The sequence below is a fragment of the Paenibacillus graminis genome (genome assembly GCF_000758705.1).
In the GTDB taxonomy this organism is placed as follows: Bacteria; Bacillota; Bacilli; order Paenibacillales; family Paenibacillaceae; genus Paenibacillus_AQ; species Paenibacillus_AQ graminis.
Map to the genome: position 1 here is coordinate 4,955,078 of NZ_CP009287.1, position 230,686 is coordinate 5,185,763.

The following is a 230,686-nucleotide window of genomic DNA, read 5'->3' on the forward strand; positions in this document are numbered from 1 at the left end:
CGACTGGCGTATGCCGAGCGACGCTTCTGCCGCGCTTTGGCTGCGTGAGGTTGAGCAGCTGTAAGCTTCAGCTCAGCTGGAGAACTGCCTGGAAAGTATCTGAATGCTGACAGCAACGGCTGCGCCGTCCAATAAGGACAGCGCAGCCGTTTTTGATGTAGAATGCCAGGCTATGGAGATAGAATCTAGTACAAATATCCTAAGTGGACTTGGAGCTGAGGGAGGGAGTAAAGTGGAAAAAGTGAACCTAATCCAGCCCATCTGGCTCCCGAACCATCATTAGTGGGAAAAAGGTAATCCAATTCAGCCGATTCACCCCATGATGAGTGAATTCACTTCAATTAAGTTTACTAATTCCCCCTAATGCTATCCGCGGGTGCCTTAACTGAGGATTTAGGTATACTCATTCCACTTCACTATTTTCAGCTCCGCATCTTCGAACACTTTCTGCATCAAGATTCCATCGTTACTCCTACATGCTATTTTTTTCCCCATACAGCCCGGGTGATCAATCGCTCTTGTCCAGCAAAAGTATAAAGCGGAGCGGAGGCGGCTTAGACTTCTCATCCCTGCGCCTTGTTTCTTCCTCACCCCGCCTTGCTTCTTCACTACCTGCCAACGCTACCGCTGTGTTTCACGGGCGGCATAACCATAGACGTTGTTCAGTACAAGCACCTGGTCACTGCCAAGCGGAGTATGAACCGTTACCGTCTCACCGGGTTCAGCCAGAAGCAGCGCTCTGCCCATAGGTGACCAGAGGGAGATCGAAAACTCATCCAGACTGGATTCACCGGGAATCACAATACGATATGCATCTGTCAGCGTTTCCGGGCCGATCTTCAGCGAAATCCAGGAGCCGATCAGTACCACAGAGCGCGTAAGCTCATCACCGGCTCCGGCCAAAATACGCTGCACACATGCTTGATACTTCTCAATCAAAGCACGGATCTCTGCACGGTCCGCAGGCGATTCCGTTGCCGTCCGTTCCAGAATGCCATAGGTATTCTCATCGAAATATACAAGCTGGCGCACCAGTTCCTCACGCAGGGAATCTGTAATCAGACTATGGTTCATAGTAGATTTCACCCGCCTTCTTCATCCGGTCTTGCTCGAAAATCTGCACTTGTCCTCTCATTTCGCTCATTCCTTCCATATAGTAAAATAGATCCCGCTATGGGGATCTATCTATAACATATCATCTTTTGTCAGAAATACAAGGCCAATCCGCCTTTAGCACCGTTTGCCGCCAAGATTAACGTTTACCGGCTTCTGCTCTGCTGTACATATTCAGCTCCTGCAGCCGGATCAGCACCTTGCCGAAACGCCCCCCCTGCTGAACCGGCACCTTGCCGTCAGGATAAGTGCGGTGCACATATTCCGTAACGGTCCGGCGGGCAGCCTCATCGGCGGGCAGCTTATGATGCTTCAGGAGCATCAGTGTCTCCTTGATCGCTTCCTCGCTGGAGAGCTCGGTGCTTTTCATCTCGCGTGTGATCAGCGACTCAAACGAATATCCCTTCAGATAGAGCAAGTGGGTTAAATAAGCCATATCCGAGCTTTTCACATGCGATTCATGCCCGTTCAGCAAAGGAAGCACCTCATTCAGCAGACTGTTCTCTCTGTCCCCTGCATTCAGGCTGATGTAGCAGTACTTGCGGGCACAGCTTAGCACACTCTCCACACTCTCCCAATCCACAACCACCGGAGACATGGACACAAAGACCAGATCGAAAGCGCCCTTCCAGCCTTTGGCCTCAAGATCCACATGTTCGAATCGCTCGCGCACCAGCTCCACCTGTCCCGGACCGAACCTGGCGGTATTCTCCATGAACAGCTCGGATAATGGAAGGTTCGGCTCCACTGCGGTAACCTTCGCCCCTCTATCGGCAAAAGGAACCGTGAACCCGCCCGAAGCCGCACCCACATCCAATACAGACAGTCCTTCAAAGTCGACCCCCTGGCCTTCAAGCCAGCCGATAATCCGCTCGCTTCTGCGTCTTCCCCCTTCACTGAACACTTCTTCATTAAATGACTTCGCTTTATGGTCAAAGGTACGTGCCATGTCCATCCCCGACTGCTTGAACCTGTTGCCCGTCGCCTCCGGGTCCTCTTTCCAGGCCTTTTCCCATACATCGGCATTAAATAAATCGTTAATCATTTTAGCTCATCCCTTTCCAAGATCGTTAATTTCAAGCTTTTACAGATTTAAAAGACTATCTATATCTATAATCATTCCGCAGAAAACGGCGGATGATCAGTCCACCGTTATTTTTCCGGCCAGCTCGGACATCTTCTTGTTCTGTAGATACCGCTCCATCTGCCGCTCCGCTTCGACCATCTCCTGCTGAATCAGACACTTGCTGGAGTGGTTGAGCGTACAATCGAACAACGAAGCCGTGCCTTCAATGGCATGAATGATGTCCAGAAAAGAAATCTCTTCCTGCCTGCGCTTCAGCCGGTAGCCGCCGTTCGCACCGGATGCGGACTCGATGAGATCCGCCTTGACCAGCTTGGTCAGGATCTTCGACAGATACGTAGGAGATACCCCCTGCCGTTCCGCGAGCAGCTGTACACCTATTGGCTTGTTCGGTGCAGCAGATACCAGATAGAGCATTGTGTGCAGCGCATAGTTGGTTGCCTTTGAATATTTCATCCATATCCACCTCAATCAAAGACTTTATTAATCTATAATAGCGCTAAAGAACGTAAAAAGCAAACGAGACTTAAACAGCTGCCCGCAGCTGAAATCCGTTTGCTTCCTTCCACGTTATCCTTAGCTCATTGCGCCCAGCTCATAAATGAACCTATAGTCCCCGGAGCCCAGCATTACTTTCACCTCATGCTCCAGCTGCTCTGCGGAATGTACGCCGATGGCCTGCTCAAGGTGCACATCACCTTCCAGCACACGGGGCAGACCGGCATTCGGGAGATATAGCGCAGCAGAAGTATTCGGCGGGACTGAAACGGACAGTTCCATCTGATTCGAAGTAATACTCCATTCCGAGCGGATGCGCCCGTACACCGTTTCAAGCGCAGCTGCAGCCCAGGTCAGGTCCCCGCCCGGCTGCGGCTTGATCACAAATTCCTTGTATCCCGGGTGCGCTTCATCCAGCTCAATGCCTGCAATATGGCGGTATAAAAAATCCCCGATGGCTCCATACGCATAATGGTTGAACGAATTCATATTTTTGCTCCAGAAGCTTCCGTCCTCCTTTATCCCGTCCCAATGCTCCCAGATGGTCGTCGCTCCCTTGGTCACCTGGTACAGCCAGGAAGGATAATCGGTCTGCAGGAGCAATTTGTAGGCCGCATCCATATGCCCGGCTTCACTTAACACAAGGTTCAGATAAGGTGTGCCCACAAACCCGGTGGTGAGATGGTGGCCGCTTTCTTCCAGGAGCTTCAGGAGTTTGTCTGTTGTTCTTGCTTTCGCCGGTCCTTCCACCAGTCCGAACATCAGAGCCAGCACGCAGGCTGTCTGTGTGGGTACGGATAGACGCCCCGAAGGAGTGATGAATTCACGGTTAAAAGCTTCTTTAATGCGGCTGTAGAGCACCATGTATTGCTTAGCTTCATCTGTTCTTCCAAGCACATCGGCTGTCTTCTGCAGAAGCTGAACGGAATAAGCATAAAAGGCTGTCGCGATCAAATCGGTGTCCGTAGCACCTTTGTAGCTGTCCTGTTTCGCATCCAGTCCCAGCCAGTCGCCAAAATGAACCCCCGTATTCCAAAGATACTCATCTTGGCCCTGCTTGCGGATATACTCCACCCAGCCCCGCATGCTTGGATATTGCTGTTCAAGGATACGCTTATCCCCGTAACATTGGTACAGCGTCCACGGACAGATAACGGCAGCGTCGCCCCATGCCGCAGACGAATGATCATTTTCTCCCAGGACATCCGGGATCACGAACGGAACACCGCCATGTTCCAGTTGATCAGCAGACAGATCTTTGAGCCATTTGCTGAAAAACGGCGCCACATTCATCAGATATGCCGAAGTGCGGATGAACATCTGCGCATCTCCGGTCCAGCCGAGCCGCTCATCCCGCTGCGGGCAATCCGTCGGCACGTCGACAAAGTTGCCTTTTTGGCCCCACAGAATATTGTGCTGGAGCTGGTTGATCAGCGGATTGGAGCACGCGAAGGAGCCTGTGTGCTCCATATCCGAATGAAGTACGATCCCTGTAAAATCCTCTGGCGAGAGTTCCTCACCGAACCCGGTCAGCTGCACATAACGGAATCCCTGGAAGGTAAACCGCGGCTCATAGCTTTCCCGTCCTCCGCCTTTGGCAATATACGTGATCTTCTGCCGGGCGCTTCTCAAATTATCGGTATAGACATTGCCGTCCCGGTCCAGCACCTCGAAATGAACCAGCTCTACCTGCTGCCCTCGCGGGGCGGTAAGGCAAAACTGCATCCAGCCAACCATGTTCTGCCCCATATCAAGTACGGTTTCACCGGCCGGCGTCTTAAGCAGATTAAGCGGCTTGATCTGATCTATTTTCCTTACCGGAACATTCTCCTGCGCCACCAGAATCTCCTTCGAATGCGGGAGGAGTTCAACCCGGGACCAGCCGCTGTCGTCATAACCGGGCTGGCTGAACCCGCTCAGTTCCAGTCGGGCATCATAGGTCTCTCCGTGATACAGCTCCGACATCAGAATCGGGCCGGCGGCTGCAGTCCAGTTCTCACCCGTCGCAAATATCTGCTCGCTCCCATCCTCATAGGTCAGATGGATTTGCATAAGCAATGCGGTGCGGCTGCCAAAAATATGCCTGCGGTTATCCCAGGCCAGGTTTCCTTTATACCAGCCATTCCCCAGCCACGCACCTACAGCATTGTCACCTGCTGCAATCTGCGCTGTAATATCATAAGCCTGCACCTGCAGCCGCTGACTGTAGCTGGTCCAGCCCGGGGTCAGATAACCATCGCCTACGCGCAAGCCGTTGAGTTCCAGTTCATACAGTCCCAGGGCGGTCGCATACATTCTGGCCTTAAGCGGTTTAGCAGCGGCTTGAAAGCTGCCCCGAAGGAGCGGACAGCGCTCCGCTTCTACACCCAGCAGTGACAGCGGAGCGCTGATCCATTCCGCCTGCCAATCCTCCTGTGCCAGCAGCCCCATCTCCCAAAATGCAGGTTCCGACCATTCCGTACCCCGGTTCTCCGTATCCCACACTCTAACCCGGTAATAATAACGCTGCCGTGAACCCGGCAGCAGTTCCGCCAGCTCCACATGGGCCGATTGCTCTGAATACACCCTCCCGGAACTCCATAATATCCGGCGGAAATCCGCTTCAACAGAGACCTCGATCTCATAGGACTGCTGCAGCACATCCCGCTCCTCCGATTGAAGCTGCCAGCTGATTCTAGGGAAGCGCACATCAAGCCCGACCGGATTTTCTTTATACTCTACACGTAACTTTTGAACCGTTAGCATCCTGTCCACCCCGTCTTTTCTTGGATTCACCCTATAATTTTGAAACGCTTTCTATTACAATTATAAGAATTCAAATCCATTCTATTACCTGTAAAAAAGACATTTCACCTGCTTAAAAAGGACTTTTTGTCCGGTGGAGAAAGGGGGGGGACGGGTGAACTCTTCAAACCATACGTTGAAAGGCGAAAGCTTTTTCGAAAAGAACCTGCTGCTGTATGTGAACCGTGCTACGGAGACTTACCAGCTTCCGCTTCATTCCCATGATTTCATCGAGCTGGCCTTTGTTGCGGAGGGCAAGGGGTTCCACTATATAGAACAGGAGGTTCACCATGCCTTCAAAGGACAGCTATATTTCATTCCTGTCGGCGTCTCCCATGTCTTCCGGCCTTCGTCGCCTAGTTCCCTCAAAGAACCGCTTGTGGTCTATAATTGTTTGTTTACACCGGAGCTTCTGGAGGGACTGACCCCGGTTATTCCGGACACGCCGATTGCAGATTACCTGGCACAGATCCGAAATCACCAGATTTCTCCGTTCTCGGTCACTGACCCTCACGGTTCCATCGAGAGCCTCTTTCTCTCTCTTCACCGGGAGTACAATCTCCCGCAGACCGGTTCCGGCAGCTATCTGTTGTCCCTGTTCATTCAGCTGATGATTACCCTGTACCGCTTCAAGCATGACGAGCTTCAGTTTCCGGTGAATAAGCAAACGCGATTCCTGCATGTTCTCCGCTATATCCAGCAGGAGTATGCCCGGGACATTACCCTAACTCATCTTGCCCGGACCTTTGACTGGAGTGAGCGTCATCTTCAACGTTTGTTCAGGGCGCATACGGGGCAGACCTTTCACCATTTCCTGCAGAATGTCCGGGTTCAACAGAGCTGTGGACTGCTAACCCGGCAGCTGCATACTCCCATCCCGCTCATTGCCGAACAGGTGGGTTACCGTGATACCAAAACCTTCAGCCTGGTCTTCAAACGGATTATGGGAAAAACCCCCGGCGGGTACCGGCAAGAGGCGGAAACCGCGGCGGCGGCAGGCGGGGTCAACAACAGCAAGGGTCACGAGTAGATCAGCAGATCTTAAATAGTGGAATCAAACCATTCTAACCGGGATGGAGCTAGAATCATTTTTACGACTAGTAGATTGACCCAAAAAATAATGCAACTAAAGGCTTCAGCGAATAAGCAAAGCGCGTGCAGAAGAATTCCGACGGGCTGAGCGTACTCGAATTCTTCAAAAATGACGCATTCCCGTCCGTTCGCCTCTATTCTTACTGGGCCGTTAAAATCAGCGGTCCGTCCGGCGTGACTGCGATTGTATGCTCATATTGCGCCGACAACTTGCCGTCGGCCGTTCTCGCCGTCCACTCATCATCGTCGATTGTGATATGGAACGTACCCTCGTTAATCATCGGTTCAATTGTAAATACCATGCCTTCCTTTAACCGGATGCCTTTGCCGGCTACGCCGATATGCTCGTAGCTCGGCTCCTCGTGCAGGCTCCGCCCGATCCCGTGCGCCAGCAGATCGCGTACGACAGAATAGCCGTTTGCTTCCGCATGCTGTTGAATCGCCGATGTGATATCGCCAAGCCGGCCTCCGGGGAGTGCCCGGGCGATCCCAAGATCCAGGCATTCCTTTGCCACCTTCATTAATTTTTGCGCCTCCGGCCGGATATTGCCCACCGCAAAGCTCATGCACGAATCGCCGAACCATCCGCCGTATTCCGCGACGATGTCGAGCTTCAGCAAGTCGCCGTCCGCAAGCACCCGGTTCGAAGGAATGCCGTGGGCCACCACATCGTTGACCGAAATGCAGGTTTCGGCGGGGAAACCGTTGTACCCTTTCGTAAACTGCTTGCCGCCCAGCTTGGTGATGTGTTTGGCAACAAAGTCATTGATTTCCTGAGTGGTGATCCCAGGCTCGATCAGTTTGGCCACCTCGCGGTAGCAGTCCGCAATGATTTGGCCCGCCGGCTTCATCTCTTCGATTTCCCTGGGTGATTTTAAAATGATCATCTTTGGTTTATTCACTCCTTAGCAATTCTATAACTTTAAAAACCGGGCGATATCCCCGGCCTCCTCATGCAGCTTTCCCCGGCGCAGCGAAAGCGCAGCGCAGCCGACCAAGGCGGCCAGGAGCATTTCTGCACGCTGCAGCCGATACAGCGGCTCCGCCGCGCTTCCGGCGGCCCCGTCCCCCGCCCGTCCAGCCTCCAGCAGCGCGGCCAGCGGCGCGAGCACCTCCCGGCGAAAGGCGGCCGAGAGCGGGGCTGAGTGCGCTTCAGGCAGCGAGGCAAAGCCCTCACCGGCCTGCTTATACAGCAGGTACAGGGCGTGGTCCTCCGCCCAAAGATGCAGCAGCCGGACGCCGGCGGCGGCGACGGGGCCAAGCTCTGCGGCAGCGGCCATTGCGCGGCTGCCGCTTCGGGAATCCGCGGCGGCCGGGTTCCCGGTGTCCGCCGCCGCAGCCAAGCCGAAATGCCCGCCCGCCGGCGCCTCCCCCGAAGCCGGGGCACGCGGCACCTCCAGCGGGGCCTTCCGTTGAGTCTTCAGCGGAACCTTCAACGGGGCCTTCCATGGGGCCTCTAGCGGAGACTCCAGCCATCCCCCGGCCCGCTCCAACGCGTCCCACAGCAAATCACGGAGCAAATCGCCCTTATTGCTGTAATAATGGTATACCGTGCCATAGCCGAGTCCCGCCTGCGCAGCTACATCGCGGATTTCCAGTAAAGGCCCTTTTTTCAAAAATACATCGGCAGCAGCTTTACGGATTTGCACGAGACGCTGCAGCCGGATCTCTTCGTTTTGTTCCTTCGTGCGTGGAGTCATCTACTCTGTTCACCTCATTTATTTTTGACCTGCTATTATGTCAATATAAAACATCCGCTTGCGAATAACAAGAGATGGGCTGTAGGGCTTCTGATAGCTTACAACATCTTAGAATGGGGCCTATGAAAAAGAGGCCGCCCCGTGTCATTGCAGCCAATGACGGGGCAGCCTCTTATATGGCATTTTTCACAGCGGTTTTTATAGCAGTTTCGTTCACCATACCTATTCTACTTCTGCAGTTCCGCATCCTTTTGCTGGAGCAGGTCGGCATATTCCGCTTTATACTGCTCCAGCTTGTCCTTCAGGCCGTCACTGTCGGGATTTGCCTTCAGCTTGCTGCTTGTGGACAGGATGTTATCTACAACGGTATCTATTTTGCTGTCAATCGCCTTGATTTTGCCTTTGGCAGCGGCTGTTGCGGAGTCTGGTGTTAATGTGGGCACAGGCCCCATTGTAATGCCCGCATTCTTATCGGCCAGCGATGGCAGCGCGCCCGCCTCTTTGTCGTCCAGACTAATGGTCTTACCCGATAGAGAAACCTTATATCCTGCCAGCTCCCCGATTGCCCGGACCGGTGCATAACTTTTTCCGTCAATTACAACGGCCGGGTCCGCCAGTTTCTTGCCGTAAACGTTTACGGTGTATTCTGCTTGAATTGTCTTGCCTACTAGACTTGTAGAAGCCCCGATCGCCTGGGTACCGATCATCAGTACAGCACCGGCTAGGAAGCCGGCAGCAAGCTTTTTCATAAGAAGTTCACTCCCCGTAAAATACTATACTTCCTAGTTTACCATTTTACGGCGAGTGATGGCGAACTTGCTGAGAAACTGTACTTTTCCAGCTTTTTATAGCAAATTTTAGCGAAATCACAGCCTCTTTTCTTCAAAAGAATATGATATAGTCAGAACAACGGGACGTTAACAAAAAAATGAAGATGAAAGGTGTGGACGTATGACAAACGAGCTGAAGCAGTATTACGGAAAAAAAATCACGGTGAAGTTTCAGCCCGAAAAATGCATTCACTCCGGTGTCTGTGTTAAAGGTTTGCCTGCGGTTTTCAATGTCAGCAAACGTCCTTGGGTTGAGCCCGATGCCGATGCCGCAGAGGCCATTGCCCGGCATATCGGCAAATGCCCGAGCGGCGCACTCCAATACGAGCTTCTTGACGGTTTCTGATCCGTGATCAGGACTCCATCGCTGCTGATATGACTGATGTCACCTTAAGAGCCAGTCTTTATATTATCGATCATCCAAAGGCAGATTCCAGCAGGGTGCTGAATTTGGAGATGTACTCCAGCCATAATTGCAGCCCCTCCTTCGGCTGTTCCCCCAGCTATTCCTTCACCGCGCCGATCATCACGCCCTGATTGAAGTATTTCTGCACAAAAGGATATACGCACATGATTGGCACGGTAGCCACAATAATGACGGAGTAGCGCATCATGTTCGCCAGCCGCAGCGCGATTTGCGCCGCTTCGCCCGTTCCCATGCCGGACTGCATCTGATTGGTGATCAGAATATTGCGGAGGATCAGCTGCAGCGGATACATGTCCGGGTTCTTGAGGTAGATCAAGGCATTGAAATACGAATTCCAGGAGCCGACGGCAATCCATAAGCCCAGCACGGCAATAATCGCTTTGGACAACGGCAGTACAACCTGGGCAAAATAGCGGAGATTGCCGCAGCCGTCAATCTGGGCTGCCTCCCACAAGTCCCCGGGAATACTCGTCTGAAAAAAAGTCCGGGCGACGATAATGTTGAAGACCCCCACGGAGAAGGGCAGCACCATTACCAAGAAGGTATCATAGAGATGGAAATCACGGATCGTCAGGAAGGTGGGAATCAGCCCGCCGTTAAAAAACATCGTGAAGATGAAATACAGCGAGATATATTTGCGGCCTGTCAGGTCTTTGCGGGACAGCGCATAGGCTGCCGAGATGTTCACGGCCAGACCGATCACTGTTCCGACGACCGTATACAGGATGGTATTCCGGTAACCGATCCAGATGTTGTCATGACGCAGCAGCTCTTTGTAGCCGTCCAGGGTAAAACCTTTGGGAAACAGCCAGACCTGTCCTCCCGCTACAGCAGACGGATCACTGAATGAAGCGATGACAATAAAAAACAGCGGATAGATCAGAATCAGCAGAAACACCGCTGCAATAACATACATAACGAACTCCATAACCGTATCCGAGGTGCGGTTATTTTTTATTTTTCCTGTTTTCTTCTGAGCCGCAGGCTGTAGTACTCCCATGATGCTGCTCCCCTTTCTACCACAAGCTGTTTTCGCTGAGTTTTTTGGAAATCTGGTTGACCATAATGAGCAGTATGAAATTAATGACCGTATTGAACAGGTTGATGGCTGAGGAGAAGCTGTACTGGCTGCTGAGCAGCCCGATTTTGTAGACATAGGTGGACAGAATTTCGCTTGAGGTGGCGTTCAAGTCATTCTGCATCAGATAGACCTTTTCGAAGCCGACGCCCAGAAGACCGCCGACGCGCAGGATCAGCAGGGTGATGGCTGTCGGCATCAGCATCGGAATATCGATGTAGCGGACCTTGTGCCAGCGGCTGGCCCCGTCCACAGTAGCGGCCTCATACAGACTCGGATCCACCGCCGACAACGCCGCGATGAAGATAATGCTGTCCCAGCCGACATGCTGCCACACATCCGACCAGACATATACGCTGCTGAACAAGCCAGCCGAGCCCATGAGATCGGGTGCCTCTTTGCCGAACAGACTGTACAGATTGCCGACGAGGCCGGTGCTGGGGGAGAGCAGTATCATCATCAGGCCCACCATCACCACTGTGGAAATGAAGTGCGGCATATAAGATACGGTCTGGAAAAAACGTCTGAACCGGTTCGGGCGCATCTGATTGACCATCAGCGCCAGGATGACCGGAATCGGGAAGGTAACCAGACTGTACACGCTGATGATCAGCGTATTCTTGATCGTGGATGAAAATTGATAGGAATGAAAAAACTTCTCGAAATACTTGAAGCCCGCCCAAGGACTGCCGGTGATTCCCAGCGCCGGACTATAATCCTTGAAAGCAATAAGCACCCCGTACATCGGCTTATACGCGAATAATAACGTGAGAACCGCCGCAGGAAAAAGCAGTGCATACAGCCCCCAGTTCCGTTTGATCTGTCCCAAGGTCCGACCTGGATAGCGATGACCGGATTTCATGAAATCCCTCCTAAAAGTGTTGTGAGCTATAGCAAATGCCGTCCTGCAAAAAGCTGGCGCGGGACGGCATTTACTCAAACCGATGAAGAATTCTCTTCTCCGAAACTTCATCAACTGAAGATTTGACGGTTATTTTACGTTCATATACCGGGCATAAGCGTCGGTGCGGATTTTAAGCAGCTTTTCCAGTCCCATATCGTTCAGCTTCTTCACATAGGCATCCCAGCCTTCATCAATCCCGCCTTTGGTAATAAACTGGGCACGCATCGTGGTCACATAGCTGTCGATGTCCGTGGTCAAGGTTGGCAGCTCCTGGAATTCCTCGGAGGTGTACATCACATTAGGGAATGGTGTGGTTACGTAGTCACTGCCCAGCTTATCCAGCTGCAGCTTCAGTCCGTCGCCGCTGTTCGGGCTCAGCACAATCTTCTTCTCAAAGGACGGGCTTACATATTTCGGCCCGAAATCACGCAGCGACTGGTCCCAGTACCAGGCATCCGCACTGGTTCCCGCAGGCGGGTCCATCAGCGTGTAGGTGCTGTCGTCATTCTTTTTGAGCACCGTTCCGATTGCCCCCCAGAAATTCTGGATGCTGGCTTCATTGGTATAGAACTGGTCAGCCCAGCGGGCGGCGACTTCCGGATTTTTGCAGGAGGTGGTAATCAGCAGCTCGTTGCGGGCGAGATTCATCCCGATGGGGTTGCCGATTGTATAGCGTTTGCCGTCCGGTCCGGCCACAGGCGGAATGGTTTCATACTGTTCGCTCCATTTGCCGAAGACGGCGTCCGGCGTCCACTGGTACGATAAGCCTACGATCGGCGCGTCCGGATTCTGGAACTTGGCCGAGATCATCGTAGCGTCCTGGGTGAACAGCTCTTTATCCAGCAAGCCCTCGCTGTATAATTTGTCTTCCCATTTTAGGCCTTCCTTGTACTCTTCGGAAGTAGGGTAATATACAGCTTTACCGTCCTTAACCAGCATATTGTTGCTGTTGAGATCAGTGATGCCGAACGGGCTGATGAAGTCATTGCTGACTTCGATATACGGAATTTCATCCGCCTTGCCGTTTCCGTTCGGGTCTTTATCCTTAAAGGCCTTCATCACATTGTACAGATCATCCAACGTGTCCGGCGTCTTCAGGCCAAGCTTGTCAAGCCAGGCCTTGTTGATGACCGGCTGGCGGGAGCTTTTGGGGCGTGAAGGCAATCGGGTCGGCAGAGAGTAGATCTTCCCGTCGGGGAAGGTGCTGATTTTTTTCATCTCCGGTGTTTCTTCCATCGCGGCTTTCAGGTTAGGCATATATTGATCGATATACTCATCCAGCGGGCGGAAATAGCTTAAGTTGTTGACGATATCGGAATCGGAAAAGGTCTGGTCGCCCACTACCACATCCGGCAGCGTGCCGCTGGCCAGCAGAATGGACTTCTGTTCCGCCCAGTCGTTGGAGGACATGACCTGCCAATCAATTTTGACATTCGTATTCTTCTCCAGGTCCTTCAGCCACTGGTTCTGGGTGAAGGTATCCCCCATGCTTCCCCAACGCACGGTAAGCACCTTCAGAGTTACCGGTTCGTTGACGATCGGCAGGCCTTCTTTGTTGAAATCACCGGTTTCAGCCGGAGCGTCCGCCTTCTCCTTGTTCCCGCTGCACCCGGCCATTCCCATAACCATTACGGCTGACAGAAGCAGCAGCGGCCATTTCTTGGCTAATCTGCTTTTGCTGTGTGTACCCATTCTGTAATCCCCCATTTCATAGGTTGCATCCGCTTTACACTCCTAATGATAGCTTGCCGCGTCTTTGCATTCCGGACCCATTGGCGGCAGTATCCGGACCTCTGCATCCGCTTACATTGTTTTGAAGATTCTACCGAATTTTCGCATGTGCAGGTATGACGGTATTCAGACTTTCGCTTGCAGTTTCCGGACTTTGTCGGGGAATGCCGGAAAAGTGCATGTAATTTCCCCGGGTAGGTTTTATAATGGCTTTGTTAGCCGATACAACCGCTTTCATCTAATGAACGCGCAGGAAAGGACGCGGTATGTAACTATGATTAAGCGAAAAGCAGGCAGCAAGCCGTATCCCATCCGCCATTACGTACGAATCATGATCCTGGTCTCGTTCGCCGTGCTGGTGCTGGACCTTGTCATCAGCCTGGCCTCTATTTCCATTATGAAGCAGCAGTCCACACGGTATTTGCAGGATACGGCGAAGCTGTACATCGACCGCATCAACCATGATTTTGCCTATATTAATCATTATATGGGCTGGACACTCGCCAACGATGAAAGCTTGAATATGATGAACGCCTATGAGCCGGACAGCAGCGAGTTCCTGAAATCAAACGATAATCTGTATAAACGGTTTGCCGAGCTGCAGAAGAATTACGGGCAGGAATACAACTTCTTTTTTTATTTGAAAAATCAGTCCTTCTTTCTGAACTGCGCCCCGATCAGCGTCACCTATACGGATTATCTAGAGCTGAAGAAGCAAATCTATTCCTATATAGAAGATAAGGATGTCTATGCGGAGTTTTATTCCCGATGGACGCCTATCCTGGTCAACGGAAAATACTATATTATCAACATCGTCCCGTATTACAACCGCTATCTGATCGGTCTGATCTCCGCCGACAATCTGATCCGCCCTTTGCGGCAGATTAACCTGGGGGCCAATGGCTATGCTTCCCTGGTGGATGAGAACGGCACCCGTATTTCAAGTCCCCTATCAGGCAGCGGGAAGCTGGTGCAGCAGGAGCAGGGTTGGCCGGGCCTGCTCCGGTCCCGCACGACGATCAGCACTGAATTTTCCAATACTACGTTCAGCGCGGACATGGTCATTCAATTCGGAGCCTTCGAGAAAATCATGATCGCCCAATTGCTGATTATGCTCCTGTTCTTCATCGTGACGTCCACCATCTGCGCCGTCATGCTATTCTTCAATAAAAGAGTGCTGGGTCCGATTCAGAACTTCTCGGAGAATCTGGCGCACATGAACGAGGACGGCCAGCCGGCCGGCTTCAAAAGCAGTAAAATCATCGAGCTGGAGCAGGCAAACGACCAGTTCAAGGACCTGGTGGAGCAGGTCAAAATGTTCAAAATCGCGATCTATGAGCAGGAGCTGGAGAAACAGCGCATTCAGCTGGACTACATGAAGCAGCAGATCAAACCCCATTTTTTCCTGAACTGCCTGACCAGCATCTACAGTATGGCCCAGATCCAAATGTACGAAGAAATTGAGCATATGGCCCTGTCGACCTCCAAGTACTTCCGCTATACGTTTCAGAATGGCGAAAACTTTGTCCGGCTGGAGGATGAGATCGAGCATGTCCGCATTTATCTTGAAATCCAGCGCAGCCGGTACCGGGATGCCTTCAGACATCATATCATGCAGGACGAAACGGCCAAAAATGTGCTGATCCCCCCGCTGGTGCTGCAGACTTTTATTGAGAACTCAGTCAAATATGCAATTTCCCGGGACCCTGAAGTCCAGATCAGACTGACGGTTACCCGGCGTGAATCGGAAGAGGGACAGGTGACGGTGATTCAAATCTCGGACAACGGACCCGGCTTTGCCCCCGGGGTGCTTGAGAAGCTGGTGCGGGGCCAGCCCCTGGATCAGAGCAAAGGAACACATATCGGCATTATGAATACACTTAAACGGCTGGAATACCTGTATTATAAAAGAGCGGTGGTCCACTTCTCCAATATAGAGGGCGGCGGCGCTTCTGTCATCTTAACTCTTCCGGATCTTCCGGATACTTCAACATGAATGGAGAAATTCCTATGAACATACTGCTGGTAGATGACGACTATTATGTAGTGGCGGCTCTGCAAAAGAAAATGGACTGGGCAGCACTGGGTATCGAAGCCGTATACACGGCCAACAATGTCGCCCAGGCCCGGGAAATTGTGGAGAACCATTCCGTACAGATTCTAATCTCGGACATTGAAATGCCGCAGGGCAGCGGACTATCGCTCCTAGCCTGGATTAGGGAGAACGATTATCCGATTCAAACCATTCTCCTCACCAATTATGCCGACTTCAATTACGCGCAAAAAGCCATCGAGCTGCAAAGCTTCGAATATTTTCTCAAGCCGATTGAATTTGACAAGCTGATGCTCATTATCCAAAAAGCGGTTGCGCGCGCCAAGGAGCAGCAGCACAACGAAAAAGCTATCCAGGAGGGCTATTATTGGCAAAAAAACCAGGCGAAAAATCTGGAGCATTTCTGGCGCAGAATGGTGAGCGGAAGCAGCTCTTCCCCCATCAGGCCGTCAGCGATCACCTATGCCATCAAAGAGCAGAATCTTTCCTATCAGATGAATGATACCTTACAGCCGCTGTTGTTCAATGTCTTCCCATACAATGGCAGCATGGGCAAGGAAGAGAAGGATCTGTTCGATTTTGCTCTGCTTAACATTCTGTATGAGCTGTTCCGGTATCCTGACTTCGTGCTTGAGAGCATCCTGGAGATTAAGGATTACAGCTGGATCGCCATCCTGAAATGGAACCAGACCCCGGATACCGCAACGCTTGAGGAAATCTGCGCCGCCTTGATCCAGAAAATGAACCCTTATCTCAAATGTGATGTCTGCTGCAACATTGGCCTGCCCGGTGAACTGAGCGGGATCGGCACGGTCCTGAGAAGCCTGACCCGGATGGATGAAGAGATTACACGCTGCCGGAATCATACATATACAGTAGACATGTACCAGAAGCAGAGTAAAACAGCGTACATTCCCCCGGATCTGGCCCATCTGGAGGAGCTGCTGAACCGGAACAAGCTGGCCGCTTTTCTGGAGGAAGTAAGCCGTTATCTGAAGGGGCTGCTGGTCAACCGGACCGTCGATACCTCCATCCTCAGCCTGTTCCGGCTGGATATTGTGCAGCTCGTCTATTCTTTTCTCAAAATGAAGGGCATTCAGGTGCATAAACTGTACAGCGGCAAGGTGAATGACCGCCTGCAGCTTCATTCCCTGACTTCTGTCGAGGACATGGAGGAATACCTGGAATACCTGGTGAACACAGCCATGAAATACCGCGACCTCACCGCGCAGCCCAAATCGGTAGCCGAAGAAATCAAGCAGTATATCCATGCGCATTACGGAGATGAACTGACACGGAACGATCTCGCGGAGATCGTCTATCTGAATCCCGATTATCTCGCCCGGCTGTTCAAGAAAGAGACAGGCGTTTCCTTAGGCAGCTATGTGATTCACGTCCGGATTGCCGCCGCCAAGCAGCTGCTGGAAACTACCCGGCTGTCTGTGTACACTATAGCGAACAAGGTGGGCTACACTAACTACTCCTACTTCTCCAAGCTGTTCAAGCAAGAAGTGGGTTTGTCGCCTAATGAGTATAAGAAGGAGCAGCAGCACGATCAGCCTGAATTATTACATAACAATCAAAATATATTGTAAAACGATAAACTTTATGCTAAATTCAATGTACCAATAACTAAACGAGGTGCATTTTATGGAGCGGGGAACAACACTTTTTTTAAAGGCAGCTGTGATTCTTATGGGCATTCCGGTACTTGCTTTGTGTATATTTGCGGTGCCTGAGATCGCGGGTTTTGCAGCAGAATTATATCCGGATATGACTTTTATTAAATATCTGGTGTTAATTGATTTGTATGCATCAGCGGTCCCCTTTTACATTGCGCTGTATCAAGCCTTTAGACTGTTAGGCTATATTGACAAGAACAAGGCTTTTTCGGAATTATCTGTGCGGGTCCTTAAGAATATTAAATACTGTGCCATCGTCATCAGCGGCTTGTATGTGGCAGGCCTGCCCCTCTTCTATCTCATGGCGGAGAAGGACGATGCCCCGGGCATCATAGTCATCGGTTTGGTCATCATTTTCGCCTCCCTGGTGATTGCCGTTTTTGCTGCTGTTCTCCAGAAGCTTTTAAAAGAGGCCATCGAACTAAAAATAGAAAATGACTTAACAGTCTGAGGTGAAGACCATGGCGATTATAATCAATATTGATGTAATGCTGGCGAAACGAAAAATGAGCGTCACCGAGCTTTCCGAGAGGGTCGGGATCACGATGGCCAATCTTTCCATTCTCAAAAACGGCAAGGCAAAAGCGGTTCGTTTATCCACTTTAGAGGCGATTTGCAAGGCTTTGGAATGCCAGCCTGGAGATATACTGGAATACAGAAGCGACGAAGAAACTTAAAGCTTAACAAGCGGATATATGCTTATAAGGGACAATTGTTTAACCAAAACAGCGGCAGCTTCGGACTCTACATTCTCGTCCATGGCTGCCGCTGTTTCTTTTATAAAAGATTAGTTTACTCCTCTGGATGCTTCTTCACCTGCAGTGACAGATCATCGCTAGAATGTCTTTGTCGCCAATGCCCAGCTCTTCATAAATAATGACGCCATCCACACGCCTGCCGGGGATATTGCCCATAACGACCTGCTTATCTTTCGTAACAAATACGTTCAGCCCGTACCCCAGACGGTAGCACTACCTGGACATGGCCTCCACAAGCTTATAGAAATAGGGGCCTGCCACACTTGTTGTAAAAAAAACCAGCATCATGGTTTTCCCGGACTTCAGCTGTTTGCCGTTCAGGTTAGGGACTCATTATAAAAACGTTTTTATAGATTATAAAGTAATATGAGACCGTTTTCATCACAATAGTTTTTCTTGTGAAGGCGGACGCTGCCGCTCCTCCACTGTTAAACATCCCCGCTGCTTCTCTCCATGTTTAGTTCCGCGCCGGGTTTACCGGCCAGCAGCGCCTTAGCCTCGTCCGCCCAGTCTAAATAGGCCTTGTAGACATGCTCCCCGAACAGGACAGTCAGGTAAAAGTACAAATGATCCTTTTCGGTATGGAGAACACGCTCCAGATTGCCTTTGAACAACTGAATCAGCTGGAGATTCTGTATATGCCGTTCCTTGAAGTCTTCAATCCGCGCAAGATTGCTCTCATCCGGAACCAGACTTCCGAAAAAGAGCTTAAGCAGAATTTCATATTTCGTATACTCCTTCTGCTCGGGAAGCATAACCCACTCCTTCAGCAGTTCCCTGCCTTTGTCCGTGATGGAATAGATGTTTTTCTCAGGACCTTTGGAGCCGGTGCCCTTATGCTTGATTACCAGCTCTTCGGCAACCAGCTTCGCCAGAGTGGGATAAATCTGCCCATAACCAACTTCCCAGAAACCGCTGATCATCACATCTATCTTTTTTTTAATATCATATCCGCTAAGGTCCTCATGGTTCAGCAGGCCCAATATGATGTAGACGGTAGTATTTTCCTTCGGCATAATCGTTCCTTAAGCTCCCTCCGTATAGTTGCTGTTGGCAGCCGGATGCTTCTGCACGCCGAAGCCTACCCGAAGCACCTGCTTCGGACACACCGCCTCGCAGCTGCCGCACAGAATACATTCATTGCTGTTCATGTCCCTGTTCTGAACCATTTCATTGACCTTCAGGCTCATCGGGCAGGCTCTGTCGCATTTCTTGCAGCTGATGCAATCCTCGGTTCTGGCCTCCAGATGCAGTGAGGGATAACCCAGCTTGTTCTTGAGGGTATTGCCCAAGACCATGAACGGGGCCATCCAGCAGAGCGAATGGCAGAAGGACCGGCGTCCGAAAATCAGGGACACACTGACTATTAATAATACGACAGCAAAGTAGGTAATGAAAGCCGGAGGGGCAGAAACTGAAATTCCGTGGTCGGTAAAATAAATCGGGTTGACGGCTTTGATCCCGCCAGCAGTCACAAATCCGGCCAGAATAGACAGAACCCACGGCAGCCAAATCAGATATTTGATGAGGTTCTGCCTTGATCCTGCCGGTTTATTCACAACCTGGCTGCAGGTATCCTGCAACCCCCCCGCCGGACAGACCCAGCTGCAAAAGGCCCTCCCAAACCATAAAGAGGAGCCAAAAAGTGCGGGAAACAGCAAAAAGCTTCCGGTAGCAATACCGGCAAAACTGCCCTGGACAATCAGATATGGGGAGAAATAGTTCAAGGTAACCGGAAACAGCAGCATTGACAGCAGAAGGAGAGTCTTTCGGAGTGTTTGCTTACGCATGCTTCATCACATTCCATTCTTTTTAGAATAAAGTCGTCCCTTACAGGGCAAACAGTATATCATGATGATATAGAATATGGTATCAAGTTGATACAGCTGCTGTCAATGAGCTTTTTTGCTATTCCGGTTGCATCGAAGCTTGCTGAAGTATTTTTTCGTTGACCGGGCTTAGCAGCCAGCTCTTCATGTACAATAGAAAGAGCCTGCCTGCCAATAACGGCAGACGGCTCTTGGTCATATATTTTCCGGGGGAATTCATATCCTAAAGTCTGGAGATCAACTGGCTGCATAGGCCGCTTCTTGTGGATATTTTTCAGATCACCGGCGAAGTTCCCGGGACTCCCTCGATCTCTTCGCCCTGATCCGGATTTTTCAGCTTCCGGCTGAAGATCATAAACAAGACAAGCCCCATCACACTCGTTATCACTTCGGTTACAGTCATGGACCAGATCACACCGTGCAGCCCGAAGAACTTATGCAAAAGAATAATTACGGGGATATACAGCACGCCCTGGGTAATTGACATGATTGCTGTCGGAATGCCCTGCCCGGTTGCCTGAAAGATGCTTGTGAACAAACCGGTGAAGCCATTGAACAGCGCCGACACCAGCATAGCTCCGATGATATAAGCACCCATTTCCAGCACAGAAGGATCGTTCGAAAACCAGGAAATCACCGGACCTCTGAACACATATACCAGACCTACAAATAATACAGCCATACTCCCGATATACAAAAAAGCATGCCGGATGCCCGATTGCAGTCTGGGTATATTTTTACTGGAATAGGTATAGGCAAAGAGCGGAATCAGGCCCAGGAACAAGCCCATGGACAAAAATTCCGGAATCTGCACAATTCTGAGCGCCACCCCGAACCCGGCCACCACACTTTCTCCATACTGAATGGAGTAGTTGTTGAGCAGCAGCGTAGTCACAATCATAAAAGCGGCCAGCAGCAGTTCGGAGATGCCGATTTTGTATATTTCCAGCTTATCCTTCAGCGATATTCTGTAATATTTCAGGAAACCTCTTAAGTTTTCACTTTTCCGGTCCAGATAGTAGACATAATAAATTGCAGAGCCCAAATTAGCCAGACACATAGCCAACGCTGCTCCAGCTACATGCCAGTCCAGGACCAGGATAAACAGCGGATCAAAAATCAGACTTAATGCGGTACTGACAAATATCCCGTACATGGATTCCTTGGAGGCCCCTTCAGAGCGCACCATCTGTTCCAGCGCAAAATTCAGGACAATGGCGAAGCCGCCCGCAAAGAGTGTCAGTGTATAGGTTTTGGTAAAATGGGCCGTTGCCGCATCTGCACCCAGCAGCTGGACGATTGGATTAACCGCTGCAAACGCAATCAGGGCAATGACTAGCCCCGCTATAATACTCGCGTAAAAGGTATACCCGGCGATGCGCTTGCCCTTCTCTGTCTCCTTCTGTCCCGCAAGCCGTGTGACAAAGGTTCCTCCTCCAACCCCCAGCACATTTCCGAAGGCCATCAGCACCGTAAAAATCGGCAGCCCCAGCGTAATGGCTGTCAGCATGCCCGTATTATGCAGCAGGCCGATAAAATAAGCATTAATGACATTGTAGACCGTACCGACCGACATCCCGATCATCATCGGAATCGATAAATGGGCAATAGCCTTCTTCATCGGCGCCGATTCCAGGTAATATTGATTCGACATTTTTTTTGCCATCATAAGTCCTCCCAATCTTTCTTGACAATAAGTAATTGGAGCTGTGATTGCTTAGTTAGAATTCTAAGTAACACAGCAATCATAATAGATAGAATTCTAATTGTCAACGGTCTAATTAAAATTCCGTAGAAACAAAACGCCTGCGGGCGCTCATCAACGGCACGCGAGCGCTTAACAACGGCACGCGAGCGCTTAACAACGGCACGCGAGCGCTTAACAACGGCACGCGAGCGCTTAACAACGGCACGCGAGCGCTTAACAACGGCATTTCTGCCGTTGTTTCCGGGCCAACCGCCACGCGGGCGCTCATCAACGGCATTTCTGCCGTTGTTTCCGGGCCAACCGCCACGCGAGCGCTCATCAACGGCATTTCTGCCGTTGTTTCCGGGCCAACCGCCACGCGAGCGCTCATCAACGGCATTTCTGCCGTTGTTTCCGGGCCAACCGCCACGCGAGCGCTTAACAACGGCATTTCTGCCGTTGTTTCCGGGCCAACCGCCACTCGGGCGCTCAACAACGGCATTTCTGCCGTTGTTTCCGGGCCAACCGCCACGCGAGCGCTTAACAACGGCATTTCTGCCGTTGTTTCCGGGCCAACCGCCACTCGGGCGCTCAACAACGGCATTTCTGCCGTTGTTTCCGGGCCAACCGCCACGCGAGCGCTTAACAACGGCATTTCTGCCGTTGTTTCCGGGCCAACCGCCACTCGGGGGTAGTGTCAAGAAGTTTGTGTAAGAGTAGAGTATCTCTTTGGATTGTATCTTTTTAGAGTGTAGTGGTTGTGGGTACGGGGGGGTGCGGGTGTCTGTGTCCTCATCTCAGGGTGAGCTTATGTCCGCCTGGACCTTTCAGTCACTCTTGGACTCGGCGTGAAGCTGAAGTGGAAAAAGTAAACTTAAATCCTCTCCATTGGGCTTCTCAGCAAGCATTAGTGGGAAAAAGGATATCTAATCTGACTGATTTGCACCCTCTCAGGCGAATTTGCCAAAATTAGGTTTACTTTTTCCAACTATTTCTTCAACAGCAAGCTTTTTGGCAATTTAAGTGGACAAATTCCCACTAATCCCCGCTACTTCTATAGCAGTTCAACTTTAGTTTACTGTAAGTTCAAGGTAGTCCACTATAAATTACTGCGATCTACTACGCTCTACTGCAATCTACTGCGATCTACTGCAATCTACTACGCTCTACTGCAATCTACTGCAATCTACTGCAATCTACTGCAATCTACTACGCTCTACTGCAATCTACTGCGATCTACTGCAATCTACTTCGCTCTACTGCAATCTACTGCAATCTACTGCAATCTACTGCAATCTACTGCAATCTACTGCAATCTACTGCAATCTACTGCAATCTACTGCAATCTACTGCAATCTACTGCAATCTACTGCAATCTACTGCAATCTACTGCGATCTACTGCGATCTATTGCAAACTACTGCGATCTACTACGCTCTACTGATCGACTGTAACTACTGAATCCACTATACTCTGCTGTAATCCACTTTAACACTACTGTACCTGCAACTGATCCAGAGAAATCCTCCGGCTGGTCTTATGCCTTAGAACCCCGGCAGTTTCCTTACGCTCCATTGTTTCGAACAAGTGTTTATGCCGACGGGGACGACGGGTTGTCCTCAGCAACGATCGTTTTGTTTCTTCCGTTCTTTTTAGCCAGGTACAGCGCCTGATCCGCCTTCTCCAGCAGTTTCTCCTGCTCAGAAGCATGCTGCGGATAATGAGCGATGCCTTGCGAAACGGTAACCTGTGTCGGGATGGGTCCCTTGCTCTGCTCCAGTGCCCGGCGGACTCTTTCCGCCACCTTGAAGGCTTCAGCCGGGCGGGTACGGGCCAGCAGAATAACAAATTCTTCACCGCCATAGCGATGGCATACATCATCCGGCCGAAGCGAGGAGACGATCACTCCAGCCACATGCTTCAGCACTTCGTCGCCGGTAACATGGCCATAGGTATCGTTCACGAACTTGAACCGGTCCACATCCAGCACAATCAGTGAAAATGGAATTCCTGAGGAAATCCGCTGGCTCAAGGTATATTCCAGCGACCTCCGGTTCTTCAGCCCGGTCAACGTATCGGTTACTGCCTCCTGTGTCAGTTGGTCCGTCTGCTTCTGGATGTCAGCTACAGCCAGAAAGACAGCCTTGGTCAGCAAATCGGCCTCCCGGCTCCAGTGCGGCTTCGCCTCTTGAAGCACAATTTTCTCCTTGCCCATCTTGCTTACCAGATCGGCCAGATAAGCAAAAGGCCGGGCCAGCCTGTGGGCTATAAGGATCACAGCACTCAGCAGTATAATGAACGGAATCAAGGAATACGCAACTATGGTCTGAATGTGGCCGATTAGCTGCTGACGGATCAGCCCCATCGGTGAAACGACCACAATTCCCCAACTGCTCTCTGGAACACTGGAGTATCCCGCGAGCAGTTCATTTCCATTGAGGCTGCGGACCTGCTGTTCCCCGCTCTCCCCCTTCATCAGCTTCTGCACAACCTCGTTGCCGCTGACATCCTTCCCGAAGAGCCGCTTGTCCGGGTGATACAGCAAATGCCCGCCGGCATCTACAATATAATAATAGGAGCCAAGATCGTCCACATTGTTATTTCCAAAAATCCTGGACAGAACATTATCCTCCTGCAAGTAAATGGTGCCGCCCAGAATACCAAGATATGTACCATCGCTGCTGAAGATCGGCTGGCTCAAGAACACGATTAATCTATTGGTGTTCTTTGTCATGTATGGAGCAGAAATATAAGGCTGTTTGAGCTCCAATGCTTCTTTAGCCGCTTGAGAACTGATATGTTTGCCTGCCGTCCCAATTGAGGCTGGTTCCACGTTGCGGACCAGCCCGTCTTTGCCGATCACAACAATCGAATTAAAATAATTGCTGCTGTTGCGCATCAACTCCAATTGATGCCCCACTTGCTCAGGTGGCATAGCGTCCACATTGGAAAGCATCTGCGCATTATGTGCCAGGCTGCCGCGAATAGATTGAAACAAGGAGTCCATGGTCCTCGCCATGCGGTCAGCATTGGAGAAATTCAGATGGAGCGTCGTCTCCATTAGAGATTGTTTTTTGGAGTCATACGAACCAACCAGCAGAATGGTTGAGGTTAGCAGAACCACCAGCGTTACGAGGCCCGTAAGCAGCAAGGTCAGACTAAGCTTTTTACTTCGGCGCGGCCCGGCCCTTCTCAGTGTAAGCACACTATTACCCTCCTTGATTTATGAAAATACTTAGTTCCATCATACAACAAATAATAGTGTTATTCGACAATGAATGAGCAGAATCTATCCCTATGCAGTCCATAGAATACAAGCAAAAAAGGCGTGCAAATAGGCAGATTATTTGACACGCCTTGTGAAGTTAGACCCAGGTCTTCAAGCAACTTTTCAAATGTAAATCTCTTCATTCCAAACCTGATTTGGTTTGCCGCATCCTTCTGATGGAAATAATCATCATGATGGAATGCGAATGCGAATCAGATATAATGGAGCGGATACTGTGCAAAAAATTTCTGCATATCAATTATTTACCATAACTTTTATTTTTCAGTTGGGGACTACCATTATTTTTGGCTTTGGGGGTACGGCCGGGCGCGAGGCGTGGATTGCTGAACTGATTTCCTGTTCTCTGGTGGGGCTTATGCACTAAAATAACCCCCAATCTATACTTTCTGGTAAGTAAAGAAGAAGAGCAGAGACCGTTATGGCCTCCGCTCTTCTATCTCCTTCTATATGCTGCTGCCAGATCACTCTGGCTTCGCTGAACTCAATCCACCTTCGCTCCATAGGAGCGCAGGAACAGGACGGCCTGTTCCATATCCATCCGCACACCGGTCACATCCAAAGCTTTCAGATTTATTCCGTCCAGCTTGGCTCCCCGCAGATCAGCACCCTTCAGCATGGCTTTGCTCAGCGATACCCGTGTCAAATCACATTCCCGCAGATCAGCCTTCGTCAGATCACTCTCCGAAAGATCCGCCTCATGGAAACGGATCCCGCGCAAATCCTGTTTTCCAAGCTTGGCATGACGCAAATTCGTATAAGACCAGTCGCCCTGGCATAGCGTAATGCCGTCTATCTGAGCGCCCGAGAAGTCCGATCCGGTCATTTTGCAGGAGATAAATTTGGTGACGAAGAGATTGGCACCGCTGAATTTACAATTTTCGAACGCGGATTCGGTGTGGATCGATGCATTCAGGGCAGCGCCCTTAAAATCACATTCGATGAAACGGCAATGGGTGGTATCGATTTCATCCAAAGAGGTATTCATGAATGTGCAGTTTTTAAACGTGCAATGGATAAGCTCCCCATAACGTAAATCATGCCCGTCAAAACGGACATCCGTAAATTCCCGGTCGTTGTACTGATACATATGATTCCTCCGATAATAGAAAATGCAACACATCCTTAATTTTAACATATGGGTGTCAAGTGCATTTGCCGGTTTATGTCATATTGCTGAGTGATTATCGGATGAGGTTTCCCCCCTGCATTTTTTTATATTGCCGGTTCGCTTTGAAGAAGAAGAATAGATAAAGAATAATTACCGTGGGCAGGAGGTATATGCCCAATCCCCTACAAAGTGCAAACGGTGTTTCAAACAGAAAGGCCCGCCAAAACGAAATGCCTGTCTTCTCCCATAATCCTGGTGTCAAATAGAAGGCTTCGGGATTCAGCAGAGCGGCAGGCTTAAAAGTGCCTGTAGTCCCCAGCGCTACACAGATAGGAAAATAGGTCACGGATATCGAGAGCCACATCCTTGACAGACGTTTATACCGCCCGGCTTTAGAATCGACATCCGAAAAAATATCCTCACTCCCCTGGCCGCTCACCTTCCTGAAGTACTGATACCCCGAAGATTTCGAACCCTGGATATGCTTCCAGCCGCTGTCCTCAAAGAGGGCCCGGTAATCCTCGAAATCCGCTTTCTTCGTAAAAGAACGGTAATCCATTTTAATACTGGCATCCTCTGGTTCAGCCTTTTGAAAATGATAGCAGATAGACTTTCCTACAAATTTCCATCCCTGTCTGGCCATATGATTCAGCCATTTCTCTTCTTGGTCAAAATTCAAAAAGCATTTAAATTTCCGCATTGTGTTCCCTCCCGTCTGAATTCCAGATTCTCCGCGTCGTTTCGAGCATATGACTCATCCGTTCGAAGTCGAGGCTTAGAACCGTTCTTCCTGCTTCCGTAATAACATAGACCTTGCGGCGGCTGTCGACACTGCCGGCAGGTTCAATGAACTTTAGCTTGATCAGATTCTCTATGGCGCCATATAACGTTCCCGCTGCCATTCGCACCTGCCCTCCGCTAAGCTCCTCAACCTTTTGAAGGATCAAATAGCCGTGGGCCGGCTCATGCAGAGCAAGCAGAATATAATATACCGTTTCCGTCAGCGGCAGATGTTTGTCTCTCCCCATCTCTTTTCTCCTTTATTTGAAATGAATCCGGGTACTCGGGGTAATTTCAAAAATTCACTAGAATCATATAACTCATGAATTACTCAGTTCAACTGTATAGTCATACTATATACAATTCGACTGTATATTTCAACTGTATAATTATCTTTCCTGCAGAAAGACACATCTATTCACGAACAGCCACTTGTGCTGAAATCAAGGGCACTCTCACGAAGGAGCCTGTAAGCCCCTAATCAGCACAAAAGGGCACCCATCCTCATAAAAGGATAGCTGCCCTTTCGGCAATTTGTCCGCTTTAGCAACAAGAAAAAGCAGAGAGGATGGGTTCTCCCGGCTATAGAACCCGGAACACAGGCCGGTCTGCAACAAAATGAACCGGCACACCGGGAAACTGCGCGGACAACAGCCCGGCCAGATATTTCATACCGGGTGCTTCGCTTTCTGCATGGCCCAGCATGATCAGAGCCTTATTCCTCCCCTGGCGGGCAGCGTCCCTGATATACTCCGGTGTCTCCCATTCCGGTCCTTCCCCGGCTATGATTACATCCAGGGAGTCTTGATCATACAAGGGGATTGCTGTAGAGCCGCCGCCTCTGTAGCCAACGAGTATCCCCACCCTTGCACAGGAAGCGGACAGATTTCCCGCAACCCGCACGCAGGGAATGTGCAGCTTCCGCTTCAAATGTTCCACGATTTCTTCAACCTTCATCTGAGGAAGGGTCAGAATGGAAACTGCCGGCCGGTGCTCGGCTACATACTCCTGCCAGCCCAGCTCCCGTAGAAGCCCGTCCACGATCCCATCCGGAGTGTAGCGGTGCAGATAATCATGGAAACGGAAAATCCCGAGGCCCGAGCTTGCGATCAGTTCAGCTTTTTGCTTATACACAGGGTCCTGTTCCAGCTCAGACCCATGATGCTGGTGGCTGTAAAATACGCCTTCGTGCGAGATGATCAGGTTCGCTCCCAGCGCAATGGCTTGCTCGATAACAGCCTGCGAAGCCGAGAAAGCCGTCACAATCCCCTGTACCGGGGTCTCCGGGTTCCCCGGCTCCAGCTTGTCCACGGTCTGTTCAGGCCCGGCGGTTCGAGCCGTCAGGTGATCGATGATTTGTCCGAACGTGAGCATGATAATATCCTCCTATATGAACTGGGCTTGAAATGACTTTTAGCATAATTGATCTGATCGTGCGTGATAGAAGAACAGCATATGTTCAGGGTTGATCATCCAGCCTACGCTAAGCAGCGCGGTTGAACGCTTGGGAGAGGCTCATACAGAGATTTCCTCCTTGATCCGGGTAAGCGACCGGTTGCTTGTACCTTCTAGCAGCCATAAGATTGCCGTAACTCCCCGCGGATAATATTTGCTTCCGCCGATGAGCCCGGAGAGAATCTGATCACTCCAGCACCAGTAGGACAGCTCGGGATGGAGCAGCCAGCGGACATGTGCTGCATCTGCTGCAAGTCCGGCTTCGTCCCAAGGCAGATGCAGAATCTCCCTGGCGATGAACTGGGACAGATAGATTTTGCTGAGCCAGGAATTGTTGCTGGTAGATGACAGCTTCCAGCCCCCGTCCTCAAAGAGGCATATGCCTGGAACGAGCACATTGTTCAAATGCGTGTTCAGCGCGCTCAGATAACCGGCAAATCGGCCATTGGGATCAAGCGCATCTTCACAGCCGGTGAACAGCGGGAATACAAGCCCTTCGATCGCCGGAATAATGCAGGACTTATTGTCTTCATTGATAATAGCAGGAATGTACCCTCCACTGTTCAGCTTGGAAGCAATAGAAGCGGCGCATTTCTCAGCCTGCTGTCCCGCCGTTGCCGAAAGCTCAGCCAAACCTTCCTGCTTAAAAAATTTCTCCAGTGCCACATATGCCGCCCAGCATTTGCCTGCCATGTAAATATTATTGCGTGACTGTCCCAGTGAGGTGTCCAGACTGTCGTACGTGGTGATTTCGGCACCGCCCTCAGTGCGGGCGCTGTCCAGACCCATTAGACCATTGCGCAAACGGCTTTCGGGATGGTCGCGGTTCAACATGCTGTCGAAGCAGGCGCGAACCGTTGGCAGCATGGTGTCAATGAATTCCCGGTCCCGGGTCTGTTCGATATAGACCAGCGCCGAGCACAGCCAGTTCACCAGCTCTTCATGGCTCATATACGAGAAGCAATCATCCAGACCTGCCATCTCATAGGCAGAATACTGCGGCCGCGAGAACACATTGGCTACGCCAACATCGTGGGTAAAGGTAATGCCCCCGGGATATTCCTCCGTCCCGCCAGGAAAGACCACCTTGTCCTCGTAGCTGTAGCGGTCTACGAACAATTCCAGTTCATTTCTCACCGTCCAAGGGTTCATGACAAGTTCGAAGAACAGCTGATCCGCCGTCAGATCGAGTGTGTTCATCATCCGGTATTCACCTTCGTTCACGATCCACAGGGGTTTGCCGTCAGCCTCCAGCAATTGGGTGCTGCCATAATAGCTGTGGATCGCATGCGCCAGCATAAAGGACTGGTCCTCTGTGAGACGGGCCGAACCGATCCAGGCATTGCCCGCTGCGCAAGAGCCGGTCAGCTCGTCAAAATGCTCCAAGGCATAGGCTGCAACGGCTTCAATGTTCTTAAAATAGCGGGTATATGCATAGCTGGCATCGATCCCTGCCGTAACCAGCCCGCCCCGGTAAAAGCAGATGGCAAAGCGGTACGTCCGCTTTTCTCCTGGAGGAACCTCCATCATTATGGCACCCGTTCCACCCAGCCCAAAAGCCAGATTATGCTCCAGCTTGGCTTCAAGGATCTTCTCCATGGTGAAGCCGAGGGCGGTTTGCACCCCTTCGTCTTTACAGGCTATAGCCGTCAGCCGTCCTTGTCCGACGCCTTCGAATTCACCATTGCAGGTATCCCGGAGTCTGCGCATGGAACTGTAGGCATCGCCGCCTTCGTAGCCGAAGAAGCCTTTTCTGGCACAGGTGCCCTGCGTATTATCCAACGTCAGCTCCGCGAATACAGCTGGCAGGATGGAGGCTTTCAGTTCCTCTTCATCAGCGGTGGCCGGATCGGGAACAGAACGCACAGGCGAGTAGATGGTAAACGTCAGATCCCCCGCATTCCAAGTATCCGTTGCCGGACGCAAGGTTCTGGTTATCTTCTGGTCTTCAAACGCTTGCAAAACAATTTGGGAAGGCTGATACCAGCCGCTTGGCTTATCCCTGTCGTTTCCACCCGGTGAAGCCGGGAACACCTCCTGCAATTCCTTGGCGGTTTCATCCGCCTTTTCTATATCATATCTGGCGCCTGCATCTTCCACACACTCGAAAAAAGGCAGCACTTCATACGTTTCGCCATCTTCAGACTGGAAGCCAACATACACATTCTGGTCCGCAGGTTTGCCCAGCTCCAGTCCAAGCCCCCCATTTTTCCCTTTGAAGCCCAAAGTAAAGCTGGCAAAGGCCCCTATAGGTGAGTGTTGAACATTATAAAATACATTGGTTTTTGTCATAAAGACTCCTTTCTGGAACTATAGCTTGGGTCGCTCGCTTCTTTTGTTCATGTTCATCCTAACACGGCCTTCAGGGCACGAACATTGTCAAATCAAGCAAATATTTACCCAAATCAAGCTGAACCCTGCTATAGTATTTGAAAGGATATACTGTAGACCAGATGCAATCATATCAAAAGGAGAGTCTTTATGGTATCAGCCTTTATACCGCCTGTGCTCGGCCACAGCATCAGCGAGACAATCATACCCGATGTGAAGACAACCTTGAACTTATTCGGCATGCATCTGCGAAAGGTGCGAGGAGAATGGGAGTATCCGGTTCATGCCCATCCGCAATACGAATTTAATTATGTGCTTGAGGGCGAGCAGCAGCTTGTCGTCAATAATCGCAGCTATACGCAGAAGGCCGGAGACCTGGTCTTGTTAAGGCCAGGCGATACCCACTCCAGCAAAAGCGGCAACGGCAAACCCTTCACTTATTTCTGCATTCATTTTGATATCGATGACAAGATTCTGATCTCACTGCTCAGCCGCCTGAACCATGTTCTCTTCGAATCCGGCAGCACCCTTGCCCATAAATTAAGCCCTGTCTTCACCAGGCTGGTGGAGATTTCTAACACCATCTCCGGAGATATCACCATGTCGCAGCGGATGAGGCTGCAGTCTGCGGTGTTTGAGCTGTTCGGGCAGCTGTGGGAAGCCTTTTCCATCGAGGCGAACTTACCCGCAACGGGCACCTATGAGAAGGTAGAGCTTGCCCACCAGATCCGCAGCCGCCTGCAGGGGCTGGTCTTTCAGCAATTTCAAGCGGAGCTGCCCTACGACAGCCATTATGGCATTGATGATATTGCCGCAGAGCTGGGCATCAGCGCCTCCCACTGCTACCGTGTGTTCCGGCAGGTATTCGGGGTGTCGCCACGGGAATTTCTGTCCGAACAGATGCTTCATGAGGCAAAGGTTCTGCTGGATGATTCAAGCTTGTCCGTGAGCCAGATATCAAGCCTTCTGGGCTACCGCGATATCGCCCACTTCAGCCGCCAGTTCAAACGCTGGTACGGGAAAGCGCCGCGTGAGTACAGGGAAGCGGACAAATAAAAACGGACCCGTCCTTGGGAAAGGCGGTATCCGTTTTTGGCTTACCCCGAAAACTCCTTATACTCAAAATAATCAAAATCCGCAGCATGAAAGGTTCCGCTGAGGTCCTGGGCGCACATCCCGATAAAAGTCCCCGTAAACCTGATATACGCCGGGAAATCATCGGATAGATGATATATATCCAGGCTGGGGCCAATCTTTTCCCAGGTGGTATGGCCAATGCTGTAATAAAATTGAGCAAACTCCCGCTCGATCAACACCTTCAGCCGGCAGCTTGCACCAGGCAGCAGAGGGATCTGGGCGCATATAGAATCGTCGTATACGCCGTCCACGGACCGGACTATTCCCAGGCATTTGCCCAGCACTTCATCATAAGTGATCTGCAAATACACATAATCCTTCGTATCATAATAGACAATCAGCCCGGCCATCTGCTGGAAGTGCTCCGGCTCGAACTCAAGCTCCGTTTCAGCACTGCAGCAAAAAGCCTGCTGGCGCAGGGCAACCAGACTCTGGCGGTGCAGGGAGCTCATCGATTCTCTTCCTCTCAGGCGCAGGAACCCTTGCCGTTCCTTCAGTGAGAGCCAGGATTCATCAGCAGGAACACGCAAGGTGCTCCAGCGTACATCCAGCTCCGGCGCGTCAAAATCATCCCTCTCCACAGCTGCCGGAAAGGGGTGGGCCGGAATATCCGGGCCTTCAACGGTAACGGAAGGCCGGTTTGTTCCATCCGCAAGAGCCAGCCATTCTTCCTCTGTAAACACGCAGCGCTGTATCGCAGTCTCCCGGCCCAAATTGCAGTACTTCTCCTTCACCGGACGGCCGCATAAGTGAACCATATACCACTCATCCGTATGCGTGTGGACAAGACAGGCATGCCCCGCCTTTTGCAGCTCCAGTCCGCTGCTGCCGGCAGAAGTCAGCACCGGATGGTGGGGAGCGGTCTCATAGGGGCCTTCAATATTTCTTGAGCGGGCGACGGTTACTGCATGGTTGTACTGAGTGCCGCCTTCTGCCGTAATAAGGTAATACCAGCCGTCTTTCCGGTACAGATGCGGGCCTTCCGTCAGACCCAGCTCTGTCCCTTTGTAGATAGGAAACACCGGTCCGATCAGCCGTTTCAGCTCTGCCGAATACTCCTGCAGAACAATTCCCGCGAAGCTGTTCTTGTCCGTCCGGTGATCCCACAGCATATTGACCAGCCATTTGCGCCCGTCCAGATCATGGAACAGGGACGGATCAAAACCGCTGCTGTTCAGATAAACCGGCTCAGACCAGGGGCCTTCGATATTCGGGGCGGTGACCAGATAATTGGGAGTATCCTTGAATGCCCCCTGTCTGCTCTTTACGTCGGTATAAATCAGATAAAAGATTCCATGGTTATAGCTGAGACACGGCGCCCACACTCCGCCGGAATCCAGATCCCCTTCCATATCGAGCTGTGATTTGCGTGTAAGCGCATGCGTCAGCAGAAGCCAATGGACAAGATCACGGGAATGATGGATACGGACGCCGGGAAACCATTCAAAAGTAGATGTAGCAATATAATAGTCCTCTCCTGCCCTGCAGATGGACGGGTCCGGATGAAAACCGCGGAGAATTGGATTCTGAATCAGATTTCTGCTCATCATTTCCACCCCAATGCTTGCCGGCCCGCTTCGAGCGCGGCAATGATTTTATCGGTATCATAGACGCAGCCTTGCCAGGTTCCGCCGCTTACAGCCTGCAATGCTGCCCACAATCTGGTATCATCCGGCAATCCGGGATCAACAGCCAGGAACGGGTGTGCGGTCCGGGCGGCCAGAATGTCCACCCCTTCTTCAGGTGAGCCGGGCTGTCCGCCGTCACCAACCAGGTTTACACTTCCTTCGAGCTTGACCGTATCGACAACGACCTCTACCCAGTCACCATCCCGGAGTCTGCCAAGCGGCCCTCCCGCCAGCGCTTCCGGACCGATATGCCCGATGCAGGCCCCCGTGGACACACCGGAAAAACGGGCGTCGGTGATCAGCGTAACGTACTTGCCAAAGGGCAGATGCTTCAGCGCGGATGTCAGTTGGTACGTCTCTTCCATTCCGGTTCCGCTGGGGCCGCGGCCGATGATAGCAAGAATATCTCCCGCCTGGATAAGTCCGTCTTTAATGCTTCGGATTGCATCCTTTTCCGCAGTAAAGACCTTAACTCTTCCAACATGGCGGTAGACGCCTTCACTGTCCAGGACCGAAGGGTCTATGGCTGCCGATTTGATGACCGAGCCTTCCGGAGCAAGATTACCGGTAGGGAAAGTCATTGTGGAGGCAAGGCCCTTCCGCTTGGCTTCCCGGGGATTCATAATGACGGTGTCGGGATCAATGCCATCCGCCTCGATCAGACGGTTGCGCATTTCCTGCCGTCTCTGCGAGGTTGCCCACCAGTCCAGATTTTCCCCGAGCGTCCTTCCTGTTACCGTCAGCACTGAATCGTCAATCAGTCCCAGCCGGCGCAGATGCAGCATTACTTCAGGAACACCTCCGGCAAGAAACACCCGGATCGTCGGATGCGGAACAGGACCGTTCGGCAGCACACTGACCAGGCGCGGCACCCTGCGGTTGACGGCATTCCAGTCTTGGACGGTTGGGATGCGCAGGCCGGCGGCATGGGCGATGGCAGGCAAATGGAGCAGCAGATTTGTGGACCCTCCAAACGCCGCATGAACTACCATCGCATTCGTAATCGCCCGGTTGGTCAGAATATCCTTCATCACCATTCCGCTATGCTCCATATGCAGGAGCGCGCGGGCAGACTGGCGCCCCATATTCTTCCATACTGGCTGTCCCGAAGGGGCCAGAGCGGAATGGGGAACCGACATGCCAAGCGCTTCGGCAATCACCTGGGCTGTCGCAGCGGTCCCCAGGAATTGGCAACCGCCGCCGGGAGTTGCGCAGGCCCGGCATCCGAGGTCCGCCGCCTCCTTCAGAGACAGCTCACCGTTGCTGAATCTGGCCCCGATGCTCTGCACTTTACCGGCGTCCTCTCCATGAACAGGGGGCAGCGAGACTCCACCCGGTACAATAATCCCCGGCAGATCCCGCATGCCAGCCAGGGCCACCATCATCGCAGGCAGCCCTTTATCGCAGGTGGCTACACCAAGCACCCCTTTGCGTGTCGGCAAAGAACGGATTAAACGGCGCAGCACCATGGCGGCATCGTTCCGGTACGGCAGGGAATCGAACATGCCTGCTGTTCCCTGGGAGCGGCCGTCGCAGGGATCGCTGACATAACCTGCAAACGGGATGCCCTGCTGTGCAGTAATCTCCTCCGCGACTTCCTCCATCATCAGCCCAATCTCCCAGTGGCCGGTATGGTAGCCAAGGGCAAGCGGACTGCCGTCCTCGCGCCGGATTCCCCCCATTGTACCCAGGATGAGATATTGCGGCCTATTGAGGAGCAGCGGATTCCAGCCCATTCCCGAATTCTGCGTCATTCCGAATATTTCACCGCTCGGGGCGCTCCGCAGCATTTCACCTGTAATAGGCAGACTGCCTGCCGGGCCTGCCGCAGCAGTATGTACAGAAAAAGCTGAGGGTCCGGGGGCGTCCCGCATGATATCTTGCAAGCTTATTTCCACTTTTTGCACCCTTCTTTCTTCGTATAATCTAGAGTAAGCATCAGAGGGTTAAGCCAAGGACAGTTTCTTCCCCAGCCGAATAACTTCTTGATGCGCCGCTTCCTGCTTATCAAGATAGGCATGCCGCAGCATGGAAGTACTCACTGCCGCAACCGCATTTCCGGAAGCATCAAGGATCGGTGCGGCCACACAGCAGATTCCTTGAATAATCTCTTCCTGATCCACCGAATATCCGCTGCTGCGGATTTCCGCCAATTTTGCCGTAAACTCATTCCAGTCTGTTATCGTATGTGAAGTTACCGGAGTTAACATTCTATCCGGGTACCTCCGGTCCAGCTCATCCGGCGGGAGCAGCGCGAGCATCATCTTCCCCATCGCTGTCGCATGAGCCGGAAACCGCATCCCCGGGCTGGACTCCAGCTTCACCAGCGATGGCCCTTCCAGCTTGGCCAGATAGATAATTTCATTCCGGTCCAGCACCGAGAGCTGAAAGGTTTCGCCAACCGCCTTAATACTCTCTGCAGAAGCCTTGAGAAAATGTTCTACCAGGTTGTAATTCTGCTTGTGCGACTCATTGAACACCGTATTGAGATAAGCCACTCCTGCTCCAAGCGCATAGGCTTCCTTTTCATCCTTCTTCACCCAGTTCAAGGCTTCCATCGTCCGCAGCAGAGAGAACATCGAGCTTTTATTGATGCCCGTCACATCACACAGATCAGTCATTTTACACTCCCCGGGCTTCCGGGAAATCGCCGTCAGAATCAAATCGGCCCGTTCCAAAGCGGGAACCCAATATTTACGGTCCAACCCTTCCATCCCCTTTCTAAAAAACAACAATTGTGATTAAACCAACGTTTGATCAACCCCTTGAGTTTGAGAAAATAAACAATGTTTGGCAAAACAATGTTTGATAAACTCCTTTGAGTTCAATATAATAATCATATGTTTATAATATCAAACCGGGAGGCAAAAACAAATGAATATTATTCATACAAATGCAGGCATTATCCCCCCAGTTCCCACCATCCTGAATGAGCAGCAGAAATTTGACCGTGACGGTATGCAGCTTTTAATTGAAAGCCTGATAGCTAAAGGCGTTCATGGACTGTTCTTCCTGGGAACCGCCGGAGAGTTCAACCAGTTCGATGCGGGGGAACGGGAGGAAATTGCAAAGTTCTGCATTGATTATACAGACGGGCGCCTCCCGGTCTGGATTGGCACGGGGAGCAATACGACCTCCGAAGCGCTCCGCCTCACCCGTCATGCTGCCCGCAGCGGGGCCACCGGGGTTGTCGTCATCAATCCTTACTACTGTAAGCTAAGCGAGGAAAGCCTGTTCACGCATTATGCCGCTATTGCCGAAGCATCAGAACTCCCTCTGATGCTGTATAATTTCCCGGCGCTTACCGGCCAGGATTTGAGTCCCGCCTTTGTCAGACGTCTTGCGGCGCGCTATCCCAATGTAGTTGGCATCAAGGAAACCGTGGACCAGTTAAGCCATATCCGCCAGATGATTCTGCTGGTCCAAGAAGTAAACCCGGCGTTCGCAGTGTTCTGCGGCTTTGATGAATATTTGCTGCCAACCCTTGCGGCAGGGGGAGCCGGGGCCATCGCAGCCAGTGCCAATTTTGCTCCCCAGCTGATGCTGGGCCTACACAGCAGCTTTCAGCAAAATCAATTCACAGAGGTGCTTGAATATCACCGGAAGCTGATTCAGATACCGCCGCTGTATGCGCTGGATGATCCCTTCATCCCCGCCATCAAGGAGGCGGTCCGTTTGGCCGGTCTTCCGGTTCCTACGTTCAGCCATACTCCGGCAAACCCCTGGAACGAAGAGAAGGAGCGGCAACTGAAACAAATATTCACCAAAGCGGGGATTCCCTTTGCATAATTGAACCGTTCTCAGAACAAAACGGCTACTCCGTCCATTACCGGGACAGTATAGCCGTTTTCTATTTATGGTTTAGGTTGTCTGGGGACCCCTGAATGCGCCTTCAGGGTGAAATGCTCCCCCCGCGCGTGGTTTGGGCACCCTTTGTTGTACAAGGCCGTACCGGTCCTCCCTGGTTCGATCAGCGGCAAGCCCAAGTGGAAAAAGTGAACTTAATTCGTTCCATCCTGCTTCCCCGCAAGCGCAAGTTGGAAAAAGGATTACTAATTCAGCCGATTTGCCCTCTTACAGGTAAAATCAACTAAATTAACTCTACTTTTTCCCACTATTTCCTTCTGCCAAACACTTTGGGCCGATCTAAGTGGACTAATTCCACTTCGCCCCCTTTCAGCTTCTCGCTCCTTCTATAACAGGACAGCAGGTAACGATAACCGTCGCCCTGCTTTTGTTGTCCTTGCCTACAAAACCGGTTATCCACCGGCCGCAGCAAGTTGTTCTATTCCGGATATGATGATGCCCAGCCCTGTATTAAACATGCGGTCCGAGCCCAGCTCGCTGAACAGACCATTGTCATACATCCGTTTCAGCACCTTGGAACGTTCCACCGGAAGCTGTTCGATCGATTGTTTGAAGACAGCCTTGGGGCCTTCTTTTGCATCCAGGGACAGGAACAGATCTACCTTTTGCTGCTCATGCTTGTCTAGTTCAAAAGAGATCACATAATTCATCACGCAGGCAATGGAAGCAAACTTATCCTTCTCCTCCAGTGGAAGCGGATCGATAATCTCCAGCAAACCATTGATTAATGCCAGGTAATCCGGCTCAGAGGGGACCGTTCTCATCCACAATATCGGCGAACACGGATACTTGCTCAGGGTGTTTTTAATCTTCAAGGCGTAATCGGTCAATTGCTCCTGCCATTCCCCTTCATGCTTAGCAGCCTGCAGAACCTCCTTGGCGACCTCATTAGCCAGCGCTTGAAAAATACTCTGTTTATTTTCGAAATACCAATACAGCGAAGGAGCTTGAATGTTCAGTTCCACCGCCAGTTTACGCATGCTGAACTCCTCAATGCCGATCTTGTCCATTAGCTCCCAAGCCGCTGACAGGATGGTTTCCTCCGAAATATGCTGCTTTTTCACTCTCATCCCGCGTTCCACTCCTTCTCCGCTCTTTCTCCATCATACGAAAAAGCAAGGCCTTTGTCTAACGTTGTTAGATTTATATTTACAGCCTTTAGCATCCATGCTATATTATTTAACACTGTTAGATAAATCTAACGTCGTTAGATAATAACAAGTACTCTAAAGAAGGAAGTGTGTTGCAATGATGAATGCCGCTGAGAAACCGGAGCCGGCTCCTGTCCAGGAATTTTCGGTAAGGGCCATACTGCCTGTGGTGTTTGCGCTGATCGTGGGGATGCTGCTCGTGATGCTGAATACGACGATTATGAATGTGGCGATTCCCCGGCTGCAGAATGATTTCGGAACAGGACTTAAAACCATTCAGTGGGCCATCACCGGGTATACCCTGGCGCTGTCAGTGGTGGTCCCGCTGGCGGGCTGGTCTTCCGACCGCTTCACAGCCAAACGTGCCTTTCTGCTCTCCATTACACTGTTTACTGCCGGTTCCGTATTATGCGCGGTAGCCCAATCTCCTGCCCAATTGATCGTGTTTCGTATTATTCAGGGCTTAGGCGGAGGGATGGTCTTTCCGATTGGGATGGCACTTTCCTTCAAGATTGCTCCTCCCGATAAAAGAGGGTCGATTATGGGGCTGCTCGGTCTGCCGATGCTGGTTGCGCCTCTGCTCGGGCCCGTACTCTCCGGCTGGCTGATTGAATATGTGAATTGGCATTGGATTTTCCTGATTAATCTGCCGATAGGGATTATTGCGCTGATGCTGGGGATGAAATATTTGCCGGATTCCGAGAAAAAGGCCAATACGAAGCTGGATATCCGGGGTTTACTTTTATCACCGGCCGCATTTGCGGGTCTGGTGTTTGCGATTCACAGAGGGGGTTCAGAGGGGTGGGGCGACACCTACACTATCATCGCTTTGATCGGCAGCCTTACCGCACTTGTTCTGTTCATTATCATAGAATTGTCACAACAAAACGCCCTGCTGGAGCTCCGCTCGTTCCGTTCATTCGATTTTACCAAAGGGATCGTACTCAGCTGGGTCAACCAGATTGCCTTGTTCGGTTCTATCCTGTTAATCCCGTTATTTTTGCAGCAGGTGCGGGGATTCTCTTCCTTCGAATCCGGACTGCTCATCATTCCGCAAGCGGTTATGTCCTTCATTGCCATGATAATCGGCGGCAAGCTCTTTGATAAAATCGGGGCCAGACCCGTTGTATTCAGCGGACTAGTCATTCTCTCCACCGCTCTGTATCTGCTGTCCGGGCTCCAGGCTGATACGAGTGTGTACGTGATGATGAGTTATTTTGCCATCCTGGGGCTGGGCCAGGGACTGGGAACCATGACCCTGAACAATCATATCCTGCAATCAGCTCCCAAGGATTTCATCAGCCGCGTCACACCGCTAATCAGCTCCGGCCAGCAGGTTTTCGTTTCTTTTTCTGTCGCCATCATGACCGGTCTGCTGACCTCCAGCATTACCAGAAATATGAATCTTGGCACAGATCCGGTCGCAGCACAGGTCGCGGGCTTCCATCATACTTTCCAGACCGCGTTAATACTGGCACTGTGCGGACTGGTCTTAAGCTTATTCCTGAGCAAGCCTAAGTTGAAGTGAGGAATGGGGGCTGTTCCAAAAGCCATAAAACGGCTGCTTGGAACAGTCCTCAGTTTTAAGTAGGATTAAAAAAGTACAAATGAGGACAATAAATGCATAAAGGATTACATATATTGGATCTATGTTTAACGGTATACTTTCATGTAAGCGTTATCAATAACTGAATGGAGGCGATTCTTTTCATGTATGCCCGGATCATCACCTTGATGAACAACCTGCGTCTGCGGACCAAACTATTCCTGTCCTTTGGCTGTGTCGCCTTGATACCGGTGCTTATTGTGGGAGTGTTCCTGACGGGCGAGCTGCGGAATATGGCAATGGACAATGCCCTGAAGCAGATTACAGCCAATGTGGACCGGGTGAAAAAAAGGACCGGCGAAATGCTGGATGTTCCACTCGACATCGCTTACCGGCTGTCCAATGACAGCCGTCTGGAGGAGGCCGCCAACCACCGCTACGTATCGGTCTATGATGTGGTGCAAGCCTACTGGAATTATCCCGATTTCCGCGAATTTGTCCGGCTGTACAGAGAAATCTCCAGCATCCGCCTCTATATCGACAACCCGACAGTTCTGGACAACTGGGAGTTCCTGCAGGCAGATGAGACGGTCACACAGGAGCCATGGTACCGGACTGCAATGGCCCAGAAGGGGCTGGTGAGCTGGAACTATATCCGCGACAACCGTGATGGCCGGTATTACCTCAGCCTGATCCGCAAAGTCAATTTTTTTAAGCAGCGGACTTCCGGTGTGCTGGTTGTGAACGTGAATACGAACAGACTAAATGGCATCTTGAACCAGGAGTCCTTTGAGACGCTGATCGTCGATGAGAACGACAACATTGTGGCTTCCAACCGCACGGATATTCTCGGCCAAACCCTGGATGACCTGAACTTCAAGGCCGAATCGGCGGCCGGACAAGGGCCTTATAATGTATCCATTGACGGGAAAGCCTTCAAAATGCTGATTGACGACTGGCAGCCGGGCGGAAGTCAGAACAGCCTGCGCATCATCTCCATCTTTTCTGTGGACAGCATTGTCAAGGAGCCCAACCGGATCATTTCGCTGGCTGCTACGGTCATCCTCTCCGCCTTGACTATGGCGATTCTGCTGATCTACTATTTCTCGCGGCTGCTCACGGGACGGATGCTCCAGCTAAGCAAGCATATCTCCAAGGTCGGTTCCGGCAATCTGAGGGCCACGCTTGTCATTGACGGTAAAGATGAAATCGGCCAGCTCGCCAGACAGTTCAATCATATGGTGCGGAACATTAATGATCTAATGAGGGAAGTCCAGGAATCCAACCGGCAAAAAAACGCCATCCTGCTGAAGCAGAACGAGATCAAATTCAAAATGATGGCCAGCCAGATCAACCCCCACTTTCTGTTCAATGCCCTGGAATCCATCCGGATGAAGGCCCATGTCAGGGGCCAGGCCGATATTTCTCAAGTCGTGCGGCTGCTCGGTAAAATGATGCGCAAAAATCTGGAGGTCGGCAACCGGAGAATCAGCCTGCAAAGCGAGCTGGAAACGGTGGGCTGCTACCTGGTCATCCAGAAATTCCGCTATGATGACCGGCTCGCTTATGAGCTGCATGTAGACCCCCAGGCGAATCTTGTCCAGATTCCGCCGCTGATTATTCAGCCGCTGGTGGAGAACTCCGTTGTCCACGGGCTGGAGAACCGGATTGACGGCGGTATGGTCCGGGTGGATATCCGTATCGAAGACGGACGGCTCAAGGTTCAGGTATCCGACAATGGAGCCGGCATTTCCAAAGCGCGGCTGCAGGAAATCCGCCAGATGCTGGAGAGCAAGGATGACTATGAAAGCAATAATATCGGGATGCGCAATATTCATCTGCGGCTGAGGCTGACCTATGGCCCCGAATGCGGGCTTACGCTGGCAAGCCAGGAGGGCTTCGGTACGCAGATCAGCTTTGAAATCCCCCTAAGGAGTGATACTTATGTATAGTGTGCTGATTGTGGATGATGAACTGGCAATCCGGGAGGGACTTGCCACCCTGCTGGACTGGGAGAGCCTTGGCTATACGGTCGTTGATACTGCGGCGAACGCCATAGAAGCGAAGCATAAATACGAGCTGCATTCCCCCGATCTGATGATTATCGATATCCGCATGCCCGGCAGAGACGGGCTGGAGCTGATCCGGGAGCTGCGGGAGGACGATCCGGAGCTGCATATTATCATCCTCAGCGGCTATGCGGATTTCAGCTATGCCAAACGTGCGATGTCTTTGGGGATCGACAATTACCTGCTGAAGCCGGTGGACGAAGATGAACTGCACCTGTATCTGACCAATCTGTCTACAGAGCTTGCAGCGCGGGCGGCCCACCGGAAGAAACATGCCGCCGTCAAAATATGGAGCCGGGAAATGCTGGTCCAGTCCCTGCTGCTGGATAGCAGCCCGCAGGCTCCTTCGGCAATAGCGGCAGCGGCGCTGGAGTCCGGACTGCTCTGGGATTCCTATCAGGTGGTTCTGATCCGGCTGCTGCTCCGGGACAATGCAGACCATGGAACGTCAACGGCTGTCAAGACGAGGCTTGCGGCCAGCTTTGAACAACAGGAATGGGGGGTTGTCTTCTCTCTGGACTCTTATCTGGGCGTCTTGCTGCAGCCTTCGTTTCAGAAGGAGCTGGTGCGCCAACTGATGGTCCAGAATATCCATGAAGCCGTAACCGCCCAAGGGCTGGACTGTATCATCACCGCAGGAGATATGGTGGACTCTTTGGAGGAGGTTCCTGCTTCCAAAGAGTCCGCGCTGGCGCGGATGAAGGAGCATTTCTTCTACGACGAGCCGGGGATAATCGGACCGGATTCCCTCAAGCTGAAGACCGGCCTGCCGGTCAAGCCGGAGGAGGTGGAATCCGGCCTCACGTCTGTGACGGAACGGCTGTATTTTGCCATGGATATCGGCAGCATCAACGTTCTGCCTCCGCTGATTCAGGAGGCTGGAGAGCTGATGATTGCCGCCGGTTATTCCGAAATGGCCGTGAAATCCCGTTATGTCCGCCTGGCCACCTATTTGATCAACAAGCTGCCTCTCCACTACAGGGAGCTGGAGCTGCTGCACAGCAGAATGGATGAACAGATTGAGCAAATTTACAAGCATACCTCACTGCCGAAACTGCAAACCCATATCAACGGTCTCCTGGAGCAATATGCCGGCGGAATTGAACGCGACGATATGGAGGTGTTAATGAAGCGGATGCTGGACCTCATTCACCGCCATTACTCCGAGAATCTGAAGCTGGAGACGCTGGCGGATGTGTTCACTTACAGCAGCGCCTATCTGGGCAAGCTGTTCAAGAACAGCACGGGCTTCTCCTTCAACAGCTATCTGGACAATGTCCGCATCGGTAAAGCCAAGGAACTGCTGGACCAGGGCTGTAAAATCCATCAGGCCGCAAGCGAAGCCGGCTTCAGCGATGTGGATTATTTCCGGGAAAAGTTCAAGAAGATTGAAGGCATCTCCCCTTCCGAATACCGCAGAAAAAACTCTGTATAAACGGAATTCTTTTTCAGAAAGCGCTTACGAAAAAAGCGGATTTCTCCCTGTTTTTTAGCTCAAAACTTCGGGTGTTTCCGTCATTCCCGGTGGATTATGATAAGGCCATATCGAAGGAGGGACATAAATGAAAGCGATTACCGTCAAAGTGAAGCCGGAGCCGAAGAAGCCTGCCTCACGCTTTTGGCCAACGTTCCTGCAGCAGAAATATCTCTACATGATGGCTCTCCCGTTTGTGCTCTGGGCCTTTGTTTTCAACTATCTGCCTTTATGGGGATGGACCATGGCCTTTCAGAAATACAAGCCGGGCAAATCTTTTTTCGAGCAGAAGTGGGTAGGTCTGCAGTACTTCAGGGAGCTGTTCCATGATGAGCAATTCTTCAATGCGCTGCGCAACACACTCGCGATGAGCCTCATGGGCCTGCTGGCCGGATTCATTATTCCCATTGTATTCGCTGTTCTTCTGAATGAATTGCGGCTGATGTTTCTGAAACGTTTTGTCCAGACCGTCTCTTATCTGCCCCACTTCGTGTCCTGGGTCGTTGCGGCCGGGATTATAACCAAGATGCTCTCTACCGACAACGGTGCGGTGAACGATCTGCTGATGAGCCTGCACCTGATCAGCGAACCTATACAATTCATGGCCAAAGGCAATCTGTTCTGGGGCATAGTCACGGCTTCGGATGTCTGGAAGGAAACGGGCTGGAACACGATCATCTATCTGGCTGCGATTTCCGGCATCGGTCCGGAGCTCTATGAAGCCGCAAGAGTGGATGGGGCCAGCCGGCTCCAGCAGGTGCGCAATATTACACTGCCGGGTATCCGGACTACGGTTATTATCCTCCTGATTATGTCGATCGGGCATTTAATCAGCATCGGATTCGAGAAGCAATTCCTGCTCGGCAACAACCTGGTGCGCGATTATTCGCAGACGCTGGATCTGTACGCGCTGAATTACGGGCTGGGGCTGGGGCGTTTCTCCTTCGGGACAGCCATTAACATTTTCAACTCGGTAGTAAGTGTGATTCTGCTGTTCGTCGCCAACGGCATTTTCAAAAAAATAACGAAGGAAAGCATCATATAGGAGGCCCTTTATGCTGAGTAAAAAACTGGCCGCCGCATCCTGGTCGGACCGTATCTTCGATTTGGTAGTCTATGCCGCGATTACAGTGGTGACCATTGCCACGTTATATCCTTTTCTGAATGTGCTGGCGATCTCCTTCAACGACTCCACGGACAGTATCAAAGGCGGAATTACAGTCTATCCGCGCGTGTTCACCGTCAAGAACTATGAAACGATCTTTGCTTATTCCGGGCTGATGACCGGACTGAAGATCTCTGTCCTGCGCACAATCATCGGTACCATCCTCGGGCTGGTCAGCGCCTCCATGCTCGCATTTACTTTAAGCCGGGTGGACTTTCAGGCCCGCAGGTTCGTCTCCACGTTCCTGGCGCTGACGATGTATGTCTCGGGCGGGCTGATTCCGGTCTACATTCTGATCAAAAACCTGGATATGATGGGGACCTTCGGTGTCTATGTCCTCCCCGGCCTCGTCAGCGCCTTCAATGTATTCGTCATCCGTTCCTTCATTGATGGCTTGCCCTACGCCCTTCAGGAATCCGCCAAGCTCGACGGCGCCAATGACTTCACGATTTACTGGCGGGTCATTCTCCCGCTCACCAAACCGGCGCTGGCGACGATTGCGCTGTTCCTGGCCGTCGGCCAGTGGAATGCCTGGTTCGACACCTATCTGTACAACGGTTCCAAGGAGGGTCTGACCACCCTGCAGTTTGAGCTGATGAAGGTCATTCAGAGCACGACAACCAATGCGGATAATTTCCGCGGCCGCAATATGACGGAGGTGATGGCGCAGATCTCCCCGGAATCGGTCAAAATGGCAATCACCATCGTGGTTACGGTGCCTATTCTGGTTGTCTACCCGTTTCTGCAGCGCTACTTCGTCAAGGGGATGACGCTGGGTTCAGTAAAAAGCTAGGCTGCTTCCGGTATCACCAGGCTTTGCCTGTGTACAATACATTTTCGACCAGAAAAAGGGAGGGTTTCTATTCATGACAAGCAAGACAGCGAAACCGTACGTGCTGCTGATGGCTTTGACCTTGCTCCTCAGTGTGCTGGCAGGCTGCAGCGGTTCAAACAATACCAAGAATGCAGCAGACAATGCCAGTGCGACAAAGGCTGCGAACGGAGGCAATGCCAGTGCAGCCGCAGAGGCTACAGCCAAAACCGAAGATTTGAGTCCGCTGACACTCTCCTTCTTCGCGGAAGACCCGAATCCGAACTGGAATAATATGCAGGACGATGTCAGCAAGGTCATCACGGAAAAAACAGGCGTCACGCTGGATGCGGAATTTGCCGTGGGCGACCCGCAGCAGAAAATTGCCCTGATCGCAGCCGGCGGCGAATATCCTGACATCATCTCCGCCAAAGCGGATATCGGCAAGCTGGTCGATGCCGGAGCCGTGATTGATCTGACGGAATTAATCGATAAATATGCCCCCAACATCAAGCGAGTGCTCGGCGATAACCTTGCCCGGGCGAAATATACTAATGAAGACCAGTCCATCTATGCCATTCCGACCTGGGCGGCAATAGATGAGAAGAAATTCGTGGCCGGCGGCGGGTTCGAGCTGCAGCACCGTGTGGTGAAGGAAGCCGGATATCCGGAAATCCGCACGGTTGCCGATTATGAGAATGTGATCAAAGCCTACCTGGAGAAACATCCCACCGATGAGAACGGCAACAAAAATATCGGGCTCTCCCTGAACGCGGATGACTGGCATATGTACATTTCCGTCACCAACCCGGCCGTGGCGACCACTGGTGGCTCGGATGACGGGGAATATTACATTGATCAGGAGACACATGAGGCCATTTACCACTTCCGCCGTCCGGAGGAGAAGGAATATTTCCGCTGGCTGAACCACATGAATGACATCGGCCTGCTCGACAAGGAGAGCTTTGTGCAGAAGTACGACCAATACAAAGCCAAAGTCGCCACCGGACGGGTGCTCGGCCTGATTGACCAGGATTGGGACTACAATGATGCCCAGCAGGCACTTAAGACGGCAGGGAAATATGAACAGACCTACGGCCACTACCCGGTCACACTAACGAAAGATTATAAGGAAACCAGCTTCTGGCCTACCGGGTTCATGGGCGGCTACGGCATCTCGATCTCCAGCACCAACCCGGACCCGGTCCGCACCATCAAGTTCCTGGACTACCTCGCTTCCGACGAAGGCCAGATCCTGAACAACTGGGGGATTGAAGGCAAGCATTATGTGGTGGAGAACGGCAAACGGATCGTTCCTCAGGAAGTTCAGGACCGCATCAACAATGACAATACTGCATTCACTAAGGAATCCGGAATCGGTTTTTACTGGAACATAATGGTTCACTACGGCGATGGCGCCAAGGATTCGACCGGCAACTATTATACGAAGAACTTCCCGGAACAGCTGGTGCTCGGCTACAGCGACGCCGAGAAGGAAACCCTGGCCGCCTACAAAGCCACCACCTGGAAGGATCTGTTCCCGAAAGAAGAGGAATTCAAGGAAAAAGCCTATGGAGCGGCCTGGAACATTGCCATTCCCGGCGAAGATGAAGTCTCCATTCTGGGCAACAAAATGAGGGATATCACGTGGAAACGGATTCCCCAGGCCATCCTGGCGAAACCGGCGGATTTCGATAAAATCTGGGATGCCTACATGGCTGACCTAGACAAAGCCGGCGTGGAAAAAATGGAAAAAGGCTACACCAAATATGTGCAGGACCGTGTGGCTTTGTGGAGCAGTAAATAAAGGATAAGCTTCGCTTCCCCCGAAACATATTAAGTAGAAACGGCTACGCCGTCCTTATTAGGACGGTACCTGTTTCAGCGAGAAATAGAAGGATAATTTATAGCGTGAAACATATAAATTATATTTAAACAAAAACGGCTGTACCGTCCACCATGGGGCTGCGCAGCCGTCTTGGTTCTAGCGTTACCTGGAGATCGACTCCCTATGAATCTACGGCAACTTTTTAAGTGGAAAAAGGTTAACTAATTTGCCGGAGTACCCTATCCTCGCCAGATCTAAGTGGAGAAAGGGACACTAATTCAGCTTATTTCGCCATTGTTTAGGAAAGGTGGCCCAATTAGGTTTACTTTTTCCATTTAACTCTCAGGATTTCTTGATTTCCGGAAAAATAAGTTCCCTTTTTCCAACTAGCATCTGCGAAGAAACCGGTTTGTAATTGTTAGTTGGAATTAGGATATTTAGATCGATTCTCCCTCAGAACTCGGCCTTCGCCGCTCCAACAACGGTATTTCTGCCGTTGTTTCCGGGCAATCTGGCCTTCGCTACTCCAACAACGGCATTTCTGCCGTTGTTTCCGGGCAAGCTGGCCTTCGCTACTCCAACAACGGCATTTCTGCCGTTGTTTCCGGGCAAACTGGCCTTCGTCGCTCCAACAACGGTATTTCTGCCGTTGTTTCCGGGCAAGCTGGCCTTCGCTACTCTAACAACGGCATTTCTGCCGTTGTTTCCGGGCAAGCTGGCCTTCGCCGCTCCAACAACGGTATTTCTGCCGTTGCTCGTTACAAATTCGTCCAAAATATTTATTCTACAACTTTAAGCATAATTTTATCCACTTGCGGAAGCTTCCCGAAATAGAAGGATAATTTATAGCGTGAAGCAGATAAATGTTTGTAATTAAATAAAACAAGGGGTGTCCCAAGCCATTTTGCGGCTTTTGGAGCACCCCTGTTTTACGTTGTGCACTACATGCCTACTGCTGAGGAGATTGCAGCAAAAATCGCCGCCACCAACCAGAGAATCGGAAACAGCTTGAGGATCACCTTCAGCCATTGTCCAAAATTGATCCGGCCGATAGCCAGACCTGCCAGCAGCACCCCGCCTGTCGGAGAGATCAGATTCGTTAATCCATTACCGAATTGGTATGCGGTTACTACCGCTTCGCGGTTAACACCTACCAGATCGCCTAAAGGTGCAAGCACGGGCATCGTTAAGGCCGCTTCCCCGGATGAAGAAGGGACCAGGAACGTTATAATATTGTGAACGATTAGCATGATGGTGGTGAACAAGTAATTCGGCAAGCCTTGCAGCATGGTTGCCAGCCCGTTAAGAATGGTATCGATAATCATCCCGTTCTCGGCAACAACGAGAATTCCCCGGGCCAAGCCGATGATCACCGCAGCATAGATAAATTCTCCGCAGCCTTTGACAAAATTCTCGGCGATTTCCTTCTGGCTCATCCGGGTAACAATGCCCGAAAAAATACCAAGTACAAAGAAAAGCGCTCCAATCTCGGTCATATACCAGCCTTTGCTCAATATCCCCCAGACAATAAGCCCCAAGGTAACGATAAATCCGCCAATAATCAATTTATCCCGGTTCGAGAATTTTACTTCTATCCCGTCCGTCTCCTTGATGAAGTGCTGACGGTTGATAATATCGTTCTGGAAAACTGCCGATTTCTCCGGGTTCTTCTTCACCCGGTGTGCATACCACATCGTAAAGCCAACGGATATCCCAGTAAAAACAATCCATTCAATAAATCTCAGCCATAACTGCGGATTTCCCTGCACCCCCGCTACGCCTTGGGCGATCAATACAGAGAACGGATTGACGGTTGATCCGACATAACCGATCTGTGTTCCGAGGAAAAGGATGAGAATTGCCGTCATGGAGTCAAAACCTAAGGCAAACATCAACGGGATAAAAATAGCATACAATGGTATGATTTCTTCACTCATCCCAAAGGTGGAACCCCCAAGGCTGAAAATAACCATGGCAATCGGGATTAGCAATATTCCTTTTGTTTTGAGCCTGCCGGCTAAAGCCATCAATGCCCGGTCGATCGCTCCGGTCTGCAAAATGATTCCAAAAGCTCCCCCTACAACCAGAACGAAGGCCACAACATCGGCAGCATTGATAATGCCCTCCATCGGCGCACTGGCAATTTGGGCAAAACCCTGTCTCAAGTCCCCTTGTTCACTGGTTTTGGGTACGGTGTGGTAGGTTCCCGGGATAATGGCTGTCCGGGAAGAACCATCCACCACAACCTCCTGGCGGTCAAATTGCCCGCTGGGGACAATCCAGGTCAGACCGGCAATAGCGACAATAATCAGGAAAATCAATGTATAGCTATGAGGAAGGGACCATTTCCATTTGCGTTTAACCGTTTCCATTTCTACCCCTCGTTCCTGGCAGCATCATAGGTGATTTGACCGGCGGTAATCGTCAAGATCACATGTGCGTCTCTAATCTCGGTTGCTGTTGTATCTAAAAGATTACGGTCAAATACGGCAATATCAGCAGCTTTTCCAGCTTCCAAAGTTCCTGTACGTTCTTCCATACCGCAATGTCTGGCACCGTTGATGGTCCAAGCCTTTAAGACTTCTGCAGCAGGCATCCCCTGCTCCAAATGCCATCCTCCTGAAGGCGATCCGTCAGGAAACAACCGGAAAGAAGCCGCATACAGCGAATCAGGAACACTGGTTAGGAAAAGCGGCAAATCCGTACCAATCGTAACCGGAACATTGGCTTCCAGCATGGACTTGTAATTATAAAAGCGGCTTTCATTTTCTTTTCCGGCCACCGCCGCCATGTAAGCCTCCTCATAGGAAGGATTCAAGAGCAGGATCTGAGCATATATCTCGGCAAATATCCCATTATCGCCCATCCTCCGGATATCATCGGGATGAGGATATTCCAGATCACTGATCGAATGCCTGATCCGCTGATCTCCCCGGCTGCGGTTGCAGCCTTCGATCATATCCACAGCCTTGCGGATCGCCGCATCCCCTTCAGCCGTAAGACAGCATTTGATCCCATGGCTGTCCGCTGCCTGCACGGCCCTTTCAATCGCTTCGTAATCAACAGGCCGCAGGGTGGTAACGCCGGGCATATCCGCGTAAGGCTCCAGCATATCTCCCGTATGATCAGCTACTACACCGTCCATCATCAGCTTATAGCCCTGAAAACGGAGAAACTCTCCTTGATAACGCTCTTTATACTGCAGTCCTGCGGGAATATCCAGCGGCTGCAATACAGGTTCAAGTGCGAAATGAACCCGCAGCGGCAGCTCTCCTGCAGCTTCCAGCTCTTCAAGGACCGGAAGCAGGCCGCTGTGGCGGTCAAAGCCGATATCTTTTATAGAAGTAACGCCCCGTTTGGCAAGCATCCGGGCGAAGTCCAGAAACTCCTGTCTGACTAATTCCCGGTCCTGCATCATGTCCATCAGCAGACGGGCACGTGATTCCGCACTGCATTGGTCAGGGGCAAACTGATACTTATCCTGGGCGAATTGGTTCATCCAACAATAGCTTTTGGTCCGGTTAATGGCGATTACAGGCCTTCCGGGAAAAACTTCGTCTAATAAGCTTTGCCCCGGAAGCTGTCCCCAATCCTCTTCGCTCCAGCCGTAAGCGTATACATTTTGCTCTGAGGGACTTTTTGCAGCTTCTTGCCTAAGCAGCTGCAGAGCCTCGTCAATTGTAGCCGCATTTGTCAGATCCACACCACGGTGCATAGACATGTACCCGGTAAAAAAGACATGGTTATCATGCACACCGGGCATAATGAACGCATCCTTCAGATGATGAACAACTGTTGCCGGTCCAATCCAGTCTTCGGCTTCTGCCGGGCTGCCGACCGCGACGATGTGCTCACCTTGCAGGGCAACAAATGCTGATGATACGCTATCCTCTATTCCTGTAAATACTGCATTAGACAACAGTACTCTGTCTGCAAAACCATGTGCTGCTGCTTCCATGATTTCAACGCCTTTCTGCCGAATGTCAATACGACTTATAACGTTATATCAAAACTTCTGCTTCCTGCTTACCGCAAGAAGCAGAATGAATTACAAAGTAAATTGATAACGGTCACCGATAATGTACTGCTTGCCCACATGAACAGGCTGACTATGCTGGTCATAAATAATTGTATTCATATAGAACAATGGCTGGCCAATCGGAATTTCCAGTAATTTCGCCTGCTGCTCATCAGCCAGGGTAATTTGCAATACCGTCTCTCCCGGCTGGTTGGGATCAATCTGATAACGGTCCCGCAGCAGCTCATACACCGAGCCTTCCAGACTTTCCTCCATTAGAAAGGAGAATCGCTCAAACGGATAATAGTTATTTTCCAGCATGAGCGGTCTTTCACCGGCATATCTTTTACGCTGAATATAGAGCACCGGCTCACCCTGCTGTATTTGCAGCCGCTCTGCGGTTTCCTGGTCGGCCTTAATCTTCTTCCTCTCGGTTATGGCGCTGTGCGAAGACAATCCATTGGCTCTGCAGGCAGCCGTAAAACTGATGATATGCTCAATCTTGCGTCCGATCTTATGCGCATTAACAAAGGTGCCCTTGCCCTGGCGTTTTGTCAGATAGCCTTCACTCACCAATTCCTCGATAGCTTTCCTTACCGTAATCCGGCTGACATTGTAGTTCGCGCTTAGCTCAATTTCAGTAGGGATTTTATCTCCGGGATTAAAGGTTCCATTCGCAATGGCGGATTGGACTGCCTTTTTCAATTGGATATATAGAGGCTCAGCCTGTTCTGAATTTAACATCATTTACCCTCACTTGTGATATAACGTTATATTACTCTATGGTTAGAGTAACAAACGATTCTCTTTTTCACAAGCAAAGATAGAACGTTGCCGTTATCAGTAACGGGCGCCGAATCCAAAGGAACCTTCTACCCTACAGCTCTTGGCTGCTAATCTGGAGCCTTCCTGCATAGCCGCTTGAATATTCCCGTCCTTAATCATACTCATTAAAAAGGCTGTAATGTAGGAATCGCCTGCCCCCATCGTATCCACGGCCTCAATAAGTTCCGGAGTCTGGTAATAAAAGGCTGTTCCATCATAGGCAATGGATCTGTCGCCGCCGCGGGTTGCAACCAATATCTGTCCGTCTCTTCTGCGTTTGGCCTTAATATAGTTCCGCGTCTCTTCGTCGGTCATATGGCTACAGGAAAAGAAAGCAAAATCCGCATTCCCGATATACCGTTCTACTTGCTCATCCTCAAAGTCATCCGAGAAATCAAAGGAGAGGGGAATCCCCAGTTCATTCAGCTCTCCAAGCAGATGTCCAGTGTGGCTATAAAGCCCCGTATGAATAATGTCAAAGCCCCGGATATATTCTCTGTCGGCTTCGCTCAGCATAATCGGATTCAGCCTGGTGACTCCGCCTTCGTTGCTGCCCAGAAATATCCGTTCCCCGTTCTCCAGGGTAACACGTGCACATCCGTTCTCGCCGCTGTGATGTCTGCAGTGTGAGATATCAATCTCTAGCTGCTGCAGCGTATTTTCCACAAGCCGTGCTTCGTCATCATCGCCGAACACACCGAGAAACGCCGCGTCCGCACCTTCTCCTTTGGCGAAAACACTGAAGTTAAGCGCATTGCCGCCGGGATACATCGTACGCTGATGAACATACTTGTCGACCACATTATCGCCAATCCCTAAGACTTTCATGGTTGTTCCTCCCGATTAGTAGGCTACTTTCCCCATGTAACGGCGGGTTTCCAGCGGATGATTTCTTACTTCGGCAAGCGCCTCGCGATAGACACAAATGATGCTGTAGAATAGTACCGGATTGAAGAATTCCACAACCTCGTCGGCAATCGTACCAATTCCAAGCTCCTTGGCATCAATCACTTCGACTTTCTCCGCATACTGATTCAGGAAGGTCCGGGCACGTTCATCCAGCTCACGGGTACGGCCTTCATTCATCATCAGAATGAACGGTGTTTCTTTATCCGTCACTTCAAATGGACCATGGAAGTACTCACCGGAGTGAATAGCCGCAGCATGCAGCCATTGCATTTCCATCAGCGAGCAGATCGCAAAGCCGTAAGCATGTCCGTAGGATGCTCCACTCGTCAAGATATAGTAAAGCTCCTCATTGCGGTACTTGTCGGCAAAAACACGGGCACGCGGAGCGACCTGCTTTTTACCCTGGTTAATAATGCCGTTGATGGTTTCTAAGCCTTTTTGAAAAGCTTCAGCATGCGCATACCCTTCAACCACATGCAGCAATTGAGCAGCGAGATCCAGAATGATAGCCATCGGATTGTTTTTGACATTGCTGTCATCTCCCCATTCATACAGGAAGGAATAATCGGAGTAATTCAGTAATGCGGCTTCCTTGTTGTGGGTTAGGCCAATGGTATGGGCTCCATGCTCTTTGGCTGCTTGCGCCGCAGCTACCGATTCCGGCGTATTTCCGCCATGGGAACAAACGATGACTACCGATTGCGCACCCAGACGTTTAGGCAATGCATGAACGAATTCATTCGCTGTATAAAGTCCTGCTACCAGCTTCTTCGCTTCACTATCAAGAAAATACTTGGAAGGATACATATCGACCAGTGAACCCCCGCAAGCTACAAAATATACCTCAGAAATTCCTTCAGCCACTTTTTCACGGATACTCTGGACAACCTGATTTACATTCATTTGATTCTCTCCTTTGACATAACGTTATATAACGTATTGTTTACGAGATAAATATAACCGCTTTCAAAAAAACTGTCAAGACTTTATTCAATAATTTAAAACGAAGGGGTTCGCTCTTCTAGTAAGTGTGTCTATTTGCTTTTTTGAATCTGCAGCAGAACGCCTATTCCCTCTGAGGCTTCTAAGATATCCACATTTTTTTACATTGTATAGTTTCCTATAGAACAAAAAAACGGCCACACTGCCCTCACTGGACAGCGCAGCCGGATCGGATAAGATCAGGCGACTCGGGACCCTACAGCTCATCACCCTCCGGTTGGACCTGTAGTTCGCTTTCCGGGGAGACGGGTTCACCCTCCGGGGCGACAGCGGTTCGCCTTCCAGGGAGATTAGTAGGTTACCCTCGGGGTAGACCAATAGAATCGGCCCCATCAGGCAAACCGCTCCTTGGATTGGATCAGACGGCCAGGGCATTTGCTGGTTCAGCCAGCCCACCCCTTGCTTGGATCAGACGGCCAGGGCATTATCTGGTTCAGCCAGCCCACCCCTTGCTTGGATCAGACGCCAGGGCATTTGCTGGTTCAGCCGCCGACCCCAAGTGGAAAAATGGAGCTTAAATTCTCCCCCTTGCATGATCCGCAGGTGTTAGGTGGAAAAAGGATAACTAATCTGACCGATTCGCACACTTACAGGCGATTCCGGCTATATTAAGTTTCCTTTTTCCCACTATTTCCTTTTAAGTAAGGTTTTCCGTCATTTTAAGTGTACTAATTCCACTTCACTGTGCCGCTAAGCTTCGGGCAGACGCTCCATAACAGGCAGAACATACCGCCTCAAGGCATCTTATTTTTTTATTTCATCCATGTATTTTCTGAAATTTTCAGCAATTTCCTTAGAACGGGTATGATGTAAATAGTGTCCCCCTTCGAGAGTCATCACCTTTCCATATTTGGATTCTTTGGCTTGTTCTTCATGCAGCGGTATCCAGTTTTTAACGCCTTTATTGTCCGCTTGCACTAACAAGATCACAGGAAACGTTTCTGGGAATTTTAACTTTTGGGCCTCTCTAAAATTAGAAGAAATATGTTTCATTTCATTCAACAGAGTGGCATTATTTCCGACTTTATTCGCCAGCATTAACATTTGTTCCTTGGTTTGATCGTCAAAGGCTGAGGAAGCATAGGGGTCGTTCAAACTATTGACCAATCGTAAAAGCCCTGATTTTTGGAGAAAGGCCAACGTTTTTAATGGTAATTCAGCATCCATTCCCCCTTGTGTGGGTACACTGCTGTCGATTCCGGCAAAAGCAATCACTTCATTTGGATATTTATTCACATAACTCAGGCTGTAAATGCCTGCAATGGAGTGGCCCATCAAAACATAACGTTTGATGTTCAACTGTTGCAGTGCCTCATGAACTTCACTGACAATATTCTCTGTGCTGCGCTCTTTATCCGTTTCATCACTTAAACCATACCCAAAGGGCTCAACCACAACCATTTTGTAGAATGGAGACAGTTCATCAATTAGCGGCTTAAAATCAAGACCCGGCGCAGGGGTTCCGGCACCAGGCAGAAGCACAATGGTTTCATCCCCGCTCCCTTGAATCAGAACATTCATCTTTTTGCCGTCCACAGGCACCAGCTGGCCATAGGGTTTTATTTTTCCAAGCTCCGATTTGTTGCTTATAATATTAACGGTAAACACAATAGCCATAAAAAGGACTATTAATGCCGCTATAGCTCCTATGGTTTTTAGAATTATGCGAAGGGGCTTGCCCATCCTCTTGTCCGTTCCCTCTTCTTTTCGTTTCATGCTCATCTTCTCCTGTCCATATCTATCTATTTATCGGGCTGCCTTAACATGCCGTTAAGAGAAGCTTATACGACTAAGATGTCCCCATCATGACGGCAATATGAACGGAGTATGAACAAGCACAAAAATGCTGCGGCATCATATGCAAGAAAAGCCTGCACATGGGCCGCAGCATGGTGAATCTGGTGTAGACAATCCGTTTGATACCTAATCATCCGACTGATCCGCAGGCGCTGACATTGGCAAAATCACAATGAAAGTTGTGCCCCGGCCGGGCTCGCTCTCCACCCGGATTTCGCCTTGATGAAGCGATATGATCTGTTTCACAATGGCAAGTCCCATACCGCTGCCGCCGTACTTGCGGCTGTGCGAACGGTCTGCCTTAAAAAAACGTTCAAATATAAGCTTTTGGTCTTCGGGGGAAATCCCTATGCCCGTGTCGGAGATCCGGACGATCACGTTGTTGATATCCTGTTGGATGCTGACGTTAATCACGCCGCCATCCATAGAAAACTTGATGCCGTTGCCGATAAGGTTCGTCCATACCTGGTTTAATTGGTCATAATCAGCCATTAGCCGAACGGCATTCAAATTGAGCTCGAAACGGATATTCCGGGCCGACCATTGCGGCTGAAGCGCGACAATAACCCGTCTAATCTGTTCATCAAGACCGAACGTACTGAGCCCCAATTGCAGTGTCTGTGATTCAAGCAAGCTTAGCTTGAGCAGGCTATCGCTCATTTTGGACATCCGCTCGGCCTCAGCGATGATAATATCGAGATAACGGCTTCGCTCAGGCTCTGCAAGGTTTACTTGCTTGAGCGCTTTAGCATAACCGGATATCGAGGTGAGCGGCGACTGGACTTCGTGAGACACATTCGATACAAAGTCCCTGCGCATCTGCTCCAGCTGCTGCAGATCGTGCATCATGTCTTCAAAGCTGCGGGCCAACGTGCCCAGCTCACCCTTTTGCTTAATATTCAGCTTGACGTTGAAATCTCCAGTGGCTATCTGCCTGGTCGCTTTGGTCAGCTCCTTGATCGGCCTGACCAGGAACATGGCGGCAACCAGAATGAATAGACTGCCTGCGATCAGAGAATAGGCTGCAAAGTTAAAAATCCAACTGACGAAAAAGGTAGCGGAAGGGGGAGCAATCGCGTTCACAAACAGCGCTTTTTTTCCCGTTTTCGTTGTCAACGGCAACCCCAGAAGGCTCTTTTCCACACCGGTTACTTGAATTACTTCTCCGGCCAGTACCGCCTTAACTTGATCCATAGTGATTGGGGAAACATGGCTTCCGTTAAGCGTACCGTAGGATTGGAACTGCCCCGTTCCTTCATATACCCGAATATAATAATTGAGCTGTTTCATGTCACTTAGGTAATTGTCTACTTCTTGTAATGGGAATGACTCGTACATCCGGACGATATCCTGGCCAAAATAAAGCAAGTTGGTTTTTAAGTTTTCGTTAAACTGGTCAAAATATACCCAAGTTGCCACCAGTAAAGCAATGATTGTGCCCCCGATTACGGAGCCCAGATAGGTCAGGACGACCCGTGTGTATAAGGATTTGATCATTCGTGAGCCTCAAGCCGGTAGCCAAGCCCGCGCACGGTTTCGATCCGAAAATCAGGTGTAGCCGCGAACCGTTCACGCAGCCGTTTAATATGCACATCTACCGTCCGGTCATCAACAGCATAATCGATCCCCCAGATCTGATCGATCAACTGCCCGCGCGTATAGACTTGTCCGGGTGTTGCAGCCAGCTTATACAGCAATTCGAACTCCTTCAGCGGCAGCGTAAGCGACTCCGTTCCTCTCATCACCTTATAGGTCTGCCGGTCAAGGATGACATTGCCGAATTGAATCTTCTGTTCGGAGCCAATCCGGTATCGTTTCAGTAATGCCCGGACACGCGCCGTCAATTCGAGCGGATCGAAAGGCTTCGTCAAATAATCATCCGTCCCAAGCTCGAAGCCTTTCACTTTCTCCCAGGTTTCGCCTCTCGCCGTCAGCATAAGCAGCGGAAGATCAGGATTAATCCGTCTGAGCTCCTTGCATAACGTCCATCCATCCATAACCGGCATCATGATATCCAGCACGACAAGATCGGCTTGCGTCGAGCTATATACGCTCAGCGCTTCCTTGCCGTCCGCAGCTTCGGCTGTCTGGAATCCGTCATTGCGGAGAAATAAACTTACGAGCTCGCGAATGTTCGCATCATCGTCAGCAACCAATATAGTAGGCATTCGTTCCCTCTTTCCTTGTTGTCCATCCTAATCATTATACAAAAAAATAACCTGTAATGTTCCTTCACCTCTCCTCCTAATAATCCTCCCGCCAACACCAATTGCCGCACATACAGCGTCCAAACCAGCAGGAGAACAGCAAAAAGCCCTCAAAGCCGCTTGGTCAGCGGTCTTGAAGGCTCTTGCTTTTACTAATTCGTATAAATATAACCTCTTCATTTCAGCTCATCCCTCTGATAGAGGAAACCCAAAATACCGCTCGGCGTTATGATAGCAAATGTCCTGAACGATACTTCCCAGGAAAGCCAGATCCCCTGGCGCATCGCCGCTGGCGACCCAGCCGCCGATCAGATTGCACAGAATCCGCCGGAAATAATCATGCCGGGTATAGGACAGGAAGGACCGCGAATCGGTGAGCATCCCTACAAAACAGCTGAGCAGACCCAGATTCGACAAAGACGTTAATTGCTTGATCATCCCGTCCTTCTGGTCGTTGTACCACCAGCCGGAGCCGAACTGGATTTTGCCCTTGATGCCGCCCCCCTGAAAAGAACCCGCCATCGCAGCCAGCACATCATTCTGCACCGCATTCAGATTATACAGGATCGTTCTCGGGAGCTCGCCGGTCCGCTCCAGTCCGTCAAGCAGCTTGTACAAGCTGTCGGCATAGCTGTTATCCCCGATGGTATCAAAGCCGGTATCCGGACCCAGCTCGCGGAACCTCCGTGAATTCGGATTGCGGATCGCTCCGATATGAAGCTGCATGGCCCAGCCGCAGGTAGCATATTTGCGGCCCATGGCCAGGAACAACGCGGTCTGGTACTGGTCGGATTCCAGACGGCTCAAGGTTCCCCCGCTCAGGCGTTTGCTGAAAATGTCTTCCAGCACAGAAGGCGCCGCCTCCGCATAGGGAAGATGCGAGAACCCGTGGTCGGAGATTTTGCAGCCGTGCTTGTCAAAATATTCAATCCGCTCCAGCAGGGCGCGTTCCATAAGTGCATAGGAAGTTATCGCATAGCCGGCAGCCTGCTCCAGACTGCGGACATAATCCGGAAAAGCTTCTGCATCAATCTGCAGCGCCTTATCCGGTCTGAACGTCGGAGTAACCCCGGTTTGGAACGCCGTTTGCCCGGCAATTTGGCCATGGTAGCGCAGATCATCGGCCGGATCATCCGTGGTGCAGATCCATTTCACATTGGATCGGGTAATCAGCCCTTGCGCTGTGAAGCCGTCCTGGGCAATCAGAGTATTGCAGTGGTCATAAATCCGCCGCCAATTCTGGGGGCCAAGCTGCTCCTCCACGCCAAAATAGGCTTTCAGCTCCAGCGCGGACCAATGATACAGCGGGTTGCCAACCGTATAGGGCAGCACCTCGCTCCATTTGGCGAATTTTTCTTCATCCGAAGCATTGCCGGTGATATATTTCTCTTCGACCCCGAACGTTCGCAGCGCCCGCCATTTATAGTGGTCCCCGCCCAGCCACACCTCGGTGATGCTGCCAAAGCGTTTGTTCCCGGCGATCGCTTGCGGGTCAAGGTGGCAATGATAATCGATAATGGGCAAAGCTTCGGCATACTCATGGTAGAGCACCCGCGCTTCTTCCGACTGCAGCAGAAAATCCTCGTGAATAAAAGCCTTCATCACTATACTCCCTTCCCTACTTCAGATACTTCTCCAAGGTTCTCCGCACAGCTCCCGGTCCTGCCAGCATTTCCAGGAACATGCTCTCAATCTTGCTTCCGAGGCCAATCTCATACAGCGGAACCCCAAAGAGCTGTTCATCTTCAAGAATCGGGCGCACACTGGCGTTCCGGTCGCCGAGGGCAACCCCTTGCAGATGTCCCTGCAGCGTTTCCAGCAGCGGGTCAGGACTCAGCGTGAAGGATTCTCCTTCATCGTTCACGCCAAGCAGATAGCGGCACCAGACCGCAATGGCCAGCGGGATCGCTGTCAGCTGCGCCGGATCAAGCTCCTCCCGGCGGATATATGATTTAATGGTTTCTCCGAACCGGATGCCCACCTTCTGTGAGGTGTCGGTGGCGATCCGCTGCGGCGTATCCGGGATGAACGGATTGGCGAAGCGCTCCGTCAGCACTTCATCCAGGAACTGCTTTGGACTGAGAATGCCGGGGTCCACGACAACAGGCAGACCTTCCTTATACCCGATAATCTCCACGAATCTCCGCAGGGTATCGTCCCTCATCTCATCCGCAATCAGGGTATAGCCAAGCAGGCAGCCTGATACGGCAAGCGCCGTATGCAGCGGGTTGAGACAGGTCGTCACCTTCATGGTCTCCACATTGTTGACCGTATCCCGGTCCGTGAAGATAATCCCCGCTTCCTCAAGCAAAGGACGGCCGTTCGTGAATTTGTCTTCGATCACCAGGTATTCGCTGATCTCTGCGTTTACGAAGGGGGCGGTATAGGTGTTTTTGGAGGTAATGATTACATCCATATCGCCAATCCCCTGCTCCAGCAGCGCGGCTTGGACGGTCTCTGAAGGGCGCGGTGTGATCTTGTCGATCATCGACAGCGGGAAGGCTATCAGCTGTTCATTCTCCAGGTAGGCTACGAAACCTTCTTCAACCAGTCCTTTAGCCACCCACTCTTTGGCAATTGTCACGACGCCGTTCTTTAGCTTGTCGCCGTTATGGGAGCAGTTGTCCATGCTGACGAAGGTCATCGGGAAGGCGCCTTTTAAATACCGCTTGTATGCAAGAGAAGCCACAATACTCATGGCGTGAACCGGCTGCTCCGGTCCGCCTTCGATATCCTTTTCCACGATGCCAAGATATTTCCCGTTAGGACCTGTCAGCGAGTAGCCCTTCTCCGTGATGGTGAAGCTGGCCATTTGCAGGCTGGGGTTCTCAAACACTTCTGTCAGGCGGCGGTAATCTGCTTCACGGCTCTTGTCTGCAGTAATTCCCTCGACAATGCTGTTTACGATCCTTTTCTGAAAATCGCCGCGTGCATTCATCAGTACCAGCAGGGTCAGATTGTCATACGGCTTGTAGACCTTGTCGATCATCTCGAAATCAAAGGTTTCCGCCGCAATGATTCCTGTATCCGCCTTGCCGCTGTCCAGCAGCTTCTGATGGGCATTGGCTACAAATCCCCGGAAAATATTGCCCGCGCCGAAATGAATCCATTCCGGCTTCTGCTGTGTATTCTTCGCCACCTGCTCATAATCGAACTGCGGCAGTTCTACTCCCGCAGCGGTCCAGGCCGCGTGATCCCGTTGGATACTGCTTCTGGTCAAGCGGAGCATTTATTTCGCCTCCTTGACATTGTCCAGGCTGTCCCAGACGCCAAGCAAATACATGATGCCGAGCGCTCTGTCATAGAGTCCGTAGCCCGGACGGCAGTTTTTCTCTTCGCCCCAGAGATGGCGTCCATGGTCGGGCCGCACATAACCGGTATACCCGTTCTCATGATATGCCTTCACAACCTCTGCCACATCGACACTTCCGTCACGCCCGCGGTGCGAAACCTCAATGAAATCCCCGTTCTCAAACACCTTCACATTGCGGATATGGGCAAAATGAATACGGTCATGGAACTCGCGGATCATCGCCGGCAGATCGTTCTCCGGATTGGAACCCAGCGATCCCGTGCAGAAGGTCAGGCCATTGTACGGGCTGTCTACGGCATCAAGCATACGGCGGATCGTATCGCGGCTGCGGATAATACGCGGCAGTCCAAAGATCGGCCAGGCCGGATCATCAGGATGAATGGCCATCTTGATATCCGCTTCCTCGCAGACCGGAATGATGCGCTCCAGGAAATATTTGAGGTTCTCGAACAGCTTATCTTCAGTCACACCGACATAGGCTGCGAACAGCTCATCCAGCTTCGCGAGGCGCTCCGGCTCCCAGCCCGGCATAGTGAACTGTCCCGCTCCCTTCAATATCCGGTCCACCATTTCACGCGGATTATCGGTAATGGCAGCCTTTTCATAAAAGAGAGCATTCGAACCGTCCGGCAGTTCCTTGTACAGTTCCGTACGCGTCCAGTCGAACACCGGCATGAAATTGTAGCAGATCACCTTCACGCCAACCTTCGCCAGTTTGCGGATGGTGTCGATATAAATATCGATATATTTATCACGGGTCGGCAAGCCGATTTTGATATCATCATGAACGTTGACGCTCTCCACCACAGCTGTGCTGAAGCCCTTGCTGGTGATCTGATCCGCCACTTCCTGGATCCGTTCCATTTCCCACACTTCACCGGCTACCTTCTCATGCAAAGACCAGACAATACCCATAACCCCCGGAATCTGCCGGATATGGTCAAGCGTAATATTGTCATTGCCTTCACCGTACCATCTCCACGTCATGTTCATCGATAAACCCTCCTATGATTGTCATCTTCGTCAACCAATCTTGTATACAAGATTTTCTTGATCATAGAATAAGAATACCCGGTTGTCAATACAATAAAATAAAGAGTTTAATTAGCATTACTGCTAGCTTACTCCCATTATTTCAATAAATATTTTTATTACCGCTAAACATCATGTATACTAGTCATATCCGTTAATACATATGGAAAGCAGGAAGCAAAATGTCAATCAAAGCTGAAATTATGAACACCTTGAAGCACGAAATCCTTACCTTGGCCTTGAAGCCCGGCACCATTCTGAGCGAAACTGCCTTGTCTGAACGCTTTCAGATTTCGCGGACACCGCTGCGTGATGTGCTGAAACAGCTGGCTCTGGAATCCTATACCGATATCTATCCGAAAAAAGGGAACATCGTATCCTATATTGATCTTGAATCCGTTGAACAAATCACATATCTGCGCAGCACACTGGAAAAAGAGATCCTTAAAGATCTCTCTTCACAGCTTTTGCTGACTGGCGTGCACGAGCTTAAGGACATTCTGGAGAGGCAAAAGGAAGCCATCGGGCAGAATGACATCGATTCCTTCCTCAATCTGGATGATGCGTTTCACCGGGCCTTGTACCGGCTTGCCGGGCGGGAATTTCTGTGGAATTTGATTCAGCAGTCCAATGTGCACTACCTCCGGTACCGCAGGCTGCATATGCTAAAGACCGAAAAACTGGAGGGAATCTGGAAAGAGCATCAAGCCCTGCTGGAGCTGATGGTGCATAAGGAAACCGGAAAGATCGGCCCGCTGATCCACCACCATCTCCGGGAAGATATTCATTCCCTGGACTTTCAGGAGAATTTCTCGGAGTATCTGAAGAAATAGGCATTTGCTTGTTAAAATAATACACTTCAATAATGCACTGCCATGCGCATAGAAAAAAGCTTCCTCCTTGAGAAAGCTTTTTTATGTAGAAAATCAACCGCCGCAAAGCGCATAAAATATTGCGTGACAAAACGCATTGTAATATATTGCAAAAATATGGTAAATTTAGTATGGATAAAATTTCACATTTGTAACCAATAAACTACTAATAAGCTCTAACAAATCTCTCGGAATAACAGTAAAGTATATACTGATAAGGTAATTATACCCTTAACGCACGAACATAGGTTTGGTATAATATACAAATCAATATTTTACAGTTAAATACTTATACTAGGGGGATCTGAACTTATGATAATCTATGAAGACAAGCTGTCTACCCGCACTTTCCCTTTACTGCAGCAGCTGCTTCCTATTCATGTACAGCGGCATATCGTAGAAGTCCTTGATACTAATTCAACATCTCATTTTTACTGTAAAGTTGAGGATAACACACCCAATGTAAATGTTTTTCTGATTGAACATAACCCCAAGGAGTCCTATACAACATGCCATTGCTATGCCTATGACCGGATCGGAGAAGATTATCTGTACAACAATATGGCTGTAGAACATGTACAAGCTATAGCTAAGTTTATTTCTCAGCTTACTCTCCTTTAGTAGAAGGCTCTATTTCTTTCTTGATGCGTTCGTATTCTTCTTCAATAGTTTTGGAGAGAAGCTCAGTTGCCGTCATATTCAGCTTTTTTGCGGCCTCAGCCAATTCTTTTTTTATGTAGGCTGGCACATCATAATGAAACTTCACTTTGTTCCCGTACGCCAATGTAAATTCCTCCTATCCTATAACTTCTTGATATTTTTTTTCAATAATCCGGATCAGCAGCTGTGTGGCCGACATATCTTGTAAGGCTGCCGCTTCGATCAACTTCTCCTTAATCTCAGGTTGAAATTCATAAGGTAATTTCAGTTTAGGTTCAACCATCCGGCCATCTAGTGTTTTTTCAGCATCTATGGCAAGCTCCAGTAATGTTTGAAACGAAGATTCACTAGAAGCCTCTCTGCCATACTTTGGCAATACACGCACCAGATATTGCTTTAGGGCTTTTTGATTTTCATCCGTTATTTCAATACCCAAACTTTCCCCCGCAAGCTTAAGCTCGCAATCTACATTGTAGCCGAACAAGTTAATCGAGTATTTCATATTCAGCCTCCTTTTGTTATCTTTTGCTATTATATAGTGATTCGTTACGTCGCACAATATTTATTCCATGGTTTATGCTGTTATTCCGCCTCTTTTCAACCTTCTATATATTATTTCCAACAGAACGGTGAAAAATATATTTTATATATAGCGTTATGTTACGTTATATAATATAATATAGCTATAAAAGAATTGAAAGGAGGGTTTTTTTATGGATTTGCCATCCCTTGTACAGTTAGTTGGTAACGTTGGTTTTCCCATTGCCTTGTCACTTATTCTTCTTCAAACAATCTTGGTTAAATTCAACAGGCAAATAGAAGGGCTAGAGAAGCGATTATCTCAGCTTGACAAAACAATTAATATGTTAGTCAAGACATCTCATCAGCCTGCCTTACGTGCTACACCACAAGAACAAAAAAAAGAGGGGGGCAAGCACTGACTATATCTAGTAAATATTATTTTATTGAACGGAGGGGCATTTATGATTTGTCGTGATCGATTATTGAAAAGCATACAGGCAGCCCACCTTGCTGATGTGGCCACCTATTTGAATATAGAGGAAGGTTATCCGCTGCTCAGCATCCGAAGCACGGTGTCCAGTCCGGACGGACAAAAAATCCACCGCTCCAAGCAGCTCATACTAGGAGATAAGTTCGAGTTGATTGTGTAATCCCGCATCACAAAGAAGGGCCGCCTCCACCGCAAACCCTGCGATGCAGACAGCCCTTCATTTTTTTCGGTATGGACCTATGTAAGTTAACCCCGCCTACTCAGTAATCCCAAAATCATGGAGCAATTTCCGGGTATCCAATGCGGGCAGGGCCAACGGTTCGCGCAGCTTCTGCAGTTTGACCAGCAAATCCTCCTTGTTCGCATAGACATAAGGACTCTTCCAGTTGGATTCCAGGGTAATCAGCTCACTTGCCGCAGGCTTCATCGACGGATAATTCAGAATCCAGCTCCGCAGCTGATCCTTGCCGATATCCGTGCGGATATTGTCACCCAGAATATCGATGATATTCCCCCACTTGGCGATTCCGCTTACGGAATCCAGCTTATCCAGGATGAGGTTCAAAACCTCCTGCTGCCGTTCGTTGCGCGAGAAATCGGAGGATTCGGGGGTCCCGCGGTTGGATTTACGGTAACGGACGAAATCCAGCACTTCCTTGCCGCTTAAATGCTGCCGCCCTTTTTTTAAGTTAATATTCGTGCCGTCCGCATTATCCACATACCGCATATTCATCGGCACATCGATATCCAGCCCGCCAAGCTCATCCACAATACTGCTGAACGCCTCGAAGTTGACCAGAATCATATGATCGAAATCCATCTGCAGAATATCGCCATAGAACTCTCTCGTCTTGCTTAAATCCTCATCCTTGTTATGCGCATAATAATAAGCATAGTAGTAATTGGCTTTATGTGTACCAATCTCAGTGCTTGCGATCTTCATATCTCGGGGTATGGAAAGGATCGACAGCTTCTTGCTCACAGGCTCATAAACCACCGGCATCAGCACATCCGTGTTCAGCGTTCCACCGCTGCCGCTTCTGTTGTCGACTCCAGCGAGCAGGAATGTGAGCGGTTTGCTCTCCTTTTCTGCATCTACAGCCGCAGCGGCTGCAGAAGCTGTAGGCACGGGTGACGCTGGTCCGGCTGTCTCACCAGGGGCAGAGCCTGACGCTGAAATCCGATCAAGCGCCCGTTCTGCCTTGTAATAGAGCGTTCCGGCATAGACTGCGCCAACAATCAGGCAAGTGCCCAGCACGGCGGACAGGGTGAGCAGTGTTTTTCGGGTACGGACTTTTCCCCGTTTGGCTTTCCTTCTCTTGCTTCTTTCCTCCATTCCCTTCCTCCTGCTTCATTTCATAAAAATTATAAGTTGTAGATGATTATAGCATAGGCTTCAATTGATGCTCAAAAGTGGAGGATACCGCCTTTATTTAAATGAATCAGCAGAGGCTGAAGCAGGAATGTTTTGGGCAACCGTTGACCCTAAAAAGGTGTATAATAAATAGAACTTTTAGAAAAAGGATGTCCTGACATGCTTCTTGCTGTGAATCGTACACTTAACCGGATGATGCCGCTGATCACTCCGCTAAGCGTCTTGACCGGAGTGCTCTGCGGAAGTGCACTGTCCTCTTATACCTATTTGTCTCCCTGGCTATTTGCGTTTATGACGTTTGCCGGAAGCATCAGCCTGGGATTTAAAGATTTCGTGAACGTACTCAAAAAACCGCTGCCCCTGTTCGCCTGTCTCTTCATTCTGCACATTGCTATGCCGCTGGTAGCCTTAGGTTTCGGAAATGCGCTGTATCACTCGGATGAATTCACGATTACGGGCCTTGTGCTGGCCGCAGTCATTCCAACGGGGGTAAGCAGCTTCATCTGGGTCAGCATTTACAAAGGCAATACTGCCCTCACCCTGTCTATCATTCTGATCGACACCCTGCTGGCTCCTTTTGTCGTGCCGGGCATATTATCGCTGCTGATCGGAACCAGTGTGGAGCTGGACACAGGCGCCATGATGAGCAGTCTATTCTGGATGATTGTCGTCCCTTCCCTGCTCGGCATGGTGCTTAATGAATGGACCAAGGGTGCGGTTGCTCCTGTCTGGAGTCCCAGACTGAACCCGTTCTCCAAGCTCTTCATGGCTGCAGTGATTATGATCAACGGCTCTGTCGTTTCCCCGTATTTAGCTGACATCGACCTGCATCTGGTTGGCCTGGCCTTCATCATTGTGCTTTTGGCTACCACCGGCTATGCCCTGTGCTTCCTCACGGCGAGGATATTACGCTGGAATGAAGCGGATGAAGTCGCCCTTATCTTCAATGGAGGCATGCGCAATATCAGCGCCGGCGCTGTCCTGGCGGTGTCCTATTTCCCCGCTCCGGTGGCCGTTCCCGTCGTCCTCGGCATGGTGTTCCAGCAGTTGCTGGCTTCGCTTGCAGGCTTTCTGCTCAGTCACCGCTCCAAGGTCAGACACACTGCGGAGCAGACTACGGCGGCGTGAGTTTGGCTAATTATCAGCCGCGAACCATCCAACAGCAGGTAGCAAGTGGAAAAAGGGAACTTATTTCTCCTCAAAACCCAACAATAGAAGGATTTAGGTGGAGTAAGGGATCTTAATTGAGCGATATTACCTCTTCAAGAGCAAAATGAGCTGAATTAGTGATCCTTTTTCCACCTAACCATCTAACGAAGCCCTAGCAGATACTGAAAATCATACCTTTCTAATAAGGAGCGCCCGCTCCAGTCGAAGCCGGGTCACATATTCGGTAAAGGCTTCCTTTGTCCCCTCGCTGAAGAGTGTTGAAATGTACGCAGGAGCCAGCGATACTTCCTTGGAATTATTGGCGTCAACCACATAGTAGCCTCCCATCATCCCGATAAGCACAACAGACAAAAGAGTATAAGACATAATACACCTCATAAAATGGATTTTCTGTATCCGGGCACTAAAGCCAGCCTCCCCCAATAATGATAGCGCTAACAATTATTTACTTCCTGTGATCATGAGCGATTTATCCGCCTAATTCCAGTCTAAAATCTTTAAGTTCATTATAATTTCTTTCAGCCAAGCGGATCGTTCTGGATGCCCTGCTATGTATACATTTGGGAATGACCGCAAATAGTATACACAGGAGAGGAGGCTAATCATGCTAAAACACTGGATAAAAAATGTGTTGAAACCAGCGAAAGGTTCTAAACAGGATGCAGAAAAATCCAAACATCAGGCCTCAAATGAACCTATAAATGCATCATTAGCCAGCACCCTTAACACGCTTAAAAAGAAACTGGGCCAAAGCCCTGACTTTACCGTCCGGGACTTTTCCGATCATCCGGAGCATGCCGGGCTGCTTGCCATTTGTTATATTGAAGGGCTAGTCGACTCCATTCTGTTATCCGATCTTATTGAAAGCTTAGTTAAAGAAATAGCCCATACCCCCTCTGACCGGTTAGAGGAACACCTTGCAGCTTCTTTGATAAAAAAAACATTGCCTCTAGGAAATATTCAAATGATTGATTCGCAAAATCAGATCTATCAAGCGGTCCTTAAAGGCAGTGCCGTCATTCTAATAGACGGTTTACAATCTGCCCTGGCAGTCTCTATTGCCGGCGGGGTCAGACGGGCCGTGGAGGAACCCACTTCACAAGGTGTGGTCCGGGGGCCTAAGGAGGGTTTTACAGAGGATATCTCAACCAATATCACCCTAATCAGAAGGAAACTGCGGACACCTGATCTTAAGTTTGACAGCCACATTATCGGACAATATTCACAAACCGTTGTCATGGTAACCTACATAGAAGGAATTGCCGATCCCGGGGTGGTTCAGGAGATCACTAAGCGGCTTCAGGCCATTGATACAGACAGTATCCTTGAAAGCGGCTATATCGAAGAATTCATTCAAGATGCGCCGCTTACTCCCTTTCCTACAATGATAAATTCAGAACGCCCGGACACTGTCGCCGGCAGCCTTCTGGATGGACAAGTAGCCGTAATGGTGGACGGGACACCTTTCGTATTAATCGCCCCGGTAACCTTTTATAATTTTTTCCAGATATCCGAGGACTATTACCAGCGCTACGATATTTCAACTTTTCTGCGGATGATCCGTCTGATATCGTTCCTGGTTTCCTTGCTGCTTCCTTCCTTGTTCATTGCCTTGACCACGTTCCATCAGGAAATGATTCCCACCATCCTGCTAGTAACTCTGGCTGCCCAACGGGAAGGGGTTCCTTTTCCAGCGCTGCTCGAAGCCTTGTTGATGGAATTAACCTTTGAGGTGATTCGTGAAGCAGGGGTACGGATGCCCCGTGCGATTGGTCCAGCCATATCCATCGTAGGAGCACTGGTTATTGGCCAAGCAGCGGTGGAAGCAGGCCTGGTCTCGGGCGCAATGGTAATCGTTGTCTCCTTTACCGCTATATCCAACTTCGTCATACCATACATCAGTATGGCCACTGCCGTACGCTTATTGCGTTTTGTTCTCATGCTGCTGGCAGGAACCTTCGGTTTATTCGGAATTATGGCAGGGGTTGTTCCTATTCTGGCTCATCTGCTCTCTCTAAAATCGTTCGGTGTGGACTATCTAATGCCATACAGTCCAATGTACAAGTCCAACATGAAAGATTTGCTTATCCGGGTACCCTGGTGGGCAATGAAAACAAGACCCAATATAAAATCGGGATCTAACAAAATAAGACAGGCTCCTCACCAATATCCTGCCGGTTCGAATAACATTGTCCGCCGGGCAGACGAGCCTGAACCTAAAGCTTAAAGGAGAGATCTATGTGCACCGACGCCGGGATGTTGCCATTGGGCTTGTTGCAGCTCTAGCTCTATTGCTTGCAGGGTGCGGAAACCGGGTTGAAATGACCGAATTAGGAATTACAACGGCAACCGGTTTCGATGGGCAGCAGGGGGACTGGACACTCACCTACCAGATTATCATTCCACCGGCAATGTCTTCCGGTGCAGGCGGATCTTCCGGCGGGGGCGGCTCTCAAGCTGCTGTGCATACCTTCTCGGCACATGGAAAAACCATCAGAGAGGCTTTAGCGGCCAGCAACCGGGAAAATCCGCGTAAACTGTATTTTGCACATACTAATGTTCTTATCATTGGCAAACAAGCAGCAAAAGCCGGAATTGAAGAAATTCTGGATACTTATTATCGTAATCCTGACGCACGGGAAACAGTAAAAGTCTTAGTAGCCAATGGCGAAGCCAGAGATTATCTGAATAAGCTGATCCCCCCGGAGAAGCTTCCCGGCAGAGCGTTATCCAAAATCCTGCAAAAAAATAAACAGTTAAGTTCGTTTTATCCTTCGGTATCCGTACATGAACTAGCGCTCGGCATCAGTTCCGACAGCGGCGCAGCCGGGGTTCCAGAAGTATCTATCACAGGCACTGACAGCTCAAGTTTGGAGTCAGCAAGTGTATACCAGCAGACCTCGAACACCAGCAAATTAAAAATCTCCGGGTTAAGCGTCTTCCAGAAGGCAAAAATGGTTGGAACACTGGAGCAAAACGAGAGTATGGGAATTTCCTGGCTGACCAATCGTATACGTCTGACCACAATAAGCTATAACAGTAAGGATGATACCGATGTGTCCGCATTTCTGGTCCGCAACGCGAAGGTTAAAGTTACACCAGTAAAAGAAGCCCTGCATTATACATTAAAAGTCAAGGCTAAAGTGGTGGTAGGTGAGTTTTTGGAGACCACTACACCTGAAGATCTTTTAAAAACGCAAAGTGTTAAGAAGCTGGAGCAGCAGGCAGCGCAGATCATCCGCTCGCAAATCCTGGAAGGCTGGAAAGCCGCTCAGCGTCTAAAGGTCGACCTTGTAGGCATAGGCAATAAAATCCACCGCAAATCCCCCAAGGATTGGAAAAGATTAAAAGAAAATTGGCCCGGGGAAATAGCAAACATGGACATTGACATTGATGTAAAAGTGAACCTGAAACGGCCCGGTCTATTTCAGAGTTCATTTAGCCGGCTGCTCGAATCCGAAGAGGATTAATAAGTACACACACATAAACAGGAGATGAAATAAATGAGCCAACGTAATACAATTCGGGTATCGGAGCTGGCCATAACTATTTCATTATTCGAGGTAGGCAGTACAACCTTATTTTTTATAGGGGGGGAAGCCAAGCAGGATGCCTGGCTAGCTATGCTGTTAGGGGCGTTGGCCGGCCTGTTCTTGCTTCTAATGCACTTGAGTATTCACCATCAGGAACCTGCTCTGGATCTGTTCCTATTGTTTCGCAGTTATATGGGGAAATATGTGGGGACCTTCGTGAACCTTCTGTTTGTCGGCTATTTCTCCTATGAAGCTTCGCGGAATTTACGCGATTTTGGCGAAATCACGGTAATGACTTTGTTGAACCGGACATCGCTATGGATTATCATGCTGATCGTTATCCTGGTTGTTTCCAATTCAGTCCGTTATGGACATAGAGTACTGTTTCTGATGTGCGTCATTTTTTTGCCCGTTATGTTATTTAGTTATGTTCTAATCAGTATTCTGATTCCTGTCACCGGCCTCTTCCACTTCGAATTCATGTTTCCAGTCTTGGAATCCGGGTGGAAGCCCGTTCTTAATGCGGCTATACCGGAGATTGTCTCTTTTCCGTTCGGACAGACTGTCTTATTTCTTGTGTTTTATCCCTATGCCCGCACAGGAAAAAAACTCAACAAAGCTGTGATTATCAGTTATATCATTACGGCACTCTCACTAACCTTTATTAATCAATTGAACATTTTTGTGTTGGGTCCAAAGATTGCCCTATACAGCACTTTGCCTCTTCTGGAAACCGTCCAGTTGATTGACTTGGCAGAAGTATTTGAGCGGATGGACGCTTTATTCACCATGCTTCTTTTTCTTGGATTGGGTGTTAAAATGGGAGCTTTTTTTAATGGTGCCACAATCGGACTCGAAAAAATAACCGGTATTGCTTATAAAAAGTGGGTACTTCCTGTAGCCCTTCTAATTTATGGAATGTCCTTCTTATCTCCAAATTATACCCATCATATCGTAACAGGAAGACAAGTTGTATTAAATTATCTTTTCCCCGTTTTCCAGATCGTTCTTCCCTTGCTGCTTTTTATAACGATCCTGATCAGAAAGCGGAAAAAGCGGACAAACCGTTCATCTCCTGAGAAAACCTGAGGATCTCTTACGGCAGGTTAGGGAAAATCTGATTTTTCGTCCCTTCATTCCCAGTTCACTGTTTCTACCCATCTGATCGAACAATATTTAATTTAGAGATTATTACATAGTAATAAATCAGGTTCTTTGCCGGACTGGCAATTTATCTCTCAAACGATTAACACAATGTGGGATTACCCGGAACCCTAAGTCCCGGAGCTCGTTATTGAAGCGGTTCTTCCCCAGACAGATCGGCTGAGCCAAGTCCAATTGGAAAAAATACCGGTGAGATGTTCAATGCTAAAGGGGGATATTCCTTGAAGAATCATGAAATCCTTGCACATACAACGCATCGGCCCTTTCCTTTACCCCAAGGACCCTGGCTGATGAAGCAGACTTGGAACGACCTGCTGTTTGCACACTGGCCGATAAAGAGGCCCATTTAACGCCTTATATCCCGCCCGGTTTAGAACTCCAGCAATGGGAAGGAACGCCTTGGATCAGTGTTTCTCCATTCCTCATCGATCCAGCCGGTTAGCCGTTGGCACCGCGGTTAACCGAACGGTACTGCCTCTATACTTCCGACTCGAAGAACCGTCTCTATGTCGGGGACATTCATCATCTCCCTTGGACATTGCAGGAAGCCGGCCTACAGCTTGAGTCCAATACTGCAACCGTTCACTGGGCCTCATTCATGCTCACGATCCTTCACTGCTAACCTATACCAAACGTCTGGAGGTTTTATTCTGGCCGGTCAGAAGAATAATGCCCTGATTCCCTGTATGCCAAAATAGATCCCGAATCCGATCAGCGAGGCGCCTGAGATCATAGAAACTCCCATCAGCATCCTATCGCTCAAAAAACGCCTTAGTCCCGTAGTAAGCGAAGCTACGATAATATCCCAAAGCGCCAAGCCCAGGAATATCATGCTGCTGTATATTAACAAATGTCCGGTCCCATAGGCGGCTGCCGTTTTTGCCAAAATCGACCCGTAAATGCCTAACCAGAACAGAATGGACAGCGGGCTTGTAATGGAAACTGCAAAGCCGGTCATAAAACTCCGAAGCAGAGATTCTTTATTGCGCGTTGCAGCTTGGATATCCACCTTCTCAGCGGTAACGATGCTTTCCACCCCGGAGTAAACCAGCACCAAGGCTCCAAAAATCCATAAGAACACCTGAATTTCCGGCATGCTTAGAAATTTAACCAGCCCTAAATAAATAAGTAGCATAAAAATTCCGTCCGCGATCATAGAACCGGCTCCGACAACCCATGCATTCCAGAAACCGTTTTTGATTCCTTTATCCAGACGGGCGGAATTCACCGGCCCCATCGGTGCCGCTAACGTCAAACCCAAAATAATATAACTGGCCAACAGTTGTACGCTCATGTCCTCACTCCTGCATAAAAGGTACCAACTTGTACAATTTATGACGGAGAGAAGCGCTTCATTCTTCTTGGCCAAAATTGATCACACCAGCCCCTTAACGGGCTTTGATCATCTTGCAGGAGCCGCGTTTGAGCAGCACCGCATCATACACAATATGCTGATTGCCTGAGTGTTCAGAAATGAGGTCAAACAGGACGCCTACGCTGGACAGGGCCATTTCCGTTCCCGGCTGGCTGATGGTATCGAGAGATGGATGATAATATTCAGCCATCTCGATCCCGTCAAACCCAAGGATTGAGATGTCATCCGGGATAGACAGCCCGGCGGTAAGCACGGCTTTGGCCGCGCCAATGGCAATCGTATCGGAGGCGGCAAAGATAGCCGTAAGTCCCTTGTTCTTGTTAAGCAGTCTCCGAGCGGCATTAAAGCCCGAGCTGGGACTGTACTCACAATCCTCAACCAGCCCGGCATCGTAGGGCAGACCCTGCTCTTCCAGTGCTTTTTTGTAGCCCAAAAACCTCCGGTTGCCTGTGGTTTCATCCAATAAAGGAGACTTGGCCAGAAAACCGATATTCGTATGCCCCAGGGAGATCAAATAATTGGTGGCCTTATAGGCTTCCTTCAATTCATTGATGATCACACTGGAAAAGATGGCCGGGTCCACCTCCTGTGTTGAAGTAATCGTCGTCAGCACAAAAGGAACCGTCAGCTGCTTGAACTTCTCTTCGGAATGATTATAGGTCCCGCCCATAAAAATAATCCCGCAAAGATTTTTCTCCTTAACCAGTTGAATCGCTGCATTGATCTCATCCGTTCCATCCTCTACCTGCTGGATCAGAAACGGGTAACCCCGCAGATTAACCTGCCGCTCAATTTCCTTGATCATATTGGAGAAAAAAGGATTGGTAATCCCCTTGACCATAAGTGCAATGTTCTTGGACTGCGTAGTTTTCAAATTCCGGGCGTTGGTATTGGGAATGTAATTGTATTCCTTCACCACACTCAGAACTTTATCCCGGGTAGCTTTGCTCACCAATCCCTTGTTGTTGATCACCCTGGAAACCGTGGAGATGCCAACACCTGAAATCCGCGCGATATCCTTGATATTTACGTCCACAATACTCCTCCATTTATGGGTAAAGGAGCTATATTGAACTATAGCTCCCTTACACCTGTTAACGTCCCCTTAGTTGACAGGGACAAATTCAGCTAGTTGCTTCTCTACTTCGGCAATGACCTTATCAACTCCTGCTTTTTTCAGCTGTTCGCGGTAATCTGCAACCGCTGCTTTAGGATCTTTGCTTGTTTTGCCAAGCATCAGCTGGATGCCAAGCTGTGAATTCACGTTGGAAATAGCGGCAATTTCCGTGCTCACATTCGATGGATCAAAGCTGAAACCATTGTATGGATCATCGATAGCGACTTTGTCCCACTCCGCGAACAGGGAGTTGCGGATTGGATTTTCTGTATCGCTCGGAACTACAAATTTATCATTCCGCAGGGACCAGGCCGAGAAGCCGCCGGCATCCGTTTTTTCGTTATAGCCTGGAGGATTTTTTCTCACACCGTTTTCCATAACATATTGCTTGCCTTCAATTCCGTATTGAATGAGATTGTAGTAGCTCTTATCGGTCATGAACTTCTCAATCACCATCAGAGAGCGCTCCGGATTGGCCGAGTTGGTGCTGATTACGGTCGAGTTGTCGACGCCCATCTTGCGTTTGATTTTTTTATTGGCTTCGGCAAACGTAAAGAAGTAAGGATCTGATGCCGGCTGCGCCTTCATATCCGCACCATACTGGCCGATCCAGTCCTGGGCATGCGTCAGATAACCTGCCGAATTTGCTGCGCGGAAGTTATCCTTGCCGCCAAGGGTGGCAGACAGCACATCTTTGCTCCAATATCCTTTATCTGCCCATTCACGCATCTTCACGGCCCAATCTTCGAACTCCTGGGTGAAGGCCGGATGGAAGACGGTTTTATAATCCTCGGGACTTTTGGTCACCAGGTTAAGCTCAGTCGAAGATATACCAGGGGCATTAAGCCACATATCCGTAGTATCGACCAGCATTCTGAACATATTCTGCGCATCTTCAGCTTTGCCGTTAATCGGAGGAAACGATTCATTGGCAACCACATTATCCATATATTTAACCATATCATCTATCGAGCTGATTTTTTTCATGCCATATTTCTTCAGCAAGTCAGAACGGTAAGCATAACCGGTAGGCGTATATTCGCTGTACAGACTCGGAACACCATAAATTTTGCCCTTGTACTTGGTATTTTCCCAGACACTGGCCGGGATTTCCGCCTTCAGCTTGGGAGCCACTTTGTCGAGCATATCTGTAATATCCACCAATGCGCCTTCACTGGCCAAGGTAAAATAGGACACAGGCGCTCCTGGAGAGGCATGGGACAGATCAAACTTTTCACCGGAGGCAAACAACAGCGGGTATTTGGTTGCCGTATCCGGCCAGTCGATGTACTTCACTTCAATGGTGGCATTGAGATCTGCCTTCAGTTTTTTGTTAATCTCGGCAAGAATCGCCTTGTTGGCAACGCCTTCACTGCCCCACAGATAATACACCAGCTTGGCTTCCTTCGAAGTATCGACTCCTCCTGTGTTAGCCGCAGTTTCCGGTGTTCCCGACGCTGCCGGATCGTTACTGGACTCATTGTTTTTGGAAGAACAGGCTGTCAATACCCCGGTAAGCATGAGGACAGCGATTAGAGAAGACGCAATTTTTTTACCTTTCATTCGGTAAGCCTCCCTTTTCTCTTCTATTTATGAATTCCTTCATATATAATAAACGCCCTTGATAAGAAGACGTCCATTAACCCTTTACAGCCCCGATCGTAAGTCCTGTTACGAAATAACGCTGTACAAACGGATACAGGAGAATAATCGGCCCGGTGGCCAGCACAGCTGTCGCCATCTTAATGGATTGTGTTGGAAGATCAGCCGTATTAATGACCGCCCCCGAGTTAATCAAAGCGCCAAGATTCGTCTGGTTGACCATGCGCTGCAAAAAATATTGAAGCGGAAATTTATCGGGGCTGTCCATATACAGCATCCCGTTATACCACTCATTCCAAAAGCCCAGCGCCGAGAAAAGTCCAATCGTAGCCAGGGAGGGAACCGCAAGCGGGATGAAAATCCGCCAATAGATCCGGAAATCGCCGGCACCGTCAATAGTTGCAGATTCATATAAGGAGTCTGGAATCGCTTTCATGAAGTTCCGCATCAGGAAGATGGACCATGCGCCTACCACGCCCGGCAGAATCATGGCGAACAGGCTGTCCTTCAGGTGGAGGTGCTTGACCATGAGAATATAGGTTGGAATCAAGCCGCCGCTAAAAAGCGTCGTAAAATAAATCAGGAAAGAAAAGAAGTTGCGGTATTTGAAGTCCTTCCGGTTGAGTACGAACCCGGCCATCGACATCATAAACAATCCAAGCACCGTACCCACTACGGTAATAAAAATTGTGACCTGGTAAGCGTCCACCAGTTGGGTAGAGTTGCCCAGCAGCATGCTGTAAGCCTTGAAGGAGACTTCCTTCGGCAGCAGCTTGTAGCCCTCGCGGACGATTTCCTGCTCGTTCATGAACGAGGAAGAGATCATTAGTGCAAAAGGAAATAAGCAAATCAGAGCAAAAATGGTGATGCTGACATAGCTGATCCCTTTGACAATAAGACTTCCGGAGTCCTGCTTGATGGTTGTTTTTTCCACGGTTATCACCCCTGTTTCGTATCTGAACTTAGAATAACGCGCTGTCCGGTTCGATCTTGCGTACGATAAAGTTGACCACCAGCACCAGTATCAGGCCAAATAAGGATTGGTAGAAGCCCACCGCTGCACCCATGGAGAAGTTGAATTGCCCCACCAACGAACGGAAGACATAAGTATCAATGATATCCGTCTGCGGATACAGGACGGAGTTAGTGCCAATCAGATTATAGAAAAGGTCGAAGGAGCCTTTGAGAATGCCGCCCATTCCGAACAGCAGGAGCAGAATGAAGGTAGGCTTCAGGATCGGCAGAGTCATATAGCGAATCCGCTGCCAGGTGGTAGCCCCATCCATATAAGCCGCCTCATACAAATCATGGTTAATCCCTGTGATCGTAGCCAGATAGACAATCATACCGTATCCGGTTCCGGCCCATATTTTGAAGGCCACGATAATATACTTCCAAATGCCCGGATCGGAGTAGAATTCGTAACGGTCCAGTCCGGCGCCCGCAAGCATTGTATTGATAAAACCGGAGTTGAAGTTGAAGATATTGTAGGCGAATACGCCGACGATAACCATAGAAATGAAGTTGGGAAGGAGAATTACGGACTGGGAAACCTTCTTGAACCATTTGCCCGATATTTCGGACAGCATAATGGCAAACACAATCTGAATGATATTTCCCAAAGCGAGGAAAACAATATTGTAGAGCAGTGTATTTTTCGTAATATTCCAGAGATCACCGTTCTGAACCAGGAACTCGAAGTTCTTCAAGCCGATAAAATCGCTTCCAAAAATCCCCTTGTTGAGGTTGTAATCCACGAATGCGACATAAGCGCCAGGCATGACAGCATAGTGAAAGATCAGAAAATACAGGAGCACAGGCAGCAGCATTAGGAAAAGAACTTTGTTCTTCATCACTTCCCGGACAATATTCCGACCCGCCAGCTTAACTCTTGTCAATAAGCCCACCTCCAATTTGAGCGTTAAACAGCGTAGTGAATGGCATGGAAACGTTTCTATATTCTTCTTGGAGCTCCCCTTGCGAAGAGCATACTCCCGAAATGTATGCGCTGTCAATTGAAATATTTTTTATTTATCAAGGACTAAAATTACAAATTTCGAGTTAAATCTTGTGAATTCGACTTTTCTTTTAAGATGATTGACAATTTTTTATCTTGCCGCTAAGATCGAGATAAATTAGCAATGAAAACGTTTCTATATCATTATTTTTGTGAAAACTTGCCGCTGCATGGCCGAAGTGCCAGCACTTTGTATGGTTAACTTTTAGATTTCAATAAACAGTAACATTTTTCTGTCAAAATCACTGGAGTTACTAAAAATTTTAGATTAATATAATGCTATACTTTTTGATAAGGCAGGTTGAGGCAAGCTGGAAGACCAATTATTTAATCAGACCGTCAATGAGCTGCTAGCCCTCTCACACAGCAAGGTGCAGGTAATACTAGAACCCAGGTTCCAAGATAACCGGTTAGTTGGCGGCAAATATCATTTAGCCAGCCATACCATTTTCCTATATAAAGAAGAGATTGTTAGACAATGCTGTGAACTGTTCGGTTCACATCTCCGGCTGAAAGAATACATTGCGGTTGTATTGGCCCACGAGCTTGGGCATTCCGAAGATTTAGAACTGGAGCAGCTCGCCGCAGCTCTGGATGGCCCCCTGACAGGAAGGCAAGAAGCCGAAATCCGGCTGAGGATCGAGGAAAATGCGTGGGCTTATGCTATCTCCTTACTGACAGAAGCAGACCCTTATTTTTTGCATATGATCATGGAAGAGTCTCTCTTCAGTTACCGGAATCAACTGGACCGGTTCCGCATTGCTTAACCAATTGTACAAGGCCAGGTCCTCCTGAGAGAACCTGGCCTTGTACTTGTATTGCATCTATTGGATTATTGCCGTATTTAATTGTCACGTTGACGGGCCCGGGCTTCGCCGCCTTTGCGTCCCGCTTCCTCACGGCTCATCTTGCCGTCATCTTCATTGCCGCCTGAATTGTTGCGGCCGCGGGCTTCCCCGCCTTTTTCGCCAATTTCCTGATAAAACTCACGGTCATGATTTTTTGCCGTGGCTTCGCCACCCTTACGTCCCGCTTCTTCGCGGCTCATCTTTTGATCATTCTGGTTGTTCTGTGCCATTTCGAATTCGCTCCTTTTCGGGTATTGAGTATTTTTTGTTGCACTTTTAATTTACCCGTACCTCTGAGCATGAAACATAGATTCCGAGAATTTCCCACTCGATGTCAAAATCTATTAATACTCCCATAACACTGAATTAGGGCGTTAGAAATTTTCCAATACAATTTTTCCTATCGATCTTCCTGTTTCCATCTTTTCATGTACTGCACGCAGGTTCTTTGCATTTATTGGGTCTAACCGTTCTGTTAAAGTGGTTTTCAACTTGCCATTATCGATTAATTCAGCCAGTTCATTCAGCAGCTCGTGTTGCTTGATCATATCTTTGGTCTGGTACATTGACCGGGTAAACATAAGTTCCCATACAAACGTGACACTTTTAGAGAAAAGCAGATCCATATCCAAGCTTCCCGTCCATGAAGCCTTATCTGCAGGAACGATTGAACAAATCTTACCTTGAGGGGTTATAACCTCTGCCATGTTCGCTAAATGTTGTACCGTGTCATTTAAGCAAAATATATAATCCACGGTCTCATATCCAATATCCTTGAGCTGCGCTGCAAAATGGCTATTGTGATTAATTGTAAAATCTGTCCCTTGATTTTTGCTCCACTGGATTGACTCTGGGCGTGAAGCCGTACCAATTACAGTTAGCCCTGCCAATTTGGCAAGCTGAGTTGCAATCGACCCTACTCCTCCGGCTGCACCGATAATGAGTATGCTTTTATTTTTGTTTTCTTCTGCGCTATGATTGATTCCCAGACGGTCAAACAGACCCTCCCAGGCCGTAATCGAGGTAAGCGGTAAAGCGGCTGCTTGTGCGAAATCCAGACTCTTGGGTTTGTTTCCCGCAATTCGTTCATCTACCAAGTGAAACTCACTGTTCCCCCCTGGGCGGGCCACACTCCCTGCATAATAAATCTCATCTCCGGGTTTAAACAACTGACATTCAGGTCCAACCTGTTCCACGATCCCGGCTACATCCCACCCCAGAATTTTAGGTGATCCATCCTCATAGTTGTTATTCTGTCGCATACCCAAGTCGGCAGGGTTGACAGAGATGGCTTTTACTTCAACCAATAGATCACGGCCTGCAGGAAGCGGTTTTTCTATAAACAGATCCACCAAGCTCTCCGGATCGGATATAGCGAGATATCGGTAAGCACCGACTGCTTTCATTTTTTGGTGATTGTTCATATTCTTCTTCCTTTCAAATTGGGTTATCGTACAATTGAATTATATGTTGTATACTTACTTTAAGAAAGTAGGCATAATTTTATTGTATAGTATTAAAAACCATACCATTGTAAGGGGGCTGAGTAATGGGAGACCGAAGAAACAAGTACGGTGCTAGTCCAAATATGGAAGGCTGTCCTGTGGAGACCACTCTGGATGTGATCGGGGGGAAATGGAAAGGGATCATTCTCTATCATCTCATTGACGGAACGAAAAGATTTAATGAATTCCGCCGTCTCAATCCGGGGATTACACAGTTTATGCTAACACTCCAGTTACGGGAGCTTGAACGGGATGGCATCATTCATAGAGAAGTTTATAAAGAAGTCCCGCCCAAAGTGGAATATTCACTAACTGATTTTGGAAGAACGTTGGAACCGATCATAGTATCTATGAAAGAATGGGGGGAGATTTATAAAATCAGACTTAACGAAATTAGAACGCCACAAGAGGAAGAGGCTTGAATGTACAGACGATTCTATAAAACAGCGGCAGCGAAAATCCCCTATTTCTTAAAAAGAACCAGTCAATGCTACAGAGTACTGGAAGCCTGAACCATTTTGTATTGAATGCGCTCTTCAGCTTCCGGAATGGCTTGAATTACTTCTTGATTGGCAATCTTTCTTCAAACTATAATTGAATTAATCTTTCAAATGAGGTGAAATGGATTGTATTTCCGTATCGTTCGAGGTATTTAGTTTTCGGGCTGGAAAAAACGCGTACCAGCCACCAAGGGGGTAGTCTGTCCTTTTGGTCTCATAAAGCTAAAAACATTGATCGATACCGGTCATGTACTCATCCTCATTGAAAGGTGAAATTAAAAATGAATCCATTAGAATATCGAGAATTTTATGATAAAGTCGGAAAAATCAACGGCTGGGATTTCAGCAATGTAAAATGCGTTTCTGAAGGAACCACATGGGATTTGTATCGTGAAGTAACAAAGACCTGCAATAAATCGGATATATTGCTTGACATTGGCACAGGCGGCGGGGAAGCGATTTTATCAATTGCTGAATCTGCACTACTTGTAGTCGGGATTGACCAATCCACTGGAATGATGGAAACCGCCGCTAAAAATTCTGCTAAATCAGGCTTACCTAATGTACGATTTCTTCAGATGGACGCTGAACATTTGGAGTTTCCTGAAGACTTTTTTAATATAGTCTCGTGTAGACATTCGGAATTCTTTGCTAACGAAATCGCAAAAGTTCTAATTCAGGGTGGTACATTCCACACTCAGCAAGTGAGCGAAAACGACAAATCCAATATTAAAGAAGCGTTTGGAAGAGGACAAGCTTTTGGAGCAAAGGCAGGTACATTACAGCATCAATATCTTACTGAATTAAGCAAAGCCGGTTTTAGCGACATTCAGTCATTTGAATCTAATGTTATTGAATATTACCAAACGGCTGAAGACCTGATTTTTTTATTAAAACACACTCCTATTATTCCCGACTTTGGACGGACTGAAGCCGATTTCCAAATACTCCAGCAATTTATTATGGAAAATCAGACGGAGAAGGGGATTAGGACAAATTCGGAACGCTTTATAATAACTGCTAAGTTATAGAGATTGTGAGATTGTATTTAAAAAGGATACTCGTTAATCGGGTATCCTTCTTTTTTATAACGTTTTATATAATAGAGAGTCGTATCGTTAAGATGTACGGGAACGTTTAAAGGCAGATGCCAGCAGGACCAACAGGCCGCCAATGCCGATCCAGATTAAGACGACTGTCGGATGATTCATGCGCAGCTTTTGCCCAAAGAACAATATCTCACGCAGCCCTTCAACCATGAAGCGCATCGGCAGCCAGGATAGTACCCAATCACGGTAAAAAGGAGATAATAACTCAGGAGCGGCGCACCAAAGAATAGGAACAGTACAAAGACAATCATACCTTTTAATCCAATCCAGGAGAAAACAGCAGCTATCATGAGGAAAAATGCTAAATACGCAATTGCCAAAAATATAGCTGTATCCATGAAATGAGCGATGTGTACGCCCCAACTCCTTGCAAACCAAGTGAAGCTAAATCCAGCCGCCAAAGCAATGAGTGCTCCCCAAAAGACTTGAACTATATTCGCCCGAATCCGGTCCTTACGATTCACGTAATTTAATTTATTTTTGGCGAGCAAGAAAATCACGTTTCCGATTAGACTGGCCATCCACAAAGGCTGTAGCATCAAAACCGGTGAATTCCCGTTTGCACTATGCGCACCGGCTGCATTCACATTGATGATTTCGCTGACGATTGGTGAAGTTAATGCAGCGATTTGTTTTGTCGAGAGCGGACCGCCCTGGTGACCGATAGCCGCTAATAGCTCAGCACGCAGCTTCTCATTTATGCCATTAACCGCCTGATTTAACATTTGTCCAGCCACACTAGATGCTGATGCATTCATACCTTGGTTGATATAAATTTGCATTCGGGGGGAAGAAGGGTCCGGCGTCTTAAGCGATGCCTGCTTCTCGCTGAAATCCTCGGGAATCACCAATGCAGCATAATATTCCTGGTTATCGAGCCCTGTCTTTGCTTCGGCTTCACTCCCCGCTTCGATCCATTTAATTGCTGACTCTCCATCCTGATTAGCTGAGGTTTCCGGTTGAATATTAGACACTATCGTTTCGCCCATAATGACTGCAATAACGATAATCGGTAATGTAATTATCAATTTGTTTTTGAATAAACGCATATGTTTAAAATCTGCTGTTTGGATTTTTTCGTTTTTCCGCCGGCAGTATAGCCTCAATTACATCCCAATGCTCGGCGATCTTTCCATCCTCTACGCGGAACAGATCGTAAAAAGAGGTATGCTGACCATCAAAGAGGCCTTCACTCATTGTAAGCACAAAATCACCTTGTCCTATAACCTGATGAAGATGAGTATATCGAAATTCAATATTTCTCTCCTTCAGTCCCCGCAATGCAGCACCGAGACCGGAAAGACCGTCCGCAATATGTGGACTATGCTGAATGTAGTGATCCCCGGCGAAGTAAGAGGCAAGCAGATCCGGGTTTTTACCAAACAAAATATTCTCGACATAGCTTTTGACAACTGCTTTGTTCACCTCAGTTTTGCCGATATCCTTAATCGTGGCCGGTCCGTCAATCATCGTATGATTACTTGGTGTCTTATCCACCCTATTCTGAATATTATCCCAGTGTTCGACGATCAGTCCATTCTCAAACCGGAAAATATCAAAACCGATTTTGGGGCCAAAAAAATCATATTCGGAATGAAGGGCAACATAATCTCCGTCGGCTAAAGTGCGCTTAATGCTTACCTTTGTACCAATCTCCTTTAAATGGGCAAGTGCACCAAGCATGGCCGCACGGCCATCGGGTAAGCCCTGGTTGTGTTGAATATATTGATCCGGATGAATATAATTCATAATCGCTTCCGGGTTGCCGCCCGCTAAGCTTTCCAGTACAGCGGTTGCCTTAAGCACAAGCTCATTTTGATTGTTTAATGTCATTAGAATATTCTCCTTATTTTCTCAAATGGTAGTCATTAGATAAATAATGAACGTCTTGTTGTTTATCTATCTTGCGCTCATTATAATAAAGATGAATAGGACGCTCAATATTCAATATTTTTGAATTTGAAGGATAACATACAATCCCGATCACTTTGTCGCTTAACGACTCCAATTTAAACAAGGAGAGCAAAAGCAATGAGCAAAAAAACCGATTTAAGAATACTGCGCACTAAGCAGTCGATTCGAAAGGCATGGATTGAGCTTATTCAGGAAAAAGGATATGAAGCGATAACGATCCAGGATATTGCCGATCGGGCGATGATCAATCGAAACACTTTTTATCTCCACTACGAAAATAAACCTGACTTATTAAATACGTATATGGATGAGTTGTTAAGCGAATTAAAGAATGCCGTCGTTCTTTGTCCAATCAGCATGAATACTTACAGTATTTCTATACTCGAGACCGTCATGCAGACTATACTGGAACACATTTCGCACAACACCTCTTTTTACTATGCCATGTTAATTGAAGAGAATAGAATCTATCCGTTCCGGGAGAAAATGGAGAATATCATTAAAGATAAACTCAATGAGAGGTGGAATCCTGCTGCGGGAAATCCCCCTTTAGCGATATCTAAGGAATTGCTGCTCGAATACCTCGTATCGTCTTTCATGGGGACTATCATTTGGTGGGTTAAAAATGATCTGCCTCTTCCTGCGGGTGAAGTTGCTTCTCAGTTCAGCAGACTCGTTGCCTACGGGCATTTGAAAGCTGCCGGCATCGCTTATGAGGAATAAAAATCAGCGGTGGTAGAATAAAAAACTTAAATATATAGTGGTTAACCTCAAATCAGGCCATCTTTTGGAGATGGCCTCTTTTAGGAACTAAGCATCAAAGCTTGGATCTGCTCCGGATGAGGTTATCGTCCAGATAGCGATACTCCACTGGAGGCATTCATCTGTAGTTTTCTTGTCAGCTCCGGGTAGATACGGCCATACAGCTTCCGCCGCAGCACCGAATGAAACACGGCCAGCACCAGGGTCACTACGATCAGCGCGGCGGGTACCAGATACAAGACGGGATGGTCCATGAAAAATCCGAAAACATCGTAGTCCCGGTCGATATAGCGTCCATAGATAAATGCAGCGGCCACAATCAGCAGCACTGGAAGGGCGAACAAACCGGACAGGAGATTAACCCTGTTCATTTTCTTGTAAGTAGTTTGAAAAGTATTTTCGCCGAGATATTGTTCGAGCAGCATGCACTGCTTGTCGAAGGAATCGCTTTTTTGCACCGGCAGCTCGCTGTGAGTAATATGCTTGTGCAGCAAATCCAACTGCTGGCTGAACTCCATCGTCCGCAGGAGAGTTCTTCCCACATTCATTGTCGTCACCTCCCATCGTTTACAGATTCCGGCGGCATCATTCGGACATCAGATCCACGATTCTCCGGTCAACTATTGTATTATAACGCGCAGGAACAGTCCCGACAATGAAATTGGCTTGAACCGCGGGGCGTTTCTGGATTATCGTTTATACTATAAATGACGGGCGCTGCGGCCTAGTTCGTAAGCAAACCGAAGCCGGGACGAATGAATCGCCATGTCATCCAATCCTGCCAGAATCGGAGAGATGTGAAATGGAACTTGATGCCCTGTACCACAATTACCTTAATCTCAAATTCGGCCGCGGGCTGCCGTTACTGAAAACAGACCGCTTCGAGTATGCGTTGTGCGAAGACGGAAGTACAGAGCTGTTCCTGACCGGCCGCGAGAACGAGCCGTTTACCAACTGGACAAGCGATCTTCGTCCCGCCGACCCGCATTATACGGATACCACGGGCAGAGCTCCCGTTTTAGCGTCTCGTTTTGAGCAGCTGGACGTGTACGGCGAACAGGTGCTGGACTATCTGCTGCTGACGATCAACGCGACTACCTCCATCGTTCCAATTCACCCATATAACGTGATGAATGACCGGATGAAGCACTACTGCTTCTTCCAATTGGCGCAGTGGGCGAGTCTCACTATGCTGTGCGATGAGCAGAAAGCCGGGCTGCGGGACTTTTTCTTCTGGTTCTACCTGTACGCCCACCCGGTCAACGGAGAGACGCTGGATGCTTTTTCTTTTTGCGGCCTGGACTTAATCCATACGAACACCGGCATCCGCGTACAGGATTATTTCAAAGTGTACCACGATCACTACGCTCGCCATCATGCTGCATATAAGGATCGCCTGACTCTCTTGCCGCAAGAGATTGAGGCCTGCTGCAGGCTTACCCTGCAATTGCTGGAAGCGGTCGAAGGACGTTCCTCCAGGCTGAAGCTTCCACCCGAAGCCGGTCTGGAGCCAGCCCTGCGGCTGATTAACCAAGCGGACGAATTGCTCGCCGCGTATGCCCGCAACAGTTCTGAAGTATTCGGGGTTATGCGCAATGTGTTTACGGGTGTAACCTCCACACCTTACCGTGAACACGTCATCAGTATGCTGCTGGATAATTACGTGTGCTATATTCTATATTTCGACTTTAACCAGATTGACGAACTGGTGGAGTTTTTCCGGGACAGTCCGCCCCTGTGCAGGGCAATTGTGAACCGGATGTTCACCGGGACAATCTTTATCCAGAAAATTCTGCAGCAGAACCGGATTGATCTCCACAACTATGAGAATGTCACGTCTCTGTTCGATGAGAACTCCCGGCAAATGTATCGGGAATATCTTTGATTGTTGGATCTTATTGGTTCCTCTATGTCCTTCTTTTCTTCTTAATTCCCTTACACATACACTACAGCAAAACGCACAAGCCAGTGGCTTGTGCGTTTGCTTCTTACAGCTTTTTTACCTTTTTATAAATTGAAATTATTACGTCTACGCCAGTTTAATATTTCTATACATTAATCCACTCGATTAATTGAACCATGCCCCCGTCGTCGAACAGCTCAATGCCATTGACGTGAATCATTTCTAATAGCCATGTTTTTATTCAGCTTCAGATATATCTGATTTTATTACAAAAGCATATTCTACCTGTTTATCGCCGGATGTAGTAATTAAGAGGAAGCCCCTGAATAGATTGCCGGGTTCGTAATCCTTGCTGTTTGAACTGAACTTAGAGCTAAGATTTTCATTCAATTTAAAAGTCCCTACGTTGTTGCTAACTTGAATTGATACTGTTTCGGTAGCTAAAGATGAATATTTTATTGTGCCATCTTCATTTAGAACATAATCATATAACACATAATTATCCGCTGGAATGTCACCAAAGTTTATTGTTACTACTTCCCCAATTTTCACATAAGGGATAGTTATTTTCTCATCGGCAATAATTGATTCAAATAATGAAGAATCATCTTTTCCCACAGAATTCATTCCCTCGTTCTTCTTCAAAATATTTGTCAAGTCAGTGTTTCCAGCCTTTATCGTGATGCTTTTACTATCGGTAGCATTGGTAGCAGACAACTTGTCTTCACCTTTTGGTGAATTACATGCAGAAAGCATTATCACAAGGGCCATGAATAACAGGTGAGACACACGAAAGTTCCCCATAGTTTAATTCTCCTCATATATCATATGAAGTGCACAAGATTCTTCACTAATTAAACAATCCCTATCATCATACGATAAATGGGGGTACTTTTAATGTACCGATTGTTACATTATTACACTTGCAACACTTAAGTAGCTGCCATCTGACATATGGGAGCCCGGGTAACCGGAGTGTGACTACCCTGCTCCTATAGTTGGCATGATGTAGATACAAGCTCCTGCGAGCTGTTTCCTACAAACCTTCCCCTGCCTATGATAAGGTTCACCTTGATGCATCTACCTGCAAGTCAGATTAGCCAAGCGCCGTATCTCATCGCTTAACCGTCTATTGACCGGGTACACCTCTTCTAAGAAATCTAAAATGCGGAGTGCCGATTCGGGAACCTGATCATATCCCTGGATCATGCCTCCGATGATTTCCGCAAAACGGGGGAATCTCTTCTCTAACCGTCTCTCATTCCCGAAGGGGTCGGGAAAGTAATCCTCCTCTTGTTGCAGCAGATGGAGCACGGATAGAATCCTGTCTATAGCGTAACCTTGAACAAATCTTGTAGCGGATAAGCGTTCTCCCCTGGCATAGCGGCAGAGTCCTATGTATAGATTTGTTAAGGCTTCGTTCAAGGGGAAGTCCAGGGAATCACTTTTTTGGCCGGGAACCGGGCTTACAGGTTTGGCGATTGCCGTATTGCTATACATCGGGTCCTTCCATATGACCCGGCCTTCAGTATAGGCGGCGTCCGCCAGCTCCCGTTCCTCAAATACAGCATATTCCCCGAAAATTCCGTCCTCGAACAATACCTTGTACCCGTCATCCGTATTCTTAAATGAATAGGCAAGCGGGTGTGCTCCTTCGAGCCAATCCAACCGGTCGATAAATCTGTTTTTCTCCCCCGGTTTCACAATAACAAAAAAATCCAAATCCGAGTATTCATCCAACCGTTCTGTTTCGGTTCCAACAGAACCAACGCCTAATAATAAAAGAGCTCCCCCCATACGTTCAAGCGACTGGCCGATCTCGTCCAGCCGCTGTAACAGCAATTCTGTTCTCAGCATACGAATCCTCCCCTGGCATTAAATGCAAAAAGGGCCCAACCCACTTCTCAGCGAGGTTGAACCCAAAGGTTGCATTGCCTTTATTTTCAATGGTAAAGTTACCACATCTTAATTGTAGCTGTCAATCGCATTATTCTATTTTTATTGCCTCGATATAAAGCTCAATTCTCACCTCATTTCCGACGATCATCCCGCCAGTTTCCAGCGGCGAGTTAAAGGTCAAACCAAATTCATTGCGCCCAATACTAGCTGTTGAATGAAATCCTGCACGTTCCCGGCCCCGAGGATCTTTGTTTAGTCCTTCAAAAACGGTATGAAAAGTGACCGGTTTCGTTACTCCATGCAGCGTCAGATTGCCCTCAAGTTCATATTGCCGTTCACCGGTAAGGATGCAGCTGGTGGTTTGAAACGCAATGACTGGATACTTGGCTGCATGCAGGAAGTCGCCGCTCCTCAGGTGCTCATCCCGCTGCGGCTGGCGGGTTGTGATACTATTGGCATCTATGGAAGCCTGAATATCCAGCGTTGTTAGATCGTTGGGGTCAAAGCTCAAGCTCGCCTGAAAATGCTCGAATACGCCTTTGATTCTGTTAATCATTAAATGTGTCACCGAAAACTCGACGGAGCTGTGGTCCTGATCCACTTCCCAATTGATGTTACTCACGATTAAATTCCACCTCTACGATAAGATTGTAAGAAAGGTCGCCCCATCTCGACAGTACTGCGAAATCCGCATACTCCGACTATACAAAAACGCTACTGACAACGTAATGTCAGCAGCGTTTCAATATTTTCCCGGCTTCCTCACGAATCCGATTTCGAAAGTTCACTTTCACTTATTGTCCTATTCCTGCCTTCCCTTCTCCTTCTACTGCCCGGCCCAGTGTGTCCAACATAATATTTGTACCGTGCTCCCGGATTTCCGGCGTATCGTGCCCGTCAAAGAATGCACCTTGCTCCGTGAAAATCAGCTTCGTACCGCGCTCTACCTGGATAAGCTCAACCGTAGCGACCGAGACAGAAATGCGTATGCCGTCCGAATCCAGCGTGTATGTGTAGACAATACGCTCCCCGGGAATAAGCTCCTGGTAGATGGCGTCGAAGGTAAAGATCGGCCCTTCCGCCGGCCCGCCACTGCTGTACTCGCGGCCTCCAACCTGGAAATCAAAGATCTCCGGCTTCGAAAACCACTTGGCTTTGGCAACCGGGTCGGCCCATGCCTGATACACCCGCTCCGGTGAAGCGGCATAAATCCGTTCTACGACAAAAGTTCCATGCTTGACGAACCGTTCTTTCATTGATTTTCCTCCTTATGTTTTGGAATTCCGCTCTCTTCCGCAAGAACCTCTCCCAACAGATTCAAATGCCGCTCCCAACTCGCTTGCCGCTCCATGACCGGCTTCTCAAATCCGATCTTCATCGCTTGCAGAAGGCTCGTGAAATCTTCAACCGTTAATTCCGCCTTGCCCTGCATAAGCTTGGATACATGTCTGAGCTGCTCCAATAGTTTCTGCTTCAGTGTAATCTGTTCTTTGATCTGGCTGATCTGCATTCCTACTATCTCAAGCGGAGTGATCTGCCCGCCACTTAAGACCGATTTAATCTCCTCAAGCGATAATCCCAGCTCCTTGAGCGATAATATCTGGTGCAATCGCGCCAAGTCCAATTCATTGTACAGCCTGTGGCCGGATTCCGTTTGTCCTGACGGAGAGAACAATCCGATTTGATCATAAAACCGCAAGGTTCGGACGGTAAGCCCCGTTAGGTTGGCAATATCCCCGACCTTCCAATATATCTTCATAAACCATCTCCACTCTTTGGCGCTAGTGATGTACCGGTAGCTTAATTGTAAAACATTACGTTACGTAAGGTGCAAGCGAAATATTGCTGCTCGGCAGATATTTTTTGCGCTCCTGATTATGTACACAAGTTACAATGAAAAATCCTGCTCCTTTAAAACCAAAATACGGCCCTTTCGGGCCGTACCGGAGACTTCAATAGATTCATTCAATTGCTTACGCGGAGATTTCAGCGACCAAATTCTTCATCCATTTCTTGGAGTGAATCCGCGCCAATCCGATGCTGAGTCTAACCACTTCTTCCAATGACAAAATCATATATACCAGAAACACAGGCTGCTTCCAGACAAATGACATTAATAATCCGGAAGGAACGCCGATCAGCCATGTCGCAGCAGCTTCCATTGCAAATACAAACTTGCTGTCACCGCCGCTGTTGAGAATGCCCCCCGCCAAGATCATGTTGGCAACCTTTACCCACAGAAACCCGGCGAATACCCATACTAGACGGGTTCCCATGTGATGTGCTTCCTCTGACACCTGAAAGATGGATACATACAAAGGTGCCAATAGGGCAATCAATACACCTATTCCAAGGGATACAGAAATCCCCAGCTTAATGAACCGCTTCGAAAAATCCAGTGCCCCGTCCTGATCGTCGGCCCCTAGCTTGTTCCCAATCATAATACCGGCTGCACTGGAGAGCCCGGATAATAATCCGATACTCAAACTCTGAAGCGGATAGGTTATAGTCATTGCGGTTATTTCAGCAGTTCCCATCCGGCTGTAAATAATCGCATATACCGTTTCACCCAGTACCCAAATCAGCTCGGTCAATACGATCGGATAGGTGGTGCGAAGGAACTTCCCGATCAGTGGTCTGGAAACCCCGAACCATTCACGAATATGGGTTGCTCCAGGAAGGCGAAGTTTATAGGTAGCCGCAATAATGAAGCAGCATTCAAACAAACGGGCGATAAGTGTCGCAGTTGCTGCTCCTTTTATACCCAATTCCGGAAAACCAAAGTTTCCGAAGATTAACAGATAGTTAAGTACAATGTTAATACATACAGCAACAATGCTGGTCATCATAGGGAGCTTCACATGTCCTGTAGCGCGCAATATAGCGGAAAATATCATCGTCAGCATGACAGGAATATAGCTTAGTGAAGTGACTTCCAGAAAAACAGATCCCTCTGTGATCAGCCGCTGGTCTTTCGTAAACAAACCGAGACTGAATTGCGGGAAGAAATGAACAGGCAGCGTAAAAATAATGGAGATTCCCAGACCAAAAAACAATCCCAATCCCAGCAGCTGTGCAGTGCTTTTCTCATCCTTCTTTCCCCAGAATTGCGCGGCATAAATGGATACTCCTGTAGCCAGCCCTGCCAATACTACAGTTATGATCCCGTATATTTTTATGGAAATCCCTACTGAAGCAACAGCCACATCGCCGAGCTGTCCGACCATCAGCTGATCGGTTAAGGTTAGCAGTGCCATAATCAGGCTTTGCAGCGTTACAGGAATTGCAATTGTATAAATTTTGCTATAAAAATCCGCCTTTGAATCTTTTAACATTAGCAGGGCCTCCCATCGCTGTTAAACAGCCTTCTGATAACGAAGCAGTGTGTAGTTTTTGTTCGGGAGAACTTCGACAACTTTGAACTTTTTCACGAAATTCAGGTCGGTATACCCCGTGCCGTCTACAAGTGTGATATTGGTCCCGCCCCCGATAATAATCGGCAGCTGCATGATGATGATCTCGTCAACTAAATCCTGGTCCAGTACATTCCAGTTAAGAAATCCGCCGCCTTCTATCATAATGCTGTGCACATCGTAGTGATCTTCCAACTCACGGAACAGCTTCACAAAATCCACTTTGTCCTCTCCGCAGATTAACACATCCTTATTCCTATCCTTTAAAATACTTATCATTTCAGGATTCTTGCCATTTTCGGTGGTAACGATCAGCGTCCTGCCGTCGTCCGAAAGGACATGGCTGTCCAGGGACATATCCATATGTGTTGTCGGGATAATCCGCAGCGGGTTATTATTCTCCTCATACCGGTTGGTCAGCATCGGATTATCATATTGAATTGTATTTTTACCTACCATGATTGCGTCAATTAAACCCCTGAATTGATGAATGTATTTAATATCGGGTTCCTCGAACATACTGAACAACTGTTTGCTGGATTTTCCGGCACCCAAAGTTAGTTTGCCGTCAATCGACACTTGGCTAAAAATAGTTGTTTTCATCGTTCTCCCTCTTCTCTATAAAGTTTGTTGAATGAGGCTGCTGTTCACATGCTCCTTCATTAACCTCATGATTCTCCCGGCATCTTTATCTGTTAAATGTTGCAGACCAACGGCCATAGCATCCCATACATTCCGCATAACTGGCTCAATCGGCATGTTACGCGCATTATCAAGGCAGGTAATTAGTTTAGCTCTAGCCGGTGAGGCGGCTGCCTTAACGTTATCCAGTACGCGGGAATGCACTGGAATCCGCTGCACCTGCTCCGCCCATTCCAGTTGGCTGCTTTCATTCAGCAGATACGCCGCGAAAGACAGAAGCTCGTCCGCTTGCTCCGATTCCAGCGAATGCTGCGGAAAGACCAGACCGATAGATGAACACATGGAGGCCGCCGGGTTGCCATTAATCGCCGGCAGCGCACCTACAAGCAATCTGTCTCTCATTTGAAGGTCTAAATAATTGTAAATCCATTCACCGCAAATGATCGCTCCAACCTCTCCGGCGATAAAACGGTCCAGGAGTTCAGTTGGACCATGAAAACTGGCGAGCACTTTTTGGTCAAGCTGACGCTGAACGAACCGCAGAGCCGCATCCATTTCAAAAGTTGCCAGATCGGGATTCCCCTCCTTGAGGGGCCAGCCTCCAAATGCGGTCAGAAACGGAATAAAGCAATACGGGTCCGCCAGGTCGGCAGCGACCGGAACCATTCCTTTAGCCATTAATGCTTCGGCCTGTTGTTCAATCGCCTCCCAGGAAGTGGGCGCCTCCGGGTAGATTTCCGGATTGTAATATAGAACCAAATGATTGCCTTTTAGAATTGGAATACCATACTGCCGGCCGTTGGAGCGCATAGAGCTACGGATATCCACATCGGGGAGGCCGGACATTGACCAGAATTTCTCAGGAATTTCTGAATACATGGCACCTTCCGCGTAACCAGCCATATCTGCCGGAACCAGAGCCATTTGCGGGCCAGCCCCGCCAGTTCTTATCTGCTGCAGGCGGGCGGTCAGTTCGGTGATATTCATGACCTCGGGAATAACGGGAACTCCGGACTCAGTGGTGTAAGCACGACAGAGCTGTTCCAGCACCTCTATGGATGTATCTCCCTTCCCATCGAATTCATGCCAGATATTCAGCTGCTGTGCAACTTGTTTGTTCATAGCCGTCCTTCCTCCTTCGTCATTTGATTAGTTCCGTAATTAGTACCACAGCTTCATATGGCCGCATTTCATAGGTTCCTTCGCTGCTGAGCCGGTTCCAGCCACCCTGTTCGCTTTCCAGCAGCAGGCTTGTCTTCTTCTGGCCCGGATAGATCAGCTCAGTCCGCAAGGTTTGCTCCTGATCCGGATTCAAATTAAAACAAGCACTGAACAGTTCATCATTCAAATAGTAAGAGTAAATCAAAATATCGCCTTGGGAGTCGGAAAGATAGAAGTTTGCAGGCTCCAGCAGATTGGCATATTGTCTCTTCAACTGCTGCAATTGCCCCAGCAGCGGCAGTAATGTTGATTCACTGGCCCAGTTGATAGCCATGGTATTGAAAAAAGCTTTGGGAATGTCCGCACCGCCAGTATTATCTCCGAGACCGCAATTGAGGGGCTGCTCCTCATAAACTTCCATTCCTGTAGTCAAATAGGGAATCCCATTCGGCAGGAAATAATTGAATACTGTCATAAGCCGGGCCAGTTCCGTCCCGCCCCGGCTTGTAATGCGCGGGGTATCCGCCGTCTCTGAGCAGGCAAACACATGAATCTGCAGTTCGGGAAGTTCCCGCAAGTAATCCTGCAAACGTTCGACACGGATATCGGTCATGATATTCCAGCCGCTGCCTAACATTACATTGTATCCGGTTTTTGCCGCTTCCCGGTGATTGCGGTTGAATAAATCCTCGCTGATCAGAATCGCAGCCGGCTTCATATCTTTGATCATCTTAAACATAGATTCCAGCAAGGGGACCGGGAGCGTATGTCCAATATCCACCCGGAAGCCATCAATGTTATAAGTTTTCAGCTGGAAGCAGGCGGCCTCTATCAGCGTGTCCCATAATTCCCGATTCGGCTCTTCTCCGGGGTAAAGATTGCACTTGATCGTATCGAAGAGCACATATGGGGGTTGACCTTCAGGCAAATAAGGCCGGACCAACGGCGAGGGGTCCTTGAACAGACGGAAAAAGGCTATGTCTGTCCAGATCGGCTGAACATCATTAATCCAATCCGAATGGGCGGGAGCCGGCGTAATGCCCATCTCCTGTTCAATCAATGGCAATAGGGACTCGCCGGACTCAAGCGCGCGTTTTTTGAGGTCATTCCAAAGTCTTGAGTCCAGTTCATTCGGCGGCAGACGGAACTGATTCAGAAAAGATAAGGTTTCCTTGCTGCGGTAAATAGTTTCCAGCTTGTCCGGTGTGCATTCTGTGAAGAATTCCAGTCCGGCAATGTGCGGTGGCTGGAATCCGGGCAGCGCGTTCAGATCAATCCAGTAAAACCAGTCCGGATGTTCAGCTAAAAAAACATTGTCCCGCGCACCCACCCGTGGGATTAAATCCAGCACAACTTTGATATCCAGCAAATGGCAGGCATCAACCAAAGTCGCCAACTCATCGTGAATGGTCAAGTTCTCCATGCCGTCCAGCAACGGATCATGTAAATTCTCATCCAAATCAAACAGGTTGTACACTGCATACGGAGAACCGATATCCCCTTTGAGATTCATATTGCTGTACCGTGTGACAGGCAGCAGATAAAGGATATTGACATTCATTTTTTTCAGCAAGGGCAACAGAATCATAAATTTCAGGAATGTTCCGGATTGGATATTCCCGGTATGAGTATAGTCCCAGGCCGAGGAATAACGGAGCAAAGAGCAGTAGATAACACTATCATCTAAATCTGCCTGGTCGGTATGAGCATAATCAGAAGACAACTCAAGCAAGTACTGCAGATGTTTAACCATAAATCTTGCCGGTTCAACAAGAATTTCGCCATCCTTGCTATCCAATGTCGATACATAGCCGCACTCGTTCCACAACGCAGGTATCCAAATGGGTTCTGTTTTGGGAAACCGGCAGTCTGCAAAATAGTCAAGCATCTGGTTTACTCTATGGTTATGTCTGATCATCAAGTAGATCTCCTCTATACAGGGATTTAATATTTTCAGAAAACAAATGCAGATTTCAAAACGGGGTGCTCTGAAGAAACGGCGGAATTCCCACTGTTCCCAAGCAACTCCTGAATTGCCGTCTCAAATTGATCCAAACTGTACTTACGTGTGATCAAGGTAGAAACCTCCGGAACGTCTTTTGCAAACTGCAAGGCATCCTCAAAGGTGTTCAGATATTCACCGGCCCCCAGCAGCCGTACTGCGTTCTGGGTATAATAAGTAGGTGAGATGGTGTACTTATACCGTCCGTTTATCCCGAAGGGAATGATCGTGCCGCCGCGCTCCACCCACTGCTCCGCCATCTCCATCTGTGTGCCCACCGCATCAATGACTATGTCAAATTTCTTATCTCCCAGAATGCGGAACACCCGCTCTGCGGTCAGCTCCTCCGGCGGGCAGGCATAATCTGAGATTTGCTGTGCCTTTGCCAGTCGTCCTTCATTGATTTCTATTGAAACAGTGGTGCACCCTATGCGTTTAGCAACAAATTGACACAGTAATCCCATTGGACCCGAACCAAGGATTAATACCGCATCTCCTTTTTTAGCTCTGGCTTCCCGGAAGTTATGAAGAACACAGGCGAGGGGTTCAGTGGCCAATGCCGCTTCCCAGCTCATCTGCTCAGGTAATTTGTGTAAAAACTTTTCTTCTGAAACGAACCATGGAGCAAAAGTTCCATTTTTATTCAATCCGGCAATCGGCATACCTTGTCCATCCGTTCCTGTGCAGAGATGCAGCTTGCCTTGAAGGCAAAACCTGCATTTGCCGCAGCTGTGATTGGGATCAACAACGACTCTGTCGCCTGCTTTTAAGCTTGTTACATTGCTGCCGGTTTCAACGACAGTACCAACGGCTTCATGACCGCGTATCACTCCAGGAACTCCAGGTTCCTTACCTGTGATAACTGCCAGATCAGTTCCGCAGATGCCTGTCATCTGGATCTTCACTTTGACATCAGTAGCAAGCGTGATCACCGGGATGTCCTGTTCGGACAGATTCAGCTTCTGAGAGTTCCATACCAACGCCGGCATCTTACGCGATTCTGCACATTCAGCTTTTTCTGATTTCATTGCTCCATATCCTTTCTTTTCACATCCGCATTTATTTTACATTTTTTTACTTTCTCTTTCTTTTCTTTTCATTTAACTGCAAAACATCTCCTTCAGTCCCGAATAACGAAAATTTTGATTTTTTGTGCAAACGTTTGTGCAATTACCTTTTTTATCCTAGCACACTTTTTTGAAAAAGTAAGGGAAATTTTGTCGAATTTTGACAATCCTCATATTTTTTTCAATCCCCTCATAATTTCCCCGCTCTTTTCCTGAGCTGAAGAATCCGGGCCAGCACCACACACAAAAAAAAACGGCCCTTTCGGACCGTATCGGATAAGTTCATTATTCATATTCCGCAATTTCAGTTGACTGATTTATCATACTGCAAATAAACCACATGGGTCTGCAGATATTCGTTCAAGCCGTGTTTGCCGTCCGCGCCGCCGATGCCTGATTTTCTCCAGCCTGCATGGAAGCCCTGCATCGCTTCAAAGTTCTCGCGGTTAATATAGGTTTCCCCGTATTTGAGCCGCTTGATGACTTTCATGGCGACGTTCAGATTCCGGGTATATAGTGAAGAGGTCAGTCCAAATTCACTGTCATTGGCAAGCGCGATCGCTTCATCCAGGTTGGCGAATGAAATGACCGGGATGACCGGCCCGAAGATTTCCTCTTGGACGATCTCCATCTCATTGGTGGCACCCGTAATAACCGTCGGCTCAAAAAAACTGCCTGCACCCTCCACTTTTTTACCGCCAAGGGCGATTGTAGCCCCCTCTTGTACTGCGCGGTCAACCTTTTTCTGCACCGATTCTTGGGCGGCCTTGTTAATCAGCGGCCCCATCTGAATATCCGTGTCTTTTAGCGGATCGCCATACTTCACCGCTTTCATTGCCTCAACCAGACGGCTGGTGAATTCGTCCTTGATGGTCTCATGCACATAGACCCGCTCCGCACAGTTGCAGACCTGCCCTGTATTAATCACCCGGGAATCCACAATCGCTTTGACAGCCAAGTCCAGATCGGCGTCACCCATCACAATGGCTGGCGCCTTGCCGCCAAGCTCCAGACTGACCTTGATGATATTTTCGGCAGCGGCCTCCATCACCTTTTGTCCTGCCGGCACGCTGCCGGTTAGACTCACCATCCCGACTTTAGGGTTGCTGGCCAGTTCATTGCCAACCTCTCCGCCTTTTCCCGTAACCAGGTTGAACACCCCTTTGGGGAGACCGGATTTGTCAACAATTTTGGCAAAGGCCACTGCATTGTTTGGAGATTCGGCACTAGGCTTGACTACAATTGTATTTCCGGTGATCAGCGCCGGGGCCATTTTTCTGGCAATCAAAAAGAACGGGAAATTCCAAGGAAGTATGCCGGTAGTGACCCCTATCGCCCGTTTAAACACAAAAATATGCTCATTATCCCGGTCACTCTGTACAATCTCACCTTCATAGCGGCGGGCCCATTCTGCCATATAGTCCATATAGTCCGCTGTAAAGTTAACCTCGACCATGGACAGTTCCAAGGTCTTGCCTACCTCTTCGGAGATCAGTCTGGCCAGGCTGTCCGCCTCCGCCCGGATTCCATCGGCAATGGCATGAAGATACTTCCCTCTCTCAACCGCAGGTGTTTCTTCCCAGGCAGTCTGGGCCTCATCCGCTGCGTTGATGGCACGCACCACGTCATTCCTTACAGCTTTGGGGACCTGTGAAATGACTTCATCTGTTGCCGGATTGGTTACATCCATCCACTCTTTGCTTTCTGATTCGGTAAACTGGCCGTCGATATACATCAAATGTTTTTCCACTGTTTCTCCCCCTTAAGGTAGATAGTTCCATTTGCTTTCCCCAGTGTAAACGTTATCAATATTTTTTGTCAACAACATTCACATTTATTATTTGTTTTTGTGTTGTTTTTCATTGACTTCTTGAGTTAAGCTATTCATATGAAGGCTGCGATTGGAGGGATAGGAAATGAAAGTCAGTATTTTCTCGACTTGTTTAGTGGATCTTATGACCCCTAATGTCGGGATCGCTATGGTAGAAGTTCTCGAAAGGCTGGGCTGTGAGATCGATCATCCGGCTTCGCAGGTGTGCTGCGGCCAGCCCGCGTATAACAGCGGCTATCTTGAGGATTCCAGGCTTGCAATGAAAAACATGATGCTGGCCTTTGAACATTCCGATTATGTTGTGGGTCCGTCCGGCTCCTGTATCGCTATGTTCCATGAATACCCGAAAATTTTCAAGGGAGATCCAAACTGGGAATTGAAAGCGATTGCTTTAAAGGAGAAAGCTTATGAGTTCACACAGTTCATCGTCCGGGTGCTTGGAGTCACCGATGTTGGTGCAAGTCTCGAAGGCACCGCAACCTACCACCGTTCCTGCCATATGACAAGACTGCTGGGCGAACGGGAAACCCCGTTCCAATTGCTTGAACAGGTACAGGGACTACAGCTGGAGCCGCTGAAAAACAGCGATAACTGCTGCGGCTTCGGTGGGACCTTTTCGGTGAAAATGCCGGAAATCTCCGGGCAGATGGTCGATGAAAAATGCGGTTGTGTCGTTGACACCGGAGCGGATATTCTAATCAGCGCAGATATGGGCTGCCTGCTGAACATCGGGGGCCGCCTGTCCCGTAAGGGAGAACCCGTCAAAATCATGCACATTGCTGAAGTGCTGAACCAGCAAAATACTGCTGCCAAAGGAGGAAGCCCAACTTGAGCCTGCAAACGGATAAACGGGAGTTCAACGAACGGACTACTGACGGCATCGGCAACCCTTTTATGAGAAACGCTGTAAGCTCAGCCCAGGACAGCCTGAAGACCAGGCGCCTCACCGCCGCTGCCTCGCTTGGGGACTGGGAACAGTGGCGTACCTTAGGCCAGCAAATCCGCCAGCATACGCTGAAGCATCTGGATTATTACCTGGGGCAGTTAGCGGATAACATTGAGAAAAAGGGCGGGCACATTTATTTTGCCAAAACCAAAGAAGAAGCCAGCGATTATATCCGGGATATCATCGTCAAGAAAAAAGCTAAAAAAATCGTCAAATCCAAATCGATGGTCACCGAGGAAATTGAAATGAATCATGTCCTGATGGAAGCTGGCTGTGAACTGATTGAGACGGATCTGGGTGAATACATCCTCCAGATGGATGATTGGGACCCGCCTTCACATATTGTGGCCCCTGCGCTGCATAAGGACCGGACGCAAATCCAAAGCGTGTTCACGGAGAAGCTTGGCTATACCGGCGACGAAAGTCCGGAGAACCTTGCCCGGTTTGCCCGCACAGTATTGCGGCAGAAGTTCCTGGAAGCGGATGTCGGGATCACCGGCTGCAATTTCGCTGTCGCCAACCTGGGCGCGATCAATCTGGTGACCAATGAAGGCAACGGTGACCTTACCGCCGCCATTCCCAAAACACATATCGCGGTGATGGGCATGGAGCGCATTGTACCAACGCTTGAAGAGATGGAAGTGCTGGATAATCTGCTCTGCCGGAGTGCGGTCGGGCAAAAATTGACCAGCTATATATCCGTCATCGGGCCCTCTGCATCCGGGGAGACGGATGGCCCGGAGGACTTCCATCTGGTGGTCGTGGACAACGGCCGCTCCGATATTCTCGGCAGCGAATTTAACGAAGCCCTGCAGTGCATCCGCTGCGGCGCCTGTCTAAATGTCTGCCCGGTCTACCGCCATATCGGCGGCCATGCCTACGGGTCGATTTATCCGGGTCCGATTGGAGCGGTAATCACCCCGCTGCTGGGCGGCTACGATGATTATAAAGAGCTTCCTTTTGCCTCCAGCCTGTGTGCGGCTTGTACAGATGTCTGTCCGGTCAAAATCCCGCTGCATGAGCAGCTGATTCTGCACCGCCAGAAAATTGTAAAAGAAAAACGCACCGGCGCCGTGGAAAGGCTCCAGATGAAGACAGCCGGAAGGCTGCTGTCCTCCCGGGTTTTGTTCGGCAAAGCCCTGCGGTTTGCGAACCCGGCCAGCCGTCTGCTCAGCAGACATGGACGAATTGTAAGAGGACCGGAACTGGTCCGCGGCTGGATCAACACCCGTGATCTCAGCCAGCCGGTCAAGCAGCAGGACAGCTTCCGGGCCTGGCTTGATAAACGCAAAGGAGGGGCTGGCCAATGACGGTATCGGGAAAAGATTCCTTTCTTAACCACATCGCCTCCAAGCTGGGGCGGGAACGTATCTATGATGTTCAGCGGCCCGACTTGCAGGCCCTGGCTCCGGACAGCTATGGCAGTTTAACAGCCGATGAGCTGATAGAGATGCTGAAGGAGCAGTGTTTTTTCATCCACACGCAGGTGATTGAATCGAATGCGGAGATTTTGCAGCAAACCTTGGATGATCTGGTCGCTGCGAATGGCGGAGGCAGTGTAATCACTTCTGGAGATGCCCGGTTTGCCGAATATGGGCTGGAATTCGCAAATGCTTCCGTCTGGGAAGAAGCGGCAGGAAGGGAGCAGAATATTCTGCGCTCCGAAGCAGCCAATACGGCGATTGTTTTTGCCGACTATGCGCTGGCCGAGTCTGGTACGGTTGTTGTCGAGAGCCGCCCGGATCAAGGGCGCGCCTTGCATTTCCTGCCTGCCCATTATATTGCGGTGATTGAAAAAAAGCGGATCATGCTCCGCTCGACCCGGGCAGCAGCAGATCTGAACCGGCGGATTCAAGCGGGGGAGCTGCTGGGTTCCTCAATCAATTTCATCTCCGGCCCTTCGAATTCAGCCGATATTGAAATGAAGCTCGTTGTCGGGGTGCATGGTCCGCTGCGGGCAGCCTATGTACTTATCTAACCATTAATTTAGCAGCTCACTCCTTTTTGGCGATAATCATAAACCGGTTCACATTCTCATAGCCATATTTCAAGTAGTTAAGGGGCAGCTTGCGGGCAGGAATGAAATTCCGGCGGGTATCGAATATGCGGAACCCTGCGTGCAATAGAGCCTGTTCATCTGCTTCAGGCCGGAGTACATTTACAAACGGCAGTTCACTGAGCAGGCTTTTGTCCCCGCTGCTGCGCTGCCGGATTCTTTGTTCCGTAATCAGTATCAGCATCCAGGATAAAGCGTACCAGAGCCTGCGGAATAAAGACCTGTAATCCTTATACATATAGTTGCCGTCAAAAACAATCAGAGTACCGCCCGGCTTCAGAATACGGTGCCACTCCGCGTAGGCTTTCTGCGGCTCGGGCAGCGTCCACACCATATCGCGGCAGACGACGGCGTCGAAGCTGTTATCCGGCTCCGCACTTAAATCCGCCGCATCGCCTACATAAGCCTGAACTTTGTATCCATAGCGGTCAAAGTTTCGCGAGGCCCGTTCAATCATTCCAGGTGAAGCATCCACTGCTGTTGCCTGATGCCCCATCTGTGATAAGAGGATTGAGAAAAAACCCGGGCCTGTTCCTACATCAAGTATTTTTTGACGGGATTTGAGTCCTATTCCTTGAATAAGCAGCTGCTTCCACAGTCTGACGGTTTTCTTGCTGCGAAACTGGGTTTGGATCACTTTGTCATAACCAACCGAGCTGGACGTCCAATATTTAGATATTTCTTTCAGCATCATTCTTCACCAACGTCCAGCTGATTCCAGAAGACCGGAGTGAAGGTGGTGTACCCAAGCTTGAAACCCTTCACCCGCTTGTTCACTGCCATGACCTCGTCCGGAAAGTATAAGGCTCCAAACATGGCTTCCTCATACAGCTTGCCGAAGATCGAGTCATAAGCCTTTTGCCTCACCTGCAGATCCGTACTTCCTACCGCTGTATCAATGAATGATTCCAATTCGGCGTCCGGCCATGCCACAGCCGGTGCTTCCGCTGTCTTATGAAATAGGGACAGGAGGAAGGCATGCGGATTATAAGCATCATCGTAGGTACGGTACATGAAAAGGTCGTATGCTTTAGTGGTCCATAATGCATCGTAATACGCGTTAGGCTCAAGGATCTGAAGGTTTACGGTAATACCTATCGCCTTAAGTTCGGACTGGATCAGCTCGCTGACGGATTTCCATTCCGGAAACTCGGCTTGCTGCAGTACAAAACTAAGCTCCAGTGGCGTGCCGTCCTTTTCGACCCTTCCATCCCCATTGGAATCGCTATAACCGGCTGCGGCAAGAAGCTGTTTTGCTTCATCTGGATCGAAGCCGTACCAGGTATTATTCTGATCCGTCACATAGGGTACGGTTAAGGGAAATAGACCTTTGGCTTCGCTGCCGGTACCCTCCAGAAGATCATTGATTATGCTTTTTTTGTTAATGGCTAAATTGATGGCTTTGCGCACGTTCAGGTCCTGCAGAGCCGGAGTGTTGTAATTAAAGATCATGAAGTGGGAATTCGTCCCTGGTGCTTTTTGCAGGCTCAGACTGGTGTCACCTTCGATAACCGGTACACTTTCTGCCGGAAGCTTGCCGGACTGGCCTCCTGCGATATCTACATCCCCGCTTTGCAGCGCCAGCACTCTGGATTGGGGATCGGGAATGACCTTGAGAATCATCTTGGACAGTTTGGGTGCTTCTCCCCAGTAATAAGGATTTCTGACCAGCACTGCCTCCTGATCCTTCTTGTAGCTCTCCGCCATCCATGCCCCGGTGCCAACGGCTTTGACAAATTTTCCGGCAACGTCTCCGGCGGGTTCAACGGCAGAAGGGCTAATGATTCGAACCGGTCTTGCAAAAGACAACTCTGTAAGGAACGGATAGTAGGCTTTGTTGAAGGTCATGGTGAGGGTATGGTCGTCTACAACATTCATAGACTGCATCGCTGCAGCTAGATTCAACGAATTGGCCGGGTCTTTAATCCAGCGTTCAAAAGAGAATTTAACCGCAGCGGCATTACAATCAGTGCCATCCGAGAACTTCACCCCATGGCGAAGATGAAAAGTATACACCTTTCCATCTTCGGATATGTCCCAGGACTCGGCCAATGCCGGCAGAATGCTGCCTTTTTCCCCATACTCCACTAATCCGTCATAGATCATCGCATGTACACTCATTGAACCTTTATAAGCACCGGCATCGAGCTGATCTATGCCAGGGTCTGCCGATATGGCTACAGTGACCGTTTTCTCCGGCCCTTCGGATGAATGACCTGTTGAACCGCTGTTAATGCTGCAACCGGCATTCATGATGAATGCAGCCAGTATGATCATTACCCAACATTTCGTTAATCCTCTGATTCGCTTTGAATTCCCTGTCATTTCTAATATAACTCCCCTTCTTCTATTTTCGGTCCTCCGTCTTTCTTAACCGGGGGTCCTGTACAGGCACCGAAGCTATAAGTCTTTTGGTATACGGATGGACCGCCTGCTTCATCAGTCCAACGCCCGATTGCTCCTCCACAATCTGTCCCTGCTGCATTACAGCTACCCTGTCACAGAAACGGCTGACGACTGACAGATCATGTGTAATAAAAATATAAGCCAATCCCAGTTGAGCCTTCAGCTCCTGCAATAAATTCGTCATTTGCATCCGCAGACTGGCATCGAGACTGGAGAACGGCTCATCACAAATAATCAGCTCCGGGCGAAGCGCAATCGCCCTGGCAATTCCGATTCTCTGCTGCTGGCCCCCGCTGAGTTCATGCGGATAACGGTACATGTACCGCCCTTCAAGACCCACTAACTCCAGAGTTTCTGCAACCCGTTCCCTGCGTACCCGTGCATTTCCCATCCCGTAATTTCTTAACGGCTCGCCTATGATTTGCTCTACCGTAAACATCGGGTTGAACGAAGCCAGGCTGTTCTGAAATACGACCTGCAGCTTGTCTCGAATCCTCCGCATTTCGCTTAAGCTCCAAGCTGTGAAATCTGTACCCTGGTAGAGGACCCTTCCGGAAGATGGCCGTTCCAATCCAAGCAATAAGCGGGCCAGCGTGCTTTTACCACTTCCGCTTTCCCCCACAAGCCCCAGATTTTCATGCGGTTTCAGCCGGAGTGACAGATGATTTACAGCCGCTACCCTTTGAAGAGCCGGCGTAAACCCTCTCCCTTCCCGGCCGTACACTTTACTCAGCCCTACAGCTTCAAGCAGATACATGTCTCCCCTCCTCAACAGATATATACTAATTGTGTTGTTATCTGCAGTTGAGAAGCTGTCTTGTATAGGAATGCACCGGATTGGCAAAGAGGGTGTACACATTGCCGGCTTCCACAATCTTTCCTGACTGCATTACATACACATAATCCGCAAGCTCTGCGACAACTCCAAAATCATGTGTGATTAACAGGATGCCCAGGCCCTCCGCATGTCTGATCCGATCCAGCTCCTTCAGAATCCGGGCTTGAACCGTAACATCAAGTGCTGTTGTCGGTTCATCGGCAATCAGAAGACGTGCCCCTGAGATTAGAGCGATGGCAATCATCACCCGCTGGCACATCCCGCCGCTGATCTGAAAAGGATATTTCGTGTACAGCTGCTCAGGATCACTCAGACCTGCCCGGTGCATCTGCTCCAAAGCCAGGGCTTTTGCCTCTTTCCTGGAAACCTTTCTGTGCAGCATCACCGTCTCTTTGATCTGCTTGCCAATAGGGAGCAGCGGATTAAGGGCGTTCATGGGATCCTGAAAGATAACGGCTATTTCTTTGCTCCGCAGCTTCTTAAGCTCACGTTTCGAGTATTCGCGAAGATTATTGTCACCCAGCCAAACTTCCCCCTTCTCTATCCTGCCCGGCGGGTCCAGCAGCCCCAGGATAGACAGGGCTGTTACACTTTTTCCACAGCCGCTTTCACCAACAAGTGCAACAATCTGCCGGGGCCTCACTTCCATACTCACATCATCTACAGCCGTGATTGCCTGATCCTTGGCGTAGAAGCTGGTTCGCAGATGCTGGACTCTCAGCAGTGCTGTCTCTGTTAACATGTTCTACAATTCCTCCTTCTGTCCCGGTTTCCGCAGCCCCTCTCCCAGCAGGTTGAAGCCCAGAACTGAAAGCATAATCGCCAGTCCCGGATATAAAAGCAGCCGTGGTTCCGTTTGGATATACGGCCGGCTATCGTTCAGCATGACTCCCCACTCCGGTGTTGGGGGCTGGGCGCCCAGGCCCAGGAAAGACAGACCGGCTATCGAAAGCATAATTGTACCGATCTCGATGGAAGCCAGAACTAAGATAGGACGGGTGGCATTCAGGAGAATATGCCGCAGAATAATCTGCAGATGCGTGGAGCCCCCAGCCTTGGCGGCCATAATGTAATCACTTTCCTTCATCTGCAGGACCATACTGCGGATAACTCTTGCATAGCCCGCCCACCATACTACTGCAAAAGAGATAAGCAGGTTTTTCATACTGGGGTCAAGCACCGCTGTAACGGCCAGAGAGAGAATGAGGCTGGGAAAAGCCAGCAGAATGTCAATCACCCGCATGATCAAATGATCGATCGTTCCCCCGACATAGCCGGCGAGCAGGCCAACCGGAATACTAATAGAAAAAACCACTGCCAGTACCATCGATGAATAATATAGTGAAGCCCGCGTCCCGTAGACCATACGGGATAGGACGCAGCGCCCCAAATGGTCCGTACCCAGAGGATACTCCCATGACGGCATACTTAGTTTGTGTTCCATATGAATCTGAAGCGGATCAGATGGAGCAAGCCAAGGGGCAAATATTCCAATACACACAAACAGAAGCACAATAATCCCGCCGGCTTTGGCCCCGTTACTCTTGAACATATGAAGGCGGTACAAGACAAACTTCCCCCTTTCTGCCGTTTCACCGCAGCCTGATTCGCGGGTTCAGCAGCAGATGAAGTAAGTCCACCGCGACGTTAATCAGGACAACGGCAACAGCCATTACTAATACATAGCCTTGGATGACCGTGTAGTCTTTGGCAAAAATAGCTTCCACGGCATATTTGCCAATACCAGGCCAGGAAAAGATGCTCTCCACAATCACCGAACCGCCCAGAAGCCCCCCTATGTGAATCCCCAGCAAAGTGAGGCTGGGAAGAAGTGCATTGCGAAGCGCATGTCTGCCTATCACCTTCCATTCCTGCAGCCCCTTAGCCCTCGCCGCCTTGATATAGAGCTTGCCGAGAACGTCCAGCAGACTGGAACGGATCAGACGGATATAGGTTCCCGCCATCCCAAAACCGAGAGTAACTGCAGGCAGAATCACACTTGACCATCCCTCCATGCCCATTATAGGGAACCACTTCAGCTTCACCGCACCATAATAGATCAGAAGCAGGCCAAGCCAGTATCCCGGCATGGAAACACTGAACAGCGCACAGGCTCTTCCCAGACGATCCGGCAGCCTTCCCGGATAGAGGGCAGAGCCAATGCCAAGCGGCAAGGCAATCAGAATTGCAGTTAATAAGGAGCAGCCGCTAAGCAGTACTGTAGCCGGGAAACGGCTCATAAGTTCTTCCCACACCGGCAAGCCGCTGCTGTAGGATATTCCCAAATCGAAATGAAACAGGCGATACAGCCAGTGCATGAATTGCATATGTATCGGCCCATCCAGGCCAAGAGCATGTCTGGCGGCCCGGGTGGCCTCCAGTGTGGGCTTGATGCCGTCTGCACGCAGCATAATCTCCGCCGGATCTCCTGGCGTGAATTGCATCAGCGCAAAGGTTATACAGGAGATGCCAAACAGCACAGGAATGATCTGCAGCAGACGCTGCACCAGATACCGTAAAATGATATTCAACTCCAATGCTTATTCGTAATAATTACGATTATATCATAAAGTTTTAAAATTAATAGTCTAAATTTGACGTTCCAACAAAACATGGCCGCTCCAGGCGGAGCGGCCAACGATTAATATCAATATGCTTTTGTATTTCGAGTTGAAGCTTATTCGCCTTCCCGGATATTTTTTACCGTTTTGTGGACCAATGAAAAGTTCTGAAAAATCCGTTCTCCGCCTTGTCCTGTCGGTGCCTGGGCTACAAGCCCAACCTTAAGGGTCTGTCCCACCGGCAAGCTGAAAAACCGCATCATATAAAACTTGATCCCATCGGGCGAATGGTGGAAAGAGAACGCATTATTTACTCTGGCAACCTGCAGCCATACCGTATTTCCGTTAATATTACAGCCATTGGCGTCGTCTGAAGTATGATTGGTGACAACGCTAACTACAGCATGTGTGTCATAGTCTGTCTTTTCGAAGCAGGCTTTGGCCCATACCTGAAAATCCTGCATCACCATAATTGTCGCCGAGTCATAGATATCCTTGAAATCATGCGAAACCTGAACCCGCATCACAAAATCCCCGGTTACCTCTGTGTAATAAAAGGGGGCATTGCATAGGCTCTCCGGGGTATTTCCTGTTTCGGAAACGGCACCATTATTACAGAAGAAATCTGTTTCCGCCGGTGCTTCAATCATCAGTTTGTCCTCTACAAAGGTAGCCTTGCTTGGATTAATCCACTTAAAATCATTAAAAATGGACTGCTGCATTGGAAATTCTCCTTTGATTGTTTTTTCAACCACGGTAAGGACCTGTCGCTCCGCATGGTTCTGTCTCTATTATACTTTAGTTCCGTATATTTCAAGCAATGTTTGTCATTGACTCCCAGCCAGCAGCTGCTAATCCTATTTCACTTTCATTTCAACTGCCTCCGGCAGTCTATAAAAATCCAATCCGAAATCGGCCAGAAAGGCAGATTAGTTTAGTCTCTATTTGCTTATACCATACCCGGCAATCTTCCGGTAGATGGTCGATTTTCCGATCCCCAGCATCTTGGCTGCGGCCACAGCATTGCCGCCGCATGTTTTAAGCGCACTGCAAATGCTCTCCATCTCAATCTGCTCCATTTTTTTGGCGGGCGACTCCGCTGAAGACTTCTGCGGAACCGCTGCATTACCGCTGTTCGTGTGCTGCAGAGGCGAGGTCCGTGCAGGAGGCAAATCCAGATGGGTAATGTCAGCAGAGCTGCATACATAATAAGCCCGCTGCACGGCATTCTGAAGCTCGCGCGCATTTCCCGGCCACTCATAGCTCTGCAAGGTCTTCAGAAAGGAGGGGCTGAAACGTTTGGCCGGACCGGGATGATCACGGTTGCACTTCAGCAGGAACAGTTTTGCCAGCGGCGCGATATCCTCCCTGCGCTCCCTTAGCGGCAACAGCTTGATATTGATCACATTCAAGCGGTAATACAAGTCGCTGCGGTATGATTTCCGGCTTACTTCCTCCGCCAGATCGCGGTTGGTGGCTGCAATGACTCTTACATCCAGCGTCCGCTCATGCTTGCCCCCGATTCTGCGGACCTTATGGTTATCCAGGACACGGAGCAGCTTTGCCTGAATTTCCAGCGGCAGTTCCCCGATTTCATCCAGAAAAATAGTCCCCCCGTGCGCCAGTTCGAACTTCCCCGGGTTGCCCTCCCGGAGCGCCCCTGTAAAGGAGCCTTTCTCGTATCCGAACAGCTCGCTCTCTACCAGATCTTTGGGGAGGGCAGCGCAGTTGATGGCAATAAACGGTCCACCGGCCCGCAGACTGGCATTATGAATCGATTGGGCAAACAGCTCCTTGCCCGTTCCGCTCTCCCCTTCGATCAGTACCGTACAGTTTGTCTTCGCTATTCTCTGCGCAAATGCGATTTGTCCCTGCATATAGGAATTGTCCGTGATGACTTCCGCGAACCGGTAATTCGCTTTGAAGCCGGCCAGCTGGTTGACCTCTTTACGCACCTGCCCGGCTTCCCGGATCGTGAGCGAAGCGCCCAGAATCTTGTCATCGAAGGTGAACGGATAGATGTTCACCATACAATCGATCTTGTTGCTGCCTACGGTGAGCGTACAATCGGCGTAGCTTAAATACCGCTCGCCGGCGAACACACTCTCCAAATCGACTTCTTTCAGCAGCTCCTTGATACTCAAGGCTTCCATTTGCTCCTGGCTAAGCATAAAGATGGAGGCCAGTCTTTCATTATAATGCCGCACGCGGTATCCGGTATCAATAACAAGCAGACCGTCCTGCATGGACTGGAAGACGGCATGCATCATTTGGCTCGCTTCCAGCATATGGAGCTGCTTCTCGATACTGCTGACCGCCGATACAACAACGCCGAACGTATGGGCATGAACATCCTCCGCCTTGCCAGACAGGTCCAGGCAGCCAATCACGTTGCCCCGGCTGTCATGAACCGGTGCAGCCGAACAGGTCCAGGCATGATGCGACGTGCAGTAATGCTCGCTGCCCAGCACCTGAACCGCATCATTGACAGCCAGCGCGGTACCCACCGCATTGGTGCCTACGCTGAGCTCATCCCATTTGGCCCCTTCCACGAAATTCACCTTGACACATTCCGGTTCGAGCTCCTTATTGAGCACCGTGTGCAGGAGAACACCGTCCTGATCGGTCAGGACAATTGCATATACCGTATCCTTGATGATCTGATAGATGCTGTCCATAACCGGCTTGGCAACGGAAAGAAGCTGCTTCTTCTCCTGCAGGCGGGAAGCCAGCTCCTCTTCCGATACCTGCAATCCCTTGCCGCTCATCGGATCGACTCCAGCCTCACGGCATCTTCTCCATGAAGCGGCTATGACCGGCTTTGTCCCGGCGGCACACTCGCCGCTGGATATGAAATGTTCCCAGTTCCCAATTGATTGCGCTTCGCTGATTCGCATGTCTACAGCTCCTTTCTGTTGCCCGCAGCGGCTATATCGGGTATTCACGCCTGCCCGGAGCAGAGGCGATCCGCATGGATTCCCGGTACTTGGCAACTGTCCGGCGGGAGATGACCGCGCCTTGCTCAAGCAGAAGTTCAGCGATCCGGCGGTCGCTGTAGGCTGCCTGCTTATCTTCTCCCTCTATAAGGTCACGGATGACCCGCTTCAGGGCATCCGGTGTCCAATCGCTGGCTTCTCCAGAAATTCCGGAAGGAAAAAAATATTTCAGCTCAAAGGTTCCCCAGATACATTGCATATATTTGCCCCGGACCGCCCGGCTTACCGTTGACTCATGAAGCTCCAGCTCTTCGGCTATCCTGCCCAGCGTTAAGGGTACCAGATAATCCTGTCCTCTTTCGAAAAAAGGCCGCTGCAGCTTCAGAATGGCTCCGGCCACGCGGCACAAAGTTTTCTTGCGCTCTTCAAGGCATTTCATGATCCAGCATGCCTGTTCATTCTTCTCCTGCAGATAGCGGTGCGTCTCTTCGTCTCCGCTCAGGCGGAGAATGTCTTGATAGCTTTCGGCAAGGATAATCTGCGGGCAGGACAAGGGATGCACCGCAGCTTCGTGCGAGCCGTTCTTCTGCATAACGTACACATCCGGTACAATATACACCGTTGATTGCCCGTTATCCAAGGTATATGCGGGGCGGGGGTTTAAAGATTTAATCACACTGTATGATTCCTGAATGTTTTTTAGGGAAGTTTTCAATTCTTTGGCGACACGGACCAGCTGATTGCCGCCCAACTGTTCAAGATGGTGTTCGATCAGCAGCCGTAATAAAGGCGTCATTCTGCCGGAGTGCTCCAGCTGCAGCAGCAGACACTCCTGCAAATTCCTGGCGCCGACACCGTACGGCTCCAGGGACTGAACATGCCTCAGTCCGGCTTCGATAACCTGACACCCGACTCCCAGTCCAGCTGCAACCCCCTCCACCTGTTCCGCAAAATATCCGTTATCATCCAAGCAGCCAATCAGGTAGGCCGCAAGGGCCTGCTCACTCTTGGTCAGCGACAGCAGCGTTAATTGCGACAGCAGATGATCCTGCAGAGTATGCCGGGGACCTGCCGCATATTGCAGCAGATGCTGCGTGCTTTTACAGCCTTTAACGCTGCTGGCGCCCCATGTATACTCAACCTCAATCAGCGGATTTTCCTCTGACAACCGGTGTACATATTGGTCCAGCTCTTGCGAATCCATTTGCAGCACCTCGACGGATTGCCGCAGCCCGGGAGACAAACCCATTTTTTGCTTGGTATCCATAACCAGCCTCATTTGCTCACCCCTCAAACTGTATGCGCTTACATATCCTTTCTCTATTATAAAACGCCACATAGTCTAATAAAGACAAATACGATGAACTTAATATGACAATCCGCAGGCAAACCGGGATCGGCATACTTTGTTCATCGTATTGGAATTTGCTCCGGAGGATGGAAGGCTATCCGTTAAACGTGAAGATGAATGGCCCGGCCATGAACGGCATGAGCAGCTTCGTGCAGCGATTCCGCTACAGTCGGATGGGCATGAATGGTGGTCACGACTTCCTCCAGTGTTGCTTCAAGGCGAATCGCCAGCGCTCCTTCCACAATGATGTCTGTTGCCCGTGGGCCGGCAATGTGCAGCCCCAGAATTTCATCATTGCCGGCGTCCACAACGTATTTCACCAGTCCGCTGCTCTCACCCATAATCATGGATTTGGCATTGGCCTGAAGCGGGAATAGGCCTGTCTTCACCCGGAATCCCTGCTGTCTGGCCTCCGCCTCCGTCATTCCCACGGATGCCAGCTCAGGCCGGGTGTAGACACAGGAAGGAACCGTTCTGAAATCAACCGGCGAAGGCTCGCCCATAATCGCTTCCGCAGCAATAACCCCTTCGGCGGAGGCTACATGAGCCAGCATGATTCCCCCGTTGCAATCCCCGATCGCATAGATGCCCGGTATGCAGGTTTCCATTTTCCGGTTAACCCGGATTGCCCCGCGGGTAAGCTGCACCCCGATGTCCTCCAGTCCCAGGCCCGCAGTCACCGGCCGCCGGCCGATGGACAGCAGCACCTTATCCGCTTCTATAACATGGTTCCCGTTCCCGGAGGAAGTGACTACCCGCAGTCCCGCCGCCGTATGTTCAATTCTCTCCACCTTGGTCTCTGTGTGCACCTCAATGCCGGAGCTTGCGAATTCCTTCCGCAGGCATTGCACAATATCGCCGTCCATGGCTGCAATCAGTTCGGGCAGCATCTCAATAACTGTAACCTTGCAGCCCAGGCTGCTGTAGACACTGGCGAACTCGCAGCCGATGACTCCTCCGCCAATAATGCAGAGGCTTGGCGGTACCGCAGGAAGCGAGAGTGCTTGATCGCTTGTAACAACCCCTTCCAGCTCTATGCCGGGAATAGGCACGACCGATGGCTCTGAACCGGTAGCAATAATTGCCCGGTCGAATCCAAGTATGCGGACACTGCCGTCTGCTGCGGTTACTTCCAGCTCACGGCCACTGGTAAATTTGCCGGAGCCGCTCAGCTTGGCAATCTTGTTTTTTTTGAGCAGCGCCTCAATGCCGCCGGTGTTCATTCTGATGATCTTATCTTTGCGTTTCTGCAGCTGGCCCCAGTTCACAGAGACCTCTGCCGTCTCAATGCCCAGCTCCTTGCCCTCCCGCTTCAGGTGTGTGTACAGCTCCGTGGAATGAAGCAGCACTTTGGTTGGTATGCAGCCGACATTCAGGCAGGTCCCGCCCAAAGCCTTCTTCTCCACAAGTGTAACTTCCGCTCCCAATTGAGCAGCACGTATGGCTGCCACGTATCCGCCCGGTCCGCCTCCAAGCACAACGATCCTCATGGTTCTCTCTCCTTATATGTTTTGTGAGCATCCGCTCCGGAAGCATAGCTACTCACAGGAGCAGCAGTGCCGGCTTTTCTGCATAGGCTTTGATTTTTTGCATAAATTGCGCCGCAACCGCTCCATCCACAGCTCTGTGGTCAGCGGTCAGGCTGAGGTTCATCAAAGGTCTGATGACGATCTCTCCATTGACGGCAACCGGGGTATCCACGATCGCATTAACGCCCAGAATGGCAACCTCAGGCTGATTGATAATCGGCGAAAAGGACTCCATGCCGTACATTCCCAGGTTGGTAATGGTGAAGGTGCCTCCCGTCAGCTCCTCCGAGGTCAGGCTGTTATTTCTGGCCCCTGCCGCCAGCCGTTTCACTTCCTGCGATATTTCAGCCAGTCCTTTTTGGCCGGCGTTCTTAACCACAGGGACAATAAGTCCCTCCTCCAGTCCCACGGCTACTCCGATGTTGGCATAATTCCGCATAACAAACTCCGTGCCTTCAATAGAACAATTCAGGAGCGGAAACTCCAGCAGTGCCTTGGCTGCAATACTGACCAGCAGATCAGTATAAGTAACCTTGAGTGTATCCTTCAGCTGCTGTCTTAGGACACCCAGGGCCGTTGTATCCACCCTCATATTGTAGGTTACAGCCGGAGAAACCGCCTGGCTCTCCAGCATCCGCTTGGCGATGATTCTGCGCATGCTGTTCATCGGCACCCGCGTGATTTCCTGTACAGCTGCCTTTACCGCCGGCTGCACAGCTGTCTTACTGGAGGCTGCCGCGAAGGAACGGATATCCTCCTTCATAATTCTTCCTTCCTTCTGGAGCCCGGAAGGATCAATGCCTAAGGCTGCCGCTTCTATGGCTGCCGCCGGGGATATTTTCACTTTAGACACGGCTCCTCTGCCGCCTTCTGCGGAATATTTGCGCACATCTCCTGCGGTAATTCTGCCCTGCGGCCCGCTGCCCCTCACCTGACGCAGATCAACGGATAACAGCGCGGCTGTCTTCTTCGCATACGGCGAAGCTATGATTCGGCCACCGTCGGCAGGAACCGCCGCTTCACCCGCTGCGGCTGCGGCCGCCCCGGCTTCCGCCGGAGTTCCCGCCTGCTCAGGCGCGGGTACCACCGCCGGCACGCCGCCGCCAAGCAGAGCGGAAATGTCCTCATTGGCATCGCCGATGACGGCTACCGGCCGGAAGATGTCCACAGTGCCTTCCTCTACAATGATTTTCCGCAGCACTCCGCTAAGCTTCGCCTCAACTTCATTGGAGATTTTGTCTGTCTCCACATCAAACAGGATTTCCCCTTGGGCCACGGTGTCCCCCTCGGCTTTTCGCCAATTGGAGATTGTCCCTTCGGTCATAGTGAGCCCTAATTTGGGCATAACGATAAGTTCAGCCATTGTGCACCTCCGCAAGTTTGCTTATTGACGTTTCCTGGGACTGGTCAGAACATGCTCTTGATGCCCTGAATAATGTCTTCCGTATTTGGCAGCACATAGGCTTCCAGTACGGGAGAATAAGGGACAGGGGTATTCAGTGCGCCAATCCGGACAACAGGAGCATCCAGCTCATCAAAACACAGCTCCGAGATCATGGCGGACAGCTCGCCCCCGAACCCGCCCCGCTTCACTTCTTCGGTGACAACAAGCGCCCGGTGCGTCTTGGCGACTGAAGTGAATATCGCTTCCTTGTCCAGCGGATAGAGCGAGCGCAGATCAATAACCTCCGCTTCAATTCCCTCTTCAGCCAGTACTTTCGCAGCAGTTAGCGCATCTTCCACTTGCTTGCCGTACGTAATAATGGATACGTCGCTTCCTTCTCTCTTGACACTGGCTACGCCAAGAGGAATCGCGGCAACCGTGTCGTCCACCTCGTATTTTTTCGAATACAGAATCTTGCTCTCGATATAGACCACCGGATTGTCATCTTCAATCGCAGTCAGCATCATTCCCCAGGCATCCTGGGCGTTGGAAGGATAGACCACCTTGAGTCCCGGAACATGTGTAACCCAGGCCTCCAGCGACCCGGAGTGCTGTGCCCCCGCACTGATTCCGCCCCCTGCCGGCAGCCGCAGCACAAGCGGTACGGAGATTTTGCCGCCGAACATGTATCTCATCTTCGCAGCCTGATTTACCAGTCCGTCCATGCCAAAGGTCAGAAAGTCAATGAACATCAGCTCAGCCACGGGTCTGAGCCCTGTTGCCGCAGCCCCCACGGAAGCTCCGACAATGATTCCTTCAGAAATCGGGGTATCCCGCACCCGCTCCTCGCCGAATTGCTCCCAGAGTCCCTTCGTTACCCCAAAGGTTCCTCCATACGGCCCGACATCCTCTCCAAGCAATACCACATTCGGGTCCTCCAGCATTTTGCTGCGCATTCCTTCACGGATCCCTTCACCATAGGTCATTTTTCTCATCTGCTGCGCGCCTCCTCAACGATATCGGAATAAATCCCTTGAACCGAAGCTTCCAGGGCCGGATAACCGCTGGCAAAAGCGAAATCAAGCGCCTCCTGGATCTCCCCGTCAACCTCAGTCCCGATCTGTTTTAACTCGTCCGCCGTCATCAGCTTGTGCTCCATAAGGTACTTCTCAAATCTGGGGATCGGGTCCTTTTGCAGCCAGGCCTCCACTTCTTCCTTCGGTCTATAAGCTCCGGGATCACCTTCAAAGTGGCCATGCTGTCTGTACGTTTTGAATTCCAGCAGGGTAGGGCCTTCGCCGTTTCTTGCCCGCTGTACGGCCTCTTGCACATGTTCATACACCGTAACCACGTCGTTGCCGTCAGCCGTAAGGGAAGGCATACAATAGCCCTCGCCCCGTTCCGCAATGTCCTTGATTGTCTGGTGTCTGGCCTGACTGACCGATATCCCGTAGAGATTGTTCTCGCATACAAAAATAACCGGCAGCTTCCATAGGCTCGCTAAATTCATCGCTTCATGAAAAGTGCTCTGATTGGTAGATGCATCTCCAAAAAAACACACGCTGACCTGATCGCTTCCTCTATAACTTGCGCTCCACGCGGCCCCGGTTGCAATCAGGTGGCCCGCACCGACAATTCCGTTGGCGCCGAGTATGCCCAGCTCCGCGTCCGCAATATGCATCGAACCGCCTTTGCCTTTACAATAGCCGGTTTCCTTGCCGAACAGCTCTGCCATCATATATTTCAGATTTCCGCCCTTGGCGACGATATGTCCATGCCCCCGGTGGGTGCTCGTAATATAATCGTCATCCCGCAGATTGGCGCAGGCCCCGACGGCGATTGCCTCTTCCCCGATATAAAGATGGACAAAGCCCGGTATTTTCCCTTCTGCAAAAAAGGTCGATGCCGTCTTTTCAAATTTCCGGATACTCAACATCTTCCGGTACATCCCGCTAAGCAATTCTTTGGTAATCCGCAAGTGAATCCCTCCTCTTGATTTGGCCCTCACCTCTATACCGAGCAAATTCCGTGCCAACTTTACTGAATTCTCTATTTTTATTTTTTATGCGGATCCAGCCGATTGAACGGCAGATGCACAAAAACACCCTTTCCCAAAAAGGGAAAGGGTGCGTGCGGGTTTTCCCATTTCGGGAAGTTTCCCGGAATGGGAATGCGAAAGCTTTTTTAGACCACATTCCGTAATCTAAAGTCAGAGTCGTCTTCACTTTGTCTCCTAAATGCAGTCCACTGGCACGGTCCTGCTGTTATCAGACATGTTCAGGTTCTTCAGTTTGCAGCGATACTTTGACTTTATCGAATGTACACTCACCGATTGGGTTTCCTTGCTGATTAACACTGCCATTCGTTGGTTTTCCGTGATTATCAGTACACCAGGATTGGCTTTGGAAAGCCAGGAAATAAGCGATCCACTTATTTTCCAAGGTGTAGTGCACCAATACACATCCATCTTGGAATATTCCATTTTCATCAGCCTGATATTTGGTATTTCCTTGCATCATATGGACATCGTGAACTCCCAGACCGCCATCCTCATAATGCATTCCATATACATAAACGATTGCGCTGTCCTGCTCATCTTTGGCCTTGGACATGTATTTATCGATAAAATCATTCAAATCATTGGATTCCCCTGGTACAGTTACAGGGACTACCTGCATCTTGTTAGGGTTAAATAAACCACTGCGAATGTAATCCACAGCAATGTCCGAGTGGTTGGAATCTATATCGTGGAAACCAAAATTCATTGTCGGCAGAATAGTTATGGCACTGGCGTTATAATCCTCATCCGCGATATACAGGAGGTCAGGCATATGTCTGTCTTTTGAACGGACGTTAATTTTTACTTCGTAATTCTCACCTTCGTTCGTCTGGACAATTAACCCGTAATGTGGTGCGCGGCCTGATCTTTCCGGATTAGTCTCTACTACCCGTCCGATAAGCACTCCGTATCTTGGCATTAAATAACCTCCCGAGTCATTTTGTTATTACACAATATAGATTTTGTCCTGCGGCAACAGATGGTATGTAAAATTTCTAAAAAACTGTACTATATGAGTTGAACTGGAGAACTAGAAGGCTTGGGGATCTCCTAAAGAGCAAGGAGCTAAAGCTAAGTGGAAAAAGTAAAACTAATTCGCTGAAATCCTGGCTGCAAGAGGTTTTAGTGGGATTTTGTACACCTAATTCATGCCTATTCACCACGTACGGCCGCTTTCAGCCGAATTAGTGATACTTTTTCCAACATAGGCTACTCCATAAGCCGAATGAGCTCGATTAGTGATACTTTTTCCCACATAGGCTTCACCATTAGCCGAATGAGCCCGATTAGTGGTACTTTTCCCCGACTAAGGATGACTGGCTCTGAAAATTACAGAAGATACATTACTCGGAAATCAATGCGGCGGGGCCTATGAGGACACGATGGGTCCCTTCACGATCGATCCGCGGCTGATGCGGACTGGAAATCCGTTATTGGGGAGGAGGATATTCACATTGTTCGGTATAGACATCATTTCCTTAACGAAGAAAAAAGCCTAATTCCCCAGAAATTGAGAAATGAAGCTTTTTCAGTTACGTTGTCTACGGACTCAGTTGGTCTAATAATAAACACGCAATACAGCTTCCTCTTCCTGCAAGCCTTCAATCCGCTGAACCTTTTCTTGACCGCCTGGCACAATTACTGAGGTGATACCGGATAACCCTGCTTCTTTTATTTTGTCCATATCAAATTCCAGCAGCAGCTGCCCCTGCTCAACCGTCTGCCCTGTCACAACATGCGCCACAAAGCCCTCACCCTTCAGCGATACCGTATTTACCCCGACATGAATGAGAATCTGAATGCCATCCTCATTTTCCAGTAAAACTGCATGCTTGCTTGTATTCATAATATGGGATATTTTACCGGAAAAAGGCGCTCTCACCTCTCCAGCGGCAGGTTGAACAGCAAAACCTTCCCCCATGGCTTTTGTGGAAAACGCTTCATCCGGGACTTGCTCAAGACCCACTACTTGTCCGGGAACGGGGGGGATAATATCAAGGGTGTTTTCTTCAATTTTGTTTTTTCTCCAGCCAAACATATCCTTCTCTCCTCTCTGGGTTATGTCTCCGGCAAGTTCTTCAATTCATTAGTCGCCTTGCGGGTTCTCGTAATCTTATCGATAGAATCGTTAATATTGATTGAGGCGTATGCATAATACAGCACATCAACGATAAAAAACTGGCTATGCTTGGAACTGGTTGCTGCACTTCTTACCTTTGCTTCAGGAGCAAGTGAGGTAAATAGATTAAAATCGCTTATATCCGATAACTCGCTGCGGCCAAACCCCGTAAAGCTGACGGTGGTCAATCCGCTTTTTTGGGCAAATTTCATCAGCTCCAGCACTTCCCTGGTAGCAGCGCTATACGAAATTCCAATAAATACGCTTCCCTTGGGTGCATTAGCCATACTCATTGTGAGTACATGGATATCATGAAACGCATATACATTTTTCCCCATCCGGAGCCATTTTTGGGCAATGTCCTCTGCTACCAGTGCCGATGCCCCAATGCCGTAGGCAAATATGACGGGGGCCATGTACAGGCTGTGCGCCACTTTTTCAATCATTTCTACGTCAAGCTGGCCTACGGTATCCTTAAGAGACTGGATCACGTTAGACAAAATTTTATCGACGATCTCCGCCGTATTTTCATTTTTATTCAAATCGAAGTAACCTGATTTTTGCCCCTGAGCCAGATCTGCCGACAAAGCTACCTTTAATTCGGGGAAGCCCTTCAGGCCTATGGAACGGCAAAAACGCACGACTGATGCACTGCTGGAAAGAGAACGTGAGGCCATTTCCTGTACGGACATAAGCATCGCTTCTTCCGGAGACTCCAGTACAAAGCGGGCTACCTTTTGCTCGGACTGTGTTAATTTCGGCATCACATTTTCAATTCTGGATAAAATTTGACCCACTCCGACACCCATATCAACACCTCCGTAAATGCGTGAACAATCCACTTTATACTTTAATATTATTCACAATAGGATGTTGTGGCAAGAAACCGAAAGGGAAGCCGGCGCTTATGCAGAAACGGCAGCAGGGGAATATCCCTTTGGGCGACGTACCCAATTACGTTAACCCGTTCATCGGCAGGCAAAGGATGGAGAACAATTTGAAATTCCCCGCAGTACCTTAAATATTTATCATTATCAATCGTTAGCGCTCCGGTTGGACGTTCCACGGTATGCTCCGGAAGAATGCTTCCACTAAAATGCTGCCGCGCCTCCTCTGAACGAATGACGTCACGGGCTATATCAGGACGGTTATGGTGGACAGACTCCCATACATGTGACGGCCTTTGGTTCTCCACGCCTAATAACACTGTTCCCTCATTCCAGGCCTGAAATTGCTGCATCGTCCAAGAGCTTACCGATAGATCGCCAATGAGGACATGATCCACAAAACACTCGTGTACCAATTCCAGGAAGCCGGCAAATGGAGACAAATGACGATGCTTTTCCAGGCTTGGCAGCCCCTCATGCAGCGGGCCTCTTAAATCCCCGTCCCCGGGGATAAAGGCAGCAACAGTTAACCCTTGAGACTGCAGCCAGCGGTTCTGGTTCTGGAACGCTGCCAGTTCAAGGCCGGTCTCCGGTCTGGGGTAATAATTGTGCCAAGCCTCTAAGGAAGCGAAATTCGCCTGTTCCCCGCGCAAGCCGTCTAAAAATGCCTGATCGATCGTACTCGCATTCAAAGCAACACGCCACTCATGGGTCAGCCCGGCAATTTCACCGATCTCCATCCCGTTATCAATTCTTAATCCTGTAACACCGCTGTCTTTCAATTGCTGTAACGAGAAATGGTTAAAGGTTCTTGGCGACACATCCACCATAAAAAGCATATTGTGTCCGAGGGCAAACCTCCCGATCTGCGTTAGCGGCTCCAGCAGCTCCTGCGGGTCCTCCTCCGGAATCTGCAGAGAAGTAAAAATAGAGTTAAAACCATTTAACTGCATGTAGCTCAAATATTCCATTGTCTGATCAAGGCTCTGCTCGGTTAGTGATACCAATACACCACTCATCTTGCCCACACTCCTTTTCGCCGGGATTTATTTATTATCTCAGGCTTCCTTTGGTTGACGTGCATCCTTTGGCGTACCGAACAAATAAGTGCAGATAAAACCAAAGAAGTATGCTGTAATCAAACCCAGCAGGTACACCCACCATTTACCGTCAGCAATCAGCAGCAGCATTTCAATACCCGAAGCGCCAATCGACATAGCGCCTACATTGCCAAAATAGCCAATGACCGCACCACCAAATGCCCCGCCCAGACACGCAGTTACGAATGGCTTACCCAGCGGAAGGGTTACGCCATAAATCAACGGTTCGCCAATGCCAAGCACACCTACAGGCAAAGCACCTTTAATAATCCCCGTAAGCTGCTTGTTCTTACGGCAGCGGACCCAAAGTGCCAGTCCCGCCCCTACCTGACCTGCCCCGGCCATGGCCAGAATCGGAAGCAATATGGTCATCCCGGTCTGTGCAATCAATTCGATATGAATAGGTGTCATGATATGGTGCAGACCAAGCATAACCATAACCAGCCAGATTCCGCCGAGTAAAAAGCCCGCAAACGCCCCGCCTACAGATAATATCCAGTTAACGGCTACCAGCAGATTGTCAGCAACAAACCCGGCTAATGGCATGATCAAAAAGATGGTCAGCAATCCGGCTGCCAGTACACTCAGAAATGAGGTGACAATCAGATCGATGGAGTTAGGCATGATTTTATGCAATCTTTTTTCAATCAGGGATAATATCCAAACCGCCAAGACAACACCTATGATCCCGCCTTGCCCGGCAATCAGCGGTTCTCCGGTAAATAAATTACGGATTGGCAGTTCCGGCTTCATCCCGGTGAGCAGCGTCGCTCCGCCAATAACACCACCTAAGGAAGGGCTTGCGCCAAATACTCTGGCAGAATTGATGCCCACAAAAATAGCCATATAGGAGAAGATGCCGTTTTTGATGACATTGAGAATCAGGTTAAATTGCGCCCAGCCTTCGCCGGACAGATGCCCCGCCGTAATGAAATTGCCAATAACGGAGGTAATCCCCGCCAAGAGACCAGCCGCAACAAATGCAGGTGCCAGCGGAATGAAAATATTTGAAATCGATTTCAAAAAGTTTTTCACAGGCGTATTGTTTTTTTCCTTATACTTCTCTTTATTCTGAGCCGCAAGCTGCTCTGCCTTCTCTTTATCGCTTAATCCGTTTGTCCGGTTATCCGGGTTCTGGAGTCCATAGGCAGCCTGTAAGGGAATGACTTCTCCCAGCTCCACCCCGCTGATGTCTGCAATCACCCGCGAAACCTTCTCCACCAGGCCGGGACCGACAATAATTTGCAGTGTCGATTCCTCGATTACGCCTATTACACCGGAAACACGCTTCAAATCTTCAATGCTTGCCAAGCTATCGTCTCTTAGGGTGATTCGGACACGTGTCATACAGTGAGTAATCATTTCCACATTTTGAATTCCTCCCACCGCATCCAAAATGCCATGTGCCAAATCCTTTTCTTTTGCCATGGTTATTCCCCCTTGTGGTGTTGTACCGCCTGACGTATAAAGCCTCCCGATTCCTGCAGTCTTTGCAGCGCTTCTTCAAGACCAAGGCCCGCAAGCAGCATCACTACAGCTACTTTCACCTGATGATGGCTTCTTTCATAATACACGGACGCTGTATCCATATCGCAGCCTGTGATCTCGCTGATCATCGATTTAGCTCTGATTACCAGCTTCTCATTCGTCGGCTGCACATCTACCATTAAGTTGCTGTATACCTTGCCTATGCCGATCATGGCTGCGGTGGAAATCATATTCAGCACCATCTTCTGGGCTGTTCCGGCCTTTAAGCGGGTAGAACCTGTTAAGATTTCCGCCCCTGTCAAAATTTCGATCGGGTATTGTGCATATTTACTGATCTCTGCATTTGGATTGCAGGACAAGCTGGCCGTAGACGCCCCCATCCGGGCAGCATATTTCAGTGCGCCAATGACATACGGTGTCCGCCCGCTGGCGGCAATTCCCACTACGGTATCATCAGGCGTCAGATTCAGCTGTTTGAGATCAGCTTCACCTTGTTCCGCTGAATCCTCCGCACCTTCGACTGCCTGTCTGATTGCCGTTTCTCCACCTGCTATCAACCCATGCACCATGTCCGGACCGGTTCCAAAGGTAGGTACACACTCTACTGCATCGAGAATCCCCAATCTTCCACTCGTTCCTGCCCCGGTATAAATCAGACGTCCACCCTGCTTGAAGCTTTGTACAACACAAGTGACTACCTTTTCGATCTCCCCCAACTTTTCTTTCACTGCCAGGGATACCTTCTCATCCTCCTCCTGCATGAGCTTGAGTACAGCTGCAGATGATAACTGGTCCAGCTCCAAGGTCCGTTGATTTCTTGTTTCCGTGGTTAAATTCTCCAGCAAAATATTCATCCTTTCCTCTAAACTAACTACTCTTTATTTGGTTGGCCCTATTATATCTCTCTTGTAATATTATTTCAATATGTTTGTCAGTTTAATGTAATATTATTTCAAAATAATGTGGTGAGGTGACGATGCTGCATGCTTAAAGACGACCATACCTGCAAACAATACCGGATAAGTCTGCTCTTATATCATTTTGCTCAGTCCGCAATCCAATTGCCCATTGTGCAATTTTGCCCTTTAGGCAATAATAGAATGTATCAAATAGAGCCCAGGCGGTGACTGAGCTCAAGAAAGGAGAACGCATGGAGTATGAACCCAAGCTGACGCTCCGCGACAAAAAAAAGGAAGCAACAGCCTTTGCCTTAGCTGAAGCTGCCTTTGAGCTTGCGCTTAAACATGGAATGGAGGGCTTCATCGTTGACGATGTTGTTCAGAAGGCCGGCTTTTCCCGGCGGACCTTTGCCAATTACTTCTCTTGCAAAGAGGAAGCGGTAGCGGAGTATTTTATCGGCAATGTTTCAAAGGAGGATAAAAATATGCTGTTTAAGGATATGCCTCCGGATACAACACCGCTGGATGCCTTGTACAACCTGCTCAAGCTGCAGTTCACCTCTGAGTTTCTGCACAAATTACGGCAGTTCGTATTGCTTGCGAATCAGTATCCATCGCTGGAGCCTTATATCCTCAGCGTATTCCGCCGCTTGCAGATTGCTGCCCAGCAAACCCTCGAGCAGTTCTCGCGTGGACGTTATGCAGACGGGTATACCCATCTGCTTGCCGGAGCTGTCTACGGAGCGTTCGTGCCTATTCTGGACGGACGGCTTAACGTACTGCTGCCGGGTGAAGCACAGGAAGAAGACTCCGGCGCTATGTCATTTGATCAATACTTAAATTCCATGTTTGCTTATTTACACAACGGCTTCTAAACCAGAGATAAAAAGGAGAACCCATTACATGAAATGAAAATTGAAGGCACCGAATCGCAAAAAGTGCTGGATAAGCTGGCTGCGGAGCTTCCCGCCGCTGCGGGCGGCCAGGCGAGCGTCGCCTTCACCGCACCGGATGGGGAACGTCTGGACACACCCGGGCGGGTAGCGCTGATCCAGAAGGCTATCAATGATGTCTACAGCATGGACTATATTATCAACCCCGCCGAACTGGCTGCCGAAGCGGCCGCTGCCGCAGCCGGTCAGGCTGGAGCTGCGGACCCGGCTGCTGCTGCCGGGCAAGCTGCGGCTGCGGACCCGGCTGCTGCCGCTGGGCAAGCTGCGGCTGCGGACCCGGCTGCTGCCGCTGGGCAAGCTGCGGCTGCGGACCCGGCTGCTGCCGCCGGGCAAGCAGCTCCTTACGGCCCGCTGATGGCGAACGGCGTTCCGGTTCCCGGCGTCATGCTGTCCGCCGACGGCAGCATCGCCCTGTTCCAGTTCCAGTTCACCGTTCAGCAGACGTCGCTGCCCTCTTCCGTACCGGATAACGTCATCAAAGCTGTGACTGCGGTCGAGCAGGCAGGCTCCGGCATCACCGCCATTCCGAGCGATTCGCTGAAGAGCACGCCGTCCATCGGATCGACGGAGGCGGTCGGCGTTGTCGTTGCCGCCGTTGTGCTGTTTATTACGCTTGGCTCGGTCGTTGCCGCCGGACTGCCGCTGATCACCGCGCTCCTGGGTGTCGCGATCAGCGTTGGAGGTGCATTTGCCCTCTCTAATCTCATCCAGATGAATGACATTACGCCGATTCTTGCTGTCATGATCGGTCTGGCTGTCGGCATCGACTACTCGCTGTTTATCGTGAACCGGCAGCGCCGGTTGATTCTCGATGAGAAATTAAGCGCCCGCGAAGCGGCAAGCCGGGCGGTCGGCACCGCCGGCAGTGCCGTATTTTTTGCCGGGCTGACCGTCATTATCGCCCTGTGCGGCATGCTGGTTATCGGCATTGGATTTTTGTCGACAATGGCTCTGGTTGCCGCTGTCAGCGTCCTAATCAACGTCCTGCTGGCGCTGACCCTGCTGCCTGCGCTGCTGGGCCTGGTCGGCGAACGGATCTGCACGGCCAAAGCCCGCACGAAAAAAGCAGCTTCAGGAAAAAGTGCCCCACACGGATTCTCACACCGCTGGGCGAACGCTACGGTAAAATACCGCTGGGTTATCATTATTCTGGTGGTCCTGGTTCTGGGTACGGCGGCGATTCCGGTAACGAAAATGGAGCTGGGCATTCCGTCCGGCGCTTCGGCAAATCTGGACACCCCGGCACGCCAAAGCTATGACATCATCTCCAAAGGTTTCGGCGAGGGCTTCAACGGACCGCTGCTGCTTGTAGCTGAACCGAAAAACCCGTCCGGTAAAATTTCAATGGAGACGCTGGGCAAGCTGGTTCAGGAGCTGCAAATGCATGATAACGTCACACTGGTGTCCCCAATGGGCGTCAACGCAACCGGCGATATCGCCATCATCAGTCTGATCCCGAGAACCGGCCCGACGGATACGGAGACAAGAAATCTGGTGCAGGATCTGCGCGATCCCGCCTCCAGCCTGGCATCCGGAAATGAACTAACGCTTGGGGTGACCGGCTTCACCGCCATCAACATCGATATGTCCTCCAAGCTTTCCGACGCATTTCCTGTGTATATCGGCATCATTGTGATCCTGTCGCTGATCATTCTGCTGCTCGTTTTCCGGTCGGTCATCGTTCCGATTAAGGCCACGGTCGGCTTTATTCTCAGCGTCCTCGCCACCTTCGGCCTGACCACGGCCGTCTATCAGTGGGGATGGCTGCACTCCCTGTTTGGTTTTGACACAGGAGGACCGCTGCTCAGCTTTATGCCGATTCTGGTTACTGGCATCCTGTACGGGCTGGCAATGGATTACCAGGTTTTCCTGGTCAGCTCCATGCGTGAGGCTTATGTCCACGGACGCCATGGCAACGAAAGTGTCGTCCACGGCTACGATCTCGCCAGCCGCGTTGTGCTTGCCGCAGGCATAATCATGGTTTCCGTCTTCGCCGGGTTTATTTTCGCCCCTGACGCGATGATCAAACAGATCGGCTTCGCGCTGGCCTTCGGTATCCTGATCGATGCCTTCATCATCCGTATGACGCTTGTTCCGGCCGTAATGGCGGTCTTCGGCGACAAAGCCTGGTGGCTGCCGAAGTGGCTGGACCGCCTGCTTCCGAACCTCGATGTCGAGGGCGATAAGCTGATCGCCAAACTCCACGCCGGGAGCGGGGACAAGAAATAAGAACAAAACAGCTACGCCGTCCATCACTGGATAGCGTAGCTGTCTTCGATTTTCAATTTAGCGTTGCCTGAAGGACCTCACATGAATCCGGCGGCAATTCCAAGTGGAAAAAGGACCTTTCATTTGCCCGGCACACGGGTCTCCGCAGCCTAAGTTGGAAAAAGGATCACTAATTCAGCTCATTTCGCTCCTGATTGAGTAAAATTGCCTAATTAAGTTTCCTTTTTCCATCTAAATATCCAATTTGTTGATTTGAAGGGGAAATAAGTTCACTTTTTCCAACTGATTGTTCATCTGCTTTTTATATGAATTATAATTAGTTGGATCTTTTTCCAAAATCATATACCGGAAGCAAACTCCGCATACGCACAGCCCCTATTCCATAGAATGCTGAAACGGCGGCTGATCTATACAAGGCCGATTTAAATTAGCCGATAAAAACTTTTCTGTAATGTCAAGAACCTGCGGATTCCAAATGCCTATTCCATGGTCCGCGCCAACAACCTTATAAAATATAACCTTCTGTCCGTGTTCCTTGAGTGACTTGTACATCTCGATACTCTGGTTCACGTGGACAATGGTATCACTGTCTCCATGGATGATGAGAAAAGGCGGAAGCTTTTTTCCCAGATTCTGATGAATTGGGCTTGCCTGCTTTGCCAGATTTACATGCTCCTTTACTTTTCCTCCAATCCATAAAGCTTCCGGTGAATCGGCGGCATCATGGTCCAGAATATCATTATATTTACCTAGAGTAAGCAGGTCTGAGACTCCGTAATAATCAATTACTGCACTGACTTCGTCTGTCTGTTCACTATAAAGGCCGTTATCATATTCTCCTATAGTAAGACCGGTCATTAAGGAAAGGTGTCCGCCAGATGAATCCCCCCATACCGCAACCCGGTTCGGATCAATCCCGTATTCTCCAGCATGTTTGCGCATAAACCTGATCGCGCATTTGACGTCCTCTACTGCGGCTGGGAATCTTGCGATGCCGGTGTCCCTAATTTCAACACTTGCGATCACATATCCCTTTGCGGCTATATGGCTTAAATTTGGAATGGCCCCATAAAGGTCTTGTTTTTTCCAGGCTGAACCTTGAATGAAAACGACTAGAGGAAATTTGTACCCGGCACGATGCGGGATAATAATCTGAAGTCTTCTTTCCACACCGTCATATTCCGCATAGACCACATCAGGCCGATAAGAGCAGGAATAGTAGGTGCCGCCTTCGGAAAAACCGCCATAAATAATCTGGGTTCCCTCCGGCATTTCATTGGCTGCTGTTGTTGGATCCACTTTAACACACTCCTTAAAAAAGTAAGAAATTCACTGAGCTCAATCAAATATCTTCATTATGTTATAATATAGGCATTCTTGCTAGGAGGGGGAAGGATGGCCCATATTCACTATGTTGAATGCAACACGACACACGCGGGCAATTTTGTTATTGATGTTCCCGTGGGCTATCACTGGCTCCTTGTAGTCACAAAAACCCCTGCGCAATTCTGGGTAAACGGCGGGCTCAAGGAATATCCTGCTCACAGCGCAATCCTCTATCGCCCACTGCAGAAGGTCTATTATCAGGCCTGCACCGAGCATTTTATCAATGACTGGATCCGCTTTGAATCCAATGAACCTTATATTTCAGAATCTCCTCTTCCGCCCGGCGTTCCCTTTGCCCTGAGTGACCCGGACTACTGCAACAAACTGTTTGAACTGCTTGTCCTTGAACATAATTTTAACCGGGACTGCAAAGAATCTTCCATCGATTATTTGCTTCGGACACTGTTCAACAAGCTATGGGAATCCTACTTCCAGGATGATATTACGCCTCAATACTACAAATTACTGAAACTGCGCACCGCCATTCAAAATAACCCGGGCGATTACTGGACGGTTTCTAAAATGGCGGATTCTCTTGGGATCAGCCCAGGTTATCTCCAGAACATCTACAAAAAAACGTTTGGAATTTCCTGCATGGATGACGTTATCAACAGCCGGATTCGTATGGCCAAAGAATACTTGATTCACAACGCCCAAAGCATTGCTGAAGTCGCTTCCCGGTGCGGATATCAAAATGTTGAGCACTTCTGCAGGCAATTCAAGCAACTGACCGGGCATACACCGAGAAACTATCAGAAGCATGTAAAAGGTTAATGTTCAAATTAGCTTTCGGCAGCACCGGTTACTTAAACACCTGCTCCACGAGAAACTTCATGACCTCACCCGGTTGTTGTTTGGAAAACTCGGCCCGGTCTGCGAACAGCATCCCATACGGCGCTTTAGGGGTGTAGGGCTCCCATCGTGGCAGTTCCTTTCCTGTCGAGTCCAGCCCGTTCGGGTCACCTGAACGGATGAAGTTGGCCCAATAATTGCACATCTGGCGGGCCAAATCATAATGCTTCCCGACAAACGGTCTCCAGCACTTGGCAAGCGTTTCAAAGAAAAACCAGAGATCCACCGAGTGGAAGGTACCGGGGTTGTCCCAGCCTGGTATTTCAGCATCGAAATTATAATAGTACAGCGGGGTTTTGCCGCCGGTGTCGGCATTGGCCTGCGCAGCAATGCGAATCGCGTATTCTATCCCGCTCACCGCAGCCCTCTTCCTGGCTTCCTCAATATTGCCCGCCTGAACGCCGCAAAGCTCCAGATATGCCGCGGCATCGTCGCCGAATATGGCTGCGGCCATCTTTTTGAAATCGTCCAATGTTTCAGCATCCGGGACACTAAAAAACTCGGAGGAGGTATGACCGAACATTACCGGCACCTTCCAGCGCTTGTTTTGCAGGAACAAATCAAAAGAATTGCCTACGCTGAACACCTGATCTGTGACTGTGCCCCAGAATCCCCCGTACTCTACAGCCTTGTCTCGAAGGTAGACTGCATCCAGCTGCCGGGCTTCTGCAAGCGAAGATACGCCCAGATATTTAAAAAACCCGACACCGTCCTGTTCAGCCTCTTTCAGATCATTCCGGAGCGGAGGCAAGAGCGTTCCCGGGTATAGTTTTGTAAAGATCCCGCTTTGAATAATCGCCCGTTGAAAAAGATCCTTGTTCTGAGGCGAGGTGAGCTGGCTCATAACGCTTCCGCCGCCGGCGGACTGTCCGCCGATGGTGATATTGTCAGGGTCGCCGCCAAATGCTGCAATATTGCGTTTGACCCATCGTGTTGCCGCCTGTTGATCTAGGTTGCCAAAGTTAGCGGGTGCTTCCGGCGCTTCCGCCGTTATTTCGGGATGGCATAAAAATCCGAAGACATTCAGGCGATAGTTGATTGTGACCACCACGATGCCCCGGCGTGCAATGCGTTCGCCGTCGAATTCCATTTCGGCCGGATGGCCTACCTGGAGGCCTCCGCCAAAATACCATACATATACTGGAAGCTTCTCATCCATACGATTGGCCGGTGTCCATACATTCAGGTAAAGGCAATCCTCGTTCATGGCGATGTCTGGTTCCACAGCCCATTCCCGGGTATAGATGTTGTCGTCGTCAATCTCTTGTCTTACCTGCATTGAAATTGGCGCGAACTCGTATGCTTGAAGCACACCTTCCCAGTCTCTTGCCGGCTGCGGGGCACGCCAACGGTTTTCGCCCGTGGGTGGAGCGGCGAAGGGTATCCCTTTGAAGCTCGTGATCCGGGGGTCGGCTGCCGGCAGCCCCTGAACCGTCCCATTTTCAACTGTTACAACTCTAAGCATGGTATCGTCTCCTTTACAGGTGTATTTATTGGAGTAAATAAATATTTATGGAATAGCTGCATCTTGGTAATCGCTTTCAATGATATATAAAGCAATAATCCGTTCTGCCCTATTCCGGTCTGTACGAGACTATCACCTCCATAAATACCTCCTTCGCAAACACAGTGTATTTTGACTTTTCCGGCTTTTCCTAAGGTATTAAGTACGGGGTGTATTAAATTGTAATTTACACCTCAATCAAAAACAATGATCTAAGCAATAATGGAATTGATGTATTCTAATAATAGAGTTTGCTAATCCGCACTATGCTCACACATGTGAAGTGGAAAAAGGATAACTAAATCAGCTCGAAACGCTCCTGAAGAGGGTATACGGCCCAATTAAGTTCACTTTTTCCACTTCAATCTCACAATTGCTGATTTTGGGGAGAAATAAGCTCCCTTTTTCCAACTAGCACTGCTCACCTGCCTCTCCTCCCCCCATTTAGCCCACGTGCGCCGCCGGGGCGGATAATTTGGCTGGGGGTAAGGGTCGGGGATTGGCTCATCCAGTAAGGTGCCGTCCAAGTGCAAGCGTAAAATTGCTAGACGCTATACTGCATCGCCTGCCGCATCGTCCAGATCCGGTCAACATCGAAGAGCACTTTACGGGTATGGATGGAATCCGTGTAGGCATAAGCGGCTCCTGCTCCAACCATCGTTTGGCAGGTCTTGTACCAGTCAGGGCTTACCTGTGCCGGGACGGTGCGTTATCCCTTTACCCCCCCGACAGTCATTCCCTGTACAAAGTATCTTTGCAGGAACGGATAGACCATCAGAATCGGGACACTGGCTATGATCGTCATCGTCGCCCTAAGTGAAGTAGGAGTTACTCTGACAGCATTTTCTGCGGATTGGTAAGCTTCCACCGCCCCTGCAGTCGCAGATGTGTTGGTGGTCTGCAAAATTTTCATCAGCTCGTACTGCAGCGTGCTTAACTTGATATTCGAGGAATTATACAAAAACACATCAAACCATGAATTCCATTGTCCCACAGCCACGAACAAGGATACGGTCGCCATAGCTGGAATAGTCAACGGCAATACTACGCGGATAAAGGTCGTGAATTCTCCGGCACCGTCAATCCGCGCCGATTCCAGGATACCTTCGGGAAGGCCTTCAATGAAGGAGCGGATGATAATCATGTTGAACACACCGATAACACCCGGGACAATATAGACCCAGAAGGAGTCCGTCAAGCCCAAATTACGGATAAGCAGATATCCGGGGATCAGCCCCCCGCTGAAATACATGGTAATCACGAAGAACAGTGTGACAAACTTGCGGAGCACAAACTCCTGGCGGCTGACGGTGAAGGCCAGCATGGCCGTACAGAAGACGGATACCGCAGTTCCGATCACGGTGCGGAGAAGTGAAATTAAGGTCGCATGGTAAATATCCGATTCTCCGAAAATATATTTATAGTTATTCAGGGTCCACATCCGCGGCCACAAATAAATCCCGCCTCTCACGGCGTCATTGGCGTCATTGAAGGAAACGGCGATCATATTAACAAAGGGATACATCGTGACAATCATCAGACACACCATAAAGATAATATTGCATATATCAAACACCCGGTCCCCCAGGCTGGAATTGCGTAAGCGGGAAGCTTTACTTGATTGCATGACATAGACCTCCTTTTAGAATAATCTGCTTTCTCCCATTCTCTTGGCGATATGATTAGCGGAGAACAGGAAGATGAAGCTGACTACGGTTTTGAATATGCCTGCCGCTGTTCCCAAGGAAAAGCTGCCCATGCCTAGCCCATACTTCAGCACAAAAATATCCAGGTTCTCCGAGTATTCCAGATTCATCCCGTTCCCCAGCAAATATTGCGGCTCAAATCCGGATTCAAGAATGTTACCCAAATTCATAATCAGCAGGATAATGATCACCGGCTTGAGTCCGGGAAGTGTAATATTAAGTATCCGCTGAAAGCGGCTCGCTCCGTCAATTTCAGCCGCCTCATATTGGGCAGGATCAATGGAAGTAATGGCCGCCAAATAAATAATCGTGTTCCAGCCTACGTCTTTCCAGACCTGTGTTCCCGCGAGAATCCCCCAAAAGTAATTCCCTTTACCCATCCACAGCTCCGGTTTGTCCAGGAGATGCAGCTTCATCAGCAGCAGATTAATAACCCCGTCCGGTGATAACACGGTCAGCACAATACTTGATGCCACAACCCAGGAAATAAAGTGCGGCAAATAGCTGACCGTCTGAACCACACGTTTAAAAATGATATTCTTCAATTCATTCAGCAGAAGAGCCAGCGTAATCGCTGTAACAAATCCCAGTACCAGTTGAAGGCTGCTCATCACCAGCGTGTTTCGCAGCACCCGGTAAAATGTGCTGTCCTCAAACAGAATCCGAAAATGCTTCAAGCCCGCCCATTCCTGCTCCGAAAAGCTTCTGGCCGGTTTATAATTCTGAAAAGCCATGGTCCAACCCCAAATGGGAAGGTATTTAAACACAAAAGCCCAAATTACGAATGGAAGACACATCAAAGCCAGCGTTCTCTGCTGAATAAGACGGCTGAAGAACAAACTGGTTTTGTTCATTCTCGTCCCGTTCACTTGCGGGTCCGAATTTACAGAATATACGGGTTTCTCCACTTGATCTTACTCCCTTCCGTTCCCTTGCTGTTACAGCCGCAGGGTCGAACCGCCTTTCGGCTTACGACCCCGGGCATTTAGCAGACGCTTACAGAACCGGCATTACCATTTGCCTGCGACGCGGTCTTGTACCTTTTTCGTAATGAAATCCTCATACGTTTTCTTATCCAGCTTGTTTAACTGATTCATGTAGTCGTCCCAATTCTTGCTGAAATTGGCCGGTGTGTCCAGAATCATCGAAGGCAGATGGTTCCGCTGGAGATCATCCGCTTTGGTGATGAACATCTGCTCAGGCGATCCCTGTTCAAGGGCGATGGACCAGGCGGGAAACCATGGACGCTCATCCGGATTACTGAATAGCTCACTGAAAGTCTTCACACCGTATGCTGCAAGGAGCTGCTTGTCACCGTCCGTATATCCGAAGGTGGCCACCTCCGGCTGGCTGCCTGGACCATAGGCGTTGCCGTCCTGCAGAACGGAGCTGTTTCCGTAACGCGGCCAGCTGTAATTGAAGTAGTCGAAGCCGAATTTCATGCTCTTTTCAGGATCTTCGTGGATTTGGCGTTGTTCATCGTTGGCATACGTATAGCGGCCGTTCTCATCAACAGCATAGCTTTGGTCCTTGATGCCCCACTGAACCAGAATCTGATTTTCTTCTTTCAGCAGGTTATCGAAATACTTGATAATGCGGACCGGATCTTTGGCTTTGACGGTAATGCCTATCCCATAGTTGTTGACAAAGCCGGGAGGGTCAATATATTGATCCTTAATTTCTTTATCAAACACGATCGGCAATGCTACATACCGTTTATCATCATTGCCGGCTTTCTTCAGATTGTTGGTTGCGTCCCCAACCTGCCAGGAGTAGCTGAAATAACCAAGTACACGCCCGGAGGTCAGCTTCGCCAAATACTGGTCTCTGTTCATGGTGAAGGATTCCGGATCAACCAGGCCTTCGGCATTTGCCTCATTCAGCTTCCCGATCCACCGCTTCTGATATTCAGAGCCTGCCACCAGCTTGGCCTCGTGGGTCTTCATATCCACAATGGTGCTGCCGTCGTTGGGAGAGCCTGCCAGGTGCATGGCCGGATTCTGGAGCGTATAGAAGCTGCCCTGCTCACCGGCGAAGGTCGCGAAACCGATGGTATCCTTGCCATCCACCTGCGGGTGCTTTTCCTTGTACTTCTTGATCAGATCGAAATATTCATCCAGTGTTTTGATTTTGGGATAATTGAATTCCTTGAGTACAGAGCGCTGAATATAGAATCCCGTCTGAAAATTAGGCTCAGATAGGTAGCCGATATTGGCTCCGTAAGGAAAAAAGTACAGTTTGCCGTCCTTCTGTCTGAATTTCTCGTAGTAAGGGCCGTATACCCGCTTGATGTTGGGTCCATACTTTTCAATCAGATCATCCAGCGGAATGAAAGCCCCTGCGTCCATAAGCTTAGCCATTTGGCCGCTGGAATCGATGATGTCAGGATAATCTCCGCTGGCAATCATGACACCTGCCTTCGTGTCGCCATCTCCCACCAGATATTCAATATTCCAGTCAACACCGGTTTGTTTCTGCAGTTCTTTCCCAATAGTGGTTTCACTGCCTAAGACCTGCTTCTTTGGCCCGCCAAAGCTGAAATACTTGTACGTAACAGCGGACGTATCCCCGCTTCCGGCTGCTGCTGAACCATTCGCCGCACTGCCAGACGAATGGCTGCCATTACCGCAACCTGTCAAAGTCGCTGCTAAAACGAGTGCCAATCCAGCGGTCAGAATTTTGCTTTTAAACATTTGGACTTCATCCCCTTTAGATTCCTTAAATTCCCTTCAATCTTGTAAGCTCTTTCAATATAACAAGAAAACGCTTTCCTGATTACCCAACAAACCATACCTCATACTTTGAAAAACATATCCGTTCCTATCCTCATTCCGGATCTTCTTCCAGTAAGGGAAGAGAGATTTCAATAGAGGTCCCCTCCCCATAACGGGCATCCAATGAAAAAGCAAAGCATTCCCGGTAACAAAGCTTCAGACGGTAATATGCATTTTTCATGCCGACCCGCTCGCCGATCTCGTCATTCTCTTCCAGATACCTCTTGAGTGCCTCCAGCTTCTCCGGGGACATGCCGATCCCGTTATCCTCAAATCTGAAGACAAGCCCATCCGGCTGTACGGCAACTGAGATCGTGATCCTTCCCTTATCCGGGCTGGATTCAATACCATGGATACTGGCATTCTCCACGAATGGAAGCAGAACCATCTTGGGAATCCGGTGACCCAGCGCTGCAGGGTCGGCAACGATGCTGTACTCCAGCTTGTCGCCGAAGCGGTATTGCTGAATCTCCAGAAAGCTTTCAATCAGCTCCAGCTCCTCGCGGACGGTAACATAGTTATGGCTCCAGGAGATCGATTTGCGGAACATCTTCGCCATATGCTGAATGATCTTCGCCGTCTCTTTTTCCCCCTTGATGATGCTTCGCATGCGGACCGATTCCAGTGAATTGAACAGAAAGTGGGGATTGATCTGGCTGTGCAGGGCATGAAGCTGCGCCTGCTGCTGCCTCAGCTCCAGATCCTTCTTCTGGATATCCGCAACATAGACTTCATTAATCAGACTGTTGATCGTCTCGGTCATCCGGTTGAATTCGTTAGTCAGCTGCCCGATTTCGTCTCTGGCCTCTTCATGGGGAATCGTCTGGAAATTTTGTGCCTTTACCTTTTTCATATGCTTGAGAATCCGCACCAGCCGCACATGGATTGACCTCGACATGGCTGCAATGATAATGGAAGGCAGCACAAAGTTGATGCAGGCCAGCCAAATAACGAACGAACGTGACTTTCGGACCTCTTTCAGCACACTTTCCTCATCCATGACGCCCTCCAGTGTCCATCCGTCCAGATAATTAATCCCGCTGTACACGTTCTTGAAGGTCAGAGCGTTCTTGGGAAAGCGGATCTCCTTATAAGGAACATCCTGCGCGAGTTTCGCCGTATCGTTCCCGAACCTCACTTTCCCCTGGGGGTCGACTAAATACACCCTGCCATTAAATGCGCTTCCGAAAAAGATCTGGTGAATCCGCTCCATGTTCAAATCGATTTTGACAAGTTGCTCGATGCCGCTGGTGTGGTAATTGTTTAATTTTTGAATCAGACTGAATTTCTGTTCGGAAAAGATCAAGGTCGGATAACGGGAGGAAGAGGCTTTGGACTGTGCATACCAGCCGGTATGGCGGATCTCGTCGGTTAACCGGTCAATATAACCGGAGGCCAATACGGTAGGATTATCCGTATACACCTGATACCAGTGGACCCCCTGTGCATTTTGATCGGCAAGAACCCCCCTTAAATAGGAATTGAAGGTTTCGACATAGTCCTTCTCGCTGGTAAATTTGCGGGTAATGGTTTTGTTGAAAATGGAATCGGCATACAGGGAGTAAGAAAGGCCTACCCCTTGATCGATAGTCACCCGCAGATCGTTTTTCAGATTGTTCAATGCCATGTCCGCATCGCGGATTTTTTGATTCCGTATATTGGAGGTGGTCACGTTATAGAACACGACATTGGTCAGCACTATGGGAATAAATACCGACAGCATGTACATCAGCAGCAGCTTGTCGCGCAGCTTCAAATAATTCAGGAATTTCTTCATAGAACCTCCCCGCTATTCTTTGTGAATTAGCATGTTCCGGTATTCTGACGGCGATATTTGTTCCAGCTTTTCGAACTGGGTCACGAAATAATCGGCATTCTGAAAACCGACTCTTCCCGCAATCTCGTACATTCGCAGATCGCTTTGCCGCAGCAGCTTTTTGGCTTCCTGTATCCTAAGCTCCAGGAGATAATCGTTGAAATAGACGCCGTAAGTCTTGCGGAACAGCCTCCCCAGATACACAGCATTCATATAGAATTCGGCTGCTATGCTCTTAAGGCTGATATTCTCGCGGTAATGGGTATCGATGTATCGTTTGACGGGCTTGATCCCCCCCAGGCATTGCGCCTTGCGGAGCCGCGCAATATATTCCGCTGCTTCTTGTACAGCCTGCATGAAATGCTCCTGCAGCATCTGCAGACTCCATTGCCCGTGCCCCCGTTCAGCCAGATCCTTAAGCCGCAGAATTTCTTCCTCGTTGCCGTCCATCTCCTTAATTACGCCAAGGATTCCCGTCATGCACCGGGAGAGGGAACCGGTCACGGCTTGCGGGGTGAAACGCTGCTCATGGAACAACCGGAACATGCTGTTCACGGTTTGCTGGTAATCCTTCTTGTTGCCCTCTTCGATCTGCATGATCAGCTTGCTGGCGAGTACCGGGCTCATGTCGAATACATACAGAGGTTTATCGGTGACACACGAATACATAATGACTCCAGTGTTCTCGGCATATTTATGCCTGGCTGCTTCGTTAGCCTCAGAATACGAGCGGTGAACATGGACCAGCGAGTCAACGGGATCACCTGCATAGAGGCTCAGCCCCGTGTTCAGCCGTTCCGAAAGCAATGCACGAAGCCGCTCCAAATGACGCGCAAGACCGCCGCGTCCGCCTGTGATCCGGCCTGTGCAGAGCAGCATTCCGAATGTCCCCGGCTGCTGCTCAAGCACAGGAATGCCGGCACCTCCCTCTTCAAGAGAATGAAGCGCCTCCTGGAATTGCTTCACAGTGGTCTGCTTGTCCTGCTGGCCCGCATGAATCTCGGTCACGGCGTACAGGAAGCCGCTCTCTCCTTCCAGACCTAACGCTGCTGCGTAAGGCTCAGCATCCTCCGCCTGGAGATTCTCCTGTACCAGCGCTTCCATAATTGCACTGGTTGTAAGATCATCATTAGTCAGCGTGGCGATTCTCTTCCTGCCCATGGCATAGGACAGCTTGCGCAGCGTTGCGGTCATTTCCTCTTCGTCTATGGGCTTCAGAATGTAGTCGTGAACCCCGTAGCGCAAGGCCTGCTGAGCATACTTGAAGTCATGGAAGCCGCTGATAATGATGAATATCGAATCCAATCCGGCATGTTCATTCACGCTGCGGATCAGATCCAGCCCGTCCAGAATGGGCATGCGGATATCGGTAATGACCAGGTCCGGCTCAAGCTGTTCCATCATGTCGAGCGCTTCGGCGCCGTTATTCGCTTCTCCCACAATGCTGAATTTGAGCGATTCCCATTGGATTAATTCCAGCAGCCCTTTGCGGACATATACCTCATCGTCTACCAACAACACTTTGAACATAATTGCCCTCCCAATGACAAAAAATATTCCGCCGGTGGTTCCCCGCCGGCGGAACTTGGGTTGTTTTTTATTGTATTATATTAAGGATCCGCGAGAGTATCCTTGTATGTTATCGATAATATATTGCGTGAATTCCGATATTCCCGTAAAAAAATCTTGGCCTGTAAACGCACTATGTAAGCTGCTGGTTTACAAGCCAAGATCGGATTCAATCAAGACGCTATCATGTATATCATTTCGTCATCCTACTGGGCCGACACATGAATACTGTCCACATTCGGTCCTTCCGTACCGGTAGTCACCACTTTGACTGTATTGGCTCCGGTATTCATGGGAACCTGAATTGTTTGTTCTCCCCAGGTTGACCAACTGCCGGTTGCTGCAAAGGCGGTATTGCTGATGACCTTGCTTCCGTTCACATACACATCCAGGTTTCTTGTACCTGTGTCCAGGGCATAGCGGAATTTCACATTTTTGGTCCCTGCAACGGCACAGTAGACGCTGTTCCACTGAATGGCGGCATCGGTGACGCCATTGAAGTTGACGTACCCGCTGCCGTTATAACCCGAATAGGTGGTTTCTATTACGGCATTGGTCAAGGTTGCCCCGGTTTCAGCTTCATAAGCAGTACCGGTGTCGTTGCCTCCGCCGCTTCCAAGTGCAGCTACAAAGGTTGTCACGCTTTGAGCGGGAAGCTGGGCTGTGAAGGAACCGCTAGCGGCATTGATGGACGCTCCGGCTGCAACCTTTCTGGTGGCATCCGTGATCCATGAGGATACGCTCGATGCAGTGCCATTCTGCAGGACAAAGTTTTGGCTGACGGCTGAAGTGCCTTTGTTAATAGCAACAATGACAACCTTATTGTCGCCCTTATATGCCGAGGTGTAGACGTTTGTGTTGGGATTCTTAGTAGCGTCAACTCTTACATATCCAGGACGGATGAACTTGGAGAACTGAGCCATACTGTCCCCTCGCTTGCTGATGGTGCCATCCTCATTCATCGGACCGTATTGTCTGCGGATGTACCACCACACATAGGCCTGAAAATCCGCCTCTGCCATAGCATTGTGCATATGATAAGCAACTTCCAGGGCCTCCGGCCAGCGGTTAGCAGAGTTATTGTCACTGTTGGGATAGTACACTTCTGTCATCCAGAGCTCTTTCCCTGCCCCTTTTTGTTTGAACAGCGGATAAGGAAAGTTGTTGAACGAAGTGCCATAAGTGTGCGTGCCCAGAATATCCATATTGGCAAGGGCCTGTGAATCATTCAGGATAGGGTCCGACATATTCTTCAAGTAAGAGAACGACTCTGGTGCGATGACCCTGCAGTTAATAGACCCCGCATTATTTTTCATAAAATTAAGCATTTCCGCTGGAGTCCACCAGGTCCAGGTATGTGCATAATCCGGTTCATTTTGAACTGAAATCGCATAAAGATCCACACCGTTATTCTTCATATACGTAACGAAATCGTTCAGATGCTGGGCATATGCAGCGTACTTGTCGTATCTGAGGCGTTTGGCCGAAGTATCGCCGTCGTGGTTAAAGGTCTCTGTCATATCGCTTGGGGGATTCCAGGGCGAAGCAAAGACAATGGCTCCCTTGGCAATGGCTGCCTTGGCAGTATCTAATTCCTTATACCAGTTATTCTTATTGTCGTCCACATAGATTCGCAGAACAGAAAACCCTAACTGGTTCGGTCCATTGCCAAAAGCAGTTTCTCTTTGCGCTGCGGTCAAATCTCCAATCCAAGCCGGGAGGTTGATGCCTCCAAACCCGCGGATTACTTGTTTTTCTGCTGACAAATTAACGGTCACATCGCTTGCTGCCGAAACCTTAGGAGGTGCGGGTACCATCATTACCGACAGCACGGTTACGCCTGCCAATAATGTACACAGTGATTTTTTTACCGCTGAAATCATTTTTTCCTCATCTCCTTATAGAGTATTTTCCGCCAATCCCTGCTCTTGTCACCTCACCTCCTGTCTGCTCGAAGCGGCAGCCGTACCTCACATAAGCTTGTCCCTCCTTCTTGCAGCACTTGCAAGCGCTTCCTTTTCCTGTATTATATTAAGTATCTGCTGTATAATCCTTGCAAATAAACGAGACTATATTGCGCGGATACCCATAATTCCAAAAGATACAATAAAAGGATTGAATGCGATGAAACAGGATACCGGCTATATTTTCACACCCATTAAGGAGGAACTGATTTGCTTCCATAAAACAACAGATACGGAGCTTATCAATCCGTTCTTGCCTTATCACCGCCACGATGCTTACGAAATTTATTTGTTTCTAAGAGGCAATGCTTACATGTATCTTGAGCAGTCCTGCTATAAATTGGCCCCTGGCGATTTAATCATCATCAGTCCCAGCGAAATGCACCGGTGTATCTGTATCGACAATCAAATGTATGAACGAATAGGGCTGAATATCAAGAAATCAGCCTTGGAGAGGCTGTCAAGTCATCGCTCTAATCTATTGTCCTGTTTCGAGTCCCATCCCTTCGGACAGAACAATCTGACCCGGCTCACCCGGGACCAAATTGTGTTTTATTGCGAGCTTGCAGAGAAATTGATCTCCTGCCTCAGCTCGGAGGCATATGGACAGGATCTTCTAGCGGAATCCTATGCAACCCAGCTGCTTGTGTTCATCAACACCCTGTATCAGTCTTCCACATACAAATCGAACAATCTCATGCCGGAGCTGGTCAGCAATACCATGACCTATATCAAGGAGCACCTGGCCGAACCTATATCTTCTGAGCAGCTGGAGCAGGAGTTTCATTACAGCGGCAAATATATAAGCCAGCAATTCAGGGAGCATACCGGACTTACGATACGCTCCTATATTGTCGACAAGCGCATTTCACTGGCCATGAGCCATCTGTCCGCCGGAAAGACCGTCGCCGAAGCCTGTGAACTATCCGGGTTCAGCGACTATGCCAATTTCATAAGGAGCTTCAAAAAAATAGCCGGCATGCCCCCGGGAAAATATAAAGCCACTGTGTCAGCGGGAATTAGGAGGAACATTTATTGCGTGAAGCATCTATATGTTCAAAAAAACGCAAGCCTCCCGGAATAGAAGGCTTGCGTTAGTGTCTAGTTCTTTATCAGCTCGGTAGGATTCATACCGGTTATTTTTTTGAACAGTGTGCTGAAGTAGGGAATATTCTTATAACCGACCCGTTCTGCCACTTCATAGACCAGCATATTCCGCTCCATGAGCAGCTCCCGCGCTTTCTCGATCCGAACCCGGGTCAGGTAGTTATTGAAGGTCTCACCCGTGATATTCTTAAATATAATGGATAAATGGTTCCGCGAAATGAATACCTTATTCGAAAGCTCGGCGAGTGTCAGCTCTTCCGCATAGTGCTCATGAATGTAACTGGTCATGAAATCAACAACCTGTCTATGCTTGCTGCTGCCTTTCCATTGCCTGCTGCTGCAGATCCTGGTGATTTTGTCCATCAGCCACCCTGCCAGCTGATCCGGTACGATCAGGCTGCTGATCTCCTTGGCAATCTGGTCATTGGTGAACAGGTCATCCAGTACCAATCCGGATTCATATAGCGAGTAGGTTATAATTCCCCACAGCTCGCTTCCAAGCATTTGGACGTATCCTTGTGAAAGCCCCTCCTGCTTTTTCATTTCCGTTATATAGTCCAGTACGAGCTGATGGGCTTCGGCCTCCTGCGAGGCCTTCATCGCTGCCGCCAGCTTATACGAGAACTTGACCGGAAAGAGGGCGACATTTCCCGGTTCGCTGCTGCTGTTCTCCCGGTACATGTACACTTCATGTGCGGAAGCGACCCGCAATGCCCTTTGATCCATGGCGCGGAAAGCTTCCTCCGTGGAGTCGGAGAGCTTAGTCCATGTATCCTTCACTCCCCCGACGCCTATCCGTGTCACCAGCTTAAGATAACCGCCGATACTGTCACTCAGCCTAATCCCCAGTTCCTCCAGCTTATCCTCTAACTGTTCGGGATGCCCTGGACCCGGGTGAATGATCAATAACGCTCTGGTACTGTGCAGTTCTGTGTATTCCATATCCGGGAACAGCTTGCGCGCGACTTCACATGCAATATTGCTGACCGCAAACCGGAACAGGTTCCAATCGGAGACGGATAGACATCTGGCCCGTTCATCGCGGATCAGTTCGATGCCAACCGTGACGTGCTTGCTTTCCTGCCAATAAAGGTATGACGGCGGAAGACGTGCGCTGTCTTTGTATGCATGGTCCAGGGTACCGACAGCGGCGGAGCGAACCCACTCCTTTTCAACAAAAGGTTCATACAGCGTCATCTTAGACTCAAGCTCCCACTGCCTGATCCGCTTTTCTTCTTCTTCCTCAAGCTCCTGTACGACATTGCTTAGAATTGATTTTAGCGTCGGCAGACTGATCGGCTTCGAGACATAGTCGGTCACATGAAATCTTAGAGCTGCTCTCGCATGTTCAAAATCCGAATAACCGCTCAGAATAATGATTTTGCCTTGGAATCCTTCCTTCCTGAGCTGCTCCATCATATCCAGGCCGCTCATCACGGGCATATACAGATCAGTGATCACAATGTCCGGCTGCGTATGGCGGATTACCTCCAGTCCGTCCTCTCCGTTCATAGCTTCTCCAACCCATTCAGCTCCCAGCTCATCCCAGGGAATCGCCCGTTTCATCCCCTTCAGGACTTGGCGCTCATCATCAATGATGGCGATTTTCCACATTACCCCTACCTCCTTAAACTCCGCAAGTACCGAAGCACAACTATATCCGCTCTTCAGCAAGGAAGCGCTTACCGCATTGCCGTTTCGTATCTTATCTGCAGATCTAAATCTGAATATGGAGGGTCAGTCTTTCCCGGCAGGAGGTTCTGGCAGCAGCGGCAGCATAATTTCCACCCTTGTTCCACCCTCTTCACGTTCACTAAGCGTAATCCCATAACTCTCTCCGAAATACCCGGTGATTCTTTCCCTCACATTGCGTATTCCGTAGCCGCCTGTATGGCGTTTATGGGAGCTGTGATCGGGCTGCTTCAGTCCGGCGCCGTTATCATCAATGACAATGTGCAGAGTATCATCAAGTCTCTCCATTACGATAGACACATAGCCGCTGCGCTGCTTGTTGAACCCATGAACGATGGAATTCTCCACGAACGGCTGCAGGGTAAGCTTCGGAATATATAACTCCTGAAGTCCGGATGCTGCCTCAATCCTGTATTCAAGCCCTTCCCCCCAGCGCAGCTGCTGGATTTCCAGATAACACTCTATATGCAGCAGTTCATCTGCTATCGTGATAAAGCTGTTGCCGTTGGACAAGCCGATCCGGAACATACGTCCCATCAGCTCCAAGATACGGCTAAGCTCATCCTGTCCGGCCTCAATCGCCATCCAGTTAAGCTGATCCAGCATATTATATAGAAAATGCGGATTGATATTGGCCTGAAGCGCCTCAATTTCGGCTTTCCGCTGCTGTTCATAACGGCGCTCCAGCGAGAGATACAGCTCTTCAATCCGTTCGTTCTGCTTGCGGTAGCCGGAGAATAAATAGCCGAATTCATTCTCATAATCCACCGGCAGTTCCACATTATCGCCTCCAACGGAATACACGCGCATCGCAGTTACCAGATTTTTGATCGGCTTGGTAAACTGTTTGCTTAAAAAATGGGTCAGGAGCAATACCAGCAGCACTGCAGCGATACCGATCAGGCCGATCCATTCCGCCAGCTTCAGGCTGCTTGCCGTGATCTGCTTCCAGGAAGTGAATTCGATCAGGGTCCAGATGGAATTATCCATCCTTGAATAGACGAGCAGCGTATCGCGGGAGCCATCGGTTGCCGGGATATGGACATAACCCGATTTATTGCTTTTGAGATCAATCCACCGGGACCAGTCATTCTGGTCCATGGCATCGCCTATTTTCATAATCTGCTGGCCTTCGCTGTCCGCCATAATCCGGTTAGATCCGTCAGAATTGCCGGTTAGCAGCTTCCGGATCTCGTTGGCCTTGATGTGGACGACAAGGACACCTAAATAGTCATTCTCACTTATTATCTTTCTGGAAAAGCTGAGCACCGGAACCTCACCTTGCACGCTGGGGAAATTATACTCTCTGGACCAGCAAAAATCGCTTTTCTCCAGGCATCCGGCCCCTACCTGCTTGTTAAGATCCGCAAGGTCCCGGAACTGGATATAGCTTTGCCGTTCGCTCGGGATAGGGTTATCCATATACAGGTCAATCCCTTGAATCAGCGGAATCGCATAGGTCAAATTCGCGAGTGCGCTTTCAACACCTCCGCGGCTGCGGTACCGCTCAAATTCATCCTGCCTGTTCAGGAGGAAATTAGTCAGCTCGCTGTCGCGGGAGCTGGACAATGAAATCTGCTCAATCATGACCAGCCGGGTCGTAATTTCATTATTCAGCTCATCCAGCAGCTGCTGCTGGTAATGGGAGGTGGTCTGTACGAGCGCCTTGGATGAATTGCTGTAGCTTGTCCATGCCGTAACACCGATAACCGCAATAAGAACGATGGCAAAGCTATGAAAAAACAGACGGTCAATTCTATACTTTTTAAAAGGATTGATCAAACGTTCTACCTTCCTTCGTACTCCCGTTCAGACGCAATAAACGGTAAAGCTGCGAAGGGCATTCGGCGCTTTACCGTTAACGGACCGATGTTTTTTTACATCTTATCCTTTAATTCCTGTTGTGGCAATCCCTTCAACGAAATACTTCTGAAGGAACATGAAGACGATGGTTGCCGGAAGTATAGATACCAGTGACATAGCAAGCAGCTGGCCCCACTCTGCTGCAGATTGCGAGTCATTGATCATACGCAGCGCGAGTCCGACCGTATACTTGTCCACGCTGTTGATGTACAGGAGATGACCGAGGAAATCGTCCCAATTCCACAGGAAGCAGAAGATCGTCACGGTAACGATCGCCGGAAAGGCCAGCGGCATAACGACTCTCCAGAAGATACCGAACCAGGAGCAGCCGTCAATTTTGGCCGATTCGTCAAGCTCTCTCGGAACGCCGCGTATAAATTGAATCAGCAGGAAGACGAAGAAGCTGCCGCCTGCCCCTGTAGCAAGCAAATGCGGAACAATGAACGGCAAGTACGTGTTCACCCAGCCCAGTTGATGGAACAGCGCATATTGAGGGATGATCAGCACTTGTCCAGGCATCATTAAGGTCAGCATCAGGATGGAGAACCAGAAGTTCTTGAGCGGAAAATCCAATCTCGCAAAACCGAAGGCAACCAGAGTACAGGATAGCAGCGTTGCGATGATTACCGCGAACTCTAGTCCGAAGGTATTGAGATAGAAATCCGTAAACGTGTGTCCGGGAACCGAAGTCCAGCCTTTGGTAAAGTTGCTCCATTGCGGAGAGGCCGGGAAAATCGACGGCGAGCCCAGCTCCGTGCTGTGCTTCAGTGAAGCACCGACCCACCAGAGAACCGGATAAACCATAATGAGGCTGAAGAGAATCATGAACAGATGACGGAATGCCGGCTTCCATTTTAGTGTTGTCATTTACGTTTTTTCCCTCCCGTGTCTGTTTCATAGAATACCCAATACTTCGAGGTGTAAGAGATCAGAACCGTTGCAGCAATAATGGCGATCAGCATAATCCAGGCCAGTGCCGAAGCATAACCCAGCTCATAACGGCTGAATGCCCGTTCATACAAGTACATTGCGTACACATAAGTGGAGTTCATCGGCCCGCCGTTTGTGATCACAAAGGCGGAAGTGAACATTTGGAAAGCGCCGATGACGGCCATGATCAGGTTGAAATAGAGGATCGGTGAAAGCATCGGCAGTGTGATTTTGAAGAATTGAGTGACTTTATTGGCCCCATCCACAGAGGATGCTTCGTACAGGTCATTTGGAATCTGCTTCAGACCCGCCAGAAAAATAACCATGGTGGAACCGAATTGCCAGACTGTCAGCAGAATCAGCGTGCTGAGCGCCGTGTCGGGACTTGTAATCCAGCCCTTCCCTTCAATGCCAAAGACGCCAATCAGTTTGTTAAAGATCCCGTCTACCCCAAAAATGTTGCGCCAGAGCAGCGATACCCCGATACTCCCTCCGATAAGGGATGGAAAATAAATCGCCGTGCGGTAGAAGCTTATTCCTTTTACAGCCCTGCTGAGAATGATAGCAACGAAGAGAGCGGCTATGAGCTTCAATGGTACGGAAGCCAGCACGTACATGAAGGTTACCTTAGCGGATTGAATGAATTTGGGGTCCGCTGTAAAGATACGCTCATAATTGCGGGTCCCGATCCACTTCATCGGCTGCAGCAAAGTGTAGTCGGTGAAGGAATAGTACAATGATAAGAATAATGGATACGCCGTAAGCGCTAGAAATCCGATCAGCCAAGGCGAAATAAACAAATAGCCTGCAAGCGGAGCGTTCCATCTGCTTCGGAAGTATGAGCTTTTTTTCGTCTTGGCAGCAGATTGGGCTATAGCGGCTGTGGAACGGTTCATCTGTGGTCACCTCTTGTGGTCAATTTTTATACCTTAAGTATATAATCCGCCCACCCCCCGCTAAAGGAGAGGAATGCTCGAATTCTTTCAAAATATAACGATAAAAAAAGAAGCGGTATTCACCGCTTCTGCCACAGTGCATTAATAGATGGTTCTTCCCCATTGATCAGCAATTCCGCTCTTCCGGAGAAAATACGTATTGATTCGGTCCCGCCACTCTTTGGCATGCTCAGCCTGTTCCGCAAGACGGTCCGCAACCTGCCGGTATGCCTGTTCACCCACCTGGTCCTTCACAAGCTCCCAGGCGGCTGCCAGCTGGCTTGCCCGCTCCGCACCTGCAAAATGTGTATCATAAATGTGCTGAATCACGGTTTTGCCGGAATGGAGCACATGGGTATACGGGACATGGTGGAAAAAGAGCAGCAGCTCATCCGGACAGCTCTCAAGCGACTCGTACCGTTCCATGTTCGTACGGGCATATTGGGAGGTATACCCGGTTCCGGTTGCCGTGGTACGGTCCACACCAATACCATAACAGTCAGCGAAATGATAAGTCCCCCACATTGAATATTCATATCCATCCACATTAGGGCCGTAGTGATGGTCAGGGTTGACCATAAACCCGACGCCCAGGGGAGCTGTATACGATTCATAAATCTCCCAGGAGTTCATAAGGATGTCCAGTATGGTCTGAACAAGAAGTTCATTGGTGCCAAAGGTGAGCATGATCCATTCCAGAGCAATTTTCTCGGCAGACATCTGCGGATTCCAGGCCAGACGGCCGTAACCGAACAGATTCGCCTGGGCCAGCAGATGTCCCGTCCAGTTGGTGTCATTTCCAATATTGGAGACGGCGGCAAAACCGCTGTAGGCATTGCCGTGAACACTTCCATCCACAATGCGTTTGACCGAAGTTCCTTCTCCTTGGAGATGTGTATCAAAGTTTAGAATCTCCTTCCACTGGGGAACCAGATAACACACATGGCGCTGCTGTCCGGTATACTCCTGGGCAATCTGAAATTCAATGACTTGATTCGTCTGCGGCATGGCTCCAAGCAGCGGCGAGACAGGCTCCCTCACCTGAAAATCAATCGGTCCATTCTTCACCTGCAGGATGACATTATCCATGAAGCGTCCATCCAGCGGCTGGAAATGGTCATAGGCTGCCCGCGCCCGGTCCGTGGTCCGGTCGCGCCAGTCCTGCTTGCAGTTATACACGAAGCAGCGCCAGATGACGATGCCGCCATGCGGCTTCAGCGCTTCGGCCAGCATATTGGCGCCGTCTGCGTGATCTCGTCCATAAGTGAACGGTCCCGGCCGGTTCTCCGAATCAGCCTTGACCAGAAATCCTCCGAAATCAGGAATGGCTGCATATATTTCCGACGCTGCGGCCCGCCACCATTCCCGGACATCTGAATCGAGCGGATCTGCCGATGGCAGGCCGCCGATCTCCATCGTGCTGGCATAATTGACGCTCAGGAACAGCTTGATGGCATAGGCGCGGAAGATTGCGGCCAGCTTCGCTACATCCGGCAGGAATTCCGTTAACAGCCGGCTCTCCACCCGGTGGACATTCACGTTATTGATCGCGATGGCATTGATCCCGCTGGAGGCCAGCAGGCGGGCATAATCCTGGATACGCTGAAGATTGCCTGTTATCCGGTTATCTTCATAAAAAATAGATTTCCCGGCGTATCCCCGCTCCACACTCCCGTCCATATTGTCCCACTGGTTAATCATGCGCAGCTGATTGACGGGATTCTCTACAATACTTAATTGCCGTACAGAGCCGCCTGTTCCCATGATCCGCAGCAGGTGAAATACTCCATATAATATACCTGCGGATGTGACTGCTCCGATGGCAATATTGCCGGTAAGGCTGTCGGTTTGAATCGCATAACCCTCCGCTTTGACAGCACTGCTTACACCGGCGCTGAACAGTTCATCTATCCCAGTGCCGGTTCCGAAGATTCCTATTATTATACCGGGAGCACTCTCGTTATCACCTGATATGGACACCTTGGTGCCCGTGATCCCCTCCATGCCTTGAGCCAACTCGTCCACAGCAGAACGAATAACAGCACCCTCCTGCGCATCAACTACAATATGTTTGTACACCGCATATTGATCAACATTCACCCCCGCCGTATTCCGGCGGTACTGCTGCCAGGCCAGATATCCGTCTCCAGGGTGATACAACACAGAATTACTCATCAATAAGTCCTCCCTATGCCAAGTCAAATTCAAGGCCCGGAACAAGGCTTGTTCCGGGCTTCGTCCCTTGAATTATTTTTCGTAAGATTGTGCTGCTTCTTTCAACTGCTCGTAGGCTTTCTCCGGTGTGACTTTTCCAAAGCTAAGCTGATCCCGGACAAGCACCCAGTCCTTATCAATAAAGTTCGTCCAGCCTCCTGCTCCGGCGGACCAGGTCTGACCATCCTTTTCAGTGGCACGGAGGAGTTCTAATCCAACCTTGTCCAGATCGCTCATGCTTGCTTCCAGGGAAGTGGAAATTTCCTTATTAGCCGGCAGGCCGCGGAACGTCTGCAGAATTTTGCCCGCCTCCTGATCATTCACAAACCAGTTGATGAATTTTTTAGCTTCTTCGGCATGTTTGGAATTTTTGGAGACAGACAGGTACATCGACGGTTTTAACCATCCGCCTGCTTCTTCTGCACGCGGCATGGTTACAAGTGCGTAAGCGCCTGGTTTAATACTGTCCCATGTACCCAGGTTGTTGGAGAAGCTGTACCGGAACAAAACTTTGCCCGCTGCCAGCAAGTCCATTTGCGGATCATTTTCCTTGTCGGATGCGTTTACGTCCGCCGGAGGAACCAGCCCTTCCTTGCGCAGCTCTTCAAATTTCTTGGTCCATTCCAAGTAAGCAGCCTGATCTACGTTGAAGTGACCATCATCCGTGATCACCTGGCCTTTACCTTTGGCGTATTGGTAGGCCGAATACATAAAGTAGTTGCCTGCATAATCCAAGGTGAAATATTGTCCGTTTGGCAGTTTGGATTTGGATTCCTTGGCTAAAGCGAAGAAATCGTCCCAAGTCCAGCCATTGGCCGGATTTGCAATCCCGAGCTTATCCATCGCGGCTTTGTCATATACCATTCCGAACGCTACCGAGCCCAGAGGAACCGCATATTGTTTGCCGTCAAGCTGGCCTCCGGCCAGTAATTTGGAGTCGAATTTGCTTACATCCACCTCAGGTGCCAGCTCCGCTAATTGCTTGCGGGACATCCAGTCCGGCACCCAGCCCGGATCAAGCTGAACGATATCCGGTGCGTTATTGGCCGCAGCTTGAGTCGATAATTTGTCCAAGTATCCATCCATACCGGAATACTCCGGCTCAAATGTAACATTCGGGTTGTTTTTGGTGTACAAGTCCAGCGCAGCCAGGGTTGCCTCGTGGCGCGGCTGGGAACCCCACCACATAATGCGCAGCTTAACCGGTTCATTGCTTGGTGCAGCCGTTGCGGCAGTATTATTGCCGGCAGGTTCAGCAGTAGGTTCTGCATTATTTTTTGTCCCGCCTCCACCGCATGCTGCCATCGTCCCCAGCAAGGCGGTCATGGCCAAGACTGTAAGAGAACGCTTCCATTTCAACATCTTTAACCCTCCAATTTAATCTGTATTGTCTTGCTACACCGTTATAGTAACAATTATATATAGAAGTTTATATGAGAGCGATGCACGATTTGTTTTAAAATCTCACGAAAATGTACTGTTCGGAAATTATGCAAAAAACCGGGGCGGAATTTCTCCATCCCCGGCTATTGCTTTTTCTATTGTATTAGGTTTGAATGTTGTGTAAGAAGAAGCTTTAATAGGCGCCATATTCAAAACAATCAAAATCTGCCGCATTGTCAGAAGCCGTGCCGTTACTCGTACAATACATTCCTATGCAGCAGCCCACAAACCCGCCTGCCGCCTCGGTACTCAAACTACTCGTATCCACATGTTCTGCAGCCAAATGATATTGATTTCCATCGGTGCTGTAATAGAAACTCAACCCCTGACCTCTCGCAGCCATCTTTAAATACAACCGCTGAGCATCAACATCTGCCTGCGCAATGTTCGTCTCCTGCCCGTTGATGCAGGTCACAACACGCAGGGCTTGCCTGCCGCCGTGCAATACGCGCTCGAACCGGATATGAAACTTATCATTTTGAATGACAGCAAGCCCTGCCGATTCATGGATGCTGCGCGCTTCAAACTCCATCACAGCGGCAGCCGTATAATCAAAATGCTGTTGCCGCAAACAGACAAAGCTGAGATTATCTTGATCCTTGAACGTTTGAGGTTTTAGCTTTAGCCGCAAATATCCTTTACGTTCTGTCAATGAATATAAATCCGCCTGCGGATTTCTTAAGAACATCCATTTCAGTGCCAGCTTGTCACTGTCAAAATGGTCGCAGCGCAATTGCGGCTCCACCGGAACCGGCGTCAATCCTATGACCCCCTGCTCCTCCAGAATTCCCCGGCCCTCATTGACTACAGGCCATCCATCCTCCCAGATCACTGAAGCAAGGAACGTCTCCCGCCCCAAATTACTATAGCCGCCTCCATAAGGACGTGAAGCAAGCATCACCATAAACCATTGACCGTCTTCAGCCTGAACCAGATCGGCATGCCCCACATTCATAATCGGATAATGCTTGCCCAGATGACGATGTGTAATGATCGGGTTGTTCGGATTCCCGGCATAGCCTTCTGTCAGATTCCGGCTGCGTGCAACGGTCACCGCATGATTCGGCCCTGTTCCTCCCTCGGCAATCATTAAATAATAGATGCCATCTTTCTTGTACAGATGCGGCCCTTCCGGCCAAATTACGTCTGTCATGGCGCCTCTCCAAAGGACATAGCTCTCACCTGCAAGCTCCATGCTCTCCAAGTTCAGTTCCTGAATCCATACTTCCCAGTTGCCGTCATAACGCACTCCAGTTGAATTAGGCCTTGTCCCCAAATAATAAGCTCTCCCGTCATCCTCAAAGAAAATCGTGGGGTCAATCCCTACCGCGCCTTGAATAAAATAGGGCTCCGACCATGGCCCGGCGGGATCGGTTGCTGTAACAACGAAATTCCCCCCATGGGTTACATTAGTCGTAATCATATAGAACTTGCCCTCATGATAACGTATCGTTGGGGCAAATATCCCCTGGGAGTGCCCGGCTCCCTGTAAGTTCAATTGTGAAGGGCGGTCCAGCACATTGCCAATCTGTTTCCAATTCACAAGATCACGGCTATGGAAAATCGGCACACCCGGAAAATAGGCAAAGGTCGATGTCACCAAATAATAATCTCCCCCGACCCGGCATACGGACGGGTCCGGATAAAAACCCGGCATAATCGGGTTTTTATAGGTGATTGAATTGTGCTTAACAGCAGTTGTCATTCTTGTACTCCTCCAATCCTATTTCCGATGTTGATTATTCGCAGAATCGCAATTTGCAACAGCGGGTATTTAGCTTTATTTAATAGATGATAGTGTTATAATTGGGATGTTTGCGGCTAGAGAGCTGGTTGGCGCAACTCTGCGTTAAAAATATGAACTTGATGCAAAGGATACAGGTACAGCCTATGAAGTCAATTTGTTATGGTTTCCGTGAGGGTTCAATTTGTAAAGGCAACGGCTATAAACCGCCAAATTTACATAAATGGGGCCCGGGTGTCCGCGATGTGTATGCCCTGCATTATATTGTAAGCGGAAAGGGCTATTTGAAGACATGCCATACAACCTTTCCTGTGGAAACAGGCGAAAGCTTCATTATTTTTCCGCATAGGGAAGTGTATTATTATCCTGATCCACAAGACCCTTGGGAGTACTATTGGATTGAATTTAATAACTGTGCTGAGACCTCACGCCTCTTGTCGATGATTGATTTTGCACCCGGTTCTCCGGTCGTGCAGGCATGTCCGCAAGATTTCCGGCCATTGTTTCATTTGGTCAAAACCGCCGGAATGGAGCCGTTCGAAAGAGAGCGTTCGGATGCAGGGCTGCATCTTTTATTGTCATACTACATGGAGCATTACCCCAGTGACAAAGCTTTTCTCAAAAAAGACTACGTATTATCCGCAAGGGAATTTATTGAAAGCAACTTTTGGAAGCCTTCATTATCCGTTCTGGACGTAGTGGAATTTGTGAAGATTGAGCGCAGCTACTTGTTCCGGCTGTTTAAAGAAGCAACCGGCACATCCATTTCCGGCTACCTGACCGCATTCAGGATACAGCGTGCCTGCGAATTACTGAAAACTTCCCAGTTGTCTGTGAAATCGTTAGCCTACTCGGTTGGCTACCAGGACCCGATGTATTTTTCAAAGGTATTCAAAAAAGTAACCTCGTCTACTCCGTCGGAATATAAAAAAGCATTCAACACCGGAAGTACTGAGTAAGAATCCCTGAGGCGGGCAATAAGCCAAGCTATAACGGTAGTACGCCTTAACGAAACAGCACACAATTCCCGGATTTGCGGAAATATTGAATCAATTGCTCAATAGGCTCGCGTCCGCATTTCAGTTGTTCCCCAAGACAGTCTATACACAGGAAGTCTTGCGCATTGCGCGTAACAAGCTTCAGGTAAATTGCCACATCATCCGTCATCAGAGGAACACCGCATGTTCTGCATGTTCTGCCTGTTCTGTTCATGTTCACGCTCTGCTTTAGACCAGTTTGGCCCGTACAATCAGACAATCGTGAGCCGGAACTACAGGAGCGTATCTTTCTCTGAACACGCCGATTTCTTTGTGCTCCCAGCAGTCATACAGTGACAGCGATTTGCCGGAAGCATAGGGAAGTCCAAAATCCCAGAATTGGAGCGACATTTCCCTCTGGCCGTCACTCAGATTGAAGAACCCTATCGCCAGATCTCCGTCCGTTAACACTTTTACCAGCATAAACACATCATCCGCATGAAACCACTGCGGTTCCGGCTTGATGCGATAAGCCCCGCGGCCTTCCACATCCTGATTCATCGCAATCAAGTCCGGGTTCATCAGAATATCCCTGGTGGCCTGGTTGGCTCTGCGGATGTCGCTGCCAATCATCAGCGGTGACCCCATCATGCTCCATAATGAAAAATGGGTCTTGTACTCCACATCACTGCAGCCGCCGATTTGGCTTCCGATAAAGTCGCTGTTGCTGCCTCCATACATCCCGACAACCAGCATGTCCAGATCATTATGGCAGTAGGCTCCTGTATAGCACGCTTTATCAAGCTGCGACAAAGCCAGGCTTTTGATGGAATCCCAGCTATCCTGAATATCCCCTGTGGACCGGTACATATGCGCGCCGGATTCACGAATCCAATGATACACATTATCCTCGCCCCAATTGCACGCGGAGAACAGAATGTCTCTTCCGCAGTTTTTCAGTGCCAGACTCATGCGTTTGTACAGCAGTTCCCCTGACATATGTCTGGGCTTAAAGCAGTAATCATACTTTAAAAAATCGACGCCCCATTCCGCCAGTGATGCCGCATCCTGAAATTCATGCTCAAAGCTCCCCGGATATCCTGCGCAGGTATGTGTCCCTACACAAGAATACATCCCGAATTTCAATCCTCTGGAGTGAATATAATCTGCAAGCGCCTTCATTCCGCCCGGGAATTTTGCCGGATCGGCGACCAGCTTCCCCTCCTCGTCCCTGTCCTTCAGGCTCCAGCAGTCATCGATAACAATGTACTCATAACCTGCATCCTTGTACCCCTCTGCAACCAGCGTATCGGCGGCTTCCCGAATAAGCTGCTCATTAATATCCCAAGTAAAGGTGTTCCATGAATTCCATCCCATTGGGGGCCTCAAACCAAGTTGTTGTTTGTTCATACCATGATTCATCCTTTCGTGTTACCCCAAGATTAGATGCAAGAACAAATGCCCGTATTCTTAGTGTATTTAATCATACACGACTCCTTGAATCTATAGCGTGACGTTGCTTTCATATCGACATTTGTTGCATTTTGCGTAAAAAAGATCAATTTCCCCCACTGTGCTTCACCGAAACTCAGCCTATGTGGACAATGGGCAGCTAATTGGGGGACCTACCTGCTCCCACAAAAAAGTTGGACCGCGATGGTGATGGAGTCGCGTGTGAATAAAAAGGCCCCAGGATGATCTCCTGGGGTTTTGTTATGTTTATTGGATACTTCAACTGACCCAGCTCTCTTTATATATGGAATAACTTCATGAATTTCGATGCTAATGACGGAATCGATTACAATCAGTGCAAACGATTTATACTGGCGTAATTAGCTGCTTATGGTTGTAGCTTGTTCAACCTATGGTTAAATAGATAATCCTGTCGAATACATATGTTATTTCGTGTCGAATAATGGAATATTATGAGCATTATACAAAAATACGTTTAGTGACTATGATTCCCATTTATTCCGTGATATTCTTTCATTAATGCAAACGTTTGAACAGCCTAATCATTGAATCAGAGGAAAGCAGCAGAGTGAAAGGGCTTTAGGTGTTATTTCGTATCCACAGTTTGGGGATTCTCGGACTGAATGGAAATCATGCCATTGCTCTGAGTGATCTCGCAATATATTTAGCGGGCGTTTGCAAAGGAAAAAATATGGCCAATTGGTCCCGACAAAGGAGGGGGGCTTTGACAAATAATAAGTTTTTTGCATCTATACAAAAAGGAGCATGTCAAGTAGTTGAATATGCGAAATTATCCATAAAATGCACATGGTGAGAGCATAAGCTTATGTCTATTCCAATCAGCATTGGTGACATAGAATCACCTCCCGTTGTTTAGAGAATCAAGCAAAACTCAGACCTGGGTGCCCGTGGAAACCACCGACTTCAGCCTCGTCTTTAGCACTCATCTGCAAGCGTCCGACAATTGATGGGATGCTACTCCCCGGAACGTATGCGGCGGCGCAACCAACGGTTAGAACATGAGTGATGGATCACGGGTAGCAAGCCTGAGAAGATATAGCCGATTATTGACGATGGGGACATGGCCCATCTAGCGGCTAACGCTATGAAGTTATTAAAAAGCGCATGACAAAGAAGAACAGTAGTAACAAAGATGGATGATGGACCTCAGCTTCCTCATTCGAGGTGGAGCAGTGGAGCAAAGGTGAAACGGGTAAAGCGGAATGAGGAAGCTAAAGCTTTTCTTCAAGCCAAGGTCCCTGGTTCCGTTCCTCGCCCCTCGGGCTGCGGTACGGATTCGGTTCCCTCCAGTTAGGGCCCTAACTGGAAATTCAATTCGTTCCTGTTTAGCTGCCCGGATCAGCTGGAAAAAGAACGAAAAAATCTTACAATTACGATATATACGAGGAGAGAGAATATGTTGAAAAAGCAAACCATACTGCTGTCCCTGTTTCTATTGACAATTGTTTTTTTCGCAAGCTTTTTTTCTATACCTGCTCGCGCTGCGGATATCTCCTATCCGCGTAACTTAGCTCCAATCGGCACCATCACTGTAAGCGATACGTCGAGTCCTGACGGGGAAACCAAAGAAAATGCGTCGGATCGAAATTATTTCTCAAAATGGCTGGTGCTTTCGCCAACAGCTTGGATTCAGTACGAATTCCCAGGCCAATCCACATATGCTCTGAATTCTTACAAGATTACATCTGCTAACGATTACCCCGAGCGGGATCCTCAAGGCTGGACATTGGAGGCTTCCATCGACGGCGTGACTTGGACCGCTGTTGACAGCCGGCAGAATGAGAACTTTTCCTACCGGTTTCAATCAAAATCCTATTCATTTAGCAACGCGACTGCTTACAAGTATTACCGATTCAATTTCCAATGCCTAAGCGGGACTAGTGTGCAGCTGTCGGAAATTGAGTTGTTCGACGGATCGCAGGAAACCTATGCAAAGCCGAATCCACTCATTTCAGCAAGTGGGGAAACCCTCCCTGATCATGGCAAAGCCAATGCTTTTGACGGTACCAGCAATACAAGTTGGCTGACTCCGCAAAGCAGCGGATGGCTTCAATTTGATTTCGGACAACAGATCGTCATCGACGGTTATGCGTTTAGCGCTGCTAACAGTGCTCCGGACAGCGACCCGAAAATATGGGATTTGAAAGCTTCTACCGACAATGTGAATTGGATTACGATCGACTCCAGAAACAGCGAAGATTTCCGTTATCGGCACCAGCGCAACCACTATGTGCTGCCGATGAATCAAAAGGCGTATCGTTATTACCGCTTTGAATTGGACAATCATTCCGGCGACGCACTTCAAATCGGGGAGGTTGCGTTCAGTCGTCCAGATGACGCATGGCATACTGTTGCGCCTATTATCGACATGCACAATATGGATACGACCAACGGCTACTTATTTGATCAAGCCATTCCGGATCCGCAGAGCGATATCCTAGCCGTCATTCGTCAAGTTTGCAATACGCTATACGCAAGTCCGGCTGATGTACCGATTCGTCCGAGAACTCTGCATGTAACTATCAGTAATTATGATGGTGTAGCAAGTGTTAGCGGAAGTCCGACAGATGCGAATCTCTCGATAAGCTCCCGCTATCTTAAAAGTTATGCAGATTCCGGGAAACCGCTCCGTCAGGAGATTCTAGGTATCTTATATCATGAACTCACACATGTGTACCAGTTCGATGATCGAGGTACGCCGGATATCGGCTATATGATCGAAGGGATGGCCGATGCGGTACGTTTTGAGAATGGCTACCATGACCGGTACAGCATGACACCGGGAGGCACCTGGCATGACGGCTACGGAACGAGCGGCAACTTTTTTCGCTGGATCGATGAGAAGAAGCATACCGGATTTCTGCGTGAGCTGAACGCGAGCTTAAATCCGTTTGACGGCCAAACCTGGACACCGGCTGTGTTCCAGCAAATTACCGGAACTGACGTAGACACCTTGTGGAACGAATATCAAGTTTCCCTGGATAAAAGTCAGCCGACGGCACCGGGTGATCTTACAGCCACAAACACTACGGATACCACCGTCACATTATCCTGGTCTGCATCAACGGACAATCTAGGGATTGCCGGATATAATATCTATTCTAATGGCGTCAAAATCAGTACTACACAGTCAATCGGCTATAAGGTAAACGGACTTACAACCGGATCCGCATATACCTTTATGGTTAAAGCGGTGGATCATTCCGGAAATGAATCCTCAGCAAGCAACACGATAACCGTTATCGCCAAGGCCAGCAATACTGCTACAATTTATTACCGGAAAGGATTTGCTACCCCATACATTCATTATCAGCCTGATGGAGAACAGTGGACGGCCGCTCCAGGCGTAGCGATGGCGGATTCCGAGTACAACGGCTACAGTAAATCCACCATCACTTTGGGCAGCGCAACCGGGTTGACAGCTGCCTTTAATAACGGTTCAGGTATGTGGGATAACAACGGAGGTACTAATTATAAGTTCTTGGCCGGCGTATCAACATTCATTAATGGTACCATTACATCTGGCCTCCCGCATCCTGACGGTGTTACCATTGTAATCTCAGTTCCTGCTAACACACCGGCAAACGAGGATCTGTATCTCACTTCGAGTCTTACGGGCTGGAATACCGCAGATGCCAATTATAAGCTGACTCGAAACGCTGACGGTACCTACAGCATCAAGTTGAACGTTGCCGCCGGCACGAATATTCAATACAAAATCACCAGAGGTTCCTGGGCAACGGTGGAAGTAAACAGCAACGGAAGCGATATCGCAAACCGTTCATTGACTACAACAGCTGGAGCTTCTACCGTTTCAATCAGCGTTCAGCGCTGGAAAGACAAATAAGAACACCCTAAGTGGAAAAAGGGTAACTAATTTAGCGTTTTTCGCTCCTCATGAGGTAATATGACCCAATTAAGCTCCATTTTTCCACTTAAATCTCATTATTTTCGATTTTCCGCAAAAATAAGTTCCCTTTTTCCAACTAGCCTTTGCGAAGAAGCGGGTGAGCAGGTGCTTGTTGGAAAAAGGATATTAAGACTGACTAATCCTTTAGCTTTATTGTTTCTTAGATATGGGTCAACGGAGACTAAGCAGCCATCCTGCCTCAACAACGGCATTTCTGCCGGTGTTTCCAGGCAATCCGGCTATGGCGAATGCGCTGATTACGGATTTCAGTATACATTTGCATGCCGATTATACGTCCGATCTTCTCAAGCAATGATTTTGATCTTGCACGTAAAGCGCTGATGTTACATGTAAGCGATTACTTAAAAGACCCTGTGGAACCGGCAGAACTGGCTAGAAGTCTGGAGGCAGTGAAACGGAAACTGGAATCTCCGAATAGCCCCTTTCCTTCTGCTCAAGCCGTACACAATGCTGTGGCAGGGAGAGTCCCCTCCTCCTCCAGCTCAATCATCGAAGAAATCAAGCTCTATGTGGAGAAGCAATTGCACCGGAATATTACACTTAAGCAGATTTCCGATGTACTGAACTTTAACTGTGCCTATCTCGGACAGAAATTCAAGCAGCATGAAAATATGTCCTTCAACGAATACCTGCTGCTGCGGCGCATGGAGGCGAAGCTGCTGCTGGAAACCACCGAAATGAAAATCTATGAGATAGCGGACGCCGTCGGTTATACGGAAATAGACTGGTTCTACAAAAAATTCAAAGAATACACGGGAACGAGCGCCAACGAATACCGCAAGCAATGCTTCATCACGGCCTGAACCGGAGGGCGGACTCCATCTATTGCAACATGCATTTGAGGCTTTAACGGCTGCGTGCCTTAAGCCGGGCATAGCAGCCGTCCGCCAAGCGTTAATATTTGATAAATATATATAATAATTGAAATTTTGAATTATTTCTGTTATTCAATTGCGGTTTCATCTAATAATAGATCAATAACTGATGAGGATCGGTCATTGTTTGAATACAGGCGATAATTTATTATAGTTGCATAGATATGAAAGCGCTAACATTCTAGAAGGTTATGGAAGGAGGAAGGCATACCGGCCAGGATGTACAAGGGTCTAGCAGCCCTGCTGAAAGTTTCAGTTATACAAATAGACAAAGGGGAGTGAAACGATGCGCAGCCACAGCATGAGAAGCAACTCTATACGAAAATTTCTTTATATTTCGCCCTTTATGGTTTTACTTGCTGTCTTTGCATACTATCCGCTCTATGGATGGGTGTATGCCTTCTTCGACTACATGCCGCCCATTCCGCTGTCACAAGCGCCGTTTGTCGGTCTCAAATGGTTTCGTTCCTTGGTAGAGAACCAGGTAAAGGTCGATCAACTGCTTCAGGTCATCAAAAATACGTTCGGCATGAGCGGGCTGAGTATACTGTTCTCTTGGCTTCCCATGATTTTTGCCATCTTCCTGACCGAGATCAAAGCTGTGCGTTTCCGCAAATTTATCCAGACCGTAACCACTCTTCCAAACTTTATCAGTTGGGTCCTCGTATATTCCCTGGCATTTACCATGTTCTCCAGTGAAGGTGTCGTCAACGGCTTTCTGAGCCAGCTGGGGCTTATCCAATCTCCTGTACTCTTTCTTCAGAACTCGGACCATGTCTGGATTACGATGTGGTTCTGGGCCACATGGAAGACATTGGGTTGGTCGGCTATTTTGTATATAGCAGCGATAATGAGCATTGATGAGTCCCTGTATGAAGCGGCTTATGTAGACGGTGCCACAAGAATGCAGGTCATCCGGCATGTGGTTTTGCCAAGTATGCTGCCGACTTATTTTGTGCTGCTGATGCTCCAGATTGCCAGCTTCCTGAACAATGGTCTGGAGCAATATTTCGTTTTCCAGAATGCCTTTAACAAAGACACTATACAGGTACTGGATTTATACGTATACAACCTTGCCATGGGCGGCGGCAGCTATTCCGTTTCCGTAGCGATCAGTATGCTGAAAAGCCTGATTAGCGTTGTGCTTCTCTTTTCTGTAAACGGGCTGTCTAAAATGTTAAGAGGAGAGGGCATCGTATGAGTGACAACCTGACAGGACTGACGCCGAATGCCGCAGACCATAACAGCCGCTTCTCCAAAAAAATCAAAATGCAGGTCAGTACAACCGACAAAATGATTTCAGCCATAATCTATATTGCGTTCACGCTCTTTGCCTTCATTTGTGTATACCCCTTTTACTCCATCATTATCAATACGATCAGTGCCAACGACCTCAGCGCCAAAGGCGAAATTGTGTTTTGGCCGAAGGGGATCCATTTCCAGAACTATGTTGATGTGTTTAAAATACCGGGGCTGTGGAATGCGTTTGTCATTTCCTTGGGTAGAACGGTAATCGGCACGCTTTTGACGGTCGGGGCCTCTGCCTTTTTGGGATTCATGTTTGCCCAGGAGGATATGTGGGGCAAAAAATTCTGGTACCGCTTTACCATTATTACGATGTTTTTTAATGCCGGGATTATCCCTTGGTATTTGACCATGAGATCCCTGCATCTGACCAACAATTTCCTGGCATACGTCCTGCCGTCCGTTGTAGCTCCATTCTTCATCATTCTGGTGAAGACGTTTGTGGAATCCACGCCGAAGGAATTGCAGCAGGCAGCCAGCATTGACGGTGCCGGAACTTTCACTATCTTTTACAAGGTGATCTTGCCCATCAGCAAACCGATATTGGCTACAGTCGCCATATTCTCGGCAGTGAACCAGTGGAACTCCTTTCAGGATACGCTGCTGCTGGTTACGGACAGCAAATTGTACAGTTTGCAGTTTATTCTGTATAACTACATCAATCAGGCCAGCTCTTTATCCACCATGGTCAACCTGCAAAATGCCGGATCAACCGCCATGGCCAGTCTGTCCACCAAGCAGACCACCACATCCATTCGTATGACCGTTACTATCATCGTTGTCGCACCTATTTTGCTGGTTTATCCGATTTTCCAAAGATTCTTTGTCAAAGGGATTATCATTGGTGCAGTCAAAGGTTAATTTGCACTATTGTGATACATTAATCATTTGGGGGGCTGTAAATGAATACACATCATAAGCTGGCCAAAAAATCTCTGCTGCTCTTTGGCACCATACTTCTTCTGGGAGCGACGGCACTCAGCGGATGCAGCGGCAATTCCAACAATGCCGCAGGGACAGCGGCAGGGACAGCAACCGGGTCAGCCGAGCCTGGTGCAGGCATCGATCACAGCAAACCGCTGACCATTACCGTATTCGACAATGCGGCCAATTACCAGGGAGAGCAGACCGGATGGTACGGAAAGCTGATTAAGGATAAGTTCAACATCACTCTAAATATTCTGTCTCCGCAGGTTGCCGGCGATCAGCTGTACAAGACAAGATCGGCCTCGGGAGATTTGGGAGACCTTCTTATTATTGAAAACAGCCAGTTGGAGGAATTGATTCCGGCGGGTATGATTATGGATCTCACGGACAAGATCAAGAATACAGAGTACCTGTCCAAATATGTAGACAATCACTTTAAGCCTTTCAATGCTGCATTCGAAAGCGTCAATAAGGACGGTAAAATTTATGCGCTGCCGACTTTTGTTTCGGACACTTCCCCAACCACCTTCTCGGAAGAAATCCCTTACTCCAGCCCGATTATGCCCTGGGATTATTACAAGGGGATAGGCTCTCCCAAGCTGAACAATCTGACGGATCTGATGAATGCCCTGAAGCAGATGCAGGAGAAGTATCCCAAGACACCGGACGGCAAACCCATTGTTCCGATTACCCTGTGGAAGGACTGGGACAACGGAAGTATGGAGAACGTTCGTTGGCTAAGCAACTGGTACGGTTATGAGCAGCCGAACGGAACCTCCACCCTTCAGTTGAATGCAAAGGGCGATATCGTTCCGCTCGTTGACGACAATAGTATGTACAAGAAAATCCTCCAATTCTATTATGACGCCAACAAAATGGGGCTGGTTGACCCTGACTCGCCGTCCCAGGATTGGAATAAAGTCTCTGAAAAGCTGACCAACAAGCAGGTTCTTCTCTTGTGGTACTCCTGGCAAAGAGGCTTCTACAACACCATTGAAAGAGGCAACCAAGGCGACGGCAATGTAGCCATTCCAATCGCCGATACCCATATTATCCAGAACAGCGATGCCTACTTCGGAAACGGAAGAGTATTTGCTATTGGTTCAAAAGCGAAGAGCCCGGAAAGAATCATGGAATTCATGGATTGGCTGGCCTCTCCCGAAGGTTTGCGCTACTACACCAATGGATTCGAAGGTTTCAACTATGAAAAGACTCCCGAAGGCAAATTTAAGCTGACTGAAGTAGGGCAAACCGCTTTCCAAGAGAATACCCCCGTTCCTGATGAGTACGGTGGCGGCGGATATCAAGATGGGCAGAGCAAGCTCAACACGATGATTATGAGTGATTTTGTCGTCGATCCGGAAACGAAAGAATTCTACAACAACACTTACTGGAGCTCAACCATAGAAGCGAACAAGACGGTTCTGACTACGGAGTGGCAGAAAGCGTATAACGCAACCACCCCGACAGAATACTATCAGAAAAACAATATGATCGATATCGTGCCAAATATTAATACAAGTCTCGGATCGGATTCATCGGATATCAAGAACAAACGCAGCCAGATCTCGGATTATGTCAAGAACACATCCTGGAAGATGATCTTCGCCAAGGATCAGGCAGAATTCGATCAGCTCTGGAACAAGCTGAAGTCCGACGTAGTTGGTCTCGGTTGGAATGATGTCCTTGCCGTGGACACGGAAAGAGCACAAAAAATCGTTAAAATGCGTGCCGATGCAGTGGCCAATAAATAAATCATTGCTACACTGAGCGCTTGTGCATATCCTGATCTAATCAAAGGGACGTTCCCAACAGCCATATCAGGTCTGTCGGGAACGTCCCCTTTTGGTCTTATAAGGCTGCAAGCAGCAGGTAGCCTGTAAGCAGCCAGCTAAAAAATGCGCCTGGAGAACTGGTACAGGCCGTTCTTCCAGATCGGCCAATCGTGGCCGCCGTTTTCCTCCGCCCAGATATGCGGCACAGCATGCTGCGCTAGATAGGCATGTGTCCGGTCACTGACATGCTTGAGGCTATCCAGATCCCCGCACGATAGCCAGAGCAGGCTGAGCAGTTCCGCGGTCTTCTGCGGTTCCGGCACCAGCAGCTCGGGCAGCTTCGTGTTGGGCGCCGGGGAGAACGCCCCGATCCAGGCGAACCGGTCCAGGTTATTCAGACCGATATTCAGGGACTGCCCTCCGCCCATCGATAACCCGGCAATGGCGCGGTGCGTCCGGTCTGTCAGGACCCGATAGTTCGCTTCAATATAAGGGATAAGATCATAGAGCAAATCCGATTCGAAGGTTTCGAACGCCTGCAGCTTGTCGGGAGCAAATGTATCACCTTCCGCGCGGTCATTCAGCATCGCCCGGCCGTTGGGAAGAACGACGATCATGGGCTTCAGCATTTGGTCGGCATACAGGTTGTCCAGGATGATCTGGGGCCGGCCATGATTGTACCATTCCATCTCGTCTCCGCCGATCCCGTGCAGCAGATATAACACACTGTATTCCTGTCCGGCGGAGGCGGAATAACCGGGCGGCATATACACCATTGCCTTCCGGGTGTTGCCTACCGTCGTGGAGGGATATTCTATAGTATGGATCGCCCCCCGGGCAATGCCTTCCCTCTCCTTGTCATATCCGGCCGGTGCCGTATGCATCTTATAATTCGGATGACTTTCGTTCATACCCGCTCATTCCTCTCTTGGCAATGAAGGAACCCCCGGCCTGAGTGAATGGTCAAGGGTTCCAACTGTTATTTTGGTGGCTTCGATTTGAAGGCTATAGCAGCCAAAGAAGAGTTTCCTCTGCTTAATTGGACGGATAGGGATTGATGGGTTGAATGGTGCCGTCCGGGTTATACTTCAGTTCTGTATATTTGACGCACCGCTTATGGTTAACACCGTCAGACAACGAGCAGTCATGATAGAACAGATACCATTTCTCTTCAAACTGTACAATGGAGTGATGCGTGGTCCAGCCGATCACGGGCGACAGAATTTCTCCCTTGAAGGTGAACGGGCCCATAGGCTGCTCACTGACGGCATATACCAGCGTATGCATTGTGCCTGTTGAGTAAGAAAGATAGTACAGACCGTTATATTTGTGGACCCATGGTCCTTCAAAATACCTCCGGTCCTCGTCGCCGGCAAGAATAGGGTTTCCTTCTATGTCTACAATGGAAATTTCCTGCGGCTGCTCCTCAAATGAGAGCATATCTTCACTCAGCACCGCCACACGCGGCCCGATCGCCGGCTTGTCCAAGGCAGGCCCTTCATGCCCGGGATTGAATTCTCCGGTCTGCCACTTCTCCAACTGCCCTCCCCAAAGTCCGCCAAAATACATATAGGCCCGGTTGTCTTCATCGACAAAGACAGCAGGGTCTATGCTGTAGCTCCCCGGAATATAATCGGGCTGTGCCTGAAACGGACCTGCCGGAGAAGGAGAAGTCGCCACGCCAATACGGAAAACGCCTTCCTTGTCACGGGCCGGAAAAAATAAATAATAGGTATTATTCTTGAAAGCCGCATCCGGCGCCCACAATTGCTGCGAGGCCCAGGGAACGTCTCTCAGATGAAGCGCCTCCCCATGATCCACCACCGGTGAAGCCAGATTCTCCATCGATAAAATATGGTAATCTTCCATAGCATATTGATCCCCGTTGTCATTGCTCGGTCCGTCATGATCCAGATCGTGGGAAGGATAGATATAAATTTTGCCTTCAAACACATGCGCAGACGGGTCTGCGGTATAGATATGAGTGACGAGCGGTTGATTGGGCTTTGGAATTGAATTCATGTTGCATCTCCTTTTTTGTTATCGCATATTCTATCCTGAAATAACGATGCAGTTCATACGACATTGTTATGGAAGCCTCGAATTTGGCGAAGCCAAATGGAGGGCCTTCTCCGAGATTTCATCGTCTGAAGTGCCGCCAATGGACGGTATGAATGTCTATTTAATCTATCCCGCGGTTTAGCCTACGGTTACTTCAATGGATACCTTTTTCAGCTCCTGGTTCAGATCTTTATCCTCTGTCAGATCCAGGACCGGCACACCGTCAATGTCAAAATGCACGCGGCGCAGGCCGGAGCTTCTCGGTCCGTCAATTCCCGGTCTTGCGTGGTAGGCGTTCCAAATGACCCCATCCTCGTCTGTCACATAGGAATTGTGGCCCGGGCCATATTCCCCCGGCACACTTCTGGAGGTCAGCAGCGGATAGTTCCCTTTGGTCCAGCTGCGGATATCCAGCAAATCCGCACCCTTGGCGGCTGTCAAGAGACCCACAACATAGGTTGCATCCACCGCAGCGCTGGCAAAGGTCAAAAATAATTTGTCAGCGGTGTAGAGGGCGAACGGCCCTTCATCCACAAAGGTATGATTATTGGCCCAGCCATAATCGGGTTTGGTCAGAAGCACCGGATCACTGGTCAGCTTCCACGGCTCCTGCGGGTCGATTGTTGCGATATAGATCCAAGCTCCAAGATCGACAGGCACGAACTGGCGCTCCGACCATGCGGCGTAATACTCTCCGTTCCATTGAATTACGGTCATATCAAGTGAAATGGTCTTCCCGGCTTCGCACAGATACGTACCGTCTTTCTTCACCACACGCCGGGGCATCGACCAATCGGCAGCGCACATCGGATTTCCGCCTGCCTGCAGCTTCATGACATGTGACTCTTCATACAGAAATTCCCCCGGTGTTGCCGCATGAAAGATATACAACTCATCCTTAATGATATGAAATTCCGGCGCCCACAGCAGCCCGCCGATCTGCTCATAGGTATTTGAATCCAGGATCAATGCTTCCCCGGCATTTGCCAGACCCGGGATGGTATCGGCTTCCCGCATATATAACGTGTGATTTTGGTCCGCATCGTTGGTGGCAATGAAATAATACTTTCCTTTCCATTTCGCAATGCAAGGGTCCGCACGGTCGAACGCAACCGGAAACGGGTAATGCTCCTGATGGACTTCACCGGAAATTCTGTAGGTTCCTGCCTTGTCCCAATGGATTTCGTCGGTGTTCCAATTCACCCTTTTCAGTGCTTTGGTGCCGTCACTGTACAGGGCCGTGGCCCGGATGGCTTTTACATCCTCTTCAGAAGCCGCTGTTACGCGGTCCGGGATTTCAATGGCAATGTTGGCCGGAACTGTAAGCTTGCAGTAGAGCCTGCGGGCTGTTTCCTTAGGTACCGTGATGTAGTTGCGCGGCAGAATCCCCTCAATATCGGCAAGCACTGGCTCCAGTGTAAAGGGCTGGGCCGCTTCCGGAGCCGAGATATCCTTCAAGCTCATAATATCGGCTATAAAATTCTGATACCCGTTACCCAGCTCATCGATCCAGCGGATCAGGTAACCCTTCCGGCCGGTATCATACTCACAGGCGACATCGCTTACAAAGGTATCTGCCTTAAGCTCCAGCAGTCCAACTTCGCTATACTGCAGCAAATCACCGGAAGAGAACAGCAGCACCTTTCCCTTGCTCTCTGCATCGGCTTCGCCTTCTGCCTCCGTACGAACGGCGATCACCCCGAAATTCCCTTCAGCGGTATGAAACAGGTACGGATTCTTCAAGCTCTTGGCCCGGAGTGTACCCTCCTCATTCTCTGTCGCCTTGGCGAATAACACCCCAGAATTATGATTCAATTCCTGAAATAAAAGCCCGTCATTGCTGTAAGCCAAATGCATACTGTGCGCCAGCTTCGGAGCGTATACCATGTCCTCCTGCGGTAACCGGGTATAACAAAGGATATAATTCCGGTCTTCGTATTGTTGTGGTATCATAAGACCAATGACCTTCCTTCATATTGATAATTTCTAATAACTGAAAACTTGTATTTCAGTGGTAGAATTCAGAAATCCCCCTAAAATCCCTTAATGGACAATATAAATTATAGAAAAATACCGAATTCCAAACAATGATATTTCCTGTCCATTAATTGATGTATCCGAAGAAAGGAGAAGCTAATGCCCAAGATCCGCTACGTAGAGTTTGACGCTGCTCATTCTGACGATTTTGTGTACAGTATCCCCGATGGCCTGGATGCCTGGCTCCTGGTGCTCACACAGACTGCAGCGCTGTTTGAAGTTGCCGGAGAATTGAAGGAGTTTCCAGCCCACTCTGCTGTTCTGTATCCGCCTAACCATTCCATCCATTACCGTGCCTGCTCCATAAAGTACGTTAACGACTGGGTCCGTTTTGATGCGGACGAGTCCTATATTACGGAAACCGCCTTGCCTGTGGGTGTTCCATTCTCACTGCCGGACCCCGGTTATTGCCATCAATTGTTTCAGCTGTTAACTTTGGAGAACAGTTTTCACAATGACTATCGGGAGCTTTCCATCGACTACTTGTTTAGAATCATCTTCAATAAGCTTCACGAAGCGTCCCAAGATAAGCTGAGTCCGCAATATTATAAGCTTCTAGAATTGCGCAAGGCCCTGTACAATAACCCGGGCCACCCTTGGACCGTTTCATCGATGGCAGCGTATCTGCACATCAGTGCAGGTTATCTGCAAACGATATATAAATCAACCTTCGGTATTTCCTGTATGGAGGATGTCATTCAATGCCGGATTCGGCTGGCCAAAGAAAAACTTGTATTTGGCCCGCACAAAATTGCCGAGATTGCTGCGCTCTGCGGTTATGCAAATGTGGAGCATTTCTGCAGGCAGTTTCGGCAGCTTACCGGCTACTCCCCCCGGGCCTACCGGGATCAGCATGCCTAGAATAAAAGGACCGGAAGGACAGTTAAATTAAACGTGTTCACCAGGGACAGGCAGCGCCGCATCATCGCGGAAGAACAGGGGAATCTGCTCCAGCGGCGCATCCGGCGTAATGGCCTGGCCCCTGCAAATTTTTCGCCGGTATAGACATGGGTCCCTGTGCAATAGAATAGCTTCTGCGAGCCTAAGCCTAAACCTAATTCTGCCTAATATAATGGAAATAATCGAAATCAGCATAACCGCCGGTCTGTTGGGTCGCATAATTGAACAGGCCAATCCGGTACCCCATAAAATGATCCAGCGTAAATTTCATATGAAGCGTCCGGCCAATCGGCTTCCAACCGGTTCCGTCTTCCGAATAGAAGAAATTGGCCTGATCCAGGCTATCCTCAAAATTGAAATCTATTCTAAGATAAATCCGGTCACCGGTGAACTTTACACTTTCCACCGTCTCCTCGCGGCCGCCGCCGCCGTTGACACACATGCACACGCTGAACTGGCCTTGCTCCCCGGCTGCAATCCCAACAGTGCCGAACCCGTTTTGCAGGGCAACCAGGCCTGCCCGGTCGCCGGGCTGCAGGCCTGAGAGGTCCAGCACCGTCTCCACGCTGCTGGCTGGACCTTCCGTTCGCTGCGTCAGCGTATTGCGCGCCCGCAGGATGCTGTCCGCTGCTTGGCCGGTGCGCAGCCGCAGATGGCCCGGCCGCTCAGTGACAGACCATAACCCGTTATCGGGATTATGGTTCCACTGCCAGTTCAGCGCCAGCCGGTTGCTCTCATAGTCGAACTCATCGCTGATGACAAGCGGCTTCGGCTCCGCAGCTGGAAGCTTCGTCGCAAAGACTTGAGGCGCCGTACCGTTCTCCCCGATGACCGGCCAACCGTTCTCCCAGCTCACAGGAAGCACGCAGGGAATCCGTCCGACAGCACCATGATCCTGGAACAGCACCGCGTACCAATCGCCCTGGGGAGTATCGACAATGCCGCCTTGCGCCACGCCGTTATTATGATAGCCCAGATCATCGTCCAGAATGACCCTCCGTTCATAGGAACCCAGAAGCTCGCGAGAACGGTAGCATAGCTGGCGTCTGCGCTGATTGCCGGTTCTCGGCCATTCAATAAAGAACAGATAGTAATAGCCGTTCAGCTTGTACGCATGACAGCCTTCGATCCGCAGCCCAATGTCTTCCCGTTCTCCTTCAAGCAGCAGTTGACCGGTTCCGCCGGGCTTCACCCGCGTCAGATCCGCTGTCAGCTCCTTGATCCGGATATCGCCATTGCCGTAGATCACATAGCTGCGGCCATCGTCATCCAGGAGCAGGCCCGGGTCATGGTAAAGCCCCGGGATCACTGAACGCCTCCATGTTCCATGCTCTATATCCTCGGTCCGGTAGATATAGAACTGGTCCATGTCATTGGATGAGAAACAGGCATAGTACACCCCCTCCTTAAAGCGGAGGGAGGCCGCCCAAGAGCCTTTGCCATATATCCCTTCTCCATCCAGCAGACGGTGGGCATCATTATCCTCAAAGGTATCATACACATAATTTACAATTTCCCAATCTTTCAAGTTCACCGATTTCATAATCGGACAGCCCGGCATGGAATGCATACTGGTGCTGATCATATAGAACACAGGACCCACCCGGATGACGTCAACATCTGGAACATCTGCCCATATAATAGGATTGGTTATAGTGGTGGTATTCACTGCATTGCCCTCCTTAGGATAAATTCCATTACTGCATGAACTGCCAGGATTCCAGCTTGAACAGACCGGTCCCGGATTTACCCGTAAACACCAGATACAGGTTATGGACTCCCTCTGCTCCGCTAACCTCCGTCTTTAACTCCATCCGTTTCTCCGGCCCATTCGCGGCGGGAACGGCCAGTTCGCCAACCAATACGCCTGCCGGGTCATCCAGATGCAGTTCGATGGCACCGCCGCCCTCAAGGCTTATGACCGAAGCACTGAATGCTTTTGCCCCTTCGCTTCCGAAGCCGACCCCGGATATCCCGATCCAGTCGCCATTGTCAATATCCGTTACAAGGCACTCACCTGCCGCTGCCTTGAATTCCGTCTTGACGCCCGCGCTCCACCCCATCGTTGTTCCCTGTACGCGGTGATACGGGCTTAAGCATTGGATCTGCTGCACCCCCTTGTAATCGGCTTCAATATTTTGTATGGAGCCATCCTCCTTATGGAAGAGGCGGCCCAGATGCGTCGAACGGTAACCTTTTGCAATCCCCTCTGCTTTGGACAAAGTCTGTGCGTGATAAGCGATATACCATTCGTTATGAAATTGAAAAATCGCATGATGGTTATTGCCGGATACTCCGAAGAAATGTCCCGGATTCTTCAGAATTGTCTCATGATAAGTCCAGGGGCCCATCGGATTGCCGCTTGTCATATACGCAATCTCTCCCGCAGGAGGGCTGCCCTCCGGACGTTCCCCGTCATAGAAATTCGAGCAATAAGTATAGTAGTAGACACCGTTCCGCTTATGTATCCCGGAATCCTCAAACATAAATGGCGCTGGAATAACCTCAGCAGTCCCCTCTACGCTGGTCATGTCATCCCCCAGCTTCATAACCCGTGCCGTACCAGGCTCCGCGTACTCTCCTTCCGGCACTCCGCCACCGAAGTAGATGTAACCCTTGCCGTCATCATCAACCAGAACCGCCGGGTCGAACAGCCAGGTTACGTCCCCGGCTCCCGGAGTGGAACGCAGAATCAGGGCCTCACCGATAGGGTCGGTCCACGGTCCCACCGGACTGTCACCCGACAGAACGCCAATGCCGCTGGCATTATTGGCGAAGTACAGGAAGAACTTATCCTTGCCATCAATCACCTTATGGACCGCAGCAGGCGCCCATGACTGGGTAGCCCATTTGGCCGCCCCTTCCTGCCCTGCCGCCGCAATCTCGCCATGATCGGTCCAGTTGACCAAATCGCTGGAGGAAATGACCGCAATCTTATTGATACTGCTGTAAGTGTTCTCTTTCACCACGCCGTTCCCGTCGTACTCCAGCGCGTCATTGGTCATGTACAGATAGACCCTGTCCCCGAACACCAGGGCATACGGATCGGCCCCATATCTATGCGCGACCAGCGGATTGCCGTTCGGCGGAACCTTACCGATTGCTTGATTCAATGGACTTGTCATTGTATTTCCTCCATTTATCTTAAGTTTTCCAAACTTTATTCAGCGTTATAATTTTGAAGCAGCCAGCTCGGCAAGGCGTCCAAACGAAGCTTTGGGCTGCTGATGTTCGTCAAACAGGAACGGCCAGTTTTTACGTCCGCGTACCGGGAAACCGTCCAGCCAGGTATAGTCATCAGCCACACCCCAGAAGGTAACAGAATCAATAGCCTTTCTATATTCCAGCAGCAGGGCAAAAATCTCCGCATAACGTTCCTCCTGCAGCTTCAGCATCTCTTCTGTTGGCGCTTTCAAATCAGTCCGCTTGTCTTCGAACCGGAACATAGAGAGATCCAGCTCGGTAATGTGGATTCTAACGCCAAGGGAAGCGTACAGCTCAAGCGCACCGCGGATTTCACCAACCGGAGGACCATAGATATTCCAGTGCCCCTGCATGCCTATCCCGTGAATCGGTGTATTTTGGTCGAGTAAGCTGCGGACCAGCTTGTAGATTTTGTCGCGTTTGACAGGATCGGTCTCGTTATAGTCGTTGTAGAACAGCAAGGCGTCCGGGTCTGCCTGATGCGCCATTTCAAAAGCCTCCCGGAGATAATCCTCTCCAAGCATTGCCAGCCATTTCGTATCCCGCAAATATTGACCGGACTTATCCTCAATGGCTTCATTCACCACATCCCAGGCATAAGCCCGCCCCCGGTATCGTCCCACAACCGTATGGATATGGGTTTGCAGACGGCTGAGCAGCTCTTCTCTGGTACAAGGCTCGCCTGCCGGATTACGGAACATCCAGTCTCCTGTCTGATTATGCCAGAGAAGCGTATGGCCCCGGACCCCGATTTGATTGGCCTCCGCGAATTCAAAGATACGGTCGGCGGCATCAAAGGTATAGACTCCCTCTTGAGGCTGGACTTCCTCCGGCTTCATTACATTTTCGGCTGTAATGCTGTTGAAATGCTTGGCAATGAAAGGAGCTTGGGCAGATAAAATATCAGTGCTGACCGCAGCGCCAATTTTGAAGGCGTCCCGGAACAATTCATGCAATGCGGGTAATCCGCTGCTTGCCTGCGTCATATCTAAAACCTCCTAATTACAATATTTTTCAGACAGTTAAGTTTATGATATCGTTTTTGTATGCGTTTACCATTACTAAATTCAAGAAATCTACCCATCAACCTTCAGCGCGGGTCTGGTTGCGGTAAGCGACCGGTTTCAGCGCGGTCCGCTTCTCAAACTCTCTTAAAAAATGATGGTAATGCACATAACCCACATTCTCCGCAATGTTCCGGACGGTCTCACTTGTCTCGGCCAGCCGCTTTTTGGCTTGTTCGATGCGCAAATTATGAATATATTCGAGAATGCTGATTCCATTCTTCTTGATAAATGCCTGGCCCAGATATACCGGATTGATGTAAAAGTGCTCCGCAATCTCTTTTACGGTCAATGCCTTGGAATAATTGTCCTTCAAAAAATACTCCACCCGTATAAGCGGATGCTCGGAGCCGCGTTCCTTATGCTGCCTGATATATTCCATACATGAATTCAACACAACCAGAAGGGTGTCCTCCAGCGCTGCAAGCGACTTTGGCTTTGATTTAAAAAATTCAAAAGAGTCGCTCCATTGCTCAGCCTCCCCTCCGAATTCCTGCGCCAGCACTATACTTTTCAGCATGATATCGATGCTTGTCATCTGTACAACTTCAGGCGCAGTCCTATTCTGTTCAAACATCCTGAACATTTCCTGCAATTTATCCCAAGCTTTCTGCTCCTGCACTCTCTCGACTGCGCTCATCAGTTCCTCGGTCAGCACTGCGGAAGGAAGATTATAGCTTATCTCGCTCCGGGCATTCGTGGCGGTGTCAATGGGCCCGCCCGCCTCCGAATAGAAAAAGTGGCGGGCGGCTGCCCTTGCTGCCACCATATAGGAGACAGGCAGTTCCCGAAGCGACTGCACACTCGGCCCGATGCTCACCGCCCCCTTCCCCCCGTTCCCTGACAATGACAACTCGGCATGTACCCGCCTAGCCAGCTCCGCCGCCCGTGCTGAGCTATCTACAACAATCCCCGCCTGATCGCCGGGCAAATCAATAAACAAGGCGCCCACCGAACCAGCCAGCTCCCGGCAGATTTCCGTGATACTGCTTTTGGGGCCGTCCACATGTATATAAGTCCACCCCGAAACCGCCTCATCCAGACGGTCCATTTGCTCGGCAATCTCCTCTTCCGGCTCCGCCCACTGCCCTTCGAGCATATGGGCGATCGCAACGGGAAGAAGCCGGTTCGCCAGCATGTTCTGCTGCATCTTCTGCTTAACACGCGTTTCCAGCTCGTCCGAAATGGCTGCAAGCACTTTATCCCATTCCTCTTCCATAACAGGCTTCAGCAAATAGTGTCTGACCCCGTAGCGGAGGGCAGTCCGCGCATATTCAAACTCGCCGTATCCGCTGAGTACTACGAAGACCGGCTGCTCCATCTCCAACTGGCGTACGCGCTTGATTAGCTCCAAGCCGTCTATGCCGGGCATACGGATATCTGTAATCACCAGATCAGGGGAACACTCCTCAACCGCAGCCAACGCTTCCTCCCCGTTCTCGCAGGCTCCGCAAATTTCGAAGCCCAGCTCCTCCCAATCGGTCAACGTTCTCAGACCCTCTAATGCAATCGTTTCATCATCTGCTAAAACCACTCTAAACATGGGATCCCTCCACTTTTGGAGCCATTGCCAAGTCAATGGGAATTTGAATTGTGATAGCCGTCCGTTCATACTCGGTGCTTTCAATGGTAAACCCGGCTCTTCCGTCATAATACATCATCAGGCGTTTATAGACATTCCGGAGTCCGATATTTTTACTGGAGTCTTGCTCCGATTGCAGGTGGGACTCGATCCACTCCAGCTTCTCCTTCTCGATTCCTTTTCCGTTGTCAGTCACAACAATTATTAGACCTGCATCGTTCATGGAAGCAGACACGTGAATCTTCCTTGCACCTTTGACCGACTGCAGACCATGCTTGCAGGAGTTCTCCACCAGTGCCTGGACGCTCATTTTGGGAATCCGGCAATTCAGCACGGCGGGGTCGATATCAATGTCGTAAGTGAACCGGCTCTGAAAGCGGAATTTTTCAATCTGCAGATACATTTCAATAAAAGATATTTCTTCCTCGACGGTAATCAGATCGTCCTTCCAGCTCAGCAGCCTGCGCAGAATAAGGGCCAGATTCCGGATTACATCGGTGACCTCTTCATACTTATATTTCTTGCAAATGACCAATATGGCGTTCAACGTATTAAAGAGGAAATGCGGGTCTACCTGACTTTCCAGATAGTTCAATTCGGCTCTTACCCGCTCCAGCTCAAGGTCCTTTTTCTGAATTTCCAGCTTATACACATCATTGATCAAGTTGCGGATTTTCTCCGTCATCAGATTGAAGCTGCGGATCAAGCCGCCGATCTCGTCCTTTCCCTCATACATATCAATGTTCTCAAAATGTTCGTATTTGACAAGCTTCATGTGCTTGTAGAGCAGCCTTACCCTCAGATTATAGGATTGTAAAATAAAGATCATTAATAGGGTAGGGATAATGATCGTCAGCACAGCAAAAATTAGCGAAACCCGAAGCGCATGGCTCATCTCATGATTGATTTCTTTGCCTTCCGGCGTTCCGATCAACTTCCAGCCTTTCGTATATCCTGCGCTGCCCAAAGAACGGACAATCTGCTTGGACGACTGGCCTTCGTCCGTGTTAACGTTTAACAAGTCGTTTTTATCCAGGGAGTAGTAGGAATGATCCGATTCCAGCACGACACGGTTCTGCCCATCCACGAGCTTAAACCGCAAATAGTCGCGCTCTTTCTGGAACAGCTCCTGCACATTGTTCAACCGCAGATCGATTCGCAGATATTTACGGTAGGGCTGTCCCGTAAAGCTGTCCAATTTGCGGATAAGGCTGACAAACACTTCCTGCTGAGGCGGATTGAGCGGGTTGGTCCCCCGGTAAGAGGTTAACAGCACGTTGTCCGCACCACTGGAAATTTTGTGGTACCATTCACTCTCCTTGTCGTTGTCAGACAACACAAAGTAACTGCCGCCATTCTGGATGGTCGGATTCGTAGTATACACCCCCATCCAATAAATATAGGAATGCAGATTGCTGTATTGCCGCATCTTATCCCTCAGAACATTGTCATAAGCTTCATAATAAGCCTCGTTATCCGGATAAGCATAATCCATCATTTCATTATAGGCACGGTCCGCGGCAACCGTATTGCTTATCGCCACACATTCATTCACGATTTGCATGAGATCATAGACTACCCGATCCACAGAGATCTCAAGATTCCCTCTTTCACGAGCATCCACATTACGGCTGATCTGAACATAAAAGAGGGCGTTAATGGTGAGTATGGGGACAAGAACGCACAGCAAATAGATAAACAGAAATTTGTATTTGAGCGGGACATCGTTGATGATGGCAGATGGTTTCCGTTTCCCCTTCATGCCGCTCCCCTCCTCCCCCTTGGAATTAGCCCTTCTTGTATACCGAAGGCGAAACGCCATTCAGCGCTTTGAACTTGGCAGCGAACAAATCCGCATCGGAATAACCCACACGCCCCGAGACATCCGAAATGCACATATCTGTCCGGCGCAGCAGCTTCTTGGCTTCTTCAATGCGGTATTCATGGAGAAATTCGTTAAAGGAAACGCCATAGTATTTCTTGATTCGTTGTCCCAGATAGGCGGAATTCACATGCAAGTACTTCGCAATGTCCTGCAGCTTCAGCTTCTCCTGATAATGCGCCCGGACATAGTCTATTGCCGCCGATACGATCCGGTCTTCCTGATTGTTGTCCGCTGCTGCGAACCATTCAGCAGCTTCACGCAGCTCTTCCTCCGTCTGCCGCTCAAGCAGCGGCAAGCAGCAAGCGGTGACCCGGGGCGGAAACCACTTATTCGCCCATACTGCCGAGTCCCCTCCTCTTGCGTCGATTTCACGGAGCAGCTCCGCTTTGATATTGGCCAGAAAAGCGTCGATCCATGCATTTGAAGCAACATCCGTCGAAAAAATTTTAAATACATCGCTCAATAGCAAGCTTAACCGGTCCAATTCCCCTTGGGTAACCGATTGCAGCAGCGATTTCTTCAGTTCTGCCGGAAACAACGCCAATTGATCCTTGTCCTGTTCCCGAAAGAAACCAATACCGCGGTTGTCCGAATCCGCTCTGCATAATTCAGCCGCCAGCGCTTCATTATAGGCAGCATTCAGAAACTTCACCCCATGATGCTCAAGGCTTGCCGAGAAAAGAACGTGACTGCTGTATTGAGTCCGCACCTCATTGATCCAGCTTGCCAGCATCTTGGGGTCAAGCACCGGACCTTCCTGGGGGGAAACCAGCAAATAGCCATGCTTATGGCTTCCGGCCGTAAAAGGATAAGCAGTTATATTGCGGAACGGCTCCTTGGCGTTCATGGAACAGACTTGGCTTTGCAGCTGCATGCTGTCGAGCAAAGCACCCCAGGCCAATACACAGCATATCCGGGAATCGGGACGGATCTTAAGCGCCTTCAATCCCGCTTCCAATTCTTCTTCTGCAGGATTCTCCCGCATCAGAAGACGGGATACGGTTTCCACCTGCATGAAGGCGGAAACCGCTTCGCGCCGTGAAGCAAGCTTGCGCTCAGCATGTATTTGCCGGGCTACGGCCTGCAGTGCCTCGGTCAGTTCTTTTTCATCCAGGGGTTTGGTCAAATAGTTGGACACCCCATACTTAAGGGCTTTCTTGGCATATTCAAAGTCAGCATAGCCGCTAAAAATGATGAACTTCGGTTGGAAATCGCTTTCAGAAATTTTTTCAATAAGCTCCAGGCCGTCGATCACAGGCATGCGTACATCGGTTATAACCAAATCAGGCCGTGTGCTATAAATAAGCTGCAGCGCATCTTCGCCATCCAGCGCCTCGCCGCACACTTCAAAGCCCAGTTCCTCCCAGTCTACCAAGAATCGCAGCCCTTCCAGCATCAGCGGCTCATCATCGGCAAACACTACCTTAAGCATTGGCATCACCATCTTTATTTCTAAATTTTGATTCCGGTAGGCTGACAGTATTTGAACAGGAGAAACCGTTTCGGCCGCTGCCGAAACGGTTGTTATTCACCTATGGTCTATCTAAACCGATAAGTCCAGTTATTCTTTAACACTTCCCAAGTTCAATCCTACCACGAAATATTTCTGCAAGAAAGGGTAGACAAACAATATCGGCACTGCAGTAACGATAGTGATGGCTGCACGGATGGAAGCCGGTGTAACCAAAGCCTGCTGCTGATTGTGCTGATTGCCCGCCAGCAGAGATGGATCATTGTTCGTGCTCATGGTTGAACCGAGCAGCTTCATCATTTCATATTGCAGTGTGCTGAGCTTGATATCCGATGATGCGTACAGGAACGTGTCAAACCAGGCGTTCCATGAGCCTACAGCGATGAACAAAGCTACGGTTGCCAGCACCGGAGTACACAGCGGGAAGATGATTTTCCAGAAAATCCGGAAATCCCCCGCCCCGTCGATCTTCGCCGACTCCGTGAGACTGCCTGGAAGGCCGCGGATATACGTCCGCATGATAATCAGGTTGAATGCGCTGACCAAGCTTGGAAGGATATAGACCCAAAAGCTATGGAGCAGGCCCAACTCTTTAATAAGGAAGTAGTTCGGAATCAAGCCGGCATTGAAATACATGGTTAGGATGAACAGCATGCTGATTTTTTTACGGAAAATGTATTGCGGCTGCGCCAGCGTATACGCCAGCATGGTGGTCAGAAAAACGCCTAATACCGTTGAGAGTATCGTACGGGACACAGAGATAAAAGCGGCATGGTAGATCGTCCCTGAAATAAAGACGGCTTTATAGTTTTCCATGGTCCAGGCACGGGGCCAGAAATAAATTCCGCCCGAAAGAGTGTCACTGCCGTCATTGAAAGAAACAGCCAGCGTGTGGAGGAATGGATAGAGCGTGATGGCAACCACAAAGAGCATAAATATCGTGTTGATTGTATGAAATACAACCGGCTCAATGCGGCTTGAGCTTTTCGTCACAGCTTTCATATGGGCTTCCTCCTCTATACTAATCGCTCTTCGCCGAGGCGTTTTGCGATATAATTTGCGATGAATACAAGAACGACACTGACGATGGTTTTGAAGATCCCTGCCGCGGTAGCCAGAGAATAATTCCCCATAGAGATACCATATTTCAGTACAAAGATATCAATGGTTTGCGACCAGTCCACAGTAAGCCCGTTGCCAAGCAAATATTGCAGTTCAAAGCCGGCATCCAGAATATGTCCGATGTTCATAATCAACAAAATAACGAATGTAGCCTTAATCCCCGGAAGCGTGACATAACGCATCTTCTGAAAACGTTTGGCGCCGTCCATCGACGCTGCCTCATACAGCGAAGGATCAATCGAGGTGATGGCTGCCAGATAAATGATAGTGCCCCAGCCCACTTCTTTCCACACGTTCGAAGCCCCGACAATGCCCCAGAAATATTTCCCTTCGCTGAGCCACATAATCGGTTCATTAATTAAGTGAAGCTTCATTAGGACGATATTGACAATTCCGTCATCAATCGACAGCGAAGTGGCAACGATACCTGCCGCGATGACCCAGGACAAGAAGTGCGGCAAATACGAAATAGACTGAACGATACGTTTGAAAAACTTGACTTTGATCTCATTCAACAGCAAAGCCAGGCCAATTGCTGTAACAGTACCTAGAACAAGGTTTATAAAACTCATGGCAACCGTATTGCGCAGCACCATCATAAAGGTCTCATCTTCAAACAGAAATCTGAACTGCTGCAAGCCAACCCATTCCTGCTTGCCGAAGGACAGTGCCGGACGGTAGTTCTGAAAGGCCATCAGCCAGCCCCAAATGGGTGCATAGTTAAAAATAATTAAATAAATGGCAATCGGCACTGACATGAAAATAAGCTGCTTCTGCATTTTCAGCGTCTTCCAGCTAAGGCTCACACCGATTTCCGGATCGACTCTGCGTTTTCTGGTCTTCTGTGTTTTGACCTGTTTGTCCAGTACGGTATCAGACATGTAGTGTATCCCTCCTGTAAGATCATTCTCTCCACACTATCCGGATTAATGAAGAGCGGGAAATACGATTTCCCGCTCTGTTTCCAGCATTGAATTACACTACTTCACGCTCCAGTTTTTGATGCGCTGCTGAATACCTTCATTCATCCGGTCTTCATATGCCTTGATGTCCAGCTTGTGTATCTGGTTGACATAATCCGTCCAGACCCCTTCAAACTCTGCGGGACTTGCCATAATGGCCTTCGGCAAATATTTAACTTGAAGGTCGTTCAGCTTGGACTGTGCCAATTGGGCTGCCGAACCGTCCTTAAGAACGATGGAGTAGGCAGGGAAGTAGATATTATTTTCCTTCGGTTCCTTGAAGAATTCAGACCATGACTTCTTGTTGTACGCCTTCAGGATTTTCTGATCGTAAGGCTTCAGACTGTCGAAGAATTCCTGCGGCTGAGTTCCGGGATCTGCTGCATTCCCGTCGCTGTAGGTACCTTGAATCTTAGGCATATATCCATGCATGGTTGTGATTTTGTTAGCCACCTGCCAGCTGGTTTTATCTGCGTTCGCCCGTTGTTCCGGCGTCCGGTAGAATGTGCCGTCTTCCTTCACTTCATAATCTTCGCCTTTGATGCCCCATTGGATCGTTTTCTGCCAATCTTCTGTAATCATCTGATCCCAGAATTTGATAATCCGGACAGGGTCCTTGGCATTGATTGAAATCCCGAATCCGCGGTTGGTGCCGACCGCTCCGCGGTCACGATACCATTCCTCAGCACCCGGATAGAGCAGAGGGAAGCCGATATACGTATTTTCAATTTTGCCCTGGGAGATCAAAGAGGTTTCTCCATCCTGGAAGTTCCAGTGCTGGTCAAACATGCCGATGACCTTGCCGCTTGCGATTTTGGCCAAGTACTGGTCGTAGTTCTGTACGAAGGCTTCTTTATCCATCAAGCCTTGTGCGTTAATTTCATTAAGCTTCTTATAATAGGTCTTAGCAATGTCCTTGTCGGCAAAAATCTGCGCTTTGTTGTTGTCTACAATAACGGCCCCGTCATTCGGATGGCCCGACAGATGCTCAGGAGCGTTCTGAAGCGGGAAGACGCGCCAGTCGAAGTTGAGCGACTCAAACCCGATCATATCCGGGTGCTTTTCTTTATATTTGGCAATGATATCGAAATACTCATCCAGGGTCTTCGGTGTCGGATATCCCATTTCCTCAAGTACGGCTTTCTGAAGCCAGAAGCCTGGTCCCTGGTAAGTCGGTTCAGTGATTTTACCCTGATATACGCCATAGCTTGGCAGAACGTAGATGTGGCCGTCGCTCTCATCCTTGATCTGATTCCAGACCGCGGCATAATGCTTCTTCAGGTTGGGAGCGTACTTCTCAATCAAATCCTCAAGCGGAATGTAAGCTTTGGCATTGATTAATTTGTCATCGCCCGACATAATGTCCGGGTAGTCTCCACCGGCAATCATTACTCCCAGCTTCTGCTGCAGGTCGCCTACCAGGAACTCCATATTGAAGCTGACGCCGGTTTTTTCTTTCATCAGTTTGAGAATCTTGTTGTCGGCCGTAGGCTGCTGACCGGGACCGCTCATAAATACCGAGAATGTTACCGGAGCATTGTCGTCTCCATTTGCCGCCGGGCTAGCAGTTCCCCCACTCGCCGTGTTGCTGCTCGTATTATTCGAGCTGCAGCCTGTCAGTGCCAATGTTAGTGCGAATACACCGGCTGCTAGTGCCCGGGCCGAACGTTTTGCCGTTTTATGCATTGTTATGCCTCCCCTTTTGACTAGTGCGTTTGTTACTGTCAATTACCTGGTGACAACTATAATTATACCTTTCAAGAATGCGCTTCCAATTCATAAACTATAGTTCTTCCCCCCTAAAAATACGATAAAATGAAAACGTTTGCTATTCAAGTACTCCTTAGACTTGCTAATGTACGAGGCTTGTCCCTAGACTTGCTAATGCACAAGGCTTGCCCATAGACTTGCTAATGCACGAGACTTGCCCCTGCCAAATTTACATAAAATGGATATAAGTAAATGTTCACAAAAAAGTTATGCTGCAGGTAAGCAAAAGTCATGCAGGACGATTTCATAGAACGTCAGTTGCATTTGTTGTTCATGACATCGGCTCTGAGCCGCAACTTGGATGCGGACAAGCTGGCTGCGTTATCTGGAGAACGACTGCCATGAATCCTACGGCAACTCCCAAGTGGAAAAAGGAAACCTAATTTGCTCCTGCACCCTGTTTTCGCAAGGTGAAGTGGAAAAAGGATAACTAATTCAGCTCATTTTGCCCCCAATAAGGGAATATAATCCAATTAGTTTTACTTTTTCCACTTAAACCTCACAATTGTTGATTAATGAGGAGAAATAAGCTCCCTTTTTCCAACAAATGCTTGCTTAAGGGACCGGTTTGCAGACGTTCGTTGGAATAAGGAGAGCTAACCGGCTAATCACTTACTTCATTGCTTCCAAGACGCGGAAAAACCGGCCGGCCGCGGCGGCTCCAACAACGGTATCTATGTCGTTGGTTCCGGGCTTACCGGCCGTCGCCTCTCCAACAACGTATCTATGTCGTTGGTTCCGGGCTTACCGGCCGTCGCCTCTCCAACAACGGTATCTATGCCGTTGGTTCCGGGCTTACCGGCCGTCGCCTCTCCAACAACGTATCTATGCCGTTGGTTCCGGGCCGATCGGCCGCCGCCTCTCTCGCCCACAGTGGTGGGACATCCGCTGTTGACCGTGCGGTTTCGCGTGGGTCCCTCTGCGGACAGGCTGAGTTCCCTTCACGATCTTTCCGCCGCTGTTGCGGACAGGAAAGCCGTTATGGAGGAGGATTTCTCTATTCAGCAGGACCAACGGACTGTTTGGACATTGCATCATTTCCTATACGAGGACAAGAGGACAAAATGAGATTTCCCTATTTCATTTTACCGGGTGAATGTATAGGAGCTTCCGGCTTCTCCGTTGAACACAACGGGCTCAAGACCGGGCCCCTCCAGCTTGCAAGGACCGGAAACTGTGCAAGTCACAACTGCTTCGGTAACCAGTCCCTCCACCCAGGTGAAATCGAAGGTATATCCGCCCCTCGCCCGCAGACCCTTGACGCTGCCCCCGCTCCAGCTTGGCGGAAGCGCGGGCAGCAGCTTGATTCCTTCCGTATGGCTCTGGAGCAGCATCTCGGCAATTCCCGCCGTTCCTCCAAAATTGCCGTCAATCTGGAACGGCGGATGGTTGTCGAACAGGTTGGGCAGCGTAGAATGCTCCAGCAGAGCGCGGACATTCGCGTAAGCCTGGCCTTCATCCTGCAACCGGGCCCAGAAGTTGATGATCCAGGCCCGGCTCCAGCCGGTGTGGCCGCCGCCGCTGGCCAGCCTGCGTTCCAGCGTCGTCCGGGCGGCTTCAGCCAGTTCCGGCGTATGCTCCACAGTGAAGGCGTCGCCCGGGTACAGCGCAAACAGATGGGAGATATGGCGGTGCCCCGGCTCCACCTCTTCATAATCCTCCATCCATTCCTGAATCTGCCCGTATTTCCCGATTTGCGGCCTTGGCAGGCGCTCAAGAGCGGCGGAGAGTTCTTCACGGAACGCCTCATCCCTGCCGACGATCTCCGCACTGCGGATACAAGCCCCAAACAATGCTTCAATAATCTGAAAATCCATCGAAGCCCCGGCGCAGAGCACTCCCGACTCGCCACCCGGCAGCTTATAGGTGTTCTCAGGGGACACGGACGGGCAGGTAATCAGCCGGCCGTCTTCGTCTTCCACCAAATAATCAAGCAGGAATCTGGCCGCCTCCTTCAACGTCTCATACGCCTGCGCCAGAAAATAACGGTCCTGGCTGAACCGGTAATGTTCCCATAGATGCAGGCACAACCAGGCAGCGCCCAGCGGCCAGAAGGACGCCGGCAGATAGGTATCCTGCGGAGCCGTGTCTGCCCAGATATCCGTATTGTGATGCGCCGTAAATCCTCCGCAGCCGTACATGACCCTGGCCGTGACCCGCCCCGGCTCCCGCATCCGCTCGATCAATTCGAACAGCGGCTCGTGGCATTCGGCCAGATTGCAGATTTCGGCGGGCCAGTAATTCATCTGCGCATTGATATTGATCGTGAATTTGCTGTCCCAGGCCGGGGTGAAGCTGTCATTCCAAATGCCCTGCAGATTCGCGGGCAAGGAGCCCGGGCGGCTGGAAGAGATAAGCAAATAGCGGCCGTACTGGAAATAGGTCGCTATCAGGCCGTTGTCCTCTTCCCCCTTCTGAAACCGCTTCAGCCGCTCGTCAGTCGGCAGCCCGTTCAGATGCGGGTTCTCCGGCAGCGTCAGCGTAACCCGCCCATACAGTCCGCGGTAATCTGCAACATGCCGGTCCAGCAGTACTTCATAGGGAACCTGGCTCAGCTCTTCCAGCCGTCTTTTGGCGGAAAGCTCCGGATCGGGATGGCGGAACGTGGTTCCTGCGGCAAGCAGCAGCGTAACCGAGCTTGCCCCTTCCACAAGCAGATACTCGCCGACGGTGCGGCAGAGGCCGTCTTCCGTGACTGCCTTCAAGACAGCGGCAAAGGAGCTGCCCCCATGGCCGCCGCAATCTCCGCTCATCGCCAGTCCGCTGTTCTGCCACTTCCCGGTTTTCTCCAGGTATCGCCAGTTGTGGCGGTTAAACCTTGCCTTCAGGGAAATCCCGTTCTTCTGGCCGGAGGAAATCCGGAGGACAATAGCCTGATCCGGGCAGCTTGCAAACAGCTCGCGGGTATACTGAACCTCACCCATCCGATAGCTGATCCGGGAAACGCCGCTTGCCAAATCAAGCTCTCTCCTGTAGTCCTCGGCAGGCTGCCCGTGGCCGCCAAACGATAACAGCAATTCGCCCAGCGGCAAATAATGCCGCTGCGCTTCGGGCAGTCCCGCCATCGACATGGCAGCCAGTTCCTCCGCCTCGCGCAGCCTTCCCTCCAGAATCAGCTTGCGAATCCCGGGCAACTGAGGCAGCGCGTCTTCGTTGTTGCGGTCACGCGGACCGCCGTACCATACGGAATCCTCATTGAGCTGCAGCTTCTCCTCGGCCGTACCGCCAAAAATCATAGCACCGAGCCGCCCGTTGCCAATCGGCAGAGCCTCGTTCCATTCCCGCGCCGGTTGGCTGTACCACAACTGCCGCTTGTGTTCCATGCTTGTCATTATTGATACACTCCTTCAATCCGCATAATATAGCATCGTGATTAGTCCAGTTCTACCAGCGCCTTAATCACCCTTGATTCAGGCTTTAGCCAGTCCTCAAACTGGCCGATCATATCTTCGAACCTGCTGCGGTGGGAAACGTAGCGGCTGACATCGATGTAACCGTCCCTGATGGCATTAAGCACGCGCTCAAAGTCCTCCCGGGTGGCATTTCTGCTGCCCTGCACCGTCATTTCACGCGCATGAAAATCGGGATCATTGAAGGTAATCATGCCCTTCACCAATCCCACATAGGTCAGCGTTCCCCCGTGGCCGGCAAGCCCAAACGCACCTTCCATGGATGAGATATTACCGGTGGAATCGATGACATGTGGCAGGAAGCTGCCTCCGGTAAGCTTGGATAACTGCCCCTTCGGCTCCCGGAGCGCGCTCACCGTATGCTCCGCCTGTGCCCATTCCTTGCAGAAATCCAGACGTTCGTCGTTTACGTCCATGGCGATCACCTTCGCACCGGCGTATCTGGCCATCGCCATCACGCCCAGCCCGATCGGACCGGCTCCGATAACCAGGACTTGATCGTATGCGCCAAGTCCGGACCGCCGGACGGCATGCGCACCGATGGCCAGCGGCTCCAGCATCGCCGCCTGATCCAGCGTCAGCCCTTCCGTTTTCAGCAGATTTTGTACAGGCAAGGCTACCCGTTCCCGCATTCCGCCGTCCAAATGAACGCCGAACACTCTCATATTCTGGCAGCAGTTGGTTTTGCCGCTCTGGCAGGCCCGGCACTCGCCGCAATGAAGATAGGGAATGACACTGACCTGGTCACCGGCCCGCAGTCCCTCCGGGTTGTCGCCGATGTGCTCAATCGTTCCGGACAGCTCATGCCCAAGCACGCGCGGATAGGTGAAATAAGGCTGATTGCCCCGGTAAGCGTGGAGATCGGTACCGCAAATGCCGATCCGCCGAATCCTCACAATCGCTTCACCGGCCTGGAGCTCCGGCTCCGGCAGATCCTCCCTGAACACAAATTTCCCGATTTCTTCACAGATAATCCCCTTCATTATAACCGCTCCCCGTTCTGATCCCGCTCTTCGTTCCACTCCGGACGGCCGCTCGGCCACGTTGCGCCGTTGATCGGCTTCAGGATCTCCAGCACTTCCTCCAGTAATTGTTCATCCACCGGCTCTTCCGTCCACAAAATATTGTTGCGGATATTTGCCGGTGTTGCCGTACTTACGAGTGTTGTCGGAATCTGTTCATTCGCTGTGGAGAACTGGACCGCCAGCTTCGCAATGTCCTCTCCCTTGTCCCGGCAATATTCGGCCGCCCGCTTACAGGCAGCCTGGATGTCCCCGCTAGCCGGATGCCAGTCAGGCACCTGGCGGTTACTCAGCAGGCCCATGGAAATGGGCGACGCATTCATCAGTCCGGTTCCCTGCTGCTCCAGCAGCGGAAGCAGACGAAGCAGCGTGGTATCGTTCAGGGAATAATGGCAATACGACAAAATCACATCCAGAGCGGTACGTGAGAGCACCCTGCCGAAGATATTCAAGGGCAGGCCGGTCACGCCGAAGTAACGGATCTTCCCCGATTGCTTCAATTCCTCCAGAGCCGGAACCGCTTCCTCCATCACCTGCTCCACCCGGCCGAATTCGATATCGTGCAGCAGTAAAATATCCAGATAATCCGTTCCCAGACGGCGCATGCTTTCTTCCGCGCTGCGGATTACCCGTTCCCTGGAGAAATCGAACTCATCCTGGCCGTAACGCCCGGCCTTCGTACTTATCATGTACCGGTCCCGCGGAACCGTCCGCAGTGCCTCTCCCAGCACCGTCTCTGCCTTCGTCAACCCGTAGTACGGAGATACATCAATCAGATTAATCCCCATGTCGATAGCCGTATGAACCGTACGGATTCCCTCTTCCTTGGGAACATCCCGAAATACGCTTCCCAGCGAAGAAGCCCCATAGCTTAGCACAGAGACGTCCAGCCCTGTATTCCCCAGCTTTCTGTATTTCATATCGTTAAACCTCCAATAGATTGTGAATTCAACTTGTAAAATCCCGCCGCATTCGCGCCGAAGATGGGCTCCATCTCTTGCGGCGACAGCCGCTCCTGCAGGGCTTGCCGCAAGACCTCAACCACCTCATCATAGGTTGCAGCCATGAGGCATACGGGCCAATCGCTGCCGAACATTAGCCTGTCCGGTCCAAACAGGTCCAGCGCTGCATGTACATAAGCCGTGAAATCCTCCTGCTTCCAGTCCTGGGAATCAGCCTCCGTCACCATCCCGGACAGCTTGCAGTAAATGCCGGGGTGCTGCGCAATTTCCGTCATATGGCTTCGCCACGGCTCCAATCGGCCCGAAGCAACCGGCGGCTTCGCCAGATGGTCGATGACGCCTCTCAGTCCGGGAACCCGTTCCAGCAGTTCAACAACCTGCGGGAGCTGATCCGCCAGCACAAGCAGGTCAACGGGAAGGTCCTCTTCCGCAAAATATGAAAGCGCTTCTAAATAGGGGGTAGATAAAAGGAGGCGGGGATCGTCCATCTCCTGTATCATCACGCGAATCCCGGTGAATTTCAGATGCTTGCGGAAGCGCCGGTATTGCGCTTTGAATGACGGGTTCTCAAGGTCCAGCCAACCGACCACCCCAGCTATGGAATCGGCTTTTTCGCTTAATCCAAGAATATATTCGGTCTCCTCCACCGTGGGCGCAGCCTGTACCAAAATCGTGCGGCTGATCCCGTGTTTTTGCAAATGCGGTTCAAGGTCAGAGGGCTGATAATCCCGGAACAGCACCGGAATTTCGGGTGTAATCCATCCGTAATCGTTTCTATCTATCTTCCAATAATGCTGATGAGCGTCAATACGCATCACCCCACCTCCATTCCATCTTATTTTAAACATCCGATAAAAGAATAAAAATAGCTTAAACAAACAAATTTATACCTTATTTTGATATGATGACTGTAAGAATCTTTAGGTACAACAAAGGAGGCGGGGCAATGAAACCGGTCCGTAAGGTTTTTGACAACGAGTTGCCGTTTTCTCTGCTATTGGACTACAAGGAAACGAAAAGCCCGCAGCGAGAACTTCCCGACCATCAGCATCACTGGTATGAGTTCGTATACATCTACCGGGGAAAAGGGACATTTTTTATTGATCAGACGTTTTACGAAATGCGCCGGGGCGACGTCATCGTCGTTCCCGGAAATACGGTGCACCGGGGATTTCCCGACAAAGAGGAGCCGGTGACGTCCTCCGCCGTTTTTTTCAGCCCCTACCTTGTTCATAACAACGCATTCAGCGAGGCATACGCCTATCTGAAGCTGTTTGATGCAGCCAAAAAGAACAAGCGGTACAAATATACTCTGCCTCCTGAACACGCCAAAATAGTAGAAAGCGATATCGATGCTATCCATCATGAATGGGAGATGAAGCGGCCGGACGGCGGCCATGCCATGGCGCTGCTGCTCCATCTCGCGCTGCTTCACTTAAACCGGTACTGCTTGCCGCAGACCGCCGAGCCGGGCGCCCCGAACGCATTGGTCCCGGATTGGTTCCGTGAAGCGCTCGCCTACATCAACGACCACCTGGACCAGCCGCTGGAGCTTAACGTGCTGGCGAAAAGGGCGGCTGTATCTCCGGCCCATTTCAGCCGCGTCTTCAAGCAGCGGCTGGGTATGAACGCGACCGGTTATATTTCGACCAAGCGGATTTTTGCAGCCAAGGACAGCTTGCTCCAGTCCAACGACAAAGTTGAGCACATTGCTATGGCCTGCGGCTTTGAGAGTATGCCCCATTTTTACCGCACGTTTAAAAAATATACAGACATGACTCCCGCCGCCTACCGGAAGGGCAACCGGCCGCAATGAGCCACTCATTGTTCTTAATACGCCGTGCTGCCATCCTGCGCAGGGGAGAACCAGCTGGCCTTCTGCTGCATGAAGCTCTCTCGTCCAACACAATGCTGTGAACCTTGGCGGACCCGTGCTAGCTCTTCAGGTCTTCTTCCCTGACAGCTACAGCTTCTCTATGATAAGTTACGATGCATCTTCCCGGTATGCCGGCGATCTCTACCGCAAATGCTCTGGCCGCAGGCATACCCGCGTAGCTTCCGCTGCGCTTCCCAATCGTCAAGGTACGGTCCGCTTCGCTCCACTTCAGCTCAATTGTGGCGTACGAGCCGTTCTCATAATTATAGTTATCCCCTTCATCTTCATACAGTGTGAATGAGGCATCCTTGCCGGCATATACCTTCAAGCCAATCCTCGCATCCGGCTGTTCATCCGCATATTGAACATCCGGGCCAAGCGGAACAATCGAGCCGGCACGGACAAAGAGGGGAATTGTCCCCAAATCGGCCTTGGCTTCAATCGTCAAGCCGCCCTCCATCCGTTCATCGCTCCAGTAATCGTACCATTCACCGGCAGGCAGGTAGACACTGCGCTGCTTGTCAATTCCCTGGAGCTCGCGGGAGCCGGGACCATAATACATCGGAGCCGTGACGGGGGCAACCAGGAAGGCCGGACCGAACATGAACTGATCGCCTATCGAATGGACCTGCACATCTTCCCGGTAATCAAAAGCCAGCGCACGGAGCATCGTATCATTGCGATGGGCGACGGCCCCTGCCATAGAATAGATATATGGCATCAGCTTGTAGCGGAGCTTCAGATACTTCACCAGCGTATCGTACACCAGCTCGCCCTCTTCGCCGAACTGCCACACCTCTCTTGGCGTATCAGTTCCATGGGAACGGAACATGGGCAGTAAGGCCCCCAGCTGGAACCAGCGGACATACAGCTCACGATAACCAAGATCGGCGGCCCCTTCGTCATAATCCCCGTTCCAGAACCATTGCTCCTTGTGCTTGCGCACGAAGAACGCGCCGATATCCAGTGTCCAGTAAGGGGAACCTGTAACGCAAAAGTTAAGGCCGTCTGCAATCTGCCTCCGCAGCGTCTCCCAATTGGCTGCTATATCTCCCGACCATGTAATCGTGCCGTAACGGTGCTGCCCGGCAAAAGCGGAGCGCGTCAGATTCACGACCCGTTTGCCCGTGGTCGCAGCTCGCTGGCCTTCATAGATGCCTTTGGAATGCAGCAGCGAATAGGCATTGATCACCCCCGGATCGAGATAACGCTTGGACTCTGCCGTGTTAATGAGCATGCGCTGCTCCGGCTCCGGCTTCACCGCTCCCTTCCAGTCGGCCTCGAACGGCTCGGTGCAGTCGCACCACCAGGCATCAATCCCATGGGAGAACAGTCCGGTATCGGCCTGCTTCCAGTACAGCTCACGCGCTTCCTCCCGGAAGGCGTCATATGTGGCCTGATTGCCGAGCAGGAAACCGCGCCCGCTCATTTCTTGGTGGTTATCACCGCCGGCGCCCATAATCGGCCATATGGATATCATCAGCTTGGCATTCAGTGCATGCAAGCTGTGCATCATTTGCGAGGGGTCCGGGAACCGTTCGGGATCAAACGTCTTTTGTCCCCATAAACTGCCCGGCCACGACTGCCAATCCAGAACGATGCAATCGAGAGGAAGCGAACGGTCACGATACTCCTGCACGGTGGCAATCAATTCCTCCTGGGAAATGTACCGTTCCTTGGATTGCACATACCCGTAAGACCATTTCGGAAGCATCGGCGCTTCCCCCGTCAAATGCCGAATTCCGGCAATAATCTGATCGAACTCCGGGCCGTAAATCACATAATAATCCATTTCCTCATCCACATCCGTCCAGAGATAGGAGCCGAATGCATCATCATGGAAGGTCATGTACGAATAGGAGTCTACCAAAATCCCGTAACCGCGCGTAGATACAAGAACCGGGACAACCGCTTTCATATTTTGCTGGTACAAATATTGATGCCGGCCCCGGATTCATCATCCCCTCTTCATGGGAGCCAAGTCCATACAGGGCCTCGCCCTCCTGCCATTCGAATTCCAGCTTCGTATGATAGGCTTGTCTGTCAAGCCTGCGGTTGATCCCTTCCGCTCTTGCACGCAGGCCGTCCGCCCCCTGATCGGTTTCAACCTTATCCGCCGAAGCATCGAAGACCGTACGGTATACCTCCGTCCGCTCCAGCGTTTTGCCGCCTCTTGCCGGTTCCTTGGTCAGCAGCTTGCCATTTGCATCCCAATAACTGAAAGCACAGGTCAGCTTGTCCACCTGAATCGTAAGCAGCGCTGTCGAGATTTCCAGATGGCCGTGCTGGTCCGCAACCGTCCACCCCACACTCTCCGCCTTCGGGCGGCTCACCACCACAAGGCTTTCTTTCCTGCTTAGCTCCGAATCCAGAGTATAACGAATTCTGGCAATGCCCGGTGTGCAAAAAGCGATATGCATGATTCCTTCTGCAGTCTCCAGCCTGACGCCATCCGAACAGGAATGCACATGCTTCAGTTTCACAACTTATCCCTACCCTTCCTCATAATTTTGCTATTGTTGATGCCGAATAATCTAACCTATATTTGCGGATTACAGACACAATATTACGATTTGCAGGAGGATAAGATGTTCGAACACCGTTACCGGGAGGTCAAGCTGCACGGCCAGCCTGAATTTCCGCTTCATATCTACCACGTGGAGCATCAGGCCAGCGTTCATTCCATTCTTCCTGTGCATTGGCATAATGAAATGGAGATTATCTATCTGGCCAGAGGGACTGCCGTCTTCAATATCGAAGACCGTGAGTTCGCCGTTCAAGCCGGGGAAGCATTGATCGTTCATCCCGGGGAACTCCATTCGGGGATTGGCACTGCCTGTGACGGCACTTGCTATTCTTCCATCGTCTTCCGATTATCTTGGCTGTCTTCTCCGCAATCGGACCGGATTCAGGAATTATACTTTGACCTCATCCTGCAGGGAACGGCCAGGCTGCCTGCCCTGTTATCTGCTGCAGACGAAGTCCACTCTAAATTACTCGATTGGGTACGGGAACTGCTGAGCCGCTATGAGCGCCGATCCACCGCTTATGAAATGAGCTTGAAGGGCCTCCTGCTGCAGTTCATTGCGGATATTTACCAGTACGGGCTGATGGAGAGCAGCAATGCGCCGGGAAGCCGCCACGGGCGGGAATACAACCGGCAAATCAAGCAAGTACTGGCTTATATGGAGGCGCATTCAAGCGAGAAGCTGGAGCTGGATCAGCTTGCTTCCGTGGTGTCGCTTAGCCGCTCCCATTTCTGTACTTTTTTCAAAACCCTGACAGGAATGCGGCCGATGGAATATTTGAACTATATCCGCATCAACAAAGCGGCCAGTCTCCTCCGCAGCGGATCGTACAATGTATTGGAGGCCGCCCTGGAGTCAGGCTATCAGCATGTCAGCTACTTTTCCAAATGGTTCAAATTTTATATGAGTATGACGCCTTCGGACTACAAGGCCCGTTATTCTTCCGGTCTTTAGCGATGGCAAACTCCATTGCTCCGTGACGGCGGGGACAGACAGAAGAACGGGTGAGGATTCTGCCTTGTGCGATGCTCCCCTCTCATTCTGCATTCAACCTAAGCAATTACGTTTTCTAACTAAGCATAACTTTTGATTTTCATATGGCCTGGCCGTAAGTAACCATATTCACCAAGCCATGCGGACTCAGATGCCGTTATTGGACTGTTTCCCTCTCCTTTTGCCTCCAAACCTACAATATAAGGTCTCCTGAGTCCGTATCTCCTGAATAAGCACACTTTTCGGCAAAATAATGGCTCCTCTGTCCGCACTGCTCCACATGCTGAAAACAACTCTCCAGCTGCGTGACTGCTGCCATTGGGTGGTAACTAACAGGGCTTGGCTGCCAATGTGAGGGTAGTCAATAGGCTTCCCTCCGCTCCCCACGCTTCCCGAGTTTCCTAAGCTTTCCACGCTTCCAGCTCTCCACACGCTCCACACGCTCCACACGCTCCCCACACCACGCCCCCAGCGCCTCCCGCTTTTAGCTTCTTATCGGGTTTGAAGCACAATAACAAGAAAGCAGCACCGGAGAATCTCCGGATGCTGCTTTCTTGTTCAATGCGTATTCGGATTGCGCTCCCGGCTATTCTATTCCAAAGTAAATGAAGCCAGACTGGCACCGCCGTGGCCGGTATACGTCAAATATAGTGCTTGTACGCCGTCGGGAATGGCCGCTTCCGTTGCGTATTCCTTCCAGACATTCGTAAAGCCTACCGGTATCCGCCCCAGTGCCGGTCCGTCCCAAGACATCTTCACTTCGAACTCGCCCTGGCAATACCCTCGCACCTTGATTTTGATTCGGGTGACTCCCTCACACTTGAAATATTTAAACCCGGCGGTAGCCGAATCCGTCATATTGGCAATATAGCCGGTTTCCTCATCGCCGTCCCTGCCGTCCTGGGTAATCTTCGGAAACCGGCTATCCATCCATGCTCCCATAGGACCAAAGCCTCCGGTGTACATTTCCTGATCTTTGCAGAACAAATGACAGGCCAGGTATGCCGGATATTCCCCCCGGCCTTCGAGCGGCCCTCCGTTTGGACCGCAGGATGTAATCTCCACCTGGGGAATAGTGCCGTCCCCGCGGAATTCAATCCTTTCGATGCAGCCCTGCCGGCAGAACGCCGTCCCATTGGTGTGACGGTGATAAAAAATGTACCATTCACCGTTGATTTGGGCGATGCTGCCATGGTTATTGCCGCCGTAATACATCGGCTGATCCGCCGGCTTGTACGTATCGATATGAAGATCGCAATTGCTGACAATGACTCCCTGGTAGGTGAAGCCTCGGGTCGGATGCTTGCTGGTCGCATAGCACAGCTCATGCATGGAGATTGAGGAATAGATCAGATAGTAGGTATCTCCCCTTTTGCGGATGGAAGGCGCTTCAAAGAACTCGTAACCTTCAAATCCGCTCCCCTTGCTGTAGGGCTGGCTAGGCGCAACAAATACAGGTTCTTCTACAATTGTGAGCATATCCGGACCAAGCACCGTTGCCATTGCGCCATGTCTGGATGAATCTCCATACGCGCAGAATCCGGTGTAGAGGTAGGTGTTCTCTCCTTCGGTCAGTACGCCGGGGTCAAACTGCGGTTCGTCGCCTTCCCGCTCGCCAAAGCGTGTTCCATCGGCATATCTGACATAGCCGTAGAACTCGTACTTGCCGCCCGGCTTGTCGCAGACCGCCACCGAAACGACCGGAACCTTGTCCAGTACATAATAGAGATAATACCGCCCATCCGGTCCTACGGTGACATCGGGTGCATACAGACACATGCTCCCTTCACGGTTAAGCGGATCATCCGTAGTCCGGTAGATGACGCCTTCATATTGCCAATCGGCCAGATTGTCTTCCGGTGCCGACCAGCAGGCATAGTCATTCAAGCAAAAAGCATGTCCGTTGAAACGGTCATGCGAGCCATACACATACACTCTGCCTTCAAAAACATACGGCTCGCCGTCGGGGATATATTCCCAGGAGGGGAGATACGGATTGAATCCCTGTTTTTTTGCCATCGTAATTTCACCCTTGTTGCGCATAACCATCACCCTTACATTTTTTTAGCTTCACGGTTTATCCCTTACAGTATAGTGATGCGCCTTAACCGAAGTCCATGACGTATAGCCACTTAACATTGATCTATTCTAAGGTTATCGTCTCAGTCTGAATGACCTATAAATTTTAAGGAAAACGCTTTAATTTCTATAGTTCGGGTTATGTTATACTTTGGGCAAAACCCTATCCATTGGAGGATTGTTATGAATATCTTCACAGAAGGCTCCTTCTATACAGGAGAATACAGAAACCTGTTTCTCGAAAATGGAATGGCGGAAGAGGCTGTCCGGCAAAAGCTTGACGACACCTGGAACGAATTGTTCTACGGCGCGCCCGATGTCCGAATCTACCATCCTATGGGTGACGATAAGGGATATATCGTGGATACGGGCAATACCGATGTGCGGACAGAAGGCATGTCCTACGGAATGATGATGGCTGTTCAAATGGACAAACAGGAAGAATTCGACCGGCTCTGGAAGTTCGCAAAGGTATACATGCAGCATACGGAAGGCCGTTACAAGGATTATTTTGCCTGGCACTGCAAGCTGGACGGAACACGGCTGTCGCCCGGTCCGGCGCCGGACGGGGAAGAATTTTTCGCAATGGCGCTGTTCTTTGCCTCCAAGCGCTGGGGTGACCGCACCGAACCGTTCAACTATTCCGAGCAGGCCAAGATCATTCTCCGCGCCTGTGTGCATAAAGGGGAAGACGGAGAAGGCGATCCGATGTGGGACCCGGCAACCAAGCTGATAAAATTTGTTCCTGAGACCCCTTTCAGCGATCCATCCTACCATCTGCCCCATTTCTATGAATTATTTGCCCTGCAGGCAGATGAACAGGACAGGGCTTTCTGGAAGGAAGCCGCGGCCAGAAGCAGAGCCTATCTGCAAAAGGCCTGCCACCCGGAAACCGGCCTATCCCCCGAATATGCCAACTATGACGGAACCCCGGCTGAACCCCAGCCGCATGGAGACTTCCGCCACTTCTTCAGTGATGCTTACCGGGTTGCGGCCAACATCGGGCTGGACTATGAATGGTTCCGCTGCGACCCTTGGCAGGCAGGGCAGTCCAACCGGATTCAGGCCTTTTTCCGGGATATAGAGGTCGCCGATTACCGGCGCTACACCATTGACGGCCAGCCTTTTGAGGAGCCGTCCCTGCATCCGGTCGGCCTTCTGGCAACGCTGGCCATGGCCTCGCTCGCTGCCGATGGACCGGATGCCGGACACTATGTCAAGCTGTTCTGGAATACCCCACTGCGCACCGGGGGCCGCCGGTATTACGACAACTGCCTATACTTTTTCAGTATGCTGGCCCTAAGCGGTAACTACCGTATTTATATCTAAATTGACACAAAAAATCGCTCTTTACAGGAGAACGGAGGCATAGTCCCCCATCCCCTAAAGAGCGATTTTTTTGGGGGGCATGAACCGGAGTTCTCACAAACCCATCCGAGCCATTCGTTGGTTCTGTTCCGATGCGCAATCCCTACCAATATCTATTCACAACGCTCACATTTTCACTTCACTTCTCCCGTGTTGACAAAAACGAGGGCCAAGCTTCACTCCCGCACTGCGTACAGGTCCGGCCCGCCGGATGTGCCGTCATCAGCGGCATTCCCCTCCGCTTCGCCCTCTTCATATATCCGGCAGACTGAAAGGTGTCATCATACTCATTGGAGATCATGTCAATGAGCAGTTCACCGACCGCCAGAAGGTCATTGGATTTATTTTCAAAAACCAGCCTGTCCTGAAAACCAATCATTTTATTGCCCCCTTGCTCTATATAGAAACGTCACAACTAGTGGACACCTATAAGTTTAGCCGGACACCTGGCAGGATGGCTTGCAAAAATCAGTTCTTTTTTCACTGCCCTCATTTTTACATGAGAGTCATGCGATCTTCTCTTCGTTCTCTCCTTCCCCATCCGATCAAAGCTACAACAGGAACCGCGTTAGCAATTCTATTTTTCCTTTTATATTATTATTCGGATTTGTATCCGGTCCAAGAGCAATCATTTTATCAACACTTGAATGCTTATGTTCTTTAGAATTTTCAATTTTCTCACAGATGACAGATAAAACAGTGTTGATCCCTTTTTTCAATTCACTAGCATAATCGTCCTCATTGAACATTTCAGGTAATAGAATTTCTCGGCACTCCCAAACGTGAGGTAGTGTCTTAGCTAATTTTATTGCTTTTTCGTTTTCATTTATTTTTAAATAAAGAAAGCAAAGATTTGCTTTAGTTGTGCATCGAACTTTTTCATTTGTACTACTCAATAACACACGTTCAGATAGGGAAATAGCTTCTTTAACGAACTCGGATTTTGTATCCGTATTATTTTTTATCGTTAATGCTAATGCAAGTTCAGACAAAAATCCACAATTGTTAGGGTATACCTTTATTGCCTCTCTAAGCGTATGAATAGCTTCGTCAATCCTCCCTTTTGACTCATATTCATGTACAACAGAAAATGTTTTGTTCATTTTTTCGACATTGCGAATATCATCCATTCCTATCAATTCATCAATGGATATATTATAGTAATTTGCAATGCTTGGAAGCATAGTTACATCCGGATAAGTAGAGCTATTCTCCCAACGGCTAATTGCTTGAGGGGATACGCCGAATACCTCTGCAAGCTTTTCCTGTGTGAGTTCATTCTGAATTCTAAGTTTCCGAAGATTTTCGCCAATTCTAATTTGCATAATCACTACTCCTTTTAGTTTTTGAAGCTTCTATTTAAACGATACTACAAGCAGCTTGCAAATCACCATTACTCAGTTGTTGAGTAAAAGACAACTAAAGTGAGAAGAGAAGGCTGTGGTGAATTAGCGATATTTCTCTTTTATTAACATATATGTCACCAAAGCTAAATTTAAGAGAAAGGTTAAAGATAAAAACCAGCGTCAGTTTGGACTGAAAAATAAAGTCCTTGGCTGCCGCTGGTTTATCGACTAATGTGTCCGTTAATCCACTCATTTTATTGCCTAATCTTGTATTGCCATTCGAACAAATTACAAAATCATCCACATCCGGGGATTGATATACAATATTGCTGCAACTTATGCAAGTCACCGTTGACGGTAATGTACTTGATCCGTTGGCCTGAATGGCGGATCGTGGGCTATCCTGCCCGTTCAATCAAAAGCAGCCGTTCCTTTTGGAAGGCTGCCGGGGTACCTCTGAATTGAAGTATAAAGATTGAAGCTTTTCACGCGGCCGCATTTTTCCTTGTTCAATTAAGTATCCCATTAGAATAAACGTCGGTTATAAATCTTGTGATAGCCGTATCATATCTATAACTTGCATGCCGTTTTCAAATATTTCTTCATTATAATGTCTAATAAAAAAGTCTCTGTCTATCCCAGTTATTCTAAATCCGCATTTCTGATAAAGGGCAAGCTGCCCTATGCCAGAATTTCCGGTACCAACTTCAATGGTTTTATACCCCCATTCAGCGGCAATTTGTACAGCATGCTTTACAAGCCGTTTTCCGACTCCTCTGCCTTGATGGTTCTCATCAACTGCTACATTCACTAATTCAACTGTGTCGGGTCTGGTTGGTAATAAAACATAGACTCCAATAATTTGGTCATTCAGGGAGCCGATAAAACACTGTCCTCTTTGAAGATATTCTTCAACAAGTTTTCGGGATGGATCAGCCAGCAATAGCAATTCATATGGCGGTACCTCATTGGCATGTAACTTTCGGATTTGCATTTTTTCTCACTCCGTTCCAGATACGCTGCTTACCTATGATGAAAATCCTTCCAGTGTATGATATTTCCAATCTTAACATATTGATAAAGTTGATGTGTACATTACTATGGATAACTGCCCATTAACGACACAAATTTCAAAAAAAGCGGACTCCGCTCTACCGGAAATTTTCTACATACTCATGCAGAAAGGCATCTAGCGTGCGTGGCTCTCTGCCGAGCAAACGCTTCACAGTGTCATTTGGACTTTCTGGCACCACCGTAGACATGGTTTGAATTTCTACAACATGGTTCGCGAGCCAAGGGGGCATATGCCCGTGCTCGATAAGATTACGGAGTAGTACTTTGGGTTCCAGGTTAATGTAACTTATCGGCCGGTTAAGCAGGGCGGATAGTTGACTCGCGATCTGGGGATAACTGAAAACCTCTGAACCGGTAAGCGTATATATTTGGCCTGTTACCTCGCGGTTGGTTAGTGCTTCTGCGGCAACATCTGCGATATCGCGGCAGTCAATGAAGTTACACGGTGAATCGCCCATGGAGCCGAAAAAAACATTTTGGGTTGTGACCGTTGGTGCAAGGCGCATTAAGTTTTGCATAAATGCATAAGGGCGCAACACGGTGTGGGTCAGACCCGATTCCTTCAGCGTTTTCTCGATTGCTTGATGCCAGCCCGCTACTGCCACCGGAGAGCTCTGCTCAAAGGCAGGGCTGGATATTTTTACAATGTGATTGATTCCGGATTCAGCGGCAATCTGAATGATTGAAGTTTCCAATTCGATTTGTCTTGGACTGTTGGACATGGCAAGAAAGAGCTGGCTAGCACCTGTAAACGCGCAGCGCAGCGATTCGGGACCGGAAGCATCCGCCAATGCGATCTCGATAGTCGACTGGCCCTTTTTTCCGATCTGATCACGCAACTTCTCTGGCTCTCTGCTCAGCGCCCTGGCAGGTACGCCAAGATCAATCAAACGTTCCAGCAGCGCACTGCCTATCGTACCTGTTGCTCCCATAATAACTATCATTTTTTTCTTCTCCTTTTGGATGAAAAGTTAGTTGTGACGGCAAGACGCCACCGCCATGTCACTATCGTGCTTGCTATAAATCCAGACAACGGGAAATCGATCCAGATACGATCGACCCAGGCCAAGTGATTGCCCGGAATCATAATTTCCAGTAAACCAGATGTCACCCATGCCGCGCATAGTCCAAACATAGACCCGGCCAATGCGAACACCCCTACCATAACCAAGTGAGGTGTACCGGTGACCCATTGCATATGGACCACCCGGCTGGACAACAAAAGGCCAATCATCAAGGCCATCAGGGCCGATGCACCACCGATTGTAGTCAATGCCCCTATTTGAAGACCCCTGTCTGCAGTAACCAATCCCCCGATGCCTGCCATAATCGCAGGAGCAGCATAGGCCATTACAACCTCACGCCATAGTACAAAAGTCTTTTTCTTGGAACCAACAGCCTTACTGCCGTAAATATCATCTGCCTGATTCGGGCATTTCATCTGGTTCATTTAATTGCTCCCTTCTTCAATAAAACAGTTCAACGATTGCTTTCAGTGAGATATAATTAGGAACCTAACTATATAAGAGTAAAAATAGGCTAGCTTCACTAGCCCATTCTACTCATTACTGATGTTTCCCTTTGGTTTCGGGCCTAGTTCGCCCGTAAGTGCTGAGATGCCTTGTGTAACTCGGCCTAGCAAGTCGAGAAATATGCTGCGCTCATCAATATTGAGTAAGCCCACCATTGCTTCCAGCCGGGCGAAATGCTCAGGAGCCATTTCACGAAGCTTCTTCGCTCCTTCTTCCGTCAAAATGACCGATCTCTGACGGCCATCTTCTGCGCTTAATCGCCTGGATACTAAGCCATCCCGTTCAAGGATGTCGATAAGACCAGTCACTGTAGCACGTGTAACGCCTAGATGCTCCGCTAATTGCGAAGGCAACTCTTCTCCTTCGTTATCTTCAAGATCTGCCAACAAACGATATCGCCCTGTTGATAAACCGAATCTAGAGAAATGAATCTCCGAGGCATGTGCAAGCTTGGCTCCCGCTGCCATTAGCCTAGACGCGACAAGTATAGCCTGTGCGTCTATATCTAGGTTATAGCGGTCAATCTGACGCTTGGATTGTACAAGCGAGGGAATAGCGTCAATGTCATGTATTGTTTTGTGATTGTTGTTCATACATATAGTATGGTCCCTAATTACTTTTCTGTCAACACACATTTTTATAACACATTAACACCATTGCCAGATATGAAGAAAGGCTGCGGGGCTTTTTTACGTCCAATCATTCACTAACACTTTGGTAATTTGTCGATTTGAGCAAGCCTAGAACTCACCAAGTCACATGCTTCATTCGACCCAAGATTTACATTCTCCTTATAACCTGCATGCAAAGAAACGGCGCATTCAGTTGAATGCGCCTTACACTGTTGTTATGTATGCCGAGGACGGGGGTCGAACCCGTACGGTACTCACGTACCGCAGGATTTTAAGTCCCAGAAGTCATTTGGACTTTAACCCCCTGCAGTGGAATATAAGGGAACCTACAATCCGCAAAAAACCTTGTAGAATCAAGGATTTTTACGGTTTTTCGTGTTTCCCTTAAAGCCACAAGGGTTTCCGGCAACAATTAACAAGAAGAGCGAATTTAGCCTTTGGAGAGAACTGCGAGAGAACTCGGAGAGAAAAATGAGAGAACAGCCCGCTCCCTACCATTGACAATATGTTCGGAGCAAACCTCCGGGGAGGTTTTTACAATGACACAAACAACCGTTATCACGATTGCCAATCAGAAAGGTGGTACAGGCAAGACAACCACCGCCTACAATCTGGCATGCGCCTTATCCGATGAAGATAAGAAAGTACTGCTGGTTGATTTCGACCCACAAGGTAATCTAAGTATGTGCTTTGGAATCGAGAATCCAGACCAGCTTAAATTTTCAATGTTCAATATTATGAATGCCCTCATGAGTGACGAACCCCTACCGGCTCCTGATGAATACATTCATAATCATGGCAATATAGACCTCATCCCTAGCAACATTGAACTATCCGTTGCTGAGATTAATTTAAGAGATGAATTGGGTGGTGAAAAGACTCTCACCACATTGCTGGAATCAATGAAGCAAAGATATGACTATATCATTATAGACACAAATCCTTCTCTTGGTCTACTTACGATAAATGCTCTTGCTGCCAGCGACAGTGTGTTAATACCGGTAAATCCTCAGTTATGGTCAGCGACAGGCTTAACTCAGCTTCTGAAAATTATCATCAAGGTAAAGAAACGAATTAACCCGCGGATTAGCATAGCCGGGATTTTAATGACCATGTGTGATACCCGAACCAATTTATATAAAGAAGCTTACAAATTGGTTCAAGACTACTACGGAGAAATCATCCGCATCTTTACATCACAAATCCCGCTCTCAGTTAAAGTCGGAGAAGCCAACTTTTATAGCCAAAGCTTAATGACTTATTTGCCTAAATCAAAGGTAACAGCAGCTTATCAAAATCTGGCAAAGGAGCTGATGCAACATGAATATGCCCAAGCCAAGAATCACTCCTAAGCTAGGAAGTATTGATGAACTACTGAAACTCTCAGAGCAGCCACCTCACGAATCAGGATCTCCTTCTTCGAAAGGAGTTATTCAATCTATTCCTATCTATAAAATCAGATTTTTTAAAGACCATCCTTTCCATTTATATGAAGGCGAGCGGCTGACTGATATGGTGGACAGCATTTCAACTAACGGCCTACTTGTCCCGGTTATCATTCGAAGAATTGAACCAGATGAATCCGGCCACGAGTACGAGATGTTGTCAGGACATAATCGTATGAACGCTGCCCTCCTTGTTGGCTTAGAACAGCTTCCTTCCATTATTAAGGAGCACTTGTCTGATGAAGAAGCACTGCTATATGTTGTGGAAACCAATGTGCTTCAGCGTTCCTTTAGTGATATGCTGCCTTCCGAAAAAGCAAAAGTATTATCTTTACGCCATTCTGAAATGTTCTCACAAGGGAAGCGCAACGATATTATTGATGAGCTAAAAAGATTGGAAGACCCACAGTACAACAAGGAAAATGAAACTTCTGCCCCAATGGGGCAGAGGCCAACCAGTCGGGATAAGGTGGCTCAAGAATATGGTTTATCCAAAAATTCTGTCTCCAGGCTATTGCGGATTGATAAATTGATTCCCCGATTAAAACAGCGTGTCGATGCTGATGAGTTGCCATTACGTTGTGCCGTTCACCTGTCTTATTTATCAGAGGGTGAGCAATCCATAGTCGAACAATCCATTAATGACAATGGCTTTAAGATGGATATGAAAAAATCAGAGCTACTGCAAGGGTACTCCGGCAGGCTCAACACTGAGCAAACCAATAAAATTTTATCTGGTGAAGCAACTCGAAAACCACGTAACCAAACACCGCCACCATTCAAATTGAAGCATAAAGTCTTTTCCAAATATTTTACTAGCCAAAGCAAAGCTTCTGAGATCGAGCAGATTATCGACAAGGCCCTTGAAATGTATTTTTCACATCAACAACAATACGCTTCAGCCCAAAATGATAAGGAGGCCGATGAACATGAACCCGAACTTTAGAGATATCGAGCATGAGCAATTCTATGAAGGCAATCTGCGAATGGTCAATATACCGCAAGATTCGTACCATAAATCTTTGTTCTACACATTGGGCCTATCACCACAAACGCGTCAGCATATTAAAGATCTTTACGACCATCAAGATATCTGCATCCGACTGGAAGGATTGCAAGAGGGCTGGCAAACCGGCACAACCTTGAAAGTCACCCGGCTGGCCTTTAATTTGTTCAACGGCTTTACCGGTGATAGCGAGTTGAATCCTGACCGTCCTCGGAATTACAGCCCATACTTCATGTTTGATACAAACCTGATGCCTTACTTTTTTGAATCCATTAAGTTACGGTATGCAGATTATACTCACTCCCTTGATCAGTCATCCCTCCCGTTCTCCCTGCTGGATGCTAAAGACATGCTGGGCTTTTATGAACAGGAAATCTAACTCTACTCCTCCCTATCCCAGTTCCAAAGAAAGGAGAGCCAGTCATGAGCCGTATGGATCAACTACGAGATCTTTACTCATCTGTTATTGCAGACATTACTCACAGCGCAGAAGCTTGGCGTGACTACTTAGAATTTGCAGCATCCATCTACAAGTATTCCTTTGATAACACTTTACTGATCTATAACCAACGACCAAATGCGACCATGCTGGCTCCCTTATCTTTGTGGAATCAGTTGGGAAGGTATGTACGTAAGGGTGAAAAGAGTGTTGCTGTCTGTGATTTCACTTCGGGGAATAGCCCCACATTAAGTCACCTGTTTGATGTATCACAAACAACGGGCAAACCCACTCCGCAGCTTTGGAATCTAGATCAGATTGACACAGGAGAACTAGCCGGAAGACTCACTTCTTACGATACGCTGATTTTACCTGAGGCTATTTCTCAGATGACACATTCAGCTGTTCTTAATTCATTAGACGATTGGCTACAGGATATCGAACTTGATATCAAGGATCATTTCTTAGGAACGGTTCCTCTGCAAGGTCTGGAACAACATATTGGAGATTTAGTTAAGGACAGTCTTCGCTATCTTATTCATCAGCGCTGTCAGTTACCTGAACCCGACAATGTAGACTTTACCACCATCACTCATTTTCATACGCTCCCGTTGGCAGCAAGGTTAGGCAACCAAATCAATGTTCTAGCCCGCAGCCTGCTAGGAGATATTGCTCGATATATTAAAATTATGGAAGCAGAAAGGAGTTTGCAAAATGAACAATCCGAACAGTCCAAACCTGACGTATCGCGAAATCGACGGTCTGCTGTATCCCAACTTGAACATTTCGAACAAAGCCAAAGTAGACCAGCAGCCTTTGGGCAGGTACGGTCGGATGGCAATGAGTTATCTTCGGGACAATCATCCGCAGCGTTTCCAGATTCTCTTGATGCAAGGCATCCTCATGGAGACGCTACACAACGCCGAGCAGGAAGCACTGGAACGGATGGAGCAAATGACCGAGCAGCTGCTCCGCCTTCGACCGATGCCAAAGACCGACGATACGCTGGAACGGACACGCCACCTGAACCAGATCAAATCGACGGCAGAGGAATTGGTCTTGAACGACATCGTGCTGAAACCGAGATAATCGAGCCTATTGTCACTTCCACCCGTTCAGAACCGCCACATAGCGGTTCTTTTTTTATGCCCAATACTTCTTCTGATTTGTCTCACGGCCAAACTGGAGAAGAAATGCTCATCTTTCTGTTATCCAGCGGAAAAGGTGTTGAATCCAGAAAGCAGCACATCTATCAGTTTGTGGTTGAGCATCATCCAGTGAAATCTGCCGATTTGATTGCATTTCTAAAACCGTTATATGGCATAAGTGGTGCTAGAGGCGATTTTGAACATGGCTTATTTGGATATATGTACGATGGAAAAGGCGTTACGATTGATTGGAGAGACTCAAGCGGATCCCATCAAGAGCAATATAAATGGAAGATAATAAGTGACACCCTCCTTCAATTAATTACGGAAGGTCGCTATGATGAGGCACTCGCTCCTTTTCCTCCGCCAGAGCCTGAATTGACATTATTTGATTTTGCCGAGCAATCATCAATGGAAAACACTACACTGAATGATGAAATAGAAAATCATCCTCCAGATATAAACCAGGATAGCAACGTTCCATTGCATGAAGAATCAGATAGTGAAACACAGCCCATCTCCTTACCAACACCTGCAGTGAATTATCGTTTTTATCCTGATCACTCCCCTTATGTATCGGGTCCTAAGAGCAAATATAAGCGCAACGTAGAAGCCATACAGTTACTTAAGCTGTTGGAAAGTGAACAGCAGCAGGCCAGCCCGGAACAACAACATATTTTAGCCGGTTACGTGGGCTGGGGTGGCCTAGCGAATGCTTTCCACCCTTCAGCCAAGGGCTGGGAAAATGAATATGCTGAGCTGAAGCAATTACTGGATGAAGAAGAGTATGCAGCTGCCCGCAATTCAACAATTACCGCCTTCTATACAGAACAAGCGATTATCCAAACCATCCTTGCTACCTTTCAGCGTTTCGGTTTATCGGAAGGAACAGGGCGACGCATATTGGATCCTGCGATGGGCAGCGGTAACTTTTTCTCCGTACTCCCCACGGATTGGGAGAACGCGGAATTGCACGGCGTGGAATTAGACTCAGTTACCGGTCGAATTGCTCGTCAGCTTTACCCTAGTGCATCTATACACCTACAAGGCTTCGAGAGCGTAGATTGGCGCGAAATGCGCTTTGATGCTATGTTTTCCAACATTCCGTTTCATAATATCCGTATTCATGATCGCCGCTTTACCAGTAGCCATCTTATCCATGATTACTTTTTTCTCCGCTCTTTGGAATTACTCAAGCCAGGTGGCATGCTAGCCTATATCGTTAGTAAGGGAACCATGGATAAACAGGATTCAACAGTTCGCCAGCTCATTGCTCAACAAGCCGAATTGATTGGTATGGTGCGATTGCCAAACACCACCTTTCAATCCCTTGCGGGTACTACAGTTACAACGGATATCGTGTTTCTGCAGAAACGTGAGGCCTCCCTTCTCTTCTCCCAAGAAGAACTGCCTGAATGGGTTAACATTGGTGAGACCTCCGACGGTATTCCTGTTAATCGCTATTATCTTTCCCATCCCGATATGATGCTCGGAAAGATGCAGTGGGATCGAGGTATGTACGGCGCAGAAAAATCTAGCGCATGTATCCCAGATGAAGAACAAATTCCGCTTCCTACTCTACAGCAAGCGCTTGGATCCCTGCAGGCTAACTTCCCTAAATTGGTTCGTCATTCAACTGAACAGTCTCTAAACAGGCTCTCTCCTCTTTGGGAAGAGGACGAAGAACCAGTCAGCAGAAAAGTTCCACCGGGAACCAAAAATTACACGTTCATCGAAGACCAAGGTCAGCTCTTCTACTGCGAGAATGGATTACTTCTACCGCAAAATATTCAGGGAAAAAAGGCAGACCGCATAAAAGGATTATGCAGTATACGCCAAGCTCTGATGGACGTTATTAATATTCAATCCCGAGAGTATGGATACGAACTCCCAGAACTACAACAAGCCCAGTCTCATCTTAATAATGTTTATGACAGCTTCGTTCAGCAACACGGTTATATTAATGATCGGGCGAATACCTCTGCTTTTGCCGATGATGATCAACTGCCACTTCTTCGATCCATTGAGGATCTTACACCAGAGAAAACCTGGAGCAAAGCCGCGATATTCACCCGGCCAACCATTCGAATTAATGCACTGCCTGAGCATACCGACAATCCACTGGAAGCAATGCAAATATGCTTAAACCATCGTTTACGAATCGACCTCGCCTACATTGCCCACTTGTGTAATCAGAGTATTGCTGAAGTAAAAGAAGCCCTCGGGGAACGAATTTATCTGAATCCTCAAAAGTATAGTGGTGACGAAGAGGAAGGTTGGGAACTTGATGAGGAATACTTATCCGGCAATGTCCGGGACAAGTTGTCTTATGCAACACTAAAGGCACAAGAGCATCCCGACTTGTTTCAACGAAATGTAGAGGCTCTAGCCCGTGTGCAGCCGGCCCCCTTGTTGCCCGGCGACATTGATTTTCGTATCGGTAGTCCATGGATTCCAGTTCGTTACTACCGGGAATTCATGTATGAGACTTTTGAGACCTCCCAAGTGCTGCGAAATTCGCAGACTGTAGATGTAAATTATTTAGAATTCACTAACACATGGCGTGTCTCAGGAAAAAACATCGAACCGGGCTCCATCAAGATCAATCAAACCTTTGGTACGAGACGAGCAAATGCTTATGAGATTTATGAAAGCAGCTTGAATCTTCAAAGCATTACAATACGCGACCCCGTTACCTATTTAGATGCAAGCGGTAACGAGCAAGTTAAGTATGTTGTTAATGCCAAAGAAACGATGATTGCCCGTGCCAAACAGCAGCAGATGAAAGAGGCCTTTGCTTCCTGGTTATTTCGGGATAATACAAGAGCAGATAATCTACTTGCGATCTATAATGAAAAATTCAACACAATTCGTCCGCGAGCTTACAGTGGTGATCATCTCGTTTTCCAGGCGATGAATGAAGAAATGAGTCTACGAAAACACCAAAAGGATGTAGCAGCTCGAATTATTTATTCAGGGACTGCACTCATGGCGCATGAAGTTGGTGCTGGAAAAACAGCTGCAATGATTGCCTCCGGGATGTATCTCAAACGCATCGGAGCGATTCACAAGCCGATGTATTGTGTTCCCAACCACCTTACCGAACAATGGGCAAATGAATTTTTACGTTTTTTCCCCAGCGCTAACATCCTGGTAACTACAAAAAAGGACTTTGAGCTATCTAATCGTCAACGATTTGTATCCCGTATAGCAATGGGCGAGTATGATGCCGTCATTATTGGCCACAGCCAATTTGAAAAAATTCCAATTTCACGAGCGCGACAGGAACAGCTCTTAAAGAATGAAATCAGCAATGTTTCCCAAATGATAAATCAAATCAAAAAAGAAAAAGGCGACAACTGGAGTATCAAGCAAATGGTTGTTTTTGAGAACAACCTCAAATCTCGATTAGAACGTTTAGCCAACGAAAGAAAAAAAGATGATCTTCTTACCTTCGAACAGCTTGGTGTAGATATGCTTTTTGTCGATGAAGCTCATGCTTACAAAAACTGCTTCACTTTTACGAAGATGCGTAACGTTGCCGGCATTGGTAAATCTAGTAGTCAACGCGCAACCGATATGCTACTCAAATGCCAGTATCTGCAGGAAATTAATCAAGGACGTGGTGTTGTGTTCGCCACCGGCACCCCAATAAGCAACAGTATGTCCGAGATGTACGTTATGCAGCGTTATCTTCAGCCCCGCCTTTTGCAAAGGCTAGGTTTGGACTTCTTTGACAACTGGGCGGCTACATTTGGAGAGGTGGTCTCCTCTCTCGAAATTACTCCAGAAGGTAGCGGCTATCGGATGAAGTCTCGGTTTGCCAAGTTTCACAATTTGCCAGAACTGATGAGTATGTTTCGACTCGTTGCTGACATTCAAACAGCAGATATGCTCAATCTTCCCACACCAAAATTAATCGGCGATAAGGCGACCATCTTCGTCAGTGAATGCTCCCCTTTTCAGCAGAAAATGATGGACGAATTCGTGGAGCGCGCCGAAAAAATCCGCAATAACGATGTGGATGCCAGTGAGGATAATATGCTGAAGCTCACTCACGAAGCAAAGCTGATGTCTATTGACCCTCGTTTGGTGCATGAAGATGCTCCGATCGAAATTGAATCTAAGCTGAACCGATGTATTGAGAACATCTTTGATATCTGGAATGAAACACAGACTGAACAATTAACACAAGTCATTTTTAGTGATAGTGGTACGCCAAAGCCCGGACGATTTAACGTTTATGATGAAATCAAAACAAAATTGATCCAGCGTGGCGTGCCGGAACATGAAATAGCGTTTATCCATGATGCTAATACCGATGCGGCACGGGAAGCCTTGTTTGAACAGGTCCGTCGTGGTGAGGTCCGTGTGCTACTAGGCTCCACGCAAAAAATGGGCACTGGCACCAATGTACAAAGTCGGCTTGTCGCTGCACATCATTTGGATTGCCCTTGGCGTCCTTCGGACATCACCCAACGCGACGGCCGCATCTTACGGCAAGGCAATATGAACGAGGTAGTACAGATTTTCCGCTACGTTACAAAGGGGACATTCGACTCTTATCTGTGGCAAATCCAAGAACAGAAATTGAGCTACATCTCCCAGGTGATGACCGGCAAGAGTATTTCCCGATCTTGTCAGGATGCCGATGAGACCGTCCTATCTGCTGCAGAAGTTAAAGCCATCGCCGTAGGCAATCCTATGCTGGCGGAAAAAATGGAGGTCGATAATGAAGTAATGCGGCTTAAGCTACTGAAGACAAATTGGCAGAATGAGCAGGCGATGTTGGAACAGCGTATACACAAACAGTATCCTATGATGCTCGAGATGTATGAGGAGAAAATTCAGAAACTCCAAGCAGATATCCAAGTAGTAGAACAAAATAATCAACCGAATTTTATGATTCGGCTGGATGGAAAGCTTTATGAGGAACGAACACAAGCCGGGGAAGTACTTCTTCGTTTAGCCAAACTAACCGAGAGGGATCAACCAACTAAAGTTATTGGCCAGTTTCGAGGTCTTCCACTCTCTCTCTTCCGTTCAATTTATGATAACGTCCATATAAGGGCCCAAGGAGCAGAAATGCACTCCGTAGAGCTTGGGGGATCAGCACTGGGGAATATATCTCGTCTCGAAAATATGATTGAGAAAATGCCGTTCTTACTTAAAGACACAATACAGCATAAGAACGAGACGCTGGAGCAGCTTGCTGCAGCACAAAAGGAATTAGGTAAACCCTTTGAGTTGGAATACCAACTTCAGCAGCTTGTAGTACGACAGTCAGAGATTAATACAGCATTGGAATTTAAGGAGTTACAACAAGATCAACATATAATGAAAGAAGAATCCCAGACTCCCGAAAAAGATCGGAATCATAATTACTCTCATGAAATTGGTTACTAACTGCTGCAAATGTACATTCTGCCTTTTTGTCACCCTCTCTGCTTTACGATACTAATAAGTTCTTCCTCTAATTCTCTAGCAGCTTCGGTGATCTGCTCAACTTTTTTTCCTATATCCTCGGAGTTAGTTACATTTCTAATAATCGCCACTCTCCTTATTTCATTATGCAGCTCTTCTAGAAAGCTTGATGTGCGCGCATCTAAACCTTCGTAATCAAATGACACAATTGGCATCGGAGTTTCATTTAATTCAACCAACCCATGTATTGATGAATACTTCGCTAAATTAATGAGTGCATCATCTCGGCTTACTAGTTTAGGTCTAACCATACCCCAATCATCTCTTAAATAATTTAGCTGCAATAACCTTAAAAAGAATAGATCCCAACAAGAAGTCAAGATCGCACCTAGCGGATCTTTTGAACCAAATTTCAGTAAACTCTGTACAATATCATTCTGTTTAGAATTACCCAAGAAATAATGGACTGCTAAAGAAAACTCTACAGCATGAAAAATGCCAACTCTATAGTTTATAAAGTCAGTAAACTCTCGAAAAAGCTTGAACTTATCAACCTTACTTTTTTTGTAATTCATTAAATGGATTTTCAATATTATTGCGTAACTACCAACTAACATTGGATTCGACTTCAAATGAGGAATTAATGTCTCCGTAAAAGTAATCTTTTCTCTTATAACAAAATCACTATACGGAATTCCGTTTGACTGACTATGAATGATTATTTTTTCTTTATTCCAAGAGTTAATGTCAGTTATTGCTAGCTCCATTCTTTTAAGTTGAGGATGATTTAACATACCTAGCGATCTGTCCCAGCATGCCTCCTGTATAGCGAATCCTGGAACCCTATCTTTATTGATAGTTTCTAATAAGAAATGAGTTATCGCAGCATTCACTTCACTTTTTAATCTGTGAGGATTGTAATAAAATCGCTCAAGCATGATGGCTGTTTGAGTGTCGAGAATTAATGATTCCGCTTCATAATCCTTATTTGGAAACACTCCGATGTAACAAAAATAATTATATTTGTCGTAATTAATATTATCGCTCATTTTTCCCACCCTTTCAGAAATATAGATGTATACCTATATGTCCTTTAAAGTAATTCTTTTAAAACCATAAGATTCAACTTCAATTTTTTCTTGTTTCTTTAAAGTTGGAACTGCCCAAACCAATGAATATTTAGCTCTTGTATTAGCAACATAACCTATTCTTCCTGATTCCAGCTCTTTTTCGAGCCAATGTTTCCAATGACCGCCGCCGCTGTTTCCTGAGTTTCGACGGCTTGAGACGACCATTACGCTCTCAAAGTCTTTACCTTTAGCCGAATGAATGGTATTTATCGGTACCATATTTGAATTGTCTTTTGAATTGAAAATAACAATTTTATTCTTTGCTGAACCAGATGGGGTTCTTAATTTTGGTAAGGTATTAAAGTCCCTCTTCTCTATATCAAAATCAGCTAGTGACTGATAAGCCTTTTCTATCATTGTCAAAAAGCAAGCATTAAAGTTCTTATACCAAATGGAATATTCAATATCTCCAACATTAATTAAACGATCGTTTGCTAAACATCCTTCTAAGAAATTTTTCAAAAAAATTCTCCACTGAAATGCAGATTCGATTGCATTTGGACAAAAATAATTCTTTTTGGTCTTAGATCCTCCAAACCACTTTTGCATCTGTTTACCCGCAAGTTCCAATGCTAACATCTGTGATGTTGGAGTATTCTGCAGCCAAAGTTGTAAAGCATCTAATAATAGATGCTTGCTTTCCGTTTGATTTGTCTCTAGTTCTTGTTTTAAATTTTGTTGTCTCACCAAAATAGCCGATTTTTCATAAGATATATTTACTCCAATTAAAAATTTCTGGTATTGTTCTGTTACTACTGATAAATCGTTGTACTCCAGATAACTAATACTTTTTTCTCCTACCTTATCAATCCCAAGACCACGGATAGGTAAAGTTATGCCTAACAATCTATTTGAAAGCTCAACTATTGGATGGCAGCTTCTAAAATTGTCTGTCAAACGATATTTATCAAAATCAGATAGAAATGCTTTTGTTATTTCAGGGTTGGCATTTTTAAACTCATATATAGATTGGTTAAGATCTCCTATGAAATGAAGAACTGTACCAGCCTTTTTAAACTCATTGAGAATGTTCATCTCAACCCATGATAAATCCTGACATTCGTCAACTAATATAATTGGGAAGCGAGAAGCAAGGAGTTCAGTTAGTTTCGAATCCCTCTTCAAGATTCTAAGTGCTATATTATTTATATCTTCAAAATTAGCAAAACCATCTTCAAAAAAGCTATTTTTCACTTTAGCTATCTGCTCTTTTATGTACTCAAATCCTAATGCTGTCTTATTCCCCGACTTCTCTCTATAATCATTAACAAATTTTTGAAAATCAGATGAGTTATAAAACTCCTTAAGTGGAGTTTTTTTAGTCTCTGATTGATATAAAATAACATCATTAATTTTATTATCAAAATAAATTTGATTCGCAAATAATTCATGATGACCTGCATTATTATTTATATAGGGTATTTTATATTTTTTTAACCAATGATTATCAAACACTTCTAAATTTTTATCTACCAACCTGTATGATTTGTCCCCATCTCGGTTCTTATGCTTAAAGAATTTGTAGCCAAAATTTTGTGAAATAAAACCATGTATGAAAGCTGATAATGTACCAATGTAATGAGGGAACATTGAGCTTAAACCTGAAAATCTTTCAACCCGCTCCTTTATGGTATCTGTAGCTTCATTGGTGAACGTGAGTACAGCAATTCCTTTGTTCTTAAAATTCCATTTACTAATTTCATACGCGGTTTTCATTCCAACAACTTCTGTCTTTCCGCTTCCTGCACAAGCTTCTAAGAATACATTTTTATTAATAGGAGAAAGAACATATTCTAGTTGTTGCTCTGTCTTTTCTCTTACTTTATCTTGAATTATTAATGAATAACTTTCTGTTTTCTTATTATTTTTGCACAAAGTATTTATAATTTCATGCTCCATTTCTAGCTTATCCATCTATTTTAATACCCCCGATTGCCCAATTAATTGCCTTTTTTATATACTCTGGAACTGTAATTAGGCTGCTAATTTCGGAATAAACTTCAGTAAGGTTCGACTTGGAAGCATTTATATTGCCCATATGACTTCTTATTTGCTCTTCTAAATAATCAGCTAACTTCTGTGCAAAGACACCTTTGCCAACTTCATCAGCATCAATATGTGTAAAAATAAATTCAGCATCATTTCTTAATAACTCTTCATTATCAAAATACTGATTATTCCTTGTAATAATAGTTTTACAGTTTGCCTTAACAGATCCATCTTTTGACCATAAATCGTGGAGAACTTCAGCCAATTGGCGAGTGTTTTCTTCAATTGCCAGGTCATACTCAAATGTTTTTAAAGGAGAACGATATAATCGGCCCCACTTACTCATATTAATTTCATCTATTAATTGCAAAGCGATATTTGCTCCAATAGGTGCTTCACTTGGAAGGGGATAAACATCCTCTGCCGTAGTTACCGGATCACCATTTTTATCACTCTTCATAACTCCATTTTTATCATATACAATTACCTTGATCTTTGGCGGATCATTATCAGTGATTCCAGCACAATATATTGGTATATGCGCTTGGCTTGTAGCTTCTTTGAAATTTGAAAAAAGTCTCATAAAATGTTTAAAGTTAATACCATTAATATTCACCACTGATACTCCAGCCTCTTCCAAGGAATTAGGTAACATATTATTGATACCACCATTTAGAGCATTTTTATTATGCTCTGCTAATACTATCTTCGCGAACGTAGGAAGAAGCATCGCTTCACTTATTCCCTCTACAAGGATGACTCCCTTGGAAAATAGTAAAGTCGATTTCGTCACGTCTAGCCATCTATTAATATAACTTTTACTTTCTCCTAGATTGATGTACTTTAATACAGTTGCTATGATTCTATCATCTTTATAAGCAACATGAATTAAATTGTCAGTATCAACGGAAGAAGCTAGGACCGGAGAATGTGTTGTAATTACAACCTGTAAATTTTCAAGTTTTCGAGTAAGCTCTTCCAAATATTTAATAAATTTAACTTGAAGCTGTGGATGAAGATGCGCTTCCGGCTCCTCTATAAGTAATACTGTCATCATATTATTGTCTTTTAGCAGCTCAAGCTCCGCAAAAACAGTGGCTATGTATAACAAATTATTGTATCCCAAACTGTTGATTGCGATATCCCTAAATTTTTCAGGATTGTTTTCCTTGATTCCCGGAAAGAAAACCATTTTTATGCTCTCTACAATTTTATTAAAGGTTGTTTCAGCAAACTGCAAGTTAATACTTTGTCCAAGTCTTTGACCTAATGTTTCTTCTAATTTGGTATTAATATTCTTCTTAGCCTCTTCAATCTCATTATATTTCTTATCGGCATTACTTGTTATTTGCTCATTAAAGCCTTTGACACTCCTTACAAGTTCATCTTTATTATCACCATATTGTTTTTTTAATAATTGTGCCAACCTTGATCTTTTTCCATTAACTAGCTTTTCCTCAGCATCTCGAAGCGGAGGAAGGTATATGCAGTCAATACAATCAAATGTCTCCTCTTCAAAAATGCTTGATTTTGAAGCGCCACCCCATATTTCTTTTTTATAGTATCCTTTTCTGTTCGGATTGGCGCTAACTTCAAAATGTAGTTGTGCGTTAAAATCAGCATCACACCATGATAGAAAAGTAACTTGTTCGTCCGAATTGAGGGATTCGATTTTTAGGTCAATTCTAATTTCAGGAGCTGAGAAGTCTTTGTCTAATGAAACATAAAAATCATCCTCATCAATATTCAAATATGAGAACTCATTTTCTCGTAAGATGAGCCGTAGAGCATTTATGATTGTGGTCTTTCCTGAGCCGTTTTCTCCAACTAGAATATTGAGCCCTTTTTGTAATTTAATAACCGACTTACTCTTTGAATTTTTATAACCTGTAACATCTAAGTTAGATATGTACATGTATGATGTCTCCTATCTATTCAATTACAACATCTTTCCATTCTAAATATACTTACTTAACTTAATTCGACAATAATCCTCAGTGCCCTTCCAAAACACTCCGAAAATATTACATTAACCTCCAAAACCTATATGCATATTTTGAACAAACAATATTGAATAAAAATCTCATAGGTTGTTTAAGAATCAAAGATTCTTGACGCCATAAAGTCAATTAAAAAGACGCTGCTCTAACGCAGCGCCTTTTGGGACTATTTTATGAATAACTAATAAATTAATAAAACTTAAACAACATTTTTTTCAAATAGGCATAAATCCATACCGACCAACACCTTTAATTCTAGTAAAATGAATATAGTTCATTTGTATTTGCAAATCCTTATATGGCTCTACATTCTCCAAAATAATAATTTGGTAATTACCTTCCAACAGAGATAAATCTTTAAAAAATGCTTGTTTCATATCATTCGAGATATCTTCATTTTTTTCCATAACTGAATCATTCATATTTGTTCCTTTATAAGTAGTTAAAGGTGTATCTAGTATAACTAAACCAGGATGCTTTCGTTCGTTTTTTCTTGAGTATTTCATCAATCCAATTGAGAATGCTGCATTTAAAATTGCACGATAACCTTTACCATGATTTTTTCTTTGTTTACCCGAAACAACAATATCATTTTCACTTGGGTTGAAGCATACATCATCCAGATCCGGGTAACTCCAAGCTTCTAGTAATCCCCTTACTTCGTCTGCTAAACTACTATAAATATCATCGCTTATTTCACTAGTAAATTTCAATTTAATATTTTTTTTGTTTAATTCTTTCTGAATACCAAAACTTGTTTGCCAATAATCAGAAATCTGTCTCTCGTTTATTTCGATTTCATAAAAAAGTCTTTTCTGCTCAAATAAAACTTTTAATTGTTCCTTAGCAACTATCGAAATAGGTTTCAATTCACTTTGAATTTGAGACTCGATGTTGTCAATTTGAAGTCTTATTTGATTAGTCTCAATTTGCTTTTCTTGCAACTCTTTTTTTAGTATAACAACCGTTTCATTAAGATCTATTAATTGATTATTAATTTTAGTCGTTTCTTCTTCGCATGCCTGTACCAAATTATCGAATTGAGTAGAATGATGATTTCCCATAAAATGAAATGATTCTGAATTGATTAATTGATTGCAAATCGGACAATTCGCATCATGCAGTTGTGAAATATAATGATTCCCTTCAATTATGAACTCTAAACGTTCCAAATCGGAAGAATAACTTTTATTTAACAAAAAGAACCTTTCAAGTAACTCATTTAGGAAAAGCAGTCGAGAATTTATTAGTTGTTCTTGCTCCCACAATTCCTTTCTCTTGAGCATTTTCTCATTTATTAATCTACTGTTATTTTCTAGTTGTTCAGATAAACTATCAATTTGAACTTCTAAATCGACAGGGTCATTAATAGCCAAAAAATTCTTCTTCACCTTTACTACATTCTTTAACTCATCGATCATACTTTTAACTAATTCCATTTTTCCTTCTAGTCGTGTTCTAAGTATTTTAGGATCTTCTATTTCAGCCCCACCACTGTCATCGTTACCAGTAATTATTGTTTTGAACGCCGAAACCTCTGAAGGTTGCTCATTTCTCCTACCCGATAACAGAGGAGATATCTTAGAAATAATTTTCTCTTCATTTATCATAAATAATCTAACGAAATTACGAAAAGAGAACGATATTTTTTCTCCACGTGAATTTTTCCGAATTTTTAAATCAGCAATGTTGTTTAACGAAAGTAAGTAAGTTGATATATTTTTTTTATTTTTAGCATCATGTTTCCCTTGTAACTCAACAAAATCCTGAAAAAAATGAATTTCGTCAATACTCATTTCGTATGCTTCAAACTTTGACTCACCAATAATCCGCTTCAATGTTCTTTTTCCGCCCACGTACAACTGCAACTCTAGAAATATAGTTGTATATCCATTGTTCTCCTTAAAGTCAGGGAGATCATCTGTACCACCAAACATATAGTTGATACATTCAAATATAAATGTCTTTCCAGTATCAGATGGGCCTGATATAACATTAAGTCCCTTATTCAAAGTAATGCTAGCATCTTTTTTATTGAAGCCAGTAAGCCTCAGTTCAGTAATATAAAATCCTTCCTGCAACACGAATCAATTCCCCCTGAACAATGATTCCTTATTAAACTCTCCACCCCACCGATCTAAGTTATCGGTCATATATTTCTTCAATTCATCCTTCGTATATGTAGAAAATTTCATAGCCATTATTTTTGCATTTTCGCGTAATTGAAGCAAATATTGAGATTCAAAATGGTCTAAAAAAGGTGTACAATACGTTGAAGCTTTAAAAAATATTCCACTTGCTTCATACTCAACTTCAACTAGCTTTTTAGAAATCATTAAGAGTAGTCCTTCGTTTACAAGATCTCTCTTTACCAATATCTCACCAGAGCGGTGAGGGGTGGGTGGGTGTAAACTCTCATATTCTGTTTCGACATCTCCATAATGTATTACTAAATAATCAAAATAAATCAATCTCTGTAAATCAATTTTCTGATCTTTCAGTTCATCTAAAATCACAATGCATCGTAATCCAATTTCTAATGGAGTATTAAATAATAAAGTTTCACTTGAAAGAGAAGTTTGATTCATGATTTCACCCAACTTATCCTATCCTTATTTGCCAATTGATGACATATCCCACCCCGATCACCAAGCAAAAGATATTTTATTAATATATTACTTGTCAATTGAAGGTTATTGACCAGTTTTATAGTTTCTAAAACACATATATAGCCATTTGGATGTATAGCTTCTACAATATCAATTATTCCGTCGTATACCTCATCTTGTAATTTTTCAAAGGGCTCATCATGAGGAAGTTCGTCTCTTGCAAATCTTCTCAAAGACTCAGCTTTATAAAAATATTCTCGTTGTCTATTAAAATGAGAGAATAAAGAAATGTCGTGTGTAGATAGTGTAGATGAATCTAATATTGTCTGGTTAAGTTGCTCTGAATATGCTTCAAATAATTTTTTTACGTACTTAACTTCATTCAATTGTATTTCTTGTTCTGGTTTCTCAGGTCTAGGCCTTGGCTTAGTTAAGCCTCCACCAAATCTGTATTTAAAAAAGGGGGTTGCACTATATTGCTCAAGAAAATCCTGTGGGGGACAAAATGTAACAATTGAAAAATCAAAATTTTTAACATAATCCAAAAATTCTCCTGATAGCTCGATTACTTCAGTCTTTGTTATTTTGTTTTTACATTTATCATTCCACTGATTAATCAGTTGTTCTTTCAACATTTCTGGATTACCGATCAATTCAGCAAATGCAGCGCCCACACCTTGAGGGGATACGAAAGTATATTTTCTCGGAATTGAATAAGCATTTATAAAAGTGTAATGACACAATTTCCCCATTTCCAACCAAATGTCACTTGGATACAGTTGATGATCATAGTGTTTACACTGATAATTATCCCACTGAATAACTAGATTATCTTGTTTAATTTCTGCAATTACATCCCTGCCTTTATCACCCGCTGCCCCAATGCGATAGACCAAATCATATTCTGTTTTTAAGAAGCCATTCACCCATTCGCAGATAACATCTTCAAACTGCTCAGCAGAAAAGAGTTTCAGTCTATCTATGGGGGGTACAGGCACTCCAAATAAAACATCGTAATCATTTGGTGGTGGCGGTAATTCTATTTCTACTAGCGTTTCAGCCTGGATTTGCATACTATCACCCTTGTTTAATAATGGCAATAATTTCGATATTCATTACTATTCTCACATGATACCTTAGAGAATGTTTAACCCCTTACAATGGATACAGTTTTCTAAAACAATATTCGATATAATTTTCACATTCCCTTCCAAACATATGTACTATATTACAAAATCATACACAACCATCTGTTTTTCGCATTACTATAACTTAAAAATTTGAGTTCACATAAAACAATGTATAAAGAAATATCAGCCACATTCGACTAAAACGAATGTGGCTTTTCACTATCCCTTTCAGGAGGAGTTGCAAAATAATGGTTTTTCAATTTTGTTATCATTGGATCTGTCTATATTCTTCCCACTATCCAAGAGGCCCACCTTTGGCCTCTTGGGAGTGATCTAAAGGCAGGAATAGCCAAATGCCATTTGGCGAAGAAACCGCGTGGAAGCAGAGCTTCCACCGACATTTCTTGTTGTTTTCTCCCGGCTATCAAATGTCGTCCAAGGAAGCTCAAAGCGAGGTGAACCTATTGGCTCAATCTGAAAAAACAGTACAGATTACCGTCAAGCTTCCCAAAAAGCAGTATGAAGCTCTGAAAAAATATGCAGCCTCCAAACATCTCAGTATGGCAGATATTGTGCGGGCATTCATTCAGAAAGGCATGTCTATTGATTCCTATACGCAGGAGATTGATTTTATCACTGCAATTATCCGCCAAGAAATCAACATTGCCATAGGTGGACTCAGTAACCGCTTAGCCGGCCTTGCCAGTAAAGACCTCATTATGTCTGCCGCAGCCTACTATTCCACCATCGCCATTATTGCAGATCTCATCGACACGAACCGCTATACAACCTTCCGAGAGATTGAGAAGAAGGCTCGTCAGTTAGCAGTAGAGTATACGAAAATGAAACTGACGGATGCCGAACAGCTATTCCTTTCTGGAGACGCTTTCGAGCAGAATCTTGCCAAATTACACGGAGGTGCTGGAGATTTCAGCCCTGATCTATAAGCAGCGTTTTTTTCATCCAAACCGCCCTAAAACCGCAGTAAGTAATTATGTACACATCGGCTATATTGCCACTCGCCCCGGGGCCGTTCGTCATGAAAACTTGCCTCATGGACTCTTTGGCAAAATGCAACCTGGAAGTATAGACGTCTTCCAGTCTTGGCAAGAAGTTGCCCGAATCGCTAGAGATATCTCGAAGCAAGGCAAGAACATGTACCGTAGCGTCATTTCACTTCGTACAGAAACGGCAATGGAGCTGGGGCTTAATGATTTCGAAGCTTGGCAACAGTATATTGAGCAACACATTGCTACACTCGCAGCGCACAACCGGATCAAAACAGAAAATCTCTGTTGGGCCGCCGCCTTCCATAACGAAAAGGATCATCCCCATCTTCATATCGTGTTCTGGGATAAAGAACAGACGATCATGAAGAACTTCACTCACCCTGAAATCCCCAATCGTATCCGCAAACAGCTTATTAAGGATACCTTCGCTTTCAAGATCAAGGAGTTTTGTGCCGAACGAGACTTAGCCAAAACAGGCATCACAAACATCACTGATGCCATCCTGGAGCAATTTGAAGCTCACATGAAATCCTTAAATCCACAATCTTTTCGAGCACTTCGACAACGGTTTGAGCATGCAGATGAAGATTCATTGCTTCGCCTCCCCAAACATAATCTGACCAACTCCCAATCTGTAGAGCAGCTTGCGTCACACCTATTGCAACTCCGCCATGCATTACCCAAAAATGGACGCTTAGCTTACCAGCTGCTTACTCCTGAAGCAAAGTCTCTCGTAGATGAATTCGTCCAGGATCTGCTGCAACAAAATCCCTATTTAGCTGAAATGGTGGAGACGTATGTCAAAGCTAAGCTGGAGGTTGCCAAGCTCTATACTTCAGACCCTGCTGCCCTCACCCAACAAAGCATCAAGTATCAAGCAGAAGCCGAGAAACGCATTGCCAATCGTATACTCTCCACCGTTCGTACAATCATCCAGCTTGAACAATCTTCAGATGTTGCTATTCGCCAAGTTGAACGCTACCGAACTTGGACGGAGCAGTTGATCTTGGAGCTGCTGTCAGTCATGGAACAACTCTCCATGCAGGCGCAACTTGATTACGATGATAAGGCTAAGGTTGTCTTCGGCGGAGAATGGTCCAAACAAGCTAAAAAAGAATGGCTTCTCCGACAAAAGGATAAAGGGGTGGATCGTTAACCATCCCTCTCGCAAATACGCTTCCGAAGCGTATTTTTTTGTACCCAGTCAGTGTACAACCTGTGAATAATCTATGGATAACTTGTGTATTGAAAGGAGCCTGTTATGTTATTTACAAATGGACGATCACAATCCTTTGAGAAACTAATGAAAAAAACACCCCATTGTCCTGCAAGGCCCATGAAGAGTTCAGAACCGATGAAATCATCGACTGAACCTAAAGATCCTCCACAGAAAGAAAAGCCTCATGGAAATCAATGATCGCTTACTCGATGTCCTGCGTTATGAGTTGAAAAAAGTAGGACTTCAGACAACCCCTCCTGTTCTCGATGAAGTTTTGCTTGTCGTAAAAGGCGATAAACCTGTCGCGTATGTTCAGGAAGATGGATTTATTATCTACTCCACTCTTTGCGATAAGAAAGACGCCCTACCTGTTCCAACGATTGTTAACCAAGTCTGGGAAATGGAACGTGCTTATCAAGAAGCTCCTGTTATGCATATTGATTCTGTCAGCAAATACCGGAAATTGATTGAGTATAACGGCATCGTTCTCACGGCTCGCTACGATGGCGATGGCCAATTCACTTTTGCTAGTTGGCAGTACATGTACGACAATAACGCTGTTTCATTCGGACATTATTTTAGTGAAAATCATTACGCTGCAGCCAAAGCCGACTTTTTATACCGTAGCGGGCTTGCCGACCGTGCCATTCTTTTTCAGTTGGACGAACTAGCAGTGATTCGAGATACTCTTTTGTTCCGAGGAATGCAAGACTCTGCACTCCAATTAAAAGAGCAGGAGAACTTAGACAATCTACTGCATCGAGTAGATTCTATGCTTACACCAAGAGAAGAGTTGATGTCTGAAGCTGAGCTTGAAATGGAGCAGGAAACCTAATGATATCTATCTCTTTAAGGAGTGAGACTCATTGAAAAGCAAGAACGAATTCTACAAGGCTTACTTCGCTGCCCTTATGGAACAAGGATTCGAAGTCCGCCGGTCCCCTTCTGCAGACTATCTTGCTGACTTTTACCAAAAGGACCAACTCATTGCATTCTATACTCGCACCGACCAAATTGAACGGAACCCCTTCGTTACTGTGCCAGATCGCCTGATGAGTAGCATTCACGACTTGGCCCGAAAAACCGCCTTGCAACTTGGCATTTGCACGGAGAAGCCCTATACCGATAAAAGTGAGAAAATCGTTAACGGCGTCTATAAGCTTTGTGAGCATGGCGATGTCGTGCTGGCCTGCAAGCACCATCCTTTGTTTGACTATGTATTCTCTACCTATCGCTTATCACCGGATAATCAAACACCTGTTCAGCGGCAGTATTTTTATAACCGCGATGAAGCCACTGAAAGCTTCGCTACACGCAGCGGTCTGGTGGATGCCCGTAAGCTGTTCAGTGAAACGGAATTAACACTCATTCACGATGAAATGGTCAAATTCTTGATTACGCCAAATGAGAAGAGTATGGATCAGTTTGAGCAAGTGCAGTTTCTGATTGACCGGCTCGAAGACCTGATTCCCGCTCTTAAAGAACGAGATATTCACCTGGATTACGATGCTGAATTTGCCCATGATCTGGACGGTGATCCAGGGTCTCTGGATGTCGCCGAACTATCCCGTTAATCATCTATAAAAAGGAGATGGCTCTTGATGCCCCAACCACAAACCTCTATTTGGGGAACGATCCTGACTTGTGTGGAGATTGGCTTGAATATCTACGCGCTGCAAGCCGAACGCGACCAAGGGATTGTCCTTGATGCTGACTATGCAAAAAAAGCGCTCAGCGAAAACGCATTTCAATTGGGAAAAGAACGCGATGGCCATGTGTATTTCGATGATGTGAAAAGTATTGTCCCTACGTATGAGCTAGCCAAACAAGGTGCCATTACACATCCGGAATTACACGCTGTAGCCGAAAATCCAGAACAACTCGTCACAGAAGGCCATTACTTTGCACCCGAATATTTCGGTGATTTTCCTCCGCCACACGATGATCATGGTCAAGCATACCCTCAGCAACAAACCTGGGATAACGGTGTTTTTCTGGTTGAACGGCCACAAGGGATGCAGCTTGCCGTCCATCAGACGATCGCTGAACATGTATTGTCCGATATGGCCCTCATGCATGCTGCCGGTCATGAATCCTATTGGTTTTATCCCCTAAACGACTGCGCCATTCCCATTTACGAATTGTCCGCCTCTCATCCCGGCGTCTTAGCCAAAGTCATAAACGAGGATAGCTTACTGCACACCCTCTGCGATGATTATCCTTCCTATGTTGGAATTCATAACCTGCACACTGAAGAATGGGGTCATATCTTTGACCGCCCTGCTCCCAGTTCTCTTTTCCTGCAGGCTCAGTTGGATGAAGCGGCTGGGCGAAACAACGAAGACATTCCCCTTTCACCTTCCAGTTATTCGGCGCAAAGTCAGGAGTTCCAAACCATGCAGACTCATGAACCTACAGACGCCTTCTACGAGCCAAGTGATGGGATGGAGTGGTGAGAACAAAGCCTAGGCTTGGATTGGCACTTCTGATTGTCCTACTCGGATCAATCAGCAATCTGTTTATCAGCACCGCCTTGCACAACCTTCTATCGGGCTTTACTTCCTCCCTAGCTTTCCCTTCTTTGAGCCACAGTCTCCACAGCCTGATGAGTAGCAAACCCCACCTGCTCTTATTCTTCTGTTTTCAAGGCCTGGTTATGATACTGGCTACCTTATTTTTTGTTTTCAACAACCAGCCCTATCAAAGTGAGCTGAAGCAAGTGGCTCCGGGAATTGAAACGCCCGTGCCTACTGGACAACATCAACACGGTTCTGCACGCTGGATGCGAGATGAGGAACTCCTGCGTCTGTTCGACAATGAGACGCTGGATCTCCAGCATCCTTTCCTGGAGAAGTTAATCGCGACTGGGTATGAGGATTTGACCTTTCTAGATCAACGGAAGAAAGAAGGGGACGCAAATGAACCTCCTTCATTCTAAAGAGATTCCCAGAATAACGAGAAGGAATGATACCTCTTCTTCTCCACCTATATCTTCTGGTGGAATTGTACTAGGCATGCAGCGTGAAGGTAACCGGGAGCGTCTCTACTATATCGGGGATGATGTGCATTCCCTGTGCGTAGGAGCTACTCGGAGCGGTAAATCGCGTACAGTGGTGTTACAATCCATCGGCCTCTTAGGACTGGCTGGAGAATCCATGGTCATCAGTGACCCGAAAGCGGAATTATTTCATTTTAGCCATGTGCTGTTAGAGAAACTGGGATACACCGTCTGGACGCTGGATTTCCGGCATCCCGAAAAAAGCCATCACTATAACCTGCTGCAACCTATTATCGACGCAGCACTGGCCGATGACCAGGAACAGGCCGAAATGCTGGCTTGGGATATGACACAGGTATTGGTCGGCAAATCACAGGGAGAGAAAATCTGGACGAATGGAGAAATGTCGGTTATTGCTTCTTCCATTCTTAGTGTAGTTTGGGATAACATCAAACGTCCGGAATATCAGAACCTCACCAATGTATATTGGTTTTTGGCAGAGATGAACCGACAGATCGGCAACAAGACTCCGATGCAGGAATACCTTAAACGCCTACCTCAGAATCATCCGGCCCGTGCCCTGCTCAGCATTTCCGACATTGCGCCTTCTCGCACCAAGGGTAGCTTTTATACTTCGGCACTTACGACTCTAAGACTTTTCACATCCAAATCTATTTATGCCATTACCCACAAAAGCGACTTTTCCCTGGCTGACCTCGGTCAGAAGAAACAGGCGCTTTTTATCATTCTTCCGGATGAAAAGACCACCTTCTACCCTGTCGCTTCCCTGATGGTTTCGCAGCTCTATGAACTCCTTACCACTCAGGCCGATGTCCGCGGCGGGAGATTGGAACGGCGTGTCAACTTCATTTTAGATGAATTTGGCAACTTTACACCGATTGCAGATTTCACCAACAAACTGACGGTAGGCGGCGGACGTGGGATGCGCTTCAACTTATTTGTCCAAAGCTTTGAACAGCTCAAAGAGAAATACGACGATCATGTAGCCGGTACGATCAAGAGCAACTGCCAAACCTGGATTTATCTGCAGGCTGATGATCTGGAGACCTTACGTGAAATCAGTGAGAAGTTGGGGACATACACCACCTCTAGCTATCAGCTTTCAGCTTCGCATGGCAAATATTCTACTCCCAGTACTTCCCACAGCCTTAATTTATTAGAGCGCAAGCTACTGACCGTTGACGAAGTACGCCGTGTGTCCCGGCCTTATCAAATCGTCCTCTCCCGTTCTCACCCCGCCATGATGTATTCTCCGGATCTCAGTGAATGGGCATTTAACGCCATGATGGGTCTGGGCGACAAGGAACATAACCGACACGTCCGCGAGGAACGAGAGCAGCGCCGACCCATTCTGACTAACACGAGAGAGGAGGTGAAGCTGTGGAACATCTGGATTTATTATCAAAAGGACATCGCAAGACAATTGGCCGAGCAACGTCAGCAGGCCGCAACCTCCTCCGGCGGATTCATGCCTCCGCCCTTCGACGATTAGAATTGACCAAGAGATTCATCTATCGTCTTACGCTCAATATGAGCATCCTTTTCAGTTGTTTGCTGATAAATTCCCAATCTGTCTATGCATCAGGAGATATCAAAGGCAGCAAGCTTGTAACCGGTACGGAGAAGTTAATCGGAGATGTCACGACTTGGTTGATGATCCTCGCCCCTGTAGTCGCTGGCTTGCTTATCATTTACTTCTGCATCCGGCGCTCTGCTGCGGACGAGATGGACACGAAGAAGTGGAACAATCGGATTATCGTGGCCATCGTTTCTTGTATTGGAGCCGTGCTTGGTTCAGCCACTCTCAATGTCATTATCGGCTATTACAAGTAATTCGGGCGTGTCCCCTGGACAGGCTCTTTTTGTTTTCCCTACCACACTATATTTCTGGAGGTTATGAATAATGAAAAAATGGTTGAAGGCAGCAAGGGAAAAAAGCATAGATACTGCAGCGCTGGCAAAACAAACCCTGCGCAATCGTCGCGGAGAAGGTTACGTAGATACCGGGATCAAAATTCTGATTGCCGTTGTCATCGGAGCCTTGCTGCTGGCCGGCCTGTATGTGCTATTTAATGGCACGATTCTTCCAACCCTGACACAACGCATCAAGGATATGTTCAACTACAAAGGCTAATCCCACTACCTTTTGCGGGAGCGGCCTTAGCGCCGTCTCCTGCAGGAAGGAGGCATGAAGCTTGGAAAAAATCATTTTGCTGCTAGTCATTGCGCTTTTGAATGGTTCTTTGGTCTATATTGACTCTTTGCTGAAAGACATCATTCCAATTTCCCTGTACGCCGAGAAATACATGACGTTAACCACTGGAGCAAATCTGCTTGAAAATCTCTACGACATTGTGTTCTCGTTCGGTGTCGCCTTAATGATCCTCAAATTCCTGAAAAAGGGTTTCGAAATTTACGTGTTATGGACCGATGGCGATCCTGATGAAGAACCTCTTTTTCTGCTCACCAACTTTTTCCGCTCCATGGCTGTTGCGATCTGCTTCCCCACCATTTATACCTGGCTCGGTCAAATTGTCGAAGACTTATCCAATCAACTGCTGGGAGCAATCGGTCAATCTACTAATTACGATTGGCAGATGTGGGTCAATGCCTTAGAGTCTGCCGGATTGGTCACAGCTGTCTTTGGCCTCATCTTCGTGGTGTGTTTCTTCATTCTGTACTTCCAGTTTTTGATGCGAGGACTTGAAATGTTTATCTTGCGTGTTGGCATCCCGCTGGCCTGCGTCGGTTTACTGGACAACGACAAAGGCGTGTTCCGTGCATATGCTCAAAAATTCATGCAATCCATGCTGGCAGTTGTCATTCAGATTGCCCTAGCAAAGCTGGGCGTCGGATTAATGCTACAGAATCACGTGTTTTGGGGGATGGCCTGCATGATGCTGGCGATCCGGACCCCTCGCTTCCTCTCCGACTTCTTGATTACAACCGGAGGCAATGGAGGCGTGGTTAACAATGTCTATCACAGTATCAAGCTCGTTGGCATGGCGCGCAAACTGGGCAAGGCAGGTTAGGCGATGGTAACCCTAGAGGAATTAGCCCAAGCCTGTATCTTGCTCATACGTGCGGGCTGTGTATTTCGCTTCATCTATACCATGGTCCGGCTTTCCGGAGCAGATGAGGAAGTAAGCAAGTATAAGAAGCGCGCTCGCAATGTAGTCATCTTCTATGTACTCGCGGAAAGTATCTGGCAGATCAAGGAGATCATGCTGCATTACTATCAGTAGCTTGACACTTGAGTCGCTTATACGCACAAAGAAAGGAGCATCCACCTTGAATGAGGAATTACAAACGTTATATATCCCTATGGGTGTCAAACCGCAAAGCGAATGGTTTCCAGGCTTCGGTAAATCGCAACTGATTCAAACCTTCGTTGGCTCCTTCGGAGCTTTTTTTCTTGCCCTTATGATCTGGCTCCTGAAAGGCAGTGTCCCCTTTGCCGTCGTCACCTTCCTCAGTGGTGTTGCTGCTTCTGTGATGATGACAACCAAAGATCGGCATAACCTCTCTGTACTGGATCAACTACGCTTTATGGTTGCATTCAAGAAAAGCCAGAAGTATTACCCTTACCGTGCTCTGCCAGAATGGGATAACAATTCGGTATGAGCAGCATTTCCCTTCATATATGGCTGCTCTTTCCTCTTTTGCTCTGGGCAAGTATTTGCGACCTGAAAACGAAACAAATCCCAAATGTTATTCCCCTCGCCATCTTCCTCGTAGGTTTACTCCACTTCTCCCCGCTCTTCTCCATCTTTGGACTACTGTGTACCGGAATTCCCTATTGGATTGGTGCCATAGGTTCAGACGGTAAAATTGGCGGCGGTGACATCAAACTGATGGCAGCTTGCGGCTTTGTATTCGGCCCTCTATATGGGACGCTACAAAGCCTATCCGGCTTGGGATTCGTGCTAATTTTCGCGACTGCTATTGCCCTTCGTCATGGATTTCACATCGCCAAATATACGGCCTTACCGCTTGCTCCCTTTTTATCTGCTGGCGGTGTGGTGGTCGTTATACTGGCTCATCTCACTAAGTAACTGTTCATTTCTAGGAGGTCACTCAATTGAAAAACCTTTTTCGAAAACGTTCGACTGTAGGCTTTCTTTGTATTATCCTCTCGCTCATTTTAACATTGGGGATTGCTCCTCTGTTAAACCAAAAAAGCAGTGAACAAACCAGTATTGTCCGTTTGGTTAAGAACGTGACCAAAGGAACCGCAATTGCCTCGGACGATATAGAGACGGTACAAGTTGGGGCATATCATTTACCGGCCGATGTACTGTCGTCACCGGACAATGTAATCGGCCATTACGCAACTGTCGATATGCTCAAAGGGGATTATCTTCTTCCTGGGAAACTGTCTACGGTGCTGCTGGACGCCTATGTAAGCCGCTTGAGTGGAACCAAACAAGCCATTTCGATTTCGATCAAAAGCTTAGCTGCTGGTTTATCCGGAAAACTGCAATCCGGTGACATTGTAACTCTGATTGCTTCCGACTATGGTGAACTGCGTACCACGACTGCCCCGCCGGAATTGCAATATGTAGAGGTACTGGGAGTTACAACGAGCAGTGGTGCTGAGGCCCAATCACCTGAGAATGCATCAACGAATTCGGATGGAGAAGAACAAGAACTGCCGTCAACCTTAACGTTGTTAGTTCTTCCGCAGCAAGCATCCCTCTTGGCCGACCTGGAAAACAAGAGCAAACTTCATGTAGCTTTGGTCTACCGCGGAGATGCAGCTACTGCCAAAATTTTCACTGATAAACAGGATGCTTATTTCGCAGCAAGTTCTGCTCCGAAGGAGGAGAGCGGTCATGAATGACAAAACATTGATTGCCGTATGGGGCAGCCCAAGCAGCGGAAAGACGGTGACAGCAGTAAAGCTGGCTCAAGCCTTTGCCAATCGAAAACAGAACGTGCTTTTGCTTTGCAGTGATGCGCTTTGCCCCTCTGCGGGCACGATTGCGCCAAAGGGTAGCGCCAATCATGCTTCTCTGGGAGAACTACTGAGCTTGCCAGCTTTAAGCCAGGACGATATTTTACACTATGCTTTACCGCTTGATGTCTCTCCGCATATAGCACTTCTGGGATACAAAAAAGGAGATAGCTCCTTCAGCTATGCAACCTACAGCCGTGAGCGTGCCGTAGATTTGCTAACCCTTGCTCGTCATATGGCAGATGTGGTCATTGTCGATTGCTCGAGTTATCTTTCAGCCGATCTTTTATCCGTTATTGCGCTGGAGTTGGCCGATCATGTGGTACGCATCCACAGTTGTGATCTAAAGAGCCTGATGTTTTTCGCTTCCTATTTGCCACTTTTGACCGACCATCGCTTTCGCCGCTCCAGTGTTGTTCCGGTGTTATCTAAGGTAAAACCCGAGCAGGACAGCAACGAATACACTCAGATCTTTGGTGGTATCGACATAACACTGCCCTACCTTCTGCAGATTGAACAGCAAGTAGCTACGGCTCAATTATTGGAGGATTGTTCTGGCAAAGAGGCCGCTGCCTACCTCCAAGGCATTCATTCATTAATCGACCACCTATTGCCGGCCAAATCAGCAGCCACTCCGCCTAAACGAACAGATTCTTCCAGCCACCCTCTTTCCTATTTCAAAAACACATTGAATCGTTTCTCGCGAATGAAACGAGGTGACCGTTCTTGAACCATGCTGCTCATTTTTTCTCTACCGAGTCCAAATCGTTTACCGATGTGCTGCAAGAGGTTCAGAGCTATCTTTCCGGAAAATACGCAACGTTGATTAGCCGAAAACCCGAAGAGCAGAAACAGCAGCTTATCGCCTATATGAGTCAATATCTAACCGACCATCGCCTACACGTGCCAGGACTATCCTTTGATGAGCTGGTCAACCGTCTGTATGCCGAAATGGTTGAGTACTCCTTCCTCACCCGCTACCTGTACTCTAAAGACGTTGAAGAGATCAACATCAATGGCTATAACGATGTCAAAATCAGCTACACGGATGGCCGAATTATTCCGGCTGAGGAACAGTTCTCATCGCCAGAACATGCTATTGATATCGTCCGGCGGCTGCTGCATCAATCTGGAATGATTTTAGATTATTCACAACCGATAGTACGCGGACATCTTGCCAATAACATCCGTATCACGGTATTCGGACCACCGATTACGGATAAAGAAAAAGGCATTGCCGCCTCAATTCGGATCATTAATCCACAGAAGCTAGCCCGGGAAGATTTCGTCGTCAATGGCACGGCGACTGCCGAAATGCTCGATTTTCTAAGTCTTTGCTTGCGTTACGGCTTGTCTATGTGTGTGACAGGCGCTACAGGCAGCGGCAAAACCACTTTGATGAGCTGGCTTCTCTCCACCATCCCCTTTGAAAAGCGGATATTCACGATTGAAAATGAGACTCGTGAATTTGATTTAGTCGTCCAGGATGAACACGGACTGGTCCTCAATAATGTTGTACACACTGTAACCCGGTCTAGCGAAGATCCACGGCAGCATATTGACCAGGAAAGACTGCTGGAGTTTGCCTTAACTGCCAATCCGGATGTGATTTGTGTGGGCGAAATGAAATCAGCCGAGGCGTTCGCTGCTCAGGAAGCAGCCCGAACTGGGCATACCGTCATTACGACTACCCATGCTAATTCTTGTTTAACCACCTATTACCGCATGGTCACACTTTGCACCCAGAAGTACGAAATGAACGACGCTACGCTGTACAACTTGGTGACAGAGGCGTTTCCGCTGGTGTTATTCGTCAAGAAGCTGGAAGATAATTCTCGGCGGATCATGGAGATTACAGAATGCCGCATCCTGCCAAATGGGCAACGGGAAATCGCTCCCCTATTTCGCTATGCCGTTCATTCCATCAGGGAAATTAGCGGAAAAATTGTGGTGGAGGGCGGATATGAAAAGGTCCGTGATATTTCTCCTGAACTGCAAAAGAGGCTTTTAGAAAACGGAATGCCATTGTCTCGGCTTACCACACTTCTGGAAGGAGGAGCAGCATGATTTTGTTTTTAGTTTCCTTCGTCGTTTTATCTGCTGGCTGCCTATTGCTACTGGATCTATCTCCGCGGGTGTTAAGAGAGGAATTATCGCACACCCTCACACATTTATCCTCACGACAGCTTTCCCTCGGTAAACGCGTCCGATTGGCTCAACACCCAAAAAAACTCAAAGGGTGGCGCGCTGCTATCCAAGAAGCGAAGGCTATTCTTCAGCAAACCGGGCAAGTAAATAAAATTGGACTTATGG

At 48.7% G+C, this 230,686-nt stretch carries 195 protein-coding genes, 1 tRNA gene and 1 pseudogene (2 of these 197 cut by a window edge); 69 read left to right on the forward strand and 128 right to left on the reverse strand.

Annotated elements, in window-relative coordinates:
- Window positions 1-64, forward strand: the 3' end of a protein-coding gene (locus PGRAT_RS21330; protein ID WP_042267204.1) for an NAD(+) synthase. It extends 1,874 nt beyond the left edge of the window; the window shows 64 of its 1,938 coding nt (coding positions 1,875-1,938); the start codon falls outside the window, past its left edge; its stop codon occupies window positions 62-64.
- A gap of 557 nt (window positions 65-621) precedes the next feature.
- On the opposite strand, the gene PGRAT_RS21345 is transcribed toward PGRAT_RS21330, so the two are convergent.
- From PGRAT_RS21345 to PGRAT_RS21360, 4 genes are all read right to left on the reverse strand, one after another.
- Window positions 622-1,074, reverse strand: coding sequence for a GreA/GreB family elongation factor (locus PGRAT_RS21345; RefSeq protein WP_025708822.1), 453 nt, complete (start codon window positions 1,072-1,074; stop codon window positions 622-624).
- A 178-nt stretch (window positions 1,075-1,252) separates the two neighbouring features.
- Window positions 1,253-2,158 carry a class I SAM-dependent methyltransferase gene (locus tag PGRAT_RS21350; protein WP_025708821.1) on the reverse strand — a complete coding sequence of 302 codons (906 nt, stop codon included), beginning with the start codon at window positions 2,156-2,158 and terminating at the stop codon, window positions 1,253-1,255.
- A 96-nt stretch (window positions 2,159-2,254) separates the two neighbouring features.
- Window positions 2,255-2,653, reverse strand: coding sequence for an RrF2 family transcriptional regulator (locus PGRAT_RS21355; RefSeq protein WP_025708819.1), 399 nt, complete (start codon window positions 2,651-2,653; stop codon window positions 2,255-2,257).
- Window positions 2,654-2,773: 120 nt separating this feature from the next.
- On the reverse strand, window positions 2,774-5,440 hold the full coding sequence (locus PGRAT_RS21360; protein WP_025708817.1) for a family 78 glycoside hydrolase catalytic domain: 2,667 nt from the start codon (window positions 5,438-5,440) through the stop codon (window positions 2,774-2,776).
- A gap of 154 nt (window positions 5,441-5,594) precedes the next feature.
- On the opposite strand from PGRAT_RS21360, the gene PGRAT_RS21365 reads away from it, so the two are divergent.
- Window positions 5,595-6,509, forward strand: a complete 915-nt coding sequence (locus PGRAT_RS21365) for an AraC family transcriptional regulator (protein ID WP_025708815.1) — start codon at window positions 5,595-5,597, stop codon at window positions 6,507-6,509.
- 202 nt (window positions 6,510-6,711) lie between these two features.
- Here PGRAT_RS21365 and map read toward each other — a convergent pair whose 3' ends face one another.
- The 3 genes from map to PGRAT_RS21380 form a co-directional block, all read right to left on the reverse strand.
- A complete protein-coding gene (gene map / locus PGRAT_RS21370) occupies window positions 6,712-7,458 on the reverse strand; it encodes a type I methionyl aminopeptidase (protein WP_025708813.1) in 747 nt (248 codons plus the stop codon).
- Window positions 7,459-7,485: 27 nt separating this feature from the next.
- Window positions 7,486-8,271 carry a TetR/AcrR family transcriptional regulator gene (locus tag PGRAT_RS21375; protein ID WP_042267207.1) on the reverse strand — a complete coding sequence of 262 codons (786 nt, stop codon included), beginning with the start codon at window positions 8,269-8,271 and terminating at the stop codon, window positions 7,486-7,488.
- 227 nt (window positions 8,272-8,498) lie between these two features.
- Window positions 8,499-9,020 (reverse strand): stalk domain-containing protein, encoded by a 522-nt coding sequence (locus PGRAT_RS21380; protein ID WP_025708553.1) that lies wholly within the window; start codon window positions 9,018-9,020, stop codon window positions 8,499-8,501.
- Window positions 9,021-9,222: 202 nt separating this feature from the next.
- Here PGRAT_RS21380 and PGRAT_RS21385 point away from each other — a divergent pair, with 202 nt between their 5' ends.
- Window positions 9,223-9,447, forward strand: coding sequence for a (4Fe-4S)-binding protein (locus PGRAT_RS21385; RefSeq protein ID WP_025708552.1), 225 nt, complete (start codon window positions 9,223-9,225; stop codon window positions 9,445-9,447).
- Between the two features lie 157 nt (window positions 9,448-9,604).
- Here the strand turns inward: PGRAT_RS21385 and PGRAT_RS21390 are convergent, their stop codons facing one another.
- From PGRAT_RS21390 to PGRAT_RS21400, 3 genes are all read right to left on the reverse strand, one after another.
- Window positions 9,605-10,528: a carbohydrate ABC transporter permease gene (locus tag PGRAT_RS21390; protein ID WP_025708551.1), complete on the reverse strand. Its 924-nt coding sequence runs from the start codon at window positions 10,526-10,528 to the stop codon at window positions 9,605-9,607.
- 16 nt (window positions 10,529-10,544) lie between these two features.
- Window positions 10,545-11,468 carry an ABC transporter permease gene (locus tag PGRAT_RS21395; protein ID WP_025708550.1) on the reverse strand — a complete coding sequence of 308 codons (924 nt, stop codon included), beginning with the start codon at window positions 11,466-11,468 and terminating at the stop codon, window positions 10,545-10,547.
- 129 nt (window positions 11,469-11,597) lie between these two features.
- Window positions 11,598-13,202 (reverse strand): extracellular solute-binding protein, encoded by a 1,605-nt coding sequence (locus PGRAT_RS21400; RefSeq protein WP_025708549.1) that lies wholly within the window; start codon window positions 13,200-13,202, stop codon window positions 11,598-11,600.
- Between the two features lie 313 nt (window positions 13,203-13,515).
- Between PGRAT_RS21400 and PGRAT_RS21405 the strand changes: the two genes are divergently transcribed.
- From PGRAT_RS21405 to PGRAT_RS21420, 4 genes are read left to right on the forward strand one after another with little or no spacing between them, the layout of a single operon-like run.
- Window positions 13,516-15,237, forward strand: a complete 1,722-nt coding sequence (locus PGRAT_RS21405; RefSeq protein ID WP_025708548.1) for a sensor histidine kinase — start codon at window positions 13,516-13,518, stop codon at window positions 15,235-15,237.
- A 14-nt stretch (window positions 15,238-15,251) separates the two neighbouring features.
- Window positions 15,252-16,889: a response regulator transcription factor gene (locus tag PGRAT_RS21410; RefSeq protein WP_025708547.1), complete on the forward strand. Its 1,638-nt coding sequence runs from the start codon at window positions 15,252-15,254 to the stop codon at window positions 16,887-16,889.
- Window positions 16,890-16,944: 55 nt separating this feature from the next.
- Window positions 16,945-17,427 carry a DUF2975 domain-containing protein gene (locus tag PGRAT_RS21415; protein WP_025708546.1) on the forward strand — a complete coding sequence of 161 codons (483 nt, stop codon included), beginning with the start codon at window positions 16,945-16,947 and terminating at the stop codon, window positions 17,425-17,427.
- Window positions 17,428-17,437: 10 nt separating this feature from the next.
- On the forward strand, window positions 17,438-17,653 hold the full coding sequence (locus PGRAT_RS21420) for a helix-turn-helix domain-containing protein (RefSeq protein WP_020429023.1): 216 nt from the start codon (window positions 17,438-17,440) through the stop codon (window positions 17,651-17,653).
- 509 nt (window positions 17,654-18,162) lie between these two features.
- Here the strand turns inward: PGRAT_RS21420 and PGRAT_RS21425 are convergent.
- The 10 genes from PGRAT_RS21425 to PGRAT_RS21475 all read right to left on the reverse strand — a co-directional run bounded on the left by PGRAT_RS21425 (window position 18,163) and on the right by PGRAT_RS21475 (window position 30,173).
- Complete coding sequence (locus tag PGRAT_RS21425) at window positions 18,163-18,750, reverse strand: PadR family transcriptional regulator (protein WP_025708545.1); 588 nt, start codon at window positions 18,748-18,750, stop codon at window positions 18,163-18,165.
- A gap of 9 nt (window positions 18,751-18,759) precedes the next feature.
- The gene (locus PGRAT_RS21430) at window positions 18,760-19,524 is read right to left on the reverse strand and encodes a 4Fe-4S binding protein (RefSeq protein WP_025708544.1); all 765 of its coding nucleotides are present in this window, start codon (window positions 19,522-19,524) and stop codon (window positions 18,760-18,762) included.
- Between the two features lie 313 nt (window positions 19,525-19,837).
- The gene (locus tag PGRAT_RS21440; RefSeq protein WP_238326768.1) at window positions 19,838-21,232 is read right to left on the reverse strand and encodes an MATE family efflux transporter; all 1,395 of its coding nucleotides are present in this window, start codon (window positions 21,230-21,232) and stop codon (window positions 19,838-19,840) included.
- Window positions 21,233-21,344: 112 nt separating this feature from the next.
- A complete protein-coding gene (locus PGRAT_RS33890) occupies window positions 21,345-21,935 on the reverse strand; it encodes a hypothetical protein (RefSeq protein WP_174469031.1) in 591 nt (196 codons plus the stop codon).
- A 905-nt stretch (window positions 21,936-22,840) separates the two neighbouring features.
- Window positions 22,841-24,454 (reverse strand): sensor domain-containing diguanylate cyclase, encoded by a 1,614-nt coding sequence (locus PGRAT_RS21450; RefSeq protein ID WP_025703824.1) that lies wholly within the window; start codon window positions 24,452-24,454, stop codon window positions 22,841-22,843.
- A 565-nt stretch (window positions 24,455-25,019) separates the two neighbouring features.
- Window positions 25,020-25,625, reverse strand: coding sequence for a pentapeptide repeat-containing protein (locus PGRAT_RS21455; RefSeq protein ID WP_025703823.1), 606 nt, complete (start codon window positions 25,623-25,625; stop codon window positions 25,020-25,022).
- A 94-nt stretch (window positions 25,626-25,719) separates the two neighbouring features.
- A complete protein-coding gene (locus PGRAT_RS21460) occupies window positions 25,720-26,346 on the reverse strand; it encodes a DUF2812 domain-containing protein (protein WP_025703822.1) in 627 nt (208 codons plus the stop codon).
- Window positions 26,333-26,674, reverse strand: coding sequence for a PadR family transcriptional regulator (locus PGRAT_RS21465; protein WP_025703821.1), 342 nt, complete (start codon window positions 26,672-26,674; stop codon window positions 26,333-26,335). The genes PGRAT_RS21460 and PGRAT_RS21465 overlap by 14 nt, the downstream gene beginning before the upstream one ends.
- 334 nt (window positions 26,675-27,008) lie before the next feature.
- Window positions 27,009-27,803: a Nif3-like dinuclear metal center hexameric protein gene (locus PGRAT_RS21470; protein WP_025703820.1), complete on the reverse strand. Its 795-nt coding sequence runs from the start codon at window positions 27,801-27,803 to the stop codon at window positions 27,009-27,011.
- A 138-nt stretch (window positions 27,804-27,941) separates the two neighbouring features.
- On the reverse strand, window positions 27,942-30,173 hold the full coding sequence (locus tag PGRAT_RS21475; protein ID WP_025703819.1) for a glycoside hydrolase family 52 protein: 2,232 nt from the start codon (window positions 30,171-30,173) through the stop codon (window positions 27,942-27,944).
- 189 nt (window positions 30,174-30,362) lie between these two features.
- Here PGRAT_RS21475 and PGRAT_RS21480 point away from each other — a divergent pair, with 189 nt between their 5' ends.
- The gene (locus PGRAT_RS21480) at window positions 30,363-31,268 is read left to right on the forward strand and encodes an AraC family transcriptional regulator (protein ID WP_025703818.1); all 906 of its coding nucleotides are present in this window, start codon (window positions 30,363-30,365) and stop codon (window positions 31,266-31,268) included.
- A 41-nt stretch (window positions 31,269-31,309) separates the two neighbouring features.
- Here the strand turns inward: PGRAT_RS21480 and PGRAT_RS21485 are convergent, their stop codons facing one another.
- The 3 genes from PGRAT_RS21485 to PGRAT_RS21495 form a co-directional block, all read right to left on the reverse strand.
- Complete coding sequence (locus PGRAT_RS21485; protein WP_025703817.1) at window positions 31,310-32,896, reverse strand: glycoside hydrolase family 43 protein; 1,587 nt, start codon at window positions 32,894-32,896, stop codon at window positions 31,310-31,312.
- Window positions 32,896-34,851 carry a YjhG/YagF family D-xylonate dehydratase gene (locus PGRAT_RS21490; protein WP_036703272.1) on the reverse strand — a complete coding sequence of 652 codons (1,956 nt, stop codon included), beginning with the start codon at window positions 34,849-34,851 and terminating at the stop codon, window positions 32,896-32,898. Before PGRAT_RS21490 ends, PGRAT_RS21485 begins: the two co-directional genes overlap by 1 nt.
- 72 nt (window positions 34,852-34,923) lie before the next feature.
- A complete protein-coding gene (locus PGRAT_RS21495) occupies window positions 34,924-35,682 on the reverse strand; it encodes an IclR family transcriptional regulator (RefSeq protein ID WP_025703815.1) in 759 nt (252 codons plus the stop codon).
- 169 nt (window positions 35,683-35,851) lie between these two features.
- Here PGRAT_RS21495 and PGRAT_RS21500 point away from each other — a divergent pair, with 169 nt between their 5' ends.
- A complete protein-coding gene (locus PGRAT_RS21500) occupies window positions 35,852-36,766 on the forward strand; it encodes a dihydrodipicolinate synthase family protein (protein WP_042267215.1) in 915 nt (304 codons plus the stop codon).
- Between the two features lie 470 nt (window positions 36,767-37,236).
- On the opposite strand, the gene PGRAT_RS21510 is transcribed toward PGRAT_RS21500, so the two are convergent.
- Window positions 37,237-37,914 (reverse strand): TetR/AcrR family transcriptional regulator, encoded by a 678-nt coding sequence (locus PGRAT_RS21510; RefSeq protein WP_025704944.1) that lies wholly within the window; start codon window positions 37,912-37,914, stop codon window positions 37,237-37,239.
- Window positions 37,915-38,092: 178 nt separating this feature from the next.
- On the opposite strand from PGRAT_RS21510, the gene PGRAT_RS21515 reads away from it, so the two are divergent.
- The 7 genes from PGRAT_RS21515 (at window position 38,093) to PGRAT_RS33390 (ending at window position 47,684) form a co-directional block, all read left to right on the forward strand.
- A complete protein-coding gene (locus PGRAT_RS21515) occupies window positions 38,093-39,523 on the forward strand; it encodes an MDR family MFS transporter (RefSeq protein ID WP_036704312.1) in 1,431 nt (476 codons plus the stop codon).
- 182 nt (window positions 39,524-39,705) lie between these two features.
- Window positions 39,706-41,493, forward strand: coding sequence for a sensor histidine kinase (locus PGRAT_RS21520; RefSeq protein ID WP_025704942.1), 1,788 nt, complete (start codon window positions 39,706-39,708; stop codon window positions 41,491-41,493).
- Window positions 41,486-43,045 (forward strand): response regulator, encoded by a 1,560-nt coding sequence (locus PGRAT_RS21525; RefSeq protein WP_025704941.1) that lies wholly within the window; start codon window positions 41,486-41,488, stop codon window positions 43,043-43,045. Before PGRAT_RS21520 ends, PGRAT_RS21525 begins: the two co-directional genes overlap by 8 nt.
- A 127-nt stretch (window positions 43,046-43,172) precedes the next feature.
- Window positions 43,173-44,129, forward strand: a complete 957-nt coding sequence (locus tag PGRAT_RS21530) for an ABC transporter permease (RefSeq protein ID WP_025704940.1) — start codon at window positions 43,173-43,175, stop codon at window positions 44,127-44,129.
- Window positions 44,130-44,139: 10 nt separating this feature from the next.
- Window positions 44,140-45,042, forward strand: coding sequence for a carbohydrate ABC transporter permease (locus PGRAT_RS21535; RefSeq protein WP_025704939.1), 903 nt, complete (start codon window positions 44,140-44,142; stop codon window positions 45,040-45,042).
- Window positions 45,043-45,115: 73 nt separating this feature from the next.
- Entirely contained in the window at window positions 45,116-46,867 is a 1,752-nt protein-coding gene (locus PGRAT_RS21540; RefSeq protein WP_025704938.1) for an ABC transporter substrate-binding protein, read from the forward strand.
- Window positions 46,868-47,303: 436 nt separating this feature from the next.
- Window positions 47,304-47,684 (forward strand): hypothetical protein, encoded by a 381-nt coding sequence (locus PGRAT_RS33390; RefSeq protein WP_156124075.1) that lies wholly within the window; start codon window positions 47,304-47,306, stop codon window positions 47,682-47,684.
- A gap of 145 nt (window positions 47,685-47,829) precedes the next feature.
- On the opposite strand, the gene PGRAT_RS21550 is transcribed toward PGRAT_RS33390, so the two are convergent.
- The 11 genes from PGRAT_RS21550 to uxuA form a co-directional block, all read right to left on the reverse strand.
- A complete protein-coding gene (locus PGRAT_RS21550; RefSeq protein ID WP_025704937.1) occupies window positions 47,830-49,260 on the reverse strand; it encodes a YfcC family protein in 1,431 nt (476 codons plus the stop codon).
- A 2-nt stretch (window positions 49,261-49,262) separates the two neighbouring features.
- A complete protein-coding gene (locus PGRAT_RS21555) occupies window positions 49,263-50,846 on the reverse strand; it encodes an amidohydrolase (RefSeq protein ID WP_025704936.1) in 1,584 nt (527 codons plus the stop codon).
- Between the two features lie 90 nt (window positions 50,847-50,936).
- Window positions 50,937-51,653 (reverse strand): GntR family transcriptional regulator, encoded by a 717-nt coding sequence (locus PGRAT_RS21560; RefSeq protein WP_238326777.1) that lies wholly within the window; start codon window positions 51,651-51,653, stop codon window positions 50,937-50,939.
- A 93-nt stretch (window positions 51,654-51,746) separates the two neighbouring features.
- On the reverse strand, window positions 51,747-52,559 hold the full coding sequence (locus PGRAT_RS21565) for a fructoselysine 6-kinase (protein ID WP_025704934.1): 813 nt from the start codon (window positions 52,557-52,559) through the stop codon (window positions 51,747-51,749).
- A gap of 15 nt (window positions 52,560-52,574) precedes the next feature.
- Entirely contained in the window at window positions 52,575-53,543 is a 969-nt protein-coding gene (locus tag PGRAT_RS21570; protein WP_025704933.1) for an SIS domain-containing protein, read from the reverse strand.
- 843 nt (window positions 53,544-54,386) lie between these two features.
- Complete coding sequence (locus PGRAT_RS21575) at window positions 54,387-55,358, reverse strand: alpha/beta hydrolase (protein ID WP_025704932.1); 972 nt, start codon at window positions 55,356-55,358, stop codon at window positions 54,387-54,389.
- Between the two features lie 207 nt (window positions 55,359-55,565).
- Window positions 55,566-56,936, reverse strand: coding sequence for a sensor histidine kinase (locus tag PGRAT_RS21580; RefSeq protein ID WP_025704931.1), 1,371 nt, complete (start codon window positions 56,934-56,936; stop codon window positions 55,566-55,568).
- Entirely contained in the window at window positions 56,933-57,607 is a 675-nt protein-coding gene (locus tag PGRAT_RS21585) for a response regulator transcription factor (protein WP_025704930.1), read from the reverse strand. The genes PGRAT_RS21580 and PGRAT_RS21585 overlap by 4 nt, the downstream gene beginning before the upstream one ends.
- A 225-nt stretch (window positions 57,608-57,832) precedes the next feature.
- Complete coding sequence (gene uxaC, locus PGRAT_RS21590; RefSeq protein ID WP_025704928.1) at window positions 57,833-59,248, reverse strand: glucuronate isomerase; 1,416 nt, start codon at window positions 59,246-59,248, stop codon at window positions 57,833-57,835.
- A 16-nt stretch (window positions 59,249-59,264) separates the two neighbouring features.
- Window positions 59,265-60,875: a mannitol dehydrogenase family protein gene (locus tag PGRAT_RS21595; RefSeq protein WP_025704927.1), complete on the reverse strand. Its 1,611-nt coding sequence runs from the start codon at window positions 60,873-60,875 to the stop codon at window positions 59,265-59,267.
- Complete coding sequence (gene uxuA, locus PGRAT_RS21600; protein WP_025704926.1) at window positions 60,876-61,952, reverse strand: mannonate dehydratase; 1,077 nt, start codon at window positions 61,950-61,952, stop codon at window positions 60,876-60,878.
- Between the two features lie 221 nt (window positions 61,953-62,173).
- Between uxuA and PGRAT_RS21605 the strand changes: the two genes are divergently transcribed.
- A complete protein-coding gene (locus PGRAT_RS21605) occupies window positions 62,174-62,824 on the forward strand; it encodes a GntR family transcriptional regulator (RefSeq protein ID WP_025704925.1) in 651 nt (216 codons plus the stop codon).
- A gap of 351 nt (window positions 62,825-63,175) precedes the next feature.
- A complete protein-coding gene (locus PGRAT_RS21610; RefSeq protein WP_025704924.1) occupies window positions 63,176-63,484 on the forward strand; it encodes a hypothetical protein in 309 nt (102 codons plus the stop codon).
- Here the strand turns inward: PGRAT_RS21610 and PGRAT_RS33775 are convergent.
- Together PGRAT_RS33775 and PGRAT_RS21615 are read right to left on the reverse strand one after the other, a co-directional pair.
- Window positions 63,471-63,647 (reverse strand): hypothetical protein, encoded by a 177-nt coding sequence (locus PGRAT_RS33775; RefSeq protein ID WP_167337235.1) that lies wholly within the window; start codon window positions 63,645-63,647, stop codon window positions 63,471-63,473. The two genes, PGRAT_RS21610 and PGRAT_RS33775, sit on opposite strands and share 14 nt — an antisense overlap.
- A 12-nt stretch (window positions 63,648-63,659) precedes the next feature.
- Window positions 63,660-64,025, reverse strand: a complete 366-nt coding sequence (locus tag PGRAT_RS21615) for a hypothetical protein (protein WP_025704923.1) — start codon at window positions 64,023-64,025, stop codon at window positions 63,660-63,662.
- 211 nt (window positions 64,026-64,236) lie between these two features.
- Between PGRAT_RS21615 and PGRAT_RS21620 the strand changes: the two genes are divergently transcribed.
- Entirely contained in the window at window positions 64,237-64,464 is a 228-nt protein-coding gene (locus PGRAT_RS21620; protein WP_025704922.1) for a hypothetical protein, read from the forward strand.
- A gap of 42 nt (window positions 64,465-64,506) precedes the next feature.
- Window positions 64,507-64,695: a UTRA domain-containing protein gene (locus PGRAT_RS21625; RefSeq protein WP_025704921.1), complete on the forward strand. Its 189-nt coding sequence runs from the start codon at window positions 64,507-64,509 to the stop codon at window positions 64,693-64,695.
- A 96-nt stretch (window positions 64,696-64,791) separates the two neighbouring features.
- Here PGRAT_RS21625 and PGRAT_RS21630 read toward each other — a convergent pair whose 3' ends face one another.
- Complete coding sequence (locus PGRAT_RS21630) at window positions 64,792-65,871, reverse strand: LCP family protein (RefSeq protein WP_025704920.1); 1,080 nt, start codon at window positions 65,869-65,871, stop codon at window positions 64,792-64,794.
- Between the two features lie 198 nt (window positions 65,872-66,069).
- On the opposite strand from PGRAT_RS21630, the gene PGRAT_RS21635 reads away from it, so the two are divergent.
- Entirely contained in the window at window positions 66,070-67,038 is a 969-nt protein-coding gene (locus tag PGRAT_RS21635; RefSeq protein ID WP_025704919.1) for a bile acid:sodium symporter family protein, read from the forward strand.
- Window positions 67,039-67,248: 210 nt separating this feature from the next.
- On the opposite strand, the gene PGRAT_RS21640 is transcribed toward PGRAT_RS21635, so the two are convergent.
- A complete protein-coding gene (locus PGRAT_RS21640) occupies window positions 67,249-67,446 on the reverse strand; it encodes a hypothetical protein (RefSeq protein WP_025704918.1) in 198 nt (65 codons plus the stop codon).
- 238 nt (window positions 67,447-67,684) lie between these two features.
- On the opposite strand from PGRAT_RS21640, the gene PGRAT_RS21645 reads away from it, so the two are divergent.
- The 4 genes from PGRAT_RS21645 to PGRAT_RS34955 all read left to right on the forward strand — a co-directional run bounded on the left by PGRAT_RS21645 (window position 67,685) and on the right by PGRAT_RS34955 (window position 72,399).
- Complete coding sequence (locus tag PGRAT_RS21645) at window positions 67,685-69,307, forward strand: spore germination protein (protein WP_025704917.1); 1,623 nt, start codon at window positions 67,685-67,687, stop codon at window positions 69,305-69,307.
- Window positions 69,308-69,320: 13 nt separating this feature from the next.
- Window positions 69,321-70,550, forward strand: a complete 1,230-nt coding sequence (locus PGRAT_RS21650) for a Ger(x)C family spore germination protein (protein WP_025704916.1) — start codon at window positions 69,321-69,323, stop codon at window positions 70,548-70,550.
- Window positions 70,551-70,583: 33 nt separating this feature from the next.
- Entirely contained in the window at window positions 70,584-71,702 is a 1,119-nt protein-coding gene (locus PGRAT_RS21655; RefSeq protein ID WP_025704915.1) for a GerAB/ArcD/ProY family transporter, read from the forward strand.
- Between the two features lie 520 nt (window positions 71,703-72,222).
- Window positions 72,223-72,399 carry a DUF2071 domain-containing protein gene (locus PGRAT_RS34955; protein WP_081758728.1) on the forward strand — a complete coding sequence of 59 codons (177 nt, stop codon included), beginning with the start codon at window positions 72,223-72,225 and terminating at the stop codon, window positions 72,397-72,399.
- A gap of 36 nt (window positions 72,400-72,435) precedes the next feature.
- Here PGRAT_RS34955 and PGRAT_RS21660 read toward each other — a convergent pair whose 3' ends face one another.
- The 5 genes from PGRAT_RS21660 to PGRAT_RS21680 all read right to left on the reverse strand — a co-directional run bounded on the left by PGRAT_RS21660 (window position 72,436) and on the right by PGRAT_RS21680 (window position 77,778).
- Entirely contained in the window at window positions 72,436-73,071 is a 636-nt protein-coding gene (locus tag PGRAT_RS21660) for a LysE family transporter (RefSeq protein ID WP_042267223.1), read from the reverse strand.
- A 94-nt stretch (window positions 73,072-73,165) separates the two neighbouring features.
- Entirely contained in the window at window positions 73,166-74,188 is a 1,023-nt protein-coding gene (locus tag PGRAT_RS21665; RefSeq protein WP_202903637.1) for a LacI family DNA-binding transcriptional regulator, read from the reverse strand.
- Window positions 74,189-74,257: 69 nt separating this feature from the next.
- The gene (locus PGRAT_RS21670) at window positions 74,258-75,832 is read right to left on the reverse strand and encodes a DUF3502 domain-containing protein (RefSeq protein ID WP_025705758.1); all 1,575 of its coding nucleotides are present in this window, start codon (window positions 75,830-75,832) and stop codon (window positions 74,258-74,260) included.
- Between the two features lie 76 nt (window positions 75,833-75,908).
- Complete coding sequence (locus tag PGRAT_RS21675; RefSeq protein WP_202903636.1) at window positions 75,909-76,805, reverse strand: carbohydrate ABC transporter permease; 897 nt, start codon at window positions 76,803-76,805, stop codon at window positions 75,909-75,911.
- A 28-nt stretch (window positions 76,806-76,833) separates the two neighbouring features.
- On the reverse strand, window positions 76,834-77,778 hold the full coding sequence (locus tag PGRAT_RS21680; protein ID WP_411830854.1) for an ABC transporter permease: 945 nt from the start codon (window positions 77,776-77,778) through the stop codon (window positions 76,834-76,836).
- A gap of 481 nt (window positions 77,779-78,259) precedes the next feature.
- Here PGRAT_RS21680 and PGRAT_RS21685 point away from each other — a divergent pair, with 481 nt between their 5' ends.
- Window positions 78,260-78,655: a metallopeptidase family protein gene (locus PGRAT_RS21685; RefSeq protein ID WP_081758832.1), complete on the forward strand. Its 396-nt coding sequence runs from the start codon at window positions 78,260-78,262 to the stop codon at window positions 78,653-78,655.
- Window positions 78,656-78,732: 77 nt separating this feature from the next.
- Here PGRAT_RS21685 and PGRAT_RS21690 read toward each other — a convergent pair whose 3' ends face one another.
- Together PGRAT_RS21690 and PGRAT_RS21695 are read right to left on the reverse strand one after the other, a co-directional pair.
- The gene (locus tag PGRAT_RS21690; protein ID WP_025705754.1) at window positions 78,733-78,966 is read right to left on the reverse strand and encodes a KGG domain-containing protein; all 234 of its coding nucleotides are present in this window, start codon (window positions 78,964-78,966) and stop codon (window positions 78,733-78,735) included.
- A 144-nt stretch (window positions 78,967-79,110) separates the two neighbouring features.
- Complete coding sequence (locus PGRAT_RS21695) at window positions 79,111-80,160, reverse strand: zinc-binding alcohol dehydrogenase family protein (protein ID WP_025705753.1); 1,050 nt, start codon at window positions 80,158-80,160, stop codon at window positions 79,111-79,113.
- A gap of 125 nt (window positions 80,161-80,285) precedes the next feature.
- On the opposite strand from PGRAT_RS21695, the gene PGRAT_RS21700 reads away from it, so the two are divergent.
- A complete protein-coding gene (locus PGRAT_RS21700) occupies window positions 80,286-80,663 on the forward strand; it encodes a winged helix-turn-helix transcriptional regulator (protein ID WP_025705752.1) in 378 nt (125 codons plus the stop codon).
- Window positions 80,664-81,022: 359 nt separating this feature from the next.
- Window positions 81,023-81,772 (forward strand): class I SAM-dependent methyltransferase, encoded by a 750-nt coding sequence (locus PGRAT_RS21705; protein WP_025705751.1) that lies wholly within the window; start codon window positions 81,023-81,025, stop codon window positions 81,770-81,772.
- Between the two features lie 87 nt (window positions 81,773-81,859).
- Here the strand turns inward: PGRAT_RS21705 and PGRAT_RS31255 are convergent.
- Window positions 81,860-82,899: pseudogene (locus PGRAT_RS31255) on the reverse strand (ABC transporter permease).
- 4 nt (window positions 82,900-82,903) lie between these two features.
- Window positions 82,904-83,683 carry a nuclear transport factor 2 family protein gene (locus PGRAT_RS21715; RefSeq protein ID WP_025705750.1) on the reverse strand — a complete coding sequence of 260 codons (780 nt, stop codon included), beginning with the start codon at window positions 83,681-83,683 and terminating at the stop codon, window positions 82,904-82,906.
- Window positions 83,684-83,881: 198 nt separating this feature from the next.
- Between PGRAT_RS21715 and PGRAT_RS21720 the strand changes: the two genes are divergently transcribed.
- On the forward strand, window positions 83,882-84,487 hold the full coding sequence (locus tag PGRAT_RS21720) for a TetR/AcrR family transcriptional regulator (RefSeq protein ID WP_025705749.1): 606 nt from the start codon (window positions 83,882-83,884) through the stop codon (window positions 84,485-84,487).
- A 122-nt stretch (window positions 84,488-84,609) separates the two neighbouring features.
- On the opposite strand, the gene PGRAT_RS21725 is transcribed toward PGRAT_RS21720, so the two are convergent.
- Complete coding sequence (locus PGRAT_RS21725; RefSeq protein WP_025705748.1) at window positions 84,610-85,074, reverse strand: DUF6097 family protein; 465 nt, start codon at window positions 85,072-85,074, stop codon at window positions 84,610-84,612.
- A 254-nt stretch (window positions 85,075-85,328) separates the two neighbouring features.
- Between PGRAT_RS21725 and PGRAT_RS21730 the strand changes: the two genes are divergently transcribed.
- Window positions 85,329-86,411: a hypothetical protein gene (locus tag PGRAT_RS21730; protein WP_025705747.1), complete on the forward strand. Its 1,083-nt coding sequence runs from the start codon at window positions 85,329-85,331 to the stop codon at window positions 86,409-86,411.
- Between the two features lie 255 nt (window positions 86,412-86,666).
- On the opposite strand, the gene PGRAT_RS21735 is transcribed toward PGRAT_RS21730, so the two are convergent.
- The 11 genes from PGRAT_RS21735 to aldA all read right to left on the reverse strand — a co-directional run bounded on the left by PGRAT_RS21735 (window position 86,667) and on the right by aldA (window position 98,363).
- Window positions 86,667-87,233 carry a hypothetical protein gene (locus PGRAT_RS21735; RefSeq protein ID WP_025706311.1) on the reverse strand — a complete coding sequence of 189 codons (567 nt, stop codon included), beginning with the start codon at window positions 87,231-87,233 and terminating at the stop codon, window positions 86,667-86,669.
- Between the two features lie 276 nt (window positions 87,234-87,509).
- Window positions 87,510-88,286, reverse strand: a complete 777-nt coding sequence (locus tag PGRAT_RS21740) for a hypothetical protein (RefSeq protein WP_025706310.1) — start codon at window positions 88,284-88,286, stop codon at window positions 87,510-87,512.
- A 130-nt stretch (window positions 88,287-88,416) separates the two neighbouring features.
- A complete protein-coding gene (locus PGRAT_RS21745) occupies window positions 88,417-88,950 on the reverse strand; it encodes a YceI family protein (RefSeq protein ID WP_025706309.1) in 534 nt (177 codons plus the stop codon).
- A gap of 172 nt (window positions 88,951-89,122) precedes the next feature.
- Complete coding sequence (locus tag PGRAT_RS21750) at window positions 89,123-89,584, reverse strand: SRPBCC family protein (RefSeq protein ID WP_025706308.1); 462 nt, start codon at window positions 89,582-89,584, stop codon at window positions 89,123-89,125.
- The gene (locus PGRAT_RS21755) at window positions 89,581-90,087 is read right to left on the reverse strand and encodes a MerR family transcriptional regulator (RefSeq protein WP_025706307.1); all 507 of its coding nucleotides are present in this window, start codon (window positions 90,085-90,087) and stop codon (window positions 89,581-89,583) included. Before PGRAT_RS21755 ends, PGRAT_RS21750 begins: the two co-directional genes overlap by 4 nt.
- Window positions 90,088-90,301: 214 nt before the next feature.
- Complete coding sequence (locus PGRAT_RS21760) at window positions 90,302-91,663, reverse strand: MATE family efflux transporter (protein WP_025706306.1); 1,362 nt, start codon at window positions 91,661-91,663, stop codon at window positions 90,302-90,304.
- Window positions 91,664-91,684: 21 nt separating this feature from the next.
- Window positions 91,685-92,344 carry a RibD family protein gene (locus PGRAT_RS21765; protein WP_025706305.1) on the reverse strand — a complete coding sequence of 220 codons (660 nt, stop codon included), beginning with the start codon at window positions 92,342-92,344 and terminating at the stop codon, window positions 91,685-91,687.
- 15 nt (window positions 92,345-92,359) lie between these two features.
- Complete coding sequence (locus tag PGRAT_RS21770) at window positions 92,360-93,505, reverse strand: sugar ABC transporter substrate-binding protein (protein WP_025706304.1); 1,146 nt, start codon at window positions 93,503-93,505, stop codon at window positions 92,360-92,362.
- Between the two features lie 19 nt (window positions 93,506-93,524).
- On the reverse strand, window positions 93,525-95,462 hold the full coding sequence (locus tag PGRAT_RS21775) for an alpha-amylase family protein (protein ID WP_025706303.1): 1,938 nt from the start codon (window positions 95,460-95,462) through the stop codon (window positions 93,525-93,527).
- A 35-nt stretch (window positions 95,463-95,497) separates the two neighbouring features.
- A complete protein-coding gene (locus PGRAT_RS21780; protein ID WP_238326827.1) occupies window positions 95,498-96,574 on the reverse strand; it encodes a zinc-dependent alcohol dehydrogenase in 1,077 nt (358 codons plus the stop codon).
- 343 nt (window positions 96,575-96,917) lie between these two features.
- Window positions 96,918-98,363: an aldehyde dehydrogenase gene (aldA, locus tag PGRAT_RS21785; protein ID WP_025706301.1), complete on the reverse strand. Its 1,446-nt coding sequence runs from the start codon at window positions 98,361-98,363 to the stop codon at window positions 96,918-96,920.
- A gap of 166 nt (window positions 98,364-98,529) precedes the next feature.
- On the opposite strand from aldA, the gene PGRAT_RS21790 reads away from it, so the two are divergent.
- Genes PGRAT_RS21790 through PGRAT_RS21800 form a run of 3 tightly spaced genes read left to right on the forward strand, consistent with a single transcriptional unit; the run spans window position 98,530 to window position 101,368 of the window.
- On the forward strand, window positions 98,530-99,276 hold the full coding sequence (locus PGRAT_RS21790) for a (Fe-S)-binding protein (RefSeq protein ID WP_025706300.1): 747 nt from the start codon (window positions 98,530-98,532) through the stop codon (window positions 99,274-99,276).
- A complete protein-coding gene (locus tag PGRAT_RS21795) occupies window positions 99,273-100,700 on the forward strand; it encodes a LutB/LldF family L-lactate oxidation iron-sulfur protein (protein ID WP_042267227.1) in 1,428 nt (475 codons plus the stop codon). Before PGRAT_RS21790 ends, PGRAT_RS21795 begins: the two co-directional genes overlap by 4 nt.
- Window positions 100,697-101,368, forward strand: coding sequence for a LutC/YkgG family protein (locus tag PGRAT_RS21800; RefSeq protein WP_025707257.1), 672 nt, complete (start codon window positions 100,697-100,699; stop codon window positions 101,366-101,368). The genes PGRAT_RS21795 and PGRAT_RS21800 overlap by 4 nt, the downstream gene beginning before the upstream one ends.
- A 16-nt stretch (window positions 101,369-101,384) precedes the next feature.
- On the opposite strand, the gene PGRAT_RS21805 is transcribed toward PGRAT_RS21800, so the two are convergent.
- The 19 genes from PGRAT_RS21805 to murQ all read right to left on the reverse strand — a co-directional run bounded on the left by PGRAT_RS21805 (window position 101,385) and on the right by murQ (window position 122,958).
- Window positions 101,385-102,140: a class I SAM-dependent methyltransferase gene (locus PGRAT_RS21805; protein ID WP_238326859.1), complete on the reverse strand. Its 756-nt coding sequence runs from the start codon at window positions 102,138-102,140 to the stop codon at window positions 101,385-101,387.
- Window positions 102,137-103,771, reverse strand: coding sequence for a nickel ABC transporter substrate-binding protein (locus PGRAT_RS21810; RefSeq protein WP_025707255.1), 1,635 nt, complete (start codon window positions 103,769-103,771; stop codon window positions 102,137-102,139). Before PGRAT_RS21810 ends, PGRAT_RS21805 begins: the two co-directional genes overlap by 4 nt.
- A 22-nt stretch (window positions 103,772-103,793) precedes the next feature.
- A complete protein-coding gene (locus PGRAT_RS21815; protein WP_025707254.1) occupies window positions 103,794-104,609 on the reverse strand; it encodes an ATP-binding cassette domain-containing protein in 816 nt (271 codons plus the stop codon).
- Between the two features lie 37 nt (window positions 104,610-104,646).
- Window positions 104,647-105,432, reverse strand: coding sequence for an ABC transporter ATP-binding protein (locus tag PGRAT_RS21820; RefSeq protein ID WP_025707253.1), 786 nt, complete (start codon window positions 105,430-105,432; stop codon window positions 104,647-104,649).
- Window positions 105,433-105,435: 3 nt separating this feature from the next.
- Window positions 105,436-106,257 (reverse strand): nickel transporter permease, encoded by an 822-nt coding sequence (nikC, locus tag PGRAT_RS21825; RefSeq protein WP_025707252.1) that lies wholly within the window; start codon window positions 106,255-106,257, stop codon window positions 105,436-105,438.
- A gap of 25 nt (window positions 106,258-106,282) precedes the next feature.
- On the reverse strand, window positions 106,283-107,221 hold the full coding sequence (gene nikB, locus PGRAT_RS21830) for a nickel ABC transporter permease (protein WP_238326858.1): 939 nt from the start codon (window positions 107,219-107,221) through the stop codon (window positions 106,283-106,285).
- Between the two features lie 146 nt (window positions 107,222-107,367).
- The gene (locus tag PGRAT_RS21835) at window positions 107,368-107,973 is read right to left on the reverse strand and encodes a DUF1349 domain-containing protein (RefSeq protein WP_025707250.1); all 606 of its coding nucleotides are present in this window, start codon (window positions 107,971-107,973) and stop codon (window positions 107,368-107,370) included.
- A 219-nt stretch (window positions 107,974-108,192) separates the two neighbouring features.
- Window positions 108,193-110,148 (reverse strand): sigma-54-dependent Fis family transcriptional regulator, encoded by a 1,956-nt coding sequence (locus PGRAT_RS21840; protein ID WP_025707249.1) that lies wholly within the window; start codon window positions 110,146-110,148, stop codon window positions 108,193-108,195.
- Window positions 110,149-110,179: 31 nt separating this feature from the next.
- Window positions 110,180-111,466, reverse strand: coding sequence for an RNA polymerase factor sigma-54 (rpoN, locus tag PGRAT_RS21845; RefSeq protein WP_025707248.1), 1,287 nt, complete (start codon window positions 111,464-111,466; stop codon window positions 110,180-110,182).
- 173 nt (window positions 111,467-111,639) lie between these two features.
- The gene (lpdA, locus tag PGRAT_RS21850; protein WP_042267230.1) at window positions 111,640-113,028 is read right to left on the reverse strand and encodes a dihydrolipoyl dehydrogenase; all 1,389 of its coding nucleotides are present in this window, start codon (window positions 113,026-113,028) and stop codon (window positions 111,640-111,642) included.
- A gap of 52 nt (window positions 113,029-113,080) precedes the next feature.
- The gene (locus PGRAT_RS21855; RefSeq protein ID WP_042267232.1) at window positions 113,081-114,430 is read right to left on the reverse strand and encodes a dihydrolipoamide acetyltransferase family protein; all 1,350 of its coding nucleotides are present in this window, start codon (window positions 114,428-114,430) and stop codon (window positions 113,081-113,083) included.
- A 44-nt stretch (window positions 114,431-114,474) separates the two neighbouring features.
- The gene (locus PGRAT_RS21860; RefSeq protein WP_025706764.1) at window positions 114,475-115,446 is read right to left on the reverse strand and encodes an alpha-ketoacid dehydrogenase subunit beta; all 972 of its coding nucleotides are present in this window, start codon (window positions 115,444-115,446) and stop codon (window positions 114,475-114,477) included.
- On the reverse strand, window positions 115,443-116,399 hold the full coding sequence (locus tag PGRAT_RS21865; RefSeq protein ID WP_042268242.1) for a thiamine pyrophosphate-dependent dehydrogenase E1 component subunit alpha: 957 nt from the start codon (window positions 116,397-116,399) through the stop codon (window positions 115,443-115,445). Before PGRAT_RS21865 ends, PGRAT_RS21860 begins: the two co-directional genes overlap by 4 nt.
- Before the next feature lie 319 nt (window positions 116,400-116,718).
- Window positions 116,719-117,429: a YukJ family protein gene (locus PGRAT_RS21870; RefSeq protein ID WP_025706761.1), complete on the reverse strand. Its 711-nt coding sequence runs from the start codon at window positions 117,427-117,429 to the stop codon at window positions 116,719-116,721.
- A 639-nt stretch (window positions 117,430-118,068) separates the two neighbouring features.
- Complete coding sequence (locus PGRAT_RS21875) at window positions 118,069-118,548, reverse strand: PTS sugar transporter subunit IIA (protein ID WP_025706760.1); 480 nt, start codon at window positions 118,546-118,548, stop codon at window positions 118,069-118,071.
- A gap of 20 nt (window positions 118,549-118,568) precedes the next feature.
- Window positions 118,569-119,438, reverse strand: coding sequence for a MurR/RpiR family transcriptional regulator (locus PGRAT_RS21880; protein ID WP_036705769.1), 870 nt, complete (start codon window positions 119,436-119,438; stop codon window positions 118,569-118,571).
- 47 nt (window positions 119,439-119,485) lie between these two features.
- A complete protein-coding gene (locus PGRAT_RS21885; RefSeq protein WP_042267234.1) occupies window positions 119,486-120,535 on the reverse strand; it encodes a MupG family TIM beta-alpha barrel fold protein in 1,050 nt (349 codons plus the stop codon).
- Window positions 120,536-120,574: 39 nt separating this feature from the next.
- Window positions 120,575-122,044: a PTS transporter subunit EIIC gene (locus PGRAT_RS21890; protein ID WP_025706757.1), complete on the reverse strand. Its 1,470-nt coding sequence runs from the start codon at window positions 122,042-122,044 to the stop codon at window positions 120,575-120,577.
- A 2-nt stretch (window positions 122,045-122,046) separates the two neighbouring features.
- On the reverse strand, window positions 122,047-122,958 hold the full coding sequence (gene murQ, locus PGRAT_RS21895; RefSeq protein ID WP_081758882.1) for an N-acetylmuramic acid 6-phosphate etherase: 912 nt from the start codon (window positions 122,956-122,958) through the stop codon (window positions 122,047-122,049).
- A gap of 269 nt (window positions 122,959-123,227) precedes the next feature.
- On the opposite strand from murQ, the gene PGRAT_RS21900 reads away from it, so the two are divergent.
- Together PGRAT_RS21900 and PGRAT_RS21905 are read left to right on the forward strand one after the other, a co-directional pair.
- Window positions 123,228-123,878, forward strand: a complete 651-nt coding sequence (locus PGRAT_RS21900; protein ID WP_238326844.1) for a TetR/AcrR family transcriptional regulator — start codon at window positions 123,228-123,230, stop codon at window positions 123,876-123,878.
- 33 nt (window positions 123,879-123,911) lie between these two features.
- Window positions 123,912-126,185: an MMPL family transporter gene (locus tag PGRAT_RS21905; protein ID WP_081954761.1), complete on the forward strand. Its 2,274-nt coding sequence runs from the start codon at window positions 123,912-123,914 to the stop codon at window positions 126,183-126,185.
- A 375-nt stretch (window positions 126,186-126,560) separates the two neighbouring features.
- Here the strand turns inward: PGRAT_RS21905 and PGRAT_RS21910 are convergent, their stop codons facing one another.
- Entirely contained in the window at window positions 126,561-127,484 is a 924-nt protein-coding gene (locus tag PGRAT_RS21910) for an alpha/beta hydrolase (RefSeq protein ID WP_025706551.1), read from the reverse strand.
- 96 nt (window positions 127,485-127,580) lie between these two features.
- Here PGRAT_RS21910 and PGRAT_RS21915 point away from each other — a divergent pair, with 96 nt between their 5' ends.
- A complete protein-coding gene (locus PGRAT_RS21915; RefSeq protein WP_025706552.1) occupies window positions 127,581-128,345 on the forward strand; it encodes a helix-turn-helix transcriptional regulator in 765 nt (254 codons plus the stop codon).
- A gap of 28 nt (window positions 128,346-128,373) precedes the next feature.
- On the opposite strand, the gene PGRAT_RS21920 is transcribed toward PGRAT_RS21915, so the two are convergent.
- From PGRAT_RS21920 to xynC, 7 genes are all read right to left on the reverse strand, one after another.
- Window positions 128,374-129,888, reverse strand: coding sequence for a carboxylesterase/lipase family protein (locus PGRAT_RS21920; protein ID WP_025706553.1), 1,515 nt, complete (start codon window positions 129,886-129,888; stop codon window positions 128,374-128,376).
- Between the two features lie 748 nt (window positions 129,889-130,636).
- The gene (locus tag PGRAT_RS21925; RefSeq protein WP_025706554.1) at window positions 130,637-131,554 is read right to left on the reverse strand and encodes a carbohydrate ABC transporter permease; all 918 of its coding nucleotides are present in this window, start codon (window positions 131,552-131,554) and stop codon (window positions 130,637-130,639) included.
- A gap of 15 nt (window positions 131,555-131,569) precedes the next feature.
- The gene (locus tag PGRAT_RS21930; RefSeq protein WP_042268248.1) at window positions 131,570-132,487 is read right to left on the reverse strand and encodes an ABC transporter permease; all 918 of its coding nucleotides are present in this window, start codon (window positions 132,485-132,487) and stop codon (window positions 131,570-131,572) included.
- A gap of 156 nt (window positions 132,488-132,643) precedes the next feature.
- A complete protein-coding gene (locus tag PGRAT_RS21935; protein WP_025706556.1) occupies window positions 132,644-134,326 on the reverse strand; it encodes an ABC transporter substrate-binding protein in 1,683 nt (560 codons plus the stop codon).
- A gap of 133 nt (window positions 134,327-134,459) precedes the next feature.
- A complete protein-coding gene (locus tag PGRAT_RS21940; protein ID WP_042267238.1) occupies window positions 134,460-136,184 on the reverse strand; it encodes a sensor histidine kinase in 1,725 nt (574 codons plus the stop codon).
- A 12-nt stretch (window positions 136,185-136,196) separates the two neighbouring features.
- A complete protein-coding gene (locus PGRAT_RS21945) occupies window positions 136,197-137,753 on the reverse strand; it encodes a response regulator (protein WP_025706313.1) in 1,557 nt (518 codons plus the stop codon).
- Between the two features lie 245 nt (window positions 137,754-137,998).
- The gene (gene xynC, locus PGRAT_RS21950; protein WP_025706314.1) at window positions 137,999-139,675 is read right to left on the reverse strand and encodes a glucuronoarabinoxylan endo-1,4-beta-xylanase XynC; all 1,677 of its coding nucleotides are present in this window, start codon (window positions 139,673-139,675) and stop codon (window positions 137,999-138,001) included.
- Between the two features lie 241 nt (window positions 139,676-139,916).
- Between xynC and PGRAT_RS21955 the strand changes: the two genes are divergently transcribed.
- A complete protein-coding gene (locus tag PGRAT_RS21955; protein ID WP_025706315.1) occupies window positions 139,917-140,840 on the forward strand; it encodes an AraC family transcriptional regulator in 924 nt (307 codons plus the stop codon).
- A gap of 17 nt (window positions 140,841-140,857) precedes the next feature.
- On the opposite strand, the gene PGRAT_RS21960 is transcribed toward PGRAT_RS21955, so the two are convergent.
- The 7 genes from PGRAT_RS21960 to PGRAT_RS21990 all read right to left on the reverse strand — a co-directional run bounded on the left by PGRAT_RS21960 (window position 140,858) and on the right by PGRAT_RS21990 (window position 151,645).
- Window positions 140,858-142,477: a response regulator transcription factor gene (locus tag PGRAT_RS21960; RefSeq protein ID WP_025706316.1), complete on the reverse strand. Its 1,620-nt coding sequence runs from the start codon at window positions 142,475-142,477 to the stop codon at window positions 140,858-140,860.
- Window positions 142,478-142,600: 123 nt separating this feature from the next.
- Window positions 142,601-144,337, reverse strand: a complete 1,737-nt coding sequence (locus PGRAT_RS21965; protein ID WP_025706317.1) for a sensor histidine kinase — start codon at window positions 144,335-144,337, stop codon at window positions 142,601-142,603.
- 102 nt (window positions 144,338-144,439) lie between these two features.
- The gene (locus tag PGRAT_RS21970; protein WP_025706318.1) at window positions 144,440-145,285 is read right to left on the reverse strand and encodes a carbohydrate ABC transporter permease; all 846 of its coding nucleotides are present in this window, start codon (window positions 145,283-145,285) and stop codon (window positions 144,440-144,442) included.
- Window positions 145,282-146,244, reverse strand: a complete 963-nt coding sequence (locus PGRAT_RS21975; protein ID WP_025706319.1) for a carbohydrate ABC transporter permease — start codon at window positions 146,242-146,244, stop codon at window positions 145,282-145,284. The genes PGRAT_RS21970 and PGRAT_RS21975 overlap by 4 nt, the downstream gene beginning before the upstream one ends.
- 141 nt (window positions 146,245-146,385) lie before the next feature.
- Complete coding sequence (locus PGRAT_RS21980; protein WP_025706320.1) at window positions 146,386-148,458, reverse strand: alpha-glucuronidase family glycosyl hydrolase; 2,073 nt, start codon at window positions 148,456-148,458, stop codon at window positions 146,386-146,388.
- 72 nt (window positions 148,459-148,530) lie between these two features.
- Complete coding sequence (locus tag PGRAT_RS21985; protein ID WP_025706321.1) at window positions 148,531-149,859, reverse strand: ABC transporter substrate-binding protein; 1,329 nt, start codon at window positions 149,857-149,859, stop codon at window positions 148,531-148,533.
- A gap of 214 nt (window positions 149,860-150,073) precedes the next feature.
- Window positions 150,074-151,645 carry a glycoside hydrolase family 43 protein gene (locus PGRAT_RS21990; protein WP_042267241.1) on the reverse strand — a complete coding sequence of 524 codons (1,572 nt, stop codon included), beginning with the start codon at window positions 151,643-151,645 and terminating at the stop codon, window positions 150,074-150,076.
- Window positions 151,646-151,830: 185 nt separating this feature from the next.
- On the opposite strand from PGRAT_RS21990, the gene PGRAT_RS21995 reads away from it, so the two are divergent.
- A complete protein-coding gene (locus PGRAT_RS21995; RefSeq protein WP_025708009.1) occupies window positions 151,831-152,643 on the forward strand; it encodes a helix-turn-helix domain-containing protein in 813 nt (270 codons plus the stop codon).
- Window positions 152,644-152,689: 46 nt separating this feature from the next.
- Here PGRAT_RS21995 and PGRAT_RS22000 read toward each other — a convergent pair whose 3' ends face one another.
- Together PGRAT_RS22000 and PGRAT_RS22005 are read right to left on the reverse strand one after the other, a co-directional pair.
- Entirely contained in the window at window positions 152,690-152,896 is a 207-nt protein-coding gene (locus PGRAT_RS22000) for a hypothetical protein (protein WP_025708010.1), read from the reverse strand.
- A gap of 14 nt (window positions 152,897-152,910) precedes the next feature.
- Window positions 152,911-154,071, reverse strand: coding sequence for a glycoside hydrolase family 27 protein (locus PGRAT_RS22005; protein ID WP_025708011.1), 1,161 nt, complete (start codon window positions 154,069-154,071; stop codon window positions 152,911-152,913).
- Between the two features lie 206 nt (window positions 154,072-154,277).
- Between PGRAT_RS22005 and PGRAT_RS34960 the strand changes: the two genes are divergently transcribed.
- From PGRAT_RS34960 to PGRAT_RS22030, 6 genes are all read left to right on the forward strand, one after another.
- Window positions 154,278-154,343 (forward strand): excalibur calcium-binding domain-containing protein, encoded by a 66-nt coding sequence (locus PGRAT_RS34960; RefSeq protein WP_081758960.1) that lies wholly within the window; start codon window positions 154,278-154,280, stop codon window positions 154,341-154,343.
- 1,208 nt (window positions 154,344-155,551) lie between these two features.
- Window positions 155,552-158,002 carry a basic secretory protein-like protein gene (locus PGRAT_RS31775; RefSeq protein ID WP_025708012.1) on the forward strand — a complete coding sequence of 817 codons (2,451 nt, stop codon included), beginning with the start codon at window positions 155,552-155,554 and terminating at the stop codon, window positions 158,000-158,002.
- Between the two features lie 344 nt (window positions 158,003-158,346).
- Window positions 158,347-158,889, forward strand: a complete 543-nt coding sequence (locus PGRAT_RS22015; protein WP_025708013.1) for a response regulator transcription factor — start codon at window positions 158,347-158,349, stop codon at window positions 158,887-158,889.
- A 358-nt stretch (window positions 158,890-159,247) separates the two neighbouring features.
- On the forward strand, window positions 159,248-160,162 hold the full coding sequence (locus PGRAT_RS22020; protein WP_025708014.1) for an ABC transporter permease subunit: 915 nt from the start codon (window positions 159,248-159,250) through the stop codon (window positions 160,160-160,162).
- Window positions 160,159-161,127, forward strand: a complete 969-nt coding sequence (locus PGRAT_RS22025) for a carbohydrate ABC transporter permease (protein ID WP_025708015.1) — start codon at window positions 160,159-160,161, stop codon at window positions 161,125-161,127. The genes PGRAT_RS22020 and PGRAT_RS22025 overlap by 4 nt, the downstream gene beginning before the upstream one ends.
- A 41-nt stretch (window positions 161,128-161,168) precedes the next feature.
- Window positions 161,169-162,947 carry a type 2 periplasmic-binding domain-containing protein gene (locus PGRAT_RS22030; protein ID WP_025708016.1) on the forward strand — a complete coding sequence of 593 codons (1,779 nt, stop codon included), beginning with the start codon at window positions 161,169-161,171 and terminating at the stop codon, window positions 162,945-162,947.
- Window positions 162,948-163,084: 137 nt separating this feature from the next.
- Here PGRAT_RS22030 and PGRAT_RS22035 read toward each other — a convergent pair whose 3' ends face one another.
- The 3 genes from PGRAT_RS22035 to PGRAT_RS22045 all read right to left on the reverse strand — a co-directional run bounded on the left by PGRAT_RS22035 (window position 163,085) and on the right by PGRAT_RS22045 (window position 166,982).
- Window positions 163,085-163,879: an alpha/beta hydrolase gene (locus tag PGRAT_RS22035; protein ID WP_025708017.1), complete on the reverse strand. Its 795-nt coding sequence runs from the start codon at window positions 163,877-163,879 to the stop codon at window positions 163,085-163,087.
- A 124-nt stretch (window positions 163,880-164,003) separates the two neighbouring features.
- Complete coding sequence (locus PGRAT_RS22040) at window positions 164,004-164,990, reverse strand: glycoside hydrolase family 43 protein (RefSeq protein ID WP_025708018.1); 987 nt, start codon at window positions 164,988-164,990, stop codon at window positions 164,004-164,006.
- 177 nt (window positions 164,991-165,167) lie between these two features.
- A complete protein-coding gene (locus PGRAT_RS22045; protein WP_025708019.1) occupies window positions 165,168-166,982 on the reverse strand; it encodes a family 43 glycosylhydrolase in 1,815 nt (604 codons plus the stop codon).
- Between the two features lie 183 nt (window positions 166,983-167,165).
- On the opposite strand from PGRAT_RS22045, the gene PGRAT_RS22050 reads away from it, so the two are divergent.
- Window positions 167,166-167,927 carry a helix-turn-helix transcriptional regulator gene (locus PGRAT_RS22050; protein WP_025708020.1) on the forward strand — a complete coding sequence of 254 codons (762 nt, stop codon included), beginning with the start codon at window positions 167,166-167,168 and terminating at the stop codon, window positions 167,925-167,927.
- A 193-nt stretch (window positions 167,928-168,120) separates the two neighbouring features.
- On the opposite strand, the gene PGRAT_RS22055 is transcribed toward PGRAT_RS22050, so the two are convergent.
- The 13 genes from PGRAT_RS22055 to PGRAT_RS22115 form a co-directional block, all read right to left on the reverse strand.
- On the reverse strand, window positions 168,121-169,635 hold the full coding sequence (locus tag PGRAT_RS22055; protein ID WP_025708021.1) for a glycoside hydrolase family 43 protein: 1,515 nt from the start codon (window positions 169,633-169,635) through the stop codon (window positions 168,121-168,123).
- Window positions 169,636-169,663: 28 nt separating this feature from the next.
- Complete coding sequence (locus tag PGRAT_RS22060) at window positions 169,664-171,091, reverse strand: glycoside hydrolase family 43 protein (protein ID WP_042267243.1); 1,428 nt, start codon at window positions 171,089-171,091, stop codon at window positions 169,664-169,666.
- A 45-nt stretch (window positions 171,092-171,136) separates the two neighbouring features.
- Window positions 171,137-172,156: an endo-1,4-beta-xylanase gene (locus tag PGRAT_RS22065; protein ID WP_025704008.1), complete on the reverse strand. Its 1,020-nt coding sequence runs from the start codon at window positions 172,154-172,156 to the stop codon at window positions 171,137-171,139.
- A 97-nt stretch (window positions 172,157-172,253) separates the two neighbouring features.
- A complete protein-coding gene (locus tag PGRAT_RS22070; RefSeq protein WP_042267246.1) occupies window positions 172,254-173,777 on the reverse strand; it encodes a response regulator transcription factor in 1,524 nt (507 codons plus the stop codon).
- On the reverse strand, window positions 173,770-175,578 hold the full coding sequence (locus PGRAT_RS22075; protein ID WP_025707652.1) for a sensor histidine kinase: 1,809 nt from the start codon (window positions 175,576-175,578) through the stop codon (window positions 173,770-173,772). The genes PGRAT_RS22070 and PGRAT_RS22075 overlap by 8 nt, the downstream gene beginning before the upstream one ends.
- A 25-nt stretch (window positions 175,579-175,603) precedes the next feature.
- Entirely contained in the window at window positions 175,604-177,133 is a 1,530-nt protein-coding gene (locus PGRAT_RS22080) for a response regulator transcription factor (RefSeq protein ID WP_025707653.1), read from the reverse strand.
- Window positions 177,134-177,262: 129 nt separating this feature from the next.
- A complete protein-coding gene (locus tag PGRAT_RS22085; protein ID WP_025707654.1) occupies window positions 177,263-178,174 on the reverse strand; it encodes a carbohydrate ABC transporter permease in 912 nt (303 codons plus the stop codon).
- A gap of 14 nt (window positions 178,175-178,188) precedes the next feature.
- Window positions 178,189-179,175: an ABC transporter permease gene (locus PGRAT_RS22090; RefSeq protein WP_025707655.1), complete on the reverse strand. Its 987-nt coding sequence runs from the start codon at window positions 179,173-179,175 to the stop codon at window positions 178,189-178,191.
- Window positions 179,176-179,274: 99 nt separating this feature from the next.
- Window positions 179,275-180,942, reverse strand: a complete 1,668-nt coding sequence (locus PGRAT_RS22095) for a type 2 periplasmic-binding domain-containing protein (RefSeq protein ID WP_025707656.1) — start codon at window positions 180,940-180,942, stop codon at window positions 179,275-179,277.
- A gap of 1,169 nt (window positions 180,943-182,111) precedes the next feature.
- Complete coding sequence (locus tag PGRAT_RS22100) at window positions 182,112-184,358, reverse strand: glycoside hydrolase family 95 protein (RefSeq protein WP_042267249.1); 2,247 nt, start codon at window positions 184,356-184,358, stop codon at window positions 182,112-182,114.
- Between the two features lie 41 nt (window positions 184,359-184,399).
- The gene (locus PGRAT_RS22105) at window positions 184,400-185,419 is read right to left on the reverse strand and encodes a zinc-binding alcohol dehydrogenase family protein (protein ID WP_025705811.1); all 1,020 of its coding nucleotides are present in this window, start codon (window positions 185,417-185,419) and stop codon (window positions 184,400-184,402) included.
- Entirely contained in the window at window positions 185,419-186,378 is a 960-nt protein-coding gene (locus tag PGRAT_RS22110) for an aldo/keto reductase (protein ID WP_025705812.1), read from the reverse strand. The genes PGRAT_RS22105 and PGRAT_RS22110 overlap by 1 nt, the downstream gene beginning before the upstream one ends.
- Window positions 186,375-187,235 (reverse strand): amidohydrolase family protein, encoded by an 861-nt coding sequence (locus tag PGRAT_RS22115; RefSeq protein ID WP_025705813.1) that lies wholly within the window; start codon window positions 187,233-187,235, stop codon window positions 186,375-186,377. Before PGRAT_RS22115 ends, PGRAT_RS22110 begins: the two co-directional genes overlap by 4 nt.
- 131 nt (window positions 187,236-187,366) lie before the next feature.
- Here PGRAT_RS22115 and PGRAT_RS22120 point away from each other — a divergent pair, with 131 nt between their 5' ends.
- The gene (locus PGRAT_RS22120) at window positions 187,367-188,236 is read left to right on the forward strand and encodes an AraC family transcriptional regulator (protein WP_025705814.1); all 870 of its coding nucleotides are present in this window, start codon (window positions 187,367-187,369) and stop codon (window positions 188,234-188,236) included.
- Window positions 188,237-188,354: 118 nt separating this feature from the next.
- Here PGRAT_RS22120 and PGRAT_RS31260 read toward each other — a convergent pair whose 3' ends face one another.
- Window positions 188,355-190,214: a glycoside hydrolase family 31 protein gene (locus tag PGRAT_RS31260; protein ID WP_238326806.1), complete on the reverse strand. Its 1,860-nt coding sequence runs from the start codon at window positions 190,212-190,214 to the stop codon at window positions 188,355-188,357.
- A complete protein-coding gene (locus tag PGRAT_RS34435) occupies window positions 190,132-190,779 on the reverse strand; it encodes a DUF4968 domain-containing protein (RefSeq protein WP_238326807.1) in 648 nt (215 codons plus the stop codon). The genes PGRAT_RS31260 and PGRAT_RS34435 overlap by 83 nt, the downstream gene beginning before the upstream one ends.
- 105 nt (window positions 190,780-190,884) lie before the next feature.
- On the opposite strand from PGRAT_RS34435, the gene PGRAT_RS33400 reads away from it, so the two are divergent.
- Window positions 190,885-191,778 (forward strand): AraC family transcriptional regulator, encoded by an 894-nt coding sequence (locus tag PGRAT_RS33400; protein ID WP_025705815.1) that lies wholly within the window; start codon window positions 190,885-190,887, stop codon window positions 191,776-191,778.
- Window positions 191,779-192,408: 630 nt separating this feature from the next.
- Here PGRAT_RS33400 and PGRAT_RS22140 read toward each other — a convergent pair.
- Complete coding sequence (locus PGRAT_RS22140; protein WP_025705817.1) at window positions 192,409-193,836, reverse strand: family 43 glycosylhydrolase; 1,428 nt, start codon at window positions 193,834-193,836, stop codon at window positions 192,409-192,411.
- A gap of 243 nt (window positions 193,837-194,079) precedes the next feature.
- Here PGRAT_RS22140 and PGRAT_RS22145 point away from each other — a divergent pair, with 243 nt between their 5' ends.
- A complete protein-coding gene (locus PGRAT_RS22145; RefSeq protein ID WP_025705818.1) occupies window positions 194,080-195,225 on the forward strand; it encodes a family 8 glycosyl hydrolase in 1,146 nt (381 codons plus the stop codon).
- 178 nt (window positions 195,226-195,403) lie between these two features.
- On the opposite strand, the gene PGRAT_RS34440 is transcribed toward PGRAT_RS22145, so the two are convergent.
- The 7 genes from PGRAT_RS34440 to PGRAT_RS33410 form a co-directional block, all read right to left on the reverse strand.
- Complete coding sequence (locus tag PGRAT_RS34440; RefSeq protein ID WP_025705819.1) at window positions 195,404-195,643, reverse strand: hypothetical protein; 240 nt, start codon at window positions 195,641-195,643, stop codon at window positions 195,404-195,406.
- Window positions 195,644-195,815: 172 nt separating this feature from the next.
- A complete protein-coding gene (locus PGRAT_RS31780; RefSeq protein WP_025705820.1) occupies window positions 195,816-196,589 on the reverse strand; it encodes a helix-turn-helix domain-containing protein in 774 nt (257 codons plus the stop codon).
- 562 nt (window positions 196,590-197,151) lie between these two features.
- Entirely contained in the window at window positions 197,152-197,604 is a 453-nt protein-coding gene (locus tag PGRAT_RS22160) for a GNAT family N-acetyltransferase (protein WP_025705821.1), read from the reverse strand.
- Between the two features lie 157 nt (window positions 197,605-197,761).
- Window positions 197,762-198,628 (reverse strand): SDR family oxidoreductase, encoded by an 867-nt coding sequence (locus PGRAT_RS22165; protein ID WP_025705822.1) that lies wholly within the window; start codon window positions 198,626-198,628, stop codon window positions 197,762-197,764.
- The gene (locus PGRAT_RS22170) at window positions 198,625-199,134 is read right to left on the reverse strand and encodes a hypothetical protein (RefSeq protein ID WP_174469032.1); all 510 of its coding nucleotides are present in this window, start codon (window positions 199,132-199,134) and stop codon (window positions 198,625-198,627) included. The genes PGRAT_RS22165 and PGRAT_RS22170 overlap by 4 nt, the downstream gene beginning before the upstream one ends.
- Window positions 199,135-199,242: 108 nt before the next feature.
- The gene (locus PGRAT_RS22175; protein ID WP_025705824.1) at window positions 199,243-199,809 is read right to left on the reverse strand and encodes a MarR family winged helix-turn-helix transcriptional regulator; all 567 of its coding nucleotides are present in this window, start codon (window positions 199,807-199,809) and stop codon (window positions 199,243-199,245) included.
- A 261-nt stretch (window positions 199,810-200,070) separates the two neighbouring features.
- A tRNA-Leu gene (locus PGRAT_RS33410) sits at window positions 200,071-200,156 on the reverse strand.
- A 231-nt stretch (window positions 200,157-200,387) separates the two neighbouring features.
- On the opposite strand from PGRAT_RS33410, the gene PGRAT_RS22180 reads away from it, so the two are divergent.
- Genes PGRAT_RS22180 through PGRAT_RS22200 form a run of 4 tightly spaced genes read left to right on the forward strand, consistent with a single transcriptional unit; the run spans window position 200,388 to window position 209,292 of the window.
- The gene (locus PGRAT_RS22180; protein WP_025705825.1) at window positions 200,388-201,200 is read left to right on the forward strand and encodes a ParA family protein; all 813 of its coding nucleotides are present in this window, start codon (window positions 200,388-200,390) and stop codon (window positions 201,198-201,200) included.
- Complete coding sequence (locus PGRAT_RS22185; RefSeq protein ID WP_238326808.1) at window positions 201,169-202,239, forward strand: ParB N-terminal domain-containing protein; 1,071 nt, start codon at window positions 201,169-201,171, stop codon at window positions 202,237-202,239. The genes PGRAT_RS22180 and PGRAT_RS22185 overlap by 32 nt, the downstream gene beginning before the upstream one ends.
- The gene (locus tag PGRAT_RS22190) at window positions 202,223-202,678 is read left to right on the forward strand and encodes a DUF6075 family protein (RefSeq protein WP_025705827.1); all 456 of its coding nucleotides are present in this window, start codon (window positions 202,223-202,225) and stop codon (window positions 202,676-202,678) included. The genes PGRAT_RS22185 and PGRAT_RS22190 overlap by 17 nt, the downstream gene beginning before the upstream one ends.
- A gap of 44 nt (window positions 202,679-202,722) precedes the next feature.
- Window positions 202,723-209,292, forward strand: a complete 6,570-nt coding sequence (locus PGRAT_RS22200; RefSeq protein WP_425311802.1) for an N-6 DNA methylase — start codon at window positions 202,723-202,725, stop codon at window positions 209,290-209,292.
- A gap of 29 nt (window positions 209,293-209,321) precedes the next feature.
- Here PGRAT_RS22200 and PGRAT_RS22205 read toward each other — a convergent pair whose 3' ends face one another.
- The 6 genes from PGRAT_RS22205 to PGRAT_RS22230 all read right to left on the reverse strand — a co-directional run bounded on the left by PGRAT_RS22205 (window position 209,322) and on the right by PGRAT_RS22230 (window position 218,111).
- Window positions 209,322-210,359, reverse strand: coding sequence for a hypothetical protein (locus PGRAT_RS22205; RefSeq protein WP_025705830.1), 1,038 nt, complete (start codon window positions 210,357-210,359; stop codon window positions 209,322-209,324).
- 33 nt (window positions 210,360-210,392) lie between these two features.
- Complete coding sequence (locus tag PGRAT_RS22210; RefSeq protein ID WP_025705832.1) at window positions 210,393-212,354, reverse strand: UvrD-helicase domain-containing protein; 1,962 nt, start codon at window positions 212,352-212,354, stop codon at window positions 210,393-210,395.
- Complete coding sequence (locus tag PGRAT_RS22215; protein WP_025705833.1) at window positions 212,347-214,344, reverse strand: ATP-dependent nuclease; 1,998 nt, start codon at window positions 214,342-214,344, stop codon at window positions 212,347-212,349. Before PGRAT_RS22215 ends, PGRAT_RS22210 begins: the two co-directional genes overlap by 8 nt.
- A gap of 300 nt (window positions 214,345-214,644) precedes the next feature.
- Window positions 214,645-216,513: an SMC family protein gene (locus PGRAT_RS22220; RefSeq protein ID WP_025705834.1), complete on the reverse strand. Its 1,869-nt coding sequence runs from the start codon at window positions 216,511-216,513 to the stop codon at window positions 214,645-214,647.
- A 3-nt stretch (window positions 216,514-216,516) separates the two neighbouring features.
- The gene (locus PGRAT_RS22225) at window positions 216,517-217,029 is read right to left on the reverse strand and encodes an ABC-three component system middle component 2 (RefSeq protein WP_025705835.1); all 513 of its coding nucleotides are present in this window, start codon (window positions 217,027-217,029) and stop codon (window positions 216,517-216,519) included.
- Window positions 217,014-218,111, reverse strand: a complete 1,098-nt coding sequence (locus PGRAT_RS22230; RefSeq protein ID WP_025705836.1) for an ABC-three component system protein — start codon at window positions 218,109-218,111, stop codon at window positions 217,014-217,016. The genes PGRAT_RS22225 and PGRAT_RS22230 overlap by 16 nt, the downstream gene beginning before the upstream one ends.
- A gap of 410 nt (window positions 218,112-218,521) precedes the next feature.
- Here PGRAT_RS22230 and PGRAT_RS22235 point away from each other — a divergent pair, with 410 nt between their 5' ends.
- From PGRAT_RS22235 to PGRAT_RS22315, 17 genes are all read left to right on the forward strand, one after another.
- Window positions 218,522-219,115 carry a hypothetical protein gene (locus PGRAT_RS22235; RefSeq protein ID WP_025705837.1) on the forward strand — a complete coding sequence of 198 codons (594 nt, stop codon included), beginning with the start codon at window positions 218,522-218,524 and terminating at the stop codon, window positions 219,113-219,115.
- Entirely contained in the window at window positions 219,069-220,334 is a 1,266-nt protein-coding gene (gene mobP3, locus PGRAT_RS22240) for a MobP3 family relaxase (RefSeq protein ID WP_155990403.1), read from the forward strand. Before PGRAT_RS22235 ends, mobP3 begins: the two co-directional genes overlap by 47 nt.
- A gap of 247 nt (window positions 220,335-220,581) precedes the next feature.
- Window positions 220,582-221,232, forward strand: coding sequence for a hypothetical protein (locus PGRAT_RS31785; RefSeq protein WP_025705839.1), 651 nt, complete (start codon window positions 220,582-220,584; stop codon window positions 221,230-221,232).
- 31 nt (window positions 221,233-221,263) lie between these two features.
- On the forward strand, window positions 221,264-221,971 hold the full coding sequence (locus PGRAT_RS22250) for a hypothetical protein (protein WP_025705840.1): 708 nt from the start codon (window positions 221,264-221,266) through the stop codon (window positions 221,969-221,971).
- A gap of 27 nt (window positions 221,972-221,998) precedes the next feature.
- Entirely contained in the window at window positions 221,999-222,853 is an 855-nt protein-coding gene (locus tag PGRAT_RS22255) for a hypothetical protein (protein WP_025705841.1), read from the forward strand.
- Window positions 222,850-223,335 (forward strand): hypothetical protein, encoded by a 486-nt coding sequence (locus PGRAT_RS22260; protein ID WP_025705842.1) that lies wholly within the window; start codon window positions 222,850-222,852, stop codon window positions 223,333-223,335. Before PGRAT_RS22255 ends, PGRAT_RS22260 begins: the two co-directional genes overlap by 4 nt.
- A gap of 76 nt (window positions 223,336-223,411) precedes the next feature.
- Window positions 223,412-224,908, forward strand: coding sequence for a VirD4-like conjugal transfer protein, CD1115 family (locus PGRAT_RS22265; RefSeq protein WP_202903639.1), 1,497 nt, complete (start codon window positions 223,412-223,414; stop codon window positions 224,906-224,908).
- A gap of 59 nt (window positions 224,909-224,967) precedes the next feature.
- Window positions 224,968-225,249 carry an Mbov_0395 family pilin-like conjugal transfer protein gene (locus tag PGRAT_RS22270; protein WP_238326809.1) on the forward strand — a complete coding sequence of 94 codons (282 nt, stop codon included), beginning with the start codon at window positions 224,968-224,970 and terminating at the stop codon, window positions 225,247-225,249.
- 70 nt (window positions 225,250-225,319) lie between these two features.
- The gene (locus PGRAT_RS22275) at window positions 225,320-225,550 is read left to right on the forward strand and encodes a DUF6133 family protein (RefSeq protein ID WP_025705845.1); all 231 of its coding nucleotides are present in this window, start codon (window positions 225,320-225,322) and stop codon (window positions 225,548-225,550) included.
- Window positions 225,551-225,611: 61 nt separating this feature from the next.
- Window positions 225,612-226,448, forward strand: coding sequence for a conjugal transfer protein TrbL family protein (locus PGRAT_RS22280; protein WP_025705846.1), 837 nt, complete (start codon window positions 225,612-225,614; stop codon window positions 226,446-226,448).
- Between the two features lie 3 nt (window positions 226,449-226,451).
- On the forward strand, window positions 226,452-226,661 hold the full coding sequence (locus PGRAT_RS22285) for a hypothetical protein (protein ID WP_025705847.1): 210 nt from the start codon (window positions 226,452-226,454) through the stop codon (window positions 226,659-226,661).
- A gap of 46 nt (window positions 226,662-226,707) precedes the next feature.
- A complete protein-coding gene (locus PGRAT_RS22290) occupies window positions 226,708-227,040 on the forward strand; it encodes a hypothetical protein (RefSeq protein WP_025705848.1) in 333 nt (110 codons plus the stop codon).
- Window positions 227,037-227,471 carry a prepilin peptidase gene (locus PGRAT_RS22295; protein ID WP_025705849.1) on the forward strand — a complete coding sequence of 145 codons (435 nt, stop codon included), beginning with the start codon at window positions 227,037-227,039 and terminating at the stop codon, window positions 227,469-227,471. Before PGRAT_RS22290 ends, PGRAT_RS22295 begins: the two co-directional genes overlap by 4 nt.
- Before the next feature lie 26 nt (window positions 227,472-227,497).
- Window positions 227,498-228,259 (forward strand): Flp pilus assembly protein CpaB, encoded by a 762-nt coding sequence (gene cpaB, locus PGRAT_RS22300; RefSeq protein ID WP_025705850.1) that lies wholly within the window; start codon window positions 227,498-227,500, stop codon window positions 228,257-228,259.
- Complete coding sequence (locus PGRAT_RS22305; protein ID WP_025705851.1) at window positions 228,252-229,103, forward strand: MinD/ParA family ATP-binding protein; 852 nt, start codon at window positions 228,252-228,254, stop codon at window positions 229,101-229,103. Before cpaB ends, PGRAT_RS22305 begins: the two co-directional genes overlap by 8 nt.
- Window positions 229,100-230,440, forward strand: a complete 1,341-nt coding sequence (locus tag PGRAT_RS22310; protein ID WP_025705852.1) for a CpaF/VirB11 family protein — start codon at window positions 229,100-229,102, stop codon at window positions 230,438-230,440. Before PGRAT_RS22305 ends, PGRAT_RS22310 begins: the two co-directional genes overlap by 4 nt.
- Window positions 230,437-230,686 carry the beginning of a type II secretion system F family protein gene (locus PGRAT_RS22315; protein ID WP_025705853.1) on the forward strand. The gene runs 686 nt beyond the window's last position, so 250 of the gene's 936 nt are visible here — the first part of the coding sequence; the start codon lies at window positions 230,437-230,439; its stop codon lies beyond the right edge, outside the window. The genes PGRAT_RS22310 and PGRAT_RS22315 overlap by 4 nt, the downstream gene beginning before the upstream one ends.

What these genes read in the sequence shown, in the direction of transcription:
- PGRAT_RS21345 (WP_025708822.1), bottom strand. Translation starts at nt 1,074, where the DNA reads ATGAACCATAGTCTGATTACAGATTCCCTGCGTGAGGAACTGGTGCGC.
- PGRAT_RS21350 (WP_025708821.1), bottom strand. Translation starts at nt 2,158, where the DNA reads ATGATTAACGATTTATTTAATGCCGATGTATGGGAAAAGGCCTGGAAA.
- PGRAT_RS21355 (WP_025708819.1), bottom strand. Translation starts at nt 2,653, where the DNA reads ATGAAATATTCAAAGGCAACCAACTATGCGCTGCACACAATGCTCTAT.
- PGRAT_RS21360 (WP_025708817.1), bottom strand. Translation starts at nt 5,440, where the DNA reads ATGCTAACGGTTCAAAAGTTACGTGTAGAGTATAAAGAAAATCCGGTC.
- map (WP_025708813.1), bottom strand. Translation starts at nt 7,458, where the DNA reads ATGATCATTTTAAAATCACCCAGGGAAATCGAAGAGATGAAGCCGGCG.
- PGRAT_RS21375 (WP_042267207.1), bottom strand. Translation starts at nt 8,271, where the DNA reads ATGACTCCACGCACGAAGGAACAAAACGAAGAGATCCGGCTGCAGCGT.
- PGRAT_RS21380 (WP_025708553.1), bottom strand. Translation starts at nt 9,020, where the DNA reads ATGAAAAAGCTTGCTGCCGGCTTCCTAGCCGGTGCTGTACTGATGATC.
- PGRAT_RS21385 (WP_025708552.1), top strand. Translation starts at nt 9,223, where the DNA reads ATGACAAACGAGCTGAAGCAGTATTACGGAAAAAAAATCACGGTGAAG.
- PGRAT_RS21390 (WP_025708551.1), bottom strand. Translation starts at nt 10,528, where the DNA reads ATGGGAGTACTACAGCCTGCGGCTCAGAAGAAAACAGGAAAAATAAAA.
- PGRAT_RS21395 (WP_025708550.1), bottom strand. Translation starts at nt 11,468, where the DNA reads ATGAAATCCGGTCATCGCTATCCAGGTCGGACCTTGGGACAGATCAAA.
- PGRAT_RS21400 (WP_025708549.1), bottom strand. Translation starts at nt 13,202, where the DNA reads ATGGGTACACACAGCAAAAGCAGATTAGCCAAGAAATGGCCGCTGCTG.
- PGRAT_RS21405 (WP_025708548.1), top strand. Translation starts at nt 13,516, where the DNA reads ATGATTAAGCGAAAAGCAGGCAGCAAGCCGTATCCCATCCGCCATTAC.
- PGRAT_RS21410 (WP_025708547.1), top strand. Translation starts at nt 15,252, where the DNA reads ATGAACATACTGCTGGTAGATGACGACTATTATGTAGTGGCGGCTCTG.
- PGRAT_RS21415 (WP_025708546.1), top strand. Translation starts at nt 16,945, where the DNA reads ATGGAGCGGGGAACAACACTTTTTTTAAAGGCAGCTGTGATTCTTATG.
- PGRAT_RS21420 (WP_020429023.1), top strand. Translation starts at nt 17,438, where the DNA reads ATGGCGATTATAATCAATATTGATGTAATGCTGGCGAAACGAAAAATG.
- PGRAT_RS21425 (WP_025708545.1), bottom strand. Translation starts at nt 18,750, where the DNA reads ATGCCGAAGGAAAATACTACCGTCTACATCATATTGGGCCTGCTGAAC.
- PGRAT_RS21430 (WP_025708544.1), bottom strand. Translation starts at nt 19,524, where the DNA reads ATGCGTAAGCAAACACTCCGAAAGACTCTCCTTCTGCTGTCAATGCTG.
- PGRAT_RS21440 (WP_238326768.1), bottom strand. Translation starts at nt 21,232, where the DNA reads ATGATGGCAAAAAAAATGTCGAATCAATATTACCTGGAATCGGCGCCG.
- PGRAT_RS21455 (WP_025703823.1), bottom strand. Translation starts at nt 25,625, where the DNA reads ATGTATCAGTACAACGACCGGGAATTTACGGATGTCCGTTTTGACGGG.
- PGRAT_RS21460 (WP_025703822.1), bottom strand. Translation starts at nt 26,346, where the DNA reads ATGCGGAAATTTAAATGCTTTTTGAATTTTGACCAAGAAGAGAAATGG.
- PGRAT_RS21465 (WP_025703821.1), bottom strand. Translation starts at nt 26,674, where the DNA reads ATGGGGAGAGACAAACATCTGCCGCTGACGGAAACGGTATATTATATT.
- PGRAT_RS21475 (WP_025703819.1), bottom strand. Translation starts at nt 30,173, where the DNA reads ATGACAAAAACCAATGTATTTTATAATGTTCAACACTCACCTATAGGG.
- PGRAT_RS21480 (WP_025703818.1), top strand. Translation starts at nt 30,363, where the DNA reads ATGGTATCAGCCTTTATACCGCCTGTGCTCGGCCACAGCATCAGCGAG.
- PGRAT_RS21485 (WP_025703817.1), bottom strand. Translation starts at nt 32,896, where the DNA reads ATGAGCAGAAATCTGATTCAGAATCCAATTCTCCGCGGTTTTCATCCG.
- PGRAT_RS21490 (WP_036703272.1), bottom strand. Translation starts at nt 34,851, where the DNA reads ATGCGGGACGCCCCCGGACCCTCAGCTTTTTCTGTACATACTGCTGCG.
- PGRAT_RS21500 (WP_042267215.1), top strand. Translation starts at nt 35,852, where the DNA reads ATGAATATTATTCATACAAATGCAGGCATTATCCCCCCAGTTCCCACC.
- PGRAT_RS21510 (WP_025704944.1), bottom strand. Translation starts at nt 37,914, where the DNA reads ATGAGAGTGAAAAAGCAGCATATTTCGGAGGAAACCATCCTGTCAGCG.
- PGRAT_RS21515 (WP_036704312.1), top strand. Translation starts at nt 38,093, where the DNA reads ATGATGAATGCCGCTGAGAAACCGGAGCCGGCTCCTGTCCAGGAATTT.
- PGRAT_RS21520 (WP_025704942.1), top strand. Translation starts at nt 39,706, where the DNA reads ATGTATGCCCGGATCATCACCTTGATGAACAACCTGCGTCTGCGGACC.
- PGRAT_RS21525 (WP_025704941.1), top strand. Translation starts at nt 41,486, where the DNA reads ATGTATAGTGTGCTGATTGTGGATGATGAACTGGCAATCCGGGAGGGA.
- PGRAT_RS21530 (WP_025704940.1), top strand. Translation starts at nt 43,173, where the DNA reads ATGAAAGCGATTACCGTCAAAGTGAAGCCGGAGCCGAAGAAGCCTGCC.
- PGRAT_RS21535 (WP_025704939.1), top strand. Translation starts at nt 44,140, where the DNA reads ATGCTGAGTAAAAAACTGGCCGCCGCATCCTGGTCGGACCGTATCTTC.
- PGRAT_RS21540 (WP_025704938.1), top strand. Translation starts at nt 45,116, where the DNA reads ATGACAAGCAAGACAGCGAAACCGTACGTGCTGCTGATGGCTTTGACC.
- PGRAT_RS21550 (WP_025704937.1), bottom strand. Translation starts at nt 49,260, where the DNA reads ATGGAAACGGTTAAACGCAAATGGAAATGGTCCCTTCCTCATAGCTAT.
- PGRAT_RS21555 (WP_025704936.1), bottom strand. Translation starts at nt 50,846, where the DNA reads ATGGAAGCAGCAGCACATGGTTTTGCAGACAGAGTACTGTTGTCTAAT.
- PGRAT_RS21560 (WP_238326777.1), bottom strand. Translation starts at nt 51,653, where the DNA reads ATGATGTTAAATTCAGAACAGGCTGAGCCTCTATATATCCAATTGAAA.
- PGRAT_RS21565 (WP_025704934.1), bottom strand. Translation starts at nt 52,559, where the DNA reads ATGAAAGTCTTAGGGATTGGCGATAATGTGGTCGACAAGTATGTTCAT.
- PGRAT_RS21570 (WP_025704933.1), bottom strand. Translation starts at nt 53,543, where the DNA reads ATGAATGTAAATCAGGTTGTCCAGAGTATCCGTGAAAAAGTGGCTGAA.
- PGRAT_RS21575 (WP_025704932.1), bottom strand. Translation starts at nt 55,358, where the DNA reads ATGAAACGAAAAGAAGAGGGAACGGACAAGAGGATGGGCAAGCCCCTT.
- PGRAT_RS21580 (WP_025704931.1), bottom strand. Translation starts at nt 56,936, where the DNA reads ATGATCAAATCCTTATACACACGGGTCGTCCTGACCTATCTGGGCTCC.
- PGRAT_RS21585 (WP_025704930.1), bottom strand. Translation starts at nt 57,607, where the DNA reads ATGCCTACTATATTGGTTGCTGACGATGATGCGAACATTCGCGAGCTC.
- uxaC (WP_025704928.1), bottom strand. Translation starts at nt 59,248, where the DNA reads ATGAAGGCTTTTATTCACGAGGATTTTCTGCTGCAGTCGGAAGAAGCG.
- PGRAT_RS21595 (WP_025704927.1), bottom strand. Translation starts at nt 60,875, where the DNA reads ATGCTCCGCTTGACCAGAAGCAGTATCCAACGGGATCACGCGGCCTGG.
- uxuA (WP_025704926.1), bottom strand. Translation starts at nt 61,952, where the DNA reads ATGAACATGACGTGGAGATGGTACGGTGAAGGCAATGACAATATTACG.
- PGRAT_RS21605 (WP_025704925.1), top strand. Translation starts at nt 62,174, where the DNA reads ATGTCAATCAAAGCTGAAATTATGAACACCTTGAAGCACGAAATCCTT.
- PGRAT_RS21610 (WP_025704924.1), top strand. Translation starts at nt 63,176, where the DNA reads ATGATAATCTATGAAGACAAGCTGTCTACCCGCACTTTCCCTTTACTG.
- PGRAT_RS21615 (WP_025704923.1), bottom strand. Translation starts at nt 64,025, where the DNA reads ATGAAATACTCGATTAACTTGTTCGGCTACAATGTAGATTGCGAGCTT.
- PGRAT_RS21620 (WP_025704922.1), top strand. Translation starts at nt 64,237, where the DNA reads ATGGATTTGCCATCCCTTGTACAGTTAGTTGGTAACGTTGGTTTTCCC.
- PGRAT_RS21625 (WP_025704921.1), top strand. Translation starts at nt 64,507, where the DNA reads ATGATTTGTCGTGATCGATTATTGAAAAGCATACAGGCAGCCCACCTT.
- PGRAT_RS21630 (WP_025704920.1), bottom strand. Translation starts at nt 65,871, where the DNA reads ATGGAGGAAAGAAGCAAGAGAAGGAAAGCCAAACGGGGAAAAGTCCGT.
- PGRAT_RS21635 (WP_025704919.1), top strand. Translation starts at nt 66,070, where the DNA reads ATGCTTCTTGCTGTGAATCGTACACTTAACCGGATGATGCCGCTGATC.
- PGRAT_RS21640 (WP_025704918.1), bottom strand. Translation starts at nt 67,446, where the DNA reads ATGTCTTATACTCTTTTGTCTGTTGTGCTTATCGGGATGATGGGAGGC.
- PGRAT_RS21645 (WP_025704917.1), top strand. Translation starts at nt 67,685, where the DNA reads ATGCTAAAACACTGGATAAAAAATGTGTTGAAACCAGCGAAAGGTTCT.
- PGRAT_RS21655 (WP_025704915.1), top strand. Translation starts at nt 70,584, where the DNA reads ATGAGCCAACGTAATACAATTCGGGTATCGGAGCTGGCCATAACTATT.
- PGRAT_RS21660 (WP_042267223.1), bottom strand. Translation starts at nt 73,071, where the DNA reads ATGAGCGTACAACTGTTGGCCAGTTATATTATTTTGGGTTTGACGTTA.
- PGRAT_RS21670 (WP_025705758.1), bottom strand. Translation starts at nt 75,832, where the DNA reads ATGAAAGGTAAAAAAATTGCGTCTTCTCTAATCGCTGTCCTCATGCTT.
- PGRAT_RS21690 (WP_025705754.1), bottom strand. Translation starts at nt 78,966, where the DNA reads ATGGCACAGAACAACCAGAATGATCAAAAGATGAGCCGCGAAGAAGCG.
- PGRAT_RS21695 (WP_025705753.1), bottom strand. Translation starts at nt 80,160, where the DNA reads ATGAACAATCACCAAAAAATGAAAGCAGTCGGTGCTTACCGATATCTC.
- PGRAT_RS21700 (WP_025705752.1), top strand. Translation starts at nt 80,286, where the DNA reads ATGGGAGACCGAAGAAACAAGTACGGTGCTAGTCCAAATATGGAAGGC.
- PGRAT_RS21705 (WP_025705751.1), top strand. Translation starts at nt 81,023, where the DNA reads ATGAATCCATTAGAATATCGAGAATTTTATGATAAAGTCGGAAAAATC.
- PGRAT_RS21715 (WP_025705750.1), bottom strand. Translation starts at nt 83,683, where the DNA reads ATGACATTAAACAATCAAAATGAGCTTGTGCTTAAGGCAACCGCTGTA.
- PGRAT_RS21720 (WP_025705749.1), top strand. Translation starts at nt 83,882, where the DNA reads ATGAGCAAAAAAACCGATTTAAGAATACTGCGCACTAAGCAGTCGATT.
- PGRAT_RS21725 (WP_025705748.1), bottom strand. Translation starts at nt 85,074, where the DNA reads ATGAATGTGGGAAGAACTCTCCTGCGGACGATGGAGTTCAGCCAGCAG.
- PGRAT_RS21730 (WP_025705747.1), top strand. Translation starts at nt 85,329, where the DNA reads ATGGAACTTGATGCCCTGTACCACAATTACCTTAATCTCAAATTCGGC.
- PGRAT_RS21735 (WP_025706311.1), bottom strand. Translation starts at nt 87,233, where the DNA reads ATGGGGAACTTTCGTGTGTCTCACCTGTTATTCATGGCCCTTGTGATA.
- PGRAT_RS21740 (WP_025706310.1), bottom strand. Translation starts at nt 88,286, where the DNA reads ATGCTGAGAACAGAATTGCTGTTACAGCGGCTGGACGAGATCGGCCAG.
- PGRAT_RS21750 (WP_025706308.1), bottom strand. Translation starts at nt 89,584, where the DNA reads ATGAAAGAACGGTTCGTCAAGCATGGAACTTTTGTCGTAGAACGGATT.
- PGRAT_RS21755 (WP_025706307.1), bottom strand. Translation starts at nt 90,087, where the DNA reads ATGAAGATATATTGGAAGGTCGGGGATATTGCCAACCTAACGGGGCTT.
- PGRAT_RS21760 (WP_025706306.1), bottom strand. Translation starts at nt 91,663, where the DNA reads ATGTTAAAAGATTCAAAGGCGGATTTTTATAGCAAAATTTATACAATT.
- PGRAT_RS21765 (WP_025706305.1), bottom strand. Translation starts at nt 92,344, where the DNA reads ATGAAAACAACTATTTTTAGCCAAGTGTCGATTGACGGCAAACTAACT.
- PGRAT_RS21770 (WP_025706304.1), bottom strand. Translation starts at nt 93,505, where the DNA reads ATGAACAAACAAGTTGCACAGCAGCTGAATATCTGGCATGAATTCGAT.
- PGRAT_RS21775 (WP_025706303.1), bottom strand. Translation starts at nt 95,462, where the DNA reads ATGATCAGACATAACCATAGAGTAAACCAGATGCTTGACTATTTTGCA.
- PGRAT_RS21780 (WP_238326827.1), bottom strand. Translation starts at nt 96,574, where the DNA reads ATGAAATCAGAAAAAGCTGAATGTGCAGAATCGCGTAAGATGCCGGCG.
- PGRAT_RS21790 (WP_025706300.1), top strand. Translation starts at nt 98,530, where the DNA reads ATGAAAGTCAGTATTTTCTCGACTTGTTTAGTGGATCTTATGACCCCT.
- PGRAT_RS21800 (WP_025707257.1), top strand. Translation starts at nt 100,697, where the DNA reads ATGACGGTATCGGGAAAAGATTCCTTTCTTAACCACATCGCCTCCAAG.
- PGRAT_RS21805 (WP_238326859.1), bottom strand. Translation starts at nt 102,140, where the DNA reads ATGATGCTGAAAGAAATATCTAAATATTGGACGTCCAGCTCGGTTGGT.
- PGRAT_RS21810 (WP_025707255.1), bottom strand. Translation starts at nt 103,771, where the DNA reads ATGACAGGGAATTCAAAGCGAATCAGAGGATTAACGAAATGTTGGGTA.
- PGRAT_RS21815 (WP_025707254.1), bottom strand. Translation starts at nt 104,609, where the DNA reads ATGTATCTGCTTGAAGCTGTAGGGCTGAGTAAAGTGTACGGCCGGGAA.
- PGRAT_RS21820 (WP_025707253.1), bottom strand. Translation starts at nt 105,432, where the DNA reads ATGTTAACAGAGACAGCACTGCTGAGAGTCCAGCATCTGCGAACCAGC.
- PGRAT_RS21835 (WP_025707250.1), bottom strand. Translation starts at nt 107,973, where the DNA reads ATGCAGCAGTCCATTTTTAATGATTTTAAGTGGATTAATCCAAGCAAG.
- PGRAT_RS21840 (WP_025707249.1), bottom strand. Translation starts at nt 110,148, where the DNA reads ATGCGAATCAGCGAAGCGCAATCAATTGGGAACTGGGAACATTTCATA.
- rpoN (WP_025707248.1), bottom strand. Translation starts at nt 111,466, where the DNA reads ATGAGGCTGGTTATGGATACCAAGCAAAAAATGGGTTTGTCTCCCGGG.
- lpdA (WP_042267230.1), bottom strand. Translation starts at nt 113,028, where the DNA reads ATGAGGATCGTTGTGCTTGGAGGCGGACCGGGCGGATACGTGGCAGCC.
- PGRAT_RS21855 (WP_042267232.1), bottom strand. Translation starts at nt 114,430, where the DNA reads ATGGCTGAACTTATCGTTATGCCCAAATTAGGGCTCACTATGACCGAA.
- PGRAT_RS21860 (WP_025706764.1), bottom strand. Translation starts at nt 115,446, where the DNA reads ATGAGAAAAATGACCTATGGTGAAGGGATCCGTGAAGGAATGCGCAGC.
- PGRAT_RS21865 (WP_042268242.1), bottom strand. Translation starts at nt 116,399, where the DNA reads ATGTACCGGAAGATGTTGAGTATCCGGAAATTTGAAAAGACGGCATCG.
- PGRAT_RS21870 (WP_025706761.1), bottom strand. Translation starts at nt 117,429, where the DNA reads ATGCCAAGATACGGAGTGCTTATCGGACGGGTAGTAGAGACTAATCCG.
- PGRAT_RS21875 (WP_025706760.1), bottom strand. Translation starts at nt 118,548, where the DNA reads ATGTTTGGCTGGAGAAAAAACAAAATTGAAGAAAACACCCTTGATATT.
- PGRAT_RS21880 (WP_036705769.1), bottom strand. Translation starts at nt 119,438, where the DNA reads ATGGGTGTCGGAGTGGGTCAAATTTTATCCAGAATTGAAAATGTGATG.
- PGRAT_RS21885 (WP_042267234.1), bottom strand. Translation starts at nt 120,535, where the DNA reads ATGAGTGGTGTATTGGTATCACTAACCGAGCAGAGCCTTGATCAGACA.
- PGRAT_RS21890 (WP_025706757.1), bottom strand. Translation starts at nt 122,044, where the DNA reads ATGGCAAAAGAAAAGGATTTGGCACATGGCATTTTGGATGCGGTGGGA.
- murQ (WP_081758882.1), bottom strand. Translation starts at nt 122,958, where the DNA reads ATGAATATTTTGCTGGAGAATTTAACCACGGAAACAAGAAATCAACGG.
- PGRAT_RS21905 (WP_081954761.1), top strand. Translation starts at nt 123,912, where the DNA reads ATGAAAATTGAAGGCACCGAATCGCAAAAAGTGCTGGATAAGCTGGCT.
- PGRAT_RS21915 (WP_025706552.1), top strand. Translation starts at nt 127,581, where the DNA reads ATGGCCCATATTCACTATGTTGAATGCAACACGACACACGCGGGCAAT.
- PGRAT_RS21920 (WP_025706553.1), bottom strand. Translation starts at nt 129,888, where the DNA reads ATGCTTAGAGTTGTAACAGTTGAAAATGGGACGGTTCAGGGGCTGCCG.
- PGRAT_RS21925 (WP_025706554.1), bottom strand. Translation starts at nt 131,554, where the DNA reads ATGCAATCAAGTAAAGCTTCCCGCTTACGCAATTCCAGCCTGGGGGAC.
- PGRAT_RS21930 (WP_042268248.1), bottom strand. Translation starts at nt 132,487, where the DNA reads ATGAACAAAACCAGTTTGTTCTTCAGCCGTCTTATTCAGCAGAGAACG.
- PGRAT_RS21935 (WP_025706556.1), bottom strand. Translation starts at nt 134,326, where the DNA reads ATGTTTAAAAGCAAAATTCTGACCGCTGGATTGGCACTCGTTTTAGCA.
- PGRAT_RS21940 (WP_042267238.1), bottom strand. Translation starts at nt 136,184, where the DNA reads ATGAAGAAATTCCTGAATTATTTGAAGCTGCGCGACAAGCTGCTGCTG.
- PGRAT_RS21945 (WP_025706313.1), bottom strand. Translation starts at nt 137,753, where the DNA reads ATGTTCAAAGTGTTGTTGGTAGACGATGAGGTATATGTCCGCAAAGGG.
- xynC (WP_025706314.1), bottom strand. Translation starts at nt 139,675, where the DNA reads ATGATTTCAGCGGTAAAAAAATCACTGTGTACATTATTGGCAGGCGTA.
- PGRAT_RS21955 (WP_025706315.1), top strand. Translation starts at nt 139,917, where the DNA reads ATGAAACAGGATACCGGCTATATTTTCACACCCATTAAGGAGGAACTG.
- PGRAT_RS21960 (WP_025706316.1), bottom strand. Translation starts at nt 142,477, where the DNA reads ATGTGGAAAATCGCCATCATTGATGATGAGCGCCAAGTCCTGAAGGGG.
- PGRAT_RS21970 (WP_025706318.1), bottom strand. Translation starts at nt 145,285, where the DNA reads ATGACAACACTAAAATGGAAGCCGGCATTCCGTCATCTGTTCATGATT.
- PGRAT_RS21975 (WP_025706319.1), bottom strand. Translation starts at nt 146,244, where the DNA reads ATGAACCGTTCCACAGCCGCTATAGCCCAATCTGCTGCCAAGACGAAA.
- PGRAT_RS21980 (WP_025706320.1), bottom strand. Translation starts at nt 148,458, where the DNA reads ATGAGTAATTCTGTGTTGTATCACCCTGGAGACGGATATCTGGCCTGG.
- PGRAT_RS21985 (WP_025706321.1), bottom strand. Translation starts at nt 149,859, where the DNA reads ATGTTGAAATGGAAGCGTTCTCTTACAGTCTTGGCCATGACCGCCTTG.
- PGRAT_RS21990 (WP_042267241.1), bottom strand. Translation starts at nt 151,645, where the DNA reads ATGACAACTGCTGTTAAGCACAATTCAATCACCTATAAAAACCCGATT.
- PGRAT_RS21995 (WP_025708009.1), top strand. Translation starts at nt 151,831, where the DNA reads ATGAAGTCAATTTGTTATGGTTTCCGTGAGGGTTCAATTTGTAAAGGC.
- PGRAT_RS22000 (WP_025708010.1), bottom strand. Translation starts at nt 152,896, where the DNA reads ATGAACAGAACAGGCAGAACATGCAGAACATGCGGTGTTCCTCTGATG.
- PGRAT_RS22005 (WP_025708011.1), bottom strand. Translation starts at nt 154,071, where the DNA reads ATGAACAAACAACAACTTGGTTTGAGGCCCCCAATGGGATGGAATTCA.
- PGRAT_RS31775 (WP_025708012.1), top strand. Translation starts at nt 155,552, where the DNA reads ATGTTGAAAAAGCAAACCATACTGCTGTCCCTGTTTCTATTGACAATT.
- PGRAT_RS22015 (WP_025708013.1), top strand. Translation starts at nt 158,347, where the DNA reads ATGCCGATTATACGTCCGATCTTCTCAAGCAATGATTTTGATCTTGCA.
- PGRAT_RS22020 (WP_025708014.1), top strand. Translation starts at nt 159,248, where the DNA reads ATGCGCAGCCACAGCATGAGAAGCAACTCTATACGAAAATTTCTTTAT.
- PGRAT_RS22025 (WP_025708015.1), top strand. Translation starts at nt 160,159, where the DNA reads ATGAGTGACAACCTGACAGGACTGACGCCGAATGCCGCAGACCATAAC.
- PGRAT_RS22030 (WP_025708016.1), top strand. Translation starts at nt 161,169, where the DNA reads ATGAATACACATCATAAGCTGGCCAAAAAATCTCTGCTGCTCTTTGGC.
- PGRAT_RS22035 (WP_025708017.1), bottom strand. Translation starts at nt 163,879, where the DNA reads ATGAACGAAAGTCATCCGAATTATAAGATGCATACGGCACCGGCCGGA.
- PGRAT_RS22040 (WP_025708018.1), bottom strand. Translation starts at nt 164,990, where the DNA reads ATGAATTCAATTCCAAAGCCCAATCAACCGCTCGTCACTCATATCTAT.
- PGRAT_RS22045 (WP_025708019.1), bottom strand. Translation starts at nt 166,982, where the DNA reads ATGATACCACAACAATACGAAGACCGGAATTATATCCTTTGTTATACC.
- PGRAT_RS22050 (WP_025708020.1), top strand. Translation starts at nt 167,166, where the DNA reads ATGCCCAAGATCCGCTACGTAGAGTTTGACGCTGCTCATTCTGACGAT.
- PGRAT_RS22060 (WP_042267243.1), bottom strand. Translation starts at nt 171,091, where the DNA reads ATGACAAGTCCATTGAATCAAGCAATCGGTAAGGTTCCGCCGAACGGC.
- PGRAT_RS22065 (WP_025704008.1), bottom strand. Translation starts at nt 172,156, where the DNA reads ATGACGCAGGCAAGCAGCGGATTACCCGCATTGCATGAATTGTTCCGG.
- PGRAT_RS22070 (WP_042267246.1), bottom strand. Translation starts at nt 173,777, where the DNA reads ATGTTTAGAGTGGTTTTAGCAGATGATGAAACGATTGCATTAGAGGGT.
- PGRAT_RS22075 (WP_025707652.1), bottom strand. Translation starts at nt 175,578, where the DNA reads ATGAAGGGGAAACGGAAACCATCTGCCATCATCAACGATGTCCCGCTC.
- PGRAT_RS22080 (WP_025707653.1), bottom strand. Translation starts at nt 177,133, where the DNA reads ATGCTTAAGGTAGTGTTTGCCGATGATGAGCCGCTGATGCTGGAAGGG.
- PGRAT_RS22085 (WP_025707654.1), bottom strand. Translation starts at nt 178,174, where the DNA reads ATGAAAGCTGTGACGAAAAGCTCAAGCCGCATTGAGCCGGTTGTATTT.
- PGRAT_RS22090 (WP_025707655.1), bottom strand. Translation starts at nt 179,175, where the DNA reads ATGTCTGATACCGTACTGGACAAACAGGTCAAAACACAGAAGACCAGA.
- PGRAT_RS22095 (WP_025707656.1), bottom strand. Translation starts at nt 180,942, where the DNA reads ATGCATAAAACGGCAAAACGTTCGGCCCGGGCACTAGCAGCCGGTGTA.
- PGRAT_RS22100 (WP_042267249.1), bottom strand. Translation starts at nt 184,358, where the DNA reads ATGACAAGCATGGAACACAAGCGGCAGTTGTGGTACAGCCAACCGGCG.
- PGRAT_RS22105 (WP_025705811.1), bottom strand. Translation starts at nt 185,419, where the DNA reads ATGAAGGGGATTATCTGTGAAGAAATCGGGAAATTTGTGTTCAGGGAG.
- PGRAT_RS22110 (WP_025705812.1), bottom strand. Translation starts at nt 186,378, where the DNA reads ATGAAATACAGAAAGCTGGGGAATACAGGGCTGGACGTCTCTGTGCTA.
- PGRAT_RS22115 (WP_025705813.1), bottom strand. Translation starts at nt 187,235, where the DNA reads ATGCGTATTGACGCTCATCAGCATTATTGGAAGATAGATAGAAACGAT.
- PGRAT_RS22120 (WP_025705814.1), top strand. Translation starts at nt 187,367, where the DNA reads ATGAAACCGGTCCGTAAGGTTTTTGACAACGAGTTGCCGTTTTCTCTG.
- PGRAT_RS31260 (WP_238326806.1), bottom strand. Translation starts at nt 190,214, where the DNA reads ATGAAAGCGGTTGTCCCGGTTCTTGTATCTACGCGCGGTTACGGGATT.
- PGRAT_RS33400 (WP_025705815.1), top strand. Translation starts at nt 190,885, where the DNA reads ATGTTCGAACACCGTTACCGGGAGGTCAAGCTGCACGGCCAGCCTGAA.
- PGRAT_RS22140 (WP_025705817.1), bottom strand. Translation starts at nt 193,836, where the DNA reads ATGGCAAAAAAACAGGGATTCAATCCGTATCTCCCCTCCTGGGAATAT.
- PGRAT_RS22145 (WP_025705818.1), top strand. Translation starts at nt 194,080, where the DNA reads ATGAATATCTTCACAGAAGGCTCCTTCTATACAGGAGAATACAGAAAC.
- PGRAT_RS34440 (WP_025705819.1), bottom strand. Translation starts at nt 195,643, where the DNA reads ATGATTGGTTTTCAGGACAGGCTGGTTTTTGAAAATAAATCCAATGAC.
- PGRAT_RS31780 (WP_025705820.1), bottom strand. Translation starts at nt 196,589, where the DNA reads ATGCAAATTAGAATTGGCGAAAATCTTCGGAAACTTAGAATTCAGAAT.
- PGRAT_RS22160 (WP_025705821.1), bottom strand. Translation starts at nt 197,604, where the DNA reads ATGCAAATCCGAAAGTTACATGCCAATGAGGTACCGCCATATGAATTG.
- PGRAT_RS22165 (WP_025705822.1), bottom strand. Translation starts at nt 198,628, where the DNA reads ATGATAGTTATTATGGGAGCAACAGGTACGATAGGCAGTGCGCTGCTG.
- PGRAT_RS22170 (WP_174469032.1), bottom strand. Translation starts at nt 199,134, where the DNA reads ATGAACCAGATGAAATGCCCGAATCAGGCAGATGATATTTACGGCAGT.
- PGRAT_RS22175 (WP_025705824.1), bottom strand. Translation starts at nt 199,809, where the DNA reads ATGAACAACAATCACAAAACAATACATGACATTGACGCTATTCCCTCG.
- PGRAT_RS22180 (WP_025705825.1), top strand. Translation starts at nt 200,388, where the DNA reads ATGACACAAACAACCGTTATCACGATTGCCAATCAGAAAGGTGGTACA.
- PGRAT_RS22185 (WP_238326808.1), top strand. Translation starts at nt 201,169, where the DNA reads ATGAATATGCCCAAGCCAAGAATCACTCCTAAGCTAGGAAGTATTGAT.
- PGRAT_RS22190 (WP_025705827.1), top strand. Translation starts at nt 202,223, where the DNA reads ATGAACCCGAACTTTAGAGATATCGAGCATGAGCAATTCTATGAAGGC.
- PGRAT_RS22200 (WP_425311802.1), top strand. Translation starts at nt 202,723, where the DNA reads ATGAGCCGTATGGATCAACTACGAGATCTTTACTCATCTGTTATTGCA.
- PGRAT_RS22205 (WP_025705830.1), bottom strand. Translation starts at nt 210,359, where the DNA reads ATGAGCGATAATATTAATTACGACAAATATAATTATTTTTGTTACATC.
- PGRAT_RS22210 (WP_025705832.1), bottom strand. Translation starts at nt 212,354, where the DNA reads ATGGATAAGCTAGAAATGGAGCATGAAATTATAAATACTTTGTGCAAA.
- PGRAT_RS22215 (WP_025705833.1), bottom strand. Translation starts at nt 214,344, where the DNA reads ATGTACATATCTAACTTAGATGTTACAGGTTATAAAAATTCAAAGAGT.
- PGRAT_RS22230 (WP_025705836.1), bottom strand. Translation starts at nt 218,111, where the DNA reads ATGCAAATCCAGGCTGAAACGCTAGTAGAAATAGAATTACCGCCACCA.
- PGRAT_RS22235 (WP_025705837.1), top strand. Translation starts at nt 218,522, where the DNA reads ATGCCATTTGGCGAAGAAACCGCGTGGAAGCAGAGCTTCCACCGACAT.
- PGRAT_RS31785 (WP_025705839.1), top strand. Translation starts at nt 220,582, where the DNA reads ATGGAAATCAATGATCGCTTACTCGATGTCCTGCGTTATGAGTTGAAA.
- PGRAT_RS22255 (WP_025705841.1), top strand. Translation starts at nt 221,999, where the DNA reads ATGCCCCAACCACAAACCTCTATTTGGGGAACGATCCTGACTTGTGTG.
- PGRAT_RS22265 (WP_202903639.1), top strand. Translation starts at nt 223,412, where the DNA reads ATGCAGCGTGAAGGTAACCGGGAGCGTCTCTACTATATCGGGGATGAT.
- PGRAT_RS22275 (WP_025705845.1), top strand. Translation starts at nt 225,320, where the DNA reads ATGAAAAAATGGTTGAAGGCAGCAAGGGAAAAAAGCATAGATACTGCA.
- PGRAT_RS22285 (WP_025705847.1), top strand. Translation starts at nt 226,452, where the DNA reads ATGGTAACCCTAGAGGAATTAGCCCAAGCCTGTATCTTGCTCATACGT.
- PGRAT_RS22295 (WP_025705849.1), top strand. Translation starts at nt 227,037, where the DNA reads ATGAGCAGCATTTCCCTTCATATATGGCTGCTCTTTCCTCTTTTGCTC.
- PGRAT_RS22305 (WP_025705851.1), top strand. Translation starts at nt 228,252, where the DNA reads ATGAATGACAAAACATTGATTGCCGTATGGGGCAGCCCAAGCAGCGGA.